This is a genomic window from Streptomyces sp. NPDC093149, from assembly GCF_044754145.1.
GTDB lineage: Bacteria > Actinomycetota > Actinomycetes > Streptomycetales > Streptomycetaceae > Streptomyces.
In genome coordinates this window covers 1-220,309 of record NZ_JBIVON010000001.1, presented here as the reverse complement: position 1 = coordinate 220,309, position 220,309 = coordinate 1, and the positions used below count along the sequence as shown (strand labels likewise).

The window sequence follows — 220,309 nt, the reverse complement described above, 5'->3', positions numbered from 1 at the left end:
TCACCCTCGCCTCCGGCCCGTTGGCCGCCGCCTCGAAGCTGGGCAAGGGCGGCACGTTCGCGAGGGCCGCCGGCACCGTGGCGAAGATCGGCGACGCCCTCGACCCCCTCGGCGGCGCCTTCAAGGCCGCCAAGGCACTCTCGGACCTGCCCAAGGTCTCCCAGGTCCTGGCCAATGTCAGCGACCACCTCCAGATACCGAAGACGAAGTTCCCCGATGGCGCCCTCGACTTGAGCGATCGCTACCGGGTCGACAAGGACGGCAACTTCATCCCGCTCGACCGGGACGGCAAACCCCACCTGGACCCGGCCAAGCACGAACCCTCAGCAGCCGAACGGGGCGTCGGCGGACGGCAGGGCGACCGCGAGCTGGTCGGTGCCGGGGGACGCACGCCCGGAGCCGCCGCCCACGCCGGCGACAACCTGCCGCCGCACGGCGGCCACGATGCGGGCGGCGGCGGCAAGGGAAACACGACGCACGGGCCAGGAGGAGAACTGGGCCCAGCTCGAAGTGGCGACGGTGGCCATACCGGAGGAGGGCACGGAGAGACCCCGAACGGCCCAGACCACACGGGCGGCCCCGGCGGTTCGGGCCCCACCGACGGCCCGACCGTGCCAAGGCAAGGTGAGCCTGATCTCCCTCATAATTCGGGCTCTGACGGACACGCAGGTCACGAAGCGCAGGGAACTGCGCCGACAGCAGCCGAGGCAATTTCTCCGGAAACCCGTCTGCCGGACCCGGACGGCACTCTCCCGGCCGACCATGGGGAGAAACTGCTGGGCTTGTTCGACCCGCATAGCTCCCGCGTCACAGTTGCAGATGGCGTAATCACCCACATTGACGGCCGACCTGTTGACCAGTATCTGGATGCCATTGCGAAGGAGAGGGCACAGGTCTACCGCGACGCCAAGGATGCCAAGCAGTTCGTCAAGGGTGACGTTGGCGCCTGCGTGGGTGCAGTCATGGACACTCGGACCGGCATTGTGATCGAAGGGATCAACGGGCGCCCGGACAACATTATCCCCAAGGAAAAGCTCCACCCGACGCTTCAAAAGCTTTACGAGGCGCTGGCCCCTAACAAACCTCACCCGGACCAGCCGCTGGGCCATGCAGAGGTGAAAGCCACCAACGAGCTGCTGTGGGCTCGCACCCGTCTGGGATTGCCGGACGGCGTAGATACCTTCAAGGAAATACGGGCATCAGTCGAGTTCCCTTTCCTGAAGAACAAGGAAACGGGACTTCCGGGCAAGGGTGCCCCATTCTGCGCCAACTGTTACAATATGCTGCCTGACATGCCGTCACCTCACGGTCGATTTACGGGCTATCCACCGAGCGACGAGAATTGGATTCCATGATGAACCAGGTGCATCGCATCGACATCGATGACCCTGATGTCGATATGGACATGGGTCATCGCATGCTCTATCGGGACGAGTTGTTCACAGGAGAGGTCGCAGAATATCAGGGTGGGCAAATGGTCTGCCTTGACACCTACGTCGACGGAATTAAGAACGGATTGTCCCAGATGTGGCATCCGGATGGCTCGTTGAGGTTGCAGGGAACTGTCATCAATGGCGTTGCATCAGGGGAGTTCCTGGAATGGCACCCCAATGGCACTCTGAAATCCCGAAAGTTTTTCGATGACGACATCTATTCGCTTCGAGAGGAGACCACTTGGGACGAGGAAGGCAACGTCATCCGCGACTGGCATCGCGAATAGGGGCCGGCGCGGGCACCTTTCCCACTCTTCAAGAAATGTACGACCGGCGGAGCGCCTGCGACATCTGGAACTGGTTCGATTTCTCCGGTCGTCCGCACCCCGAGGTCTACTCGCCGAAACACGCCGCGACTTGAGGGCGCGCTTCGAGACATCACCTCCGTTCTCGGGTGGTCCCCGAGCCGGGCGAACCGACGCACTACGGCCATGCTGTCGCCTTCCGCATCTCTACCCCGGATGCGGCAACGACGGTATGGGTCCCGATCTGACCTGCGGTGGGTATCCATGGACGCACCTCTATCCGAGGCTCTCCGGAATCCACTGAGTCTGATTCCAGCCCTGCAGAATTACGTGTCACGCCTCCCTCTCGACCAGTTCGACCAATCAGACTGGGCAACACTGCACAGTGATCTGATGTCATACGTGTCGGATTTCTTGATTCAAAAGTACGGCGCCCGCTGGACGGTGGTCGATGACTCAACTACAACTCGCGGATATCGCTATGTCATCGAGACGGAAGATCGCGATGGGAAGAATCGCAAAATCGACCCTGCAGATGTCGTGATGGCCGAGTTAAAAAATCTTCCCATCGAGATCACGAGAATGCTCGCCAGCGCAGAACTCACGCTGCTTTTGACATCTCAAGCCAGCGAAGAGGGATGACGCATTCCGGCACTTCAGGAGTAATACATGACCCAGGACGTCATCGCCCTGACCCCGCAGATGCCGGACACCAAGACGCTGCTGGCCGGGCTGCACGCCGGTGGCCCCGATCTGCTCGTGAACCGGGCGGGTGGTGGGTCCGTCGTTCAGTTGTGCACCGCTGCCGGGCAGGCACTGGTGTCGGTCGAGGCGCCCCGGTACCTCCAAGTCCCGGGCGAGGTGGACCGGTTGCTCGGGTCGAGCGTGCACGCGGAGTCGCCGGTGTGGTGGACCGAGGCGCGGGCGACCACCGCCGTGGAGGAGGCAGGGCGGCTGGCCGGGTCCGTCGCCGGGCGCCTGACGGCTGAACTCGGGGGCACCGTCTGGCCGCGCGAGGCCGGTCATACCGACCTCGTGGCCGGTCTCTCCGACGCCACCACGACGGCAGCACCCATGGGTGTCGACATACTCACCGACACGGCCGCCGTCGTCATCCAGGGCCGCCCCGTCGTCGCTGCCACGACCTGGCTGACCGACGTGGTGCGCAACACGGTCCGCACCGGGCGTGAACTACAGATTCTCACCCCGCCCGGCGCCCGGCTCACCCTCCCCGCCCGCACACTGCTGGACGGACTGCCCTCCCGCTGGGTCGTTCGGGACCCCGAGTGCGGCTACTACGACGGGCTCTCCGGAGCCGTGCTGCACTGGCGCGACGGGCACCTCGCACCTGTCCCTGCCGGCGATGGTTCGCCCCGGATCGCGGACGCCTTCCGGCCCCGTCCCGGCACCGAGGGGGAACGGCAGCTGCTGCTCTCCGTCCGTACGGTCCACCCTGCCGACGAGCGGCTCGTCCTGGGCGGCGCCCTGGAGCAGGCATGGCGCACGCTCACCGGGGCCCCGCCCGCCGGGTGGGCCACCGCCGAACCCGTCAACGTTCCCTGGTCGGCACGGCAGTTGACCGACCTGGCCCGCACCCGCGCGCAACAGGCCCTGCCCACCTGGATCGTCGCAGTCGGCGCCCCCGACCGCCCGGCGATCGCCACCGTGCGCATCGCCCGCACCCGCGCCGGAGTCGAAGAGCACATCACCCTGGCCATCGGGTACAGGGGCGATGAGGGCCCGGCAGGCGCCCTGCCCGAGCTGGCCGCGTCCCTGGCGACCGGGCACGACCTCGCCACGATGGTCACCCAACTACGCACCGCCCGCGCCGATCTGACCACCCCGGCCCACTACGAGCCGCCGCCCGTACCCCTCAGCCTCACCCTGGGGCCCGACGCCGTCGCCGACCGCGGCCTTGACCAGGGCCACAGGGTGTTCGACGGCATCACGGCCACCCGGCTGGGCCCGGCCGCCGGCCGGCCCGCCCTGCACTGTGCGCTCGGCGACGGAACAGACCTTGCCGCCTGGCAGCGCCTCCAGCGGATCAATGACCACCTGAACGAACGCCCGGCAGGAGAAAAGAACCGGGGCTCGGCAGCCCGCGTGGAGGAAGTGAAGGTCGAACGCGACCGATAGTCCGGGTGTGCTCCGACAGCCGCTGCTGGGAAACTGCAGGCATGCCGACTGTTGAAGTCTCGCCCGGAGTATCCATCGCGTACGAAACCTTCGGTGACCCCTCCGACACACCTGTCCTGCTCGTGACGGGCTTCAGCGCCCAGATGCTCGCCTGGCACGAGGACTTCTGCCGCGCACTCGCCCATCGTGGCCGCTACGTGATCCGGTACGACAACCGCGACTGCGGGCTGTCCACCAAGTTCGACGGCCATCCCGTCGATACGGGCTGGCTCGTCGCCGCTGTGAGCTCGGGAGACATGCCGTCCGCCCTCGCGATGGTTCCCTACACGCATCAGGACATGGCCGACGACGGCCTCGGCCTGCTCACGGCGCTCGGAATCGAACGAGCTCACGTGGTCGGATCCTCGATGGGCGGAATGCTCGCCCAGATGATGGCCATCAGCCAACCGACGCGGGTACTGACCCTGACGTCGATGATGTCCTCGACCGGCGAACCCGAATACGGCCGGCCCAGTCCCGAAGCCCAGGCGGCGATCTCCAGTCCGAAGCCGGCGGACCGCGAGGGATACATCGCAGCGGCGGAGAGGGATCTGGTGTGGGCCTCCAAGCGCTATGGCGACCCCGCGGCCCTTCGTGAGCTGGCTGCCGACAGTTACGACCGCGCGTACTGCCCTGCCGGAGCCGGACGTCAACTCGGAGCGCTGATCCTCAGTGGTTCACGCGCACAAGCGCTCCGGGAGCTTCAGGTCCCGACCCTGGTGATCCATGGCCTGGACGACACACTGGTCGACCCCAGCGGCGGGGAACGCACCGCAGAGCTCGTGCCCGGAGCGAAGCTCTTGTTGATCCCCGACATGGGTCACGACCGCCCCCGCGAACTCTGGCCCGAGATCAACGACGCCATCGAGGCGCACACCGGCCGCGAATGAACCATTTCGGTGGCAGCCCCGCCACGGTCACGACACTCCGCCGTAGAGCGCCCGGAAGTGCAGCAGCGTCTGATGGTCCGAGTCGGATTCCGTAAGCGTGTAGTCGTCCTCAAGAACACCGTTCTCAGCCCACTGCTTCGCCCACAACGCAATGCCGTACTCGTACTCGCCGTCCTCCGCCAGCTGCCCGTTCCTGTGCCATTCCCGGGCCCGTCCGTGCAGCTCCCCCCGCGCGAACGTCGAGTCCACCATGGGCTGCCCCGACGGATACCACTCCTTCGTCGGCCCCCACCGCAGACCCTCCCGGTAGGTCGCCTCGGACCTGAGGGCGCCATCTCTTTCCGTGAACGCGACCCCGGTGAAGGGCGCGTCCTCCAGGTAGTGGAGGCCGTCGTCCTTGTAGTCGACCCGGTCTGCCGGGACTCGGTCCATGAAGACTTCCTAGCTGTCTTGGTGTCTGGTTCGACGGGCGGATCCTGTCGGCTGACGGTCCGCAAGTTCCGCCTTCCGACGGTGACTTGTGATATCCGGCCCGGTCCGATTCTGTCAGGACGAGGTGTCCGGGCCGTCGCCGTCGAGCTCGGCGAAGTGATCGAACTCGCCGGCCACGACGCCCTTGGTGAAGGCGTCCCATTTCGTCGTGGTCGTCGTCACGACGTTCTCGGGGTCGCCGGTCTCCCGGAGATAGACGAGTTCGTCCGGGCCGAAGGCGATCTCGATCCAGGGGCCGGGGCCCTCCTCGCCCTCGGGGGCGGCACGGATCCAGGTGAGGTCGGCGGGGATGTCAGCCATGGGCACGGTTCTCCTTGACGGCGCGCACGAGAGCGGCCCACGCGGCGGGTGTGGTGTGGAGTATCGCCCCGGTGGGGTCGCCGCTCTCGGTGAGCGCTATTGCTCCGGTCCAGGCCGCGGCTACGTTCACGCAGGCTTCTCCCTGCGCGCAGTAGGACGACTTCTGCCAAGCGTGTGCGGACATCATGGTTCCTTTCACAGGCTCTTGGTGACCTTGTGGATGAGTTCTCGGGATCGCGCTTCGTCCAGCGCCGCGTCGTCGAGTCGTTCGAGCAGCAGACGGTACTGGGCCAACTGGGCCTCCGCGTCGATGAACACGGGCCCGTGCGATTGGTCGAGCTGCGCGGTATCGAGTGTGGGTACCGGTCCGCGTACGTAGTACACGGATTGGCCCGAGCCCGGATAGTACGTGGCCTCGAAAGGGATCACGCGGAGGGTCGCGTGGGGAAGCTCGCTCATCCTGAGCAAGTGCTTGAGCTGTCCTCGGGCGATATTCGGGCCGCCGAACATCATGCGCAGAGCGGCCTCGTGGATGACGGCCCGGTAGGGGACGGGGTCCGTCCGGTAGAGCACTTCCTGCCGCTTGATGCGGTAGGAGACGCGGTGCTCGATCTCCGGTGGGGACAACTCGGGAACAGCCTGCCGGTAGATCTCCCGGGCGTGATCGACGGTCTGGAGCAGGCCAGGAATGTGGATGCTGTGCGCCGCATGCAGGCCGGTGCCATGGTGTTCGATCTCGGCCAGGTCGAGCAGCTTGGGCGGCAGGATCTCCCGGTACTCCTCCCACCAGCCGCGCTTGCGGTCGGTTGTCATGGCGACCAGTGCCTCGATCAGCGCTTGATCGGTGCAGGAGTATGTATGGGCCGCGACCCGTACACGGTCGGCACTGACACCGAATCGCGCCACCTCTATGTTGCTGAGCTGCCCAGAGCTCGTACCCAGGAGGTCGGCCGCCTGGGTGGTGGTCATTCCGGCACGCTCCCGCAGTTTGCGCAGCTCGGCGCCGAGCCGTGTGCGACGTGCGGTAGGGGCGGCCCTGCCTGCCATGTCGAACTCTCCCCTGAATGAAGTTCAGTTGGACTGTCACTCACACGAGTGGTTCAGCTCAAGGATTCCGGTCGATCGATGCAAGCAATCCTTGCATTCGTTTAATGTCTGCCTCAGGCCACTCGCCCGGAAGTACCCCGCTCGACGGAGCGGCCTCGTCACCGGGCACTTCGAAGCGCACCCTCCAACTTTCCTCCGTGATCGGAGACTTCCATGGTCAGTGCCACGGTATCCCCGCCCTGGGCGTACACCCTCCAACTCCCGCAGAATCCCCGCGCTCCCGGCGTGGCCCGCTCCACCCTGCGCACCGTCCTGCGCGTGCACGGCATGCGCGAACTCACCGAGATCGCTGAGCTGTTGGCGAGCGAGCTGATCACCAACGCGTACCTGTACTCCACGGGGGCCTACTCCCTGCGCCTGCGCGACGCCGGGCACAGCCGTATCCGGCTGAGCGTGTGGGACACCAACCCGCACATCCCCGCCCCCTTCCGCTGGGGCGCCGAAGCACCGGAGGAACTCGCCGAACGCGGACGCGGGCTCTACCTCGTCACCCTCTACGCGGAGAGCTGGGGCGCCCACCCCATGGGAACCGGACTGCCGGGGCAGGGCGGGAAACTGCTCTGGGTGGAATGCGCAGCCAAGACGGACGACGCTCCGTCGTACGGCGCCCGGTGAACCCGCGTCCCGTACCCGACACACCGCACCCGCATCCCGCATCCCGCATCCCGCCAGGGGTTACGGGACAGCCCTTGGCTGTCCAGCCAGGACGGGAACTCCGTCAAGTTGGGCCTACTTCCCCGTGACGTAGGCGCTCCAGATCCGGAGCGGGAAGACATTGCCGCGTCCCGAATCGGGTCCGCCCACGCCCTGCATTCCCAGCAGTTGAGGGGTGCCCGGCTTGCTGCGGAACATCGTGACGGCCGTGGTCAGCCCCTTGGTGTGGCCGATGAACCAGGCCGACTTCATCCGGTCGTCCTCGCCGGTCGCGCCCGCCGAGAGGTCGCCGGCAGCCTTGGTCCTGGCGAACGTGCCGAACTTCCCGTCCCGACCCAGCCGCGTCCAGGCCAGCATCCCCAGGGTGTTGTTCACATCGTTGGCCACCGAGGCGTCCATCGCGCGCCGCGGCTCGGGTTTCCCGAAGCCCTCGACCACCTCGCCGTCCCGGGTCATCCTGGTCACCGAGTAGGGATCGGCCCTCATACCGTCGTTGCTGAAGGCGGTGTACGCGTCCGCCATCCTGACCGCGCTCGGTGTGGACGTGCCGAGGGGAAAGGACTTGTCCAGGCGGGCCAGGCTCTCCTTGTGCAGCCCGGCCGATACCGCCAGTTCCTTCACCTTCTTCAGCCCGATGTCCTTGCCGAGCAGAGTGAAGGTGGCGTTGGACGACTTGATCAGCGCATCGCGCAGGGGCGTCGGCGCCGTCACCATCACCTGGCCGGAACCGGCACCCGGCGGGGCGGGGAGCGCCGCGTACGGGCCGTCCTTGATCAGACGCCCCTCGCTGTCGTAGCCGCTGTCCAGGGTGATCCCGTCGCCGTGCTGAAGGGCCGCTGCCAGCACGAAGGGCTTGAAGGCCGAGCCGACGGGGACGCCCGCGGTGTCGGCGTTGTTGGCGAAGTGGGTGACCGCGTCGGCTCCGCCGTACACCGCGACCACGGCCCCGTCGGACCGCACGGACGCGGCACCGACCTCGACGTGCTTGTCCTCTTGGCGCTTCTTGGGATCGAGGTCGCGCTTGCGCACGCTCCGCACGGCCCGCTCCATCTGCCCCACCCTGGCCTTGTCGAAGGTGGTGTGCACCCGGTAGCCGCCCCGGAAGAGGTCCTTGTCGGTGAGGCCCGAGCGCTTCCTGATGTACTTGTTGGCGATGTCGACGAGATAGCCGGTCTGACCGCCGAGGCTGGTCGGCTTGGCGGCCGGCCTCGGCTCGGGGAACTTCTGGTACGCGGCCCGCTCGGCCTTCGTCATCGTGCCGATCTCCACCTGCCGGTCGAGGATCCACTCCCAGCGGTCGACGGCGCGTTCGTGGTTGCCTTTGCCGCCTGCGGGGTCGTACTGCTCCGCCCCCTTGAGCAGGGACGCGAGCAGCGCCGCCTGGCTGGGGTCGAGGTCCTTCGCGGGGATTCCGTAGTACGCGTGCGCCGCTGCCTGGATGCCGTAGGCGCCGCGGCCGAACCAGCTGGTGTTCAGATATCCCTGGAGGATCTCCTCCTTGCTCTGCTTGTTGCTCAGCTTCAGCGAGATGAAGAACTCCTTGAACTTCCGGGTGGCCGACTGCTCCTGGCTGAGATAGGTGTTCTTCACGTACTGCTGGGTGATGGTCGAGCCGCCCTGGGTCTCACCGCCTTCGACCATGCTGACGGCCGCGCGGGCGATCCCCTTCACCGATACCCCCGAGTCGGAGTAGAAGGTCTCGTTCTCGGCGGCGATGACCGCGTGCTCCACCGAATCGGGTATGTCGGCGAGCGTGACGTTCTGCCGATCGACCGCGCCCACGCTCACCATCCGGCTGCCGTCCGCCCAGTAGTAGACGGTGCCCTGCCTGCGCGCCTCGGCGTTCTCGTCCGGGATGTCGACGGATGCGTAGACCACGGCGAACAGCCCGGCCAGCGCCCCGGATCCGAGCAGGATCCCGCTCAGCGCCTGCCGCCACGAAGGGACCCAGCGGAGCCAGTTGCTTCTCCCCCGGCGGGGGTAGTCGACACGGAGCCCGCGAAGGCGGGTCGGACGGATGGGGCGTCGGGCCATGCTCCGGCAGCTCCTCGTTCACCGTCCCGCACCGGTGTGGTGCGGGCTTGTGAGAGGAGATGTTCCGGATCACGATCGGGTTGTCTCAAAGCCCCGTCCGACACGGGTGGCGAACCGAGGACGAAGCACAACGGCCGTCGGCAGCCGGGTGGATCGGGTTCGTCAACCCGCCGCGGGAGCGTGCGTGGGCATGGTCGCCCGGCGCTCGGTGAATCCGCCCCCGCCGAAGGCCTACGCCGCGTCCCCGTCCAGGTACGCGTCCAGCCAGGACGGGAACTCCGTCAGTGACGACAGGACGACGTCCGCGCCCGCCGCCCGGAGCTCTTGCGCGTCGCAGGGCCCCGTGGCGACCGCGACCGACAGCGCCCCTGCCGTGCGGGCTCCGCGTACGTCGCCGGTGTGGTCGCCCACGTACACGTGCGCGCCGTGCTCGCTCAGCGCCCGGCCCTTGGCCTCCGCCCACAGGCCGCCGATCACCGCGTCGGGCTCGATCCCGAGGTGGGCGAGGTGGAGCTCCGCGCTCGGCCGGTGCTTGGCCGTGACGACTATCGCCCGGCCGCCCCGCTCACGGATCGCCGCGACCGACTCCCGGGCACCCGGCAGCGCGGGGCTCGGGGTGATGGCGTATGTGGGATAGATCTCCCGGTAGCGGTCGGCGGTGGCGGCCACCGCGTCGGCCGGGAACCAGTTGCGCAACTCGTCGTCGACGGGCGGCCCGAGCCTGCTCACCACCAGGTCCGCGTCGATCGGCGTCCCCGTCTCGGCCGAAAGCGCCAGGTAGGCGGCCTTGATGCCGGGCCGGGTGTCGATGAGCGTCATGTCGAGGTCGAAGCCGACCGTCAGCGGGTGCGAAGGCATGAAGCCCATTGTCGCGCGTGGCGGGTGCCGGGCGTCGGCGGTACGGGCCTCGGTCGCCGAACCGGCGGTGCTTGGACCGACCGGCACATGGGGGGGCGGCGTCGCGGGGCCGGGCACGCACATCCGCGGCGTTGTCGTCGGTCGACAACTCCCCCATAGCCCGAAAGGCATGGGAGGGACCCCCTCCGCGTTGCCTCCCCCCTCCGCCTTGCAGACGCACGCACCCAGCCCCGCTCCTTCTCCCACCCCCCATGTGCCGGTCGGCCTTAGACTTAGCCAAGCCTAACTTTGCTTCGCCTTTCGATTGGGTCCCATGTCAGCCGCCGCACCACGCCGCCCCAGACGCGCACTCGCGACGGCGGCGGCCGTTGCGGCGCTGCTGGTGGCGGTCCTTCTCAGTCTCGCCGTGGGGGCCCGTTCCATACCCCCCTCCGAGGTGATGGACGCCCTGCTGCACGGCGGGCACTCCGACTCCGCCGAAGTCATCCGGAACATGCGGGTACCGCGCACCCTGATCGGGCTGATGGTCGGCGCGGCACTGGCCCTCGCGGGCACGGTGCTCCAGGGCATCACCCGTAACCCCATCGCCGACCCCGGCATCCTCGGCATCAGCCAAGGCGCCTCGGTGGGCGTGGTGCTGGCCATCGCGTACGCCGGAATCCACACCCTGACGGGGTACGCATGGTTCGCGTTCGCCGGGGCCGCGATCGCCTCGGTCGCCGTGTACGCCGTCGCCTCCAGCGGGCGCGGGGGCGCCACCCCCGTGAAGCTCGCCCTGGGCGGCGCCGCGATCAACGCGCTGCTGGTGTCGGTGACGACGGCGGTGCTGACGACCAAGGCGTCCGCGCTGGACGAGTTCCGCTTCTGGCAGGTCGGCTCCCTCGGCGGGCGCGAGGCCGATGTGGCCCAGCAGATCTGGCCGTTCATGCTGGTCGGAACCGTGCTCGTACTGTCCGTCGCCCGGGGGCTGGACGCGCTGGCGCTCGGCGAGGACGTGGCGAAGGGCCTCGGGCAGAAGGTCGCCACGGTACGGGTCGTCGGCGGCATCGGGGCCACCGTGCTGACCGGTGTCGGTGTCGCGGCGGCCGGTCCGATCGCGTTCATCGGGCTCGCCGTCCCGCACATCGCCCGCGCGATCGTCGGCAGCGACCACCGCTGGGTGCTGCCGATGGCGGCCCTGATCGGACCCGTCATGCTGCTCGTCTCCGATGTCGTCGGCCGTGTCCTCTTCCCGCCGAGCGAGGTGCCGGCGGGCGTGATGACGGCACTGATCGGTGTTCCGTTCCTGGTCGTGCTGGTGCGCAGGAAGGCGGTGCCCGCATGAGCGGCACCACGGTCCGGGTGCGGCCCGCCGGGTACCACGTCGTACGGATCGGGGCGCGGGGCCGGTTCCTGCTGCACCGGCGCGCGGCCGTCGTCGCCGCGGCCCTCCTCGTCGCGCTGGCCGCCCTGTGTGTCGCGTATCTCAGCGTCGGCGAGAGCTTCGTCGCGCCCGGCGAGGTCGTGAAGGTGGTCCTCGGACAGCCGTCCCCCGACGAGCTGGTCGTCGGCACGCTGCGACTGCCGCGGATGGTCGTGGGGCTGCTGGTCGGCGCGGCGTTCGGGATCGCCGGCGCGCTGATCCAGACCGTCGCCCGCAATCCGCTGGCCAGCCCCGACATCATCGGCATCAGCCAGGGGGCGAGCGCGCTCACGGTCGGCGCGATGACCTTCGGCGTCACCTCGTACACCGTGCTGCCGTATCTGTCCGTCATCGGCGGGGTGGCCGCCGCGGCGCTGGTGTACGTCTTCGCCTGGCGCGGCGGGCTGCACGCCACCCGCTTCGTCCTGATCGGTATCGGCTTCGCCATCGCGCTGCGGTCGGTCACCACGCTGTTCATGACGAAGGGCGACTATCTGGTCGCCCAGCAGGCGCAGGTCTGGATGACCGGCTCGCTCAACGGCCGCGGCTGGTCCGAGGCCGCGCCGATCGGCTGGACGCTGCTGATCCTCCTGCCGGCCGTCCTGTGGGCGGCGCGGGCCCAGCGCACCGTCTCCATGGACGACGACACCGCGACGGCGCTCGGGGTGCGTCTGGGACGCGTACGGCTGGGGCTCGTCGCCCTCGGCGTGATCCTGGCGTCCGTGGCGACGGGGACGGCCGGGCCGGTCGACTTCGTGGCGCTGCTCGCCCCGCAGATCGCCCGCCGGATGACCCGCACCGCGCAGATCCCGCTGTTCTGCTCGGCGCTGCTCGGCGCGGTGATCGTGGTCTTCGCGGATCTGCTGGCACGCAGGCTCTTCTCGCCCACCGAGCTTCCGGTGGGCGTTCTGACGGCGGCGGTCGGCGCCCCGTATCTGATCTGGCTGATCGTCCGAGGTCACGGCGGCGGTCGCGGCCGTAGTGGAGGCACCGCATGAGCTCGACCCGTACGTCCGACGCGCCTGACGCGCCCGAGGCCGCGGCGACCGCGGCCGGCCGGCTCACCGCACGGGAGCTGACCCTCGCGTACGAGGACCGCACCGTCGTGCGCGAACTGGACCTCGACGTGCCCGACGGCCGGGTCACCGTGATCGTCGGCCCGAACGCCTGCGGCAAGTCGACCACCCTGCGCGCGCTCGGCCGGCTCCTCAAGCCGCGCGGCGGGGCGGTGCTCCTGGACGGCACCGAGCTGTCGAGGATCCCCACGCGGAGGATCGCCCAGTCGATCGGGCTGCTGCCGCAGACCCCGGTCGCCCCCGAGGCGATCACGGTCTCCGACCTCGTCGCCCGCGGCCGGCAGCCGCATCAGCACTGGTGGCAGCAGTGGTCCCAGGAGGACGAGCGGGCGGTGACGGAGGCGATGGAGCGTACGGACGTCACCGCACTCGGCGAACGGTCGGTGGACGAGCTGTCCGGCGGGCAGCGTCAGCGGGTCTGGATCGCGATGGCGCTCGCCCAGGAGACCGATCTGCTGCTGCTCGACGAGCCGACCACGTACCTCGACATCGCGCATCAGGTGGAAGTCCTCGACCTGGTGCGCCGGCTGACCGCCCCGGCGGCGGACGGCACCCGCGGCCGGACCGTCGTCACCGTGCTCCACGACCTCAACCAGGCCGCCCGGTACGCGGACCACCTGGTCGCCATGAAGGCGGGCCGGATCGTCGCCGAGGGCCACCCGGACGACATCGTGACCGCCGATCTCGTGCGCGAGGTCTTCGGCCTGGACGCGGTGATCGTCCCGTGCCCGGTGACGGGTTCGCCGCTCGTGGTGCCGGGTGCGCCGTGGCAGGCCACGCCGACGGCGTGAACCGTGCCCCGCTCCCGGCCCGGGCGCGGGCGACCGTCCTCGATCGCCGGGCGGGCTCGATTGTGCCGCTGGGCGGCGTGCACCCCGCCTATCCCGCGCGCCTCCGCGCCCGCCACACCAGGAACACCGCCGACGCCACGGCGGCCGTCCGTACCACCACCGGCCAGACCCCGCTCAGCGCCTGCGCCATCCCGTCCTGCGGGATGGGTTCGCCCCAGCGGCCCGTCGTCCGGCCCCACAGCCAGACCAGGGCGCCCGCCACGACCACGCCCGGCAGCCCCATCACGGCCCACTTCGCCTCCGCGCGGGAGAGCTTGCGCGAGCTGTACGCCAGCAGCCAGCCGCCGGCCAGGGGCAGCCAGGAGCCCGTCACCGCGCCCGCGACCAGCAGCACGGCGGCGAGCAGCAGCAAGGGGTGGGAGAAGCCGCGGCCCGTCGCACCGCCCTCGCGCGCGGCACGGCGGCCGAACCCCGGGAACCGTCGGCGGCGCGGGGCCTCGCCGGGACCGTCGTCCTCGGCGGGACCGTCACCGCCGTCCGGCTCGTCGTACTCCGGCGCACCGTCACCCGTGCGCGGACGCGGCACGGCGCCCCCGTCCGCGGGCGGCGGCTTCATCATGTCCGGGATCTCGACACCGCCGACGAACCCCGGTACATCGACCCCGTCACCGAACGGCGTCGGCTCGACGCGCCACCAGTCGGGCTCGTTGCCGGACCGGCCCAGCTCGTCCGAACCGGCCATGTGCGGCGGCGACGGCACCCGCCCGGCCGGTTCCGGGGCCGCGGACGGCGCGGACTCGTCGGCGCGCCCCGGCTCCGCGTCCGAGGACTCCCCATCCGGGGTCTCCGCCCGCACCGGCGACGCGCCCCGGCCGGAACCGTCTTTCCGCAGCATTCCCCGGCGCGGCCGGGGGATGCCGCCGCCCTCCCCCGCGACGGGTCCCGGCCCCTGCGGCAGCTCCACCGTGCCGTCCGCCGACGAGGCCGCCGCGGCGACCAGTTCGTCCGGCGTGCCGAGCCTCCCGATGATGCGTCGGACCGCCGCCGGGGTGTCCCCGGACTGCTTCTCGCGCTGCCGGTCGATCTCGCCCCGGAGCGTCGCGACGAGCCTCATCCGGGCTCCCGAGGACAGCTGTTGCTGCTGCGCCAGGTCCCCGACCCGGCTCAGATAGTCGTAGACGAGCTGGTCGCTCTCGATGCCCACGTGATGGTTCCCCTCTGCGGCCCTGCACCGACGGTAGCGCCCTCAGGCCTGCCCGGAACGACTACCGTGGGACGGATGGGGACGACCACACCACCGCGGACGCTCGCCGAGGCCCTCCGCGCCCGGGACGACGAATCGCTGGCGGGGCTGCTGCGCGCCCGCCCCGATCTCCTCACCCCCGTGCCGGGCGACATCACCCAGCTCGCGACGAGAGCCGGCACGCGTGCCTCCGTCGTACGCGCGCTGGAGCACCTCGACCGGTTCGCGCTGCAGACCGCCGAGGCGCTCGCCGTGGCTCCCGACCCCGCCCCGTACGAGACGCTGCTCGGCCTCCTCACCGGCGACGGCCGGGACGACGGCGAGCACCGGGGCGGCGCGGACACGGCGATCGGGGACGCGCTGCCCGCCGCCCTGGACACACTGCGCGAACAGGCCCTCGTCTGGGGCGAGAACGACCGGCTGCGACTGGTGCGCACCGCACGCGAACTCCTCGCGCCGTCCCCGCAGCACCCCTCCCCCACCGGCCTGGGCCCGACCGTCGCGGAGGCGACCGCCGGAATGTCGCCGGGCCGCCTCCAGGAGATCCTGGCGGCGGCCGGTCTGCCCACCACCCACGATCCGGTCTCCGCGGTGACGTCCCTGTCGGCGCTCTTCACCGACCGGACCAGGATGGGCGAGCTGCTGGACACCGCCCCCGCCGAGGCCCTGTCCGTGCTGGACCGGCTGGTGTGGGGGCCGCCGTACGGGGAAGTGACCCCGAACCCCACCCCGCCGGTGAAATGGCTGCGCGACCACGGGCTGCTGCTGCCCGTGTCGACCCGCACCGTGGTGCTGCCGCGCGAGGCCGCCCTGCATCTGCGGGCCGGACGCGCCCACCGGGTGCCGGAACCGCGCCCGCCGGCCGTGGAGGCGGTCGCCACCCGTGATCCCCAGGCTGTGGACAGCGCCGCGGCCGGCCAGGCCTTCCTGGCGGTGGGCACCGTCGAGGAGCTGCTGAAGGGCTGGAACGGCGGCGGGCCCGCGATACTGCGGGCCGGCGGCCTCAGCGTCCGCGACCTGAAGCGGACCGCCACCGCCCTCGACGTCTCCGAGCCGGTCGCCGCGTTCTGGACCGAACTCGCCTACGCGGCCGGGCTGCTGGCCTCCGACGGCGAGGCCGACGAACGGTACGCGCCGACGCCCGCCTACGACGACTGGGCCGAACTCCCCGCCCAGGACCGCTGGGCGCGCCTCGCCACCGCCTGGCTCGCCGCGACCCGTACACCCGGACTGATCGGCGGCCAGGACGCCAAGGGCCGGGCCCTGTCCGCCCTCGGCCCCGACCTCGACCGCTCCGCCGCGCCCGAGATCCGCCACCGGATCCTGGCCCTCCTCGCCTCCCTGGAGCCGGGCACCGCCCCCGACCCGGAGACCGTGCTCGCCCGGCTCCGCTGGGAACGCCCGCTGCGCGGCGCGTCCGCCTCCGCCGGGGACACCACCGACCTCCGGTCCCGGATCGCCCTGTGGACGCTCAACGAGTCCGAACTCCTCGGCATCACCGGCCGCGGCGCACTCGCCGCGCACACCCGCGCCCTGCTCGACTCCGGCCCCGCCGAGGCCGCCGCGCTGCTCGCGCCCCTCATCCCGGAGCCCCTGGACCACGTCCTGCTCCAGGCCGACCTGACGGCCGTCGCCCCCGGTCCGCTGGAGCGCCCGCTGGCGGACATGCTCTCCGCCCTCGCGGACATCGAGTCGAAGGGCGGCGCGACGGTCTACCGCTTCACCCCCGGCTCCGTGCGCCGGGCCCTGGACGCCGGACAGTCCGCGGCCGACCTGCACGCCTTCCTCGCCGCCCACAGCCGCACGCCGGTGCCGCAGCCGCTCAGCTACCTCATCGACGACGTCGCCCGCCGCCACGGCCATCTGCGGATCGGCGCCGCCTCCTCGTACGTACGCTGCGACGACGAGGCCGTGCTGAACGAGATCCTCGCCGACCGGCGCTCGGCCGCACTGCGCCTGCGCCGCCTGGCACCGACGGCCCTGGCCGCCCAGGTCGACCCGGCGTCCCTGCTCGAAGGGCTGCGCGAGATGGGCTACGCGCCGGCCGCCGAGTCCGCCGAGGGCGACGTCCTGATCACCCGCGCGGGCGCCCGTCGCACGCCGCCCCGCACACCCCCCGTCCCCGTGCCCGAGGGCCCTCCGGTCCCGGACGCGACCCTGCTCGGCGCGGCGGTCCGGGCGATCCGCGCCGGGGACACGGCCGCCACGGTGGTCCGCAAGGACCCGGCCGACGCGCCCGCCGCCACGCCCGGCTCCCTGCCCCGTACGACCTCCGCCGAGACCCTCGCCACCGTCCAGGCCGCCGCGATGACCGGCTCGGCGATCTGGATCGGCTACGTCAACGCGGACGGCGCGGCCAGCCAGCGCGTCATCGCCCCGGTCCGGGTCGAGGGCGGCTTCGTCACGGCGTACGACCACACGGCGGACGAGGTCCGCACGTACCCGCTGCACCGGATCACCGGAGTCGCCGAACTGGCCGACGACGCCGCACACTGAGCCCGGAGCCCGGCGCCCCCGCACGGGTGTCGTGCCCGCACGGGCGGCCGCCCGTGCGCGGCGACCCCGGCCGATGGCAATCCGTCGGGCCGACGGGCCCCGCGCCCGGCGACGCGGCGCACCCGCACCACCGGATGCGGCACACTGGACGTTTGGCCGTTCCCGGCCGTCCCCGCAGCAGAAAGGGCCGACGCGCGTGAGTGGACCCCTCATCGTTCAAAGCGACAAGACACTGCTCCTGGAAGTCGACCACGACCAGGCAGACGCCTGCCGGCGGGCCATTGCGCCCTTCGCCGAGCTGGAGCGGGCGCCCGAGCACATCCACACCTACCGGCTGACCCCGCTCGGGCTGTGGAACGCGCGCGCCGCGGGGCACGACGCCGAGCAGGTCGTCGACGCGCTCGTGCAGTACTCGCGCTACCCCGTTCCGCACGCGCTGCTCGTCGACATCGCCGAGACGATGGCCAGGTACGGCCGCCTCACGCTCTCCAAGGATCCGGTGCACGGTCTGGTGCTGACCTCCACCGACCGGCCCGTGCTGGAGGAGATCCTCCGGTCGAAGAAGGTCCAGCCGCTGGTCGGGGCGCGGATCGACCCGGACACCGTCGCCGTGCACCCCTCGGAACGCGGACAGATCAAGCAGACGCTGCTGAAGCTCGGCTGGCCCGCCGAGGACCTCGCGGGCTACGTGGACGGCGAGGCGCACCCCATCGAGCTCGCGGAGGACGGCTGGGCGCTGCGGCCGTACCAGAAGCAGGCCGTCGAGGGTTTCTGGCACGGCGGCTCGGGCGTCGTCGTACTGCCCTGCGGCGCGGGCAAGACGCTGGTCGGGGCCGGTGCGATGGCGCGGGCCAAGGCGACCACGCTGATCCTGGTGACGAACACCGTCTCGGCCCGGCAGTGGAAGCACGAGCTGGTGAAGCGGACCTCGCTGACCGAGGACGAGATCGGCGAGTACAGCGGTACGCGCAAGGAGATCCGGCCGGTCACCATCGCCACCTACCAGGTGCTGACGACCCGCCGGAAGGGCGTCTACCCGCATCTGGAGCTGTTCGACTCCCGCGACTGGGGTCTGGTGATCTACGACGAGGTGCATCTGCTGCCCGCGCCCGTCTTCAAGTTCACCGCCGATCTGCAGGCCCGGCGGCGCCTCGGCCTCACCGCGACGCTGGTGCGTGAGGACGGCCGCGAGTCGGACGTCTTCTCGCTGATCGGGCCCAAGCGGTTCGACGCCCCGTGGAAGGAGATCGAGGCGCAGGGCTACATCGCGCCCGCCGACTGCGTCGAGGTGCGCGTCAATCTGACGGACTCGGAGCGGCTCGCGTACGCGACGGCGGAGACCGAGGAGAAGTACCGGTTCTGCGCGACGACGGCGACGAAGCGGAACGTGACGGAGTCGCTGGTCCGCAGGCACCGGGGCGAGCAGACCCTGGTCATCGGGCAGTACATCGACCAGCTCGACGAACTGGGTGAGCATCTGGACGCCCCGGTGATCAAGGGCGAGACGACCAACGCCCAGCGCGAGAAGCTCTTCGACGCGTTCCGCGAGGGCGAGATCAGCGTCCTCGTGGTGTCGAAGGTCGCGAACTTCTCCATCGACCTGCCGGAGGCGACCGTCGCCATTCAGGTGTCGGGGACGTTCGGTTCGCGGCAGGAGGAGGCGCAGCGGCTCGGCCGGGTGCTGCGGCCGAAGGCCGACGGGCACGAGGCGCGCTTCTACTCGGTGGTCGCCCGCGACACGATCGATCAGGACTTCGCGGCGCACCGCCAGCGCTTCCTGGCCGAGCAGGGGTACGCGTACCGGATCGTGGACGCGGACGAGTTGCTGGCCGACGGCTGAGGACGGTGGCCGGTCCGGGGCCGGCCGACGGGCGCCGCGTGCGGCACTCAGTGCTCGCGGCGGTGGACGCCCGCCTCCTCCGCGTACTCGCCGAGGACGACGACACCGAACGCGGCGCGGGCGTAGACCTTGACGGCGCGCAGGGCGTCACCGACGCGGTGGGTGTACGGGTGACCGGTGGCCGCCGTCGCGCCGTGCGCGGGACCGGTCCTGCGGGGGTTCAGGGTGACGGTGCTCATGTAATCCATGGTCCTGCGCCCGGCCCGCGACGGCATCGATCCCCGGACGGAATCCGGGAGCGGTGCGCGTAGGTCTCCGGTCGCATGCCGTCCCCTACGGGGTGGACCCGGCAGCGGGCCGGAGCGAGCCCGATATCGGCCGGGCGTCAAATCCGTTCGACCTCGACGGGGGCGGTCGTTACAATCGCCGGTCTGCCCGCCTCCCGCACCGTGGTACCGGCCTTCGCCGGCAGCCGGGGGAGCGCCGCCGACCGGACGGAAACCGGCCGACAGCCGTACGTGCGCCCGCGCGCGTATCCCGTGATCGATCCCCGAGCGGACCGCATCGCCCCGAGCCGTGGCCGGGAGCGAGACGCGGTCCGCCGTCCTGCGTTGAAAAGCCGGAGGCAACACCGTGCCCGCGCACGAACACGAAAGCGACACCACCACCGATCCCCTGGATCGTGAACGCGCCCATCTCACCGCGTCCCGCTCCGCGTTGCGGGCGATGCGCGAGGACGCCCAGGCCCTCGACATCCGTGATGTCACCGCGAACTGGGTGAACGCGGCCGTTCTGCAGGCCCAGATCGACGAGCGCATCAAGTCGCTCGCCGATCTCGCCCATACGCCGCTCTTCTTCGGGCGCCTGGACTATCAGCACGCGGTCGGTGCGGAACAGGCCGAGGGTGCCGAGGGAGAGCAGTTCTACATCGGGCGCCGCCACGTCCATGACGCCGACGGCGACCCGATGGTCATCGACTGGCGCGCGCCCGTCTCGCAGCCGTTCTACCGGGCGTCCAGGAAGGATCCCCAGGACGTCGGCCGGCGCCGCCGCTTCGGCTACACCGGCGGTGAGCTGACCGCGTACGAGGACGAACACCTCACCGACCCCGCCGAGGCCGAGCAGACCAGCAAGCTGCTCCAGGCGGAGATCGAGCGGCCGCGTGTCGGGCCGATGCGTGACATCGTCGCGACGATCCAGCCCGAGCAGGACGAGATCGTCCGCAGCGGCCTCGGCGGGACCGTCTGCGTGCAAGGAGGGCCCGGCACCGGCAAGACGGCCGTCGGCCTGCACCGGGTCGCGTATCTGCTGTACGCGCACCGCGAGCGGCTCGCCCGTACCGGCACGCTGGTCATCGGCCCGAACCGGTCCTTCCTCCACTACATCGAGCAGGTGCTCCCGGCCCTCGGTGAGCTGGAGGTGAAGCAGGCGACCGTCGACGATCTGGTGGCGGCCGGCATCGAGGTGCGCGGCACGGACTCGGCGGCCGCCGCCGTCGTCAAGGGCGACGCCAGGATGGCCCAGGTGCTGCGGCGGGCGATCCGTTCGCATGTGACGACGCCGACGGAGCCGGTGATGGTGGTGCGCGGTTCGCGGCGCTGGCGGGTGCCGACGTACGAGCTGGAGGAGATCGTCACCGAACTGCTGGCCCGTGACATGCGCTACGGGGCCGCCCATGAGGCGCTTCCGCAGCGGATCGCGCACTCCGTCCTGGTGCGGATGGAGGAGGCGGGCGAGGCGCCCGACGACCGGGTGCAGAACGCGGTGGCCCGCAATCCTGCCGTGAAGGCGGCCGTGAAGGCCATCTGGCCTGCCGTCGAGCCGGCCAAGGTGGTGCTGCGGCTGCTCACCGACGCGGAGTTCCTGGCCGCGCACGCGGCGGGGCTGCTCACCGAGGACGAGCAGAAGACGATCCTGTGGACCAGGCCGGCCCGCAGCGTGAAGTCCGCGAAGTGGTCGGCGGCGGACGCGGTGCTGATCGACGAGGCGAGCGACTTGGTGGCGCGTACGCACTCGCTCGGCCATGTCGTGCTCGACGAGGCCCAGGACCTGTCCCCCATGCAGTACCGGGCGGTGGGCCGCCGTTGCACGACGGGTTCGGCGACGGTCCTCGGCGATCTCGCGCAGGGCACGACGCCGTGGTCGACGGAGAGCTGGGCGCAGGCACTGCACCACCTGGGCAAGCCGGACGCGGTGGTGGAGGAGCTGACGGCGGGCTTCCGTGTGCCGCGCGAGGTGATCGCGTACGCGTCCCGGCTGCTGCCGAAGATCTCTCCGGGGCTCGCGGCGGTGGAGTCGGTGCGCGAGTCGCCGGGTTCGCTGGAGGTACGGCAGGTGGCCGGCCCCGCGGATCTGGACGCGGCGGTACTGGCGGCGTGCGAGGAGTCGCTGACGCGCGAGGGGTCGATCGGCCTGATCGCCGCCGATGCGCGTGTTCCTGCGCTGGCGGACGCGCTGACCGCGGCGGGCCACGCGTATCTCTCCCCCGGTGAGGAGACGACCGCCGAGTCCCGGCTGACGCTGGTCCCGGCATCGCTGGCGAAGGGCCTGGAGTACGACTACGTGGTACTGGACGAACCGGCCGCGGTGGTGGACGGCGAACCGGACGAGCGCACGGGGCTGCGCCGGCTGTACGTGGCGCTGACGCGTGCGGTGTCGGGGCTGACGGTGGTGCACGCGGCAGGGCTGCCGGGAGAGCTGGCGCCCGCCGGCCTCACCGGCATCTGAGGAGCGGGGCCCGGGGGCGACGCCCCCGGGCCCCGGACGGGGCGCACGGGGGAACAGCCCCACCGGGCCTTGATCGAGGCGCGGGCACACCCGGGACGGACGCGGCCGGCCGGCTCGGTGCCGACGCCCGCGGGGCGGGGCAGCGCGTAACGGCGAATCCTCGGCCGAGTGGAGCCCACGGGCTCTCCCGCATGTGGCAGGGATCACATCCGGGGGAAAACCTGCGGCCCGGCCCGGGCGTCTAGCCGGTGTGAGATCAGTCAGGAAGGCACCGAGCGCGCTGGACGAGGAGCGCCTCGTCCGGCTGGTGGCCAGGGGTGACCGCGCGGCGTTCGAGGAGCTGTACCGGCGCACCGCGCCGTGGATGGCGTTGCGGCTGCGCCGTCGCTGCGCCGACGAGCAGATCGTCGCCGAGGTCATGCAGGAGACGTATCTGGCGGTGTGGCGCGCGGCGGGCGCGTTCGCGGGGTCCTCGGCGGGCGGTACGGCCGCGGGATGGCTGTGGACGATCGCGGCACGCCGCCTCGTGGACGCCTTCCGGCGCAGGGCCCACCACGCCGAGCCGCCGGCGGCCGCGGCCCTCCCCGACGCGGCACCCGCCGAGGAGGAGGCGCTCGCGACGACCGTCGGCGGTGACGTCGGCGACGCGCTGCGGCGCCTCGCGCCGGAACTCAGACAGGTACTGCAGGCCATGGTGCTCGACGGGCTGTCCGTCCGGGAGACCTCGGTCCTGCTCGGGCTGCCCGAGGGCACGGTCAAGACCCGTGCCCGCCGGGCCCGGATCGCGATGCGGAGGGCGCTGGTATGAGCGTGGAACACGCGTCGATGCGGATCATCGGCGGTTACGCACGCGGCGACACGGACATCGCCGCCGACGAGGTGTGGGCCCTGGAGGCCCATCTGCAGGCGTGCGGGGTGTGCCGTGACCGGCTGTCGGCCGCCGTCACCGCCGAGGCGCCCGCCGTGGCGGCGCTGGTCGGCACCGTGTGGTCCGGCCTCGAACCCCGGCTGGCCGCCACCGCCACGATGCCGCACAGGCGGCGCTGGTCCGCGTGGCTGTCGAGGTGGATGACGCCCACGATGGTGCCGTGGTCGGCCATGGTCGTGAGCGTGACACTGCTCGCGCTCCTGCTCGACCTGGCCGACACCGGCTTCGGCAAGGTGTCGCTGGTGCTGCTGCTCGCCCCGATCCTGCCCGTCCTCGGCGTCGCGGCGTCGTGGTCGCGCGGCCTGGACCCGGCGTACGAGCTGACGGCCTCCGCGCCGAGGGCGGGACTGTATCTGGTGCTGCGGCGCACCGCGTCCGTGCTCGCCGTGGTCGTCCCCGCACTGCTGGTGGCCGGATGGGCGACCGGTGTGACGGCCGCGCAGTGGCTGTTGCCCTGTCTGGCCTTCACCTCGACGACCCTGGCGCTCGGCAGCGTCGTCGGCGTGACCCGCGCCGCTGTCGCGCTGGCGGCCGTGTGGGCCGCCGCGGTCGTGGCGCCGACGCTGGTCACCAGCCGTACGGCCGTCGCCCTGCAGGCGGGCAGCCTGCCCGTGTGGGGGCTGGTCCTCGCGCTCGGTACCGCTGTCGTGATCGCACGCAGGGGCGCGTACTCCGTGTTGGGAGCCCATCGATGACCATCGGAAAGGAACACCGCATCATGTCCGCGGCAAGCGCGGCCGACATCGCACCGACGGCCTACGCCTGGCAGATCCGGGCCACCGGGCTGAAGGTCGGGGTCGGCAGGAAACGGATGGCCGTCGACGGGCTCGACCTGTCGCTGGGCACCGGCGTACACGGCCTCCTCGGCCCCAACGGGGCGGGCAAGACCACCCTCATCCGGACCCTGGCCACCGTACTGCGCCCGACCGAGGGCAGCCTGGAGCTGCTCGGCGAGTCCGCGGGCGGCATGCGCGAGCACCGGGCGCTGCGGCGCCGGATCGGCTACCTGCCGCAGGAGTTCGGCTACTACAAGCGCTTCACGGTGCGCGAGTTCGTCGAGTACATGGCGTGGCTGAAGGAGGTGCCCAAGGCGGACATCCCCGCCGCCGTGCAGCGCGCCGTGGAGAGGGTGGGTCTGGCGGACCGCGCCGACGAGAGGATGAAGGCCCTGTCGGGCGGCATGGTGCGCAGGGTCGGCATCGCCCAGGCCATCGTCAACGACCCGGCGATCCTGCTGCTGGACGAGCCGACGGTCGGCCTGGACCCGGTGCAGCGGCTGCGCTTCCGTGAGCTGCTGCAGGAGTTGGGTACGGACACCTGCGTGCTCGTCTCGACCCATCTGGTGGAGGACGTCGCCGCCGCCTGCACCGACGTGGTGGTCTTCGCCGAGGGACGGCTGGTCTTCCAGGGCCCTCCGGACGAGCTGGCCTCGATGGGCGGCCCCGAGCACGTGGGGGACAGTCCGCTGGAGCGCGGCTACTCGGCGCTGCTGCTCAACCCCGAGCAGGGAAGGGGCACATGGTGAACATCCGCATCCTGCAGATCGAGCTGAAGCGGTCCGTCGCCCCGTGGGCCGGCGCGGTGATCCTGACGAGCGCGCTGGCGTTCCTGTACCTGATTCCCGGACCGTGGTGGAACGGCACCGCACGGTGGACGGCCCAGTGGACGCCCATGGCCCTGTGGACCCGCTCCGTGCTGTTCTACCTGTGGCCGCTCGCCGTGGGGCTCGGGGCGCTGCAGGGTCTGCGCGACCACCGTTCGAAGATGTCCGAGCTGCTGACGAGCACACCGCGGCCCGCCCGGCACCGCGCCGCCGCGCTGGCGGGCACGACGGCGGTCACGCTGGCCTCGGCCTTCGCGCTCCTCGTCCTCGTGGGCGCGGTCCAGGTGGTCGCCGACACCGAGTACACGCACCTCGGGTGGCTGCCGATCTCGCTGGTGGGGGCGCTCTCTCTCGTCGCGGGGGCCGTGCTGGGCATGGGGGCCGCGCGGGCCCTGCCGTCCGTGCTCACCCCGCCCGCGCTGGCCGTCGGCGCCTTCGTGTTCACAGCCCTCATGCATATGTCGTTGGGGCGGACGGAGACGACCACGACGACGGGGCTCCCGAGCACGGAGCCGAACCGGGTCTCCCTGCTGTCACCGGCGGTGCAGGAGGTGCGCGACGCAGCCGTCACGCTCTCCGCCTCCGTGCACGTCGGGCAGACGATCTGGTTGCTCGCCATGGCCGCGACCGGCTTCGCGCTGCTGGTCGCCGCGACCCGGCGCGCCCGGCTGATCGCGCTGACGCCCGTCCTGGCGGGCGCGGTGATCGCCCTGCTCGTCCTTCCCTCCGACCCGCGCCGGATGTATGTCGTCGACGAGGCCGCCGCGGAGCTGGTGTGCGACGGTCCGGTGTGTGTGACGAAGACGCAGCGGGCGCGACTCGCCGACCTCGCGGGTCCGGGCAAGGAGGCGCTGCGCCTGCTGCGTGGCGCCCTGGGCAGCCGGGCGCCGGTCTCGGTCCGGGAGAACACCGCCGTACTGCCGTCGGGCTCCACTCCGCAGTGGTCCCGCACGACCGTGCTCTTCGACTTCGACGACGACATCATCGCCGCCGCGAAGGGCGAGGAGCTGACCCGTGCCCTGATCGCCAAAGGCATGGTGCCGGGGTGCTCCCCCGTCGACTGGAGCAGCTTCGGGAGGGACCAGTTCGCGCAGGCCGTCGCGGTGGGCTGGGTCCTCGGGGACCTCGGGCCGCTTCCCGGCACCTTGTCGGCGGACATGCGCCGCGAGGTCGGCACCGAGTCCCGCCCGGTGTGGAAGGAACTCAAGGCGCTGCCGCGGGCCGAGCAGCTCTCGCGGATCGACGCGATGCGCGCCGCCGCGTTCTCCTGCAAGGGCGACGCGTTCGAGGCGCTGAGCAGCGGTGCGTCCCGGTGAGATGGCTGACGCTGTACGCGCGCTCGCGTCGGATACCCGCGTCGCTCGCCGCGGTGGTGATCAGCGCGGTGGCGGTGTGGGCACTCGCCCGGGACGGCAGCGGGGGGACCGGTGATCCGCGGCTGCCCGTGCTCGTCCTCGCCGCGGGGGCGATGGCGGCCTCGATCGGGCTCGGCGGGCAGGACCTCGCGCTGGACCGGACGGCCGCGATCCGCTGGGTGCCCCGCAGAGCGGCACACGTGCTGCTCTGCGGGGCGGTCGTCGGCGCGGTGCTGCTGACGGTGCAGGCGATGGGCGAGTCCATGGCCACCACCGCGTTCGTCGTCCGGGACAGCGCGGGCCTGATGGGACTGGCCGCCCTGGGCGCGGCGCTCTCGGGCGGCCAGTACGCCTGGACGCTGCCGTTCGCCTGGCTCTCGTTCTCGTTCCTCGCCCCGCCCCCGACGAGTGCGCCGATGCAGGTGGCGAGCTGGATGCTGCTGCCGCCCGGCACGGCGGCGGGCACCTGGACGGCCCTTGTCCTCGCGGTCGCCGGGACCGCGGCCTACGCCGTCGCGGGACCGGGACGGTGACGACCGCGGCGCGATCGCGTGCGGCGCGCGCACGCGTCAGGCACCCACCACGCGGCGGCCGGGGCCCGCCGCAGGCGGCCGGCCCCCGCCCCGCCCCACTACGCGTCGAGCACCGTGCGCCATTCCCGTACCGCCGTCGCGTCCACCGGGCCCGACCAGCCGTGCGGGCGGGCCGCGCCGCCGATGTGCACCGCGTCGAGGCCCGCGGCCAGCAGCTCGGGCAAGTGGTCCAGGCGGAGCCCGCCGCCCACCAGGATCTGGGCCTCGTACCCGGCCTCGCCCTTGCGGGCCGCCTCCGCGAGCAGGGTCGGGATGCCGTCGTCCACGCCCTTCGGCGAGCCCGCGGTGAGGTACGTGTCGAGGCCCGGCATGTCCGCCAGCCGCTTGCGCAGGGCGTCGCGGTCGGCGGCCCGGTCGATCGCGCGATGGAAGGTCCAGGGGCAGCCGTCCAGCTCGGCGACGAGCCGTTCGACGGCGACCAGGTCCGGGTGCCCTTCGGCGTCGAGGAAGCCCAGGACGAACTCCTCGGCGCCCTCCGCACGCAGTTCGCGCGCCTTGCCCACGAGCACATCGATGTCGCCGGCCGCGAAGCCGTCCGCCACCCTGAGCATCACCCGCAGCGGAATGTCCACCGCCGCCCGGATCTCCGCGAAGGTCGCACAGGACGGGGTCAGGCCGTCCGCCGCCATGTCGGTGACCAGCTCAAGGCGGTCCGCACCACCCGCCTGGGCAGCGACCGCGTCCCCCGCGTCGAGAGCGATCACCTCCAGGACTGCACGGTTGCTCATGGGATCCCAATCCTCCAGGAAGCGGCAATAGGTCTAGTCCAATGGCCAGCCTACGGGTCGGCCGGCCAAGGACGCAGCCTCAATCCGACGTGAAGATACGTGAGGTCAGACGCATCCTGGAGCGCCGGGCGCGGACACTCCGGACCCCGGCCGCAGATCCACCCTTGCGCTTTATAGGGGAGGGGGGTATACCTGAACATGCAATGCATACCCCCTAGGGGTATGAAGTCTCCGCCAGGGAGGACATCGTGTCCGCGCACACCGCCACAACCGGCTCCGGCACAGCCACCGGCACCACCGCAGAGATCGAGCTCGCGATCGGCGGCATGACGTGCGCCTCCTGCGCGGCCCGCATCGAGAAGAAGCTCAACCGGATGGACGGCGTCGAGGCCACCGTCAATTACGCCACCGAGAAGGCCAAGGTCAGCTACCGGGGCGAGGACGTCTCCATACAGGACCTGATCGCCACCGTCGAGAAGACCGGCTACACCGCGCACGAGCCCGCTCCCCCGGTACGGACCGAGCACGACGCCCCCGAGGCCGCGGAGGCCGACGAGCTGCGGCCCCTGCGGCAGCGGCTGCTGACCGCCGTCGCGCTCGCCGTGCCGGTGATCGCGATGTCGATGATCCCGGCGCTCCAGTTCGACTACTGGCAGTGGCTCTCGCTGACCCTGACGGCACCCGTCGTCACGTACGCCGCATGGCCGTTCCACAAGGCCGCGTTCACCAACGCCCGGCACGGCGCGGCGACGATGGACACCCTGATCTCGGTCGGCACCTCGGCCGCGTTCCTGTGGTCGCTGTGGGCACTGTTCTTCGGCACCGCCGGGATGACCGGCATGACGCACCCCTTCGAGCTGACCATCGGCCGGAGCGACGGCGCGGGCAACATCTACCTGGAGGCCGCCGCCGGCGTCACCGCCTTCATCCTGGCCGGGCGCTACTTCGAGGCCCGCTCCAAGCGGAAGGCGGGCGCCGCCCTCAAGGCGCTGCTGGAGCTCGGCGCCAAGGAGGTCACCGTACTGCGCGGCGGCCGTGAGGTGACCGTGCCGACCGCCGACCTCCAGGTCGGGGACCGGTTCCTGGTCCGGCCCGGCGAGAAGATCGCCACCGACGGGACCGTCGTGGAGGGCGCGTCGGCCGTGGACGCGTCGATGCTCACCGGTGAGTCCGTTCCGGTGGAGGTCTCCGTCGGCGACTCCGTCACCGGCGCCACGCTCAACGCGGGCGGCCGGCTCGTCGTCGAGGCCACCCGGATCGGCGCCGACACCCAGCTGGCCCGGATGGCGAAGCTCGTCGAGGACGCGCAGAACGGCAAGGCGGCGGCCCAGCGTCTCGCGGACCGGATATCGGCCGTCTTCGTCCCCGTCGTCATCGCCCTCGCGCTCGGCACGCTCGGCTTCTGGCTCGGCAATGGCGCGGGCCTGACCGCCGCGTTCACCGCCGCCGTCGCCGTACTGATCATCGCCTGCCCCTGCGCCCTGGGCCTCGCCACTCCCACCGCCCTCATGGTCGGCACCGGGCGCGGCGCCCAGCTCGGCATCCTGATCAAGGGCCCGGAGGTCCTGGAGACCACCCGCCGCGTCGACACGATCGTCCTCGACAAGACCGGCACCGTCACCACCGGCCGGATGACCCTGCTGGACGTGCACACGGCGGACGGTACGGACGAGCGCGATGTGCTGCGGCTCGCGGGCGCCCTGGAGCACTCCTCGGAGCACCCCATCGCCCAGGCCGTCGCCGCCGGAGCCGCCGAGCGCACCGGAGCCGCCCTGCCCACCCCCGAGGACTTCGCCAACATCGCGGGGCTCGGCGTCCAGGGTGTCGTCGAGGGGCACGCCGTCCTCGTCGGCCGTGAGCAGCTGCTGGCCGAGTGGGAGATCCACCTGCCGGTGGAGCTGGCCCGGCACAAGGCCGCGGCGGAGGCAGCCGGCCGGACGGCCATCGCGGTCGCCTGGGACGGCGAGGCACGGGCGGTCCTCGAAGTCGCCGACGCGGTGAAGGACACCAGCGCGGAGGCCGTTCGGCGGCTGCGGGCCCTGGGGCTGACCCCGATCCTGCTCACCGGTGACAACCGGGCGGTGGCCGAGGCGGTCGCGGCCGAGGTCGGGATCGAGAAGGTGTACGCGGAGGTCATGCCGGAGGACAAGGTCGACGTCGTCAAGGAACTCCAGTCCCAGGGCCGTTCGGTCGCCATGGTCGGTGACGGCGTCAACGACGCTGCGGCCCTCGCCCAGGCCGATCTGGGCCTGGCGATGGGTACGGGGACGGACGCCGCGATCGAGGCCGGCGACCTGACACTGGTACGCGGGGACCTGCGGGCCGCGGCGGACGCCATCCGCCTCTCGCGCAGGACGCTGGGCACCATCCGTACGAACCTGTTCTGGGCCTTCGCCTACAACGTGGCCGCCCTGCCGCTCGCCGCGGCCGGACTGCTCAACCCGATGATCGCGGGCGCCGCGATGGCGTTCTCGTCGGTCTTCGTGGTCGGCAACTCGCTGCGGCTGCGCGGGTTCAGGGCGGCGGCGTAGGACGGCGGCGTCCGGGCCGTCCCTCGGCCCGGACGCACGAACCGCACCCGGGTTCCCGGCACCGCCCGTGCCGCGCCCGCGAGTGCGGTTTCGCGCACGACGCCTTCGACCGGGCAACCCCCGGTCGCCGGATGGTCGTCGAGGACGCGTCACCGGGCACCCGTCCGGTGGTGCGTCCTCGCGAGTACGTACCGCGGCCGGGCCCCGGCGCGGGCACCCGCTCCGGATCGACCCGCGGCGCGGGCGCGCCGGGCGAGCGCACGTGATGCCATCGTCTCGTCCCCCGGCGTGTCCCGGAGCCCGGTCACGGCACTGAGCCCGCCAGGGGTTACGGGCCAGCCCTTAGGGTCGTCCCATGACCGACAGCTCGCACGGAAGCGGAAACAGCGGAAGCGGAAGCAGTGGCCCCGAGGCGGGCAGTATCGACGCCGCTCTGCGTGACCGCTGGCGGGAGGCGCTCGTCGGGGCGCGGGGTGGGACGTCCGGGCCCGATCCGGCGCCGTATGCCGACAATCTGCTGGCGCGCTGGGCCGAGCCGCAGCGGCGCTACCACACCACCGCGCACCTGGTCGCGGTGCTCGACCGCATCGACACGCTCGCCGGTCACGCGGCCGATGCGAACGCCGTGCGCCTCGCCGCCTGGTTCCACGACGCGGTCTACCGTCCCGACCGGTCCGAGAACGAGGAGCGCAGCGCCGCCCTCGCCGAGCGCGCCCTGCCGGAGGCGGGCGTACCGGCCGACGTCACGGCCGAGGTGGCCCGGCTCGTCCGGCTGACCGTCACGCACGATCCGGCGGACGGCGACACCGACGGCGAGGTGCTGTGCGACGCGGATCTGGCGATCCTGGCGGCGCCCCCGAAGGAGTACGCGGCATACGCGGCGCAGGTGCGGGAGGAGTACGGCTTCGTGCCCGACGACGCGTTCCGCGAGGGGCGGGCGACGGTGCTGCGCCAGCTGCTCGGACTACCGCGGCTGTTCCGCACGCCGTACGGGGCGGAGCGGTGGGAGTCGCGGGCGCGGCAGAATCTGCTGACCGAATGGGAACTGCTCGGTCACTGAGCAACGCGGTACGGCGGCGGTCTCGGGAATGCGACGCCGCCGAACGCTGTTGGCAGCTGTCATGCCCGACTCTGCCGCTCACCGCTCACGCATGCCACTTGCCGTGTACATTCTCGGCCTCTCCGTCTTCGCCCTGGGTACCAGCGAGTTCATGCTCTCCGGGCTGCTGCCGCCCATCGCCGACGACATGAACGTGTCCATTCCCCGCGCCGGACTTCTCATATCCGCCTTCGCGATCGGCATGGTGATCGGCGCCCCGCTGCTCGCCGTGGCCACGCTCCGGCTGCCCCGACGCACCACTCTGATCGCCCTGATCTCCGTCTTCGGCCTCGGGCAGGTCGCGGGCGCGCTGGCTCCGACGTACGAGGTGCTCTTCGCCTCGCGTGTCGTGAGCGCCTTCGCCTGCGCCGGATTCTGGGCGGTGGGGGCCGCGGTCGCCATCGCGATGGTGCCGGTGAACGCGCGCGCCCGCGCGATGGCCGTGATGATCGGCGGACTGTCGATCGCCAATGTGCTGGGCGTGCCCCTGGGCGCCTTTCTCGGCGAGAACCTCGGCTGGCGGTCGGCCTTCTGGGCCGTGGGCGCGGCGTCCGCCGTGGCACTGGTCGGGGTGACGACGCTGATTCCGCGGATCCCGCTGCCGGAGCAGAAGCCGCGGCTGAAGCGGGAGATGAGCATCTACCGGGACCGGCAGGTCTGGCTGTCGATCGTGATCACCGCGCTCGCGGCGGGCGGTGTCTTCTGCGCGTTCAGTTATCTGGCCCCGCTGCTCACGGATGTCGCCGGGCTGGACTCGGGCTGGGTGCCGACGGTCCTCGCGCTGTTCGGGATCGGCGCGCTGGTCGGTACGACGATCGGCGGCCGGGTCGCGGACGCGCATCTCTTCGGGGTGCTGATGAGCGGAATCGCGGCCTCGACGGTCTTCCTGGTCGCGCTGGCGCTGTTCGCGTCGAACCAGGTCGCCGCGATCGGGCTCTCGTTCCTGCTGGGGGTGTCGGCGTTCTACACGGCCCCGGCGCTGAACGCCCGGATGTTCAATGTCGCGGGAGCCGCTCCGACACTGGCCGGTGCGACGACGACGGCCGCGTTCAACCTCGGCAACACGGGCGGCCCCTGGCTGGGCGGCACGGTGATCGACGCGGACTTCGGTTTCGCGGCGACGGCATGGGCGGGGGCGGCGATGACGGTCCTGGCGCTGGCGGCCGTGCTGCTCTCGCTGCGGCTGCACGGCGGAGGCAGGTCGCGACGGGTGACCGGGTCGCCGGCCGCGGCGTCGTCCGGTGCGGCTGCGGAGATCTCAGCGGAGGCCGCGGGCTGACGGCTGATCGACCGGGTCCGGTGCCGGAGCGCGGCCGGGCGCCGGGCGCCCCTTGGGCCGCCGGAGCCCGGCCTCCGTGATCCGGCGGACGAGTTCCTTCGAGCCGATCTGCCGGGCCCCGGCCCGCACGGCGTCCGCGTACCGCGATTCCGGTACGTCGTAGTGGTCCCGCTCGAAGGCGCGCGGCGGGCAGCCGATGGATGCCGCGAAGGCGTGCAGCTCCTCGAAGGACACGTCGCTGACCAGGTGCGACCAGAGCCGTCCGTGCCCCGGCCAGTCCGGCGGGTCGATGTAGACCGTCACCGCCGCAGTATCCCGCCCAGCGAACCGACCGGGGCGACGGCGACCGCGGCCTTGGTGCACACCCAGTGCGGGTCCGGGCCCAGTTCCGGTTCGACGTCCAGGGCATGCGGGTCGCCCGCGTCGCAGACCGGGCAGAGCGGCCACCGCCCGTACCGTTCGAGCAAGGCGTCCTGCACGTCCTGAGCCACGAGGCCGACGACGAACGAGGCGCCGTCGGGCCACTGTTCGACCCACCACCGGCGGTGCGTCACCGCGTCCTCGACCAGCGAGACGATCCCGGCCTCGGCGACGTCACCTGCGGCGAGATCGGCCATGACCAGCGCTCGGGCCGTGTGCAACGCCTGTTCCAGGGGATTCATCTCCATGGGCCCATTGTCACCCCGCCCGCGAACCCGCTTCTCGCGCCCGCCCCCGCCGCTTCCGCGCTGTCGGAGGCGCTGTGGCCGGCGCGACCGGAAGCACTGCCGGAAGTGCGGGCGGAAGTGCGGGCGGAAGGGTCGTCGGCGGCACCGCCGGACAGGTCCGTCAGAGACAGGGACCAAAGGGGGCTTGACGGGCAACCGGGTTGAAAATATCTTTCAAATGTGACCCATGACCTGAAGGAAAGTTTCAGCGCTGATTCACCGCCCGCCCCGGCGGCTCTCGCGGCCAAGGTGCGCACGCTCGCGCCGTCCATGACCCGCTCCATGCAGCGCGTCGCCGAGGCCGTCGCCGGTGACCCCGCAGGCTGCGCCGCCCTCACGGTCACCGGTCTCGCCGAGCTCACCGGCACCAGCGAGGCGACCGTGGTCCGTACGGCCCGTCTCCTCGGCTATCCCGGCTATCGCGATCTGCGCCTCGCCCTTGCCGGGCTCGCCGCGCACCAGCAGTCGGGCCGGGCTCCCTCCGTCACCGCCGACATAGCGGTCGACGACCCGATCGCCGACGTGGTCGCCAAGCTGGCCTACGACGAACAGCAGACCCTCGCCGACACGGCCGCGGGGCTCGACACCGTCCAGCTCGGTGCCGCCGTGGCCGCCGCCGCCACCGCCCGGCGCATCGACATCTACGGTGTGGGCGCCTCCTCCCTCGTCGGCCAGGACCTGGCGCAGAAGCTGGCCCGTATCGGACTCATCGCCCACTCCCACACGGACCCGCACCTCGCGGTGACCAACGCCGTACAGCTCCGCTCCGGCGATGTGGCCATCGCGATCACGCACTCCGGCTCCACCGTCGATGTCATCGAGCCGCTACGGGTCGCGTTCGACCGCGGTGCCACGACGATCGCGATCACCGGCCGCCCCGACGGCCCGGTGACGCAGTACGCCGACCACGTGCTGACCACGTCCACCGCCCGGGAGAGCGAGCTGCGGCCCGCCGCCATGTCGAGCCGTACGAGCCAGCTTCTCGTCGTCGACTGCCTGTTCATAGGCGTCGCGCAGCGCACGTACGAAACGGCCGCACCGGCGCTCGCCGCCTCCTACGAGGCGCTGGCCCACCGCCACACCCCGCGCCCCCGCTGACCCCGGAGCGCATCGAACCGACCGCACCGCACTGCATCCGCACCCGCACCCGCACCCGCACCCGCACCCGCTGAACCGTACGAGATCGAGAAAGCAGAGCTGCTCTCCATGACCTCCACCACCGACGCCGACACCAGTTCCCCCGACGGATACGGGGAGCTGCGCGCCCAGCTCGAAACGCTCACCACCGAGGCGTTCCGGCCCGAGCTCGCCGAGATCGACCGTCTCGACACGCTTGAGATCGCCCGGATCATGAACGGCGAGGACCGGTCCGTCCCGACCGCCGTCGGCGCCCGGCTCCCCGAGATAGCCGCCGCGATCGACGGCACCGCGGAGCGCATGGCCCGCGGCGGGCGGCTGATCTACGCGGGCGCCGGCACCGCGGGCCGGCTCGGCGTGCTCGACGCCAGCGAGTGCCCGCCCACCTTCAACACCGACCCCTCGGAGGTCGTCGGCCTGATCGCCGGCGGCCCGTCCGCCATGGTCAAGGCCGTCGAGGGCGCCGAGGACAGCAAGGAGCTGGCCGCCGCCGACCTCGACGCCCTGGATCTCACCGCCGACGACACCGTGGTCGGCATCTCCGCCTCCGGCCGGACGCCGTACGCGATCGGGGCCGTCGAGCACGCCCGTGCCAAGGGCGCGCTCACCATCGGGCTGTCCTGCAACGCGGGCTCCGCACTGGGCGCCGCGGCCGAGCACGGCATCGAGGTCGTCGTCGGCCCGGAGCTGCTCACCGGCTCCACCCGGCTCAAGGCGGGTACGGCCCAGAAGCTCGTCCTCAACATGCTCTCGACGATCACGATGATCCGGCTCGGCAAGACGTACGGGAACCTGATGGTCGACGTCCGCGCCTCCAACGAGAAGCTGCACGCCCGCTCCCGCCGGATCGTCTCGCTCGCCACCGGGGCGTCCGACGAGGAGATCGAGGCCGCTCTCGCCGCGACCGACGGCGAGGTGAAGAACGCCATCCTCACCATCCTCGGCCAGGTCGACGGCCCCACCGCCGCCACCCTGCTGACCGCGGCCGACGGCCATCTCCGCGCCGCCCTCGCCGCCGCCCCCCGCACCACGACCTGACCCACCGGCTCCACCCCAGCACCCCCGCACAGCAAGGCACCACGCACCATGGCAACAGAAGACAAGAACCGCGCCACCGCCGCCGCGATCCTTCCGCTCGTCGGTGGCGCCGCGAACGTCAGCTCCATCGCCCACTGCATGACCCGGCTCCGGCTGGGTCTGCGCGACCGCTCGCTCGTCGACGACGAGGCCCTGAAGGCGATACCCGCCGTCATGGGCGTGGTCGAGGACGACACGTACCAGATCGTCCTCGGGCCGGGCACCGTCGCCCGGGTCACGCCGGAGTTCGAGCAACTGGTGGAGGAGGGCAGGGAGGCCGCACCGGAACCGGCCGCGACCGAAACCGCCGCCCACCCCGAAAACCCCGCATCCACCTCCGCTTCCGCTTCGGCTTCCGCTTCGGCTTCCGCGGACGAACTGGCTGCCCAGGGCGCCGCGATGAGAGCGGCACGGAAGGCGAAGAACGCCACCCCGTTCAAGCTCTTCCTGCGCAGGATCGCGAACATCTTCGTGCCGCTGATCCCGGCGCTCATCGGCTGCGGCATCATCGCCGGTCTCAACGGCCTGCTGGTGAACCTGGGTTGGCTGACCTCGGTCACGCCCGCCCTCGCCGCGATGGCGTCCGGCTTCATGGCGCTGATCGCCGTCTTCGTCGGCTTCAACACGGCGAAGGAGTTCGGCGGTACGCCGATCCTGGGCGGTGCGGTCGCCGCGATCATCGTCTTCCCGGGCGTGGCGAACATCGAGGCGTTCGGCCAGAAGCTCTCCCCCGGCCAGGGCGGTGTGCTGGGCGCACTCGGTGCGGCGGTGCTCGCGGTGTACGTGGAGAAGTGGTGCCGCCGCTGGGTACCGGAGGCGCTGGACGTCCTGGTCACCCCTACGCTCACGGTGCTGGTCTCCGGCCTGGTGACGATCTTCGGCCTGATGTACGTGGCCGGTGAGGTCTCCACCGCCATCGGCACGTTCGCCGACTGGCTGCTCTCCAACGGCGGCGCGGGCGCGGGCTTCGTGCTCGGCGGCCTCTTCCTGCCCCTGGTGATGCTGGGCCTGCACCAGGCGCTCATCCCGATCCACACCACCCTGATCGAGCAGCAGGGCTACACCGTGCTGCTGCCGATCCTCGCGATGGCGGGCGCCGGCCAGGTCGGCGCGGCCGTGGCGGTCTACTTCCGCCTCCCCCGCAACGAGTCGATCCGCCGGACGATCAGGTCCGCGCTCCCGGCCGGTCTGCTGGGCGTCGGCGAACCGCTGATCTACGGTGTCAGCCTCCCGCTGGGCCGCCCGTTCATCACGGCCTGCGTGGGCGGTGCGTTCGGTGGCGGCTTCATCGGGCTGTTCAACCAGCTCGGCGACAAGGTCGGCTCCACGGCCATCGGCCCGTCCGGCTGGGCGCTGTTCCCCCTCCTCGACGGCAACCGCGGCCTCGGCACCACGATCGCGATCTACGCGGGGGGCCTGCTGGTCGGCTACCTCGCCGGGTTCCTCGCGACGTACTTCTTCGGCTTCGGCAAGGACCTGCTGACGGAGTTCAACGTCTCCCGGGAACCGGCGGCCTCCGCGGTCACGGCGACGGACGGCCCGACGTCACCGGCTCCCGGCCCCGACACCCCGGCGAAGGAACCGGCCGGGGTCTGACCCGGATACGCCGATGAGGGGTGGTACCCGCAGCGCGGGTACCACCCCTCATCGGCGTCCACGGCTCCTCAGACCGGGAAGTCCCCCGTGAGCAGCGTCGTACCGAACGGCTCCGGCAACGTGAGGGGCTTCCCGAACGGCACCGGATCGGACTGCTTGTACGTTCCGTCCTCATTCGGTTCCGTGAACAGCGTGGCCATCGCCCCACGGGTGTCGAAGCGGTCGATCAACAGGTACATCGGCACACCCGCACGCGCATAGGCGCGGTACTTCTTCGTCCGGTCCTCCCGGGCGTTTCCCCTCGACGTGATCTCGACGACGAGCAGGGCGTCCGACACGTCCATCGGGTCGCTGGTCTCGGGATCGGCACCGTCGATGAGCTCCGACGGCATCACCACGAGGTCTGGCACATAGAGCTTGTCCAGCGGGGCCACGTGCACGCCCAGGGTCTGATAGATCTCCAGCTCTTCAGGCAGATCTCTGTAAAGCCTGCGCTGCACTTTGGCGGCGATTCCGTTGTGATGCGCATGAGGCGGAGGTACCAAGACGATCTGCCCTTCGTCGATCTCGGCGCGCCACCCCTCGGGAACGTCCAGTTCACGCCATGTCTGCAGCAGGTAGTCCCACGGGCGGCCCTCAGAGGCCTGGTCGTTCTCGACCATCGCGGCAGTCATCGCGGGTCCCTTCTCCTGTGGCCTGTCAAAGGAGCGTAGATCGACGGTTCCGCGGCAGTTCGCCGCTCCCATCAGCGTCCCACGATCGTGTGACGTACGCAGCAACCCTCCGCCGTCCGCCCGCCCCCTGTCCTCAGGCGCGCCGAGGTGGGTGGCCGGGCCCCTTCCCACCCGGATCCTGCTTCTGCCTCCGGACCTCGAAGCCCGTACGAGAGGTCCGGGCGCCACAGCTCGGGCCAGCCGGGCATGCCGGAAGAGCGGAGTCACAGCCTGGGCGGCTCCCTTCCGGCCCGCGACCCCGCCGAACCGATCCGGCCCGCGCCATACTGGCCGGGTGACCGCTGCACGCATTCTCGTCGTCGAGGACGACCACGGCCTGCGCGATGTCCTGGCCCGTGGCCTGCGCGACGAGGACTTCGACGTGGTGACCGCCGTCGACGGCGCGACCGCCCTCAAGACCGTCGACGAGTCGGTGCACGCGGTCGTGCTCGATGTGGGGTTGCCGGATTCCGACGGTCGCGATGTCTGCCAGGCCATGCGTGGTGCGGGGATCACCGTCCCGGTGATCTTCCTGACCGCGCGCGGCGATCTCACCGACCGGCTCTCCGGTTTCGCCTCCGGGGGCGACGACTACCTGGTCAAGCCGTTCCACCTCAGCGAACTCGCGGCCCGCGTCCGCGCGGTCCTGCATCGCGTCGGCCACCACGACAACGCCCTCGCCGACGGCGCGGGCGCGATGCGGCTGAACCCGGTCAAGCACGAGCTGACGGTCCACGGCCGGCCCGTGGCCCTGACTCCGACCGAGTTCCGTCTGCTGGCGTGCCTGATGTCCGGCCCCGGGAGCGTGGTGCGCCGCCGGGCCCTGCTGCGGGCCGGCTGGCCCGAGGGAGCCCAGGTCAGCGACAACACCCTGGACCAGTACCTGACCCGCCTGCGCCGCAAGCTCCGCGAGGCGGACAGCCCGCAGACCATCGACACGGTGCGAGGTGTGGGTTACCGCTTCGGGGCTCCGCCTCCGTCCCAGGAGCGATGAAGGGCACGCCGTCGACGCGGCCCGGTGCGCCGCATACCGGTAGCCGGTGTCAGCGGCCGGTGGATCCGTCGATCTGCTCGCGGAGGATGTCGGCGTGCCCGGCGTGCCGGCCGGTCTCTTCGATCATGTGCACCAGGACCCATCGCATCGATGGCGCCGCCTCCCTGCGCGGCGCGCACGGGGCGGGAAGAGCCAGATCCGGGCAGGCGTCGATGACCTGGTTCGCTCGCTCGACGGTGTCCCGGTAGTCGGCGAGCACACCGTCGACGGTGTGCTCCGCGGACGGCCGGAAGGTCGCACTCCAGTCTCCGGCATCCTCGCCGAGGAAGTAGAACCGTTCGACGGACGCCAGATGCCTGAGCAGCCCAAGAAGGTTGGTGCCCGAGGGCACTCCGTCCGTTCGGACCTGCGGTTCCGGCACGCCTGCGACCTTGTCCGCGACCGCGTTCCGCAGATGGTCGAGGAAGCCCCGCAAGGTGGCCTTCTCGTCGGCGCCGGTCGACGGCGGTCCCATGTCCTTCGCCCGGGTCCGGGATCGTCGCACACTGTTTTCCGGCATCGAGTCACTCCCTTCCGACGTGACGTGCGGGTCGGGCGGTCATCCGGCGGCCAGTTGGACAAGCAGGACGTTGTCGACGACGGTGGCGGTCTCGCCGGCGGGCCCGGTGGCGCGGCGGCGGGGCATGTCGGCGCGCAGGACGGACCAGTGCGCGGGGTCGAGATCGAGTTCGGCGGCGATCTCGGTGGGTGCGGGGTGGTGGATGTCGGGATCCTGGTTCCACGACCAGGGCGCGGTGGAGCCGTGGTCGACGATCAGCAGGAGACCGCCGGGCCGCAGAGCCCGTGCGGCGGTGCGCAGGACTCGGCCGCGCGGCAACGCGAACGGGGTGTGGAAGTACTGGGCGGAGACGAGATCGAACCGGCCGTCCGGGAAGCTTCCGGCCAGATCGTGCTGCTCGGTGGCGACCCGGTCCGCGACGCCGAGATCCTGGGCGCGTTCCCGCACCTGTTCCACGGCGGTGGTGGAGATGTCCACGGCCGTGACGTGCCAGCCCCGCCGGGCGAGCCAGATCGCGTCACCGCCGGCGCCGCAGCCGAGATCGAGGGCGGCGCCGGGGCGCAGCGGTGCGGCGGTCTCGGCGAGCAGCGGGTTGACGCGTGCGTCCCAGGCGCGCCGGGTGCGGTAGTGCCGCTCCCAGAACAGCTCGGCGTCCTCGTCCGTCGCGCCCCGGTCGCTCGTGGCGTCTGCGGTGGGTGTGCGTCGGGTGGAATCCATCTGAGGTGCCCCTTCGTCGGCCGGCGTGCCGGGCGTGATCGATACGCACCTCCGACGCCGGTGATGTACCGACAGCATCGGCACCGCCGTTTCACCCTTGCAAGAAAAATTGCGGATCCGCATCATCGGGGCATGGACAATCCCGCAGAAGACGTTCTGGCCGGAGTCGGGCCGCGTCTGCGTGCCCTGCGCCGGGCACGGAGCGCCACGCTGGCGGCGCTGGCAGACGAAACCGGCCTCACGGCGAGCACCCTGTCCCGCCTGGAGAACGGCAAGCTGCGCCCCACGCTGGAGCAGCTGCTGCCCCTGGCTCGGGCGCACGGCGTCCCGCTCGACGATCTCGTCGCGGCGCCGCCCACCGGCGACCCGCGCATCCACCTGCGGCCGGTGCGGCGGTCCGGGCTGGTGATGGTGCCACTGACCAGGCGGGCCGGCGGTATCCAGGCCTACAAGGTGATCCATCCGCCTGCCGGCCGGGCACCCACGATGAACCTGCAGACCCACGAGGGATACGAGTGGTTCTACGTCCTCGACGGACAGGCCAGGTTCGTGCTCGGCGAGCAGGAGTTCCTGCTCGGCGTCGGCGAGGCTGCGGAGTTCGACACCCGCGTACCGCACTGGATCGGCAGCGCCGACAGCCGGCCCACGGAACTGCTCGCCCTCTTCGGCGCGCAGGGGGAGCGCGCACATCTGGCACCGTTCGGGCACTGATCGTTCCGGCCCTCCGCCGACCGAGTCCGACCCATGGTGGCGACGCCCCCTCCACCGGCGCGGTCTCCCTGCCGTCCGTCGGCTCCCCGTCGCGCCGTGGATCGCACTCCCCCACGGACTTGTCATGAGCAACACGAAATGCTCGGCTCAGGGCAGTTACATTTACTTCAGCGAACCATGGCGCGCGGGAGCCGCCGCGATCATCGAGTGGGCGGCCGGACCCGGCGGCGAGACCCCCGACCGCTCACCACGCGATCGGAACGACACCGGACGACAGCATCCGACGAGAGGACGGGAGGGCGAGGCGTGACGGTGTCGACGGGCACGGCCAAGGGCCCCGACAGGCCGGTGAAGCGCCTTCTCACCCCCCGGACCCTCCGCGGTCGCCTCGCCCTGATGGCCCTCGCCACCTGCGCCCTGTGGATCGGCGTCCTGACCACCGTCTTCAACCTCGCCCTCGACAACCGGCTCCACGGAGAGGCCGACGACGTCCTGCGCACCCGCGCCGAAGCAGTGGCGGCGACGGTCGACGTACGACCCGACGGGCGGCTCGTCGTCCGCGAACCCACCGAGGACCGGGCCCTGGACGTCGGGGTCTGGATCTTCCAGGGCGACACCGTGGTCGAGAAGCCCCCCACCGCGCCCGCCGGCCTGCAGGATCGGGCGGCCCGGCTCGCCGGAGGCCGCGAGACGTTCACGGACGTCACAAGCGGTGGGGCGTGGCGGCTGTACGCGTTCCCCGTGGACACCCCCGCCCGGCAGGGACACCCGCCCACGCAGGCCGGCACCGTCGTCAGCTCGGTCAGCCTCGACCCGTACCGCAGCACGGCGGACACCGCACTGGTCGGCTCCATCGCGCTGGCCGTGCTGCTGCTGGCCACCATCTATCTGCTGACCCGCCTCGTCGTACGACGGGCCCTGCGCCCCGTCGCCGCGATGAGCGAACAGGCCACCCGGTGGAGCGCCGCGGGCGCCCCCGAACGGTTCGGCGCCGAGGGCCGGCCCGCCGAACTCGCCGCGTTCGCCACCAGCCTGGACGCACTGCTGGACCGGCTGGCCGCCGTCCTGCGGCACGAGCAGCAGCAGGCCGCCGAGCTCTCGCACGAACTGCGCACCCCGCTCGCCCGGATCACCGCCGAGACCGAGTGGCTGACCGGACGCCCGCGCTCGGCCCAGGAACGGGAAACCTCCCTGGAGGCCATCGCGGGCGCCGCCACCACCATGCAGCAGATCTGCGACTCGCTGCTTTCGGAGGTCCGCACCCGCAACGCGCAGACTCCCGGCCGCTCCCGCTTCGCGGACATCGCGCACCGCCTGGCGGCACGCAACGCGGCCCTGTTCCCCGACGCCCCACCGGTGACCGTCGCGGCGGCGAACGACGCAACACCCGGCGGCGAACCCGGCCGCAGACCCGGCACGGCGACCGGCACCGCACCCGGCACCGCACCGGACGTGAGCATCGGCGTCTCGCAGGACGTCGCCGAGCGCATCCTGACGCCGCTCCTGGACAACGCCCGCCGCTACGCCGCCCGCACGATCACCCTCACCTGCGCGGTGGGCGCGGGCGAGGTCACGGTCCACGTCGGCGACGACGGCCCCGGCGTCCCGCCGGACTTCGTCGCCTCGCTCTTCGAACCCGGCCGTCGCGCCCGCCCGGAGGACGGACACGACGGCGCGGGTCTCGGTCTGGCCCTGGCCCGCCGACTGGCCAGGGCCGCGGGCGGCGACATCGCACTGGACGCCGCGGCCCCCGGCGCACGTTTCGTCGTCACCCTTCCCGCGGGCTGACTTCCCGTGCGCCGGCCGTCTCGACGGCACCGTCCCTCGCCACATCGCGCCGGGTCCGGGTCAGGAAGACGACCAGGCCGAGGATGACCGCGAGGAACAGGATGCTGGTGCCGACCGTGCCCAGCCCCAGCCCGCCGTCCGCGGTGGGCTGCGACAGATAGTCGCCCAGCGAGGCACCGAGCGGCCTGGTCAGGACGTACGCGATCCAGAACGACCACACCGCGTTGAAGTCCAGCGTGCGGTGCGCGAGCGCGACGGCCGCGATCAGCGCGGCGAACACGACCGCGGAGAGCCAGTACCCCAGGTTCAGCTTCTCCGCCGTGAGGTCGCCCGCGGACGTGCCCAGCGCGAAGGTGAACAGGATCGCCAGCCAGTAGAACGCCTCGCGGCGCGTCGTACGGATGGTGTGGATGGACAGCGTCCGCTCACTCGCGTACCAGGCGAAGAACGTGACGGCGAGCGCCACCGCGAACACCACGGTGGTGGTCTGGAGCGGAACGCCGAGGTTGTCGGTGAGGTTGTCGCTGATCAGCGTGCCGACCACGCTGATCAGGACCACGGACAGCCAGTACAGGCTCGGCACATATGAGCGCGCCCGGAACTGGAAGAACAGGGTGACCACCAGCAGCGCGCCCATCAGGTACGAGGTGTTGGTCAGCCCCATGCCCAGGTTGTCGTTGAGCAGATCGGCCGCGGTCTCCCCGACGGTGGTGCACAGCACCTTGATCACCCAGAAGTAGACGGTCACTTCCGGGACCTTGTTCAGCATCTGTCGCGCACGGGAGCGCGCGCCCGGCGCGCGCCTGCCGCCCGCGCCACGGGCGCCGGCGATGCGGTCGGTGTCGGCCGCCCCGGCGGCGCTGTTCGTTTCGGTCGTCATGGAACGGCACGCTGGCAGGGCTTTCCTGAACATTTCCTGACTGCGTGCCCGGCGCGACCCCGCCCGCAGGGCGGGGTTGCGCCCTTCCCCGTGCTCACCGTCACGTCGGCGCCGGTGTCCCCGACGCCGTCACGGCAGCCGCCCCTCCCTGTTGATCTCCCTGACCCGGGCCCTCAGCACATCCCCGAGCGGGGCGGGGCGCACCGCCCCCGACGGGCAGTCCCACTCGGGGCCGCCGCCCGGCGGGCGCAGCTGCACGTACGACCCGACGCGCCCCATGACACGCCCCACCCGCCCGTCCCGCGTGTCCACCGCGAACGACCCGGGCTCGAGCCCGGACGGCTCGACTCCCTCACCCGTCATGACCGGCCTGCCTCTGCGTCTGAAGCGCCGCACTCAGCCGCAGCGCCGTGTCGAGGTTGCACCGACCGAGGTCGACCAGCGGCGACGCGGGGTCGTTCCCCGCGCACGACACCGGGTCGAGCCGCAGCGAGGGCAGCGTGATCCCGACCCCGGAGAGACCCTCCTTCAACCGCGCCACCGCGTCCTCCGCGGCCCGCACTCTTCCCTCTGTCGCCCTGCGCCGTTCCATCGTCGTCATGATCCATCCCTTTCCACGCTGAGTAATGACAATGCATACCCAGCGTGGCCAACACGTCACTGAGGGCTGTCCCGTAACCCCTGATGGATCAGCGCGCGGCGCCGGATGCGGTGCACCGCAAGACGGAGGGGCATCCGCATACCGGATGTATGCGGACGTTCCGACAACGCGGCGAGGTGCCATAGTCCTCGCGCGCCCGCCAGGGGTTACGGGACAGCCCCTTGGCCTGGAAGAGGCACAGAACCGACAACCGCACGTGCGTCACAGGGAGTTGTCATGCCAGGCCCCAAGAAGCCCGCCCCCTCCTCCTCGGCGCGTCGGACAACTGGGGTCCGGTACGCGCCGGATGCAGTCAGGTGGTGTCGGACGGCTCGCGCCGGGGCCGGAACCAGGCCGTCACGGCTTCAGCTTGTCGGCCTCCCTGACCTCGTGGAGGTGGATGAGGACGTCGTAGGCCTTGGCGAGCACGGTGTCGCGCGGCTCCACGGGGAACAGCGTGCCGACGTTGAGCGTGGGCCGGGCGGTGTTCAGCCAGTCGCGCGCGGCCGCAGGGGCGGTGCGGACGTCGAGGTAGAAGTCCCGGTAGCGGACCTGGTCGAGGGTGGCCTCGTTCCGGTCGGGCTCGGCGGCCGGAACGGTGAATTTCTTCCACTCGCCGCCCAGCGCGGCGTCCTTCGAGAGGAAAGAGCCCTGGTTGAAGGTGAAGCCGATGGGGAGGTAGTTCTTGCCCATCGCGTCGCGCAGGAACGACCCCTGCGTCTTGGAGTACGTCTCGGGATCGCTGGCGACGTAGGCGACATGGTCGTTGTGCGCGGACAGCAGCACCTTCTGGCCGGTGTGCTGCTGCCACCAGGAGACGTTCTGTGCCATCACCTCGTCGCGGAAGCGCTGGGAGGCGGCGTTCGACTCCGGGTCGTCGGGGTTCAGGGTGAGGAACTTGGCGGTCTGGGCGACGGACCGGGCGTTCTGCTCGGCCCAGTCGAACGCTTCACCACCGGAACCCTTCAGGCCGCTGACCAGTTCCAGGGCCTGCTGTGCCTTGACGGCGAGCTGCTGCCGTTCCGCGAGCGGCTTGCCCAGGTAGGCGAAGACGTCGTCGATCGGGCGCAGTCCGGTGTAGAGCTCGTCGAGCCGCGGCAGCGCCTCCGGGTGGTTCTTCTGCACGTAGCCGGTCACCCGGCCGAAGAATTCGTCGCTCAGTGCGGGGGCGCCGATGTCGTCGCCCATGAAGTGGACGGTGCGGGCGGGGTGGTGGCGGTTGTAGTCCCGCATCCACTCGATGAGGCTGACGAACTCCTCACGCTCCCAGGGCGAGTTGGTGAGCGTCTCCTTGGCGATCTGGCGGGCGTCGCCCTTGCCGGTCTGGAGGTAGTCGTCGATCCGGAGCCCGGCGGACCAGCTCAACTCCAGGGCGAAGGTGGTGAAACCCTTCTTCTCGACGAGGTGACGGAAGACCCGCTCCTTCATGGTGAAGAACTCGTGGGAGCCGTGGGTGGCCTCGCCGAGGCCGACCACCTTGGCGTCGCCGATCATCGAGCCAAGGGCTCGCAGGTCGGCCGTGTTCCCCCCGGGCTCGGTCGAGCGCAGCGGGTGGGCCGCCTGCTCCAGTGCGCTGACCGGGTTCTGCCCCCGGCCGGCCGTGTCGGCCGTGGCCGCCTGGACCGTCACAGGGGTGAGGACCGCTCCCGCCGCGACCGCCGCCGTCGCCAACAATGCCCGTCGGCAGATCCGTTTCCGGTGTACAGCCATGCCGCTACCTCTCAACCGATGTATGACCACTTGAGAAGGATCATTGCCTGCGATTCCACTGCCGCGCGCTGGGAGAAGCCACCGGCTCCTCCCGGGAGACAGCTCCCGGATCTTCCGGGGGACAGCCCCCTGAAGGGTCGGAGCGCAGCGCCGGCTCGCCCACTCGATCGGGTGGAGCTTTCCGGTCATAGACGCGGTTTGGGTGAGAAACGGACTGTCCGGGCGCCATCATTCGGCGGTGATCTCATCGAACCGGACGGTCCACCGTCCCAAGTCCCTGCTCCCGGCCGGGCTCGGCGCACTCGCCGTACTCACGCTGCTCCCGGCGATCCCGGCCACGGCCGCGCCCGCTTCCGCGCCTGTCAAGGACCCCTCGGCCCGGCCCGCCGCGTACGCGTCGCCCCGCGCGGTGACCCCGGCCGAGCGCAGGACCGCCGCGTACCTCGACTCATTGCGTAACAAGCCCGCGAGGCTGAAGGCCTTCTTCAAGGAGCTGCCCAAGGGGGGCGATCTCCACAACCACCTGTCGGGTGCGGCGAGGACCGAGTTCCTGATCAAGCTCGCGGGCGAGAAGGGGCTCTGCATCGACGCGACGATGACGGCTGTCGCGCCGCCGTGCGGACCGGGCAAGAGGCCCGCCGCCGACGCGCGGACCGATGCCGACTTCCGTCGGCAGATCGTCCGGGCCTGGTCCATGCAGGACTTCCCGGCCGACCGGTCCGGGCACGACCACTTCTTCGACACCTTCAACAAGTTCGGCATGGCGACCTGGGATCGCGGCAAGCTGCTCGCCGACGTGGCCGACAGCGTGGTGGAGCAGAACCAGTTCTATCTGGAGACCATGGTCACCCCGGCGTCGGACAGCGCCAAGAAGCTTGCCGACACCGTGGGTTACGACCCCGATTTCGCCGCCTTCCATCGCAAGCTCCTGGCCGGCGGGCAGCTCGACCGGGTCGTGGACGAGGCGGTCCAGGAGGCCGATGACGCCAACACCCAGTTCCGGGAGGCCGCGCACTGCGACACCCGCCGACCGGACCCGGGCTGCCGGCTTCCCGTCAGGTGGATCTCCCAGGTGTCCCGGGGCAGTACCCCGGCCCGGGTGTTCACACAGATCGCGGTAGGGATGCGGCTGGCGGAACGGGACCCGAGGTTCGTCGCGGTCAACCTCGTACAGCCCGAGGACTGGGACAGCTCGCTGGCCAACTACAGCCTCCAGATGCGGATGCTGAAGTACCTGCACGGCCAGTACCCGGGTGCCCACCTCACCCTGCACGCCGGCGAGCTGGCCCCCGGTCTGGTCAAGCCCGAGGACCTGACGTTCCACATCCGCGAGGCCGTACTCGTCGCCGGGGCCGAGCGCATCGGACACGGCGTGGACCTGGTCCACGAGAACGACTGGCGGCAGCTGGCCCGGACGATGGCGCGGCGCAAGGTGGCGGTCGAGGTGCCGTTCTCCAGCAACAAGCAGATCCTCGGCATCGCGGGCGCCGACCACCCGTTCAACGCGTACCGCCGCTACGGCGTCCCGGTGGTCCTGTCCACCGACGACCCGGGGGTCTCGCGGATCGACATCAGCCATGAGTACCAGTACGCCGCCAAGACGTACGGTCTGCGCTACACCGAGCTGAAGGACCTGGCCCGCGCCTCGCTGGAGTACGCGTTCCGTCGCGGCCGGAGCCTGTGGGCCGCCGACTCCGCCCCCTCCGCCTACCAGCCGGTTTCCGCCTGCCGTGGCGACCGGCTCGGCGCCGACCGTCCGAGCGTGCGCTGTGCCCGCTACCTCGCCGACAACCCGAAGGCTGCGACGCAGTGGCGTCAGGAGACGGCCTTCGCCGCCTTCGAGCGCCGTCACCGCTGACCGCACCCGCACGCACCGCCGGGCCCGGCGACCCGATCCCCGGGCCCGGCCTGCGGATCGGAGCGCGTCCGCTACTCCGGCGCCGACCAGAGGTGGGCGAGTGTGCCGAGTACGAGTCGGCAGACGTCGTCCGGTTCGGCGCCGGCCAGGGGCTCGCGGTGCACGACCGTCCGCATCAGGCCGATCCCGAGCAGCCAGGCCATCGCGAGATCCGCACGCAGGGCACCGTCCCCGGTGCCGGAGAGCCCGGCCAGCGCGCCCTGGTATTCCTCGCCCAGCTCCCGCAGGGTTCCGGCCGCCTCGTCGCCCCGCCCTATGGAACGCAGATAGACCTCCAGGGAGCGGTCCCCCGTCCCGTCCGCGCTGCGGGTCAGCATCGAGCGCAGGGCGGTCTCGAAGAGTTCCTCGGGCGGCGTCTTTCGCAACTGCTCCAGTCCGCCCTGTGCGATCACCTGTGTGAGCAGTCCCTGCTTGGACCCGAAATACCGGAACAGCAGGGCCTGATTGGCACCGGCCCGTTCCGCGATGCTCCGGACGGTCGTCCCTTCGTAACCCCGTTCCGCGAACAGGTCGCGGGCCGCTTCCAGCAGCCGGCGGCGTGTGGCCGCGGCGTCCCGGCGGCGGTCTCCGGACGGCGGTGCGGGGGCGGACTCCATGAACGATTTCCTCTCGGAGGGCCCGTCAGGATAACGGCCGTAAAGCGTCGTTGACCGTCGGCGGAGCCACTCCTACCGTTGTAAGCAGATGCTTACATATAGGAGACCGCAGTGACGAAAGCAGAGAACGCACCCCTTGCCTATCCCTTCAACACCGCCGAGGGGCTCCGGCTCGCGGACGAGTACGAGCGCGTACGCGACCAGCCGGGCCTGTTACGGGTCCAGATGGAGTACGGCGAACCGGCCTGGCTCGTCACCCGCTACGCCGATGCCCGGCTCGTCCTGGGCGACCAGCGCTTCAGCCGCGCCGAGGGCATCGCGCACGACGAGCCCCGGCAGTCCGAGGGGCGGCGCGACAGCGGCATCCTCAGCATGGATCCGCCCGACCACACCCGGCTGCGTTCCCTGGTCGCCAAGGCCTTCACGGTCCGCCAGATCGAGAAGCTCCGCCCCCAGGTCAAGGAGCTGACCGCGAGCCTCCTCGACGACCTGGAGGCGGCCGGACCGCCCGCGGACCTGGTCGACCTCTACGCGCTGCCGCTGCCGGTCGCGGTGATCTGCCGGATGCTGGGCGTGCCCACCGAGGACCGTCCGCTCTTTCGCGTATGGAGCGACGCGGCGCTGTCGACCACGTCCCTCACGGCGGCGGAGTTCGACGCCAGCCGCGAGGAACTGCGCGCCTACATGGCCGAGTTGATCGCCCAGCACCGCCGGTCCCCGCAGGACGACCTGATGACGGCACTCATCGAGGCCCGTGACGGCGGCGACCGGCTCTCCGAACTCGAACTCGTCGATCTGTGCGTCGGCATCCTGGTGGCGGGCCACGAGACCACCGCGTCCCAGATCCCCAACTTCGTCCTGACCCTGCTGGACCACCCCGGCCAGTTGGCCAGGCTCAGGGCCGAGCCCGAACTCGTCCCGAACGCGGTGGAGGAACTGCTGCGCTTCGTGCCGCTGGGCAGCGGTGCCGGTCAGCCCCGCTACGCCACCGAGGACATCGAGGTCGGCGGCACCCTCGTCCGGGCGGGCAGCCCGGTCCTGGTCGCCACCGGTGCGGCCAACCGTGACGCGCTGCGGTTCACCGCCCCGGGCGTGCTCGACATCACCCGTGAGGGCAATCAGCACCTCGGCTTCGGCCACGGGGTCCATCACTGCCTGGGTGCCCCGCTGGCCCGGCTGGAACTCCAGGAGGCGCTGATCGCGCTCATCACCCGTTTCCCCGGGCTCCGGTTGGCGGGCGATGTGACCTGGAAGTCCGAGATGCTGGTGCGCGGCCCGCGCGTCATGCCGGTCGGGTGGTGACCGCCATGGCCTGGAACGTACGCGTCGATCCACAGCTCTGTCAGGCGTCGGGCATGTGTGCCGGGACCGTCCCCGAGGTGTTCGCGCTGGACGGCGAGCACGCGCGGGCGCGGACGGACGGCATCGAGCCGGACGAGCGGGTCCTGGACGCGGCCGACATCTGCCCGGCCCAGGCGATCACCGTGCACGACGGGAACACCGTCATCGGCCCCCGCCGCGACTGAGCCCCCCACGGAGAAACCGCCCCGTGCCGGGAGGAACGACCCGGCACGGGGCGGCTGCGTGATCAGTCGAACGGCCCGGTCCCGGGGCCGGTCCTTCGGATCGGGCCGGGCGCACGCACCTCGCTCACCGATCCGGCGCGACCCGGTGCGACCCGGCGCGACCCGGCGCGACCCGGTGCGACCCGGGTGAAGGACCCTAACCGACCCGCTCCAGGATCCACTGCGGCCCGCCCTCGTAGCTGATGACCGCGCGCCGACCCTGCGTGGCCAAAAAGCCGAACTCGCCCCGGTCGAGGGCGATGGCGACCGGGCCCTCCTGGTCCGGGCCCTGGATCGACCACTGGTCGGGCTGCTTGCCGCAGTGGTCCACCCACACGGCCGGCGGGTAGATCCGGATCGGCGAGAGCGCCAGGCAGCGGTTCTCCCCGCGCGGCTCACGGATCTGGGCCAGGCCGTTGCCCTGGTTGCGGATCTCCCACACGGTGCCAGGGTTGCAGGGCTCGACGTGGCCGCCCAGCGGACCTTCGCCGCCCGCGAGACACAGGTCGCTGCTCACATCACGGATCAGGTAGGAGCCGTCGTCGGCGGCCTGGGCGGGGGTGGCCAGCGCCGCCACCGCGACGGCGGCCGCGGCGAGGGAGAGAATCGAACGAATACGCACGGGACTCCTCGTACGAGAGAGATACGGAAAGCCGGGCCACGTCGGCGGCGGCCCAAGGCCCCCAAGATCACAAAGATGTGCGGCCGTTCGCGCACCCGGCAGACCCCCGGCCCGGGTTTCCACCCCAACGGCAGCGGCGCGCGCGCATCACGCACGGCGCACGCAAACCTCTCTCACGCCCCCGGCGACCAGAGATTTCCCTCCGGAGCTCAAGCCGCGAAGTCCGAGCGCTCTTTCCGAGGAAGGGGAGGTGGGCCACTTCCCACCCACCCTCCCCACCCGGCGAGTTGACTTCTCGTGACCGGCTTGCCACGGACGGCGGCAAAGCTCTAGCGTTCCGAATAGCGAACGGCCCCTGCCGGTGCTGGAACACCGAGCAAGGGCCTGACCACTTCGATCGTCAGGAGCGATCCCATGGCTGCCGGCCAGCTTAGACCGGCCGGCACATGGGAGGCGGCGTCGCGGGGCCGGGCACGCACATCTGCCGCGTTGTCGTCAGTCGACAACGCTCCGCGTTGCCTCCCTCCTCCGCCTTGCAGCCGCACGCACCCAGCCCCGCTCCTTCTCCCACCCCCCATGTGCCGGCCGGTCTTAGTACCGCCCCATGTGCCCCGCACGTATCCCCGCCCGCGCCCCCGCCCCCGCATCCGATGGCCAATCCGGGCTACGGCAAGCGCTCCACCCCGGCACAACTCCCGCGCACCGAACGCGATTTCGCGCATCTGCCACCCCGCGAGGCATCCATCGCGGCGTACATCGGCCGGCTTCCCGGGGGCGCCGACATCTCCGTGAAGACGCTGGCCAAGGTCCTCCCGTACGGCCAGTGCGCGCTGCGGACCGCCCTCAACCGGCTCCAGGACGCCGGTCATCTGCGGCGCGGCAGCGAGTGCGTCACCCATGACGAGGTCCTGCTCTGGGTGACCCGCACATTCTTCTCCCGCACCGCGCGGGACGACGACTGGTGGGCGGCGTTCAGCCGGGGCGACGCACCGCCCGAGCAACGGCGGCAGCAACACCCCACCCGTTCCCGCGCGTTCGTACTGCTGGCCGCGCTGGGCCGCACCACCCCTGCCCTCACCCTCTCCGCGGCGGACTGTGCGGCACTGGAGCCGCAGGTCACCGTCTGGTTCGAGCGCGGCGCCACGGAAGCGGAACTGCTCCACGCCCTCACCGACGGCCTTCCCGCCCCCGTCCACCATGCCGCGGCTCTCGTCCGCAGGCGACTGACCGACAAGATGCCACCCGAACGGGCCGCTCCGACGCACCACCGGACGGTATTGCGCACCCTGGAGTGCGGCGAGTGCCGCGCGCCCGGCAGTTCGGAGGCCCTGATCGGCGGCCGGTGCGGACCCTGCCGGGGCACCCCCGTCGACACTCCCACCGGCCCGGCCGGAACCATCCCGCCCACTGGCGTACACAGCCGCATGAACGATGTCCGAGCAGCGATGAAGCCGCGCTCCGAGCGGATCGGCCGCCCGCCCCGCCCCCGCCGCCGTGATCGCGACATGTCCGAAACCGGCTCCCACCTGGGAGTGGTTTGATCCACTTCCCCTTCGAGATCGCTACTGTGCGTGTTCGTCTTGACACGTGTCGTAACGACCTCAAAGGGGAACGAACCATGTCCGAACCGACCCACGAGCAGATCGTCTCGGAGCTTCACCGCAGGCCCGCCATCGCCCTGGCCCCCGGCCCCCGCCTGGACGCCGAGAAGCACGGCGCCCTGCCCCTGCCCCCCAACACCGTGTGGGACCTGCCGGGCGGTACCGCCTGGGTCTACTACGGCGAGGGGAACCGGGGCCTCGTACGGCCCGTGATCTTCGCCGACGGATTCAACACCGGTCCGAGCAGCCTGGACTTCTGCTGGGAGATCATGGAGTTCGGCGACTACGCGCTCATCAGCGAGCTGCGTCGTCGTGGACACGACGTGATCCTTCTCGGCTTCCATGAGCGCAGTGCGTCGATTCTGGACAACTCCAGGACCGCGCAGGCCGCGATCCAGCACGCCATCGCGGAGCGGACGGGCGACGCACCGCTGGCCGTCGGCGGATTCAGCATGGGCGGGCTGGTCACCCGGCACGCCCTGGCCAAGATGGAGCAGATGCGCCTGGACCACCAGACCGCTCTCTACTTCTCGTACGACAGCCCGCACCGCGGCGCCTGGATTCCCCTCGCGCTCCAGGCATTCGCGCACTACATCAAGGATCTCGACAGCCGGTTCTCCGACCAGATCAACAGCCCGGCCGCGCGCGAGCTGCTGTGGCGGCACATCGCGAAGTGGGACGGGACACCGGACCGGAGCGACGAACGCGCCGCGTTCCTCGCGGAGATGGCGGCCGTCGGCGAATGGCCGCAACGGCCGCGGCGGATCGGTGTCGCCAACGGCGTGGCCGTCGGCACCGGCACCGATGTGCGGGCCGGCGAACTGGCCCTGGAGGGCAAGGGGCTTTCGGTCGCGGGCACCACGCTCTACACCCAGGCCCCGGGCGACGACGAACCCGTCGCGAAGCTGCGGGTGGTGACGCCGAAGACCAACGAGGTGCGCACGTCCGGGCTCCCGTCGATCGACGGCGCCCCCGGTGGTTCGCTGGAAGGCTTCGGCATCCTCGCGGACGCCTTCAACGCCCTCAACCCCGTCCTCGGGTTCAAGACCGACGTGCGCATCCGCTCGCACTGCTTCGTCCCCGCCGTCAGCGCGGTCGACGTCCGCGACCTGGACACGGACGAGGAGCTGTACACGAACATCTCCGAACTCCCGCAGGAGGAGAGCGGGCTGGACGAGTACGAGCTCGCGTCCCGGAACGAGGGGCACACCCTCGTGACGGAGGAACTCTGCACCTGGCTCCTCGACCGGCTCCCGTAGGACGGGGCGTCGCGGCGCGGTGCCGGAGGGCGGGCTCCCGGGAGCGCCCGGTTCGCCGCCGCCGCACCGCGCCGCGGCGGCGAACCGGGCGTACGTGGCGTCGTTCTTCGACCGGTGGCTGCGCGGACACGACGACCGTTTGACGGGCGGGCCCTCGGCACGTTTTCCGGAAATGGTCTTCGCACGCCGAGGGCCGTCCCGCAGGCGGTGTCTCAGGGCGCGCACGCACCGTACCCGCCCCGGAAACGACATCGGCCCCTGGGACCAGCTGGTCCCAGGGGCCGATACGGCAAAGCTGTGCCGGAACTACCGATCCGTCAGGATCAGAAGTCCATGTCACCGCCCGGCATGCCGCCCGGAGCGGCCGCGGCAGCCTTCTCCGGCTTGTCGGCGATGACGGCCTCGGTGGTGAGGAACAGCGCGGCGATGGACGCGGCGTTCTGCAGGGCGGAGCGCGTGACCTTCGCCGGGTCGAGAATGCCCTCGGCGATCATGTCGACGTACTCGCCGGTCGCGGCGTTCAGACCGTGGCCGACGGCCAGGTTGCGCACCTTCTCGACGACGACGCCGCCCTCAAGACCACCGTTGACGGCGATCTGCTTCAGCGGGGCCTCCAGCGCCAGCTTGATGGCGTTGGCGCCGGTCGCCTCGTCACCCGAGAGCTCCAGCTTCTCGAAGACGGCCGAGGCCTGGAGCAGAGCCACGCCACCACCGGCGACGATGCCCTCCTCGACGGCGGCCTTGGCGTTGCGCACCGCGTCCTCGATGCGGTGCTTGCGCTCCTTGAGCTCGACCTCGGTCGCGGCACCGGCCTTGATGACGGCCACGCCGCCGGCCAGCTTCGCGAGGCGCTCCTGGAGCTTCTCGCGGTCGTAGTCCGAGTCGGAGTTCTCGATCTCGGCGCGGATCTGGTTGACGCGACCCTGGACCTGGTCGCTGTCACCGGCACCGTCGACGATCGTGGTCTCGTCCTTGGTGATGACGACCTTGCGGGCACGGCCGAGCAGGTCGAGACCGGCGTTCTCCAGCTTGAGGCCGACCTCCTCGGAGATGACGGTGCCACCGGTGAGGATGGCGATGTCGCCGAGCATGGCCTTGCGGCGGTCACCGAAGCCCGGGGCCTTGACGGCGACGGACTTGAAGGTGCCACGGATCTTGTTGACGACCAGGGTCGACAGGGCCTCGCCCTCGACGTCCTCGGCGATGATCAGCAGCGGCTTGCCGGACTGCATGACCTTCTCCAGCAGCGGAAGGAGGTCCTTCACGTTGCTGACCTTGGAGTTCACGATCAGGATGTACGGGTCGTCGAGGGACGACTCCATGCGCTCCATGTCGGTGGCGAAGTACGCCGAGATGTAGCCCTTGTCAAAGCGCATACCCTCGGTGAGCTCCAGCTCCAGACCGAAGGTCTGGGACTCCTCGACGGTGATGACGCCTTCCTTGCCGACCTTGTCCATGGCCTCGGCGATGAGCTCGCCGATCTGGGTGTCGGCGGCGGAGATGGAGGCGGTCGAAGCGATCTGCTCCTTGGTCTCCACGTCCTTGGCCTGCTCCAGGAGGGCGGCGGAGACGGCCTCGACGGCCTTCTCGATACCCCGCTTGAGGGCCATCGGGTTGGCACCCGCGGCAACGTTGCGCAGGCCCTCGCGGACGAGAGCCTGGGCGAGAACGGTGGCGGTGGTCGTACCGTCGCCGGCGACGTCGTCCGTCTTCTTGGCGACCTCCTTGACCAGCTCCGCACCGATCTTCTCGTACGGGTCCTCCAGCTCGATCTCCTTGGCGATGGAAACACCATCGTTGGTGATCGTGGGGGCGCCCCACTTCTTCTCGAGGACGACGTTGCGACCCTTGGGGCCAAGGGTGACCTTGACGGCGTCGGCGAGCTGGTTCATGCCGCGCTCGAGACCGCGCCGGGCCTCCTCGTCGAACGCGATGATCTTGGCCATGTGAAGTGGTCCTCCCGGACAGGGGTGGATTGCTCCGGACCGAGTGGCGCCCGCGACGGACGGCCTGCGTGACCGGTGGTTCCTTGCCCCACCGGACGTGCGGGCCTCACCGGCCCGGTCCAAGTTCTGTCACTCTCACCTGGAGAGTGCTAACGCCAATGATTAGCACTCGACCCCCGAGAGTGCAAGCGTCCCCCTCCGGATGTGGACAAGGACGACTCCGCACGGCGGGCCCGGACGCGAAGGCACGGCGGGCCGGAACGCGGACGCGCGGAGGCCTTGGACACGGACGCGCGGAGGGCCTGGACGCGGACGCGCGGAGGGCCCGTACCCCTGGGGTACGGGCCCTCCGCGCGTGAGTGGTGTCCGTTGGCCGACCGCGTCGAGCTCAGCCGACGGCGAGCTTGACCATGTCCGCCTGCGGCCCCTTCTGGCCCTGCGAGATCTCGAACTCAACTCGCTGACCCTCTTCAAGGGTGCGGTACCCGTCCATCTGGATCGCGCTGTAGTGGACGAAAACATCCGCACCACCGTCGACCGCGATGAAGCCGTACCCCTTCTCCGCGTTGAACCACTTGACGGTGCCCTGAGCCATGCCTAACTCCCCTATTACTGGCCCTTGCGCAGGACCGCACTTCGCGGGCCCGGGTCAGAACTCACCCTCCGACAGGAGAGGGTGCGTGCGCCGGAACGCGTCGACCGCGGCTGAATGTATCTGCCCAACTGCCCTCTGCAACAGGTCAATCGGACGAGAATTCTGGGCAGCACCGAACACCCGAATATGCGGAATTCATGGGATTCCCGGGCAAGTCGGGCCGGGCAAACGTGACTTATGACGCAAGGAGATCCGACACTTTGGCTGCATCTTGTCGCGACCAGGCGCATTCTCATATGCGGGCGGCACGGGCGGCTGGGGGGACTTCCCACACTGTACCGCGCTCAACCATGCAGAATTGCCCCCTCCGCTTCTCTCGCAGAGGGGGCAATTCCCATAACGCTGTGCAGTCGGGCGCAGGATCAGCAGCCGCCCGCGACGGCCGGGATGATCGAGATTCCGGCGCCGTCCGGCGTCGCCGTCTCCAGACCGCCCTCGAAGCGCACGTCGTCGTCGTTGACGTACACGTTCACGAAGCGGCGCAGCTTGCCCTGGTCGTCCAGGACGCGGGCGGCGATGCCCGGGTGGTTCCGCTCCAGGGACTCGATGACCTGGGAGAGGGTCGAGCCCTCGGCCGGGACCTCGGCCTGGCCGCCCGTGTAGGTGCGGAGGATGGTAGGGATGCGGACCTTGACGCTCATGGCGGGTGCCTTCCTTCGGTCTCGGGTGGTCAGCTGGTGGCGAGGCCGGCGGCGCGGAACGCGTCCAGGCTCGGCCGGATCGTCGCGGTCGCCTGCGAGGTGGCGGCCACCGCGTCCAGGGTCTTGAGGCCGTCGCCGGTGTTGAGGACGACGGTGGTCAGCGTCGGGTCGAGCAGACCGGCTTCGATCAGCTTCTTCGTCACGCCGACCGTCACCCCGCCGGCCGTCTCCGCGAAGATGCCCTCGGTGCGTGCCAGCAGCTTGATCGCGTCGACGACCTGCTCGTCGTCGACGTCCTCGACCGCGCCGCCGGTGCGCCGCGCGATGTCCAGGACGTACGGGCCGTCGGCCGGGTTGCCGATCGCCAGGGACTTGGCGATGGTGTTCGGCTTCTGGGGCCGCACGACGTCGTGACCGGCCTTGAAGGCGGTGGAGACCGGGGAGCAGCCCTCGGCCTGGGCGCCGAAGATCTTGTACGGCTTGTCCTCGACGAGTCCGAGCCTGATCAGCTCCTGCAGCCCCTTGTCGATCTTCGTGAGCTGCGATCCGGACGCGATCGGGATGACGATCTGGTCGGGCAGCCGCCAGCCGAGCTGCTCGCAGATCTCGTACGCCAGGGTCTTGGAGCCCTCGCCGTAGTACGGGCGCAGGTTGACGTTGACGAAGCCCCAGCCCTCGCCGAGCGGGTCGCCGATGAGCTCCGAGCAGAAGCGGTTGACGTCGTCGTAGTTGCCCTCGATGCCGACCAGCTCGCCGCCGTACACCGCGGCCATGACGACCTTGCCCTGCTCCAGGTCGTGCGGGATGAAGACGCAGGAGCGGAAGCCGGCGCGGGCGGCGGCGGCACCCACCGCACCGGCGAGGTTCCCGGTGGAGGAGCAGGAGAGGGTGGTGAAACCGAAGGCGCGGGCGGCCTCGACGGCGATGGCGACGACGCGGTCCTTGAAGGAGTGCGTCGGGTTGCCGGAGTCGTCCTTGACGTACAGGCCACCGGTGACGCCCAGCTCGCGGGCGAGGTTGTCGGCCTTGACCAGCTTGGTGAAGCCGGGGTTGATGTTGGGCTTGTCCGCGACATCGGCGGGGACCGGCAGCAGCGGCGCGTAGCGCCAGATGTTGTCGGGCCCGGCCTCGATGCGCTTCTTCAGCTCGTCGGGAGAGCCGCTCGGCAGGTCGTACGCCACTTCGAGCGGCCCGAAACAGGACGCGCAGGCGAAAATGGGGCCGAGTTCGAAACGCTCGCCGCACTCGCGGCAGGAAAGCGCCGCGGCGGGGCCGAGGTCGACGGCGTCGGTGGAAGAATTGGTGCTTACTGCAACGGTCTGCGCAGCCATGGAGGCGAGGCCCTTTCTCCTCATCTTCCTCGCGGCGCGTTTCGCCACGAGACGGAATTGGCACCTTCCCCACCTGACCTCGCGGTCGGCAGGAGGGTTGCCGGGACTTCAACGGGCCGTTCCCTCAGTCCCTCTGGATGAGCGCTGTGGCACTGGATCTCCGATCCAGGCATTTATTGGCGGACCGACCCCGACATGCGACGGCCGTCCGCGTTGTTCAAGACTGTAACCGAAGCACCGGACAGTTGAGATAGTCGTCCGAACCGCGAGATGGATCACATACAGGGAGTATCGACCGTGCTGGAAGAGGTCGAAAGCTGGCTGGCCAGGCGCTCCTGGTCGGCCGCCGACCGCCCGCTGGACCGGCTCCTCGCCGCCAAGGCCCGGGACCCGCGTCGCGGGAGCGTGAGCGTCGTGCTGCCCGCGCTGAACGAGGAGGCGACGGTCGGCGAGATAGTCACGGCGATCCGGCGCGAGCTGATGGAGAAGGTCCGGCTGGTCGACGAGCTCGTGGTGATCGATTCCGGTTCCACGGACGCCACGGCGAAGGTGGCCCGGGAGGCCGGTGCGCGGGTGGTGCACCGCGACGACATACTCCCGCGGATACCGGCCGTGCCCGGCAAGGGCGAAGTGCTGTGGCGGTCGCTCCTGGTGACCGGCGGTGACATCGTCTGCTTCGTCGACGCCGATCTGAAGGAATTCTCGGCCGACTTCGTCTCCGGCATCGTCGGCCCGCTGCTGACCGACCCGGACGTGCGGTTCGTCAAGGCGATGTACGACCGCCCGCTCGGTGACACGGCGGGGCAGGGCGGACGGGTCACCGAGCTGGTGGCGCGTCCGCTGCTCAATCTGCACTGGCCGCAGCTGGCCGGCTTCGTCCAGCCGCTGGGCGGCGAGTACGCGGCGCGCCGCTCGCTCCTCGAACAGCTGCCCTTCCCCGTCGGTTACGGGGTGGAACTGGGCCTCCTGGTCGACGCGCTGCACACCGTGGGCCTGGACGCGCTGGCCCAGGTGGACGTGGGGGTCCGCAAGCACCGCCACCAGGACGGGCAGGCGCTCGGCCGGATGGCGGCGGCGATCTACCGGACCGCCCAGCTCCGGCTGTCCCGCGGCCACTTGGTGCGGCCTTCGCTCACCCAGTTCGAGCGCGGCGAGGACGGCTTCGTACCGCGCACCCATCCGGTGGACACCGAGGAGCGCCCGCCGATGCGCGAGATCGAGGAGTACGTTTCGCGCCGCGCGGCCTGACGTCGCCTGACTTCGCACGTTTGGGTGGTTCGTGATCGGGCTAGATTCCGCAACATGGTCTCCGAGCACGAAGCCCAGTCCGCCGCCCGGCCCGCCGCCCGGCTCCCTGCCGAGCCTTCGGACCGGCCGCCCGCCGAGCCCTGTGAGCAGGTTCTCGTCGCGTCCAACCGCGGCCCGGTGTCGTACACCCTGGCCACGGACGGATCGCTCGACGCGAAGCGGGGCGGCGGCGGGCTCGTATCCGGGCTGAGCGCCGTGAAGGACAAGCTGTGGGTGTGCGCCGCACTCAGCGACGGGGACCGGGAGGCGGTCCGGCGCGGGGTCGGTGAGCAGGGCGTCCGCATGCTCGACATCGACGCCGCCGTGCACGCGGACGCGTACAACGGCATCGCGAACTCGGTGCTCTGGTTCGTCCATCACATGCTGTACCAGACCCCGCTGGAACCGGTCTTCGACGCGGAGTTCCGGCGTCAGTGGGCATCGTTCGAGACCTACAACCGGGCCTTCGCCGTGGCGCTCGCCGAGGGGGCGGGCCCGGGCGCGGCCGTGCTGGTGCAGGACTACCACCTGGCGCTGGTGCCCGGCATGCTCCGTGAGCTCCGCCCCGACCTGCGGATCGGCCACTTCTCGCACACCCCGTGGGCGCCCGTCGACTACTTCCGTCTGCTCCCCGACGACATCGCCGAGCAGCTGCTGCACGGCATCCTGGGCGCGGACCGGGCGGCCTTCCTGACCCGGCGCTGGGCGGACGCGTTCATCGGCTGCTGCACGGAGATCCTGGGCGGCACCGGCCGGACCAGGGTCGGGGTGCACGGGCTGGGCGCGGACGCGGAGTTCCTGCGCCGGCGCGCGCACGAGGCCGATGTGGACGAGCGGATGGCCGCGCTGCGGGAGCAGGTCGGCCCCGGGCGGAGGACGATCGTACGAGTGGACCGAACGGAACTGTCCAAGAACATCGTGCGCGGCCTGTTCGCCTACCGCGCGCTCCTCGAAGAGCGGCCCGAATGGCGCGAGCGCGTCGTCCATGTCGCCTTCGCCTACCCCTCGCGGCAGGACCTGGCGGTGTACCGCGAGTACACGGCCGAGGTGCAGCGGGTCGCCGACGAGATCAACGCCGTGTACGGCACCGCGGGGTGGACCCCGGTCGTGCTCCACGTCAAGGACGACTTCGCCCGCTCGCTCGCCGCCTACCGGCTGGCCGACGTGGCGCTCGTCAACCCGATCCGCGACGGCATGAACCTGGTCGCCAAGGAGGTCCCGGTCGTCTCCGACCACGGCTGCGCGCTGGTGCTGTCGCGGGAGGCGGGGGCGTACGAGGAGCTGGGCAGCGACGCGGTCGTGGTGAACCCGTACGACGTGTCCGCGACGGCCGCCGCGCTGCACGAGGCGCTGACGATGGCGGACGACGAACGGGCCGCGCGCACGGAGCGGCTGGCCGCGGCGGCGGTGGCGCTGCCGCCGCAGCAGTGGTTCCTGGACCAGCTGGACGCGCTGCGGCGGGATGCTTGAGAACGAACCCGTCCGGCGTTCGACGAACCCGTCCGGCGTTCGAGGACACGGCGGGGCCGCCGTCGGGTCTCGCGCTGATCCGACGCGGCTCGATGCGAGTGTCCCGGCCCACCCCCGTGCACGGCCGGGACACTTCCTGCGTCGGTCAGGGAACGACGTAGAGCTTCTTGGGCCAGCCCGTACGGTCCAGCCGCGAGAACAGGTCCTTGATGTCCCGCGGATTCAGCTTGATGCAGCCGTTGGAGAAGTAATCGTTGGGGTTACGGTCGGTCCACTTCTCGGACTCGATCGTTCCCTGCTGCCCGTTCGGCTTCATCTCGCTGTGTATGAACAGCTCGGTGCGCTTGGTGCGTCCGTTCTTGCAGACCTTGTCCGACAGCTTGATCACGAAGCCGTTGATGATGCCGTCGAAGTTCTTGCGGTGCCATTGGACTGCGTACGGGTGCCGGGCGTCGGCGTCGGGCAGCCACCCCCTGCCGACCGTGCACTCGTTCGTGACCTGCCCGGAGCCGGCCTTCCACCGCTTGATCACCTTGTCGCGTCCGGGCACCCGCTTCACCAGTTCCAGACGGGAGTCGGTGACCGTCCCCTTGTTGAAACGCAGGTAGTAGGTGTCGGTGACAGCGGCCGATGCGCCGGTCTCCTCCCGCGCCTGCGCCGACGGCGTCAGCGTCGCGCTCAGTCCTGCGGCGAGGACAGTGGCGAGGGCGAACGGTACGACGCGTGTATTCAGGTTCACTGGATCCCTCCGTGTGGGCCATTGGTCGTGGAAGCGTTCATCCACCGCGTCAGCTCGACCTCGGTGGAGAAGGCTTCGTGCGGATGAGGCGTTGCTCAGGCGTCGCGGTGCCGGAACGGCCGGCCACCGGTCGTCGGCCTGTGCGCCTCGCCTGCTTCGACCGCAATCCTGCTGACGCCCGGCAGGCCGGGCCAGCCTTTTCGGTCCTGGCCGAAGCGCCTGCCCAAGACCCCCGGTGATCTCCGCCGAAACGGGTGATTTCCGGAACTCGCCATGTGGAACCGGGACTTGAAGGCTGCTTGCGACCGCCCGGAGAAGAAGAAGACTGGGTGGTCCGAGGACGGGCAAGTGGAAGGTTCTCCATGCTGCGCATTCACTTCACATCGGAAGATCTCGCCAGGACGAGAGTCCTGACCACCTGGGGCCCGCTCGGGGAGACGTTCCTCAGCCTGACGACCCTGCGGCAGAGCAACACCGAGGCGCTGTTCGGGGGATGGCGCCAACGCGTGTCCCGCGCATCGGAAGCACCCGCTCACCCTGCCTCGGGGCTCTTCTGCGGTGGGGCCCTGGACCTGTTCACCGTCACCGGGCCCGCCCAGTCGTTGGAGGAAGGCCTGGAAGCCCTCGGGGCCGCCCGCCCGGACCACGTGCAGAACGAACTGGCAGGGGCTTTCGCCGCCCTCGCCCCCTACGCCGGGCGCACCGCCCCCTGGGCCGGAACGTCGTGGTCGGACCTCGCCCACGACCGTGCCGCCCGTCAGGAACTGGTGCGCTTTCTCCACGGCTATCACCGCGTCGCCGTGGCCCCCCACTGGTCACGCATACGGTCACGGCTTCAGTCGGAACAGACCAGCCACGCCCGCGTCCTCGCGAGTTCCGGTGTCGAGGCCATGCTCGCGGGACTGCCGCCGGGCTTCCGCTGGAGCTCCCCGGTACTGGAGATCGGACGCGGCGCGCTGACCGGGGAGGTCACCCTGGGCGGCCGAGGCCTCACGCTGGTGCCTTCCGCCTTCTGCCGCACACGTCCCATCGCTTACAGCAGCGCGGCGGACGACCAGGCCCCGCTCGTACTGTTCGTCCCTGTCATCCGTAGCGTTTCCGACTCCGCCGACATGCTCACCGGGCCAGGAAGCGGAACCCACCGCGCTCTGGCCGCTCTCCTCGGACGGACCCGCGCCCAAGCACTCGACGCCATCGGCCAAACCCCCTGTACCACCGGACAACTCGCCGAACTCCTGTCGGTCTCCCCGGCCACCTCCAGCGAGCACGCCACCGTGCTACGACAGTCCGGACTCATCTCCACCACCCGCCACGGCAGCACCGTCGTGCACGCGGTGACCCCCCTCGGTTCCGCCATGCTGAACGGCCGTCCGGACCCTGCAGGTCCGGCCTGACCCGAACGGAAGAACCTGGTGCTGTGGCCGAAGAGTTCACCGGCCCGGCAAGCCCTGCAGGCCACGGCCCTAGAGGTGCCGCGCCAGAACCGAGAGGAATTCGACGACGCCCTCCGGGCCGTTCAGCAGCAGGTCGGCGCGCTCGGCCAGGTCGGGGACCTCCGCGCTGCCGCTGCAGACCAGCAGGCCCGGGATGCCGTCGGGGCCCTCGGTGCGGAGCTTCTCCACGGCGGCGTACGCGGCGAGATCGCCCAGGTCGTCGCCCGCGTACAGGACGGACTCGGCGTCCATCTCCCGTACGTACTGGGCGAGCGCCACGCCCTTGTCCATGCCCAGCGGGCGCAGCTCCAGGACCAGGCGGCCCGGTTCGACGATCAGCCCGTGCCGGGCGGCGAGCTCGCCGAGGGGCTCGCGCAGGGCCTCGAACGCGGCCGATGGGTCGGCGGCGCGGCGGGTGTGGACGGCGAGGGCCTGCCCCTTCTCCTCGATCCAGGTGCCGTGCCAGGAGTCGAACCGGTCGAGCACGCCGGGGAGTTCGGCGCGGACCGCGGCCACACCGGGGTGCGGGGCGGGGGCGTGGACGGTGCCGGAGACGGCGTCCCAGCGTTCGGCGCCGTAGTGGCCGAGGACGACGAGGTGGTCCAGTCCTCGCACTCCGGCGAAGCCGCCGTACCGGACCGCGACGCCGGCCGGGCGGCCGGTGATCACGGCGATGGAGGCCACTTTCGGGGCGAGCGCGACGAGCGCGTCGACGGCGCCGGGGTGGGCGCGGGCCTGGTCCGGGTCGGGGACGATGTCGGCGAGGGTCCCGTCGAAATCGAGCGCGACGACGGCACGGTCCGGACGCGCGAGGATCGCGGCCAGGGCTTCTCGGCCGGGTGGGGTGGCGGGGGTCGGGAGCTCGGACGGGATCTCGCTCGGCGCGGGTGCGTGCGGGTTGCTGCCCATGGGGCCGAGCCTATAGGCGTACCACCCGGCACAGCCATGGGCGACGTGGCATACGGACGGCGTCCGCGGCGTGACGGACCGCGTCGCGGACGGCTGCCGCGGACGCGTGCCGCATCGAACCGGCGAGCCGTCCCGGACCGTTGCGGGGCGCCCGCGGCCGGCCGGGAGGGACCGGCGGCTTCAGCGGCGCCCTCGCCGTGCCTGCCGGACCCGGCGCAGGCGGTTCACCGTCACCGGGTCCTCCTCCAGCGCGCGGCGGTCGTCGAGCAGGGCGTTCAGCAGCTGGTAGTAGCGCGTGGGCGAGATGCCGAGCCGCTCGCGGATCGCGCGGTCCTTCGCCCCGGGGCCGGCCCACGACTGCCGCTCGACGGCGAGCACGGCGCGGTCCCGGTCGGAGAGTCCGGCGGGGCCGTTCGTGTCGTCGGTGCCGTTCGTGGGGGTGGTCATATCAGCCAACATATCGCCCGGCCGGAGGGCCGCCACCGGGTCGTCACTCCGCGTGCTCGGCCGCCGCCGATTCCCGCGCGATCCGCCCCAGCACGCTCTCGGGGCTGCCGTTGGGCTCGACCGCCCTGCCGATGTTCTCCTTGATCGACTCGCTGGCACGGGCCCAGGACGTCTTGCCGTACGGGTAGAACTCCGCGTTCGGCAGCGCGGCCAGGAACTTCCGCAGCGGCTTGTACCGGGGGTCGGACTCCATCGCCGCGGAGGCGCTGTCGGTGACCGGCAGCAGGCCGTACTCGTCGGCGAAGTCGATGACGTTCTTGTCGGTGAACAGATAGTCGAAGAACTTGCCCAGCTGCACCCGGTGGCCGCGCTGCTTGAATCCCATGATCCAGTCGGCGACGCCCATCGAGCCCTTGGTGGGGCCGCCGACACCGGGCAGCGGCACCATGCCGACGGAGACGCCCTTCTTCTCGGCCTCCTGCATCAGGGTCGGATGACCGTTCAGCATGCCGACCTCGCCGCGCGTGAACGCGGCGAACGCCTTGGCCCGGTCGAGCCTGCCGGGGGCCACGGGGCCGACGAGGCCCTTGTCGACCAGGTTCGTCTTCAGCCAGTCGAAGGTCCTGACGTTCTCGGCCGAGTCGATCTCGTACGAGCCCGCGTCGTCGATGTAGCCGCCGCCCCCGCTCAGCAGCCACATCATGGTCTCGCCCTGGGCCTCCTCCGGACCGAGCGGCAGCGCGAACGGGTATGTCACACCGCGCTGTTCGAGCACCGTCGCGTCGTCGCGTATGTCGTTCCAGGTCCGCGGGGCGGCCAGGCCCGCCTGGGCGAAGAGCTTCTTGTTGTAGAAGAGCAACCGGGTGCTGGCGACGAACGGCAGCCCGTACTGGGTGCGGTTCACGCTGCCCGCGTCGGCCAGGCGCGGCAGGAAGTTGGCCTGGGCGGTGATGTTCAGCAGTTCGTCGGCCCGGTAGAGCCTGCCCGCCTCGGCGTAGTCGGCGTACGAGGCGATCTGGGCGATGTCGGGGGCCTGTCCCCGCTTCACCATCCCGGCGACCTCGCGGTCGACGTCCTTCCACGAATAGACGCTGACCTCGACCTTGATGCCGGGGTGGGACGCCTCGAAACCCTTCACGAGTGCGGCCCAGTACTTCTTGGAACTGTTGGCCGCGCTGTTGCCGTAGTCGGCCGCGACGAGCCTGAGGGTGACGTCCCCCGAGCCGCCGCTCCCGCCGCCGCATCCCGTCAACGTCGCCGTCAACGCCAGCGCGGCCCCGGCCGCGATCAGTCCCAAGTAGCGCCGCTGCACAGCCCAGTCCGTCCTCGTGGGGGCCTTCGAATGAGCTGTGATCCTCCCCCGAGCGATCGCCGAAGGTCTACGCCAGAGCGGTATCGCTTTGACAACACCACCGAATCCACGAGCCGTTGCCGCGCGGGGGCATTGCCCTTGACCTGCGCCGACTGCTAAGCAGGTTGCGGCGCAAGGCTCTTCGAGGGCCGGGTCTTCCCTCCATCGCCGTACCGCAGCGCCCTCCCCGTCACCGTTCCACGCCGCAAGGAGCCGTCGAGCATGTCGCGTACCGCATCGGAAATTGCCACCCAGCCCGACTGCTGGCGGCGTGCCGCGGAGGCCGGGGCGGTGTTCGACGGGCTGCCGCGTCCGGGCGAGCGGGTCGCCGTCACCGGGTGCGGCACCTCCTGGTTCATGGCCATCGCGTACGCGGCGTTGCGCGAGGCGGCCGGGCAGGGCGAGACGGACGCGTACCCCTCGTCGGAGTTCCCGGCCGGGCGGCCGTACGACCGGGTCGTGGCGATCACCCGCTCCGGCACGACGACCGAGGTGCTGGAACTCCTCGCCGGGCTGCGCGGCAAGGTCACCACCGTCGCGCTGACCGCCGACCCGAGGACGCCGGTGATGGACGCCGCCGACACGGTGGCCGTACTGGACTGGGCGGACGAGGAGTCGGTCGTCCAGACCCGGTTCGCCACCACCGCGCTGGCGTTTCTGCGGGCCGGCCTGGAGGCGTCGGGTCCGCTTCCGGCCGGGGTGAAGACGGTGGCCGCCGCGGCGGTCGACGCGGAACTCGCGGTGACGGAACCGCTGGACGAGGCGGTGGTCTCGGCCGAGCAGTGGACGTTCCTGGGGCGCGGCTGGACGTACGGTCTGGCGCAGGAGGCCGGGCTGAAGATGCGCGAGGCGGCGGGCGCCTGGACGGAGTCGTACCCGGCCATGGAGTACCGCCACGGCCCGATCTCGATCACCGGACCTCACCGGGTTGCGTGGGTGTTCGGTCCGCTGCCCGAGGGGCTCGCCGGCGAGGTGGCACGGGTGGGCGGCACGCTGGTCGCGCACGCCACCGCGGACCCGATGGCCGATCTGATCCGGGCGCAGCGGCTGGCGGTGGCGCTCGCGGAGTCGAAGGGGTACGACCCGGACCGTCCGCGCAACCTCTCGCGCAGCGTGATCCTTTCGTCCTGAGTCCGCTGCTCGGGTCGCTGCGGCGACACCGCGGCGGTGATTTTGTATGTATGCGCAACAAACCGCACTAGTGGACTAGACCTATCGGGGTTCCTCGGGCGAAACTGTTTCCCGTGAAACACGTCATCGCCCTCGATGTGGGCGGCACCGGAATGAAGGCCGCACTGGTCGGGGCCGATGGCGCCCTCCTGTACGAGGCGCGGCGGGCGACCGGCAGAGAGCGCGGCCCCGATGCCGTCGTGGAGTCGATCCTCGCCTTCGCCGCGGACCTGCGGGCGTACGGCGAGGAGCACCTCGGCGAGAGCGCCGTCGCGGCCGGTGTCGCCGTGCCCGGCATCGTCGACGCGGAGAACGGGATCGCGGTCTACGCCTCGAACCTGGGCTGGCGCGACGTACCCATGCGGGACCTGCTCGGCGCGCGGCTCGGCGGTGTCCCCGTCGCGCTCGGCCACGATGTGCGCACCGGCGGGCTCGCCGAGGGCCGGATCGGCGCGGGCAAGGGAGCCGACCGCTTCCTCTTCGTACCGCTGGGCACCGGGATCGCCGGGGCCATCGGCATCGCGGGCACCATCGAGTCCGGCGCACACGGGTACGCGGGCGAGATCGGCCACATCGTGGTCCGGCCGGACGGCCCGGACTGCGGCTGCGGTCAGCGCGGCTGCCTGGAGACCCTGGCGTCCGCCTCCGCGGTGACCCGCGCCTGGGCCGCCGCGTCCGGCGACCCGACGGCGGACGCCGCCGACTGCGCGAAGGCCGTCGAATCGGGCGATCCGGCGGCCGTGGAGGTCTGGCGGAACGCGGTGGACGCGCTCGCCGCCGGGCTGGTCACCGCGCTGACGCTGCTCGACCCGCGCGCCCTCATCATCGGTGGCGGGCTCGCCGAGGCCGGGGAAACCTTGTTCACACCACTCCGTGCGGCCGTCGAGGAACGTGTCACGTTCCAGAAGCTGCCCCACATCGTCCCGGCGGCCCTCGGGGACACCGCCGGATGCCTGGGCGCAGGGCTGCTCGCCTGGGATCTTCTCTCCACGGAGGTATCCGCCTGATGGCCGGACGCGCAGACAGCACAGTTCTCGCAGGTGCCCGGGTGGTGCTTCCCACCGGCACCGTCGAGGACGGCCGGGTGATCGTCGAGGGCACCCGGATCGCCGGCTCGGTACCGGAGGGCGCCCCGACCGTCGACCTGAGCGGCCACTGGGTGGTCCCGGGCTTCGTCGACATGCACAACCACGGCGGCGGCGGCGCGTCCTTCACCTCGGGCACCGTGGACGAGGTCCTCACCGGCATCCGCACCCACCGCGAGCACGGCACCACCACCCTGGTCGCCTCCACCGTCACCGGCGAGATGGACTTCCTCGCCCAGCGGGCCGGCGTCCTCTCCGAGCTGGTCGAGCAGGGCGACCTGGCCGGTATCCACTTCGAGGGACCGTTCATCTCGCCGTGCCGCAAGGGCGCACACAGCGAGGACCTGCTGCGCCACCCGGACCCGGCCGAGGTCCGCAAGCTGATGGACGCGGCGCGCGGCACCGCGAAGATGTTCACGCTCGCCACCGAACTGCCCGGCGGCATCGAGTCGGTGCGGCTGCTCGCCGAGCACGGCGTGATCGCCGCGATCGGGCACACCGACGCGACGTACGAGCAGACCGTCGAGGCGATCGACGCGGGCGCCACCGTCGCCACGCACCTGTTCAACGCGATGCCGCCGCTCGCCCACCGCGAGCCCGGTCCTATCGCCGCCCTCCTGGAGGACGAGCGGATCACCGTCGAGCTGATCAACGACGGTACGCATCTGCACCCCGCCGCCCTGGAGCTGGCGTACCACCACGCGGGCGCCCACCGCGTCGCGCTGATCACCGACGCCATGGACGCGGCCGGATTCGGCGACGGCCGGTACCAGCTCGGCCCGCTCGCGGTCGAGGTCAAGGACGGCGTCGCACGGCTGGTGGAGGGCAACTCGATCGCGGGCTCCACGCTCACCCTGGACACCGCGTTCCACCGTGCCGTGACCATCGACCGGATCCCGGTCGACGACGTCGTACAGTCCATCTCCGCCAACCCGGCACGGCTGCTCGGCGTGTACGACCGGGTCGGCTCGCTGGAGCCGGGCAAGGACGCGGACCTGGTGGTGCTGGACGCGGACTTCACGCTCAAGGGCGTCATGCGCAAGGGCGAATGGATCATCGATCCGCAGATCGGCTGATTCGACCCGTTGTCGACGGCGAACCGAATGCGTAACGAAGAGACGGCGGTTGGTCCGGAGGTCTGGGCCGACCGCCACCTCTTTGACATGATCGCCTTGGAAACAGGCAGAGAAAGCGCATTCCGTCCAAGGATTCGCGCTCCAGAGCAGGGATCGAGGGAGCGGCCGCGGTGATCCTGACGGTCACACTGAATACGGCACTCGACCTGACGTACGGCGTCCCGGAACTCGTCCCGCACGCCAGCCACCGCGTCAGCGACATGTCCGAGCGCCCCGGCGGCAAGGGCCTCAACGTGGCACGGGTGCTGTCCGCCCTCGGCCACGACACGGCGGTCACCGGATTCGCCGGGGGCACCACCGGAGCCGTACTGCGCGAGCTGCTGGCCGCACCGGCGCCACGGGACACGGATCCGGCGGCCGGCACCGGCACCGCGCCGGCCGTCGCGCCGATCACCGACGCCCTCGTCACCGTCGCCGGGAACACCCGCCGCACGATCGCCGTCGTCGACCGGGCCACCGGCGACACCACCCAGCTCAACGAACCCGGCCCGCTCGTCAGCGCCGACGAATGGGCCGCACTCCTCGGCCGCTACGAGGAGCTCCTCACCGGGGCCGACGCCGTCGCCCTCTGCGGCAGCCTGCCGCCCGGCATACACGTCGGCGCCTACGCCGAACTGGTCCGCCTGGCCCGTGCGGCGGACGTCCCGGTCCTCCTGGACACCAGTGGCGAACCCCTGCGCCGCGGTATCGCCGCCCGCCCCGACCTGATCAAGCCCAACGCGAACGAGCTCGCCCAGCTCACCGGCTCCCGCGAACCGCTGCGCGCCACCCGCGACGCCCGCCGCCGCGGTGCGCACGGCGTCGTCGCGTCCCTGGGCCCGGACGGCATGCTGGCGGTCACCCCCGACGGCGTCTGGCAGGCGTCCCCGCCCGCCAGGGTCCGGGGCAATCCGACCGGTGCGGGCGACTCCGCGGTGGCCGGACTGCTGTCCGGCCTCGTCGAGGGGCTGAGCTGGCCGGACCGGCTGCGGCGGGCGGTGGCACTGTCGACGGCGACCGTGCTCTCCCCGACGGCCGGGGACTTCGACCGCGCGGCGTACGAGGAGCTGCTGCCGCGCGTCGGCGTCGAGGAACACGCAACGGCGGCCTGAGGCCGCGCCCGTACCGAACCCGCCCGAGCGCGGGTCCGAAGAAGTAGCAAGAGGTCAGCATGCCGCTCGTCAGCACCGGTGAACTCGTCTCCGCCGCACAGGCCGAGGGACGCGGAATCGCCGCCTTCAATGTCATCACGCTGGAGCACGCGGAGGCCATCGCGGCCGGCGCCGAGCGTGCCGGGGCACCCGCCATCCTGCAGATCTCCGAGAACGCCGTGAAGTTCCACGGCGGTCGGCTCTCCGCCGTCGCCGCCGCGGCCGCCGCCGTCGCCCGCGCCTCCGACGCCCCCCTCGCCCTCCACCTCGACCACGTCGAGTCCGTGGAGCTGCTGCACCAGGCGCACACCGAGGGGTTCGGCTCGGTCATGTTCGACGCCTCCAAGCTGCCGTACGAGGAGAACGTGCGCGCCACGGCCGAGGCGGTGGCCTGGGGGCATGAGCGCGGCATCTGGATCGAGGCCGAACTCGGCAAGGTCGGCGGCAAGGAGGGCGAGGCCCCGCTCGACGCCCACGCCCCCGGCGTCCGCACCGACCCGGCCGAGGCCGCCGCGTACGTCCGCGACACCGGAGTGGACGCGCTGGCCGTCGCGGTCGGCTCCTCGCACGCCATGACCGAGCGCACCGCCGCCCTGGACCACGCCCTGATCGGTCGGCTCCGCGACGCCGTCCCGGTCCCGCTGGTGCTGCACGGCTCCAGCGGCGTCCCGGACGACGAGATCCGACAGGCCGTCGCCTCCTCCGGCATGGTCAAGATCAATGTGGGCACGGCGCTGAACACGGCGTTCACCGGCGCGGTACGGGCCTACCTGGCCGAGAACGCCACGGGCGTGGACCCGAGGAAGTACATCGCCCCGGGGCGCGAGGCGATGGCCGCGACGGTGGCGGGGTTCCTGGCCCTGATGGGCTGAGCACGGCACGCAGCGCGTTGCGCGCGCCGAACAATGGAGTTTTCTCATCCTGGCTCATCGCAGGTCGGTCGGGCTTAAACAGGTGAGTGTCTTCCGGGTGGGCGTCGCGGAGCGTCGCCACGACCGCATCAGAACTCTCCCCGTAGGCCATACATCCAACTCCCCCGAGAAGTCCGTTGTCCTCACCAAGCTGGACGAGGCCGTGACGTGGGCCAACATCGATATCGCCCGCCGTCAGGACAAGCTGCCCGTGCGCGACCTGGAACTCGCCGCAGGTTCGTGTGAGTAGATCACCAAGCGCGCCCAATGCAACCAAGGCCTACACATCCATCAGCCCCTACGACGGGTAGCCGTATGTAAAGAATCAGCCATAGATACATATGCCGAGGGTAGGTGACGCACGCGTCAAGGTCGCCAAGTATGAGGGGAACTATCCCCCTAACCAGGGAATTCCCGGGTCGGGAAGAATCGGTATGAATCGCACAAATCGACTAGGTACGGTTTCAGGCTGACACCCTTGCCGCGCCTTTACTTAAAGGTATGGATCCGTGAAAGTTATACGTGCATTCCCCACGCGGGGGAGTCATTAGATAGAAGGAATCCCATATGAGCATACTCAGGAAAAGCCTGACGATCGCGGCTGCGGCCGGTGCGTTACTGGGCGGCAGCTTTGTCACCCCGGCTGCGGCGGCTGATCCCAATACCTGTCCAAAAGGATATTTCTGCGGATGGTCGGGAACGAACAGGACTGGAACCAGGACCGTCTACTTTCAAGATCCCGGCTGCTATCCCTTCAAATCTGCCCGGTCCGTCTCGAACCAGACGTCCTATCGCATAGTGCTCTGGCACATCAGCACCGGCTGCGGCGAGGGCACCAAGCTAGTCACTCTGAAACCGGGCACCTACTCGGACAACACCGGTTCCACCGTTACGGGGGTTGAAGTCTGGGCTAATTAACCTTGCTGTTTCGGTTGAGATGAGGCGGCTTCGCCTATCACCAACTGTTGGGTGGCCGAGGTAATTTAAAAATTCTTGAACAGGGCGCGGCGTAGTCGCGGCGCGGTGGTTTGGTCCTCGGGGCGTGGGCGGACAGGGATTTGCCGGTCAGCCAGCGGGTCGGGGCAGTGCAGCGAGGTGCTGGAAATCGTGGCCAGGCGCGAGGGGCGGGAACTGCGCCGGGCGAACGAGGCCCTGTGGAGGGCCTCGGCTTTTTCGCCGCGCAGCTCGATCCGACCCGGCCCAGGTGAGGGTGCTCATCGATGAGCACCCTCACCTGGGAGTCGAGCCCGTACTCCGGGAACTGCACATCCCTTCCTCCGGTGGTACCGCGCGGAAAAGAAGCGTGCGAACGGCACCGCCGGGACGCCGAGCTGACCGTGAAAACCCGGCAGGTTCACGAGGACTCCGACACAATCTATGGCTCGCCACGCGTGCATGCCGCCTCAAGCGCGAGGGCGTTTCATGTCGGCTGCAAACGGGTCGAGCGGCTCATGCGCGAAGCCGGTCTCGCTGGTGGTCCCGCAGTACGGCCAGATCCGCAACGACCTCGCCGCCATTGGCGAGCGTCACCCCCAGATCGGTGGCGATCCGGCCCGGATCACGCCCGGTCCCGAGCGGCCGAAGCGGCCTGAGCGCGGTGGAGTGCGCAGCGGTAAGACCAGTGGCATCGGCAAGATCCGCCAGCAGCCGTGACCCGGCGTGCCCGACCACCCCCGGACCATCGGCACTAACCTAGATCTTCGGGTGCCTGTGCAGAGCCCACCGGTAGGTGAGCTGCCACAGATAGGAGCCCAGCGAGACGAAGACCTCCTTGGACACCACCGTCCGGTAGTGGGCCGCCCACCCGCGGAACGATCGGATTGATCGCCCGCAGGATAGCGAGGGTCTCCGCGCCCCTCAGGGCACGGATCTCCTTCCTCTCCCAGGTTCGGACACCAGGAGAGGCCGCAAAGCGTTCGCCCTCAGTGGGCTAACCGTTCGCAGGGGTGACTTCCAGCCAATCCAGGATCACGTCGCACTGATTCCCGTCCTGACAAGAGATGCTGATCTCGTTCTCCCCCTTGATCAGGTCGACCGGCGCCCAGGTGGTCTGCCAGTTCTTCTCCCAGTCCGGGTCCGAGGAGTGGACAAAGTTCTTGAGACCGATCGGCTGCGAGTTCGGCTTCCCGTTGACCGTCAGCGTGGCGTTGGCGTCCTTGGCAGGGATCGCATAACGCACCGTCAGCCGGTACGAACCGCTGGTCTGCATGTTCGCCCTCCACGTCACGGACGACCCGACCGCGTTGAAGCCGGTGACGTACGAGCCGTTAGGGCCTTCCGCACCCTTGATGGCCTTGTCGAGGGTGGCCGAACCGCCGAGCTTCAGCGTCGCCGCGTCCTGCTTGGGCAGCTCGGCCGGGGCCTCGGAGCTCGTGGACGGCTTGGGCTTCGGGGACTCCTGCACCTGGCTGCCGGGACCGGCGGAGGAGGTGGCCTCGTCCTTCTTCTTGTTCTTGTCGTTGCCCGTGATCAGCGCGGCGCCGATACCGATGAGGACGACCAGGACCACCGCGACCGCGCCGATCAGCAGGCCCTTGGTGTTCGGGCCGCCCTTGCCGGGGCCGCCGGTGCGGCCGCGGCCGCCCTGCTGCTGGACCTGCGCGGTGGGGGCGCCGGGGTACGTCTCCGGGGCCGCGTACTGCGCGTTCGGCTGGCCGTACGCCTGCTGGTGCGGCACCTGCTGCCCGTACTGGCGCTCGCCGACGGTACGCACTTGGTTGTACGACGTCCGGGGCACACCGGGCTGCGGAGCCACCGGAGGGTAGCCGTAACCGCCCTGCCTCGGCGGCTGGGCGCCCGCTGCCTGTCCGTCCTCGTACAGGTAGCCGAACGGATCGTCGTCCTCGGGCGTGTTTGCGCCGTTGTTCCCGGCCGTCATCCCTGGGTCACTCCTCACCATGTCGCCAGCCGTCGCCGAAAATCGCCAGCCGTGGCCGACCGGCCGAGCCTACCCCGAACGGCCCGCGCCAAGAATTGCCGTCTTGCGCCACGCAACCCCCGCCGTGCGCGGGAAAGGCGCCGCCCTGAACATCAGCCGGCCCTGCGGTGAACCTTCGCCCGGGACCGCTTCTCCACGTACATCCGCTGGTCCGCGGAGCGCAGCACCTCTTCGGCGGTCATGCCGCAGGCGGCCCAGCCGATGCCGAAGCTCGCCCCGACACGCACCGCCCGCCCGTCGACCCGGATGGGCGGAATGATGGCGTTACGAAGGCGTACGGCCAGGTCCGCGGCGTCCGCGGCACCGAGTCCGTCGGCGAGCACGACGAATTCGTCACCCCCGAGCCGGGCGACGGTGTCGCCGTCGCGGACACAGGTGGTCAGGCGCCGGGCGACCTCGATCAGCACGGCGTCGCCTGTGTGGTGGCCGAAGCGGTCGTTGATCGACTTGAAGCCGTCGAGGTCGCAGAAGAGGACCGCGAGGCCCTTCGCCCCGTCGTCGTTCTCGGTGTCGGGTGCGACGGAATGCACGTGGTGGTCGTACGGCCCGCCGGGCGCCGCGTCCACGTCGTGGCCGTGCGTCCGCGCGTCCGGATCGTCGGCGTCGGCGTACGCGGCGTCCAGCGCCTCGACCGGGGTGGTGGCCACCGAGTGCGGGCGCTCGCAGAGCCGGGCACCGAGCCGGGAGCGCAGTTCGGCGCTGTTGGGCAGACCGGTGAGCGCGTCGTGCGAGGCGCGGTGCGCGAGATGCAGCTCGTGGCGCTTGCGCTCCTCGATGTCCTCGACGTGGGTGAGCAGGAAGCGCGGGCCGTCCGCGGTGTCGGCCACGACGGAGTTGCGCAGCGACACCCAGAGGTAGGTGCCGTCCCGCCGGCCGAGCCGCAACTCGGCCCGGCCGCCCTCGGCGGAGGTGCGCAGCAGGGTGCCGATGTCCTCGGGGTGGACGAGGTCGGCGAAGGAGTAACGGCGCAGCACGGACGCCGGGCGCCCGAGCAGCCGGCACAGGGCGTCGTTGGCGCGCAGCAGCCGGCCGTGCTGGTCGCCGCCCATCTCGGCGATGGCCATGCCACTGGGCGCGTACTCGAAGGCCTGCCGGAAGGACTCCTCGCTGGCCCGCAGCGCCTGCTGCTCCCGCTCCAGACGGACCAGGGCGCGCTGCATGTTTGCTCTCAGCCGGGCGTTGCTGATCGCAATGGCCGCCTGCGACGCGTACATCTGGAGGGCCTCGCGGCCCCAGGCGCCGGGGCGGCGGCCGTTGCGGGGGCGGTCGACGGAGATGACGCCCAGCAGATCGGGGCCGCCGCCGGACGCGTACATCGGGGCGTAGAGGCGGTCCTGGGGGTGCCACTCGTCCTCGAAGCGGGGATCGGGCCCGTCGGTGTGCCACTGCGGTACGTCGTCGTCGAGGAGGACCCAGCCGTCGGTGTGGGGTATGAAGCGGAGCTCGTCCCACTCCTCGCCCATCGAGAGCCGGCGCTCCCAGGAGCTGCGCGAGCCGACGCGGCCGGTGATGAGGGCTTCCGCCGCACTGTTGCCCGCGAAGGCGGCGACGACGAGATCGCCGTCGGCACGGACCAGGTTCACACAGGCCAGCTCGTAGCCGAGACCGGCGACGATTCCGTCGGCCACGGTCTGCAGTGTGTCGGCCAGGCTCCGCGCCGTGTTGAGATCGGCGACGGCCTGGTGCAGCTGCCGCAGCGTCGCAAGACGGACGTACGGCTCCGACTCGGCCTCCATTGCTCGCACTCCCCGAGACCTCGACAGCACTCCAGGTTTCATATCGACGTACTTACTGCAGTGTCACGGCAACTGAATCACAGTGAGCTGTGCAGTCGGTACACAGGGTCAGCAAATATTGCACTCTGTGACTCAAGTCACAACAGATGGTAAAGGGGCGTGCGTGCCGCGCGGCCGCGGTCCGTCCTTTTCTTGAACGCAAATCCGGGCGTTGCAGTACCGGCCGCCGCAGCCGTGACCGGGGTCCTAGGACCGGCCTGGTCCCCTGGTCCGATGCGGCGGGACGGCGGGCGCGGCTAGCGTGCCGGGTGTGTTGCAGACGAAATCCCCCGCCCCGCGTTCCGAGCCCATCCCCCATGCTGAGGGGGTGAGCAACGACGAGTTCCGTGGCGCCCTCGCCCGGCTGGCCGCCGGAGTGGTGCTGATCACCGCCGAGGAGCCGCCCCTGGACGAGAACGGACGCGGCGAGGACGTCGGGATGACGGCGACCGCCTTCATGTCGGTGTCGCTGGACCCGCCGCTGGTCATGGTCAGTCTGCGCAACGGCTCACGGATGGACGATCTGCTGGCGGAGCAGCCGCTGTGGGCGGTCTCCGTGCTCGCCGAGAGCCAGCGGCACATCGCCGGACGGTTCGCGATGAAGGGCCGGATCAGCGACCGGCTGCTGTTCGAGGACATCCCCTTCTCCAGGGGAGAGACCACCCGCGCGCCACTGGTCGGCGGCGCGCTGGCCACGCTGGAGTGCCGGACCGAGCAGCGGGTCCTGGCGGGCGACCACACGCTGGTGATCGGCCGGGTGCTGAGCGCGGCCCTGCCGAGCGGCGACGGGGCGCCGCTGACGTACTTCCGGGGGCGGTACCGGCAGTTGGGGTGAGTCTCCCCCGACCGCCGCGCGGCCGGTCGTGCGTCGTCACCAGTCACGGCCGGAGCGCCCGCGCTTCGTCTCGCCGCGCTGCTTCTTCTCGCGCAGCCGGCGTTCGTTGATACCGCGCGGAATCCTGGTCTTGCGGCGCGGCCTGGGGGGCGGCGCCGTGGCCTCGGCCAGCAGGGAGGCGAGCCGCACGAGCGCCGTCTCCCGGTTGCGCCACTGGGAGCGGTGTTCGGACGCCCGTACCGAGATCACTCCGTCCACCAGCCTGCTCTCCAGACGCTGGAGCGCCCGCTCCTTCCACACCTCGGGAAGCGATTCGGTCGCCGCGAGGTCGAAGCGGAGCTCCACCTGGGAGTCGCTGGTGTTGACGTGCTGCCCGCCGGGCCCGGAGGACCGCGAGAAACGCCACATGAGCTCGGCCTCCGGCAGGGAGACCGAACCGCGGATGACATAGGGCCCGGACATGACACCCATGTTCCCCGGCCCACGGGGCGTTCGCCACCTTCTTTTGCCGTACGGGCCGTGCCGTACGGCACAGGCAGGACATCGGGCCGACCGGGGGGACTTCGGTAAAGAAAGCAAAGGGAGAAGGAACCTCTTGGTCCCCCGTCCGCGTTATGACCTGTGACGGTAGCTTCTTGATGGCATGAAGCCCGCACTCGACGATGAAAGGGACTTCCCATGGCTGTAAGCCTGTCCAAGGGCGGCAACGTCTCGCTCACCAAGGAGGCCCCGGGCCTGACCGCCGTCACGGTCGGCCTCGGCTGGGACGTCCGCACCACCACCGGCACCGACTTCGACCTCGACGCCTCGGCGATCGCGGTGGACGCCGGCGGCAAGGTCGTCTCCGACGGCCACTTCGTCTTCTTCAACAACAAGTCGACGCCGGACCAGACCATCGTCCACACCGGTGACAACGTCACGGGCCAGGGCGAGGGCGACGACGAGCAGATCAACGTCAACCTGGCGGGCCTGCCGGCCGGGGTCGACAAGATCGTCTTCCCGGTCTCGATCTACGACGCCGAGACGCGCAGCCAGAACTTCGGCCAGGTGCGCAACGCCTTCATCCGCATCGTCAACCAGGCCGGGGGCACGGAGATCGCCCGTTACGACCTGAGCGAGGACGCCGCCACCGAGACCGCCATGGTCTTCGGCGAGCTCTACCGCAACGGTGCGGAGTGGAAGTTCCGCGCGGTCGGCCAGGGTTACGCCTCGGGCCTGCGCGGCATCGCCCAGGACTTCGGCGTCAACCTCTGACGTTCCGCAGCCGGTAGATCCGTACACACCGGGAGCCCCCGGCCGCGTCACCCGCGGCCGGGGGCTCCCGTGCGTGTGCGCGATGTTGCACAACTTCCCCTGGATCCCGCCGAATAGCGAACACAAGCGCACTTCATTCGGACAAGAAGTGGTCAAAAAAATGTGAGGCATTTGTTAGTACACCGTCAATCCTGGTCATTCGGTGGCACGCTCTCCGCTCGTAACCCCCCACGGAACGAGCAACGGAGAACACATGACCCCCCACATGAACACCCGTCGCGCCGCAGCCCTGGCCGCCGTGGCCGCGATGGTCGTCGTCGGCGTCCAGACCGGATCGGCGAACGCCGCCCCGGACAACGGCGCCGACGCCCCCTCCGCCTCTCGCAGCACCGTCCCCTTCGCCGCGAACAGCGGTTCGCAGCGCACCGCCGCCATCAAGTCCGCCCAGGCCGACGCCTCTTCGACCGCCGACTCCCTCGGCCTCGGCAGCAAGGAGAAGCTGATCGTCCGTGACGTGATCAAGGACGCCGACGGCACGGTCCACACCCGCTACGAGCGCACCTACGCCGGGCTCCCGGTCATCGGCGGCGACCTGGTCACCCACACCGCTCCCGGCGGCGGGCTCAAGGGCGTCACCAAGGCGACCAAGGCCCGGATATCCGTGCCGTCGACGACGGCGAGGATCAAGACCGCGGCCGCCGCCCGCAAGGTGATCTGGGCGGGCGACGGCAAGCCCGTCCTCGCCTTCGAGACGGTGCGGACCGGGGTGCAGAAGGACGGCACGCCCAGCAGGCTGCACGTCATCACCGACGCGACCACCGGCAAGATGCTCCAGAGCTACGAGGCGATCGAGACCGGCATCGGCAACAGCCAGTACAGCGGCCAGGTCGATCTGACGACCACCAAGACCGGCTCCGGTTTCGAGCTGACCGACGGCGACCGGGGCGGCCACAAGACGTACGACCTCAACCAGGGCGAGAGCGGCACCGGCTCCCTCGTCACGGACGACGACGACACCTGGGGCGACGGCACCGGCAACGACCGCCAGACCGCCGCCGTCGACGCCGCCTACGGTGCGGCGAAGACCTGGGACTTCTACAAGTCGGCGTTCGGCCGCGACGGCATCGCCGGTGACGGCAAGGCCGCGTACTCGCGGGTCCACTACGGCGACGCGTACGTCAACGCCTTCTGGGACGACAGCTGCTTCTGCATGACGTACGGCGACGGCGCCGACAACAAGAGCGCCCTCACCGCTCTCGACGTCGCGGGCCACGAGATGAGCCACGGCCTGACCGCGTCCACCGCCAACCTCGACTACTTCGGCGAGTCCGGCGGACTCAACGAGGCGACCAGCGACATCCTCGGCACCGCGGTGGAGTTCTCCGCCGACAACAGCACGGACGTCGGCGACTACCTCATCGGCGAGAAGATCGACATCAACGGCGACGGCACCCCGCTGCGCTACATGGACAAGCCGAGCAAGGACGGCGGCTCCGCGGACTACTGGGACAGCAGCGTCGGCGACCTCGACGTGCACTACTCCTCCGGCGTCGCCAACCACTTCTTCTACCTGCTGTCCGAGGGCAGCGGCGCGAAGACGATCAACGGCGTCGACTACGACTCCCCGACCGCCGACGGCTCCACGGTCACCGGCATCGGCCGGGACAAGGCCGTCCAGATCTGGTACAAGGCCCTCTCCGAGTACATGACGTCGAGCACCGACTACGCGGCCGCCCGCACGGCGACCGAGAAGGCGGCGACCGACCTGTACGGGGCGGACAGCGCCGAACTCGAAGCCGTCGACGCCGCGTGGAGCGGCGTCAACGTGAAGTAGCGCCACCCGCCCGCGCACGGGAGCCGGTCAGCCCTCCGAGGCGGGCCGGCTCCTGCCGTACAGCCAGGTGTTCCACAGCTTCGTCAGATCCTGACCGGTCGTCTTCTCCACATAGGCGGTGAAGTCGGCGGTGGACGCGTTGCCGTGCCGGTGGGCCTTCGTCCAGCCCTTGATGAGCGCGAAGAACCTCTTGTCGTCGTGCACGGCCTGCCGGATCTTGTGGATCACCATCGCCCCGCGCCCGTACACCGGCGCCTGCGAGATGTCCGCGGCCGTCGGTGGATCGGCGGGCGGAAAGGCCCAGTTGTCGTCGTCCTCGAAGGCGGCGTCGAAGCGGTCCTGGACCGGGTTGTCGTTCTTGTCGGCCTCCCACATCCACTCCGCGTAGGTCGCGAAGCCCTCGTTGAGCCACATGTCCCGCCAGCTCTCGGGCGTGACGGAGTTCCCGAACCACTGGTGCGCCATCTCGTGGACGAGCAGCCCGGTGCTCGGCGGGCCCGGGAAGTACGGCCGGTTCTGGGTCTCCAGCGCGTATCCGGCGTCCCCGGGACGCCCGACGATCGCGCCCGTGGCGGAGAAGGGGTACGGGCCGAAACGTTCCGCCTCCCATTTCACGACCTCGGGAACACGGGCGAGCACCCGCGCGCTGTCCGCCGCCACCTTCGTGTCCGCGGCGGTGAACACCTTGATGCCGTCCGGGGTGGTCGACGACTTCGTGTCGAACCGGCCGATGGCCACCGTCGCGAGATAGCTCGCCATCGGTTCGGCGACGTGCCAGTGGTACGTGGTGGTGCCGTCGGAGGTCGCGCGGGACGCCAGCTCGCCGTTGGAGACGGCCGTCAGCCCCTTGGCGACGGTGACGGTGATGTCGTACGACGCCTTGTCGCTCGGGTAGTTGTTGCCGGGGAACCAGGCCATGGACCCGGTCGGTTCACCGAGCGCGACCGCTCCGTCCGCGGTCCTCAGCCAGCCCTCCTTCGACTTGTCCGGGTCGGTGATGGTCTGCGGGGTGCCGGAGTAGTGGACGACGGTACGGAACGTCCTGCCCTTGCGGAGGTGGCTCCCGATGTCGGCGTCGGGACGCAGCGTCAGCTCGTGGCCTGCCCGGTTGACCGCGGCCGGGCGGCCCTCGACGGTCGCGGACTGCACGGTGAGTCCGACGAGGTCCAGGTTGAAGGCGCTGAGGTCCTGGGTGGCGCGCGCGGTGATGGTCGCTGTGCCGCGCAGCCGGCGGGCGGGCGCGTCGACGTCGAGGGCGAGGTCGTAGTGCGTGACGTCGTAACCGCCGTTGCCGAGCCTCGGGAAGTACGGGTCGTGCAGACCGGCCGCGCCGGGGGTGCCTTCGACTCCTCCGGCACAACCGGTCGAGGTCGTCAGGACCAGCAGGGCGAGGGCGGCGTTGCGTGCCGTACAGCGAACCGGTGTTCGGTGATCCACACACGTGATCCTAGGCACGGGACGATCCTAGGCACGGACGGCGCGGCGGGGCGGCCGGGCGCGGGGCGGGGGTGAGCCAGGTGGGGGAAGCGGGCCGGGCGGGGCCGGAATGACGCGCGCCGGGCGGCGGGCCGCAGGACCTTGTTCGCCTGGCCTGCCCGCCCCGCGGGCCTGCCCGCCCCGCGGGGCGGACGGGCCGCTCGGACTACTTGGCGAGGGCTGCGACGCCGACCGTCGCGAACTTCTCGTCGAGGTCACCGCTGGGGGCTCCGGCCACGCCGACGGCCGCCACCGGGGCACCCTTGACCTGCACCGGGGCGCCGCCCGCGAGGAACAGGGTGCCGGGGATGTCCTTGAGGGTCGGGGCCTGCTGCAGGCGCTTGGCCAGCTCGGAGGTGGGCGCGTTCCAGGAGACGGCGGTGTACGCCTTCTTCACGGCCGACTCGTACGACTGCGGGCCGGCGCCGTCGCCGCGCAGCGTCACGATGGTGTTGCCGTTGCGGTCGACGACGGCGACGGAGACACGCTGGTTCTCCTTCTGCGCGGCGTCGAGGGTGGCCTGCGCGGCCTTGGTGGCGGCGGCCACGGTCAGGTGGGTGGTCTGCTGGAGGTTGCGGTTCGCGGTGTCGGCCTGGACGGCGGCGGCGGGCGCGGCGGCCGGGGTGGAGGCGTTGGCGGACATGGCGCCGAAGGTCCCGGCGCCGAGGGCGACGGCGGCGACGGCACCGGTCAGGACGCGGGTACGCGGCGACAGCTTCTTCATGGTGGGTTCCTTCGGCAGCAGTTCGGTGGATGAGCTTCTTCCGCTCTGTCGTCGATCCTCCGGCCGCGCCGGGCGCCGTACGGTCGACGGACCGGCTCGATGCCACGCGCGGGACGACCGACGGCCCCATCGGCCGATCGGTTGATGCGGGGGTGGCCGTCCGGGGTGACCATGGATGTGTCTGTGCAGGTCAGCAGTGCCGATGACGACGGTGAGGAGCGAGGGCACAAGGTGAAGCACCGAACCCGATCGGCACCCGGCACGGTCACGGAACGGACCGACGGCACCGGCCGGGGACGGACCGACGGCACCGGAACGGGCGGGAGCGGCGACCCCGAAGCACGCCGGCTCACGCTCCTGATGCACGCCGCGTTCTTCCTGCTGCTCGGTGCCTCGCTCGCCCGCTTCCTGCTGCGGCACCCCGGCGAGGGCCGCACCCCCTGGATCATCGCGCTCTCCGTCGCGCTGGCCGTGCTGTACGTGCTCGGACCGGTGCTCGGTTCGCGTCCCACACCGCGCAGCCTGGTGTGGCTGGGGGTGCTGGTCGCCGTGTGGATGGTGCTGGTCGTCCTCGCGCCGAGCTTCGCGTGGTGCGCGGTCCCGCTGTTCTACACCGGGCTGCGGATCCTTCCGCCACGCGCCGCACTCGTGCTCGTCGCCCTGCTCACCCTGTTCGTCGTCGCCGCACAGCTGCGACTGGCCGAGGGTTTCGACCCGAACCTGGTGCTCGCACCGCCCGCGGTGGCGGCCGTCGCCACAGCGGTCTTCGTCCATATGCAGCGTCAGGCCGTGCGGCAGCGCGAACTGATCGACGACCTGCTGCGCACCCGCCGCGAACTGGCCGCCACCGAACGCCGCGAAGGAACCCTCGCGGAACGCCAGCGGCTCTCGATGGAGATCCACGACACCCTCGCGCAGAGCCTGTCCAGCCAGCAGATGCTGCTCCAGGCCGCCGACCGCACCTGGGACGCCGACCCCGCGACCGCCCGCCGCCATGTCCGTACGGCGACGGGCATCGCGGAACGCAGTCTCGCCGAGGCCCGTCGCTTCGTCCACGACCTGGCCCCGGCCGATCTCGCGGAGGGCGGCGGCCTGGAGGCGGCGTTGCACGCACTGGCCGCACGCGAGACGGCGCAGGCGCAGGGGCGGCTCACCGTCCGCTGCCATGTGGAGGGAGAACAGCACACCGCACCGCCCGACCGGGTGCAGTCCGCTCTGCTGCGCATCGCACAGGGCGCCCTGGCCAATGTGAAGGAGCACGCGCACGCGACGGAGGCCGCGCTGACGCTGACCCGTCTCGACGACCGGATCGTCCTGGACATCGCCGACAACGGGCAGGGCTTCACACCCGCCGGGCGCTCCGGACCCGCCGACGGCGTACGCGGCCACGGGCTGCCCGCGATGCGCGCCAGGCTGCACCAGCTCGGCGGCACGCTGACGATCGAGTCGGCACCGGGCGAGGGCACGGTCCTGTCCGCCGCCGTCCCTCTCACGCCCGCCGCCCCGGAGGACCCCGTCACGCCCGCCCCCGCCCCGAAGGACCCCGTATGAACGCCGAGCCGCCCGTACGCATCCTGCTCTGCGACGACCACGCCGTCGTACGCGCCGGGCTGCTCGCGCTGCTCGGCAGCGAACCGGACATCGAGGTCGTCGGCGAGGCCGGCAGCGGTGAGGAGGCCGTCGCCCTGGCCGCCAGGCTCGCCCCGGACGTCGTCCTGATGGACCTCCAGCTCGGCGAGGGCATCGACGGCGTCGAGGCCACCCGCCGCATCGCCGCCACCGATGCCCACGTCCTGGTTCTCACCACGTACGACACGGACGCCGACATCACCCGCGCCATCGAGGCGGGCGCCACCGGTTATCTGCTGAAGGCCGAGCGCCCGGAGGAGCTGTTCGCCGCGATCCGCTCGGCCGCCCAGGGCCGCACCACGCTCTCCCCGCCCGTGGCCAGCCGCGTCATGGCCCGCATGCGCAAGCCCCGGCCCGGCCTCACCGACCGCGAACTCGACATCCTGGCCCAGCTCTCCCAGGGCCTGGGCAACCGGGACATCGCCCGCGCCCTGTTCATCAGCGAGGCCACGGTGAAGACCCACCTGGGCCGCATCTACGACAAACTCGGCGTCGACACCCGCGCGGGCGCCGTCGCCGTGGCGAAGGAGCAGCGGCTGCTCCCCTAGCCCCCGGACCGGCACCGGTGGACCCGGCGAGGACCGCCGCGGTACGGGCCGCACCAGCAGCCACCCGCCCCGGCGTCGGCCCGTGCTCGGGCATGACACCATCGAACCGTGCTCGACATCGGCTACTCCCTCTCCCGGCGCTTCCCCGATCCCCCGCAGACCGACTACCGCCGCGCGGACGTCCACGCCCTGCGGCACGACCTCTTCTCCGGGGACGTCTATCTCGCGGACACCAAGGCGGACCGCGAGGTGTCCACAGCCTGGGGATGGGTGCCGGTGCTCGACTTCGCGTGGGCGCTGTGCGACATCGTCGAGCAGATCGACCAGGACCCGCGCGGCAACCGCTCGCACCGGCCGCAGTTCGCGGAGCTGGACTTCACGGAGTCGTCCGACCGGATGCTCTTCGAACGCCGCTTCGGCTGGGTCGACGTCGAGGCCGACTGGATGCCCGGCGACGAGCCCCCGCTCACCTTCAACCACTCGATGCTGCGCCGCGAGGCCCGCGACTTCCTGCACGATCTGATCGCCGACCTCGCCGACATGCACGAAGGGCTCGCCGACAATCCCGTGATCTGGGACCTCCAGGCCCGCTTCCCCCGTGTCTGATCCGGGTGCCCTGCCAGGCCCGGCGGCCGGTGCTGTCGCCGGAAGAGTTCACCGGCCACAGCACTAGGCGGATCTGGGACCTCCAGGCCCGCTTCCCCCGTGTCTGATCCGGGTGCCCCGCCCGGCCCGGCGGCCGGTGCTGTCGCCGGAAGGGTTCACCGGCCACAGCACTACGCCTCCACCCGCACCCCGATCTGCGCCGCGAACGCCGGAGCCAGCTCCATCAGCTGCGCCGGGCTGATCACCGCACCCGCCAGCCGCTCCACCCCGCGCGCGATGTCCAGCTCCGCGACCGTCCGCAGATCCACCGCCTCCATCCGTACGGAACTGAAGTCCGCCCGCTTCAGCACGCAGTCGCGGAACTCCACCCGCACCAGCTCCGCGTTCCCGAAATCCGGCTCGGACAGCACACAGCCCTCGAACACCACGTCCTTCAGCCGCGCCTTCCGCAGATTCAGGTAGTCGATCTTCCCGCCGCGCACCAGCACCCGCTCCAGCACCGCGCCGTGCAGCTGCACCCCGCCCAGCCGTGCGTCCACCACCTCCACGTCCCGCAGCGACGCCCCCGCGAGATCGGTGCCCACACCCCGTACGCCCGTCAGCACCGAGTCGATGAAGCGGGCCCTGACCAGCTCCGTGCGGTCCAGCGCGCAGCCGTTCAGCGCGCAGTCCATGAACCGGGCGCCCGGCCCCGGCTCGTCCGCCAGATCCGCCCCCTCGAAGCACACCCCGTCGTAGTCCCCGTCGGGCTCCAGGCCCTCCCCGTCGTACGGAACGAGCGGCGGCAGCCGCACCTCCGGCCGCCGGGCCGTCGCGATGGTGTCCGTCTTCCTGCTGCTGCGTGCCATGCCCTCCATCGTCGCCCACCCCACTGACAACGCCCCTCACGGCTGCGGGTGAAACGGAACGACCGCGGCGCCACGACGGGGCTTGACCTCAAGCGGACTTGAGGTCGGAGGGTGGCTCCACAGGTCCCGCAGGACCTGCCCGCCCCACAGCGACCGATACGACGGGGAGTCCACCGTGCATGCCATTCGCCTTCACACCTTCGGCCCGGCCGAGAACCTCGCCTACGAGCGGACCGACGACCCCGTGCCGGGCCCCGGCCAGGTCCGTATCACCGTGGCCGCGGCGGGTGTACACCTTCTCGACACGGCTCTGCGCGAAGGCCGGAGCGGCCCGTTCCCGGCCCCTGCCGAGCTGCCGACCATCCCCGGCCGCGAGGTCGCCGGCCGGGTCGAGTCACTCGGCGAGGGCACCGATCCCGGCTGGCTCGGCCGGCGCGTCGTCGCCCATATCGGCATGGTCCCGGGTGGCTACGCCGAACTCGCCGTCGTCGACGCCGAGAAGCTGCACCCGATCCCGGGCGGCCTCGACGAAGCCGCGGCCGTCGCCATGATCGGCACCGGCCGCACCGCCCTGGGCATCCTGCAGTTCACCGAGCTCGGCCCCGGTTCCACCGTCGTCGTCCCGGCAGCGGCGGGCGGCATCGGCACCCTGATCGTGCAGTACGCCAAGAACGCCGGGGCCACCGTCATCGGCCTCGCCGGAGGCTCCGCCAAGGTCGCCGCCGTCCGGGCGAACGGCGCGGACCTCGCCGTCGACTACACGCTCCCCGACTGGGACCGGCTGGTCCGCGACCGTCTCGACGGGCTCGGCCGCCGCGCCACCGTCGTCTACGACTCCGTCGGGGGGACCACCGGCCGGGCCGCCGTCGGCCTCCTCGGTGCGGGCGGCCGGCACATCGTGTTCGGCTGGGCCGGCGCCGGACTCCACGACGGAGCCCCGCTCACCTTCACCGACGAAGAACTCGCCGAACGCGGCATCACCTCCGAGAGCGTGCTCGGCCCCGTCATGCTGGCGAAGGCGGGCGGTCTGCGCGCCCTCGAAACCCGTTCGCTCGCCGAAGCCGCCGCCGGCCGGCTCCGCCCCGCCGTCCAGCGCTTCCCGCTCGCCGAAGCCGCCGCCGCCCACCGCGCCCTGGAGACCCGCGGCACGATGGGCAAGGTGGTCCTGATCCCGTAGCCCTGCATCCCACGACCGGGCGGCACCCCTTGACGCGGCATCCCACGGCCGGGGGCGCTGCCGGGCCCGGCCGTCGCCCGTGGACCGGAAGGTCCGTCACCCGGCGCCCCGTTTCGGGTGTCCGGTGCGCGTGCCGATGAGGGCCTGCCGTCCTACCGTCCGCCGAGCTCCGCCAACGCCCCGTCCGTCAGCCGGTACACCGTCCACTCGTCCTGAGGCCGCGCGCCCAGCGACTCGTAGAACGCGATGGACGGGGCGTTCCAGTTCAGCACCGACCACTCCAGGCGCTCGTAGCCCCGCGCCACACAGATCCGCGCCAGCTCCGTCAGCAGAGCCTTCCCGTGCCCACCGCCGCGCCGCTCCGGACGCACGTACAGGTCCTCCAGGTAGATGCCGTGCACCCCGCGCCATGTGGAGAAGTTCAGGAACCACAGGGCGAAGCCGACCGCCTCGCCGTCGTCCGACTCCGCGATGTGCGCGTACGCGGCGGGCCGCTCGCCGAACAGCGCCTCGTGCAGCTGCTCCTCGGTGGCCCTCACCTCGTGCAGGGCCTTCTCGTAGTCGGCCAGCTCACGGACCATGGTGTGGATGACGGGGACATCGGCAGGGGTCGCGGTGCGAATCATGAGGGCAGCGTAAGCACCGGCCCGTGACCGGCCGACTCCGCCCCCAGCAGCTGCCGCGCGATCTCGGCCTGCTCCGGATCCAGCCGCCGCCGCCCGTCCGACACGTCCCACAGAGCGTTCTGCAGCAGCCGCCCCAGAGTCCAGGCCCGCGCCCGCTCCCGGCCCAGCCCGAGCGCCTGCGTCAGCACGTCGAACCGCCACCGCACCGCCGCCGCGTCGAACCTGTTGACCAGCGCCGGAAGCAGCTCGAACCCCGGATCGCCGGCCAGTGGTTTCGGGTCGATGGCCACCCACCGGCCCTCCCTCCCGGCCAGTACGTTCCCGTAATGCAGGTCCCAGTGCAGCAACCGGTCCCCCGGCTCCCCGGCGACCTCCCGGACCGCCGCCGCGCAGTCCGCCAGCAGCCTCCGCTCCTCCTCGTCCACCAGCGCCGCCACCGCCCCCGGCACCTCCTGAAGCATCCGCTCCGCCATCTCCCCCAGTCCTCGCAGCGGAGGCAGCCCTCGCAGTTCCGGCGATCCCGGCGGGGCCTGCGATCCCGGCGGGGCCGGTGGTCCCGGCAGTCCGTGATCCGCCGGAGCCGGGGCCGGAGCCGGTACGGACGACAGCCGGGCCAGCAGCTCCGCCAGAATCAGCACCGCCTGCCGCTCGTCCGCCATCCCCGCCAACGAACGGCGGCCGTCCAGCCGCTCCAGCAGCAGCGTCCCCGTCGCCGCGTCGTGATCCAGCAGCTCCACGGCCCCCGCGCCCGCCTCGCCCCACACCCGCAGCGCGACCGGCTCCCCCACGGTCTCCTCGTCCACCGGCTGAAGCTTCAGCGCCGCCGGACGACCGTCGGCCACCCGCACCACCGGAAGCACCAGTGCGCACACCCCGTGGAACGCCTCACCGTCCCGCCGCAGCCCCCACCGCTCCAGGAACTCGGCGGCCCGCCCCGGCAGCGCCGCCAGAAAGGCCCGCCCTGCCGCTCCGTTGTACTTGGACTGGGTGTCGATCAGTCCGTCCGGAATGTCAATCACGCGGACGATCGTAGAACCGTGCGTCAATCGGATATGACTCCGAGCAGCCCCGCCCCGCCCACCCGGCCGCGCACCACCGCCGGCCCGTGGATCCGCAGCGTCGGCTCATGGATCCGCAGCGCACCGGGCACCTACATCTGGCTGACCGCGCTCTTCGTCACGACCGTCATCGTGCACCAGATGTCCCCGGACTTCGAGGAGGACTTCCTGCGTCAGCGCTCGACCAACATCCACGAACTCTCCCACGATCCCGTACGCGTACTGATCGTCAGCGCCCTCTGGATCGACAGCGGCCGGTGGCTCCCCTACGCCGTCCTCTACACCGTCTTCCACGCCCCCGCCGAACGCTGGCTGGGCACCCTGCGCTGGCTCGCCGTCGCCATCGCGGCCCATGTCCTCGCCAGCCTCGTCAGCGAAGGCATCCTGGCCTGGGCCATCCGGCACGGACACGTACCGGAGTCCGCCGCCAACACGCTCGACATCGGAGTCAGTTACGCACTCGCGGGCGTCGTCGCGGTCCTCACGTACCACGTCCCGCAGCCCTGGCGGTACGTGTACCTCTTCGCCGTCGTCGTCTTCTACGGCATCCCGCTCATCGTCGGCCCCACCTTCACCGACGTCGGCCACTTCACCGCCGTGCTCATCGGCCTCGCCTGCTATCCACTGACCCGCTCCCGGCACGGGACGAAAACCCGTCCGGCGCAGTAACGTCCCGCTCACACGCTTCACCACAGGGCTTCACACCGGACAAAGCAGGGGCAACATGAGCACCGTCAGCACCGTCAACGGCGGCATATCGTTCTGGTACGCGGACCAAGGCACCCCCATGGCCCGGGAGCCCCTGCCCGGCGACATCACCGCCGACGTCTGCATCGTCGGCGGCGGATACACCGGGCTGTGGACCGCCTACTACCTCAAGAAGGCCGTCCCCTTCCTCAACATCGTCGTTCTCGAAGGCAAGTTCTGCGGCTACGGAGCCTCCGGGCGCAACGGCGGCTGGCTCTACAACGGCATCGCGGGCCGCGACCGTTACGCGAAACTCCATGGGCACGAAGCCGCCGTCCGCCTCCAGCAGGCGATGAACGACACCGTCGAGGAAGTCGTCCGCATCGCCGCCGAGGAGAACATCGACGCCGACATCCACCGGGGCGGTGTGCTCGAAGTCGCCTACACACCGGCCCAACTGGCCCGGCTCAAGGACTTCCACTCCGTGGAGATCGCCTTCGGCGAGAAGGACCGCGTCCTGCGCGGCGCCCGCGAGACCGCCGAACGCGTCAACGTCACCGGCGCCGTCGGCTCCACCTGGACCCCGCACGGTGCCCGCCTGCACCCGGTCAAACTCGTCAAGGGCCTCGCGGCGACCGTCGAGGCGCTCGGCGTCACCATCCACGAATCGACACCGGTCACCGAGATCGAGCCCAAGCACGCCCGTACCCCGTACGGCACCGTCCGCGCCCCGTACATCCTGCGCTGCACCGAGGGCTTCACCGCGAACCTCAAGGGCCAGAAGCGCACCTGGCTCCCCATGAACTCGTCGATGATCGCCACCGAACCGCTCCCCAGGTCGATGTGGGACACCATCGGCTGGGACGGCCGCGAAACCCTCGGCGACATGGCCCACGCCTACATGTACGCCCAGCGCACCGCCGACGACCGCATCGCGCTCGGCGGTCGCGGCGTGCCGTACCGGTACGGATCGGCCACCGACAACGACGGCCGCACCCAGCCCGCCACCATCGAGGCCCTCCGCGACATCCTCGTCCGCCTCTTCCCCGCCACCGCGGCCGCGCGCATCGACCACGCCTGGTCCGGTGTCCTCGGCGTCCCCCGTGACTGGTGCGCCACCGTCACCCTCGACCGCTCCACCGGTCTCGGCTGGGCCGGCGGCTACGTCGGCTCCGGCGTCGCCACCACCAACCTCGCCGCCCGTACCCTGCGCGACCTGATCCAGCAGGACTCCGGACAGTCCGGCCCCACGGAGCTGACATCTCTGCCCTGGGTCGACCACAAGGTCCGCCGGTGGGAACCGGAACCCTTCCGCTGGCTCGGCGTCCACGGCATGTACGCCGCCTACCGCGCGGCCGACCGCCGCGAACTCACCTCGCCCCGCGCGGGCACGGACCCCATCGCCAAGGCCGCGGACCGGCTGTCCGGACGGCACTGAGCGAACGGCCGGACCTCCGCCACCGGGTGGGTGGCGGAGGCCGTCGGGCCGTGCGGTCAGCGGTGTGAGGGCCGAGCGGGTGCTCGGGTGCCGGAGCCGTGGTCGGCCAGGACCTCCCCGAGCACATGTCCTGCGGCACATCACAAACGAAATACCCGGCTCACCAGCCGGTCGCGTCCGGCGTCCCGCGCGCACCGATCAACCCGAGAGCGTCGACCGCGGCCGGGGACAGCATCGAGTCGTCCAGACCGGACAACGGCATCCAGCTGACGGCGCTCGTGGAGTCGTCGGCCTTGGTGACCACGAGCGGACCGGGCTCGATGTCGACCAGGTAGAAGAGCCCCACCAGGTTCCAGCTGATCCCGAGCCGGTGGGCCGTGTACGTCCGCGCGTCCACCAGCCGCGCTTCGAGGAGTTCGAGGCCCGTCTCCTCGTACAGTTCACGCGCCAGCGTCTCCCGCGGCTGCTCGCCCGGATCGATCCCTCCGCCCGGCAGGTGCCACAGCCCGGGTTCGAAAACCGGTGACGTCTGCGAGAGCCGGGTCAGCAGCAGTCGGTCCCGCACGGTGGCCATGGCGTACGCCGATACGCGGGAACGCACGTTGCTCTCCAATGTGGCCCTCCTGGCTTTGAGTCGGGCGGACTCCACCGCCCCGCGCGGACAATCTATTGACCACGCGCAAAGAGGAACGGGGCGGGGCGCAGGGTCCTGTGCAGGCACCGGCGCCGGGGCGCCCCCGGACTACTGCGGGACGCCGCCGAGCCGGATGGCGCGGGTGCTGTCGGGCGGGACGGGCCCGCCGCAGGCGTCGCAGACGGTGCGTGGGTGAAGTACCGCGCCGCAGTCGTGCTCGAACACCGTCGGGGGTTCCCCCTCGGTCACGTAGCGGTCGCCCCATTCCATGAGGGCGAGCAGGACCGGCTGCAGCGCGAGTCCGGCTTCGGTCGGTGTGTACTCGTAGCGCGGCGGGTGGGCCTGGTAGAGCTCCTTGGCCAGGACTCCGTTCTCCACGAGCTTCTTCAGCCGGGCCGTGAGGATGTCCCGGCTGGCGCCGGTGTTCGCCGCGATCTGGTCGAAGCGGCGCGCCCCGAGGAACACCTCCCGCAGCGCGAGCAGGCTCCAGCGCTCGCCGATGACGGCGAGCGAGTTCGCGATGGAACAGGGACGTGGGCGAGCGGCGGGCATCTGCGTACCTCCTGGGGGCTGCGGCGTGCTGGCGGGTCACGGCGCGTCCGGGCGCCGCTTCGACGGTTGCGCCTGCCGGCCCCGGGCGCCCCGCTGCGGGCGGCCGGCGCGGGAAGCGGCGGCGTGGTCCTGCGCATGCGAGCCCGGCACATACGCAGAACGTCCGGCCCGCATCCGCCCTTCGGGCCAGTTGCCGTTTCCAACTCACTATGGCACAGCGCGTGGGAGAACGAGACGCACATGTCCGCCCGGAAGTCGACGCCCGAAGTGGCGTCCGGCACCGAACACCCGGATGAGGCTTTGATCACGAGGGTTTGATCACGAGGGTTTGATTTTCAAACTGACCTACCTATAGTAAGTCCTGTTTTCCAACTATCCAGCGGGCTCCTTGGGCTCGCCCGAACGAGGAGACCGGAATGAGGGCTTCACCACCCAGCGGCGCGCATGCCACCGATGAGGAGGCATTGGCTCGGATCGACCCCTTGTGGCGATCCTGGGCGGGCGCGCACGGGGGTCATGTCGCGGCGGCGGCGCTCACCGCCCGCGTCGTCCAGGACGCCCCCGCGGAGCACGCATCCGTGTCCGCGGCCACGACACCCCCGCAGGAGACCCTGTGAACATCGGCGGAGCCATCGCGCTCGTCACCGGAGCCAACCGCGGACTGGGCCGCGCCTTCGCCCGGGGCCTGCTGGCGCGCGGCGCGCACACCGTGTATGCGGCAGCACGTGACCCGAGGACCGTGACCGACCCGGGGCTGACACCCGTCGCCCTCGACATCACCGACCCGGCCTCCGTGGCCGCGGCCGCCGAGCGCTGCTCCGACACCACCCTGCTGATCAACAACGCGGGCATCCTGCGCGGCGATTCGCTGCTCACCGCGGACACCCTCGACGGGGCGCGCGCCGAGCTGGAGACCAACCTGTTCGGCACGCTCGCCATGTGCCGCGACTTCGCCCCCGTTCTCGGCAGGAACGGCGGCGGGGCCCTGATCAACATGCTCTCCGTGCTCTCCTGGCACACGCTCCCGCGGATCGGCTCGTACGGCGTCTCCAAGGCGGCTGCCTGGTCGATGACCAACGCGGTACGCGAAGAGCTCCGCCCGCAGGGCACTCTCACGGTCGCCGTGCACGCCGCGTTCATCGACACCGACATGGCGGCCGACACCGACCAGCCCAAGATCAGCCCCGCCGACGTGGTCGAGCAGGTCCTCGACGCCGTCGAGACAGGCCGCGAGGAAGTCCTCGCCGACGCCGTCACCCGCCAGGTCAGGAACATGCTCCCGGGAGGAGAGAACCGTGGCCACTGATCTGCGTGACGCAACGGCCGAGGAGCGCGACGACGCCCGTGGCAGCCGCCCCGGGCCGGTCCTCGTCGCCGCCTGCCTGGGGCTGTTCACGGTGTTCCTCCAGACCACCGAGACCATCGGCACGCTCGGCGCCGTCCAGGCCGACCTGCGTCTCACCCCGGCCGACATGGTCTGGGTGCCGAGCATGTACACCCTGGTCGTGGCGTCCTGCGTACTCGGCGCCGGAGCACTGGCCGACCGGTGGGGGCGCAAACGTGTCTTCCTCGCCGGGACCGCAGCCATGGCCGCGGGCGCGCTGGTGCTGGTCCTCGCCGACGACCTGGCCACCGTCCTCGCCGGCCAGGCGATCGCCGGCCTGGGCGGCGCCCTGATCACCCCCAGCTCGCTCGCGCTGATCACCCACACCGTCCGCGACCCGCGTCGCCGCGCCGGGGCGATCGCCGCATGGGCGGCCACCTCCGGACTGGGCCTGGCCATCGGCCCCCTCGTCGCGGGCCTGGCGCTGCGCTGGTGGACCTGGCACGCGGCATTCTGGCTCAACCTCGTCGTGGCGGGCCTCGCGGCGGCGGTCGCGCTCGGCCGGGTCACCGAGTCCCGCAACCCGGCCCAGCGACTGGACTGGGCGGGACAGTTCACCGCGATCGCGGGTCTCGCGCTCCTGGTCTTCTGGCTGATCGACGGCGGTCACCACGGCTACGGCTCCGCACGAGCCCTGGCCTCCGCCGCGGCAGCGGTTCTCCTGCTGGCCGCCTTCGTCCTCGTCGAACTGCGCCGTACCGCCCCCATGGTCGACCTGCGGCTGATGCGCGATCCCTCCTACAGTGCCTCCCTTCTGCTGGCCGCGACCGTCCTGTTCGGCTTCGTCGGCCTCTCCCTTCTCCAAGTGCTGTGGCTGCAGCGGGTACGGGGACTGACCGCCCTGCAGGTGGGCGTCCAACTCCTCGCGGAATTCGGCGCGTTCATCGCCGCCTCGGTCCTGGCCGGAATACTGGTGCGCCGACTCGGCCCGCGCGCCCTGATCACGGCGGGCCTGCTGCTCGCGGCCGTCGGCGCCGCCCTCTTCGCGCAGGTCGAACCGGACACCGGGTTCGCCGGGTACGTCGCCGCCTTCGTCCTGTTCGGCTTCGGCTGCGGTCTCGCCAACGCCCCGTCCACCGCCCTCGCCGTCGGCCACGTCCCACCCGGCCGCGAGGGCGAGGCGGGCGGCACCGTCAACGCCGCCCGCCAGATCGGCGCCGTCCTCGGCACCAGCATCCTCGGCACACTGATCACCACACGCTTCGAGGACCGCCTCCCCCGCGTCCACGACCCGCGCACCGCGTTCACCGACGCGGTCACGCACGCCACCTGGGTCGCGGTCGCGGTCCTCCTCGTCGGCACGGTGCTGGCACTGGGACTGTCGGCGTGGTCCCGTCACAGGGTCACCGCCCCATAAGGGAAGCGAGCGGGCGCCGCCGGGGGCCGCCGCACGACGGGCACGACCCCCGACTTCGAGCCCCCACGCGGGACCACGGACACCGGCGCGACCCGCGCCCGGCGTCGCCGCCGCGCCCACCGAACGAGGAAAGCCCAGCTCAGAACGCATCTGAGCTGGGCTTCTCGCTGAGCCCCCTGTCGGATTCGAACCGACGACCTACGCATTACAAGGGCCTGCAAGATCATCCCGGGTGGTGCTCGGACCGGTCATGGCCCCGCGTCGGGCCCTGCCCAGTGGCTGATGCCGATGCTCGTGTCGAACTGCCGCATGCGGCCCATCACGAGGTCCGAGGTGGGGTGGGCCAGTTCGTCGACGATGCGGCCGTCGGAGAGGAAGACGATGCGGTCGGAGTGGCTGGCCGCGAGCGGGTCGTGGGTGACCATGACGACCGTCTGGCCCAGCTCGCGCACGCACCGGCGCAGGAGCCCGAGGATGTCCGCGGCCGCTCGTGAGTCCAGGTTCCCGGTCGGCTCATCGGCGAAGACGATCTCCGGGCGGCCCACCAGGGCGCGCGCGCAGGCGACCCGCTGCTGCTGTCCTCCGGACAGCTGGGCCGGACGATGACCGAGCCGGTGGGCGAGGCCGACCGTGTCGATGACCCAGCGCAGCCACTGCTGGTCCGGCCTGCGTCCGGCGACGGTCAGGGGCAGCACGATGTTCTCGAGCACGGTCAGTGCCGGGATCAGGTGGAACGCCTGGAAGACGAAGCCGATCCGCTCCCTGCGCAGCCGGGTCAGGGCGCGATCGCCCAGGCGTGACAGCTCCACGTCGCCGAGCCAGGCCCCGCCCGATGTGCCGGAGTCGAGTCCGGCCAGGCAGTGCATGAGCGTCGACTTGCCCGAACCCGAAGGCCCCATGATCGCGGCGAACTCGCCGCGGCGGAACGTGACGGAGACCCTGTCGAGGGCGACGACCTGGGCGCTCGACTGCCCGTACGCCTTGGTCAGGTTCACCGCGGAGGCCGCCGCCGCGGGGTCCACGGGCGGCGTGCGGTGCGGCGGGACGCCGCCCGGCCAGGGGCGGGGTGAGGTCATATCGTGCTCCTCGGGATCATCGGTGATCGGGGTGGTGCGGGATTGCCCGCCGTGGGACTCGGGGGTTCAGGCCGCTCGCGCCGGCGAGGAGACGCAGTGTTCCGGCGCCGGGTGCCGCGGTGTCGGGGCCGGGGCGGCGCAACGCGACCACGGGCAGAGCGATGACGGATGCGGTGGTACCCGGGGCCGAGGCGGACTCGCCGGTGAACAACAGCCGGAAGGACCGGCCGAGTCCTCGCGTACGCGGCGGGCGCGGCGGGCGTGTCATGAGGCACTGCCCGCGAACTGCTCACGGATGTCACGCAGCGGGCGTGCGGACAGGCCCGAGGCGAGCGCCGCCGCGGCCAGTACGGCGCCGAGCACGCCCAGCGTCCAGGGCAGGTCGAACGTCGGCATGGCATGTACGCCGAGTGCGGCCGCCAGCGGAGCCAGGCAGATCAATGCGGTCAGCGCGGACAGCACCACGCCGACGACGGCGCCGCCCGACGACTCGTACAGGACGCAGCGCAGCAGTTGCCACCGGGTGAGCCCCAGGGCACGCAGGTGCGCCCGCTGAGCACGGCGGTCGCGCTGGGCCAGGGCGCAGGTGTTGGCGACGGCGAGCAGCGCGTAGCCGCTGACCACTGCCACGATCAGATGGGCAGCCAGGTCGTCCTGCGGGCTGCGCGGTGCGAGGTCGGCGAGATACGCGGAGCGCGAGGCGACTTCCTGGCCTGCCGCCTTCGGCCAGGAGGTGATGTCGCCGCGCAACAGGATCTGTTCGGCGTAGGCATCCGGGGTGTGGGCCGTCGCGAGGGAGCCGGGCAGCAGGAACTCGGGGAACGCGAGGTCCCGGCCGTAGACGGCGGCCAGCCGCAGCCGGTGCGAACTGCCGTCCGCAAGCCGCAACCCGACCGTCTGGCCGATCTTCCAGTGGTGCCCTTCGACCTGTGTGTCACCGGCGGCGAAGCTGCTTCCGGTGAGCGCGTCGAGGCGGCCCTGCTTCACGTCGAGGTCGAGGACCCCGGGCAGCGCCCGCGCGTCGGCGCCCCAGGCGCGGACCGGCTCGGGGCTGTCGTCGTAAAGGGTCTTCGGCGCGGTGACCGTGGTGTGGACGAGAGGAGTCGCGGTGCCGCCGGGGAAGGCGGTGGCGGCGGCCCCGGCCGGCAGCCGGTGCTCCGGCTCGGCACTGACCACGCCGTCGGCCCGCAGGCCGCGCTCGGTCTGGTCCCGCACCGCCTCGCCCATGGTCGCTCCGGCGCCGAGCATCGCCGCGGCGAGCCCGACGGCGAGGAGCACGGGCACGGCGACCGCGGTCGTACGCACGGGTGCCGCCCGCAGCCCGGCGGCCGCGATCCGTCCGACACGTCTGTCGAGCAGTCGCAGCAGCCCGCCGAGAGGCCGCACGAGCAGGGGCACGTACCACGGCGCGAGTACCGCGAGCACCGGGATGATCACGAGGGCGAGGCCCGGTGCCAGCGCCGCCTTGAGCATCCCCGGCAGCATGGGCACGACCATCAGGACCAGCAGCGGCAGGCACGTCATGACGAGCAGCGCGATACCGATGCCGAGCCGCACCGGGCTCCGTCGGCTCGGCGCCATCGCCAGAGCGTCGTCCTTGAGCAGGTCGATCGGGCGTACCCGGCCCGCCGCGAGGACAGCGGTCACCGCCGCCACCACCGCGACCACGGAGGTTCCCACGCAGACCGCGGCCGCCTCCAGTACGGTCACGGCGGGGGAAGGAAGCCCGGCAGCCGCGGGGTACAGGTCGTTGTCGGCCATCACCTGCCGGACGAACCGGGCCAGGGGCAGGATGCCGACGCCCGCGCCGACCACTGCGGACAGCAGCGACAGCGCGGCCACGTCCAGCATCGCCATGGCACGCAGTCGGCGGGCCGACACCCCGAGCGCCCGCAACACGGCGAACTGGCCGAGGCGTTGGCCCGTCCACAGCGAGACCGTGGACCCGGTCACCAGGACGGCGGACATCAGCAGCAGGGTGAGCAACAGGGACAGGAGGTTCTGCGCACTGTCGGCGGTGGCCGCCGCGGCCGAGTTCTCGGCATGGCCCGTGCCACTCACGCCGGTCATCAGCACCAGGCACGCGCCGACACCGGCGGCGGTGACCGCACAGGCCACCGCGGCTCCGGCGACGCGCCCCGGATGCACCCGTACCTCGGACGTGAACAGCCTTATGACCCCAGGCATTTGAAGAGGTTGTGCCGGTACGGCCGGCGGTGAGGACATTGCGATTTCCTACCCTTCGGTACGGGTATGTTCGGTTTCCGGGAAGGCCGCACGGGCCGCGGTGCCGGCCGGCCGCCCTCGAAGTCGAGGTACTCCCACGCGCCCATGGCCTGCCGCCGCCGGCCGGGAGGCGGTTCGGAGCCGCTGACGGAGAATCTGGATTCCTCGTCGCTATATCGCTCCAACACCTCGCACCGCACCGGATCCGCAATCGCACAGGACTCGTGTCTCACGCCCATAAGACACCCACCCCCCTTTCTCCATCTCCGGACTCCGCGCCTCGGTGACGCCACTTACGATTCCCCATCCCGAACCTCCGTACCAACACCATTTAGCGGTCTCTAAATTCACCAAGTCAGATATGGTTCCGGCGAGGTGAAGCGAGGGGCGAGCGCGATGGGCGCCACCATGAATCAATTACCGCGGCCCTGACAAGTACCCATCGGTGCACACCCTCCGTGGCATGATGCGGCCATGAAGACGCGCATAGTCGTCGCGGATGATCAGGCGAGTGTCCGCGAGGGATTCCGGCACATCCTGGAAGCCGAGGCGGACCTGGAGGTCGTGGCCGAGGCCGCCGACGGACCCGGCGCACTGGAGACCGTCCGGGAACTGCGACCGGACGTGCTGCTCGCCGACATCCGCATGCCCGGCATGGACGGCCTGGAACTGACCCGCCGGCTGGTCGGCGTCGCCCCCGAAGTGAAGGTCGTCGTGGTGACCACGTTCGACCTCGACGAATACGTGCACACCGCACTGCGCTACGGCGCGTGCGGCTTCCTCCTGAAACGCTCCGGGCCCGCGCTGCTCGCCGAGGCCGTACGCTCCGCGGTCGCCGGCGATGCGCTCATCAGCCCCGAGATCACGATGAGGCTGCTGCGCCGCTATACCGAACCGCGTCGTCGCCCGCACGAACCCGCGGAGCCTCTGACCGCTCGCGAGGAGGAGATCGCCACCCTGGTGGCCGAAGGGCTCACCAACGCCGACATCTGCGCGGAACTCTTCATCTCACTGGGCACCGTCAAGTCCCACCTGAGCAACCTGCAGCGCAAGCTGCGCGTGCGCAACCGGGTGCAGATCGCCTCCTGGGCCTGGGAAGCGGGCCTCAGGCCCGGGCCGTGAGCCGGGCACCGGAGGCGGTCCGACGACCGGCTCGCCGGGCGCTCTCGCCACGCAACAGATGCAGGCCCAGCATCGTCACCGTGTGCAGCACGCCGCGGCCGCTGCGACGGCTCGTGATGAGTCCGGCTGATCGAAGGACGGCCGCATGCTGGCTCACCGCTGCGGCTGTCACCCCGAGCGAGTCGGCCAGCTCGCTGGTGCTGGACTCGTCGAGCACGGCGCGCAGGAGCGCGGCCCTGGTCCGCCCGACGAGCGCCCCGAGCGACTGCTGTCTGTCGCGTGCGGTGATGGCGCCGTCGGACTCGCCGGTCGGCAGAACTTCCCGGCGCGGGTCGAACCGCACCGGGAAGGCCAGCGTCGGGACGCCGTTCCCGGCCCCCTCGGCGCTCACCAGCATCTCTCCCGCGCTCTGCAGGAAGAGCGAGGGAGCGAGTACCAGCCCCCGCCCGTCCAGGACGACCTCGCTCGGCTCGTCCGCAGGGATCTCAAGACTCCAGCCCTGCCAGCGAATTCGTGGATGCAAGCTGCTCAGCAGCGTCTTCACTCCGGCACTGCCCGCGATCTGCCGGCAAGCGTCCGTCTCGGCGTCGATGCGCGCCTGAATCCCGGGCCAGCCGGGCGCCATGGCCACACGGCAGAAAGCCCGTACCAATTCTCTTGTCCCAGCGTGCGACCGAAGAGGCATTGTGTTCTCACCCGATGCCATGTCGTGCTCGCCCGTCCAGATCCTCAGGACATCCCGGAACACTCCTGGCGTCCGAACGAGGTGATCAATACGGGCCTCCAGATCCCCTTGCAAGGAGAGCCGTTTACGTACGCCTTTCTGCCACGCTTGAAAGTGGTTCGCACTTCCCCGCAAGACTTCCAGCGCGAAAATCGCCTCGATTTCCGGACCAAGGCCCGAGCCGATACGAATACACGTCAGATCCTCGGCAGACATGCGAATGCGCATCATCCGGAAGATCCCCCGAATCTCCTGACCAGTGATTTCCCGCGTGGATGTATCACCGGATCAGGGACGGACCGTGCCCCTCAGCCGGCCCCTTCATAGTCGCTCGACGCCCGCTTCCTTGGCATCAGCCGTTCGGCCGGTCTTGTTCGTCACCGCTGCCGGGCCCCGATGCCACCAGGGGCAGCAGCACGCTCACCCGCCAGCCCCTAGAAGGGTGTGGATGCGCGGCGAGTTCACCCCCCATGTCCGCCGCGCGCCTTCGCAGATCAGCCAGGCCGGTCCCACCACCCAGCCGCTCAGGCTCCTCGCGCTCCCCCGAGCCCTCCTCCGAGCCGGCATTCGGCGCGTCGTCGATCACGGTGATGCTGAGCGTGTCCATGCCGCGGTACGCCGCACGGGACACCGCTACGCACACCTCGGACGCGCCGGGGGCATGCCGCCGTACGTTGGTGAGCGCCTCCACCACCACCCGGTATCCCAACTCGCTGACGCGCCATGGGAGGTCGGCCAAGGCGCCGTCGGCCAGATCAAGCCGCACCGCCGCACCGCCCGTGCGGGCGAACCGGTCGGTCAGCGCCTTCAGCCCGTCCAGATCCCGCGGACGCGGGCGGAGCGCATCGCCGCCCGCATCGGCCGTCTCCCCGGCATGCCGCCCGTGCCGGACCGTCGCCGCGTCGTCACCGGTGAACACCTGCACGGTGCGGTCCAGCGAGGACAGAGCCTGCCGGCCCGCCTCCTCGATGTGCGTGAGCAGTTCCCCGACTCGCTTCGGGTCCTGGTCCACAAGGACCCGAGCGGCCTGCGCGAGGACCACCACCCCCGTCACGTCATGGGCGGCGAAGTCGTGCAGGTCCCGGGCGAGTTCGAGTCGCTGGGTCCGTCGTTCAGCAGCCAGCGCCGCGCTGCCGCGCGCGTCCAGAACCCGCAGATAGCAGCCAATGCCGTTGGCCGCCGCGGCCAACAGCAGCCAGATCAGACAGAGCTTGACGGCTTGCTCGAAGGTGGCCGGTGGATCCACCCTCAGCACCATCCGCAGCGGTAGCTCCGTGATGGTCGCGTTCAGGAGCACCGCGAGTACCAGCGCAGTGCGTCCGCGGGGCCTGCGCACCGCCGGGACCACCAGCACCATCAAGCCGACACTCTCCACCAGCCACCAGGTCTCCGCTTCACCGGCAACCGGCCCCTGGAAGACGAAAGTGACCACCTGGGACACCGCGCAGGTGCCCAACACGATGGCCGGGACCCAGTGCGCCGTGCGCGGCGACCACAGCGCGGGAAACGTCGCCGCCGCGACGGCGACCAACGCGGCGACGACGAGGAGCGGTGCCGTCGATGCCATCGCCAGGCAGCCCGCCATGAGCGCGGTCGCCATCACCACGCCATATCCGCCCCAGTACACCGAGTTCATACTGAGCCCACCCATGCGCCAGATCGTACGCATTGAGTCGTGCATGACTTGAAGTCGCGGATGGCGCAGGCGAGTTCCGCGCGTACGTCCAGCTGATCGCCGAGATGCTCGCCGAGGTCAGCCACGACAAGCTGTCCGTCCCCGACGTGAAGGAGAGCCGACGACGTCTCAAGACCGGCCAAGACCTCGTCGGCAGCCTCACCGTGAGCGAATGGCTGGACCGATGGCTCGCGGGCAAACGCATCCGGAAGCCGGGCATCAGCCGACTCGACCGGCACTCGCCCACCGTCTCGGGACAGCTCGTCCAGGACGGCCGGGAGGTCGAGGCATCCGAACCGAAGACCGACAGCCACGTCGGGAAGAGCGCGGCCGAGGCCACCGCCGAGCCGGCCCACTCCGGCGGAAGACCGAGGCGGAGGACGCCGCCCGCAGGGCGGAGAGAGCCCGGAAGAAGGCCTGGCGCGCCAAGAAGGCCGAGGCGGCAGGCAAGAAGAAGGCGAAGCGGAAGAAGCCGGGGAAGCGGGGCCCCGCAGCCCCTCCGCTCACGCATCGCTCACGCAAGCCCTCCCACGACACCCCGACCACACGCCCCGCCACGCCTCGAACACAAGAAAACCCCAGGTCAGAGCGGGTCTGACCTGGGGTTCCAGTGAGCCCCTGCCGGATTCGAACCGACGGCCTACGCATTACAAGTTGTCGGATCCTGTTCCACGGACGTCCACCGACGTCCTCCGGGGTGGCGAATTCCCTGGTCGGGACGTTTCGCAGACCTACGCGGACGCGGGTGGACAACTGCGGATGCGGCGGCAACCGAGACTGAGACCATTTCGTCCCGAAGCAACTCGGGTGAGGGCTCCGCCTTGGCCTGGCGTGTCGCTCACCTGCACTGATGGTCCGCAGACGTTCGCGTTCGTCCGCCGCCGTTCGTCGGCGTCGTCACGCAGTCTGACAACGCACCCGGACGTCCGGGTCAGCCCATCGAACAGTCCCGCTCGTCCATGCGCCACGGCCACGTCAGGGAGTGTGGACCACGTCCAGGTTGGTCGTCTGCGCGCAGACCGCGAAGGCCTGGAGCGTGCCCGGGTTGTTGGTGTCAGTGTTCGTGGCGTAGGCCCACCACGTCTCTGAGCCGATCGGCCTGCTTGCCGCGAGGTTGTAGCGCTGGACGTACGAATTTCCGGCCTTCACCTCGGCTCCGCCGCCCGTGAGGATCTGCCCGGCCGGACACTTGGCGGTGGTCGCCTCTGCACCGGCGTAGCCGTTGCCAGGCGACACGGGAATCGTGACGATCGGGCCATAGACGATGTTCATCGTTCCCGGCCCGGCAGCTGTCGCAAAGCCGGCCGAGCTGACCAGCATCGCCGCAGCCGCTGCCACCACGAGGCCGCACTTCATCGCGCGCTTGACCACCGAGGTCTCCTTGATCTTCGTCGAGGGGGAGCCCCTGTGCTCAGCGGGACTCGCTTCCAGAGATTCCGCACCAAGTTCGATTTGCGTAGGTTTGTTGCGTCGTTTCACTCGTACGTGATCAAGCTGGTGCCCGGCACCGCTGAGACGGCAGAGCCTCGGTGTAAACCGCTGGCCCTTCCTACGGGGCTCTGTCCAGCAGTTGAGGCCAGTCAGCGCGGCGGCACGGACGCGCCGCCGGATGGAGCCTTCGGGCCCCTCCCCGCTCCCGCCATCGTCGACGCATCCACTGAACGAGAAAACCCCAGGTCAGAGCGAGTCTGACCTGGGGTTCCTCCGGAGCCCCCTGTCGGATTCGAACCGACGACCTACGCATTACAAGTGCGTTGCTCTGGCCAGCTGAGCTAAGGAGGCGTGCCGGAGCAGTGTAACCAACACCGCACCCCTCGCGGTCCCGAAATTTCGCGGTCCTGGAACTACTGACAGATTTCAAATGTCCAGGTAGCGTCGCTGAGGATTCACCCAAGTGGACCAGACCACTCCCTTACTCGGATCGTCCGGCACGTTCCTGCCGGTGAAGGAGAAGATTCAGCATGGCCAGTGTCACGTTCGACAAGGCGTCCCGCGTCTACCCCGGCTCCACGAAGCCGGCCGTGGACCAGCTGGAGATCGACATCGCTGACGGTGAGTTCCTCGTCCTCGTCGGTCCTTCCGGCTGTGGCAAGTCGACCTCCCTGCGCATGCTCGCGGGTCTCGAGGACGTCAACGGCGGCGCGATCCGCATCGGTGACCGTGACGTCACGCACCTGCCGCCGAAGGACCGGGACATCGCCATGGTGTTCCAGAACTACGCGCTCTACCCGCACATGACCGTCGCGGACAACATGGGCTTCGCGCTCAAGATCGCCGGTGTCAACAAGACCGACATCCGGGCGAAGGTCGAAGAGGCCGCCAAGATGCTCGACCTCACCGAGTACCTGGACCGCAAGCCGAAGGCGCTCTCCGGTGGTCAGCGTCAGCGTGTCGCGATGGGCCGGGCCATCGTGCGTGAGCCGCAGGTCTTCCTCATGGACGAGCCGCTGTCGAACCTCGACGCCAAGCTCCGTGTCTCCACCCGTACGCAGATCGCCTCGCTCCAGCGCCGTCTGGGCATCACGACCGTGTACGTCACGCACGACCAGGTCGAGGCCCTGACCATGGGTGACCGTGTCGCGGTCCTCAAGGACGGTCTGCTCCAGCAGGTCGACTCGCCGCGCAACATGTACGACAAGCCGGCGAACCTCTTCGTGGCCGGCTTCATCGGCTCCCCGGCCATGAACCTGGTCGAGGTCCCGATCACCGACGGCGGCGTGAAGTTCGGCAACAGCGTCGTCCCGGTCTCCCGCGAAGCGCTCACCGCCGCCTCGGAGAAGGGCGACACGACCGTCACGGTCGGCATCCGCCCCGAGCACTTCGACATCGTCGAGCACGGCGGCGCCGCCGCGAAGTCCCTCTCGAAGGACAGCGCCGACGCCCCGGCCGGTCTGGCCGTCTCGGTCAACGTCGTCGAGGAGCTCGGCGCCGACGGCTTCGTCTACGGCTCCGCGCAGGTCGGCGGCGAGGACAAGGACCTGGTCGTCCGCGTCGGCGGCCGCGCCGTCCCGGAGAAGGGCACCAAGCTGCACGTCGTGCCGCGCCCGGACGAGCTGCACGTCTTCTCGACCTCGACGGGTGCGCGTCTCACCGACTGACGCCCCGCCCCGCGCACCGGCATCACCCGCACCCCAGCGGCCCCGCACGTTCTTCGTGCGGGGCCGCTCGCGCGTCGTACGGGGCCGCTCGCGCGTCGTGCGGGCGCGAGGTCGGTGTGCGGGCAAGAGGTCGTCGTGCGGGCGACAGGTCGGCCGGGCGGAAGCTCGGCGTGCGGGCGGGAAGTCGGTGTGCGGGGCCGTTCGCGCGTCGCGGGGCGCGTCCGGGTTTGAAACCGTACGGTGCCGGATTCCCCGGCACACCGGGCATTTCACTGCGGCCCGTCAATACGCGATTCGAAAACCATCCTCGAAACGTCCCCCTCAAGAGTGACGTAATGTCGCCACATCATCACTGCCCGCTACGCTCGCTGCGTGACCCACACCGCTCGCCGTATCGGCCGATCCCTCGCTTTCGTACTGCCCGTCGTGATGGTCCTCTCCGGGACCCTCGCCGTCACCAGCGTGCCGTGGGCAGCGCACAACACCGAGTCCCAGGTCCTGGCCGCCTCCGCCCAGGACGTCTCGAAGCCTGCCCGGACGCGCACCCCGCAGGACCTCCTCCGTGACCGGCTGCTCCTGGAGCTCCGGGAGAAGGACCCGGGTGTCGCCCTGACGGACCTGCAGCGTTCCGTCGAGGCCCGGCCCTCGCTCGCCCGGCACTGCATGTCGATCGCCAGGGCTCTGGGCCGCGCGGCCGTCGAGCAGTACGGCCCGACGCGGGCCCACAGGTTCTCGCGTCCCGTCTGCGACACGTCCTTCGCCTCGGGCGTCGCACAGTTCAGCTGACCGGCCGGTCCGGGCACCGCATATCGTGCCTGGCATGCATACGTATCCGACGCAGGCCGTGGTCCTGGCAGGTGGCCAGGGGTCGCGGCTGCGCCCGTACACCGATGACCGCCCCAAGCCGATGGTCGAGATCCCGGGCACCGGGACCCCGATCATCGGCCATCAGCTTTCCTGGCTGGCCGCCGAGGGCGTGACCGACGCCGTGGTGTCGTGCGGTCATCTGGCCGAGGTGCTCCAGGAGTGGCTGGACTCGGCCGTGCTGCCGCTGCGCGTGACGACGGTCGTGGAGTCCGAGCCCCTGGGACGCGGCGGCGGGCTGAAGTACGCCGCAGCCCGGCTCCCCGAACCGGAGCAGCCCTGGTACGCCACCAACGGCGACATCTGGACGCGTTTCTCCCTGCGCGAGATGGCCGCGTTCCACGCCGAACGCGACGCGACCGCCACCCTGGCCCTGGCCCGTCCCCGTATCCCGTGGGGCGCCGTGGAGACGGACGCGTTCGGGCACATCACCGACTTCATTGAGTCGCCGCCTTCCCCGTATCTGATCAACGCCGGCGTGTACGTCTTCTCCCCCGCGTTCACCGACCTGCTGCCGGACCTCGGCGACCACGAGCGGACGACGTTCCCGCGGCTGGCCCGTGAGCGGAGGCTGGCCGGGTATCCGCTGCCGCACGGCGCGTACTGGCGGGCCATCGACACCGCGAAGGACCTGACCGAGGCCGCCAAGGAGCTCGACGGGCCGTAGCGGCACGCGACGAGGCACGACACAGGGGCGGTCACCGGTTCGTTCCGGTGACCGCCCCTGTGTCCTGTGCCGACCCGGCGGCTCAGCCGAGCAGACCGCCGATGGGATTCTGCCCGCCACCGGACGTACCGCCGGTGGAGCCGCCACCGCCGTCCGATCCGCCGGTCGCCGAGCTGCCGCCGGCGCCGGTGGAGCCGGAGGAACTCGGGCCGGAACTACCGGACGGAGGCGGCTGCGGGGCCGTGTGCTGCGGGGGCTGCTGCACGGTGCCCCGGGTCTGGCTGGGCTGCCCGGCACCGGCCGCCTGGCCGGACTCGCGCACGGAGTCCGCGGCGGGCGTGGACGCCTTGGCCGAAGGAGTGGTGGAGGCACTGCTGCGGGACGGCGAGGGACGCTTCCCGTCGGGCGTGTGGGAGGCCCTGCGGCCCTGGGACTCCTCCGGGAGCGGGGAGCCGGGGAGCTGGTTGGTCGGGTTGCCGTTCGGGCCGGGCACGGTGACGACCCCGGAGGAACGGACCGCGCCGCCGAGCATGGAGCCCACGAGCAGAGTGAGGCCGACGACCACGGTGGCGACGACGGCACCCCGGCGCAGCACCCGGCGGCGGAGGTCCCAGATCGCCGAGCGCGGGCCGAGCCTGCGCCACGCCTCGCCGGCGAGCCGTCCGTCGACGGAGTAGACGGGGGCGCCCGCGATGATCAGCGGGCTCCAGGCGGCGAGGAAGATGATGTCGGGCGCGTCGTAGACGGCGACGGTGCGCCAGCTGACGGTGACCAGCAGGGCGGCGGAGAGGAGTGCGCCGACGGAGGCGGCGACGCGCTGCCAGAGGCCGAGGACGGTGAGGACGCCGACGACGACCTGGAGGAAGGCGACGGTGAGTCCGGCACCGACGGGGTGCGAGAGCGCGAAGTCGCGCAGCGGCTCGGCGAGCGCCCAGGGGTGCAGCGAGGTGAGCCACTTGACCATGGAGCCGCGCTCGCCGCCGTCGAAGTAGACGGGGTCGCAGAGCTTGCCCATGCCGGCGTAGATGGAGATGAAGCCGAGGAAGACGCGCATGGGCAGCAGCACGACGCCGAGGTTCATACGGCGCCCGGGGTAGTACGCGTGCCGCACGGAGTCGTTGCCGTGCCGCCGGCCCCGGGCCTCGGTGATGTCGTCGTACTCGTCGTCGTACTCGTCGTCGTACGCCGCGCGGTCGTACGGTCCGGTGTCGACGGGGTCGTAGGCGCCGACCGCCTGCCGCATGGGCGGCAGCAGCGGGCCGTTGCCGGGGCGGTCGGGCCGGCGGGGCGCGGTGATGACGGGGTTGGGCTGAGTCTCTTCCAGGCGCTCGATGACCTGGGTGCCGCCCATCCCGCCGTCGTAGTCGTGGCCGGTGCGGGGGGCGTAGGGATCGTAGGGGTCGTACGCGGAGGTCGGCCGGCCCGCGGTGGAGTTCCGTACGGCCTGGAGGAGCCCGGTGGCGCCGGGATCGCCCGGGGCGGACCTGCCGCTCCACACGACGGGCGAGCGCCTGCCGCGCACCGCTCCGGCGCCGCTCATGGCGGGGATCCTGGGCGCGCCCGCGGGGGCCAGACCGCGCAGCCGCGGGCGCTGGCCGGGGGCGAGCTGTACCCGGAAGCTGGCGTGGTTGACGATGACCTGCGCGGGGTCGCAGTCCACCTTGGTCATGCTCAGGGCGGGTAGTTCGTCGAACCGAGGCGTTCTGGTGTCCACACTCATCTAACCGAGTGATGTGTGTTTAGGACACTGCCTTGACGGGCCCGATGTGTCCGAGACCCGTCAACGGGGGGCGCCCCGGTCGGCCGCCCCCCGTCCGGGTGCGTCTCGGAGCCTGTCGGGTGGCCTCCGACAGGCTCTCAGGCCCGGCGCCGCGCGACCTCGTACAGGACGATCCCGGCCGCGACACCGGCGTTCAGCGACTCCGCGCCGCCCGGCATCGAGATGCGGACCCGGTAGTCGCAGGTCTCGCCGACGAGGCGGCCCAGGCCCTTGCCCTCGCTGCCGATGACGATGACGACGGGGCCGTCGAGGGCCTCCAGGTCCTCGACGGTGTGCTCGCCGTCCGCGGCGAGGCCGACGACCGTGAGGCCTGCCTTCTGGTAGCCCTCCAGGGCCCGGGTCAGGTTCGTCACCCGGGAGACCGGCGTGCGGGCCGCCGTGCCCGCCGAGGACTTCCACGCGCCCGCCGTCATTCCGGCCGCGCGCCGCTCGGGCACGACCACGCCGTGCCCGCCGAACGCGGAGACGGAGCGGACGATCGCACCCAGGTTGCGCGGGTCGGTGACGCCGTCGAGGGCGACGATCAGCGGATCCTCGCCGTTGTCGTACGCGGCGGCGGTGAGGTCCTCCGGGTGCGCGTACTCGTACGGCGGGACCTGGAGGACGAGACCCTGGTGGTTCAGGCCGTTCGTCATCCGGTCCAGTTCGACGCGCGGGGCCTCCATCAGGTTGATGTTGCCGCGCGCACCGGCGAGCTGGAGCGCGTCGCGGACCCGCTCGTCGTTGTCGATGTACTGCTGGACGTACAGGGTCGTCGCCGGGACGCCGTCGCGCAGGGCCTCGTAGACCGGGTTGCGGCCGACGACCATCTCGGACGTGCCCTTGACGCCGCCGCGCCGGGGCGCGGGGCGGCGGGCCGCGGCCTGCTTGGCCTGGGCATTGGCGATGCGGTTCTTCTTGTGTCCCTTGCGGGCGGAGGCGGGAGGCGTCGGGCCCTTGCCTTCGAGGCCACGGCGTCGCTGCCCACCGCTGCCGACCTGCGCGCCCTTCTTGTTGGACGTGCGGCGGTTCCTGCGCTGGCTGTTCCCGGCCATGACCTACCTGTTTCGTTTCTTCTCAGACATGCGTACGTAAGTGAAGTGTGCCGCCCGGGAGGCCGGGCGGCACGTGGGGTGGACTACTGGCGCGGGCCGAGTGTCCACCGTGGTCCGGCCGGGCTGTCCTCGATGACGAGACCGGACTGGTTGAGCTGGTCGCGGATGGCGTCGGCGGCGGGCCAGTCCTTGCGCTCGCGGGCCGACTGGCGCTGGTCCAGGACCAGGCGCACGAGCGTGTCGACGACGCCGTGCAGATCGTCGCCGCGGTCGCTCTCGCCGGCCCAGTGCTCGTCGAGCGGGTCGAGGCCGAGGACACCCAGCATCGCGCGGACCTCCGCGAGCCGGGCGACGGCGGCCTCCTTGTCGTCGGCGGCGAGCGCGGAGTTGCCCTGGCGGACCGTGGTGTGGACGATCGCGAGCGCCTGCGGGACGCCCAGGTCGTCGTCCATCGCCTCGGCGAAGGCGGGCGGCACCTCGGTGGCGGGCTCGACCGTCTCGCCCGCCTTCTCGGTGACGCGCTGCACGAAGCCCTCGATCCGGGCGAACGCGGACTCGGCCTCGCGCAGGGCCTCCTCGCTGTACTCGATCATCGACCGGTAGTGCGGGGTGCCGAGGTAGTAACGCAGCACGATCGGGCGCCACGCCTTGACCATCTCGCTGACCAGCACCGAGTTGCCCAGCGACTTCGACATCTTCTCGCCGGACATGGTGACCCAGCCGTTGTGCACCCAGTACTTGGCGAACTCGTCGCCGTACGCCTTGGCCTGGGCGATCTCGTTCTCGTGGTGCGGGAAGATCAGGTCGATGCCGCCGCCGTGGATGTCGAAGGCGGTGCCGAGGTACTTGTGGGCCATGGCGGAGCACTCCAGGTGCCAGCCGGGACGGCCGCGGCCCCACGGGGTCTCCCAGCTGGGCTCGCCCGGCCTGGCCGACTTCCACATCGCGAAGTCGCGCTGGTCGCGCTTGCCGGTCTCGCCCTCGCCGGACGGCTGGCGCAGATCGTCCAGGTCCTGGTTGGAGAGCTCCAGGTAGCCGGGGAAGGAGCGCACGTCGAAGTAGACGTTGCCGTCGGCGGCGTAGGCGTGACCGCGCTCGATCAGGCCACGCATCATCTCGACCATCTCGGTGATGTGGCCGGTCGCTCGCGGTTCGTACGTGACCGGGAGGCAGCCGAGCGCGTCGTAGCCGGCGTTGAACGCCCGCTCGTTCTCGTACCCGATCGCCCACCAGGGGCGGCCCTGTTCGGCCGACTTCGCGATGATCTTGTCGTCGATGTCGGTGACGTTCCGGATGAACGTGACGTCGTAGCCGCGGTACTCGAACCAGCGGCGCATGATGTCGAAGTTCAGCCCGGACCGGATGTGCCCGATGTGCGGGGCGGCCTGGACGGTCGCGCCACAGAGGTAGATCGAGACACAGCCCGCGGTGAGCGGTACGAAGTCACGGATCTGCCGGGCGCTGGTGTCGTACAGGCGAATAGTCACGCCTCAAGGGTAGTGGGCGTGCACCAGTGCCCCGCGACCCCTCGGGCATCGCGGGGAAAAGAATCTTGCGACAGGGTGTCCCTCCGGTGGGTGTCCCTCCGGTGTGCGGGTCGCACACCGGAGGGCCTCGGATCCGGCCGGCGATCTGTCGCGTGGCGGTCCGGACCACCACGCCGACCTGCAACAAGGCCCCGAGCCCGGGAATTCCCGCAGGTCAGGGCCGCGCGATGGATCAGCCTGTGCGGTAGACCAGTGCCGTCGCGATTCCGGCGAGACCCTCGGCCCGCCCGGTGAAGCCGAGCCCGTCGGACGTGGCGGCGGAGAGCGAGACGGGCGCCCCCACGGCCGCCGACAGCACCCGCTGCGCCTCGTCGCGCCGCTTGCCGATCTTCGGCCGTACGCCGACGACCTGGACGGCGACATTGCCGATCTCGAAGCCCTCGGCGCGCACGATCCGCGCCGCCTCGGTCAGCAGGGTGACCCCGGCGGCGCCGGACCACTCCGGCCGCCCGGTGCCGAAGTGCTGCCCGAGGTCGCCGAGCCCGGCGGCCGAGAAGAGCGCGTTGCACGCGGCGTGCGCGACGACATCGGCGTCGGAGTGCCCGGCGAGGCCCGGCCCCTCGCCCTCCCACAGCAGCCCCGCGCACCACAGTTCGCGGCCCTCTTCGAAGGCGTGGATGTCGGTACCGATCCCGACCAGCGGGATCACCGGCCCGGTCCGCCCCTCGGAGGCCGTCGTTTCCTCAGAAGCCATCGTTCGCCCTCCTGCGCGCCAGTACCGCCTCGGCCAGCACCAGGTCCAGCGGCCGGGTCACCTTGAACGCCTCCTCGTGCCCGGGGACGACCACGACGGGCGCCCCGAGCCGCTCCACCATCCCCGCGTCGTCCGTGGCGCCCTCGCCGCCGACGGTGACGGTCTTGTGCGCGCGCACGAGCGTGTCGCGGTCGAAGCCCTGCGGAGTCTGCACGGCGCGCAGCCGGGCCCGCTCGGGCGTGCCGAGCACCGGCTCCGGCTCCCCCGGCGCTCCGGGCTCGACCTCCTTGACGGTGTCGGCGAGCGGCAGCGCGGGGACGACGGCGGGCGCGCCGTCCCGTACCGCCTCGATCACCGCGTCCACCGTGTCGACCGGCACCAGCGGGCGGGCCGCGTCATGGACGAGGACGACGGAGACGTCCTCGGGCAGGGCGTCGAGGCCCAGGCGCACCGATTCCTGGCGGGTGTCTCCGCCCGGCACGACCAGGTAGTCGGTGCGCTCGGGCAGGGCGTGCTCGTCGAGCAGGTTCTTGACCTCGGGGGCGCCGTCCGGCGGCGCGACGACGACGACCAGGGAGACGGAACGGGAGGCCGCCATGGCCCGTACCGCGTGGATGAGCATGGGCGTCCCGCCCAGCGCGCGGAGCGCCTTGGGGGCTCCCGGGCCGAGCCGTACGCCGCGGCCGGCCGCGGGAATCACGGCGGCGGTGCGGTACGGACGCGATAGATCAGACATCGGTTGCACTCCGAAGCTTCGGCATGTTTGTTTCCACAGCCGACATGGGTATGGCCACAATCGAGCCGGGCGCCACGCCATGACTCGACCGGGCCCTTTCCGTGACATCCGGTCGATTCGGACAAGCCGCACCGGCCGCTCGGGATCGGCTACACAAGATCGCGAGCAACGTATCGGGGGGATTGGCGATGAAGCCAACGCGTCGGTGAGTCGGGGACGCAATCCAGACAGGCCGTGGCTGAATCCAGACATGCCGCAGCGCCCGACGACATACCGTGAATACGGTCGTCAGCGGGCACCGCGGCACATTTTTTCGAGACCGGCGTGAGCCGGTTCAGGACGCGAGTACCTCGTCGAGCAGAGCCTCGGCCTTGTCTTCGTTCGTGTTCTCCGCGAGAGCGAGCTCGCTCACCAGAATCTGGCGAGCCTTGGCGAGCATCCGCTTCTCACCTGCGGAGAGTCCACGCTCGCGCTCACGACGCCACAGGTCGCGAACCACCTCGGCGACCTTGATGACATCGCCGGAGGCGAGCTTCTCCAGATTTGCCTTGTAGCGCCGGGACCAGTTCGTCGGCTCTTCGGCATACGGTGCACGCAGCACCTCGAAGACCCGGTCCAGCCCCTCCTGCCCGACCACGTCGCGTACGCCCACGAACTCCGCATTGTCCGCCGGCACCCGAACCGTCAAGTCGCCCTGGGCGACCTTGAGCACCAAGTAGGTCTTGTCCACGCCTTTGATCTGGCGAGTTTCGATAGCCTCGATCAGCGCGGCCCCGTGATGGGGATAGACCACGGTGTCGCCAACCTTGAACGTCATGTGACAGGTACCCCTTCCGTGGCTATCAAGGGTAACACGAGAACAGCTTCTCCTGAATGGCGTTTTCGCAGGTCAGGGCATATCTCGGGGCTTGACAACAGCAACACGTACGTGCTGCGGAAGGTTCACGGGAGACGGTATTCGCAGGTCGGAGCGGCTGTACGGGCGAGGCGAAACACGCATGTCACACACCCCGGAACCCCCCTCCGAAGTGGCCTAACGTCCCGGTTTGCCGGATTCCGGATGATGAACTTTACGTAGTCCGTTCGAGCACCGATCACCCGTACGGACGTAAGTGCGGTTGATCAATGGATATTGATCAGCACCTCGGTACGATCGGTTATGCGCATGGAATACGCCACGCTCCATGAATTGATCACCGGCGATATGTGAACGGCGGATGTCGACGGGTTTCGGCATGCACCGCTACCGGGTGCGGAACCGGCCGAGGGCACTCGCCCCGGTAACCGCCGGAGCCCGAAGGGGCGTGTAGGGGCGGGTCGGGTGCGGGGCGGAAGGGGCGGCTCGGTAGCCTAAGGCCGCTGACACATCCTTAGGGCGGCTTTACGTCGCTCGCCCCACCCGTCCGCAGTCCGAACGTTCAAGGAGTTGCCGCCGCCGTGAGCCGCAGCCTTCGACACGGCGCCTTCGCCGCCACCGCCATCGTGTTCTCGATCGCCTCGCTCGCCGCGTGCGGTGCAGGCAATGACGCAGCGACGCTCAAGGTCAGGCCGGACAGTGCTGCCACCACCTCCGGTGACATCAGCATCCAGAACGCGAACGTCATCACCCAGCCCGAGCGCGGCGCCGAGGGCCCGGCCGTCGTCTCCGCGACGCTGTTCAACAGCGGCACCAAGCAGCAGACCCTGGACGCCGTCACCCTGCCGGGTACGAGCGTCGCGGTGCAGCTGCACGCCGCCAAGGGTTCCGGACCCATCGTGGTCCCGGCCGGCGGCAGGGTGGTGCTCGGCGGCAAGGGCAACGCGTCCGCCGTGATCGAGAACAGCCGCGAGGCCGCGCAGGCGGGCAACGTGCAGCCCGTCGCCTTCAAGTTCAGCTCGACCGGTGAGATCTCGCTCGGCGCGTTCGTCGTCCCGGCGACCAGCTACTTCACGGGCTTCGGTCCCAGCTCGCTGCCGGCGCTGCCGTCGAAGTCGCCCGCGACGCCGACCGGCTCCACGTCCGCGCACCCGGGCGCGCCGGGCGCATCCGACTCCGCGGACGACACGGTCACCCCGACCGACTCCGCGTCCGCCTCGGCGGGCTGACCGCGCCCCGGCGCGCACACGCCTGAACGGCGGAGGGCGCCCTCCCTTTCGGGGGGCGCCCTCCGCCGTCGTGCACCGGCCGGTCTACGGCTCGAACTTGTAGCCCAGACCGCGCACCGTCACCAGGAAGCGCGGCGCTCCGGGGTCGGGCTCGATCTTGGCGCGCAGGCGCTTGACATGGACGTCGAGGGTCTTGGTGTCGCCCACGTAGTCCGCGCCCCAGACCCGGTCGATCAGCTGCATCCGGGTCAGGACCCGGCCCGCGTTGCGCAGCAGCATCTCCAGCAGGTCGAACTCCTTGAGCGGGAGGTCGACCTTGCCGCCGGCGACCGTGACGACGTGACGGTCCACGTCCATCCGGACCGGGCCCGCCTCCAGGGCGGCCGGTGTGACCTCCTCGGGCTCACCGCGGCGGCGCAGCACCGCGCGGATGCGGGCGACGAGCTCCCGCGAGGAGAACGGCTTGGTGACGTAGTCGTCGGCTCCTATTTCCAGGCCGACCACCTTGTCGATCTCGCTGTCCTTGGCCGTGACCATGATCACGGGGACATTGGACCGGCTGCGCAGCTGACGGCAGACCTCCGTGCCGGGCAGGCCCGGCAGCATCAGGTCGAGCAGCACGAGGTCGGCGCCGTTGCGCTCGAACTCGTCAAGCCCGTCCGGGCCCGTGGCCGCGACGGCGACCTCGAAACCCTCCTTGCGGAGCATGTAGGACAGGGCGTCGCTGAAGGATTCCTCATCCTCGACGACGAGCACTCGGGTCACGGAAGGACCTCCGGGGCAGGGAATGGTTCAAGGGTGTCGGGGTGAGCGGGTCCGTAGGGACCCTCGTCGCCGTTGACGATGAGCGGTCCGCCCGAGCGGCGGTCCCGTTCCCGTACGGAGCCCGCTTCGGGCAGCCGCAGGGTGAAGGTGGAGCCCTGGCCCTCCGAGCTCCAGACCGTGACCTCCCCGCCGTGCGAGGCGGCCACGTGCTTGACGATGGCGAGGCCGAGGCCGGTGCCACCGGTGGCCCGTGAGCGGGCCGGGTCGACGCGGTAGAAGCGTTCGAAGACCCGCTCGCGGTCCTTCTCCGAGATGCCGATGCCCTGGTCGGTCACCGCTATCTCGATCTGGTCCCCGCCGGGTACGGCAAGCCGCCTGGCGGCGATGCCCACTCGGGTCCGGGCGGGGCTGTAGTTGACGGCGTTCTCGACGAGGTTGCCGAGTGCCGCGGCGAGCTGGCCGCGGTTGCCCCAGATGCGGAGCTCCGCGGTGCCGCCCGCTGCCATGGTGATCTGCTTCGAGCCGGCCTGCTGGCGGCAGCGGTCGATGGCCTCGGCCACCAGCTCGTCGACCCGGACCGGCTCGGCGTCCTCCAGCGGGTCGTCGTTCTGCACCCGTGAGAGGTCGATGATCTCCTGTACGAGGTTGGTCAGCCGGGTCGCCTCTATCTGCATCCGCCCCGCGAACCGTTCCACCGCCTCCGGGTCGTCGGAGGCGTCCATCACGGCCTCGGAGAGCAGCGAGAGCGCGCCGACCGGGGTCTTGAGCTCATGGCTGACGTTGGCGACGAAGTCGCGTCGTACCGCTTCTATGCGGCGGGCCTCGGTGAGGTCCTCCACCAGCAGCAGCACCAGCCGGGAGCCCAGCGGGGCGACCCGGGCGGAGACCGCGAGGGCCTCGCCCCGGCCCGTACCGCGCCGGGGCAGGTCCAGTTCGACCTGCCGTATCTCACCGTCGCGGCGGGTGTCCCTGGCCATGTTCAGCATCGCCTCGACGGCGAGCCGACCGCCCCTGACCAGTCCCAGCGCATAGGCGGCGGAGCTGGCCTTGACCACGCTGTCGCTCTCGTCGAGGACGACCGCGGAGGAACTGAGAACGGACAGGACCGTGTCCACCCCGGGGGGCAGGGGCGCGTTGCTGTCGGGCCGCAGGGAGGTTCGCGTCGGCTTCTTCTGGTCGCGCTCGCTCCAGCGGAACGCCAGCATGGCGATCACGCCGGTACAAGCACCGCCGATCGCCGCAGCTGCGGCGACTGCCGCGTTCACGTCCATACCGTCAAGGTTATGCGGGTCCCTGAGGACTCTCCCAGCCATCCGAGTGCGTATCCGAACACTCGTCGCCCAGAGTTCACCGAGGGGCAAGGGTTGGTTCATTTGGTCGGCCGGAAGGCGACGCGTACACCGCCCAGGGTGGCAGCGTGGGGCTCACAGCCTGCCCCGGCATTGCACACAGGACTGGAGAGGGACTTCCATGCGTGACGCCTACCACGAGGAACTCGACTCGATCGGCGAGGGACTGGTCGAGATGGCCCGGCTCGTCGGGTCGGCGATCGGCCGGGCGACGACGTCCATGCTCGATGCCGATCTCAAGCTCGCGGAGAGCGTGATCGCCGCGGACCAGAAGGTCGACGACCTCCAGCACGACCTGGAGGCGCGGGCCATCGCCCTGCTCGCACGTCAGCAGCCCGTGGCGACGGATCTGCGGATCGTGGTCACCTCGCTGCGGATGAGCGCCGACCTGGAGCGCTCGGGCGACCTCGCCCAGCACGTCGCCAAGCTGGCCCGGCTGCGGTTCCCGGAATCGGCGGTGCCGCACGACCTGCACGCCACCATCCTGGAGATGGGCCAGCTGGCACAGCGCCTGATGGCCAAGGCCGCCGAGGTGATCATCACCAAGGACGTCGACCTGGCGCTCCAGCTGGAGCAGGACGACGACGAGATGGACCTGCTGCACCGCACGCTGTTCCAGCATCTGATGGACGACCGCTGGAAGCACGGCATCGAGACGGCCGTCGACGTGACGCTGCTCGGCCGCTACTACGAGCGCTTCGCCGACCACGCGGTATCGGTCGCCAAGCGTGTGGTCTACCTGGTGACCGGCGAGCACGCCGACGAGATCCAGCAGCCGGCGCCGGTGGAGGGCGCGTAGCCGGAAGGCCGGATGCCACGGGCCCGGGGGTCCCGGGCCCGTGGGGGCGTGCGCGGTCGCACGGGGGGTCGTACATGTGTCTCTGCGCGCGTGCGCTGTTGATGCGCCCGCCCGAGTGGGCATGCAATGGGGTGGGGCGGCACGACTTGTCCGTACGCCCCGGTCGTACGCGCGTCGCAGTGGCGTACGGCCCTGTCGTATGTCCTGAGGAGGAACCATGGCCGATTCCCCCACGACCGATCCCCAGCAGGAGGCGCCCGCCGACGTGGTGCACCTGACCGTTCTCGGCGCCTGCGGCTGCGGCTCCGGCTGCGGGTGCGGGTGCCAGTCCGGGGCCCCGTGCCAGTGCGGTGGCTGCTGCGGCTGACCGGTCGGCCGGTACGGAGCCGGAAGGGCGCCCCGCGCGGGATCTGCTGTGACGTTCCGCGCGGGGCGTCCTCGTGCGGGCGCGGTGCAGGGGCGCGGCGTATCGCAGGAAGTGCTCGCCGACTGCGGCGGAGCCGGCGAGGACGAGCGTGTCGACGCCCGCCGGCCTCTCAGCCCATCGGCTCGACGGAAGGCTCGGCCCCGATGCTTCCGGTGCCGGCGTCGCGGCCGGTTCCGGAGCTCGCTTCGCGGCCGGCTCCCGAACCGGCCGAAGAGCTGCCGCTCTCCGCCACCCGGCTGCCGCCCCCGTCCTCCCCCGGCAGATTCCGCATCAGCAGCCAGTATCCGAGCGCGGCCCCGGTCCCGAGGACTGCGCACGCCCCCCAGAGCCACTGCGCCCCGAACCGGTCGATCACCGCACCCGACATCAACGGGGCGACCAGCGCGGCGGCCGACCAGGACATCGTGTACATCCCCTGGTAGCGGCCCCGGCCGCGGGCGGGCGAGAGCCGGACCACCAGGCTGCTCTGGATGGGCGAGTTGACGATCTCGGCGACCGTCCAGACGCAGATGGTCAGCGCGTACACGGCGACCGACCCGGCGAAGGCGGTGAGCCCGAATCCGTACCCCGCCAGCAGCGACGACACGATGAGCAGCCGACGCGGATCGCGGTGCTGGATGAAGCGGGTGACGGGGATCTGGAGCGCCACGATCAGCACACCGTTGACGGCGACCGCGGTACCGAAGTCGGAGCTGGAGAACCCGTCCGCCCCCATGGCAACCGGCAGCCCCACATACCCCTGCTGGAAGATCAGGGCGATGACGAAGGAGAGCCCCACGACGCTCATGAACCGCCCGTCGCGCAGCACGGTGGAGAGCCGGACCTCGTCCGAGCCGCCCACCGCGCGCTCGGGCACCGCTGCCTTCTCGGGCCTCGACTCGGGCACCTTCAGGAAGACGACGAGGGCGCAGCCGAGGGTCATCGCGGCCTCGCCGAGGAACCCGGCGAGATAGCTGTACTCGGCGACGAACCCGGCCCCGGCGGAGGAGACGGCGAAGCCGAGGTTGATCGCCCAGTAGTTGAGCGAGAAGGCCCGTACCCGGTCCTCGGGCCGGACGATGTCGGCCATCATCGCCTGCACGGCGGGCCGCGAGGCGTTGCTGGCCATACCGACGACGAAGGCGACGGCCGCGATGGCCACCGGATGGACCATGAACCCGAGGACGGCCACCGACGCGGCTGTGGAGCTCTGCGCGATGAGCATGGTGGGCCGACGCCCCAGCCGGTCGGTCATCACCCCCGCCCCGAGCGAGGAGACGACCCCGCCGAGCCCGTGCAGCGCGGCGACCAGACCGGCGTACGAGGCGGAGTAGCCCCGGTCCAGGGTCAGGTAGAGCGCCATGAACGTGGCGACGAACCCACCGAGGCGGTTGACCAGCGTGCTCGTCCACAGCCACCAGAACTCCCTGGGGAGACCGGACACGGACTCGCGTGCGGCCCGTCTGAGACCGGCGACAGACATACGGGATCCCCCCAGGGAAGTGCGGAACGAACATCATCGGTAACAGGCCCGATGGTCATGCGAACATTACGAATCCCGGATTCCGGTCCGCCAGTCAATTGACGCCGCTCGTCAATCGTCCCGGCTCCGGGCCCGTCACACACCCCTCACCCGCCCCTCCCGTGCGCCGCCTGTCCGCCCTGTGACCGGGCCGCGCAGCGCCCGTACGGCTTCGATTACGCTCGGACCCATGGCCGACGCACCGTACAAGCTGATCCTCCTCCGCCACGGCGAGAGCGAATGGAACGCGAAGAACCTGTTCACCGGTTGGGTGGACGTCAACCTCACCGAGAAGGGCGAGAAGGAGGCAGTCCGCGGCGGTGAGCTGCTCAAGGACGCCGGTCTGCTCCCCGATGTCCTGCACACCTCCCTCCAGAAGCGCGCCATCCGCACCGCGCAGCTCGCGCTGGAAGCCGCGGACCGCCACTGGATTCCCGTCCACCGCTCCTGGCGGCTGAACGAGCGCCACTACGGCGCCCTGCAGGGCAAGGACAAGGCACAGACGCTCGCCGAGTTCGGCGAGGAGCAGTTCATGCTGTGGCGCCGCTCGTACGACACCCCGCCGCCCGCCCTGGAGGACGGCACCGAGTTCTCGCAGAGCGACGACCCGCGCTACGCGACGATCCCGCCGGAGCTGCGCCCGCGCACCGAGTGCCTCAAGGACGTCGTCGTCCGGATGCTGCCGTACTGGTACGACGGCATCGTCCCGGACCTCCTGGCCGGCCGCACGGTCCTGGTCGCCGCCCACGGCAACAGCCTCCGCGCCCTGGTCAAGCACCTCGACGGCATCTCCGACGCCGACATCGCGGGCCTGAACATCCCGACCGGCATCCCGCTCTCCTACGAGCTGGACGCCGACTTCCGCCCGATCAAGCCGGGCGGCACCTACCTCGACCCGGACGCGGCGAAGGCCGCGATCGAGGCCGTGAAGAACCAGGGCAAGAAGTAGTCGCCGAAGTTTGACAGGCCCCCTGCCTGCGGATTCCTCCGCGGGCAGGGGGCCTGTCGCTGTGCTGGGACCGCGCCTGGACCATCAGGGTTGTCGCGGTGCTCCGCACGTGGCAGCCGTCAGGTAAGCACCTCGGCAGCCGCCGCGACAGGCGGTCGGACCCCGGTCAACTCCTCCGCACGGGCCAGGAGATGTGGGGCGAGCTCGGTGTAGAAGCCTCGCGTCACGGCTTGCAGCATCTCGGCGAGTGCCGCCAGCTCACCGATGCGACCGGCGGGGGTATCGAGTACATCTGCGAACTGCGTGCGGATGCGTATGGCCACGAGCGGTACCCGGAGGCTGTACGCGTGGAGAAGATCTGTGGGCTTGTGCCCTCGTACGCCACGCCTACGTGGACATGTCCGAGCAGCACTACCGCCAAGCGGCACAGCTGCTTGGCGCAGCCAAGAGACTCGCAGGCAGGGGTGACAATGACCTCTCGACCCGTCATTGGGTCGCGTCGGTCCAGGCCGAGGCGTACGCCGGTCTTGGCGACCTGGCCGCGTGCGAAAGGGCGATGGACCAGGCCGAGGCCGTCCGGGACCTCACCGCGGACAGCGTCAACGGCGGATGGCTCCGGTTCGACGGCGCGCGTCTGACAGAGGAGCGTGGAGCGCGCTACCTGCAGCTTGGCCGCCTCGACGCGGCGGAGGAAGCTCTGGAGGGTGCTCTGGAACAGACGGCTCTCGCCTCCGGACAGTCGTACCGGCGACGTGGTGCAGTGCTGACCGGTCTGGCAGCCATCGGCGCAAAGCGGAGGGATCCCGAGCAGGTCGTTGCGTACGGCCTGGAAGCCATCGGCCTGGCCCGAGCCTCATCGTCCGGATATATCGCCCGTAGACTCCAAGCCCTGTGCGACGAGTTCGGTCCCTTGAGCCGCGACCACCGCGTGGCGGAGCTGGGGGCGGAGATCGCCACACTGAGCACGCCGTGACGAGAGGGGTTGGCATGTCGCAGACCGAAGGTGCACGACTGTTCAGGGAGTCCTGGATCGCAGGAGTGCGCCGGCACTTCCCCGGGGAGCCCAAGGCCGGCTACGTCACCCCGTGGGACGACACCCCGCAGTGGGAGCGTGCGGCCGCAGGAGCCGTCCACGACCAGGTCCGCCAGTTCATCGAGATCAGTGGCGGGCACGCGTCCAGGCTGTCCCGCGAGCAGAAGAGCCGGTTTGTCGCGACCTGCTGGACAGCTCAGATGTTCAAGCACTTCGACGACCCGAAGCCCGGCTACGTGGCCGACTGGTCCGACCTTCCGTCCTGGCAGCAGGAGACCGACGCCGACATCTTCGAGGCCATCGAGAAGGCATAGACCCCAACTCGGATGACCGAGACCTTCCAGCCCTGCAATCTCTGATGAGACTGCAGGGCTTCCTTGTATCAGCACCACCATCCCCATACGTGGCGAGCCCTGCCCTCCGCATGGCCGTACGCCGCGGCTCCGGCAAGGGCCCGGCTCTGGCCGTGAAATATCGACGAGCCGTCACCGCTGTCGCAGAGTCAGCCTGTCCGGATGGACGGAACCTCGATCACCACCGGACTCACGTGCAGCGCAGCGCAGTTGGTGCCATGTCGAGATGAATGGGAAAGCGTCCCGCGTCCGTACTGGCCGGCGCCGTGAGCAGGAGGCGGTATGTGGCCAGAGGCGTGCCGGGCGGTTATCGCATCTGGGACAACAGGGGAGGCCGTTGGTGGGGCGACCACTATGAGCTCTGCCCCGATGACCTCCTTACCGAACTGAACGGCGGCGCGGACCGGGGCAGGATCGCCACCCTCCTCAAGCGGTACAGGTCACTGAAGCGTTAGCCACGGGTCGTGGCCCACGCGCTGTCGGCCCTGCCGCGTTTCCGGCACCCCGCCGCCCTCACGCCTCCTCATGCCCCGGGAGCCCCGGGCACCTCCGGCGGCCCGAACCGGTCCTTCTCCCCGTCCAGGGCCGACCCGATGCGCGCCGCCAGCGTGTCCCACGGGCGGCAAGCGACCACCGGCAGAGCGTGCAGGCGGGCCTGGTCGCCGAGCCACCGCGAGTACGCCGCGCTGACCCGGGCCCGATGCGTCTGCTCCCCGCACTCGGGCTCCCGCGCCGCGTAGTTGGCGGTGATCCGGTCCGGGTCCTCCTCGTGGAGGAACACCGCCCGCACTCGGCGACCGGCCGTCCGCCCCTCGCGGATCGCTTCCGCGGCCGCCGCCGGGGTGAGGTAGTCGCCCTCGACCAGGGCGGGCACATCGACGGTCAGGCGGTTGCGTACGACGCCGAGCACCGCGGGCTCCAGGGCCCGAGCGGTGGCGATCTGAAGGTTCAGCACGTGCTCGACGGTCAGCAGTTCGGTGTCGGGAATGTCGTCGAAGTGGTGGACGGCGGGATGGTGTTCGGCCGTCGTCATGGCTTCGACGGCCCCGACCACGTCGTCGAACTCGACCACGAATCCTCTCGCCTCATCCGCGAGTTGGGCGGCGACCCGGCTCTTACCGACACCGGACGCTCCACCGATCAGCAATATGTCCCACGATGTACCTGTCACGGGGCGAACGTATCGCGCGGGTTCCTCGTCCGTCGCGGGCCCTGGCGCTAACGTGACCCAAGTACCGGACCGTACAAGGACGGAGTCGACCTGACGGGCCGTACGGAGAGCAAGGAGAGCGGGGAGAGCAACCATGGGCGAGCCCCTGAAGACCTACGTCGGCGGCGCCGAAGTCGACGTGCCCAACAGCATTCCGGACATCCGGGCCACCCTGCCCGAGGAGAGACGCGAGGAGTTCGACCGCGCCATCAACGACGCCGGTGTCAGCGAGATCCAGGCGGTCATGCGGCACTGGATGCTGGAGGCCGTACCCGATCCGGAGGCCGAGAAGATCCTGGACCGGCTGGCTCAGGACGAGGCCGAAAGGCGGACGGTCGCTTGAGCTTCCGTATCTCCTACGCCCCGCCCGCCGACGACTCCCTGGCCAAGATGCCCGACGGCGAGACCTTCCGGAACGAGATGGCCCGCACCCTGGGTCTGGACCCGTACGGGCACGGGTCGTCGGCCGTCAAGAGCGAGCGCGACCGCCGCGAGGCGACGGTCGCCGGGGCGATCGTGCTCTATTACGTCTCCGGGTCCGTCCTGATCGTCACCGTGGTGAGGCTCGTCCCGCTGCCCTGAGCCGGTACTGGCCCGACTCTGGGCCGTGTCTCGAAAGTGGATCTCGGACATCACGGGCCGGGAAGGTCGCGCGGCGGGTTCACCACCAAGCTCCACCTGGCAGTTGAGCAGAGTCAGAAGCCCATGTCGATCGTGGTGACGGCAGGGCAGCGTGGAGACTCGCCGCAGTTCGAACCCGTGCTGGAGAAGGTCCGCGTGCCCCGCACCCGATCGGGCCGGCCACGCGTCCGCCCCGATCGGGTGCGTGCTGACAAGGCGTATGCCTCCCGCAGAAGTCGCGCCTATCTGCGCCGCCGCGGGATCCGCTGCACCATCCCGGACAAGGCCGACCAAGCGCGCAACCGCCACAAGCGCGGCTCCTGCGGCGGCCGGCCACCGCTTTCGGCCCGGCCGACTACCGCGAGCGCCATGCGGTCGAGCGCGGGATCAACCGACTTAAAAGGCACAGGGCAGTGGCCACGAGGTACGACAAACTCTCCGTCCGCTACGAGGCGACTGCGCTGGTCGCAGCCGTGAACGAGTGGCTGTGACCAGCACCGTCGCAACGGCCCTCAGACGACATCGAATTCGTTGCCCTCGGGGTCCTGCATAGCGGCGGCGTAGAGCCCCATGTCCGGCTCATCCTTGATCCGCAGCACGGTGGCACCAGCTTTGACCAGCCGTTCCACCGTAGCTTTGACCCGCTGCGTGCGGACGTCCAGTGGGACGTCCCGGCCCCCACCGACCTTCAGGTCGAAGTGCCACCGGTTCTTGGCGACCTTCGGCTCCGGAACCTGCTGGAACCACATCCTCGGCCCACGTCCCGCGGGATCGATGATCGACTCCGGAATATCCCCGGCACCGGCCGGCAACTCTGCCTCGGGCACCCCCACCGCCGCCCAGTAAGCACGCCACGTGGCGTGCCCGCCCGGCGGAGGCTCAGGCACATACCCCAAGGCCTCGGCCCAGAAAGTCACCATTCTCTGCGGATCGGAACAGTCGATCGTCAGCTGCACTGTCATCTCCATGCTCGGAGCATCCCAGGCAGGACTGACAGACGATCCACTTTCGAAACAGGCCCCAGTGCTGCGACCGGAAAGGTTCACCGACTCGCGACGCGCGGCACGGCACCTCGCCTCGCCGCGTTGTCGCATCACCCGAAGTACGTCCAGTACGAGGGCGATCCTCCGCCCGCGATGCACCGCACCGGACGCCGCGAGCTTCCCGGCAACCCTTCCGGCCACAGCACCAGTGCCGTGACCGGCAATGTTCGCCCCGTGAGGAGTGTCGTCCAGTGCGTGCGATCGCAAGGCGGCCGGAAGTCCTTGTAGCGGAGCTACCAGGACTTCTGGCCAACGCCGCGAGCGTGCGTGCTGGGCGGCGCGACGGGGCAAAACCTGCCGGGAGAGGCACTAGGAACCGGTCGGGACTTCGATGATCCGGCCGTCCTTGTCCACGCTGTGGGTCCGCCAGTACACGTCCCACTTGTCGTCCACGTGCTCGGGGACCTTGCCCTTCGGGTACCGGACGTACCCCTTCGGCGGGTCCTCGCCGTCGGACACGCAGGCCGATCCGGTGCCCCCGATCGTCATGACCGGGTACTCGCCGCCGCTGCAGCTCGCGTCCTGCATCGAGCAGCCCGTGGTCAGCGCCGCAACGCTCGCGGCGGCCAGGGCGAGCCCGGCTGCGGAACGGCTCAGGCGGCGCCCGCCCCTCGCGGACGCCACCCGGCCGAGTCGGCTGATCCCATACATGTTCGCTCCTCGCTGCTGACTGGTACTACCAGCCTGCCCGGAGCGCGAAACACCGGTCGTGAGTACGAGTACTCACGATCGGGACGTCAGGTACTCGTCCCCCCCGCCCCCGGTCCGAAGCCTCAGGCCAGCTTCGCGGCCTGCGCCTCGACCACCGCGGTCGGCAGCTCGAAGTCTCCGCCACCACCCATCGCGGCCAGGTTCATCGAGGAGAACGAGGCGAACGACGGGCCCTGGCGCAGGGCCACGAGCTTCAACTGGACCTTCTCCCCGTCCTGTTCCAGCTGGACCGTCCAGGCGGCCGCGTCCTCGCCGCCCTCGACCTTCTCCTCGGTGATCTTGCTGACCTTCTGCTTCTCGCCGGCCGCAGTGAAGTCGAACCCGCCCGCGCACTCGGTGGCGGCGGTGCGCAGCGCGGCGACCGATTCCTCCGCGCCCTTGCCGTCGTACGAACCGAGGGCGAGCTGCGTCGTCGTGATGTCGAACGCCGCCTTGAACGCCCCCTCGGCGTCCGTGCCCTGCTTGTCCATGCTGCCCTTCTTGGGCTCGCTGACCACCGTCCGCTTGGTGAACGCGCCCGGCTCACCCACCTGCGCACCCATCAGCGCGTCGGCCAGCGGAGCACAGACCTCCTTCGCGACCTTGATGTCGTCGACGGAGACCACATCCTTGGCCGCGGCCTTGGAGATCTTGTGCCCCTTGACGTCGCCCTGGGCCAGCGCGGCCTTCTCCAGCTCGGCGGCGGTCAGCGCCTTGGCGGCCGGCTTCGCGGCGGAGTCCTTGCCCTTGGCGTCCGCACCCTTGTCACCGGACCCGGAGTCCGAGCCGCCGCCGCAGGCGGTGGCGAGCAGGGCCAGGCACACCGTGCTGGCGGCAACGGCGGTACGGCGTATGACGGTGGGTCGCATGGTCCGGGGATCCGTCTCTCTGAGCTGATTCTTCGGGTTTTGCTCACTCTATGAGCGGGAGTTGGTTTGATGATCAATCAAAGGGGGGACGGGATGCGATCGTGACGGCGCCGTGATCATCCCGTGAAGGCGCCCCGGGCCGCCGCGGTCTCCACCGGACCGCAACACAGAGGGGCAATTCCGTACATGCTGCCAGATGACACAACATCGGCCGTGCTCAGCTCAGTTGGCGTGACCGCGGACCGGATAGCCGCACGGGTGCCCCTCAGCGGAGGCACGTTCAATGCCGTCACTCGTGTGACTCTCACCGACGGCGACGACTGGGTGGTGAAGACTCCACCGCCCGCGACGGCCGGAACCCTGATGAGTTACGAGCGCGATCTCCTGGTCAACGAGGTCGAGTTCTACACCCGGGCGGCCGGGTCGACGGTCATCCCCCGCGTCCTGCACAGCGAGCTCGACCCGAACGCCCCGACCGGCCCGTACGTGATCATGTCGGCCTGTCCGGGCCGGCCCTGGAACGAGTTCGCTCCCGACGCCCTGTCCGCCGCGGAAGGACGCCGGCTCCGCCGCGACCTGGGGCGGATCGTCGCCCGGCTGCACTCCGTCACCGGGTCCGGCGGCTTCGGCTATCCGGGACGGGCCGTGGGCCCGCTCGCCCCGACCTGGCGACAGGCGTTCACCGCCATGACCGATGCCGTCCTCGCCGACGCGGACACCTATCGCGCCCGGCTGCCGCGCCCGACGGCCGCTGTCCGCGCGCTGCTCGCCGCCGCGTCGCCCGTGCTCGACGACGTCACCCGGCCCGCCCTGGTCCACTTCGACCTGTGGCAGGGCAACCTTCTCGTCGACGGGGAACCCGGCGCGCGCGCCATCGGCGGAGTCATCGACGGGGAGCGGATGTTCTGGGGCGACCCGGTCGCCGACTTCGTGTCGCTCGCGCTGTTCGGGAACGTGGAGGAGGACGCGGACTTCCTCGCCGGGTACGCGGAGGGCGACGGGCGCGGCATCGCGTTCGACGCGTCCGTGCGGCTGCGACTGGCGCTCTACCGCTGCTACCTCTACCTGATCATGCTGGTGGAGACCGTCCCGCGCCGCGCGTCCCGGGAGGACCGGGAGTGGGCGTGGACCGCGGTCGCACCGCAGCTCGAATCGGCCCTGGCGGACGTGGAGTCGGCGCTGCGCACCGGGGACTGAACGCAGCGCCCGCCGCCCTTCGTCCTCAGCGGTCCGAGGCCCGCTGGGCCTCGTACAGATTGGGCGGCCAGACCGCTGCCGGTGTGCCGTACGCCTCCAGCCGGGTGTGCAGATCTCCGGTGAAGTCCGGGACGTCGATCTGGTCGAACTCCGTCACCTCGCTGACGCCGACCGTCGCGCTGTACGGGGCGAGCCCGTCGATCCGCATCAGGCCGGCCCGCCCGTTGGTGACCCGGATGTTCCAGTGCGTGAACCGGGCGCCGAAGAGCGGTCCCGCGCTCGCGTCGCCGCCGTGGCGCCCGTTGTTGTCGACGGTGATGTCGGTACGGACGTTGGCGAACGGCATGCCGCGGTGGGAGTCGAACGTCCCCATCTCCATCACCCCGCGCGACCAGACGTTGTAGCTGGACAGGCCCTCGACGTTGATGCCGTGCAGCTGGGTTCCGGCGGGAGCCGGTACGGTGCGCCGCTCGATCGTGAAGTCCTCGATGAGGTTGTCGTGCGAACCCTCGCGGCAGTAGTACGGGTGGTGCGAGCCACGCCCTCCGACCCGCGTGCGGCGCAGGGTGCAGGCGGACGCGCCGATCAGCCCGAAACCGTTGTCGACATGGCGGACGGTGACGTCGTCGGCCCAGCAGTCGTACGCGCACTGGAACGCGACCCCGTTGTACCCCTTGTCGAGCAGATGCTGCGACTGCGGGGTCTCGACCACTTCGAGTGTGAGGCCCTCGACTCCGGAGCCGGTGAGCGGGGCGACGAGCGTGGTCAGCCGTGGATCCCACTCGGGGCGGACATCGAGCGGAAGCGGGCGCTCCAGCGTGACCCGGTGTCCGTGCACGGAGGTGACGAGGACCGGCCACTCGTAGGGGACGTACGACGTCAGCTTGGTCTTGTCGTCCCAGTAGTACGCCTCGGGGCCGGGGCCGCCGCCCGCCATGTGCTCCAGGAGCGTGTGGCCGGCGTCGTCGGCGAGACGGAGCAGGACGAGTCCCCCGCGCTTCAGCTTCGACGTGTCGTGGACGGTGATCGCACGGTCGCCCCGGCGGGCGGGGGCGACGGTGGTCAGGGTCCGCCACTCGTCGCGCCGGTTGCCGGTCCAGCCCTCGAAGGGCCAGGCCCCGGCCCTGATCGCTTCGGTGAGGGAGCTCCAACGTTCCTTCGGGCAGAGCCAGATGAGGCCGCCCGCCCAGGACCAACTGGACTTGTCGCCGCCGTAGCGGCTGCCGTACACGCCGATCAGTTCGGTGAGGTTCTTGGTCGCGTACAGCGTGGTCCGTCCGCTTCCCGCACCGCGGACCACCACGTCGCTGTGGCCGATCCGGATGATGTCGTCGATGCGGTACGTGCCGGCGGGGATGAGCACCGTGCCGCCGCCGCGCTCTCCGGCAGCGGCGATGGCACGGTTGATCGCGGGGGCGGCGTCGGCCGAGCTGTCCGGCTTCGCGCCGTAGTCCAGGACATCGGCGACGAAGCCGCGCCCCTTGCGGCGGGGCAGCTCGGAACCGCCGCGGTAGCCGGCGCGGCCGACGAACGGGACCTGGGGGTGGGTGAAGGGGGCGGCGGCGAACTCCCGCCAGAGCGGGGTGGCGCGCGGGCCGGCCGCGGTGGCCCCCCGGCTCATGGCGGTCGTCCGCCCCGTACCGGACGTGGTGTCGCGGGTGGCGGCGGACGCCGTACCGCCACCGATGACGCCGCCGACCGCCGCCGCGACGGCCACGGCGCTGCCGAGCAGCCCCCGTCTGCTGATGTTCCCCATGGTCGCCATGAATCCGCCACCTTTCATGCATGTGAACAACATTCATATCTGCGTCGGCGGTGAGCATGTCACGGCACCCCGGCGCGGCGAAAGAGGCGTGCGCCGGGGAAATCTTCGGCAGGGAACCGGACCGAGGACGCCCACAGGGGGGCGGCGAACGACGCCGACGGAGAACGTCAACAGAGGACGTCGGCCCGGTCCGGTCGTTCCGGTCGGCCGGTACGGTCGGCCGACCGAGCCACTGCGGCGGACCGTTCGGCCGGGCCGGTCGAGCCGCCCACGAAGGTCAGCGGGTCAGCGTTCGGAGCGCTGGGTCAGATGTGTGAACGCGTCCAGGTTCCGAGTGGACTCGCCGCGCGACACCCGCCACGCGTACTCCTTGCGGATCGCGCTCGCGAAGCCCAGCTCCAGCAGGGTGTTGAACGAGCCGTCGGCCGCCTCCAGGACCGTACCGAGCAGCCGGTCCAGCTCCCGCGGGGTGACCACGGAGAGCGGCAGCTTGCCGACCAGGTAGATGTCGCCCAGCTGGTCGATCGCGTAACTCACGCCGAAGAGACGGAGGTTGCGCTCCAGAAGCCAGCGATGGACCGCCGCGTCGTTCTCGTCCGGGTGGCGGACGACGAAGGCGTTGAGGGAGAGCGAGTGCTTGCCGACCCGTAGCGAGCAGGTGGTGGACAGCTTCCGTGTGCCGGGGAGCTTGACGACGTAGCTGCCGGACTCGGGGCTCTCCCATTCGAGCCCGGCGTCCTTCAGGGTCGCCTCGATGATCTGCGCGACCTGCGCGACCTGCGTCGTCACCGCTCGATCGGGTACGTCAGCCATGGTGCGAGCGTACGCGACGGCGATGTTCCTGCACCGCTGCCGTGTACACGTCGGCGGTCGCGGAGGCGGCGGTGTCCCAGCCGAAGCCCTGGGCGTGCGCGGCGGCGGCGGTCCCCATCCGGGCGACCAGTTCCGGCGCTTCGGCGAACCGGGCCAGTGCCCGCGCGTACGCCTGTGGGTCGTGCCCGGGTATCAGAAAGCCGCTGACCCCGTCCCGCACCGCCACCGGAAGGCCGCCCACGGCCGCCGCGACGACGGGGGTGCCCGCCGCCTGGGCCTCGATGGCGACCAGACCGAAGGACTCGCTGTACGAGGGCATGACCAGCACGGAAGCGGCGCGGAACCAGTCGGCGAGCCGGTCCTGCCCGACCGGCGGCTGGAACCGTACGACATCGGCGATGCCCAGCCGTGCCGCCAGCTTCTGCAGCCCCTCCGGCTTGGCGAGCCCGCTGCCGCTCGGTCCGCCGACGACCGGTACGACCATACGGGTGCGCAGCGAGGGGTCATGGTCCAGCAGGGCGGCGACGGCGCGCAGCAGCACGTCCGGGGCCTTCAGCGGCTGGATGCGGCCCGCGAAGAGCGGGATCAGGGCGTCCTGCGGCAGTCCGAGGCGCGCTCGGGCCGCGGCGCGCCCGTCGGCGGGGCGGAAGCGATCGAGGTTGACCCCGGGGTGGACGACGGCGACGGACCCGGGATCGGCGTCGTAGAAGCGGACGAGCTCGTCCGCCTCCTCGGCGGTGTTCGCGATCAGCCGGTCCGCCGCGCTGACGATCTGGGTCTCGCCGATGACGCGGGCGGCGGGCTCGGGGGTGTCGCCCTCCGCGAGCGACGCGTTCTTCACCTTCGCCATGGTGTGCATGGCGTGGACGAGCGGGACGCCCCAGCGCTGGGTGGCGAGCCAGCCGACGTGGCCGGAGAGCCAGTAGTGGGAGTGGACCAGGTCGTAGTAGCCGGGGCGCTGGCCGGCCCACGCCTGCATGACGCCGTGCGTGAAGGCGCAGAGCTGGGCGGGCAGCTCCTCCTTGGCCAGGCCTTCGTACGGCCCCGCGTCGACGTGGCGGACCAGGACGCCGGGCGCCAGGTCGACCGCCGGGGGCAGCCCGCCGGTGGTGGACCGGGTGAAGATCTCGACCTCGATGTTGATCGCGGCGAGGCGCTTGGCCAGCTCCACGATGTAGACGTTCATGCCGCCCGCGTCACCCGTGCCCGGCTGGTGCAACGGAGAGGTGTGCACCGAGAGCATCGCGATGCGACGGGGTCTGCGGTGGCCGCCGGGGAAGGCTGCGGGGAACCTGAGACGCGGCGCGACACGGCTGCTGCCGAGCCGGGAGACGTACTGACTCACGTCGTCCGGTCCTCCTCACTCAGGGCATGACAGCGAAGGGACTGGAGCCCCTTTCGAGGGCTGCAACAGCGGAACCTCTCCTTTCATTTCCGCTTTACCAAATCATTACGGCGCGTGGGCCGTACGCCCGGCCGGCGCCCCGGCCCGGCACCCGCGCCGTCCCGGCACCCCACGGGATCGTTACGCTCGCTTGCATGCGCCCCATCGGCACCCCGACCCGCGGGACCACCAACCCGAACCGGCTCCGCCGCATGGACCGCTGGATCGCCGCCACCCACGGCCCGGCCCTGCGCCGCGCCGCCGCCCCCGTGGCCGTCGACCTCGGGTACGGCGCCGCCCCCTGGACGGCCGTCGAGCTGCTGCAGCGCCTGCGCACCGCCGAGCCGCGCACCACCGTGGTCGGCATCGAGATCGACCCGGAGCGGGTCGCGGCGGCGAAACCGTACGAACGCGAGGGCCTCACCTTCCTGCACGGCGGCTTCGAGATCCCGCTCCCCGAGCGCCCCGACCTCATCAGGGCGGCGAACGTGCTGCGCCAGTACGACGAGGGCGAGGTCGCCGCGGTCTGGGCACGGCTGTGCGCACGCCTCGCGCCGGGCGGGCTACTGGTGGAGGGCACCTGCGACGAGATCGGGCGACGGCACGTATGGGTGGCGCTCGGTCCCGAGGGCCCGCGCACGGTGACCTTCGCGACCCGGCTCGGCTCCCTGGACCGCCCCTCCGACCTCGCGGAACGCCTGCCCAAGGCGCTGATCCACCGCAACGTGCCGGGCGAACCGGTCCACGCGTTCCTCCGGGACTTCGACCGGGCCTGGGCCGCGGCCGCCCCGTACGCCTCGCTGGGCGCCCGGCAGCGCTGGATCACGGCGGTGCGGGCGCTGTCGGGCGACTGGCCGCTGACCGACGGGGTACGTCGGTGGCGCCAGGGCGAGGTCACGGTGAAGTGGGCCGCGCTCCGGCCCGACCGGCAGCCCGACACGCGCTGACAGCCCCGGCGGACCCACGCCCGGGGAGGCGGACGGGAACGCGGGCGGCGCATCGTTCGTCCTGAGATGGGGAGCGGTCCCCGGGACGCGGGGAGCGCTCCGGGGCGCAGACCGACCTCCGTGACCGTCAGGACAGCGCCTGTGCGCCTCTGTTGCTTTTCGGTACGGCATGGCACGATCTCGTCGACGGCGAAAAGTTACTGACGGTAAATCAGATTCATTGGATTCATTCGGAGGGGGATCTCGTGAACCGACGTCACTGTGCCGCAGCCGCGATCACTCTGGTCTGCGCACTGACCGCACTCACCGCACCGGCCCAGGCGTTCGCCGCGCCCGCACCCCCCTCCCCCTCCGTGACACAGCACCAGTCCGGGCCGAAGGCGCCGAAGAAGACCCTCGAAGAGGTGCGCGAGGAGATCGACGACCTCTACCGCAAGGCCGGGGCGGCCACCGATGCGTACAACCTCGCCGAGGAGAAGGCCAAGAAGCAGTCCGGCGAGATCGTCAGGCTGGCTCGGGCCATCGTGCAGGGGCAGGCGAAGATCGCCGAGCTCAAGGCCCAGGCGGGCGCCCAGGCCCGCGAGCAGTACCGCACCGGCGGGCTCCCGCCCGGCGCGCAGTTCATGCTCAGCGACGACCCGCAGCTGTTCCTGGACGGGGTGAACCGCGTCAGGGAGGGCCAGCAGGCCGCCCAGGGCGTCCTCGGCGAACTGACCAGGACCCAGCAGGACCTGGAGACGTACACCCAGGACGCGAGCGCCAACTGGGAGAAGCTCGAAGCCGGCCGCCTCGAACAGGCCGAGGCCAAGAAGAAGATCAACGCGCAGATCGCCGCGGCGAAGAAGCTGGAATCCCGGCTGAAGAAGGAGGAGCGGGCCCGTCTGCTGAAGCTGGAGCAGGAGGCCGAGTACAAGCTCCAGACGGCCTGGCTCAGTTCCGGTGCGCTGAAGGACATCAACCGCGAGGCGAGCGCGAGCGGGAAGAAGGCGGTGGCCTTCGCGACGGCGCAGATCGGCAAGCCGTACGTCTGGGGGGCCGAGGGCCCCAAGTCGTACGACTGCTCGGGTCTGACGTCACAGGCCTGGGCGGCGGCGGGCCGTCCCATCCCGCGCACCTCGCAGGAGCAGTGGCGGCTGCTCCGGCACATCGACATCAAGGACATGCGCCCCGGCGATCTGATCATCTACTTCAGCGACGCCAGCCACGTGGGCATGTACATCGGCGACGGCGCCATCGTCCACGCCCCCCGCCCCGGCCGGAACGTCACGCTGGCGGGTGCGGGTTCGATGCAGATCCTCGGAGTGGTCCGCCCGGACAAGTGACGCACACCTTCGAACACGCGGTCACCGGCCGCGCGGAGAGGGGCGGCCCCACCGCAGTGACCCGCGCCACCCGTCCCCACCGCCCCGCGTGACCTTTGTCATGCCCCCACACACGCCCCCGCCCCCGCTCATCCCGCCGGATCCGTGACGTGACGCGGCTTATGCCGGTGCGCAGGACGGCGGTCGCGTGCGGTACGCCATTCCGTTCCCCGGCCGCGGACCGCTATGGTCCCCGTCTGGCGGATCGTCGATCGTCGCTCCGCCGCGCCCTCGGGGGGAGGGAAGGAAACCTGAACCGATGCCCGTACCCGTACCGCAGCAGCGCGCCGTCCCCCCTGCGGAGACCTCCCATGGCACCGACCTCACCCTTCTGGTGATCGGGGACGATCCGGCGGGCACCTTCACCGTCCCCGAGCTTCCGGCCGCGGCCGGTACCCGGGTCCGTATCCGCACCGCCCGCAACCTGACCGAGGCGGGCCGCCTCCTCACGGACGACGTGGACTGCGTGCTGCTGGACCTGGCCCTGCCGACCGGCGGCGAGGCCCGCTCCACCGGAGCGGAGGAGGCCGACCGGCTCGCCGCCCTCAAGCACGTCCTGCGGATCGCCCCGCGCCATGCCGTCCTCGCCCTCACGGCGGAGGACGACGTCGAGCTGGCCGCCGAGGCGGTACGGGTCGGGGCGCAGGACTACCTCTTCCGCGGCGAACTCGACGGGCGCCTGCTCAGCCGTGCCATCCGCTACGCCGTCGAACGCAAGCGCGCCGACGTGGCACAGCACCAGCTCACCGAGTCCCGGCTGCGCGCCCAGGAGAACGCCCGCCTCGAACGCGGCCTGCTGCCCACCCCGCTGCTCGAAGGCTCCGATCTCCGCTTCGCGGCCCGCTACCGCCCCGGCCGCAGCCGCGCGCTGCTCGGCGGAGACTTCTACGACACGGTGCGCACACCCGACGGCACCGTCCACGCGATGATCGGCGACGTCTGCGGGCACGGCCCGGACGAGGCGGCGCTCGGCGTGGAACTGCGCATAGCGTGGCGGGCGTTGACCCTGGCCGGCCTCTGCGGCGACGAACTGCTCTCCACGCTCCAGCAGGTCCTGGAGCACGAGCGGCAGAGCGAGGAGATCTTCGCGACGCTGTGCACCGTCGACATCGCACCCGACGGCAGGCACGCCGGCCTCTGCCTGGCGGGCCACCCGGCCCCGCTGATCGCGCGGCACGGCCGCACCGCGTGCCTTCTCCCGTACGAGGACGGCGGCCCCGCCCTGGGCCTGCTGCCCCGTGAAGCCCTTCCCCAGGCGCTTCGAAAAGGGGATGCCGCATGGCCGCTCCGACAGGTGGAGCTCGGCGGTTCCTGGAGCCTGATGATGTACACGGACGGGCTGATCGAGGGGCGTGTGGGGCCGGACAGCACCCAGCGGCTCGGTCAGGACGGAATGGTCGCGATGATCGACCAGCAGCTGGCGGAGGGGCTCGTCGGCGAGGATCTCCTGGAGGCCGCGGTCACCCGGGTCCGCGAGCTGAACGGCGGCGAGCTGACCGACGACGTCGCGGTCCTCCTGCTCGACCGCGACCAGGAACTCATCCGGCGCGAGGACACGGACGGCGACCGGGGCGCGAGCATCCCGCACCCGCGCCCCGAATCGGTCTCACCCACGGCCCCCGCGTACGCCGCGAACGCTCAACGCCCGCCGTTGTAGGGCCCGTACGGCCCGTCACTGCTGGAGCCGCCGCGCCGGCCGCCGCCCGAGACCGCCTTCAGCGCGGGCCGTACGTCGACCAGGAAGACGATGGACGCGACCAGTCCCGCGATCTGCAGGAACAGCATCGGCACGAAGAGATTCACGGCGACGGTGATACCGAGGATGATCAGCCAGAAGGACTTCTTCTGCTTGTCCGCGGCGCGGTAGGCGTCCTCACGCGCCGTCGCGGCCATGAACAGGGCGACCACGGCCAGGACGAGCATGACCATGTAGAGCAGCCAGACGAGTGTGCTGAATCCTGTGAGCAACATGGTGTGCACCGCCTAATGAATGGATGAGCGCCTCGCGGCCAAGGTACCGGGACAACGAGCCGGGCACCCAGAAAGGTGCCCGGCTCGTCGCCCCGTACACACCCCGGCGGCGCCGAGGCCCAGAACCTCTCGTTCGGATCGTGCCGGGCCGATCCGGGCGAACGGCCCTACTTCGCGGTCGGCGGAGTGGTCTTCTTCGCGGCGGGCTTGCGCGCGGGCGCCTTCTTGGCGGACGCGGCCGGGGCCTTGCCCTCCGGCTTGACGGCCTTCGGAGCGGGCGACGGCTTGGCCGGCCCCGGCTTGGCGGTCTGCCCCGGCCTGGTGGACTGCCCCGGCCTGGCGCCCGGCTCCGTCTTCGCGGTGCCCGTGGGCCTGGACTCCTTGCGCGGCTCGACGACGACGGCGATCTCGACGATCTCGTCGGCCGTCTCACCACGCCAGTTCCGCACGGTCTGCTCACCGCGCTCGGCGACCTTCTCGTACGTCTCCCGGGCCCGGACCGCGTACTCCGCAGCCACTCCCAGACTCCGCATCGCCAGGTCCTGGGCATTCTCGCCCAGCTTCCGCAGATCGCTGTCGAACGACCCGATCACCTCGGTGACCTTGGCCTGCACGGTGGCCTGCGCCTCCTTGGCCTGCGAGGTCACCTTCTCCTGCACGGCCTTGGGGTCGGCGTTGCGCACGGCCTCGATACGCTCCGGCGCCTCGGCACGCAGCTGCTCGATCAGCGCCGGGACCTTGCGCGCCTGCTCGACGGCGAGGTCGGCCGTGCCGGCGGCGAAGTAGAGGGGGGTCGGGTCGGTGAGGGTCTTGCGCAGGTCATCGGTGATGGCCATGACTGTGGTCCTCCCGGATCATCAGACTCAATGTGAGGGTTTTGAAGGCCTTGAAGCCGGGCCGGCATCGCTGCCGCCGGCCGTGCGGTGGCCGTCGGCGCCGGGGCGACCGTCCGCTCCGGCGCCCGATCCGGACTCGCCGCCGGTCTCCGATCCGGCTTCGGCGCCGGATTCCGGTCCGGGCTCGAACCCGTTCTCCTTGCGGAAGGAGTCGTAGATCTGCAGCAGCACACTCTTCTGCCGCTCGTTTATGGACGGGTCGGCCAGAATCACCGCCCGCGTCTCCAGCTCCTCCCGCTCCCGCTCATCCAGAATCCCGGCCCGCACATACAGGGTCTCGGCGGAGATCCGCAGCGCCTTGGCGACCTGCTGCAGCACCTCGGCGCTCGGCTTGCGCAGCCCGCGCTCGATCTGGCTGAGGTAGGGATTGGACACCCCGGCGGCATCGGCGAGCTGCCGCAGCGACAGCTGCGCGTTGCGCCGCTGCTCGCGCAGATACTCACCGAGATTGCCGACGTTGAGGGATGCCATACATCAATGGTGCGCCACCCTTGCTAACTTTTGCAAGCACCTGCTTGCAAAAGTGCGCCACACCACTCGCACGGACGGGTCCGCCCACGCGCCCCGCCTGTCCGTTCCTGTCCGGCCCCAACGACTCAGCAGCGCGGCCGTCACGGACACAGCCGGACGGATCGAGGCCCTCCTGAACCCCCTGATCAGCTACTGACGATGCAGAAGGGATGCCCGGCCGGATCGGTGAGGACCCGCCACCTGTCCTGGTGAGGCTGCTGATCCGGTTTGCCCGCGCCCAGCTCCAGCAGGCGGGCCTCGGCCTCGTCCAAGTCCTCCTCGACCGTGAAGCAGATGTGCAGCTGCTGCGGAACGGTTTGATCAGGCCAGCTCGGAGCCCGGTAGTCGGCAACCCGCTGAAAGCCGATGAAGAGACCGTCCTCACGGTCGAGACCCGCGAAGTCGGCGTTCGACTTCGGGTGGGGTGCGAGGCCGGTGGCCTGCTGATAGAACGCCGCCAGAGCCGGCGGATCAGGGCAGTCGAGGGTTATCGCGCTCAGCTTCATCTGCAGGGGCATGTCACCTCCGGGTGGATGGGTGGATCTTCGCGACGCACACCGTGGGGCGGCTGCATACGGTTGAACGGGACACCGGCCGCCAACCCGTCCCACTCGCCCGTAGGCACCTGCCGCTTTTGACGCCCGACCCTCAGAGCCTGTCGGGCCGCTTGGCCATGACGACCAGCCCCGGCCCGCACGACGACGACGTCGCACCGCGTGGCGTCCGTGCGATGCTGGACCGGTGACGCTATCGGACCTGGTCCGGCTCCGCCGGGCCCGCGACCTGATGGACCGCTCCTACGCGGAACCGCTCGATGTCCCCGCGCTGGCACGCGCGTCCCACATGTCGCCCGGCCACTTCTCCCGCAGCTTCCGCGCCGCCTTCGGAGAGACGCCGTACAGCTACCTGATGACGCGCAGGATCGAGCGGGCCAAGGCCCTGCTGCGGCGCGGTGACCTGTCGGTGACGGAGGTCTGCTTCGCCGTCGGGTGCACGTCGCTGGGGTCGTTCAGCTCGCGGTTCACCGAGCTGGTGGGCGAGAGCCCGAGCTCGTACCGAGCGCGCGCGCACGAGCAGGGCGCGGGCATCCCGGCCTGCGTCGCCAAGATCCTCACGCGCCCGGTCAGGGACAAGGAACGCGACCGGACGCGGAAGGCGGAACCGGCCGGAATCGCGGAACGGACCGAGGAGGCGGAACCGGCCGGAGAGGCAGAACCGGTCAGGAACAAAGAAGCGGAGCACACGGCCCGTCCGTAGCGTGAGGTCCATGGAAATCAAGCTTTCGCAGTGCTTCGTCGCCGTCGACGACCACGCCTGCGACGCCGCCTTCGGGCACATCCAGGCCTCGGGCGCCGACGTGCTCCGGGCACCGATCGACCAGCCGTACGGGGTCCGCGACTGCGCCTTCCGCGCCCCCGCGGGCGACATGCTGCGCTTCGCCCGGCGCCGCAGCGGGTGAGCCCGGCCGGTACGTAGTGGACGTAGTGGACGTACTGCTCGAAGCCGGTCGGAACGAGCCGAGCGACACCGACAAAGACCGCGAAGGCGGTCCCGCGCAACAGATGGAGACAGGATGAGCACGGCCACGAGCACGGACCCGCAGTCGCCTGCGCAGAACATCGCCGACAGCCACGCACTGATCCGCGTGCACGGCGCGCGCGTGAACAATCTCAAGGACGTCAGCGTCGAGATACCGAAGCGCAGGCTGACGGTGTTCACCGGTGTCTCCGGCTCGGGCAAGAGCTCTCTGGTGTTCAACACGATCGCCGCGGAGTCGCAGCGGCTGATCAACGAGACCTACAGCGCCTTCGTGCAGGGATTCATGCCGACGCCGGCGCGGCCCGAGGTCGACGTGCTCGAAGGGCTGACGACGGCGATCATCGTCGACCAGCAGCGGATGGGCGCCGACCCGCGCTCCACCGTCGGCACCGCCACCGACGCCAACGCGATGCTGCGCATCCTCTTCAGCCGGCTCGGGAAGCCGCACATCGGCCCGCCCAGCGCGTACTCCTTCAACACCGCCTCGGTCCGGGCGAGCGGCGCCATCACCGTCGAGCGCGGCAACAAGAAGGCGGTGAAGGCGACCTTCAACCGCACCGGCGGCATGTGCACGCGCTGCGAGGGCCGCGGCACGGTCTCCGACATCGACCTCACCCAGCTCTACGACGACTCCAAGTCGCTCGCCGAGGGCGCGTTCACCATCCCCGGCTGGAAGTCGGACAGCTTCTGGACCGTGCGGGTCTACGCCGAGTCGGGCTTCCTCGACCCGGACAAGCCGATCCGCGAGTTCAGCGAGAAGGAGATGCGGGACTTCCTCCACCGGGAGCCGACCAAGGTGAAGGTCGAGGGCGTGAACCTCACCTACGAGGGGCTGATCCCCAAGATCCAGAAGTCGATGCTCTCCAAGGACAAGGAGGCACTGCAGCCGCACATCCGCGCGTTCGTGGAGCGGGCGGTCACCTTCACCACCTGCCCCGAGTGCGACGGCACCCGGCTCAGCGAGGGGGCCCGGTCGTCGAAGATCGGGCGGATCAGCATCGCCGACGCCTGCGCGATGGAGATCCGCGACCTGGCCGCATGGGTGCGCGGCATCGAGGAGCCTTCGGTGGCGCCGCTGCTCACCGCGCTGCAGCAGACGCTGGACTCGTTCGTGGAGATCGGCCTCGGCTACCTCGCGCTCGACCGCCCGGCGGGCACGCTGTCGGGCGGCGAGGCGCAGCGCGTCAAGATGGTCCGCCACCTCGGCTCCTCGCTCACCGATACGACGTACGTCTTCGACGAGCCCACCACGGGCCTGCACCCCCATGACATCAGCCGGATGAACAACCTGCTCCTGCGCCTGCGGGACAAGGGCAACACGGTGCTCGTCGTGGAACACAAGCCGCAGACGATCGCGATCGCCGACCATGTCGTCGACCTCGGCCCCGGCGCCGGCTCGGCGGGCGGCACCGTCTGTTTCGAGGGCACGGTCGAAGGGCTGCGAAGTGGCGGCACCGTCACCGGCCGCCACTTCGACGACCGGGCCGCCGTCAAGGAGACGGTGCGGGGGCCCTCCGGGGCGCTGGAGATCCGCGGCGCCACCTCCCACAACCTGCAAAGCGTCGACGTCGACATCCCGCTCGGGGTGCTCTGCGTGGTCACCGGTGTCGCAGGCTCCGGCAAGAGCTCGCTCGTGCACGGATCGATCCCTTCCGGCGAGGGTGTGGTCTCGGTCGACCAGGGAGCCATCAAGGGCTCCCGCCGCAGCAACCCGGCGACGTACACCGGGCTGCTCGACCCGATCCGCAAGGCGTTCGCGAAGGTCAACGGCGTGAAGCCGGCGCTGTTCAGCGCCAACTCCGAGGGCGCCTGCCCGACGTGCAACGGTGTCGGCGTCGTCTACACCGACCTGGCGATGATGGCGGGCGTCGCCATCCCCTGCGAGGAGTGCGAGGGCAAGCGGTTCCAGGCATCGGTCCTCGAATACCACCTCGGCGGCCGTGACATCAGCGAGGTGCTCGCGATGTCGGTGTCCGAGGCCGAGGAGTTCTTCGCCGAGGGCGAGGCGCGCACGCCGGCCGCGCACAGGATCCTGCAGCGGCTCGCCGACGTCGGGCTCGGTTATCTCAGCCTCGGCCAGCCGCTGACCACGCTGTCCGGCGGCGAGCGGCAGCGGCTCAGGCTGGCCACGCACATGGCCGAGAAGGGCGGCGTCTACGTCCTCGACGAGCCGACCACCGGCCTGCACCTCGCCGACGTCGAGCAGCTCCTCGGCCTGCTCGACCGGCTCGTCGACTCCGGCAAGTCGGTCGTCGTCGTCGAGCACCACCCGGCGGTCATGGCGCACGCCGACTGGATCATCGACCTCGGCCCCGGCGCCGGCCACGACGGCGGCCGGATCGTCTTCGAGGGCACCCCCGCCGACCTCGTCGCCGCCCGCTCCACCCTCACCGGCGAGCACCTCGCGGCCTACGTCGGCAGCTGACCCGGGGGGGCTTTCGTTCGGATCGGGGCCGGACCCCGCGAGCCCGGCGTGATCCGAACGAGAGGCCCCAGTCCCTCGCGGACACCGTGGGACGAGCTCTCCCCGCTTCTTCGACTCGTCCCACGGTCTGCGCGCGCGCCGTGTCGGCACGACGTCCCGGGGCACCGTCCATGTACTGACGCGGGCACCCGCGCCCGGCACGACCCGGACGAGCGGCACCGTCAGAGGCGGCGTGCCCCGACAACCACTGAACTGGCTGGTGTTGTGAGTATTTCAGTGGCGTCCAGTGCCGGATGAGTGAGGTAGAACATGCGGAGCTCATCCACTTCGCCGCCGAAACGGGGCGGCCAATGGGGCGAGGGGGTGAAGTCGTCCAGGACGAGAAGGCCACCGGGAGCAAGCAGTTCGACGACTCTCCGGGGGTCGTCGCGTTTGCCCCCGCCGTCGCAGAAGAAGACGTCGAAGGGGCCGTGCTGCTCAAGCAGCCGCCAGTCCCCGGTGAGAACACTGACCCGCTCGTCGTCCGCGAAGACACCGGCCGCCCGACGGGCCAGCTCCTCGTCCCGCTCCACGGTGACCAGGCGGGCACCGGCGCCGAGGCCACTGTGCAGCCAGGCGGTGCCGACGCCCGAGCCCGTGCCGCTCTCCGCAACGATTCCGTGGGGTTTCGCAGCGGCGGCCAGCCTGAGCAGCCTGCCCACTTCAGGGATGCAACTCTTCTTGAATCCCGCCTCGCGGGCGACACGCTCTGCCGCCACCACGCGAGGCGGGACCTCACGTTCTGCCATGATCACGCTCCCCTTCGCCGTGAACACGACGCTATCCGCCGACAGAGGCGTCCGCGCGGAATCGGCGTGTACGGACCGGACGGACCTGCACGGTCGAAGCACCGGCGAGTCCGCCGCGGGCCGGGCGTCACCACGGGCCGCACGCCGGTCGATGCCTGCTCCGAACCGGAGCGAGCGGCGGTACCTCCGCGATATGTTGCCGCCATGGCTGAATTCGTACTGGTGGCAGGCGCATGGCTCGGATCGTGGGCGTGGGACGAGGTGGTGTCCGAGTTGCGCGCGGCCGGGCACGGCACCCATCCGGTGACACTGTCCGGTCTCGCGGAGAAGCGGGATGTGCGGGCAGGACAGCAGACCCACGTCCAGGACATCGTCGACGAGGTGGAGCGCCACGATCTCCACGATGTCGTCCTGGTCGGCCACAGCTACTCGGGCATCCCGGTCGGTCAGGCCGGGATGCGGATCGGTGACCGGCTGGCCCGCGTGGTCTTCGTCGACTCCGAGGTTCCGGTCGACGGCAAGTCGTTCGCCTCCGGCTGGTGGAACGGCCCGGCGGCGCTGGAGGCCACGATCACCGGGAACGGCGGATTCTGGGCGCCGCTCACCGCCGCCGATTACGAGGGCCAGGGCCTCACCGACGAGCAGATCGCCCGCATCGTGGACGGCTCGACTCCGCACCCGGGCACCACACTGACCGAGCCCGCCGTGCTGCCGCGTCCGCTCGGCGAGCTTCCGGCCACGTACATCAAGTGCCTGCTCGACGGCGACGAACCGAAGGACGTCGTGACCGAACTGCTGGCCGCCGAGGAGCACTGGGAGCTGGTGAAGATGGACACCGGCCACTGGCCGATGTTCTCCCGGCCGCGCGAGCTGGCACAGATCCTGCACCGATCGGCCGTGAGGGCCTGAGAGCCTGTCGGGCGACCTCTGACCGGGCGGCCACGCCCTGGCACGCACGCTTCCCGCGTTGCCGAAATGCCCTGGTAGCTCCTTCCCCAAGCTCTCAAGGAGCAGGGGAGACCCCATCCGAGGACCTTCCGGCGCCTTGGAATCGCACGCACCATACCGCGTCCGCTGTCCGATCGAAGGTCACCCGACAGGCTCTGAGCCCGGCGCGCGGGCCCGGGAAATGGATGTGCGGATCCGGCCCTTGGGCGGTCATGCTGCCCCGCATGACCTTCTCATCGATCGGCCCGGACCCGGATCCGGCCTCGCCCTCATCCCCGGCCCCCGGCCCCGGCACCTTCGACCTGGGCGGCACCGTCACCGTCCCACGCCTCGGTTTCGGGGCGATGCAGCTGCCGGGGCGGTGGAGCGGGCCCGCCGGTGACACGGCGAAAGCCGTGGCCGTGGCCCGTCGCGCCGTCGAGCTCGGGGCGCGGCACATCGACACCGCCGCCTTCTACTTCTCCGACACCCACCGCGCCAACGACCTCCTGCGCGAAGCGCTGTACCCGTACCCGGCGGACGTCACCATCGCCACCAAGGTCGGCCCGCTGCGGGACGAGACGGGTGAGATGTACGCCGAGGCCCGCCCCGACCAGCTGCGCGCGGAGGTGGAACGGAATCTGGAGGACCTCGGGGTCGACACTCTCGACCTGGTGAACCTGCGGGTGGGGCGGCTGGGTTCGGGGCTCGCCGAGTCGCTCGGCGAGCGGTTCGCCGTGCTGGCCGCGCTGCGCGAGGAAGGGCTGATCCGGCAGCTCGGCGTCAGCAATGTGACGGCCGGACAGCTCGCGGAGGCCCGCTCGATCGCTCCGGTCGTCGCCGTGCAGAACCGGTTCAGCGTGCTCGACCAGGCGGACGCGGCCCTCGTCGACGAGTGCGCGGACGCCGGTATCGCGTACATGCCGTTCTTCGCGCTCGGCGGCGGGCACACCGAACTCGCCGGCGAGAACCTCCGGAAGGTCGCGGAACGCCACGGTGCGACGGCGCACCAGGTCGCCCTCGCGTGGGGACTGGCCCGCTCGCCCTCGATCGTGCAGATCCCCGGTACCGCTTCGCTCGCCCACCTCGAAGAGAACATGGCCGCCGGCCGGCTGGCCCTCGACGAGGACGACATGGCGCTGCTCGGGCGTCGCGAGTAGCCGGACGGCGAAGGGCCGGGGGCCGTGCCCCCGGCCCGGGGCCGACGGACGAATCCCCGACTCGGGTCGTCGTGCGCCCGCCAGGGATCACGGGTCAACCCTTAGGATCCCGCCCATGGCTACCGACCCCGGCTACACCTGCTCCTGCTGCGGCGAACACCACGCGGAACTGCCGATGGGGTACTCGACCATGGCACCCGACATCTGGGACGCGAGCCTGGAGAGCGACCCCGACAGCATGCTCTCCTCGGACCAGTGCATCGTCAGGCACGAGCACTACTTCATCAAGGGCCTGATCGAGCTGCCCGTCCTCGGCAGCGAGGAGCCCTTCTCCTGGGGTGTGTGGGTCTCGCTCAGCCGGGAGAGCTTCGGCCGCGCCCTCGATGTGTGGGAGACCCCCGGCCGCGAGTCCGAGCAGCCCTACTTCGGCTGGCTGAGCACCGAGTTGGGGCTGTACTCACCGCGCACGACCAACCTCAAGACGAACGCCCACACCCGCCCGATCGGCCTGCGCCCCCGCATCGAGCTGGAGCCCACCGATCATCCCCTCGCCGTGGAACAGCGCACCGGCATCACGCGCGACCGGGTGCGGGAGATCGCGGAAGCAGTGCTGCACGGCAACGACGTCCGTGCCTGAACGGTCCCGCCGGACACACCCGGCGGTGGCGGGAGCGGCGGGGCACCCTCACCGACGCCGTCGCCGCGCCTGCGCGCAACGATCCGCTCGTGTTCCCCGCCGGTGCGACGGTCCACCTCCCGTCCCTGCGGCTGCGGACCGCGGCCCGGCCGCCGCTCCTTCCTACCACTCGTCCCCGAGTCCCGACCGCAGCTGCGCGAAGGCGAGTTCGGCAGCCTCGACCGCGCTCCCGTACGTCCGGTCCGCGCTCTCCCCCGCGTCCATCCGCCGCCAGTTCTCCAGGGCCAGGACGCGCAGCACCGCGATGATCTGACCCGCGGCCAGCCTGTCCCGTACCCGGTCGCCCAGCGCACGCGCGAGCGCCGCCTCCGAGCGGCCCTGGTAGCCGTACAGGCGGGCCACCAGGGACGGGGTCCCGTACAGCAGCCGCTGGAAGGCCAGCACCTGCGGAATGTCGCAGAGGCCGGTCACCGGGTCGCGCCGCTCCAGGCCGTCCAGGAAATGGCGGTGCAGGGCCTCCAGCGGGGACTCGTCCTCCCCACGGGCGGCGACCACCCGGGCCGCCTCGTCCTCGTGGTCGGCGAACCGGTGCAGGACCAGGTCCTCCTTGGCCGGGAAGTACCGGAACAGCGTCGGCTTGGAGATGTCCGCGGCAGCCGCCACTTCCGCCACCGAGACCTTGTCGAAGCCCCGCTCCAGAAACATCGCGATCGCGGCTTCGGAGACCGCCTGGTACGTCAGCTGCTTCTTCCGCTCACGCAGGCTCATCGGCGCATGCGGCGCACGGCCCGTCTGCGCCGCCGATTCCGGTCCGGGCTTCTCTCCGCTCATGAACGAGAAGCGTACGCCTCGACCTCAACCGGACTTGACGTCCGGGAGCGGCTCCGCGCCCTCCCTGCCCCGGGCCCGCGCCCGCGCCTCCACCAGGGGCTCCGTCCCGTCCAGCACCCGTTCGGGCCCGGACCCGAACTCCGGCTCACGCGATGACACGCGGGATGCGGGGCGGGATCACCGCCGTACACGTCCCCGGGGCTCCGCGTCTCAGAAGACGTCCGGGCACCAGGGTCGCCGCGCCGCCCGGAACACACCCTCCGCCCGTGCCACCGCACCCGGCGTGAGTTCCTCGATGCGGCCCAGCGCCGCCAGTCGGACCGGCGACTCGTCGCCCAGGTAGAGCGACCCCAACTCCCTTACGTCCAGGGCGAGATCGGCACCGGCCGTGGTGGGGACGCACGTCGCGCCGGACTCCGAGACGTCCAGGCGGTAGCGGCCGGTGGTCAGACCCGCGCTGTCGTGGACGTCCAGGGTCAGCGCGCCGGGCACCGCGTAGGTGCGGGCCTCCAGGGCGCGTACGACGTCCAGGACGCGTACCCACAGCCAGTCCGCCTGGGTCACGGTGCGGGCCGCGCGCGGATCCGGGAGGAGGAGGGGCAGCAGGTCGTCGGGGGCCCGGCGGCCGGTGCGGACCGTGCTGATCCAGTCGATCGAACAGACGAAGTGCCACAGCGCGCGCTCCGCGGCCGGGGTGACGGCGATCTGCCCGAGCACCGTGGCCCGGTTGAGCGGCTGCTTGGCGTCGCTCCAGTGGTCGTCGGCACGGTAGGCGATCAGGCCGTCGACCTCGCCGTCCGCATTGCTGTAGAGCGCGTAGAAGGGTTCCGTCCAGGTACCGGGCCCGGTCGGGTTCTCACCGGTGTTCACCTCCCACCAGCGGGTGTCGCGGTTGACCGCACCGTGCTGCCGGGCGCGCAGCCGGTCATGGAGGGCCGGTCCCAGCTTGCGCACGTCCGCACCGGTCACCAGGTCGATCCGGCCCCCGTCCGACGCGGAGGGACCCGACCAGCGGGGGTCGAGGCCCGCCCTCGGCACGTCGATCTCCCACTCGGTCGTCCACGTCGCCGGGCCGAAGCCGAACCGCCCGTAGATGGGGTACTCGGCGGCGATCAGGGTGGCGACCACGTCGCCGCGTTCCTTCGCCGCCGCCAGGTCCGCGGCCATCATCCGGCTGAGCAGCCCGCGACGTCGGTGCGTGGGAGACACCGTGACGTTGGAGACCGCGTCGGCCCGCACCGCGGCGCCGCCGACGACGGTGAGCTCCTGCGCGAACGAACGGAACGTGGCCACACACCGCCCGCCGTCGAACGCACCCTGCGTACGGGCCAGGTCGATGTGCGGGAGGCGGCCGGCGACCTCCTCACCCGTCACCACCGGCGGGCGCAGAAAGCCGGTGTTCAGGGCCTGCAGCCAGCCGGGGAACTCGGATTCGGTGATCGCACGGACGTCAAGGCGCATGGACCCCACGCTAGATACCGGGTCACCGGATGTCGCCCGGTTTTTCGGCCGCCGGGAATCCGGTCAGAACGCGGCCCGGATCTCGCCGACCTCGCCACCGCCGCCCAGCAGCGGCGCGTGCCCGATACGGGAGACCACCGGGGCGTCGATGCCGAGCAGACGCAGCGACCGGGCCAGCACCGGGCCGAGTGCCCGCGTCGCACCGTCGTCGATCTTGAAGGCCAGCGCCCGGCCGTCCGCCAGGGCCACCGCCTGCACCGCCTCCGCGCCCATCTTGGAGAGCGCGCCCGGCACCTCCCGCATCAGCCAGGTGTCGGGGCGGCGCGTTCCGGCCACGTACTCGGGGTGGGCCCGCATCGCGTCCCCGACCCGCCGCTCCGCCGTCCCGGGATCCGACGTCACGAACGTACGGAAGGCCCGCGCCAGCCCCACCAGGCTGATCGCCATCAGCGGCGCCCCGCACCCGTCCGTACCGACCGCCGAGACGGGCTCGCCCGCCGCCTCCTCCACCACCTGGTGCACCAGCTGCTGGAGCGGGTGCGCCGGGTCGAGGTAGGACGCCCGGTCCCAGCCGTTCACCGCGCACGCGGCGAGCATGGCCGCGTGCTTGCCGGAGCAGTTCATGGTGATCCGCTCCCGGACGTGGCCCGCGGCGAGATACGTCTCCGCCTCCGCCGGGTCCAGCGGCAGATCGGGCGGGGTCTGCAGATCGCCGGGCGTCAGTCCGTGCTCGGCGAGCATCGCGGTGACGAGTTCGAGGTGGAAGCCCTCGCCCGAGTGGCTCGCGGCGGCCAGCGCCAGCCGCTCCCCGGACAGATCGAGTCCGGCCCGCAGCACGGCCGCGGCCTGCATCGGCTTGTTGGAGGAGCGCGGGAAGACCGGCGCCGTCGGGTCGCCGAGCGCCTTCTCCACACTGCCGTCGGCCGCCAGCACGACCAGGGAACCCCGGTGCCGGCCTTCCACGAAGCCGGACCGCACGACCTCGGCCAGCACGGGCAGCGGCTCGGGGGATATGACGGAGGGGGCAGCGGCGGCGCTGGAGGTCATGGTGGCCTTCCGGGGACGAGCGGAACCCGCCCCCGGAAGGGTCGCTTCAGGCGAGCAGGTCGTCTACTTGTGCTTCACCATCACGGTACCTGCGGGCGATCTCGGCACTGCAATCGTCCGCGGTGCGTTGCAGCTGGTGACGGCGGCGGGAGACCTGCTGTTCGTAGCGGACCAGGCGCCCCATCGCGGTGTGCAGCTCCTCGTCCGTCCGGGCGTCGAGGTCGGAGAGTTCGACCTCGGCCAGCGTCTCGGCCGCCAGCCGGCGGTACTCGTCGCTGCGCGGCGTGGTGAGCGTGACGTGCCGGGCGGAGGAGCGCTGCCGGGACGGGGTGTCGGCGAGGATCTCCGAGAGCCGGTCCACCACCGGTGCCTCGGGGTCCAGCCGCCGGGCCAGCTCGGCCCGCAGGATGTCGATCCGCCCCTGCACCAGTCGCCGCACATAGCTGAGGTCGGCCTCGTCGCGCTGCGAGTCGCGGCGCAATGTGCGCAGCTCCGGCAGTCGCAGGCCTTCCAGCTCCGGCTGCGGTCCCGCGGGCGGGCCGTCCACGAAGCCGTCCACAAGGCCGTGCCCGGTTCGCTGGACCGGTGGGCGCATGGTGCTGGTACTGGTACTGGTGCCGGTACGCGCGACCGGCACGGCGCCGGGGGACTGCCCGGTTCCATGGGTACTCATGCTTGTGTCCATCCCCTCGACCGGTGCGTCGGCACACCGCCTTCCCAGCATGGTGCCACTCCAGTGGGGCCTGTGTGGATGCTCTGTACCCGTTCAGCCCAAGATAGGTTGGTCTGTATGCGTGCAGTGGTACAGAGGGTGGACGGTGCGAGCGTCACGGTGACCGACGGCGCGGGCGCGTCGGGCGGACCCGAGGTGGTCGGCGAAATCATCGGCGAAGGGCTGTGTGTGCTGGTGGGAGTCACCCACGGGGACACCGCGGAGAAGGCGGCCCAGCTCGCCCGCAAGCTCTGGTCGATTCGCATCCTGGAGGGCGAGAAGTCCTGCTCCGATGTGAATGCACCACTTCTGGTGATTTCGCAGTTCACTCTCTACGGGGACGCCCGGAAGGGGCGCAGGCCCACCTGGAACGCCGCCGCGCCCGGCGAGGTCGCCGAACCGCTGGTCGACGAGGTGGTGGCGCAGCTGCGGGCGCTGGGAGCGCGGGTGGAGACGGGCCGGTTCGGGGCGGACATGCGGGTCTCGCTCACGAACCACGGCCCGTTCACCGTCGTCGTCGAGGTCTGATCCGGGTCCCGGTCCGGACGCAGGAAGGTCGGGCATCGGACGTGGACGACGCAGACGGTCGCGCGTAGGGAATCTGCGCACAGGAGCCCGAGGGCCGGGGTCCTTCGTCCTGATCGGCCCCGCTCCCCGACCCGGTCCGGCCCCGCTCCCCGATCCGGTCCGGACGAGAGGTCCTACGGCTCCACGACCGTCTCCTGGGCGGCGGCCGTGTCCCCCGCGAGCAGTTCCGCGTCCACCGCGACGTTCCGCTTGACCAGGGCCAGGGCGATCGGTCCCAGTTCGTGGTGGCGGGCAGAGGTGGTGATGAAGCCCAGCTGCCTGCCCTCGGCGCCGTCCGCGGCGAGCCGTACCGGTGTGCCGTGTCCGGGCAGGACGACCTCGCTGCCGTCGAGGTGCAGAAAGACCAGCCGCCGCGGCGGCTTGCCCAGGTTCTGCACCCGGGCCACGGTCTCCTGGCCCCGGTAGCAGCCCTTCTGGAGGTGGACGGCGGTGCCGATCCAGCCCAGCTCGTGCGGGATGGTGCGGTGATCGGTCTCGAAGCCGACACGCGGGCGGTGCGCCTCGACGCGCAGCGCCTCGTACGCGAGGACGCCGGCCAGGGGGCCGTGCGCGGCCGCGTACTTCTCCAGGTCGGCGCGGGGCAGGAACAGATCCCGGCCGTACGCCGTCTCCCGTACCGTCACGCCGTCCGGGACCTCCGCGATGGAACCGGCCGGCAGATACACCACGGCGAAGTCCTCGGTGCGGTCGGCGACTTCGACCCGGTAGAAGAACTTCATGGACTCCAGGTAGGCGACGAGGTCGCCCTGTGTGCCCGGTTCGGCGTGCATCCACACGGTCTCACCGTCGTCGACGAGATAGAGGGCGTGCTCGATGTGCCCGTTCGCGGTGAGGATCAGGGCCTCGGTGGCCTGCCCCGGGGCGAGTTCGCTGACGTGCTGGGTGAGCAGGAGATGCAGCCAGGCCAGCCGGTCGCTGCCGGTGACGGTGACGACGGCACGGTGCGAGAGGTCGACGAGGCCGGAGCCGTCGGCGAGGGCGCGCTGCTCGCGGAACAGATCGCCGTAGTGCGCGGCGACGCCTTCGTCGCGGCCTTCGGCGGGTACGGCACCGGGCAGGGACAGCAGGGGGCTCTTCATGCGACCAGCGTACGACGCGATTTACGGCTCGGGACGGGCCGCTTCGGCCGTCCGGGCCGCGCCTGCGGACGCCGCCTTCGCCGTGCAGTCGGCGCAGCGGCCGAAGATCGCGAAGTGCTTCATGTCCGTCTCGAAACCGAAGTCGGCCTGGAGCTTCGCGGTGAACTCGGCGACGACCTCGACATCGGCCTCGATGACGTTCGTGCAGTCGCGGCAGACCAGATGGATGTGGTGGTGGCGGTCGGCCAGGTGGTACGTCGGCGCCCCGTGCCCCAGATGGGCGTGGCTGACCAGCTCCAGCTCCTCCAGGAGTTCGAGCGTCCGGTAGACGGTGGAGATGTTCACGCCGGACGCGGTCCTGCGTACCTCGGCGAGGATGTCGTCGGGCGTCGCGTGTTCCAGCGTGTCGACGGCTTCCAGGACAAGCTGCCGCTGCGGCGTCAGCCGGTAGCCGCGCTGTCGGAGGTCGGTCTTCCAGTCGGTGCTCACCACACGCTCAGTGTAGGTCGGGGTGAGCACCTGCCCGCAGCTGTGTGCGAAAGGAATCCATGCCCCGCGCGCCGCGATCCCCGCGAACGAGGGACGGCGGACGAACGGCAGGCACGCGGCGGCCGGGGCGGGCCGCCGGGGCGCGGACTACTTGAAGAAGGCGATGCCGTCGTCCGGGAGGTCGCCGAGGCTCTTCGCCATCGCCTCGACCTCTTCCGGAGTGACGACCTTCTTCAGGTGCGCCGACATGTACGGGCGCAGCTCCACCTCGGGGGTGGCCTTCTCGCCGACCCACATCAGGTCGCTCTTCACATAGCCGTAGAGACGCTTGCCACCGCTGTACGGGCCGGAGGCCGCGGTCCGGGCCACCGCGTCGGTGACCAGGTCGATCTGCGGCTTCTGGTCGGCCAGCTCGCCGTACCAGATCTCGATGACGCCCTGGTCGCGGACCATGACGACCTCGACCTTGCGGTCCTTGTCGATGCGCCAGTAGCCGGACTCGGACTCCAGCGGCTTGACCTTCTTGCCCTCGGAGTCGAGCACCCAGGTGTGCGAGACGTACTCCAGGAAGTCCCGGCCGTCGTGGCTGAAGGAGACTTCCTGGCCGAAGTTGCACTGCTCGGCGCCGGGGAAGTCGGAGACACCCGCGCCCGCCCAGTTGCCGAGGAGGAAGGCCAGCGGGACGAGGTCCGGGTGGAGGTCGGACGGGATCTCGATCATGAACGGCTCAGACGATCTGTGAGGTGGGGGCGGCTTCGAACGTGACACATCAGGGTGCCGGTGTCACGTTGTCCTGACGGGGGTACCCGTGCGGACAGAGGCGAGGGCGGGGAGGTTCAGCGCTGACCCTGGTACAGCTTCTTCACGGTCACGCCCGCGAAGGCGAGCACGCCGACGCAGACCAGGACCAGCAGGGCGGAGAAGAATGCCTCAAGCACGGGAGCTCCTTGGAACGAGCGGTATGGCAGCAATACGGGGCCGGCCCCCAGCCTAATGGGTTGGGGCCCGGCCCGCCGGTTCGGGGTTTACGGCCCGGTGCACGAGAGAAAGTGGATCAGGCCGTTACGTTGGGCAGGTCAGCCCAGCAGCTGGTTCTGCAGGATCAGCGTCTGATGGAACGGAACGCGATCCGTGCCCTCCTTGCCTTCCCGGGACTGGACAACGAGGGCGAACGTGTCGCCGGCGACCAGGTATCCCAGGCGGACCTGCGCCGCGCCGTAAGGCTTCGCCTCCTCGTACGCGTACGACGCGGTGCGCTCCACCTTGCCCGCGCCGCTCCAGCCCTCGTCGAGGACCATCCCGGATGTCTCGGACGTCCCGACGAGAGGCACCCCGGAGGGGGTGTCCCGGACGATCGCGTCCCTGAAGTACTGCGCGAAGGCCGTCGAATTGAACTGCACGAGATAGATCCGGGACGACGTGCCGTCGGGCATCGTCCAGCCGCGGGCGGCGACGTGCCGCGGAGCAGAGTCCTTCAGTATGTGCGTGATGTCGGAGCGCTTGCCCTTCACATACTCGGAGAGGTACTGCTCCGTGCTCACCCAGCCGCCGCCGAGCTTCTTGTCCACGGCCGCTCCGGCCGGGGCGGGCAGCAGCAGACGCCGCAGGTCGGCGTGGTGGATCTCGGCGACATTGCCGTCGCTGAAGGGGCGGGGCGAACCGGCCGGCAGCGCGGGCAGGCTCAGCTCGGGATAGTCCCAGCGGCCGTCACTCCCGGTGGACAGCCCCGGCACGTCGGTGCGCTCCATCGAGGTGATCCCGAAGGCCGTACCGGCACCGAGACCGCCGAGGACCAGGGCCGCAACAGTCCACCGGGCGACGGCCCGCAGGACGCGCCTGGGCTGTTCGGGCGGCGGCGGGAACAGAGGCGGCTCGGGCGCCTGCGGTACGGGGGCGGATCCGACGGGCGGCGCCTCGGGGGCGGTCCCGGCGGGTGTTTCCGTCGTCTGTTCGGTCATACGTACTCCCCCGGAGAGGCGATGTGGTCGAGCTGGTCCTTCAGCAATTCGGCGACGGCCTCCCGGTCGAAGGGCACAGTGCCGGACGCCGAGACGCCGATGCTCAGCTCGCCGTCGTACGCCATGCACTCCATGGACACCATGAAGTCCTCGTCGGCTTCGCTGTCCTTGCGCAGGAGGAAGCACTTGGCATGCCTCGTGTGTCCCTGGATCTTCGGCCCCCGGCGGAAGATGCCGATGGCCTCGAAGAGGTCCGACCTGACGTCGTAGAGGTTCTGGACCGCCTTCTTGTCCTTCATCCGCATGATCTGCGTTTCCACCAGCAGGTCGTTGCCGTCCGATACATAGGAACGGACGGCGGTGCCCTCGATACGGAGCTTGTCGACCCGCTTCTCGTAGTCCCGGCGCTCCTTGCCCGCGAGACCGCGGGCGCTCTCCTTCACCGCGGCTGCCGCCTTCCTGCCGCTCTGCTCGCCGTCGTTGCCCATCTCGCCGATGTCGGGGCCGAGCCGGTAGCCGATCGGGACCGGCAGCAGCAACTTGCTGAGCTCGGTGGAGGCCCTGCCCCGGGCCACGTCACCGGCCGGGTCCTTGCCCGGCCCGTGCTCGGGCTCCTGCCAGAGGACGGTCCTGACGCTGTGATCGGCGCTGTCCACCGTGCTGCTGGTGTACGCGGCCGCACCTGCGACCGCGGCGATCACCAGCACGACGGGGAGCGCTGTGCGGATCAGCCGGCGTGAGCGGCCGGGGGTGGCCGGGGGAAGCGGGGCCGCGGGCCCGGGAGCGTCGGCGCTCTCGTCGGGCGTCGTCACCTGCGTGGTCACGTCGTTCACAGGCGCTCCAGCTGTTGCTCGGCCAGCGTCCGGATGTCCTTCTTGCTGATCGGTACGGTGTCGTAGACGTTGATGTCGGCCATGATGTCGCCGCGGTACACGATGGCCCTGGCCCGGTAGGACGGCAGATAGCCCGGCTTCCGCTCGACCTCGTAGAGGTAGTAGCGGCCGTTGCCGCTTCCCTTGAGCGGATCGCCGTCGTTGCCCGCACCGAACTCGGTGCCGGGCATGTACGAACGCTGGCCCTCGGCCAGGACCTGGGCTTCCTGCACGACGCCCGAGCGGAACTGCACGAGATGGATCTCGGCGGTGCGGTACTGCCCGCGCCTCCAGGCGGCACCCGCGATCCGGCGCATGTCGGACTCCAGGAAGTACTCGTACTGGTCGCCCTTGTCCCTGAAGGTGCGGGCGTACTCGTCCACGCCCAGCCAGCCGTCGCGGAGGCCCGACGGCGCCTCGTCCTCGCTCCAGCCCGCGGGCCTGTCGGCGAGCAGCTTGCGCAGGTCGCCGTCCGTCCTGACCTGATGGTCCTGGGACGCGGGCAGCGGGTCGGGGGCCTTGTCCGCGGGCAGCACCTTCGCCGGGTACGCCAGATCGGGCTGCGACAGGGCGGGCAGCGGGGTCGGGGCGCGACCGGCCTGCACGTCGTAGCCCACGGCGGTGCCGCCGGCGATACCGAGCACCGCGGCAGCGGCGATCAGCAGGATCGTTCGCCCACGCGGGCCCTTCGCAACGGGCGCTGCGGCCGGTGCGGCCTCGGGCTCAACCACGGGCGCCGGCTCGGGCGCGGCCCGGGGCTGAGCCCGAGGCTCGGATCCGGGCTCCGGCGCCGACACCGGGTCCGGCTCAAGCGCCGGCTCCGGTGCCTCTCCCGCCTGCGATGGCTCTACGGCACCCGGCCCGGCCTGCCCGTCAGGGATGGCGTCTTTCGATTCCAAAAGGGGTCCCCCCACGAGACCTGAGGCGCGAATTCCGTTATCCGCGCACCCACCTGACTGCCACCGAGGGGATGAGGTTGCCCGCCCGACGATTACAGTTCGGCATATGCCGAAGAAGCTCGTGATCAAGGTGACTGCCGGTGCCGACGCAGCCGAGCGCTGCTCCCAGGCGTTCACGGTGGCCGCCGTCGCCGTCGCCAGTGGTGTGGAGGTCTCCCTCTGGCTGACCGGGGAGTCCTCGTGGTTCGCGCTGCCGGGGCGGGCCGCCGAGTTCGAACTGCCGCACGCCGCCCCGCTGCCGGACCTGATCGAGTCGATCCAGGCGGGCGGCCGGATCACGCTGTGCACGCAGTGCGCGGCGCGTCGTGACATCACCGAGCAGGACGTCCTGGAGGGCGTACGCATCGCGGGGGCCCAGGTCTTCGTCAGCGAGATCATGGCCGACGGCGTCCAGGCCCTCGTCTACTGACGGCGGCGCCCACGGCCTTCGGCGCCGTTCCGGCCGTTCCGGCCGTTCAGTGCCGCTTCTTGCCGTCGAGCTCGTCCCACCACTCGTCCGACTGCGGGTCGCCGGACGGATCGTCCCACCAGCGGTCCTCCGGGCCCCGCCGGTTGGCGATCATGGCCGCGACGGGCGGGATGACCATGGCGACGACACACATCGCTATCGCGGCGGGCATCGACCACAGCCGGACGAAGGCCCAAGCCGATACGAAGAGGACGATGCAACCGCCCATCATCAGGAAATAGCCGCGACGGCGTCGGGCGTACATATCTCAAGCGTAGGCCCGTTCCCCACCCGCGCGAACGGCACGCGCGAACGGCACGAAGGGCCGTACCCCGCTTCAGAAGGCGTCCAACCCCCGGGGTACGGCCCTTCGGCCGGCAAGGCGTCGCGATGCACCGGCCGGGCCGGTGCACCGCGTCCGGTGTCTAGTGCTGTGGCCGGAAAGGTTCACCGGCTCGCGACGCCCGGTACGGCACCTCGCCGCGTTGTCGCATCACCCGAGTGCGGCCGGCACGAGGGCGATCCTCCGCCTTGCGACGCACCGCACCGGACGCCGCGAGCCTCCCGGCAAACCTTTCCGGCCGCAGCACTAGACGGCGATCGCGACCTCGGAGAGACCACCGGTCTGCGCCACGACCGTGCGGTCGGCGCTGCCGCCCGGGACGAGGGCGCGCAGCGTCCACGTGCCCTCGGCCGCGTAGAAGCGGAACTGTCCGGTCGCCGAGGTCGGGACCTCCGCGGTGAACTCTCCGGTCGAGTCCAGCAGGCGCACGTAACCGGTGACGGGCTCGCCGTCGCGGGTCACGCTGCCCTGGATGGTGGTCTCACCGGGCTTGATGCCCGAAGCGTCGGGGCCGCCGGCCTTTGCTCCACACATGGTGTTCTGTCCTTCTGGGTCGGGGGTCGTGCTGGTCCGGGTCGTGCGGAGTTACTTGTTGGCGCCGAGCTCGATCGGCACACCCACGAGGGAGCCGTACTCGGTCCACGAACCGTCGTAGTTCTTGACGTTCTCCTGGCCGAGCAGCTCGTGCAGCACGAACCAGGTGAGCGCGGAGCGCTCGCCGATGCGGCAGTACGCGATGGTGTCCTTCGACAGGTCGACCTGCTCGGCCTCGTAGAGCGCCTTGAGCTCGTCGTCCGACTTGAAGGTGCCGTCGTCGTTGGCGTTCTTCGACCACGGGATGTTGCGGGCGCCCGGCACGTGACCGGGGCGCTGGGACTGCTCCTGCGGGAGGTGCGCCGGGGCGAGCAGCTTGCCGCTGAACTCGTCGGGCGAACGCACGTCGACCAGGTTCAGGCTGCCGATGGCCTTCACGACCTCGTCGCGGTAGGCGCGGATCGACTCGTCCTGCGGCTGGGCCTTGTACGCGGTGGCCGGGCGGGACGGGATCTGGTCGCCGTCGACCAGGTCGCGGGAGTCGAGCTCCCACTTCTTGCGGCCGCCGTCGAGCAGGCGGACGTCCTGGTGACCGTAGAGCTTGAAGTACCAGAACGCGTAGGACGCGAACCAGTTGTTGTTGCCGCCGTACAGGACGACCGTGGTGTCGTTGCCGATGCCCTTCTCGGACAGCAGCTTCTCGAAGCCGGCCTGGTCGATGAAGTCGCGGCGGACCGGGTCCTGGAGGTCCTTGGTCCAGTCGATCCGGATCGCGTTCCTGATGTGGTTCTTCTCGTACGCCGAGGTGTCCTCGTCGACCTCGACGAGAGCGACCTTCGGGTCGTCGATGTGGGCCTCGACCCAGTCGGCGTCTACCAGGACGTCACTGCGGCTCATTCTGTTCTCCTCCGGGGCGGTCTGCGGCGAGATGGTGCGAGACGGTGCGTGATGCGGATGTGCGGCGGCGCAGGGTGCGGCGCACGTGCACAGGCGATGAGGATGGGGATGGGGCCCCGACACAGGTCGAAGGGCCGGGGAACGCGGGGCGCCGAAGGCTCCCGCTCAGACAGTGCGACAGAGCATGGCGGCGACGCGACACAGGTCCACTGCCCGCCGCTTCGTGAGATCCGCCCGGCCCCGCTGTGGGAGACCGCCGATTGAGCACTGCATGGCACCGATCGTAGGGAGGTACGGGCGGGCATGTCACCGCCGTACCGTATCGCGAGACGCGATCGTCCGTAATGCGAGACACGAACGGCGCGGCGTCCGCGGCACCGCGCCCGCCTCCTCGGCGCGCGTCGGTCATCTGCGGATCGGACGGGACCGTCTCACTATGTGGTGCACCGGGGCGTCGAAGCTCCGCCCCGCCCCGCCCGTCCCTGCCCGGTGGGGCTCATCGGCGGGGACTACGGACCGGACTCATCCGGCGATCCTCACGTCCGTACCCGTCACCGAGATCTCCAGACCGTCGGCGGTCGGCTGGATCCTCTGCAGCTTCAGGCCGCTGGGCAGACCGCCGACCTCCCGCTCGAAGTCGGTCTTCTGGCGCACCAGACCTTCCAGTCCGGGAATCCCCTCGCCCGGCACCTTGTCCGCATGCACCTTGATGGTGTGGCCGTCGATCAGGGTGACGGTGGAGAGCACACTGCGCGACAGCGGGCGGCCGAGGATGTCGACCGTGCCCGTCACCTTCACCTTGCCGTTGCCGCCGTACTCGACGACGACGCCGTCGCTGGCCGCCTTGGTCAGGTCCTCGTACGAGATGACGGCGGTGCCGGTGGCGCGGGCGGCGGTGGCGCTGGAGTAGCCGTCGGCGAGCTTCACCTCGTACAGCGCGGCGTTCATCCTGCTGATCCGGATCCTGCGGCCGTTGGCGTCGGTCTCGATGCCGGAGATCTCGACATCGACCTCGTCGAGCTGCGATCCGGCGACCTGCGTCAGAAACGGAAATCCCTTGATGGAGACGTCGGTCGAGCCGATCGTGGCGCCGGTGACCGCGACCCGTCCCTCGGCCTCCGACTCGGCGAAGTACACCGCCGCCCGGTCGACGGCGACGAAGATCCCGCCCAGGACCACCACTATGACCAGCAGTATCCGCAGTGCACGCACGCCCGCTCTTCCCCCCTGCATCCGGCCGGACCCCCGGCGCCCGTGCGTCCGCTACGGATGCACAGCACGCCCGGGGTGATCGACGAGCAGGCACCCCCCTTCGGTTCCCGAGGGGGGGTGGTACCGGTCGGCGCCAGGACAGCTCTAGGAGATCGCGCGGCCGATCAGATAGACGGCGGGGGCCGCGGCGGTGAGCGGCAGCGCCACACCGGCCGTCATGTGGACGAACCGGGACGGGTAGTCGTAGCTCGCCACCCGCAGCCCGATCAGTGCGCAGCCCCCCGCCGCGAGGCCGAGCAGCGCGCCCTTCGCGCCGAGATCGGTGAACGTCCCCACCACGGCACCGACGCCCGCGGCGGCGAGCAGCGCCACCACGACCGAGGCCGGTCCGGGCAGCGGCAGGGCGCGGACGAGCACGGCGACCGCGACGGCCATCGCGCCCACCGTCACCGCGTCCGGGACCGCCGCGAGATGTCCGGCGGCCAGGACCGAGAGGGCGGCCGACGCGACAGTCGCCATCAGCCCCTGCATCCGTTCGTCGGCGCTCGCGTGGCTGCGCAGTTGGAGGACCACGGTGAGCAGCACCCAGACGCCGAGGGTGCCGAGGATGGCGGCCGGTCCGTTCTCCCGGCCCGCGGCGAGCAGCGCGATGTCGGCGACGAGACCACCGGCGAACGCGAGCGCGATGCCCTGCCGGGCCGGCCACATGCCGTTGAGCCGGAACCAGCCGGCCGCGGTCACGGCCTGGAGCAGCACCAGCGGCACGACCAGGGCGTACGACCCGATCGCGGCACCGACGGCGAGCAGCAGCCCGAGTCCCGCGGTGATCGCGGCGGGCTGCATGCCCGGCGCGATGATCGGTGAGCGGCCCTCGGCGCGTGCGCGCTGGGCGTCGGTGATGCGGCTGTTGCCCAGAGTGGTGGGCACGCTGTAACCGGCGGTGTCGAGCGCGGAGGCGGCGGCCGGGCGCGCTTCCGCAGGGGCTGCCGCCCGGACCGGCTCGGCGGCGCCGCCGGCGAGCGGGACCTCCGGAGGCAGCGGGTAGGAGCCGGAGGCGCCGTGCGGCTGCGCGTGCTGCGGATACGGCGCACCGTCGGCCCCGCCGCCGGTCGGCACGGGCTGCACGGGCTGCTGCACGGGCTGAGCGGGCTGGATGGTCGGCTGGTACTGGGTGTCCCAGGTCTGCCCCTCCCAGGTCTGCGTGACCCCGGCGTCGTGCGTGCCGTGGGCCGCGGGCGCGACGGGTTCTCCCGACTGTCCCTCGGGCCACACGGGCCCGGGGTTCGTCCCGGGGGCTCCGGGCGTCCGGTGCGGGTCGTGGGCACCGTGCGCCTGCTGCGGGGCGCCGTACGGGGCCTGCTGCCCGTACGGCTGCGCGCCGTACGTCTCGCCCTCGTACGGCTGCCCTCCGTGGGCCGGGCCACCGTACGAAGACTGGTCGCCGTAGGACTGGCCGCCGTAGGACTGGTCGCCGTACGCCTGCGCGCCGTGGGTCGGGTCGCCGTAGGACTGGCCGCCGTACGAAGGCGAGACGTGGGCCGCGTCGCCGTACGCCTGCTGCCCGTACGACTGCTGTCCATATGTCTGCTGCCCGTACGGCTGCTGTCCGTACGGCTGCGCGGGCTGCGGGTCCTGGCCGTCCGGTCGGCCGTACCCGGGTCCGTACCCGTGGCCCGGATCCTGCCCGTACGGATGCTGGTGATCGTTTCCGTACGGATACTGATGATCGTTACTGCTCATGTGCTGCGGTTCACCCTCCTGCGAACGGCGGGAGCACCTCGACCGTGCCGCCCTCGGCAAGGCGTACGGTCTCATGACCTCGGGTCCCGACGGGGGCACCGTCGATGAGGAACGAGCACCTCTGCAGCACTCGGGTGAGCTCACCGGGGTGCCGCTCGCGCACCGCGTCGAGCGCCTCGGCGAGGGTCACGGCTGTGTACGGCTCCTCCGCTGTCCCGGCGGCGGCCTTGGCGGCGGCCCAGTAGCGGATCGTTCCCGCGGGCATGGCGGCACTCCTCTCGTCTCGCATCAGCTGTCCATCATGAATCACGGTGCCGCCGCCCAGTCGCCGATGCGGGTCAGCAGGCTCTCGTCCGCCGCGTTCTCGGCATGGCCCATGCCGCGTTCCAGCCACAGCTCGGCGCCGTCGCCCGCCGCCTCGGCCAGCATCCGCGGGTGATCCAGCGGGAAGTACGGGTCCTGGTCGCCGTGCACGATCAGCAGCGGGGCCGGGGCGATCAGCCCTGCCGCCTCCACGGGCGCGAGCGGCACCGGATCCCAGTCGTCGCGGTCGATCCGGGTGCGGAACCCGTAGCGGCCGACCAGCCGGCCGACGGGCCGGGTGACCATCCAGTGCAGCCGGCGCATCGGGGCCGTGCCCCGGTAGTACCAGCGGGCAGGGGCGCTCACGGCCACCACCGCGTCCGCGTGCGCCTCCGCGCGTGCTCCGACGCGCCCCTCGCGCTCCACGACCTCGCGGGCCTCCGCGCCCTCCGTCACCCGTCCGGCGTAAAGCGCCCCGTGCCTCAGCACCACGGAGCCGCCCATCGAGAATCCGACGGTCACGACCCGCCGGTGTCCGAGCGCCCGCGCCCACCGCACCGCCGCCGCCAGATCCAGCACCTCGCGGTCGCCCACCGTCGACCGGCCGCCGGAGCCGCCGTGGCCGCGGAAGGAGAACGTGACCACGGCCGCACGCCGGGCGAACACCCCGGCGGCCCGTCGGACGGCGGGCCGGTCCACCGAACCGGTGAACCCGTGCGCGACCACGACCGCAGTACCGTCGAAGGATGTCCCCGCAGCGGCCCCGGCACCCGCCGTACACGGCTCGTACACCGCCTCGATACGGATCCCGTCATCGGTCCGCAATGCAGTGCGCAGAGGACCGGGCGTGATCAAGGGAACAGAGGAACTCCGAATTCGCCCCTCGGACACAGAACTCATGTGGGCTATTCTGCTGGGAAGAGGATCCGGGCAAAGCAGCCCCCGGGTCCTTTTGTGCTTTGCAGGCGTTGTTACGGAGAAGTTTCCACAAGCTCAGCGGTCCCGGGGCGCGGGGCCGCAGCCGTAAGAACCGTATGACAACCGTCGTACGGCAACCCGTGCGAAAGCCCGCACGAAACGTACGAAGAAGTGCCGCATACTCCCCCGGGCCCGAGCCCGGGAGTGCCCCTCTCGCAGGGAACGAGGAGGACCGACGTAATGGGCGAGCGAACCGTGCACGATCACCGACCGACGACCCAGGCAGGTGGGCGGCGATGAGTTCACTGCTGCTCCTGACAAATGCCCTCCAACCGTCGACGGAGGTGCTTCCCGCCCTCGGTCTCCTGCTGCACAGCGTGCGGGTGGCACCGGCCGAGGGCCCCGCTCTCGTCGACACCCCCGGTGCCGACGTCATCCTGATCGACGGCCGCCGCGATCTGCCGCAGGTGCGGTCGCTGTGCCAGCTGCTGCGGTCCACCGGACCGGGCTGCCCGCTGATCCTCGTCGTGACGGAGGGCGGTCTCGCGGCCGTCACCGCCGACTGGGGCATCGACGACGTACTGCTGGACACGGCGGGACCGGCCGAGGTCGAGGCCCGGCTGCGGCTGGCCACCGGCCGGCAGCAGATCGGCTCCGACGACTCGCCGATGGAGATCCGCAACGGCGATCTGTCGGTCGACGAGGCGACGTACAGCGCGAAGCTGAAGGGCCGGGTCCTCGACCTGACCTTCAAGGAATTCGAACTGCTCAAATATCTGGCGCAGCACCCGGGCCGGGTCTTCACCCGCGCCCAGTTGCTCCAGGAGGTCTGGGGCTACGACTACTTCGGCGGCACGCGGACGGTCGACGTCCATGTGCGGCGGCTGCGCGCCAAGCTCGGCCCCGAGCACGAGTCGCTGATCGGCACGGTCCGCAACGTCGGCTACCGCTTCGTCGCACCGGAGAAGGTGGAGCGCGCCGCCGAGGAGGCCAAGGCCCAGGCCGCGGCGGAGGCGGCCGCCGCACCCGTGACCCGCCCGGAGCGCCTGGGGACGGCCGGGGCCGCGGAAGAGGTCCCGGTCCGGCCCGCGCACAGGTAGCGGGTGACAGGTGGACCGGCGCCGGGAGCCCGCTCGCCATCGTGCACCGGGCCGTGACAGGCCCCGCGAACCCGGCCCGGTCCACCTGTCACCCGCTTGGTCCATCCGCGTAGACTGCCGCGCGTGGCCAAGGTGACGCGGGACGATGTGGCGAGACTGGCGGGTACGTCGACCGCGGTCGTCAGCTATGTCATCAACAACGGACCCAGGCCGGTCGCCCCGGCCACGCGCGAGCGGGTACTCGCCGCGATCAAGGAGCTGGGCTACCGGCCCGACCGGGTTGCCCAGGCGATGGCCTCGCGGCGGACCGACCTCATAGGGATGATCGTGCCGGACGCCCGGCAACCGTTCTTCGCGGAGATGGCGCACGCGGTCGAGCAGGCCGCCGCCGAACGCGGAAAGATGGTGCTCGTCGGCAACTCCGACTACCGCGACGAGCGCGAGGTCCACTATCTGCGGGCCTTCCTCGGCATGCGGGTCTCCGGGCTGATCCTGGTCAGCCAGGGCCCCAGCGAGCGGGCGGCGGCCGAGATCGAGGCATGGGACGCGCGGGTCGTGCTGCTGCACGAGCGGCCCGAGGCGATCGACGACGTCGCGGTCGTCACGGACGACATCGGCGGTGCCCAGCTCGCCACCCGTCATCTGCTGGAGCACGGCAACGCGTACGTGGCGTGCCTCGGCGGCGTGGAGTCGACCCCGGCGGTCGGCGACCCGGTCGCCGACCACGTCGAGGGCTGGCGCCGCGCGATGCACGAGTCGGGGCGCTCGACGGAGGGCCGGCTCTTCCAGGCCCCGTACAACCGTTACGACGCCTATCAGGTGGCGCTGAAGCTGCTCGCCGGGCCGGACAGGCCGCCGGCGATCTTCTGCTCGACGGACGACCAGGCCATCGGGGTGCTGCGGGCCGCGCGCGAGCTGCGGATCGATGTGCCCGGGGATCTCGCGGTGGCGGGCTTCGACGACGTGAAGGAAGCCGGGCTGACCGATCCGCCGCTGACGACGGTCTTCTCGGACCGCCCGGCGATGGCACGGGCGGCCGTGGACCTGGTGCTCGACGACTCGCTGCGGGTGCAGGGGTCGCGCCGGGAGCGGCTGAAGCAGTTCCCGTCGGCGCTGGTGGTGCGGCGGTCGTGCGGCTGCGGGGAGCCGGCGACCGGGCGCTGACGATGCCGGTGGTGCGGGGGCCCGGACGGGTCCGTGTCCGCCCGACGCACTGATCCGGACGGGAGTTCCCGTCCGTCATGGACGAGGAGGACGGGAGCTTCCGTCCTCCTCGTCCATGACGGACTCGGCGGGCACGGCGGGCCCGGCAGTGGCCATGGTTCCCCCCGGCGATGGCCCCGTCCGGGTTCACCGGCCGTCGCCGGTTCCCCCATGGAACCTCGTCAGTGCGAACACAATGATGAGGTCGAGCGTCATCATGGGGATGGCCCACGCCGGGTAGTACGGAACGAACATGAACTGGGTGATCAGGCTGATCCCCGCCACTGCCGCACCGGCCCCGCGGCCCCAGCTCTTGTTCGCCAGGACTCCCAGGCCGGCGACGACGAGCGCCACCCCGACCACGAGGTGAATCACGCCCCAAGCGGTCAGGCCGAACCCGTAGGCGTAATGGGACGAGGACGAGAACAGGGTGTCCTGTGCGATGCCGGACGCTCCCATGAGAATGCTGAGCGGCCCGCTGAGCATCAGCGCGGCCCCGGCGAACATGGACGCGCCGCTGACCGTTTCACTGCCGGTCCCCCTGTGCCCCGGCCGTGCCTTGTCCGACATCGCTGTCATGGCCGTCGCCTTCCTGTACAGCGCGGTCACCGACGCACAGAGCCCGTGCGAAGCCGGCCACGCTCCCCTGACAGGATCACCGCAATCCTTCGGCGCCGCGACTGCAGCCCGCCGTGGGGAGACAGCGGACGCCCACCGCACTGCTCGGCACCCGCCCCTCGGGCCGGAACCCCGGGAGTCCGGACCGCTCGCTCCGGCCCACCGGCCCACCGGCCCTCAGGAGACCGGCACGGGCAGCGGCCGTAACTTATATCGGGCATACGCGGTTCTGCCGGGCTTCTCAGGGCGGGCTCAGGCTTCTCTCATCTTCGCCGGACACGCTTTTGGTCATGACAGAGAGCCAGCGCCCGAGCGGCGAGTACCCGATGTACCCCTCGTACGGCAACGGTGACGCGTCCTACCCGCCGCCGCCGTCCTACCAGCCCGCGCAGCCGATCGCGACGGGCCCCGGCACCACGGTGTGGCCCGGCGGGGGCGACGCCGACGGGCACGGCGGCGACGGCGGATACGGGGCCGCCCTCCCGCAGCCCGCGCCCGAGCCGGCCGGGCCCCGGCGGCGGGCGAAGCGGCCGGTCGCGCTCCTGGCGGCCGTGGCGATCGCGGCGGCGGTCGTCGGCGGCGGCACCGCCACCGTCATCAGCCAGCTCACCGGCAACGACGCGAACAACACGGGCAGCGGTGTCGTCCCCGGCACCACCGTCTCGCAGAGCAGCAAGGGCACCGTCGCCGGTGTCGCCAAAGCCGTCTCGCCGATGATCGTCGAGATCAAAGCGACCTCGACCGCGGGCGAGTCCACCGGCTCCGGCGTCGTCATCACGTCCGACGGCGAGGTCGTCACCAACAACCACGTCATCTCCGGCGCCTCGTCGATCAAGGTGACGCTCAGCACGGGCAAGACGTACAGCGCGAAGGTCGTGGGGACCGATTCCGCCAAGGACCTCGCGCTCATCAAGCTCCGGGGCGCGAGCGGGCTGAAAACGGCCACACTGGGCGACTCCTCGGCCGTCGCGGTCGGCGACCAGGTCGTGGCGATCGGCTCGCCGGAGGGCCTCACCGGCACGGTGACCAGCGGCATCGTCTCCGCCCTGAACCGCGATGTCACGGTCGCCAAGGAGGACGGCAACGGCCAGAGCCAGAGCCAGGGCCAGGGCGGGCCGGGCGGTGGCGGACAGTGGCCGTTCGAGTTCGGCGGTCAGCAGTTCAACGGCGACACCGGCAACTCCACCACCACGTACAAGGCCATCCAGACCGACGCCTCGCTCAACCCCGGCAACTCCGGTGGCGCGCTCATCAATATGGACGGCGAGATCATCGGCATCAACTCCGCGATGTACTCGGCGAGTTCGTCCGACGGATCCAGCAGCGCCGGCGCGGGCAGCGTGGGTCTCGGGTTCGCCATCCCGGTGAACACGCTCAAGGCCGACCTCGGCACCCTGCGGGCCGGCAACAGCTCCTGAGGAGACAGTCATGCACCACCCCACGCACACCCCCGGCGGCCCGGCCGACCTGGCCCTGCCCCTCGCTCTCGTCACGGAACTGGCCGTCCGCCGGGCCTCCGAGCCGCCCCGGGTCCCGGAGATCCGCACCACCGCGGGCCGCAAGCGCCGGGCCGCGCGACGACGTGCCGCGGCCGTGCGAGGCTGAGAGCAGCCCGACAGGCACGGAACGAGAAGAGGACAACGAGCGATGAGCCCCGCCGAAGACGATCCACAACGCATCCTGATCGTCGACGACGAGCCCGCCGTACGTGAGGCGCTGCAGCGCAGTCTCGCGTTCGAGGGCTACGGCACCGAGGTCGCCGTCGACGGTCTCGACGCCCTCGCCAGGGCCGAGTCGTACGCCCCCGACCTCATCGTCCTCGACGTCCAGATGCCGCGGATGGACGGCCTGACGGCGGCCCGACGGCTCCGCTCCACCGGCACCACCACACCCATCCTGATGCTCACCGCCCGCGACACCGTCGGCGACCGGGTCACCGGTCTCGACGCGGGCGCCGACGACTACCTGGTCAAGCCCTTCGAGCTGGACGAGCTCTTCGCCCGCATACGGGCCCTGCTGCGCCGCAGCTCGTACGCGGCCGCGGCGGGCGGCGACGTCCCCGACGACAATGTGCTGGCCTTCGCCGATCTGCGGATGAACCTCGCCACCCGCGAGGTCACCCGGGGCACCCGCCGGGTCGAGCTGACCCGTACCGAGTTCACCCTGCTGGAGATGTTCCTGGCGCACCCGCGACAGGTACTGACCCGCGAGCAGATCCTCAAGGCGGTGTGGGGCTTCGACTTCGAACCGAGCTCCAACTCCCTGGACGTGTACGTGATGTACCTGCGCCGCAAGACGGAGGCGGGCGGCGAACCGCGGCTCGTGCACACGGTGCGGGGGGTCGGTTACGCGCTCCGCTCCGGCGGCGGTGACGGATGACCGGGGCCCTGCACCGGCTGCGCGCCCTGCCCCTGCGGACCCGGCTCGCGCTGCTGGTGGCGACGGCGGTGGCGGTCGCGGTGGCGGCGGTCGCGGCGGCCTGCTGGTTCGTGACGCGGGCGCAGCTGGAGAACCAGCTGGACTCCTCGCTGCGCAATGTCTCGGTCAGCGACAACTACGTGCAGCAGCTGTTCACCGCCTGCACCCACCCCGACCGGGCGGTCCCCCCGCCGGTCGGGGGGACGTACACCGTGCAGCTCGTCACCGTGTCCGGGAGCACCTGCACCTCTGCCGGTGCCTCGCCGATCGGTGTGACGGCCGCCGACATCGCCGTGGCCGCCGGTATGCGGGACGACACCCTGCACACGGCCGGCACGAAGAGCGGCAAGAAGATGCGCGTGTACACGTACACGTACGAGACCCGCACCCAGGTGCCCGGCCTGGTCCCGGGAAGCTTCGCGGTCTCCGTCGCCCGCCCGATGAGCGAGGTCGACGACCCGCTGTCGACCCTCGCCTGGGTTCTCCTGATCGTCTCCGGCGTCGGTGTCGTCGGCGCCGGTGCGGCCGGTCTCTGGGTCGCCCGTACCGGTCTGCGCCCCGTCGACGAGCTCACCGAGGCGGTCGAGCACGTCGCGCGGACCGAGGACCTCACCGTCCGCATCCCGGTCGAGGGCGAGGACGAGATCGCCCGGCTGTCCAGCTCCTTCAACTCGATGACCGCTTCCCTCGCCAGCTCCCGCGACCGCCAGGCCCAGCTGATCGCGGACGCCGGCCACGAGCTGCGGACACCGCTCACGTCCCTCCGTACCAACATCGAGCTCCTCGCCCGCAGCGACGACACCGGCCGGGCCATCCCGGCGGACGACCGCAGGGCCCTGATGACGTCGGTGAAGGCCCAGATGACCGAGCTGGCCTCGCTCATCGGCGACCTTCAGGAGCTGGCCCGCCCCGACGCGGCGCACCCCGGCCCGCTCCAGGTCGTCGCGCTGCACGACATCGCGGACACCGCCCTGGAACGCGCCCGTCTGCGCGGTCCCGAGCTCACGATCCGGGCGGACCTGACGCCCTGGTACGTACGGGCCGAACCGGCCGCGCTGGAGCGGGCGGTGGTCAACGTCCTGGACAACGCGGTCAAGTTCAGCCCGCCCCACGGCACGATCGAAGTCGCCCTGCGCGAGGGAGAACTGACGGTCCGGGACCATGGCCCCGGCATTCCCGCCGACGAACTCGCGCACGTCTTCGAACGCTTCTGGCGCTCCCCGTCCGCCCGCCAGCTCCCCGGTTCGGGCCTCGGCCTGTCGATCGTCGCCCGCACGGTCCAGCAGGCGGGCGGCACGGTCACGCTGCGCCCGGCGGAGGGCGACGGCACGGAAGCGGTGATCCGCCTGCCGGGGGCTCCGCAGCCGCCGCCGGGGCTGTGAGGCGGGGAAATACGGATGTCCGCCCAGGCGTCGCGCCCCAGTCGGCCGGAGACGCACGGTGACCACGCCCGAGCCCCGGGGCACGCAGCGGGCGCCGCTCAGAGCCGACGCCGGAACTCGGCGGCGAACTGAGGCGCCCCGCCGACCACACGGCGCGGCACCGCGCCGCGCCGTCACGGCGTCCGCACACACCCCGTCCCCACACGCCCCGCCCTCACGCACCCCGTCCCCACACGCCCCGCCCTCACGCACCCCGTCCCCACACGCCCCGCCCTCGTGCGTCCCGTCCGCCGCAGTGACCGGACCGCCCGGCCGTCCGGTCACCGATCCAGCGGGTTGTGCCTGATCAAGGATTCGACCAGCCCCGACCGGGTGGCGGGAAAGTCCAGCGGGACGATGCCGAGCCCGGTCCAGCCGGTCGCGCCGGAGCCGTCGAGGAACGACTGCACCTGTGGATTGAGCCGGTCCGCGTTCCAGCGCGGCGGCATCAGGGCGGCGGTGCTGACGTAGTTCACGTACAGCTTTCCCGGCTGCTGCGCGGCCTTGCGGAACTGGGCCTCGATCTTGGGGTACTTGGCGAACGGCTCCGCCATGTAGTCGTCCTGGATGTCGAAGAGCGCAAAGTCGCCGTAACGGACCCCGGGCAGACCGCCGTTGTCGGCGAGCAGGACGACCTTGCCGCGTGCCCCGCCCAGCGCGGGCAGCGCCGCGTCGATGTGGAACAGCGGCCGCCATCCCTTGCTGTCGAGGTAGAGGTCGAAGATCCGACGGAACTCGGCGTCGCTCTCCTGCGAGTACTCCTGCTTGACCCGCATCAGCACGGTCTCGGTGGGCCGCTCGGCCAGGAAGTCCCAGCAGGCGCCGAGCACATCGCCGAACATCAGGTTCTGGTACGAGGCGCCGTGATGGATCGCGAAGGAGTCACCGGTGACCCGGCACCGTACGTCGAGGAAGCGCAGCCCACTGCCCAACTGCTCCGCGATCGTCGTGTTCTGACACTCCGTCCAGGGGCCGCCGTATCGGGCGCCGGAGTCGTGCGACCCGGGGATCGTGAGGCGTTGCAGCGCGGTGGCGTCGGGGATGCCGCTCATCCAGTCCTGGGTGGTGAGGGCCCGACGGGGCCCGGCGACGGCCGGTCCCGCGCCGACGAGGACCGTGGTGGTGGCGGCGAGGGCGCCGGCCAGGAAGTTCCTGCGTGTACCGGTGTACGGGCTCATGCGGGGATGCCTCCGTCTGCCGTGGGGGGTCAGCGGTCAGATTATGACCGGCACACGTCATTCCTGGAACAGCGCCGCGTCACGGCGTCCGCCCGAAGTGCGCCTTCATGGCGTCACCCCGGCAAGCCCCGGCGCGCGGGCCCGGGATCCTCTTCGCCGGGCGATTCGCGCATGCCTCGAAGCGGTGACAGGACGTACGGGAGGATGCTCGACGTCATGCCGACGGCCCCGATCCACAACGTGGTCCGGGCTCCGAACACCGAGCCCGAGACTCCCCCCAGGAACCCGCCGAGCGGAATGCCGCCCCAGGACACGAACCGGGCCGTCGCGCTCGTGCGGCCCAGAAGGCGATCCGGTGTGAGGGTCTGCTGGAAGCTGGACTGGGCCACAAAGCGGATCACCCCGCCCAGGGAGAGGGAAGCGAGTCCGAGCGCGGCCACGTACACGCCCCACCCCGGATGCGCCATCGGCATCAGAACGGTCGGCGGACAGGTGAGAAGTGGTGCGAGCCAGATGACCGGACCCTGCCCGACCCGCTTCGAGACCCGGGTCGCCGACAGCGCGCCCAGCAGGGCTCCACAGCCCATTCCCGACAGAATGAGGCCGATACCGAAGGAACCGAGGTCCATCTCCCTCTTCAGAAAGACCAGCAACATGGTCTGGTACATGACCAGGAAGAGGTTGAACATCGCATCCCCCAGAATGATCGCGCGCAGGGCGGGATGCTTGAGAACGAATGCCAATCCCTCTTTGATGTCCCGAAGCAGCCGAGGGTGCTCGCTCCGCTCCGGTTTCTGCTCGCGTTTGCGGATACCGGTCGCGAGCAGACCCGACATCGCCATCCCGGCCGAACTCACCAGAAGCGTCGCAGGGGCTCCGAGCCAGCCGATCAGCGGCCCCGCCATCCCTGGTCCACCGATACTGGTCACCGAGCGTATCGCCGAGAGTTTCGAGTTCCCTTCGACAAGATTGCCGCGCCCCACCAGGTGCGGCAGATAGCTGACGTACGCGACGTCGAAGAAGACCGTCAGCACGCCGTGAGCCAACGCGACGGCGTAGAGCCACCAGATCGTCAGAACGTCCGACCACCACGCCACCGGTATCGTCGCGAGGGTCACCGCCCTCGCGAGATCCGTGCTGATCATCACCGATCGCTTGCGCATGCGGTCCACCCATGCGCCCGCCGGCAGCCCGACCAGGAGCGAGCCTGCCGTGGTCGTCGCGGTCAGCACTCCGACCTGGAACTCGTCGGCGTCCAAGGCCACGATGGCGACCAGGGGCAGTGCCAGAAAGATGATGCGGTCGCCCAGTTGACCGAGCGCAGTGGCAGCGGACAGGCGCCCGAAGTCCGCATCGCGCAGGAGTCCGAGCCGGGGGGACATCGACATGCGGGTCACCTGCCGCCGGCTTGAGAGGTCACTGCGCCGGCTTCGACGGGCTGCGGCCGGTCGACTCCGAACTCGTAGGCCACTTCCCGGCGCACGTCCGGAATGACCATGTCGGCGGTTTCCACCGGACGTCCCCCGGTGTCGTAGATGGTCCGCTCGATCTGGAGCACCAGGTCCCCGACGCCGATCCCCAACAGGTTCGCCTGTACTCGGGTGGCACGCGCCGGGCGCGGGAGTTCGACCACGGTCTCGATGTCCACGCCGATGAGCCGCATGCGCGCGACCACCCCCTTTCCCGCGAGGGGGCCCGTCTCGGGCAGCACGATCGGCGTTCCGCCCGTGATGGCCATCGGCTCCCAGGATTCGGAGAGCTGGACGGGCTGCCCGTCGGCGAGGAATTCGTAGTGCGTGTTGACGCAGAGGTCCCCGGGACCGATGGCCAGCCTCTCGGCGATCGCCTCGGGGGCGGGGACCCGCGCCCGGCTGTGCGCATCCCAGGCGCCGGCCCTGCCCCGCTCCTCCATGCCGGCGAGGAAGCGGGGGCCGCCCCGGCGTTCGCGGTGCCGCGAGCGGACCATCCGAAGGCGCTCGCGCGGCGTGCGGACGTAGGTGCCCGAGCCCGCGCGTCCTTCGAGGAGGCCCATGACGATCAAACCGTCGACGGCCCTCTGCGTGACGTTGCGCCCGACCCCGTACTCCTCGGCGAGCCGCGCCCGGGACGGCAGGCGCTCCCCGATTCCCCACTCTCCCGCGAGAATCCGTGCACGCAGCGAGTCGGCGACTGCGAGGTACTGCGCCTCTCGGGGCATGTGCGACCCTCCGGTTGCTCTGCTGCGCGGCAGCTGGTGATTCCAGGCCGAGTCGGCAAGCTACTGCACCGGGCGGAAGCTACTGGAGCAGAAACACGTTCGGTGCGCGAGGGCGCTCGACGGGCGGCAGCACGGGCGGGGCCCTTTCTGGTGGACCGCGACGAGGAGCGCCATGTGACTCCGTCCGGCCAGGCCACCGGAGAACGCAGTGGGGCGGTGGGCCCGCCGGCCCACCGCCCCACTCACCCGCGTACGGGAGTTACTGGATGACCGTGATCCGGTCCGTCGCCGGCGGGGCCAGCGGCGCGGCGGCCGTCGAGTGGGCCGCCAGGTAGGCGTTGAAGACATCCAGGTCGGAGGGGCCGACCAGCTTGTTGGTGCCCTGGCCGAGTGCCGCGAAGCCGTCGCCGCCGCCCGCCAGGAACTCGTTCATGGCGACGCGGTAGGTCTTCGCGGGGTCGATCGCCTCACCGTTCAGCTTGATGGTGTCGGTGACCACGCGGGCCGCGCCCGTCTTCGTCATGTCCAGGGTGTAGGTGAGGCCCCTGGACACCTGAAGGATCTTCGGGCTGGCCTCGTTGGAGCCGCTGACCTGCTGCTGGAGTGCGGTGACCAGCTGGGCGCCGGTCAGGTCGACGACGTTCATCATGTTGGTGAACGGCTGCACGGTGAAGGACTCGCCGTACGTCACCACCCCGTCGCCCTCACTGCCGGTCGCCTTGTAGACCAGGTCCGCGCGGATACCGCCCGGGTTCATGAAGGCGACGACCGCCCCGCCCTTGTCCGCCGGGGCCAGGCCCTCCAGCTGGGCGTCCGCGATCAGGTTGCCGAGCGGCTTCTCGGGGGCCGTGGAGCCGCGGCCGTTGATGTCGGCGGTGATGTAGCCCTGCGGCTTGTTCGCGATGGGCGCCGCGAGGGCGTTCCAGCGGGCGATCAGGGCCGTCATGTCGTTGGCCTTGGGCTGGTCCCGGCTGACGATGTGGTTGACCGACTTCGGGTTCGAGGCACTGGCCGACTTCACCGACGTACGCACGATGTCGTGGGTGCGGCGGTCGTAGGTGAGGGTCGTGTCGGTGTAGAGCTTGCCGAACGACGATGCCGAGGTGACCATGCGCGGGTTGCCCGCCGGGTCCGGGATCGTGCAGACGTATGCCTGGTGGGTGTGGCCGGTGACCAGCGCGTCGACCTTGGGCGTGATGCCCTTGGCGATGTCGACGATCGGCCCGGAGATGCCGTCACCGGCGCCGGAGCTGTCGCAGTCGTAGTTGTACGAGGTGGAGGCCGGCTGACCGCCCTCGTGGATCAGCGCGACGATGGACTTGACGCCCTGACGGTCCAGCTCCTTGGCGTACTTGTTGATCGTCTCGATCTCGTCGTGGAACTTCAGGCCCTTGACGCCGTTGGCCGTGACGATGTTCGGCGTGCCCTCCAGGGTCACCCCGATGAAGCCGATCTTGACGCCGTTCTTCTTCCACACCGTGTACGGCTTGAGGATCGGCTTGCCGGTCTTCTCGTTCGTCACGTTGGCGGCGAGGTACGGGAAGTCCGCACCCTTGAACTTCTTGCCCTGCTCGTAGCAGCCCTCGACCGGGTGGCAGCCGCCGTTCTGGAGGCGGGCCAGTTCGGTGGCGCCCTCGTCGAACTCGTGGTTGCCGACGGTCGTCACATCGAGGTCGATCTTGTTGAGCGCCTCGATGGTCGGCTCGTCGTGGAAGAGACCGGACAGCAGCGGGCTCGCGCCCACCATGTCACCGCCGGCCGCGGTGATCGAGTACGGGTGTCCCTTGCGCGCGGTACGGAGCGAGGACGCGAGGTACTCGACGCCACCGGCCGGGATCGCCTTGGTCGTACCGTCGGCCTGCGTCTCGTTGACGGTGCCCGCCGAGCCGGCCGGCGGCTCCAGGTTCCCGTGCAGGTCGTTGAAGGACAGCAGCTGTACGTCGACGGTGTTGGCCGGCTTGTGCTGCCCGTTGCCCTGGGATTTTTCCTGGGCCCCGGCCGGCATCGCGGCGACGAGCGCGCCGACGGTGGCGAGCCCGGCCGCGGCGGCGAGCACCCGCCGGGTCGCGCGGTTCTTCTGCGGTGTCGCTGACATCGGTCCCCTTGTGAGTTCAGCGTGAGATGTGAGGGTGATGGCGAGTCTGGAGACTTCGTGCCGCAGCCTAGGGTCAACGCGCGTAGCGCGACAGGTGTACGGGGTTACGAACTGGTTGCCATGCGGTCGGAACCGGGGCCAACTTCCGCTTATCGCCCGCATGGCGCACATATAAGGGCAGAAGCACCCCTCCGCGCCTGCCGTGTCCCACCTCATCCCCCTGCGCGGCGCCGCATCCGGCCCTGGCGACCGATCCCCCGCGGCAGCGAGCCGGCCGACGACCGGGCTCGGCGCGTCGGCACCGCTCCCGCCCGGCACCCGGGCGCGGTGGTCCGCCCGCCTCGTGCCCGCCTCGTCGGCGCCGTTCGCCGAAGCCCCCGGGAGCTCCCGCGCGGCGCCCGACCCCCGCCGTCCAGGGCCCGTCCGGCAGCCCGCGCCCCCGCAAGCCGCCCGACGCCCGCCCCGTCCCCGTACGCTCGTACACATGACGACTGACGTACCTCTCCCCGCCCCCGGACGTGAGATCCAGACGCTCGACGCGCTCTCCCCCGAACAGGCCGACGCCGTGTCCGGTCTGCTCGCCGAGGCGGCCCGGTCCGACGGCAGGCAGGCCGTGTCCGAGCAGGGCCGGCTGCAGCTGCGGGGCGGACGGCGTGAGGGCGTGCGGCATCTGCTGCTGACCAGCGGGACGGTCCTGGTCGGGTATGCGCAGCTGGAGGACACCGACCCCGTCGAGGCGCCCGCCGCCGAACTGGTCGTGCATCCGGCGTACCGCGGACAGGGACACGGGCGGGCGCTGGGCGCGGCGCTGCTCGCCGTGACCGGGAAGCGGCTGCGGGTGTGGGCGCACGGCGGGAAGTCCGCGGCCCGGCATCTCGCACAGGTCCTCGGTCTCTCCCTCTTCCGCGAACTGCGCCAGCTGCGCCGCCCGTTGAGCCCGCTGGACATCGCCGAGCCGGTGCTGCCGCCCGGTGTCACCATCCGCACCTTCGTGCCCGGCGAGGACGACGCCGCCTGGCTCGCGGTGAACCGGGCCGCGTTCGCCCACCACCCCGAACAGGGCTCACTGACCCAGCGCGACCTGGACGACCGCAAGGCGGAGCCCTGGTTCGACCCGAAGGGGTTCTTCCTGGCCGAGCGCGACGGCGAGCTGATCGGCTTCCACTGGACGAAGGTGCACGCCGAGGAGCACCTCGGCGAGGTGTACGTCGTCGGCATCCGGCCCGACGCGCAGGGTGGCGGGCTCGGCAAGGCGCTCACCGCGATCGGGCTGCACCATCTGGCCGCCGAGGGGCTGCCGACCGCGATGCTCTACGTCGACGCGGACAACAAGGCGGCCCTGGCCGTCTACGAACGGATGGGCTTTACGACGCACGAGGTGGACCTGATGTACCGCACGGAGTCCTGAGCCGCGGCAAAAAAGAAGGGGCGGCGCCGCTTGACGCCGCCCCTTCCTTGCATCACCATTTCACTACTTCATTAGTGAAAGGAGTGAACATGGCAGAGTCCGCAGCGGTCGAGTACCGCATCGACCGGCGCAGCGGTATCGCCACGTACCTCCAGATCGTCCAGCAGACCAAGCAGGCCCTGCGCCTCGGTCTGCTGGAGCCCGGCGACCGGCTGCCCACCGCGCGCGAGGTCGTCGAGGCCACCGCCATCAACCCGAACACCGTGCTCAAGGCGTACCGGGAACTGGAGCGCGAGGGCCTCGTCGAGGGCCGGCGAGGGCTCGGCACCTTCGTCACACGGACCCTCGGCGGCGTGGCGGCCGCCGACGACGCGCCGCTGCGCGCCGAGCTCGCCGACTGGGCCCGCCGGGCCCGCACGGCCGGACTGGAGAAGGACGACGTGAGCGCGCTCTTCACCGCCGTACTGGACAAGACCTACGAGGGGGATCAGGCCGGATGACAGGCGCTGCGATCGAGGCCGTCGGCCTCGGCATGAAGTACCGGGGCAGGGGCGGGGGCTGGGTGCTTCGCGACTGCTCGTTCCGGCTGCCCACCGGGCGCGTGTGCGCCCTCGTCGGCCCCAACGGCGCGGGCAAGTCCACCCTGCTCGCCCTGGTGGCCGGTTTTCTGCGCCCCACCGAGGGGACGGTACGGGTGCTGGACGGGGCGCCGGGCGAGGCGCGGGCCCGGACGGCCTTCGTGGCCCAGGACAAGCCGCTCTACCCGCAGTTGACGGTGGCCGAGACCCTCTGGGCGGGAGCCGGACTGAACCCCGGGACATGGGACCAGGACACCGCCGAACGCATCGCCGGGGAGCTTCCGCGCGGCGCCCGGGTCCGTCATCTCTCCGGCGGCCAGCGCACCCGGCTCGCCCTGGCCCTCGCGCTCGGCAAGCGGCCCGAACTGCTCCTGCTGGACGAGCCGATGGCCGACCTCGACCCGCTCGCCCGCCACCAGCTGATGGGCGCCCTGATGGCCGAGGCCGCCGAACACTCCACCACCATCGTGATGTCCTCGCACATCCTCACCGAGCTGGAGGGCGCCTGCGACTACCTCCTGCTCGTCGACAACGGCCGGGTCCGCCTCGGCGGCGAGACGGACGATCTGCTCGCCGCGCACACGCTGCTCACCGGCCCGGTACGGGACACCGCACCGCACACCGTCGTCGAGTCCCGCACCGCGGGGCGTGTGCAGACCACCCTCGTACGGATGGAGGGCCCGGTGGACACCGGCGTCTGGGAGACCGCGGAACCCTCGCTGGAGGAACTGCTGCTCGCACATCTGCGGTCGCCGGAGGCTCCCGCCCTGCTCACCCCGAGCGCCGTGACCGGCAAGGAGGTGGCGGCCGTATGAGCGCCATCGGTCTGTTCGGCCCGGCCCGGGTCGTCGTACGCCAGCACCGCCTCACCCTGTGGATCGTCGCCGGCCTCGCACTCACGGGGATCGCCGCCGTGGTCGCCACCGCCCTGTGGGCGGCCTCCGCCTCCGACACCTTCGCGGGCACCGACTGCTCGGTGGAGAACACCGTCCGGGGATGCGGCGACACCGTCCGCCACTTCCTCGACTCCCAGCTCCGCCTCAGCCGCGCCGTCGCCTACGCGGACCTGGTGATGTTCCTCCTGCCCGCGTTCATCGGCATGTTCGTCGCAGGCCCGCTGATCGGACGGGAGCTGGAGAGCGGCACGTACAGGCTGTCCTGGTCCCAGTCGCTCTCGCCCGCGCGCTGGCTCGCCGCGAAGCTCGCCGTGCCCGCCGTGCTGACCCTGGCCGGGGTCTCCGTGCTGTCCGCCGTCTCCGCCTGGGCCTGGTCGCGGGCGAAGACGACCCACTACCCGAGGGACTGGTACGAACGGGAGGTCTACGGCGCGATGGGCACCGTGCCCGTCGGCTACGCCCTCCTCATGCTGGCGCTCGGTGCGCTCGCCGGGCTGCTGCTGCGGCGCACCGTCCCCGCGATGGTCGTGACGGTGATCGGATACGGAGCACTCGTCATGGCCCTGAACTCCGTGCGCGACGGTCTGTGGCCGACACTGACGGCGACATCCCGCCTGGAGGACGGCCACCGGTTCCCGGAGGGGGTCGCCGACGCCGGGCAGGGCTGGCTCACCAGCGGCGGGGAACGGCTGTCCGCCGACGTCTGCCGGACCGCCGCCGACCTCGACAGCTGCCTGGCCGACAAGAACATCACCCTGCGCTACCTCGACTACCACCCCGCCTCGCACTTCTGGCCGCTCCAGCTCGTCGAGACCGGCATCCTGCTCGCCCTCGCCGTCGTCGCGGTCGCGCTCTCCTTCCGGGTGCTGCGCCGCCGTCACGCCTGAGTCGAACGCCGTTCCGGGCCCCGCACACGGGCCCGGAACGGCCCCTGTGACGCATCCGCGCACCCGCACACCGCTTCCTGCACGTCATGTCGCCGTTACCGGCCATTCAGAAGGGCTTGCGACCCTCTCAGGATGCAGCCAGCTGTGCCGACCCCCCACCATGGGAGAAATCCCGGCGGAGACCGCGCGAACCACACGAACCGTGCGTTTAACGCGATCTCCACACCCTCCGGCGCGCCCTCGAAGCCCCTGACGCGGAAGAATGGGGGCATGAGCCAGCAGCCCAGCTCCGAGGTCCCGGTCAAGCCCACCGTGCAGCCGTCGGTGGGCACGCTCGCCGCGCACCGGCCGCATGCCGTCGCTTCGTCGGCGTCCAACGGAGCGCTGTCCACCCGGGCCGACCTCGATCCCGACATCGACGCCGACGTCGACGCGTACGAACCCGATGTCGACGGCGACGAGCTGCCCCACGGCCGTTTCCTGGACCGGGAGCGCAGTTGGCTGGCGTTCAACGAACGCGTACTCGAACTGGCCGAGGACCCGGCGACCCCCCTGCTCGAACGGGCTAATTTCCTCGCCATCTTCGCCTCGAACCTGGACGAGTTCTTCATGGTCCGGGTGGCCGGGCTGAAGCGCCGCATCGCCACCGGTGTGGCCACCCGCTCCGCCTCCGGCCTCCAGCCCCGCGAGGTCCTCGACCTGATCTGGACCCGCTCGCGCGAACTCATGGCCCGGCACGCCGCCTGCTACCAGCAGGACGTCGCCCCCGCCCTGTCCGACGAGGGCATACAGCTGATCCGCTGGCCCGAGCTGACCGAGAAGGAACAGGCCCGCCTGTTCACCTTCTTCCGGCAGCGCGTCTTCCCCGTGCTGACCCCGCTGGCCGTCGACCCGGCGCATCCCTTCCCGTACATCTCGGGCCTCTCGCTCAACCTGGCCGTCGTCGTACGCAACCCGGTCAGCGGCCACCGCCACTTCGCCCGGGTCAAGGTGCCGCCGCTGCTGACCCGCTTCCTGGAGGCGTCGCCGCAGCGGTACGTGCCCATAGAGGACGTCATCGCCGCCCACCTCGAAGAGCTCTTCCCGGGCATGGAGGTCCTCGCCCACCACATGTTCCGGGTCACCAGGAACGAGGACCTGGAGGTCGAGGAGGACGACGCCGAGAACCTCCTGAAGGCCCTGGAGAAGGAACTCATGCGGCGCCGCTTCGGCCCGCCGGTCCGCCTGGAGGTCGAGGAGTCCATCGACCCGTACGTGCTGGACCTGCTCGTCCGCGAGCTGAAGGTGTCCGACGCCGAGGTCTACCCGCTGCCCGGTCCGCTCGACCTCACCGGGCTCTTCGGCATCGCCTCCCTGGACCGGCCCGAGCTGAAGTTCCCCAAATTCATCGCGGGCACCCACCGCGATCTCGCCGAGGTCGAATCCGCCTCCGCGCCCGACATCTTCGCCGCCCTGCGCGAACGCGACGTGCTCCTGCACCATCCGTACGACTCGTTCTCCACCTCCGTACAGGCGTTCCTGGAACAGGCCGCGAGCGACCCCGACGTGCTGGCCATCAAGCAGACCCTGTACCGGACTTCGGGCGACTCACCGATAGTGGACGCCCTCATCGACGCCGCCGAGTCCGGCAAGCAGGTCCTCGTGCTCGTCGAGATCAAGGCCCGCTTCGACGAGCAGGCCAACATCAAGTGGGCGCGCAAGCTGGAGGAGTCCGGCTGCCACGTCGTCTACGGGCTCGTCGGTCTCAAGACCCACTGCAAGCTCTCGCTCGTCGTCCGCCAGGAGGGCGACACACTGCGCCGCTACTCGCACGTGGGCACCGGCAACTACCACCCCAAGACCGCCAGGCTGTACGAGGACCTCGGGCTGCTGACCGCCGACCCGCAGGTCGGCGCGGACCTCTCGGACCTCTTCAACCGGCTCTCCGGCTACTCCCGCCGCGAGACCTACCGCCGTCTCCTGGTCGCCCCGAGGTCCCTGCGCGACGGGCTGATAGGCCGGATCAACAAGGAGATCACGCACCAGCGGGCCGGGCGGAGCGCCTACGTCCGCATCAAGGTCAACTCGATGGTCGACGAGGCGATCATCGACGCCTGTTACCGGGCCGCGATGGCGGGCGTGCCGGTGGACATCTGGGTGCGCGGCATCTGCGCGATCCGCCCCGGCGTCCCCGGGCTCTCCGAGAACATCCGGGTCCGCTCGATACTGGGCCGCTTCCTCGAACACTCCCGGGTCTTCTCCTTCGGCAACGGCGGCGAACCCGAAGTGTGGCTCGGCAGCGCCGACATGATGCACCGCAACCTCGACCGCCGGATCGAAGCACTGGTCCGGGTCACCGACCCCGCCCATCGCGCCGCCCTCAGCCGTCTCCTGGAGACCGGCATGGCCGACACCACCTCGTCCTGGCACCTCGGTTCCGACGGCAACTGGACCCGGCACGCCACGGACGCGGACGGCCAGCCGCTGCGGCACGTACAGGAAATGCTCATTGACGCCCGGAGGCGCCGGCGTGCGACGCCATGACCACCAGACGACGCAGGCGGACCTTACGGCAGGGGCGGTGCTCGCGCCCTACCTGCAGGAACAGGCCGCCGAATTCCTGCGCAGCCTGCGCCTGCACCGCGAGAACAGCGCCCCCACGGACGCCGGCAGCCACGCCGCCGAGGAAGCCGCCGGTGCGCTGCGCCGCTCGTCCCGGCGGATCGGCGGCACACTGCACACCTTCCGGGCAGCACTGGACACGGCCTGGGCCGAACAGCTCCGCACCGAACTGGCCTGGCTCTCGGGCACCCTGGCCCGGGAACACGCCTACGCGACCCGGCTGAACCGGCTCCTCGAAGCGCTGCACACCCTGCCCGGCACCTCGCTGCCCGCGGCCCGGACGGGAACCGGCTCCGGATCCGGCGCCGACAGCAAGGAGCGCGCGGCCCTCGGTGTCGGCGCGGCCCGCGCCGGTGCGCTGCTGGAACGACAGCTGACCCTCGCCCGGACCCGCGCCCACTCCGCGGCCCTCCAGGCGCTCGGCTCCTCCCGCTTCCACGCGGTGGCCGACGCCGTCGCGCTGCTCGCCTCCGAGGTCCCGCTCGCCACGACGGCCACCGCGCCGGCCGAGGAGATGCTGCACGGACCCGCCGGCCGGGCCGAACAACAGCTGCTCGGCGCGGTGGCCGCCCTCCCCTCGGACAAGGCGGTCGAGCCGTACAACGAGGCACAGGACGCGCCCTGGCACCGGACCCGGCTGCTGCTGCGGCTGCACCGGTACGCCCGCGAGGTGATGCGGGGTGCCCCCGATCCGGCCCTGGCCGCGTCGGGGCAGGCGCTCGACCTGCACCGGGACGCCGCGGAGGCGGCGGCCGCGGCGGCGTCGGCGGCCCGCACCCCCCGGATCGCGCCCGCCACCGCGTACGCCCTGGGGGTGCTCCACGCCGATCAGCGGCACGAGGTGGAAGCGGCGCGCAGTGTGTTCCGGGAGAGCTGGCCGTACACGGCGGCAGCGGTGGTCGCACCGTGACTTCACCAGCGGATGACCGCGGCGGCAGGCGCACCGCGACCGGACCCGTGCTCGCCGCGGGGTGTGTGCTGTGGCGCCGGTCGGAACACTCCGGCGATCTGGAGGTCTGCCTGGTCCACCGGCCCCGTTACGACGACTGGTCGCACCCCAAGGGCAAGCTGAAGCGCGGCGAGTCCGCGCTGGACGGCGCGGTGCGCGAGGTCCTGGAGGAGACGGGCCACCACTGCGCGCCGGGCGCCCCGTTGCCCACCGTCCGGTACACCGTGAACGGGCGTCCCAAAGAGGTCGCCTACTGGGCGGCCGAGGCGACCGGCGGCGCCTTCGTACCGAACGCCGAGGTCGACCGGGTGAGCTGGCTCTCCCCGGCGACGGCCCGCGCGCGGCTCACCCGGTCCCACGACCGGGACGTGCTGGACGCCCTGCTCGCCGGCCTGCCGAGCGCCTGACGGGGCGATCGTCTGACGCGGCCGATCACCTGACGGGGCCGATCACCTGACGGGGCCGATCACCTGACGCGGCGGGAGCCGGGCCCGTCGAGGGGCGAGCCGGGGCATCGAGGGGCGAGCCGGGCCGTCGAGGCCACCGGGCGCGAGGCCGAATCCCTCGGCGGGAAAGCCGGGCCCGTCGAGGCCACGGGGCGATCACGGGGCTCCCGTTCACCGGCAGAGGGCCCGCGTCCCGCACCGGCGCGGGAGAACCGCACCGTCCGACACGGTTCACCTCCCGTTCACTCTCCCCCGTAGGCGGCTTCACCTGTTCTGCCTAACTTCGGCTGTGCACGGTGCGCGGCGCAACGCCGGAGCACCCACCACCTCGCACGCCGTCGTAGAACGAAAAGACCTCGGCGGCTCCTGGAAGGAACACCCGAAAGTGAAGCTTCAGCGCAAGAACCGGCTTCGTGCCACCGCGCTCGGTGCCCTCGCCGTCTCCGGCGCCCTGGTCCTCACGGCGTGCGGTTCGGACAACAACAGCGAGGGATCCACCAGCGGCGGCAAGACGAGCGCCGCGTCGAACGTCAAGTGCGACGGCGCCAAGGGCCAGCTGCTCGCCTCCGGCTCCAGCGCGCAGAAGAACGCCATGGACCTGTGGGCGAAGAACTACATGGCCGGCTGCTCGGGCGTCGAGATCAACTACAAGTCGTCCTCCTCCGGTGAGGGCATCGTCGCCTTCAACCAGGGCACGGTCGGCTTCGCCGGTTCCGACTCGGCGCTGAAGCCCGAAGAGGTCGCCGACTCGAAGAAGATCTGCAAGACCGGCCAGGGCATCAACCTGCCGATGGTCGGCGGCCCGATCGCCATCGGCTACCACCTGGAAGGCGTCGACAACCTCACGCTGGACGCCCCCACCCTCGCCAAGATCTTCGACACCAAGATCAAGAAGTGGAACGACCCGGCGATCGCCAAGCTCAACAAGGGCGCGAAGCTGCCGGACAAGGCGATCCAGCCCTTCCACCGTTCCGAGGACTCCGGCACCACGCAGAACCTCGGCAAGTACCTGGGTGCCGCCGCCCCGAGCGACTGGAAGTACGAGGCCGAGAAGAAGTGGCCGGCCCCCGGTGGCCAGTCCGCGGTCAACTCCTCCGGTGTCGCCGCCCAGGTGAAGCAGGTCGACGGCTCGATCGGCTACTTCGAGCTCAGCTACGCCACCTCGCAGTCGATCCCCACCGTCGACATCGCCACCGGTGCCGCCGCCCCGGTCAAGGCCTCCTCGGAGAGCGCCTCCAAGGCCATCGCCGCCGCCAAGATCAAGGGCACCGGCAAGGACCTGGCGCTCGACCTCGACTACACCACCAAGGCCGACGGCGCCTACCCGATCGTCCTGGTGACCTACGAGGTCGTCTGTGACAAGGGCAACAAGGCCGAGACCCTGCCCACGGTGAAGTCCTTCCTGAACTACACCGCCGGTGACGAGGGCCAGAAGCTCCTCGGCGACGCGGGCTACGCGCCGATCCCGGCCGAGATCAACGCCAAGGTCCGCGAGACCATCGGCTCCCTCTCGTAACCGAGGCGCCCGACCGAGGCACAGAGCCTCACGCACGCCGGCAACACCAGTAGCAACGTCAGCAACACAGCGCAGGCCGGTCCGGTGCACCCCTCCGGACCGGCCCGCCACCACCCATCCGGTGCACCGCCGCCAGGGGAGCCACACCGCTCCCCCACACAGACCGGAAAGACCATGGCTTCCACCACACCGATAGACACGCCGCCGGCGCCGCCCGCGGCGCGCAAGCGCGTCAGGCCGAATACCGGGCGCGCGGGCGACAAGGTCTTCCTGGGCCTCTCCAGGGGCTCGGGCATCCTGCTGCTCGTGATCATGGCGTCGATCGCCGTGTTCCTCACCTATCGCGCCGCGCTCGCCATCTCCAAGGACGAGGGCAACTTCTTCACCACCCTGGACTGGAACCCGGCCGGCGACCCGCCGGTCTTCGGCATCGCGGTCCTCCTCTTCGGCACGATCGTCAGCTCGATCGTCGCGATGGCCATCGCCGTCCCGGTCGCTGTCGGCATCGCCCTGTTCATCTCGCACTACGCGCCGCGCAAGCTGGCCGCGCCCCTCGCGTACGTCGTCGATCTGCTCGCCGCAGTGCCGAGCATCGTGTACGGCATCTGGGGCGCCCTCTTCCTGGTCCCGTACCTGGAGGGCCTGAACCTCTGGCTCGACCAGTTCTTCGGCTGGACGTACCTCTTCGAGAAGACCGAGGTCGGCGTCGCCCGCTCGCTCTTCACCGTCGGCATCCTGCTCGCGATCATGATCCTGCCGATCGTGACCAGCGTCAGCCGCGAAGTCTTCCTCCAGGTCCCGAAGATGAACGAGGAAGCCGCCCTCGCCCTCGGCGCCACCCGCTGGGAGGTCATCCGCCTCTCGGTGCTGCCCTTCGGCCGCTCCGGCGTGATCTCCGCCTCGATGCTGGGTCTGGGCCGCGCGCTCGGCGAGACGATGGCCGTCGCCACGGTCCTGTCGCCGAGCTTCATCATCTCCGGGCATCTGCTCAATCCGGGTGGCGGAACGTTCGCCCAGAACATCGCCGCGAAGTTCGACGAGGCCGACCAGTTCGGGCGGGACGCCCTGATCGCCTCCGGCCTCGTCCTCTTCGTCCTCACTCTGCTGGTCAACGGCGCGGCCCGGCTGATCATCGCCCGCCGCAAGGAATACTCGGGGGCCAACGCATGAGCCAGGCAGCCAACACCGGCATACAGGAACGCCCCACCCCGATGGCGCCCACCCCCAGGACCAGCCTCAGCAGCCGTGCTCTCCCCCGCTGGGCCCCGCTCGCCTTCGCGGCCGTCGCGCTCGCGCTCGGCGTGGGCATCGGCGCGGCGGCGGGCTGGCGCAGCCACACCCAGTGGGGACTGTTCTCCGCCCTGCTCTTCGTCGTCATCTCGTACGTCACGACGACGGTCGTCGAGAACCAGCGCCAGGCCAAGGACCGGCTGGCCACCAGCATCGTCTGGGTGTGCTTCCTGCTGGCCGTCGTGCCGCTCGCCTCGCTCCTGTGGACGACGGTCAGCCGCGGCGCGGAGCGCCTGGACGGGTACTTCCTGACCCACTCGATGGCCGGCGTGCTCGGCTCCGAGCCGACCGGCGGTGTCTACCACGCACTGATCGGAACACTGGAGCAGGTCGGCATCGCCACCCTGATCGCCGCCCCCATCGGCATGCTGACCGCCGTCTACCTGGTGGAGTACGGCAAGGGCGCGCTGGCGAAGTCCGTGACGTTCTTCGTCGACGTCATGACGGGCATCCCCTCCATCGTCGCCGGTCTCTTCATCCTCTCGATCATGCTGATGACGAAGACCGACCCGTCCGGTCTGATGGGTGCGCTGGCACTCACGATCCTGATGATCCCGGTCGTGGTCCGCTCCACCGAGGAGATGCTCAAGCTCGTCCCGAACGAGCTCCGTGAGGCATCGCTCGCCCTCGGCGTCCCGAAGTGGCGCACCATCCTGAAGGTGGTCATACCGACCGCGATCGGCGGCATCACCACCGGTGTGATGCTCGCGATCGCCCGGATCGCCGGTGAGACCGCACCGATCATGCTGCTGGTCTTCGGCAGCCAGATGATCAATGCCAATCCTTTCCAAGGCGCACAGTCCTCGCTCCCCTTCTACATCTGGGAGCAGTACAAGGTCGGCACCGACCAGTCGTACGACCGTGCCTGGGCCGCCGCTCTGGTCCTGATCGCCTTCGTCATGATCCTCAATCTGGTGGCCCGCGGCATCGCCCGCTGGAAGGCCCCGAAGACCGGCCGCTGACCGCGGCACGAAAGAAGCAGTGATTCAGATGGCCAAGCGCATCGACGTCAGCGGTCTGTCCGCCTACTACGGCTCCCATCTCGCCATCGAGGACATCTCGATGACCGTGGAGCCCCGCTCCGTGACCGCCTTCATCGGCCCGTCCGGCTGCGGCAAGTCCACCTTCCTGCGCACCCTGAACCGCATGCACGAGGTCACCCCCGGTGGCCGCGTCGAGGGCAAGGTGCTGCTGGACGACGAGAACCTGTACGGGGCGAACGTCGACCCGGTCACCGTGCGCCGCACGGTCGGCATGGTCTTCCAGCGTCCGAACCCGTTCCCGACCATGTCGATCTTCGACAACGTCGCCGCGGGCCTCAAGCTGAACGGCTCGTACAAGAAGAACCAGCTGTCGGACATCGTCGAGAAGTCCCTGCGCGGCGCCAACCTCTGGAACGAGGTCAAGGACCGGCTGAACAAGCCCGGCTCCGGTCTCTCCGGCGGTCAGCAGCAGCGTCTGTGCATCGCCCGCGCGATCGCGGTCGAGCCGGACGTGCTGCTGATGGACGAGCCGTGCTCCGCCCTGGACCCGATCTCCACCCTCGCCATCGAGGACCTGATCGGCGAGCTGAAGGAGCGCTTCACGATCGTCATCGTGACGCACAACATGCAGCAGGCGGCCCGTGTCTCGGACCGCACGGCGTTCTTCAACCTCGCGGCGGTCGGCAAGCCTGGCAAGCTCATCGAGATCGACGAGACGGAACGCATCTTCTCCAACCCCTCCGTCCAGGCGACCGAGGACTACATCTCGGGCCGATTCGGATAACCGGCCTCGTCCCCAGAACTGCCTTGAGGTGCTGCATGGCGGTGCCACCGCAAGGCGAAGGGGCCGCCCCCGCTCCCTGTGCAGGGAGCGGGGGCGGCCCCCTTTCCGTATCACCGGACCAGGCCCGTCCAAAACCGCCGGGCAGCGCGGCCACCGGATGCCCCGGTCGCCCCGCGGCCCCGTCAGCCGAAGAGCAGCAGCACGACGCCGTAACTGGCGGCGGCGACCAGCGCGGCGGCCGGCATCGTGATGAACCACCCCAGGATGATGTTCTTGGCAACCCCCCAGCGCACCGCGTTCACCCGCTTCGTGGCGCCCACACCCATGATCGCCGAGGTGATCACATGCGTCGTGGAGATCGGCGCGTGGAACAGGAACGCCGAGCCGAACATGATCGACGCGCCCGTCGTCTCCGCGGCGAACCCCTGCGGCGGGTCCAGCTCGATGATCTTCCGGCCGAGTGTCCGCATGATGCGCCAGCCACCCGCGTAGGTGCCCAGCGAGAGCATCAGCGCGCAGACGAGCTTCACCCAGACCGGAATCGGGTCGCTCGGGCTCTCGACATCGGCGATGACCAGGGCCATCACGACGATGCCCATCGTCTTCTGCGCGTCCTGCAGACCATGGCCGAGCGCCATGCCCGCGGCCGAGACCGTCTGTGCGATCCGGAAGCCGCGCTTGGCCTTGTGCGGGTTGGTCTTCCGGAACATCCACATGATCGCGACCATCACCAGATAGCCGACGATCAGGCCGATGACCGGCGAGACGAACATCGGGATGATGACCTTGTCGAGCACCCCGTCCCAGTGCACCATCGTCCCGCCGGCGAGCGCCGCACCGACCATGCCGCCGAACAACGCGTGCGAGGACGAGGAGGGCAGCCCGAAATACCAGGTGATGAGGTTCCAGATGATCGCGCCGACGAGCGCGGCGAAGAGGATACCCATCCCCTTGTCGCCCTCGGGGGTCGCGATCAGCCCCTCACTGACGGTCTTGGCGACACCGCTGCCGAGGAATGCGCCGGCGAGATTCATCACCGCGGCCATCGCGAGCGCCGCGCGTGGTGTGAGCGCGCGGGTGGAGACGGAGGTGGCGATGGCATTCGCCGAGTCGTGGAAGCCGTTCGTATACGTGAAGCCGAGCGCGACACCGATGGTCACGATCAGCGCAAAGGTGTCCACGTGGTTCAGGACTCCTTGACCGCGATGGTCTCCACCGTGTTGGCGACGTGCTCGAACGCGTCGGCCGCCTCTTCCAGTACGTCCACGATCTGCTTCAGCTTCAGCACCTCTATGGCGTCGTACTTGCCATTGAAGAGATGGGCGAGCAGTTTGCGGTGGATCTGGTCGGCCTGGTTCTCCAGACGGTTGACCTCGATCCAGTACTCGGTGAGATTGTCCATGGTGCGCAGACCCGGCATCGCCTCGGCGGTCAGCTCGGCCGCCCGTGCCAGCACCTCGATCTGCTGAGCGACACCCTTGGGGAGTTCCTCGACCTGGTACAGCACGACCAGGTCGACGGCCTCTTCCATGAAGTCCATGATGTCGTCGAGCGACGAAGCGAGGTTGTAAATGTCCTCACGGTCGAACGGCGTAATGAAAGAGGAGTTCAGCTGGTGGAAGATCGCGTGGGTGGCATCGTCCCCCGCGTGCTCCGCTGCCCGCATGCGCTCCGCGATCTCGACTCGGGAGGCAGAGTCCGCCCCGAGCAGTTCCATCAGGAGTTTCGAGCCCGTGACGATGTTGTCCGCGGATGCGGAGAACATGTCATAGAAGCTCGTCTCCCTGGGGGTCAGACGAAAGCGCACGTGGGGTCCTCGGGGTGCTTTGGATTCGGTCAGGCTGATGCTAGGCGCATCATCCGGCCACGGCTAACCGGCATTCTTCAGTGTCGCGCATCGGGCCCGGTGATCAGCACGGGCCCCCGGTCACGGTTCGGCAGAATTCGTTAGAATATACCCACCAGGGGTATATGAACGGCAGAGTAGAGGGAAAACGGGAGGCAGCAATGACCACCACCGAGGCCGCCGGGACCACCGACGCCGCGGCGACGGAACCGATCGCCGATCCGGTCGTCACCGACCACGACCGGGGTATACACGGCTATCACCACCAGAAGGCCGAGCACCTCAAGCGGCTGCGCCGGATCGAGGGCCAGATCCGCGGCCTGCAGCGCATGGTCGACGAGGACGTCTACTGCATCGACATACTCACCCAGGTCTCGGCGTCCACGAAGGCGCTCCAGTCCTTCGCGCTCCAGCTGCTGGAGGAGCATCTTCGGCACTGCGTCGCCGACGCGGCGGTCAAGGGAGGCGAGGAGATCGACGCCAAGGTCGAGGAGGCCACGAAGGCCATCGCACGCCTGCTCCGCACCTGATGCGGAGCCCCGCGCTCACCCCCGGTGGTCGGCCTGCCGGGGGACGGTGTTCCGCTCGTTGATCACCCGGACGTTCAGCACCTCGTCGATACGGTCCGCGCTGAGCCGTTCCCCGATCGCGGCCGACGCGGCGATCATCAGTTCCCCGCAGAGATCGATCTCGGCGAGGGCCACATGGTCGGATACGGTCCGCGTGCCGAGCGTCACCACGTCACTCACCTCTCACTGCCTCGCCGACTTCCCAGTGCTGTGGCCGGAAAGGTTTGCCGGGAAGCTCGCGGCGTCCGGTGCGGTGCATCGCAAGGCGGAGGATCGCCCTCGTACGGGACGTACTCCGGTGATGCGACAACGCGGCGAGGTGCCGTGCCGGGCGTCGCGAGCCGGTGAACCTTTCCGGTCGCAGCACTAGCGTAGGGAGCGGACCACACACCGCGCATGGCACGGACGGACCATTTCGCGCCCGTCGGCATGCCTACGCCCCCGACCCCGACCGTCCGTCGCCCGACTGTCGCTGTTCGATCTTCCCGGTGTAGATGTCGCGATCGTCCGGCAGCCGTACGGAGACCGGCACCCCGAATCCGGACAGCAGCGTCGTCGACACCACCTCCACCGCCGGTCCCTCGTTGGCGAAACTGAACCGGTGGCGCACCTTGCGCAGCCGTCCCTGTTCGTCCAGATACGCATCGAACGGCACCGTGTGCGTGCGGAACCCCCTCGCCGCCGCGGTCAGTGTCCCGCGCGATCGGGGCGAGGCCTCACGCGCCGCCCGGCCGATGTCCGAGGTCCCCCGGTAGTGCCGCACGGGCACCCCGGCGATCACGGTCCTCCCCACGTACTCCACCTCCCGCGCCCCACGCAGCAGTTCGGCGGCGGCCATCGGATCGGTCACGCCGCCGGTGACGAGATTGCCGTCCGCCAGAGTCGTCGTGTCGACCCTGACCCACTTGTCGGCGGGCACTCCGGCGCCGCGGTTCATCATGTAGAGCGCGCCGGGGGCCAGCAGTTCGACAATGGGACGGTGCTCGTCCTCACCGGCCGCGTCCTTGGGCAGCACAACCGTGAGCCGGCCCGTCCGGTTGCGGAAGTCGTACGTTCCCCGGCCCCTGATCGTCACCCGTGTCCCGCCCGCCGCGGTCTCCATGGACGTACGCACCTCGGCGCTTCCCGCGGCGGACGGGGCCCCGGCCCGGGGAGCGGCCCGTCCGGTCATCGCCCCCGCTCCCGTCCCGGTCACCGCCCCCGTTCCCGTCCCGGCCGACGTTCCCGCGAGCACCGCGGCCGCACCGCGAACCACGTCGAGGGAGTCGGCACCGCCCCGTTCGTCGGCCATGGCACGGTCACCGCCGCCACCGCCGCCACCGCATCCGGCGGTCGCCGCCATCACGCCCATCAAGGCAAGGGCGCAGACAGCGCGCGCCCCGCCTCCGGACCTGTGCTGCTGCACCACCATCGCCTGCCAACCCCCAACGACGTACCGCTTGCCCGAGCCCCCCATCCGTTCCCCATAACGACGACCCGTGTCCACCGTCACGCCGCTCGCCGACGACACACCGCCGGGTGGCCGTGCCCAGTACCGTGGACGGGTGTATGACCAACGCACCGACGAGGTCCCGAAGGCTCCCCCCACCCCCGCGTCCGACGGGCACGAGCCCATGACCGTGGAACGCGGCTCGTTCTGCACCGCCCGCTGCAGCTGCGGCTGGTCCGGGCCGGCCCGCCGCTCCCGGGACCGGGCCCGCACGGACGCCGCGGAACACCGAGCGGCACCCTGACCCCCTCCCCGACTCCCTCTCCCTGCCCTCTTTCCTTCTCCTCTCTTTTCGTTCCGCCCTCCCCCGTCCTCTCTCCCTGCCCTCTCTCTGTCCTCTCTCTGTCCTCTCTCTGTCCTCTCCTTGTTCCTCTCCTTGGCCCCTCGCCCTTCTTCCCCGGCCTCTCCCCCCACCGACCGGCCGTGAGCGCCATGACCCGGAGGTCCGATGAACCTGCCGTCCTCGACCGGACGCCGCACCCTGCTCGCCGCGGGCGCCGCCGCAGTACTCACCGGCTTCACCGCCACCGCGTGTGACAACCCGTCCGGCACCGGCGGCGACCCCACAGGCGGTCCACGCACCACGGGCGGCACCACACCCGGCTCACCGGCCTCATCGGTCCCGTCGAAGCCGTCCCCCTCCGGCCCGGCGAACTGGACCGCCCTGGCCAAAAGCCTCGACGGCGCTCTCATACGCCCCCAGGACGGTGCCTACCCGACGGCGCGTCAGCTCTACAACACCCGCTTCGACGGCCTGAAGCCGGCCGCCGTCGCCTATGTCAGGCACGACGCGGACATCCGCGAGTGCCTGGCCTTCGCCCGCCGCACCGCCACCCCCGTGTCCATCCGCAGCGGCGGCCATTCCTACGCCGGCTGGTCGAGCGGAAACGGCCGCCTCGTCCTTGACGTCTCGTCACTGTCCCGCGTCGAGCGGAACGGCACGATCGGCGCGGGCGCCAAACTCGTCGACGTCTACCAGGGCCTCGCCCGGCACGGCCTGACGATCCCCGGCGGCTCCTGCCCCACCGTCGGCATCTCCGGCCTCACCCTCGGCGGCGGCCACGGCGTGGCATCCCGTGCGTACGGCCTGACCTGCGACAGCCTCACCTCGGCGACCGTCGTCACGGCCGACGGCAGAACCCTCACCGTGGACGCCGAGCACCACCCGGACCTCTTCTGGGCGCTGCGCGGCGCGGGCAACGGCAACTTCGGTGTGGTCACCGAGCTGAGGTTCCGTACCCGCCCGGTCCCGCAGACCGTCACCGCGTACATGTCCTGGCCCTGGTCGCGCGCCCGCTCCGTCATCACCGCCTGGCAGGAGTGGGGACCGTCCCAGCCCGACGAGATCTGGTCCTCCGCCCATCTCGCCGCGGGGCCGGGCGGCGGCAATCCGAACGTCTCGGTGGCCGCGTTCAGCCTCGGTACGTACGGCGACCTGCAGAACGCCGTCGACCGCCTCGCCGACCGGATCGGCGCCCCGGCCTCGTCCGTCTCGCTGCGCCGCCGCAGTTACCAGGAGGCCATGCTGGTGTACGCGGGGTGCTCGGGCATCACCGACGCCCAGTGCCATCTGCCCGGCACGACGCCCGGCCGCACCACGCAGGGCACGCTCCAGCGCGAGACGTACGCCGCCGCGTCCGACTTCTACGACCGCCCCCTCTCCGCGGCGGGCGTGAGCGCCCTGCTCGACCGGGCCGAGGCGTTCACCCGGATTCCCGTGACCCAGGGCGGGGGCAACGGCTCCATCGCGCTCACCGCGCTCGGCGGGGCGATCAACCGAGTCTCCCCGCAGGCGACGGCCTTCGTCCACCGCGGCTCCCGCGTACTCACCCAGTACATCGGTGCCTGGCGCCCCGGCACCGCGGGCGGCGCCCAGCGGGACTGGCTGAAAAACACCCACGCGGCCATGCGCCGGTACGCGTCCGGAGCGGCGTACCAGAACTACAGCGACCCGACGCTGACCGACTGGCGCCGGGCCTACTACGGTTCGGCGGCCGACCGGCTCACCGAGCTGAAGAAGCAGTACGACCCCGAGCGCCTCTTCGCCTTCCCGCAAGCTCTCTGACCTGCTGTCACGGATGGCGCGCCCCGCCGACGGATCTGTCGCCCCGCCGGAACGCTACGCGGCCAGGTCCTTCTCGCCGTCGCCGCCGCCCGAACCCGGCCGCGGCTCGGGGATCCCGAACGCCCCGGCCCGCCCGTCGGCCGCGGCCGACACCTGCGAACGCCGCGACCTGACGAGTCGTCCGAGCCGCTCCGAACGGGAGACCGCCGCCGCCAACGGGGTCAGCAGCATCATCGCCAGCGGGGCGAGCAGCAGGGCGACCGCCGTACCGAGTGCGAAGCCGCCGATGACGTCGGTCGGGTAGTGGACGCCCATGTAGACCCGGCAGAAGCCTTCGAGCAGGGCGAGACCGATCGCGGCGATGCCGAACTTCCGGTTGACCACGAAGAGCCCGACGGCCAGAGCCATCGCCATTGTGGCGTGGTCGCTCACGAAGGAGAAGTCGTTCTTCCCGTCCACCAGCACATCCAGTCCCTGGTGGTCCCGGAACGGGCGCTGCCGCCCCACGAAGCCACGGATCGGAATGTTGATGAGCAGCGCGATCCCGGCGGCGAGCGGCGCCCAGACGATCCCGGCGACCGCCGTCACCGAATCATCGGCCGTGCCGCGCCGGCGCACACTCCACCAGCACCACAGGACCACCAGGACCATGCCGAGCATGATCCCGTACTCGCCGACGAACTCCATGACCCGGTCGAACCAGGCGGGAGCGGACTTCGCGAGCCCGTTGATGTCGTAGAGCAGGCTGACGTCGGGGTTCGACCCATCCACTGCGAGTCCAGCCATCTGCTGCGGCCCCTTGCCCTTGTCTGCTGCCGCGGGGCACACTCCTGTGCACCGCTTTGACGAACCCCCGTGTCGGTTCGATCACTGCGTGGATCACTGCCTGTGGATCGGCACGGCGTGGCCGCTCCGCTCGTGAGCGCCTCCCCGGTCGGCGCCGCATGGTCAGTGCACCGCCGTCCCGGTCCGTCCGGTCCCCCCAAGGAACGACGTGCCCCGCGCGTGCGTTCCACTCTCCACCGAATGATCACCATGACGTTATCGAAGAGTGACTCATCGTCGCAGCTCAGGGCCCAGGCTTCACGGAGAGTTCCGGCCACCGCCGTCCTCGCGTCATGCCCCCGGACGGTCGGCCGGGAGGTCGGTCGGAAGCGCCGCGGCCCCGTCCTTGGTCACGCGCGTCGCGCCGAAGTAGTCGGGCGTGTCGATCTTGTCGAACCGGATCACGGCCCCGGTGTACGGCGCGTTGATCATGTATCCGCCGCCGACGTACAGCCCCACGTGATGAATGGCCCGCGAGTTGGTCAGATCGTCCGAGAAGAACACCAGGTCGCCGGGGAGCAGCTCGTCACGCGAAGGATGCGGACCGGCGTTGTACTGGTCGTTCGCCACCCGGGGCAGCTCGATGTCCACGGTGCGGTAGGCGGCCTGGGTCAGCCCCGAACAGTCGAACCGCCCGCCCTGCTCCGGCGTGCCGTTGCCGCCCCACAGGTACTTCGTACCGAGCTTCTTCTGCGCGAAGTAGATGGCCCCGGCCGCCTGCTGTGAAGGCTGCACCCGTCCCACGGGCCGGGCGAAACTCTTCTCCAGGGACCGGATGATGGTGACGTAGTTCTGCGTCTCGGAGATGTTCGGGACACCGCCCGAGCGGATCACCCGGTACGCGCCGGCGTTGTACGCGGCCAGCATGTTGTCCGTCTGATCGCCCGGCACCTTCTTCACGTACCCGGCCAGTTCGCAGTCGTACGAGGCGGCGGACGGAATCGCGTCGGCCGGATCCCAGACGTCCCGCTTCCCGTCCCCGTTGCCGTCGATCCCGTGAGTGGCCCAGGTGCTCGGGATGAACTGGGCCATGCCCTGAGCGGCGGCGGGACTCTCGGCCCGGGGGTTCCACCCGCTCTCCTGGTACAACTGGGCCGCCAGGAGAGCCGGGTTGATGGCGGGGCAGAGGTTGCCCCACTTCTGAACCAGTGGCTGGTACTTCGCCGGTACGGCCCCCTTCGCCAGCCCGACGGCTCCGCTGCTGCCGGAGCTGACCAGTCCGGCTGCAGCGGAGTACGTACCGACAACGAGCAGCGCCACGAAGCACATGGCCATGCCGACACCGATGCCACCGACCACCCAGAATTTCCGCACCCCTCAACCATCCCCCATCGAGGCGGGGTTCATGGGCGTTTTCGCGGGTGTGTACGAATCAACCGGGTCATCGGGGTCACCGACAGGCCGCTCCGGCGCACTGAGCGGCCATCAAGCGGCTCCGGCCGACCAGTAGTCGGAGCGCACGTTGGGGCCAGGGAGGGGATAGACCCCTTCGTACGCCGGTCCGTTGGGCTTGGAGGCGGAGTCGGCGACCTTCGACTCCTTCACACAGGGGCTGTCGGCCTCGAAGAACACCTGTCCCCTGCCGCGGAAGCTCACGCTGATACCGAAACCGGCCTTCGTCTGCGCATAGATCGCCGGGAACTCCTCGTCCTTGTTCTTGGCCTTGATCCGGTAGTCGCTCTCGCGCCAGAACTTCTCGACCTGGTCCAGGAAGCTCTGCCGGCGCTCGGCCGACACGATCGTCATCACGGTGCGCCTGCGCGTCACATCGCAACTGCCGGTCGTCGTCGGTCCGTGCGCCCACTGCACCTCGGGGTCGATCGCCTTCAGTACGTCGTCGAGCATGCCGTCGGACCGTTCGGCGGCCTCCTGCATGTTCATGTTGCTCCCCTTGGTGCTCTCGGTGCTCTTCGTGGTCCCGGCGCTCGCGCTGCCGCTCGATTGCCCGCTGTCGTTGCCGCAGCCTGACAGTGCGAAGCCGAAAGCCAGGGCCACCGCGACGGTCTGGAACCTTCGCTTCATCGCTGTTCCTCCATCTTGAGCCTGTCGGAGTGTCCCGACACGATCAGAGCGATGCTGTCCGCCGACATAGCGTCTCGTACCGGATCGAAGTAGTTGGAGTGCGCGTCGAAACTCACCCCGCTGCTGCTGATGAAGGGCTGGCCGGGGGCCACCGGGAATCGCTGGGCACCGAAGGCCTTGCTCGCCGGGTCCTTGCCGAACCAGAGGTCGTCGTCGCCCGGATCGGCCAGGTCTCCGGCGATGTACGCGCCGGCCGGGCCGCCCAGGATCATCCCCACCGCACCCACGACGACCTGTGTCTTGGACGGGAGCTTGGTCACCGGGTCGTTGGCCGCGGCTCCGACGAAGACGTGCCCGCTGCCGACGCCGAGGTCCACGGCGCGGTCCACGCCCACCCCCGGACTACCGACGAGGATGATGTCGTCGACCCCCGGTATGCCGCCTTCGCGCTGCGTCGCGGCGCCCACGGTCCGGGAACCGTAGGAGTGCCCGATGGCCGTGATGTGCGGGTCCTTGTTCTGGTTGGTGGCCACGATGCCGCCCATGAAGTCGTTGTAGGCCGCACCGCCCTTCTCCGCCCGTCCGGTGCCCGCGACCGCCAGGCTGTGCAGCCCGTCCGGCGTCTGCGGGGCGTCGTACCCGAGCCAGACGATCGCCGCGGTGGACGGGTCGTACCCCTGGGCACCGATCGCCGTGTCACGGGCCCGCTTGAGACCGCCCTTCGCGAACTCCTCGTCGAGGGCGGTGTTCAGCCCCGGCACGTAGGCCGACACGTTCTTCGAGGTATCGGGGTTGCCGTAGGAGACGATGGCCCTCCCGTTGCCCTCGTCACTGATGCCGATGAGGTACATCGGCGGCTTGCTCCCCTCCTGAAGCTGCCGGTCGATCTCCAGCACCCCCGCCAGCTGCTTCTTCGACTTGGAGTCGGTCTTCCCCTCCAGTTTCGAGATCAGGTCCGGAAGGTTCTTCCGGTTGGCCGCGTCCCTGTCCGCCACCGGGATGCCGTCCAGATAGCCGATCTTGTCCGGTGAGAGTTCGAGGTACTGGTCGCGCTGTTGCTGCGTCAGCCCGTCCCACCACGACTTGCGCTGGGCCGCGGTGGCGTCGGTCGGGATACGGGCGTTGAGGTAGTCGCGCTCGGCGTCCCGCACCGCCGCCTCGACGCGCCCCCCGGAGCCGGGCAGCCCGGCGACCGCGCCGCCGCCCCCACCGGATGCCTTGGTCATGTCCCAGGCGGCGGGGATGTACTGGCCCTTGTCCCACTTGTCGCTCGCGCCCCGGGCGGACTGGGCGTACTGGTCGACGATGCCCTTGATGGTGTCGCCGGGGTGAATGACCGTGTCGACGGCGCCGCTGACGTCGCCCCACAGGCCGTCCTTGCCGATGACACCGGTGACGAAGTTGCCGTCGGAGGGGCGGGACGTGTTCGGCTTCGGGCTTTGTCTACCCGCGTCGACCTGCGAAGAAGAATCGCCGTTGGCCGAGCCGGTCGAGCCTGCGGAGCCTGCCGAGCCGCCTGCACCGCCCGAGCCCTCCGTGCCACCGGCACCCGATCCGGACCCACCGGACGCGGAGGACCCACCGGACGCGGCGTTGCCGCCCGACGCGGAGTTCCCACCCGAAGCGGCGTTACCACCCGACCCGGAGTTCCCTCCTGACGCGGAGTTACCACCCGACGCGGAGTTCCCTCCCGTCGTCGTCGACCCGCCGGACCCCGTGCCCCCGGTCACGGTCGAGCCTTCGGAGCCCGCACCACCGGCGGCATCGGATCCGCCGCCGGTCGAGCCGTCGCCGCCCTTGCCCTCGCCGGCCGCCACCTCGACCTGGGGTGCCGGGCAGGCGCTCCCGGTCAGTTGGCAGATGGCATTCCGGAGTTCGCCGGTCAGCTGGCCACCGATCCCGGTCGCCACCAGCCCGCCGATGAGGGCCACGACCACGAGGATCATGCCCAGGTACTCCATCGCGGTCTGACCGGCGTCCCGACGCCACTTGATCATCCGCGCGACGCTGAACGAGCGGTGCTCGGCCCGCTGTTCGGGGCTGAGCCCGAACCATTCACGAGAGCCGGGCCGCAGCAGCAGAACGACGACGACAACCGGCATCACCAGTTGCGCCACGCCCTGCCCGCCGGTGCCCCCGCCCAGCGTCGCCAGGGCGCCGAGGATGAGCCAGGCATGTACGGCGAGGAGCCCACGCCATATCCAGACGCCACCGGTACGCATGTACAGCGACAGCACGAACCCGGTGACCCCGGGCAGCGCCGCGTACAGCAACATGCCCAACAGCCGTCCGTCCACAGCGTCGACAGACGATGCCACGACCAACGCGTCGATCACACCAACAACGGTGACGACGAAGAGCAGTCGGACGAGAATCAGCACCGCCTGCAGAGGGCGCGACAACGACTGCCTGCCTGGGCGGACCTCGGCGGCGCTCATGTCGGCACCACCTGGAACCGCTAATTCTCGTATGCCAGACACGGCGAATCTCCCAGCTTTGTGAGTGGGCGCAGCGACAGTTCCCCCGGTCTCTGTATGCGACCACACCAACACTGGGCGCGGCATGGGCCCCAGGGCCCAATGCAGGACTCAAAGTCCCAGGTGATCGGCCTATCCCTTTCCGTCACCGACCGGCTTGATATGGGTCATTGGTGGCGGAGACGTGACATCAAGGCGCCCCGGCCGACCAGAAGTCCGAGCGGACGTTGGGGCGGGGAAGGGGGTAGACGCCTTCGTATGCGGGGCCGTTGGGTGGGGTGGTTGGATCTTTCACCTCGGACTCATTCACGCAGGGGCTGTCCACCTCGAAGAAGGCTTGGCCTGCACCACCGATAATCAGAGTGACACCGAACCCATCTTTTGTCTGGGCATAGATGGCCGGGGAGTCTGCGTCGTTATTGACACCCTTGATCCTGTACTCACGATGCCGCCAGATGCGCTCCACCAATCCCAAAAAATTCCCCCGCCGTTTCTCGGACACAACGGTCATTACCGCACGCCTGCGAGTTACACCACAACTACCCGTCGTTGTGGGACCGTGGGCCCATTGCACCGTCGGTTCAATACCTCGCAGCGTCGCATCCATGATGCCGTCTGCGTGATCCGCCGCTTCCTGCATATCCACGTCAGTCCTCATTTCATTGCTCACACATCCAGCAAGCGGCATACATAGCAGCAGCGTCGCAGCGATCGTTTGAAATCGGATCCTCATCGATACTCCTCCGCCTTGACTCTCTCAGGCTTCCCCGCCGCAATCAGAGCGATGCTGTTAGCCGACGAAGAGTCCCGATCTGGATCGAAATATTGACTATGCGCATCGAAGGAAATTCCCCTGCTGCTGAGCAGCCTCTGTCCGTCATCCACGGGAAAACGCCTCGCCCCGAACGCCTCACTCGCCGGATCCTTACCGAACCAGAGATCGTCGTCCCCCTGGTCAGCGATATCTCCTGCGATGTAGGACACCACTGGCCCAGCGGCAATCAGCCCCACCGCGCCGACTGCACTCTGTTGCTTGGACGGAAGCTTGGTCACCATGTCGTTTTCGGCAGCCCCGACAAATACATGCTCCTTCCCTACCCCCAGCTCCTCGGCGTGGTCAACGCCCACCCCTGGACTGCCAACCAGGATGATGTCGTCAACCCCTGGGATCCCACCCCCTTGTTGTGCAGCAGCGCCCACAGTGCGCGAACCATAAGAGTGACCGATAGCAGTCAGGTGCGGGTTCTCGTTCTCATTCGCCGCTTCAAGGCCTCGCATGAAACTGTTGTATGCCAACCCGCCCTTCTCGGCTCTCTCGTCGCCCATTACAGCAAAGGCTCCCAGAGGATCAGTGATGGGCGTTTGCGGAGCGTCATAGCCAAGCCAGACAATCGCCGCACTGGAAGGATCGTGAATTTGAGTACCAATAGCCGTGTCCCGGGCCCGTTTCAGATCGTTCTTCGCGAAGTCTTCGTCCAACGCGGTACTCAGCCCCGGCACATACGCCGATACATTCCGGGACGTATCCGGATTCCCGAACGACACGATCGCCCGTCCGTTCCCCTCATCCCCGATGCCGAGCAGAAACATCGGCGGCTGCCGCCCCTCCCGCAACTGCCGGTCGATCTCACGCAGTCCCGCAAGCTGCGTCTCCGATTTCGTGTCGTCCCGCCCCTCCAGCTTTCCCATCAGCAGCTGCAGGTTGTCCCGGTTCGCCGCGTCCCGCACCAGAGCCGGAATGCCGTCCAAGTTGCCGATCTGGTCCGGGTACACCGCCAGGTATTCCTCGCGCTGTTCGTCCGTCAGGGCGGCCCACCATGCCTTCCGCTCGGCCGGTGACGCGTCGAGGGGGATGCCTTCCTTCAGGTAGCCGCGTGCCGCGCCCCGCACCGCGGCCGCGTCGCCCGCCGCGTCGGTCCACGTGGCATCGGGGACCTTCAGGCCCTCCTCGGCCTTCAGTCGACGCAGAATGGGGGCGTACCGCCAGTCGATCTCGGCCGCCGTCCGCACGGCCTTCGCCACCCGGTCCGCGATGTCCTGCGCCTTTGCCGCGTTCGGGTTGGGCGCCACCAGGCCCGAGGGCGGCAGGAGGCCCGGCGCCGCGTCCGCCGACGCCGTGCCGCCCGGCAACGGCCTGCCGTCGATCAGGGCCTCGCCCGCCGCCGGGTACGTCACCGAACCGTCCGCGTGGACGGTGAGCTTCAGGGACTCGGCGTCGTCCAGGGCGTCGCGCAACGCCCTTTGCTGGGCGCGAAGTTCGTGGGCCATGCTGTTCAGCGTCGTACGGAGCAGTCCGCACTCCGTGTAGACGTACTGCAGGTTGCTGCTCAACTGCCGTAGCCGGCCGACCGCCGCGCTCGCCGCCTGGCCGTGCTGCGAACTACGCAACCCGTTCAGCATCTGCGTCTCGATCCGGTCCCGGCCCGCGTCTGCACGGTTGCTCGCTCTGCCCCACCCGTCGGCCGCGCCCTCCAGTTCGCCACACCTCAGGTCGCGTAACTGTGTCCAGGTGAGAGTCATCGCGGTCCGCCCGCCACCGGCGCGAACGACGCCTTCACGGTTTCGTTCGTCTCCCCCTGGGCCCTGGCGACAGCCCGCAGCTTCTCGGCCAGGGCCCCGCATTCACCTCGCGCGGCCTCGAACCGTCGCTCCCACGACTCCCGCACGGCACCCAGTTCCGCCAGCGCGGTCAGCCCGGCGGTCCCCGCGAGCAGTCCCTCGTGGGCGGTCTCCAGTTCCGCCTTCACCGGGCCGAGGTGCGTGCACATCACTTCCGCACCACCGGCCGCTCGGAGCCAGGGCCCGTCGCTGTGCTTCAGTACGTCCCCGTCGCCGCCGCTCTTCGGCCCCGCCAGATCACTCAACCGCTGACGACCCCTCCGCTGTCCCACCACTGTCACTCCGGTCACCCCGCTCCGTCCTTGATCGTGGAGCGGCACTGTGCCAAATCCCGCGCGGGCGACACGCCGCGCCCACTCGCGCCTCAAGGCGTCGTACCCGCGCAGGGCCCGGCACCTCACGACCTACGGTTCACCCGAACGGGCTATCCCTGTGCGGCCCCCGAGACGTCGGCCGGATCCGTCGGGAAGCGTGGTCACGTCATGCTGGCCACTTCTAGAGTGAGTTGGCATACATACGGGGAACGGGGCACGGAGTGACGCGAGTTGTGGGCGTGCACGGCGTGGGCAAACAGCTCATGGGTAGCGCGATGTTGCACGGTGACTGGTTTCCGGCCCTCTGCGACGGGCTCCGGCATGCGGGTCGGCCAGCCATTCCCGAGGACGATTTCACATCGGCTTTCTACGGGGACCTGTTCCGCCCTGCGGGCCGCACCCTGGCCGTGGGCGACCCCATGTTCACCGCGTCCGACGTCGCGGACGGCTTCGAACTCGACCTGCTCCTCGCCTGGTGGCAACACGCAGCCGACATCGACCCCACTGTGCCCCCGGCCACCGGCTCCACAACCCTCGCCCGTTCCCCCCGCGCCGCGCAGACGGCATTACGGGCCCTGCAACGCTCCCGATTCTTCGCCGATGTCTCGTTGCGGGCGCTGGTCTTCGATCTGAAGCAGGTGCGCCGCTATCTCCTCGACGACGACCTGCGCACCGCCGCCCGTGAGCGGGTCCAGGAGCGGATCGGCCCCGACACTCACGTACTGATCGGCCATTCGCTCGGCTCCGTCATCGCGTACGAGGCCCTGTGCGCGATGCCGGAGCACCCCGTAAAGGCGCTGATCACACTCGGTTCACCGCTCGGTATGCGAATGGTCTTCGACCGGCTGCTGCCCCACCCCGGCGACTGGCCCGGCAGCCCGAGCCGCGACGTCGGACCCGCTTCCGGCCCCGGACCCACCCCGCGCTGGACCAACGTCGTCGACGAAGGCGATGTCGTCGCCGCGGTCAAGGACCTGTCACCGCTCTTCGGGCCCGCCCTCGAAGGAAAGGTCGTGCACAACGGCTCCCGCGCCCACGACGCGACCGCGTATCTGACAGCCTCCGAGACCGGCCGGGCCGTCGCGGAAGGCCTGCGCCGTGACGGGGACAGCCCCCGCCGTGACTGAGACATCCCCCACTCACCGACGGCCGCGCCGCTACCTCATCGCGACGGCGGTCACCGCCTACCCCAAGGCCCCCGCCCAACTGGAGTGGGACCGCCCGGGCCTCGCGGACGCCCGCCGCCGGGTCATCGACCTGTTCACCACGCACCTCGGCTACGAGCACGTGTCCGACCTCGGCCTGAATCCCACCGAGGCCCAGCTCCTCACCGAGCTGCGCAACTTCAGCAAGTCGCCCGACCGTCGCCCCGACGACCTGGTCGCCGTCTACATCGCAAGCCACGGCGAAGTCCTCGAAGACGGCGAGCACGTACTCCTCACTTCCGACACCGACCCCGACGACATCGACGACGCCCTGCCCACTCTCACCCTGGCCCGCAAGATCCTGCGGGGCACCGGGGTCCGTCGGCTCATGCTGATGCTGGACACCTGTTTCTCCGGCCAGGGCGGCAACGAGTTGCTCGCCGCCATGGCTCGGTTGAAGGGCCACTGGGGCGACGACGGGGAGTCCGGGCTGGCGGTCCTCACCTCCACACAGCCCAATGAACTCGCCGAGGCCGGGGCCTTCCCCGAGCTCCTCGGCCAAGCCGTGCACAGCCTGGCCACGGCCGGCTACACCCCCGAGACCCTCGCGCTCGACGCTGTCGTCAACGCGATGAGAAACAATCCGAAGCGCCCCGCACACCAGACGATCGGTCTGGAAATCATCGGCCTCACCGGCGCGATCCCGCCCTTCCTCCCCAATGGGCGCCACAATCCCCGGCTCAGCCACTTCGATCTGGCCCTGCAGCAGACTCGCGAGTGGGAACGCCAGGCCGACCGCCGCGTCGTCGAGTACGAGAGCCGCTTCCTGAAGCGCGCGCAAGGGCACTCGGACCCCCATCGGGCAGGCTGGTGGTTCTCCGGCCGCCATGACGCCCTCGCGGACATCTCCCGGTGGCTGGTGGATCCGCCGCCCGCACAGCCCGCGCTCGCCGTCACCGGCGGCCCGGGTTCCGGCAAGACAGCGGTGCTCGGCATCCTGGCGGCCGTCAGCGATCCCGGACAACGCCGCACGGTCCCCCTGGACGGCATGGGACTCGCCTCGGTCCCCCTCCCGCCCCCGCGCACCCTCGCCGCCGCGATCTATGCCCAGAACCTCACCGACCAACAGGTTCTGCACGGCATCGCGGCCGCCGCCCGCGTTCCGGCCGACACCGTCTCCGAGCTGGTCGACCGACTGGCCGCCAGACCGATTCCATCCGGCCGGCCCGATGACCGTCCGCTGACGGTCCTGGTTGACGCGCTCGACGAGGCCGCCACCCCGGAAAGCCTCTGCCGCAACGTCCTTCGTCCGCTGATCGACCCGGGCACCCCGCACCTGCGCCTGCTCCTGGGCACCCGACCCCATCTGCTCGATCCGCTCACGACGGAGGAGACCGGGCGCATCGATCTGGACTCCGAGAAATACGCCGACCCCGAGGCCATCCACGCCTACACCATCCGCAACCTTCTCGGTGCACATGCCTGTTCCCCCTACGTGACCTGCGGCAACGGCCTGCGTACCGCCGTCGCACGTCAAGTGGCACGGGCGGCCGGCCGGTCCTTCCTCGTCGCCCGCATCACCGCAGGCACCCTCGCCGCCGCGCCGGGAGTTCCCGACCCCGACGATCCCGGCTGGGTCGCCGCACTGCCCCGGATGCCCGGTGAAGCCATCCACAACGACCTCACCCGACGGCTCGGCGACCAGGCCCCCGAGGTCATGGATCTGCTCCGCCCACTCGCCTTCGCCCAGGGCCAGGGCCTGCCGTGGGAGGACATCTGGGCCCCGGCCGCCTCGGCGGTCTCCGGCCACGTCTACACCAACGAACATCTGTGGCGGCTGCGCTCCACCGCCGGTTCCTACATAGTCGAGGCGATCGAGGACGGCCGCTCGGTGTACCGGCTCTACCACGAGGCGATGGCCGAGTACCTGCGTACGGACCAGAACGCGCAGGCCGTACACGCGGCCCTCACCTCGGCGCTGCGCGCGACCGTCCCGTACGGTGCCGACGCCGACCCCGACTGGTCGCGCGCCCATCCCTATCTCCGCCGCCACCTCGCCACGCACGCCGCGCTCGGGGGCGTACTCGACGAACTGGTCCAGGAACCCGACTACCTGGTCCACGCGGAGTGCGACACACTCGCCCCGCACCTGCGCCTGCTGACCACCGACGAGGGCCGGCTCCACGGCGCCGTCTACCGGGCGTCGATCGGTACGCACCGCCCGCTGGCACCCGACGAGCGGCGGGCCGTGCTCGCGCTCGACGCGGCGCGGTACGGGGCACACGAGACGCGCCGCGCACTCACCGACCGGATGGCCGCCGACGCCTGGAAGCCCGTCCACGCGTCCGGCAGCGGCGTCTCCCCGGCCATGCACAACATCCTCACGGGCCACACCGGTGAGGTGCTGGCAGTGGCCTGCACCGAGATCGCCGGACAGTCCGTGGCCGTCACCGGTTCCCACGACAGCACCGTACGGATCTGGGATCTCGGCACCGGTCGGCCCGTCGGCGAACCGATCACCGGGCACGACACCCCGGTGACCTCGGTGGCCTGTGCCCTGCTCGACGGACGGCCCCTCGCCGTCACCAACTCGTACGACTCACCGGCGCGAGTCTGGGACCTGGAGACCGGCCGACCCGTCGGCGGCTCCCTCACCGGTCCGGAGATCGAGGTGGACCGGCTCATCTGCGCCGAGTTCGACGGTCGTCCGGTCGTCGTCACCGCGTCGTACCACGACAGCACGGTACGAATGTGGGACCTGCGCACCCATCGCCCCGTCGGCCCGTCCCTCAGCCACCTGACCGGGTGGTTCCACGCGGTCCTCTGCGTGGCGGACGGCGCCCGGCCGTATGCCGTCACCAGCGACAGGGACAACACCGTGCGGGTGTGGGACCTGAGCACCGGCCGACCCATCGGTGAACCCTGTACATTCCCGAGCGGTCCCGTGAAAGCGGCGGCCTGCGGCGAGATCGACAGCAGGCCCGTGGTCGTCACCCTCACACCCGGCGAGGTGAGGGTGGTGGACCTGACCACCGGCCGACCCGTCGGCGACCCCTTCAGCACCCGCACCAACGCGTGGAATGAACTGGCCTGCACCCGGCTCGACGGACAGCCCGTCGCCGTGGCGACCTCGTACGACAACAAGGTGATGCTCTGGAACCTGCGTACGGGCCGACTCATCGACAGCCCTCTGACCGGCCATACCAGCGGAGTGCGCGCGGTCGCCTGCACCCGGGTCGGTGGACAGCCCGTCGCCGTCACGGGTTCGCGCGACCGCACGGTCCGCATCTGGGGTCTGAACGTCGGCCACCCGATCGGCCGTCCCGCTGCCGGGCACGCCGGCAACGTGACCGCGGTGGCCTGCGGACGCCTCCGCGGCGGGCCCGTCGTCATCACGGCCTCCACCGACCGGACCGCCAGGATGTGGTACCCACCTGCGTCCGAGGCCATCGAGCAGCACGGAGGCGCTTTGGCAGGCTGGTCGCACGCGCCTGCGGTCGCCCGCCTCGACGCACCGGCGGCTGCCATCGCCCTTACCACCGGCGCCCGCCCCGTCGCCCTCACCCTCACCACCGACGACCGGCCCGGAATCGGTCCCGACATGACCATCTGGGACCTGGAGACCCGCCGCATCATCGGCCGCCTGCCGGCGGAGAACACCGCCCGCCGGGTGGCAGCGGCGGCCTCCACCCACCTCGACGGACGCCCTCTCGCGGCCATCGGCTACGACGACGGAACATCTCAGCTGTGGGATCTGGAGACCTACCGCCCCGTGGGACGCCCCCTCCACCGGCGCAAGGTTTCGAGCGGGGCGGCCGCCTGCACCCGACTCGACGGACGTCCCGTCGCCCTCATCGGCTACACCGACAGCAGCGTCCGCCTCTGGGACCTGGACAGCGGAGAACCCGTCGGACGACCACTCGTCGGCCACACCGCCCGGGTGACGGCCGTGGAATGCGTCGAGATCGACGGTCTGCCCGTCGCCGTCACCAGCTCACACGACAAGACGCTGCGGATGTGGGACCTCACCACCCAGTACCCCCTCGGCCGTCCTCTGATCGGCCACACCAACTGGGTGAACGCCATGGTCTGCACCGAACTCGACGGACGACCCGTCGCACTGACCGGTTCGCACGACAACACCGTTCGGGTCTGGGATCTGCTCCGCCCCACGGCAAAGCCCACGGGGCTCACGATGCTCCGACTGGCGAACCATTGCCGCGCACTCGCCGTTTCCGACCACCACCTCGTGGCCGCCTTCGGCAATGACGTGGCGTTCTTCACCCGGCAGCGCGCACCCCGGTATTCGTCGACCACAGCTCACGGCCCGGAGCGTTGAGACCGCAGGAGCTCGCCAGGACTTCCCTCGTTCGTCGACCGACCGGACGCCTTGGCCCGTTCACTCCCCGTTCCCGGGGTGCCCGGCCGCGGGCTCGGTCCCGTACGCGCCGGTCAGGCCGTCGCGCGGTCGGCCGGCGCCGGGTCCGTTGCCAGGCGGGCGTGCAGATGCTCGTCGTGGTACACCCCGTCGCCGTAGCGGTAGGACTGGCGCAGCGTCCCCTCAAGAAGGAAGCCGCAGCGGTGGGCCACCCGGCAGGAGGCCTCGTTGCCGACGGCGTGGGCGATCTCGATCCGGCGGGCATCGGCGGTGCTGAAGGCCCAGTCGGTCACCGCCGTCGTCGCTCTGGTGGCCACGTTCCGTCCGCGGGCGGCCGGGAGCGTCCAGTAGCCGATCATCGCGAGGCCGTCCGCGCGGTCGTCCCAGCGCAGTCCGACGGCGCCCAGGACCGCGCCGTCGGCCGCGCCCAGTACGGCGAAGTCGGCGGCATCCCCGCGGTCCCAGCCGCCCTCGCGCAGCTCCAGCCGCGCCATGGCCTCGGCGCGATCGGCTGCCGGGAAGGGGTTCCAGCGGGCGATCAGCGGGTCCGCGGCGGCGGTGACCAACCCGTCCAGCATCGCCTCCAGGTCGGCGCCCTCCCGGCTCCAGGGGCGCAGCAGCAGGTCTCCCAGGTCGAGCGTGGCGCGGACAAAAGTCCGTCGATCGGCAGTCGGCGGTATGGATGTGGAGGCACTCATACCCCCCTTCCTACGTGCCTCTCCCGCCCCACCACCAGCGAATTTCCACCGGTCACGGACGGGGCGGCTCCGCTCAGCAGACCTCGCCCGGCCCCGACGCCGTCGCCCGGAGCAGGTCCCGCACCAGGTCGTAGTCGATGGCCTCCGCCTTGCGGAAGCGCAGGCAGCCCTTCCCCATGTCCTGTCCGGCCAGCCGTTCCGCGAACGCCTCACGCACGTCACCGCGCATCAGGTAGAAGGAGATGTACTGCTTCTGGGCGGCGAACGCGATCTCGACGGCGCCGTCCCGCTCGTACGCGGGCATTCCGTACGCCATGACCTCGTCGAAACCGGCGAGCTCCGTCCGGCACAGCCCCCGCAGCCTCTCCAGGGCGTCCCTGCGCTCCTCGGGCACCTCGGCCAGATACCCGGCCACGTCCTTCGCCTCGCTCCGCACCATGTGACGAGGCTATGCCCGCCCTGTGTGTCTGTCGCCCGGCCCGGACCCCGGCCCGGGGCCCTTCGTTCGGATCGAGCCGGGGTACGCGACCCGGCCCGATCCGAACGGGAGGCCCTACCCGGCCCCCTTGGCTGCGCATTCCACCCAGAGCAGTTTCCCGCCCTGCCCCGGCAGTCCGGTCCCCATGGGGCGGGCGCCCCAGCTCTCCGCGTAGAGGGTGACGAGGTAGAGCCCGCGTCCGCGTTCGGCGAGCTCTTCCGGTGCTTCGGCGCCCCAGCGGAAGGGGGCGGGGATGTGCGGGTTGGTGTCCCACACGCTCAGCCGGATACGGCTGCGCCCGGCGTCGCGCAGGCGCAGGGAGTAGGCCCCCGAGGAGTACAGGTACGCGTTGGTGACCAGCTCGCTCGCCAACAGCTCCGCGATCTCGGTGAGTTCGCGCATGCCGTGCACGCGCAGGACGGTGCGCAGGGTGGAGCGGGCCACGCCGGGAGCGCGGGGATCCTGCGGGAGTTGGAGGGTGTACGCCCAGGGCGGGGATACCGTGGCACTGACCATGGAAGTCTCCGATCACGGAGGAAAGTTGGAGGGTGCGCTTCGAAGTGCCCGGTGACGAGACCGCTCCGTCGAGCGGGGTACTTCCGGGCGAGTGGCCTGAGCCCGACAGTAGAACGCAACATGGAATACATTCCATGAACTTCATGAATTACATGACAGATACCCTCGTGTGGGTGACCGAGCCGGGGAGCGAGTGATGTCATCCAGCGCCACACCAACAGCCCGCCGCCAACGACTGGGCGCCGAACTCCGCAAGTTGCGTGAGCGCGCCGGGATCACCGCGACCGAGGCCGCGAGGCTCCTCGGCGGCAACCAGGCACGCATCAGCAACATCGAAGCCGGCCGCTACGGTGTCAGCGCCGAACGGGTGCGCACCCTGTCCTGCCACTACGGCTGCTCGGACCATGAGCTGGTCAACGCCCTGGCCGCCATGACAGGTGACCGCTCGCGCGGGTGGTGGGAGGAGTACCGCGGGACCCTGCCCGCGCCGCTTCTCGACCTGGCTGAAATCGAGCACCACGCCCACAGGCTGCGAACAGCGGTCACCGTACATGTCCCCGGCCTCTTCCAGACCGCGGAATACGCGCGCGAGATCTTCCGCCAGGATGTTCCCGCGCTGTCGCCTCCCGACATCGAGCACCGCATCTCGTTCCGTATCAAACGGCAGGCCGTGCTGTTCCGGGAATCACCGGCACCGCACGAGGCCGTGGTCCACGAGGCCGCCCTGCGGATGCAGTTCGGTGGCCCGAAGGTGACCCGCAAGCAACTTCAGCACCTCCTCGACCTGGGCGAACGCGACCACGTCACCCTCCGGGTCATCCCTTTCTCCGCCGGAGTCCTTGCCGGGTCGGGTCAGTCGATCTACTACTTCGTCGGCCCGGTCCCCCAGCTCGACACCGTCAACCTGGACCAGTCCCACGGCCCCGTCTTCCTCGACGCCGAGGTCCAGTTGAAGAAGTACCGCGTTCTGCTCGGCCGCATGGAAGCCACCGCGCTGACCCGGGAAGAGTCCAGAAATTTCATCCACAACATCGCCCGCGACCTGTGAAGGAACCCACGATGCCCGCTCCCGCCTGGCAGAAGTCGTCCTACTGCGCACAGGGGAACTCCTGCGTACACATAGCCGCCCCCTCCCCCGGCACCGTCCAGCTCACCGAGAGCGGCGACCCCACCGGGGCGATACTCCGCACCACACCCGCCGCCTGGGCCGCCCTCGTACGCACCATCAAGGACAACCGCGCCCACGGCTGACGTCCCCGCTCTCCTCGCCTGGATCCGCGCCGCCCCCGAGGACGAGGAGGGCCCCGGCCCCTGGATCGAGATCGCCTTCGGCCCGGACGAACTCGCCCACGTTGCGATCGGCACCGCGGCGGGACCGGGCTGCTCGGCCTCGCACGCTTGATCACACCTCACACGCTTGCAGTACTGCTGTGGGCCACCGCGACGCAGCGCATCGGAAGGACGGCAGCACTCCTTCAGCGGTGACGCGCCGAAGCGAGCGGAAGAGCGGACAGGTCCCACGGGCCGACGGAAACACGGAAGCGCACCCCGGAACGACGCCGCTCGGCTTGCCTGCCGAGTCTTCACGCGCAGCATGGGCCCTCCGGCCCAAGGACGACTCACCGGACAACACCGATACACAGCAGTCAGGCCGGTTCATTCACATGAGCGGCGCTCCCGGCATGCCCGGCCGCGCACGGCGGCACGCCGAACCGATTCTCCGATCACGTGTCCGCCCATCGCGCCCCGGGCATGATCCACAGCATGAACGACGACCCGGGCCGGATACTCCGCTGGAACTTCTTCATCGGCGGACACCTGAGCGCCTCGGTGCCCGTACGCCTCGTCGAGCGCACCGAAGCGGGGCAGCTGGTGTGGATGGAGGCCGGCACACCGATGTGGCGTACGAAGCTTCCCCGCGGAGCGCACTTACGGGACATCGCCCCGCACGACCGCCCGACCGACGGCTACCCCGTGGTCGCCGGCCGGTGGCCGATGGGCAACGCGCTCTTCTACCAGCCCACCGGCGCCTCGCACTCCGTTCTCTGGCTCTTCGGCCGCAGACAGAAGTTCCGTGGCTGGTACGTAAATCTGGAGCACCGGGTCCACCACGGTGACGACATCGACATCACCGACCACGAACTCGACATCAACGTGGCGCCGGACCGGAGCTGGCGGTGGAAGGACGAGCAGTCCTTCGCCGAGAAGACCGGTGACCCGGCCTACTGGTCGGCCGACGAGGCATCGGCCATCCGGAGCGAGGGCGACTCGGTCGTACGGCTCGCCGAGGCCGGAACGTTTCCCTTCGACGGCACCTGGTGCGATTTCCGACCGCCGCCGAACTGGACGACACCACCCCGGCCACCCGTCCCGCGCCACCCCCTGCTCTGACCCGGCCAGGCGGCGGCCGGGCGCCGGCCGGGCCCTGCGCGAAGGTCTCGGCCAGGGTGGCGGGATGGCATTCATTGCCCGAGGTCACCCCCCGTGATACACAGAGTAACCATACGTATTCGGTCATACTCCGATTCGATCCGCAGGTCAGGGCGGTCAGACCGGTCAAACGTACGAGATCCGGGTAAAGAGAGCCGCCAAGCCGTCGTACGAGAGCAGTTTCATCAGCGAAGATAGAGAGCGACCCGTGTCGTGTGGCAGGGGCAATGAACTACCCAACAGGGGCGGTGACTTACATGATCCTGGCAGCTGAAAAGGGCGACATCACCACCATCATCGGCGGAATCGCCCCGAACTGGGGACCGTTCGGGACCTTGGGCAACGAGGCCCGCGTAATGATCGAGGTCGTGATGGCCATTGCCATCCTGCTCTGCCTCGGCATCGCGGTCTGGGGCGCGGCGAAGCAGCGCATCGGTGCCACGGCACTGCGCGACACATTCAGCGCGGAGCAGGGCAAGGGGCTGATCGTTGCCGGTCTGACCGGTGTGTTCATCATCGGATCCCTGGGAACCTTGTTCACCATCGTCTACGGGATGGCCGTCTGACCGGCTGTCATTCCACGCCAGGGGCCACTCCAGCCCGTCCCCACACCATCCGTCCGTCGTGCCCACCGGCAGAGGTTGCGTCTCCCTGATGTCGAGTCACCACACCGCGCCCGCGCGGGAACCCGCACGGCTACCGTCGTACTACCCGGTTCAGGAAACGGTTGAGGGGGAGTACGCGGCATGAGTCCCGGCGACGAGAGAGGCTACGGCAGCGGTTCGAGCCGTACGGACGATGGATACAGCACCATCGGCGGTACGCGCCAGACCCGTACCCGCCTTCCCGACGGCGAGGGCGGCGACGGCTACGGCACCCCCCGCCGTCCCGTCCGCAGCTCCCGTTCCCTCGTCACGGTGGTCGGCGTGGTCGTCCTCCTGATCGCGGCTATCGCCTTCGCCAACATGAGCGGAGGCGGAGGGGACGGCAACAACGGCCGCTCGGGAAGCTCCGGTACCAAGCCGGACTCGTCGTCCACAGCGGCCACGGGGACGAAGCCGGTGACGGGGAAGAACGGTTCGATTCCGTCGGGGTTCGCCCATGACGAGCAGGGGGCGCAGAGCGCGGCGTCCAACTTTGCAGTGGCGCTGGGCTCCGTCGGGATGTTCAAGAAGGACAGCCGTCACGAAATCGTGAACACGATCTACACGTCTGAGGCTGCGGAAAAGCTCAAGGGGCCGCAGGACGCCGCGTACTCTGCCAATTTCCTCGGAAAGCTGGGCCTGGACCCCGATGGCAACGCACCACAGGGCAGCGTGTTCGTCTCGCGGACCATCCCCGTGGGAACGAAATTGGAAGCCTTTGAGGGCGATACAGCCAAGGTCTCGGTCTGGTACACGGGGCTGATCGGCATGTCCGGGCCAGAGTCCACGGATCCCGTAAGAACCTCGTGGAAGACCTGGACCGTTCAACTCAGCTGGACAAGCGATGGCTGGCGGGCTGTCAGTGACGCTCAGAAGGATGGGCCGGCTCCGGTCCCGGGAGATGTCGCCGCTTCCAGCTCGGAAGAGATCAGCAAGGCTGTCGAGCAGTACGGAGGCTTCACTTATGCCAGGTAGCCCTCGCCGCCGAACCCGCTCCACCGTTGCCGTGATGGTGGCAGTGCAGACAGCCCTTGTCGCCTTCTCAGCTCGCGCGTTTGCTGCTCCCAGCCCGTCTCCATCTCCGAACCCGAGTAAGAGCAACAACGCCTGCGACCTGCTGATCGGCCCTGCCAAGCAGTACTGCGAAGACGGCGACGCAGGCGCCCCCTCCAGCGTCCCCAGCAGCCCCGACAACTCCCTCGACCCCCTCTCCTCCCTCGCCCGCGGCTGCGCCGACGCCGCCGCGTGGATCGTCGACAAGCTCAGCGACGCGGTGAAGAGCACCGCCAACGTCGACTTCACGAACACCAAGTTCCTCCAGCAGTACGCGATCGTCTTCGCCGCCTCCACCGTCCTCACCCTCGTCCTGTGGCTGCTCGCCGTGGCCAAGCGCGCCATCCGCGGCGTACCGCTGACCACCGCGATCTCCGAGGCCGTCGGGTTCCTCTGGCTGACGGTCCTCGCCTCGGCATTCACCCCGCTGATCCTCTACACGGTCGTCTCCGCGACCGACGGGGTCACCGAGATCATCGCCACGTCCTCCGGCGGGCAGACGGACGTCTTCTTCGGATCGTTCGCCAAGGCTCTCAAGAAGGGCTCCGACATCGGCGGCGGACCGATCATGCTGATCGTCGTCTCGCTGGTCTCGATCCTCGCCGCCGGCATCCTCTGGCTGGAGCTCGTCATCCGCGCCGCCCTGCTCTACGTCGGCGCCCTCCTCGGCACCGTCGTCTACGCGGGGCTCGTCGACAAGAACATGTGGGGCCACGTCCGCCGCTGGGCAGGCATCATGATCGCGGTGATCATGGTCAAGCCGGTCATCGTCGTGGTGCTCGGGCTGGCCGGCGCGCTCTCCCAGGACGACGGGCCGAACGCGTTCTCCGCCGTCGTGTCCGGCCTCGCCATCATCCTGCTCGCCATCTTCGCCTCCGCGATGATCTACCGGTTCGTCCCCGGCTTCGGAGACGAGATCCAGGGCGCCCGCACCAACCGCAAGCAGGCCACCGACGGCTCCCAGGCCGCCGCCATGATCAGCTCACCGGCCGCCCTCGTCTCCCAGGGCATCAAGACCCACAGCAGCCGCAGCGCCCAGAACAGCGGCGACAGCGGCAGCGGCGGCGGGGCCCGTCCGGCCAACGCGGTCAGCGGCGGTGTCGCCGCGCACAGCTCCCGGGGCTCCGGCGGCGGATCCGTCCCCTCCGCCACGCCTGCGCCCCGCAGCGGATCGGGACCGGCCTCCGGCACCCCCCACGGCAGCCGCTCCCCCCGAGGTGGCGGATCAGGCAGTTCAGGTAACAACAGCACCGGAGGTGGAGGGCGTTGACGACTCCGTCCCACACGATCGCGCCCCGCCGTACGTATCTCATCGGCCGCGCCCGGCCGAACGCGATCGTCGGCAAGAACCGCGAGACCGGCGAGATCGCACTGATCATCGCCGGGGCGTTCCTCGGCATGATGAGCGGGCTGATCGTCCCCTACCTGGGCCCGCGGATCGTGCTGCTCGTGGGCTTCCCCATCCTCGCCCTGGCGATCGTGTACCTCCCGTACAAGCACCGCACCTTCTACAAGTGGTTCGAGATCAACCGCAGCTACAAGCGCTCCCTGCGCCGCGGTACGACCTACCGCTCCGGCGCCATGGAGGCGGGCGTCGGCGCCGACGGGCGCGAGGTCGAGATCGGCCCGCCCCCCGGCATCGGCCGGATCAACTGGCTCGCCGCCCCCTTCGGACCGGACGAGATCGCCGTACTCCTGCACGCCGACCGCCGGACCGTCACCGCCGCGATCGAGATCGAGGGCCCCGGCGTCGGCCTGCGCGACAGCGAGGACCAGGAAGCCCTCGTCGACCGGTTCGGCACGCTGCTGAAGCATGTCGCCAACGGCGACGGCTTCGTCACCCGCATCCAGATGCTGGCCCGTACCCTCCCCGCCGACCCCGACGCCCACGCCAAGGACGTCGCCCAGCGCGGCGACCACACGTCCCCGGGCTGGCTGCGGGAGTCGTACGACCAGCTCCAGTCCATGGTCTCCACCTCCAGCGAGCAGCACCGCGCCTACCTCGTCGCCTGCATGCACTACACCCGCGAGCTGGCCGCCGAGGCCAACGCCATGGCCCGCGCCGCCCGCCCCGAGGCCGGACGCAAGCTCGACCGGGACGCGGGCCTCGCCGTCGTCATGGCGCGCGAACTCACCGACATCTGCGCCCGCCTGGCCGAGGCCGACATCCGGGTGCGCCAGCCGCTCGGCCAGAGCCGGCTCGCCTCCCTCGTGCACTCCATGTACGACCCCGACCACCCCATCGACCACATCCAGGCCATGACCAAGCGCAACGCCTGGCCGGCCGAACTCGACGCGGTCGAGCCGACGTTCCTCCAGGCCAAGACCCGCGAGTCGGCCACCCGCGCGCCCTGGTGCCACTCCACGGCCTGGGTGAAGGAATGGCCGATGACACCCGTCGGCGTCAACTTCCTGGCCCCGCTCCTCGTCCACACACCCGATGTGATCCGTACGGTCGCGGTCTGCATGGACCTCGAACCCACCGAGGTCGCCATCGAGCGGATGCTCACCGAGAAGACCAACGACGAGGCGGAAGCCAGCCGTCAGGCCAAGATGAACCGCACCGTCGACCCGCGCGACATCGCCGCACACGGCCGGCTCGACCAGCGGGGTGAAGACCTCGCGAGCGGCGCGGCCGGAGTGAACCTGGTGGGGTACATCACCGTGTCCTCGCGTTCGCCCGAGTCCCTCGCCCGCGACAAGCGGACGATCCGGGCCTCGGCCGGCAAGTCGTATCTCAAGCTGGAGTGGTGCGACCGTGAGCACCATCGCGCCTTCGTGAACACCCTGCCGTTCGCCACCGGCATCCGTCGCTGACCCCGGAACGACCGAGAGAACCGAGAGAAACGAGAGGGAGGTCGGTCACGCCATGCGAGATCCGCTGTCCGCGCTTTCGGACGCCTTCACCGCCTTCCTCTTCGGGAAGGTGGAGACAACAAGGCTGCCCGTCCGTACGTCCACCGGACAGGCCCAGGCCGTCTACCTGCCCACCGCGGCCCCCGGCCTCGGCGACTCCGGCGTGATCATCGGCCGCGAGGTGTACTCGGGCAAGGGCTACATCTACGACCCCTTCCAGCTGTACGGACAGCAGCTCCCCGCCCCGCACTGGCTGGTGCTCGGCGAGTCCGGCAACGGCAAGTCCGCGCTGGAGAAGACGTACGTGCTCCGCCAGCTCCGCTTCCGCGACCGCCAGGTCGTCGTCCTGGACGCCCAGGGCGAGGACGGCGTCGGCGAATGGAACCTCATCGCCCAGGAGCTCGGCCTCACCCCGATCCGCCTCGACCCGACCGCCGCGCTCAACGGCGGCATCCGGCTCAACCCGCTCGACCCCTCGATCACCACGACCGGCCAGCTCGCACTGCTCCGCACGATCATCGAAGTCGCGATGGGACACGGCCTGGACGAACGGTCCGGCTTCGCGCTGAAGGTCGCCCACGCCTACGTCAACGAGACGATCACCGACCGGCAGCCGGTCCTGACCGACATCGTCGACCAACTCCGCCACCCGGAGCCCGAATCCGCCGAGGCGATGAACGTCGACATAGACGATGTACGGGCCTGGGGCCTGGATGTCGCCCTCGTCCTGGACCGGCTGGTCGACGGTGACCTGCGCGGCATGTTCGACGGGCCGACGAGCGCCGGCATCGACCTCGACGCCCCGCTGATCGTCTTCGACCTCTCGCACATCGACCGGAACTCGATCGCCATGCCGATCCTGATGGCGATCGTCGGCGTCTGGCTGGAGCACACCTGGATCAGGCCCGACCGGAAGAAACGCATCTTCCTGGTCGAGGAGGCCTGGCACATCATCAACTCGCCCTTCGTGGCACAGCTCTTCCAGCGCCTGCTGAAGTTCGGCCGACGGCTGGGTCTGTCGTTCGTGGCCGTCGTCCACCACCTCAGCGACGTCGTCGACGGAGCGGCGGCGCGGGAAGCGGCGGCGATCCTCAAGATGGCGTCCACCCGCACGATCTACGCCCAGAAGGCCGACGAGGCCAGAGCGACGGGACGCGTGCTCGGCCTGCCCCGATGGGCGGTCGAGATCATCCCGACCCTCACCCCCGGCATCGCGGTCTGGGACGTCAACGGCAACGTCCAGGTGGTCAAGCACCTGATCACCGAGGCGGAACGCCCGCTGGTCTTCACCGACCGCGCGATGACCGAGTCCTCGGCGGCCGAACTCGTCCCGGAGGACGTACGCGCCGCCGAGCTGGAGGCGGAGGAGCGCGCGGCCCGGATCGAGCACCAACAACGGCTGAACGAGTCGTCCGAGTCAACGGTGGCCTGACATGGCGGGGCGTGGCGAGGTACGTACCGGGGGCAGTGGAGGCGGCGGTATCCCGGACGGACTGCTGATAGGGCTGCTGGCCTTCCTGCTCGGGCTGACGCTCCTGGCCTGGACGGCCACCGGCCTGGCCGGACTCTTCGCGCACGGCGCCTGGCCGGAGGGGGTCACCCTCGCCGAGACCCCGCTGGCGATGCGTCGACTCGTCACCGCTCCGCACGACCTCCCGGCCGCCTGGCCGAACACCCCGGCGGACGCGCTCTCCGGGTACGGCCTGTTCTGGGGCCTGTTCATAGGCGAACTGATGGTGCTGGTTGTGCTGACGGTGTTCGTGCTGGGCGTGGTGGCCCGCTGGCGAGCGGTGCGCGCGCGCCAACGCGAGGGGCGGTACAGCGGCGGGGGCACGGCCGGGGACGGGGTCGAGGCCGTACGGTCCGAACAGCACGAGCCCCGTACCGAACCCCGTACCGGGGCCCCGCCACACCGCCATCCGGTACCCACCCCCGCACCTGCTCCTGCTCCTGTGCCGCAGCCGCAGCCGCAGCCGCAGCCGCAGCCGCAGCCGACGCTCCAGCACCCGGCGGTCACACCCGCCCCACCGGTGCCCCCTGCCCCAAAGTCACCTCTCGTACCCGCGCCCACCCCCGTGGAGCACGTACCGTCCGACACCGATCCGCTCCCCGCCCACGCCGCCGCGCTCCCCACGCCCCGCACCCCCCTCGTCGTGTACGGGCCGGCCGCCACCCGCCGCCCCACCGTCGTCCAGGCGGTCCTGGAGGCCGACGGACCCGCGCTCGTCGTCACCTCCGACCCCACCGTCTGGGCCGAGACGAAGGACGCCCGCGCCAAGATCGGTCCGGTCCTCGTCTACGACCCGGGCCACCTCTGCGACACCCCGGCCCGCCTCCACTGGTCCCCCACGGCGGGCTGCGAACAGCCCGACACGGCCGCCGCGCGCTCCACGTCGCTCCTCGCCCCGGTCCGGCCGCAGGCCCGTATCGACGCGACGACGGCCGACACCGCGGAGACACTCCTGAAGTGCTGGCTGCACGCCGCCGCCATCGACGGCCGCCCCTTCCGCCAGGTCCACCGCTGGGCCCTCGGCGGCAGCGCCCACGAACCGGTGCGCCTGCTCCGCACCCACCCCAAAGCGGCCTCCGGACTCGCGGGCCTGCTGGAGTCCGCACTCACCGCTCACCCCGAACGCCGTGAAATGGCACAGGAGCTGACGGTACGGGCGTTCGCCGCGCTGTCCTCGGTCCACATCCGCGATGCCTGCACGCCCAACCGGGCGGATTCGCTCGTGCTGGAATCTTTCACGGACGAAGGGGGCACCCTCTATGTGGTGGGTGAACCGATCGAGGATCCCCGCTCGGGTCCCGGGGCAATGCCCCTGCTCACGGCACTCGCCTCGCACGTGGTCGAGCACGGCCGCCGCATGGCCGCACGGTCAACCGACGGTCGGCTCGACCCACCAATGACGCTCGTGCTCGACGACGTCGCCGCGGTGGCACCCCTCCCCCGGCTCCCGGAGCTGCTGTCGACCGGCCAGGCCATGGGCCTGCCGACCCTGGCCCTTCTCCGCTCCCGTGAGCAGGCCCGCGCCCGCTGGACACAGGACCTCATGGGCTCACGGTGAGTGGGCTCACGCTGACCGGCCGCGCGCTGAACGGCCTCGCGCTGACCGAACGACCCCCACGCGCCGCCTACGCCGTCGGCCGCCCCACCGCGTACTCGAGCTCCCGCGCGGAAGGGTCGGCCGGCACGGGCACCGTATGCCCGGTGGCCGCGAACCCGATCCGCCGATAGAGCGCCGCGGCCCGCGCGTTGTCCTCGTGCACATACAGCCGCACCCGCTCGATCCGCGGCTCACGCAACGACCACGCCCAGTCCGTCCCGGCCCGGAACAACGCCTCCGCCAGGCCCCTGCCCCGCGCCTCGGGCCGTACGAACACACCGACCACATGGGCCTGGTGAACGTCGACCGCCTCCCCGAACCGCACCTCCTCGCCCGACCGCTCGATCAGCACGGTGACGCCGCCGTCCCACCGCCCCTCGGGCCCGACGGCGACGAACTGCCGCACATCGCCCTGCCCGCTCCCGGAGGCGCCGAGCGCCCGGTCCCGCCAGAACTCGTCGGGCTGCGCGGCGCTCTGCGCGTACGTCTCCACGAACGCGATCGGCGCAGCCGGGTCCTGCAGGGCGGTCAGCCGCAACTCCTTGACCAGAGGCCACTCATCGGCGCGTACCGCTCGAATCACATGCTCCATCCGTCGATCCTCTCCGCGGGCACCCGACCTGCGCAATCAACATCCACCGGGCAGGGCGTCGTCGTACCCCGGTACTACCCGCCCCACCACATCCCGCCCCAGGTCCGACGCCCGACGCACGCCCCCTCCGTAGCGTCGACCGCATGATCAGGGCATACGAACTCACCAAGAGGTACGGAGACACCACCGTCGTCCACGGGCTCGACTTCACGGTCCGGCCCGGCACCGTCACCGGATTCCTCGGACCGAACGGCGCCGGAAAATCGACGACCATGCGCATGCTGCTCGGCCTGGACGCACCCACCCGAGGCCGCTCGACGATCGGCGGACGGGCGTACGCCGCCCACAGCGCGCCGCTCACCGAGGTCGGCGCGCTCCTGGAGGCCCGTTCCGTCCATCCCGGCCGGACCGCCTTCAACCACCTCATGGCGCTCGCCCACACCCACGGCATCCCGCGCCGCCGCGTGGAGCATGTCCTCGATCTGGCGGGGCTGAACACGGTCGCCCACAAACGGATCAAGGGCTTCTCGCTCGGCATGGGCCAACGCCTCGGTATCGCCGCCGCGCTGCTCGGCGATCCGGCCACCCTCATCCTGGACGAGCCGGTCAACGGCCTCGATCCGGAAGGCGTGCTGTGGATCCGCAACCTGCTGAGGTCCCTGGCCGAGCAGGGCCGTACGGTCCTCGTCTCCTCACACCTGATGAGCGAGATGGCCCTCACCGCCGACCATCTGATCATCATCGGCCGAGGCCGGCTCCTCGCCGACATGACGGTCGCCGATTTCGTGGCCACCGCGGGCGGCGCGTCGGTGAAGGTCGTGACCCCGCGCGCCCGAGACCTGCGCGAGCTCCTCACCGGCCCCGGCATCGAGATCGCCTCCCGCCCGGCCTCGGCCCCCGACGAGCTGGAGGTCCACGGCACGGACGCGGCACACATCGGCCGCACGGCGGCCGCCCATGCCATCCCCCTGCACGAACTCACCCCGCGGACCGCCTCCTTGGAACAGGCCTTCATGGACCTGACCCAGGAGTCGGTCGAGTACCGGATCACCGCCCCCGAACCGACCGGAGCCCCCGCATGACGACCGCGATCGGCCACCCGGCCACCCGCCCGGAACGACACCCGGAAGAGAACCCGTACCGAGTCACAGCCACCCGGGTCCTGCGCTCCGAATGGCACAAGCTCCGGTCCCTGCGCTCCTCCTGGATCACTCTGGTCTCGGCGTCCGTCCTGGTGCTCGGCATCGGTGTGGTCATGGGCGCGACATACACCTCGGGCGGCGGCGATTCCGACGTGGACACGGTCGTCCTGGTGCTCTACGGCTCGGTGCTCGGCACGTTGTGCACGGTGGTCCTGGGCATCCTGGTGACCGCGGGCGAGTACTCGACGGGCCTCATCCGCGCCTCGCTCACCGCGGTCCCGCGCAGACTCCCGGTGCTGTGGGCGAAGGCGGCGGTCTTCACCGTCACCGTCTTCGTGGTCATGTTCACCACCGCCCTGCTGACCTTCGTCATCGCCCAGACGCTCCTCCACGACACCGACCAGGCGGCCTCGCTCGGCGACCCGGGCGTGTTCGGCGCGGTCGTCGGCAACTCCGCCGGCGTCACCCTGCTCAGCCTGATCGCGCTCGGGCTCGGCGCCCTGATCCGCTCCGTACCGGGCGCGATCGGCGCGTTCATCGGGGGCGTGATGATCCTTCCGGAGGTCCTCTCCATGCTGCCGTACGACGCGGTGAGGACCGCCGTCACGTACTTCCCCACCCAGGCCGCGGGCTCCCTCGGCTCCGCCACCCCGCTCCCGGGCGAGGCCCCCGTGGGCGGAGCCCTGCTCGCCCTGTGCCTGTGGGCCGGGACCACCCTGTGCGCGGCCGCGCTGCTGCTGGGCCGACGTGACGCATGACGCCGAGCCGGCCGCCCGTGAGGATGGACACGTGACGGACGACCACAAGGACCGGGGTACGAGCACCACCGCACTGACCGGGCATCTCCAGCACCTGCTGCAGCGTGTCCGCGCGTTCGACCTGCGACGGCCCGTGGTCTGGAACGGACTGCTCACCGCGTTCTGGGTGATCTTCGCCGTACTCGACTTCACCACCGGGGGCTGGCGCACCGTGGCCGGCAACCGGAACGCGCCCGAACCCGTGGTCCTGCTGATGAGCGTGGCGTTCTCCGCGCCGCTGCTGTGGCGCCGCACCCATCCGACGGCCGTGCTGGTGTTCATGACCCCGTTCGCCCTGATCAATGTCTGGACGGGGGCGCTCGTCCAGGCCGCCTACCTGCGGGAGATCGTCGTCTTCAACATCGCGCTACGGCTGCCCACGCGGGCCCTGGCGTGGGCGGGCGCCCTGGTGACCGTTCCGCTCGTGGTCGGCTCGGTGCGCTTCCCGCACAGTTGGGACCTGCTCTTCGTCCCCCACCTCTGGGCGTTCGCACTCGCGGCCCTGCTGGGGATCGTGGTCCGTACGCGCAAGGAGTACACGGAGGCCCTGGTCGACCGCGCCCACCGGCTGGAGCTCGAACGCGACCAGCAGGCCCGGCTCGCCGCCGCCGCCGAACGGACCCGGATCGCCCGGGAGATGCACGACATCATCGGTCACAACCTCTCCGTCATCACGGGCCTCGCGGACGGCGGCGCCTACGCGGCGGCCAGGAGCCCCGACCGGGCGGCCCAGGCCCTGGAGGCCATCGGCACCACGAGCCGGCAGGCTCTCACGGAACTGCGTCGTCTGCTCGGTGTCCTGCGCGACCACCCCGCCGAGGCGGACCGCGCCCCGCAGCCGACCCTCGACGACATGGACGCGCTTCTCACCGGCGTACGAACAGCGGGCCTCCCCGTGCACCTGAGCGTCCAGGGCACGCCTCCGCCGTCCCCGCCCACCGCGGGGCGGCAGTTGACGGTCTACCGAGTGGTGCAGGAGGCCCTCACCAATACGCTGAAGCACGGCGGCACCGGCCCGTCGCTGACCGCGGAGGTCACGCTCACCTACCGGGCGAAGGAGCTGGAAGCCCTGATCACGGACACCGGCACCACCCGGGACGGACCCGAGGGCGGCGGGCAGGGAATCACCGGGATGCGCGAACGGGCATCCCTCTACGACGGCACACTCGAAGCGGGCCCACTGCCGACGCAGGCCACAGCCACGGCTCCGGTCACGGCCGGCTGGCAGGTACGGCTCCGACTACCCCTGGAGGACAGCCCCTCGTGACGACCGTGCTGATCGCGGACGACCAGCCGATGCAACGCTTCGGCTTCCGCATGCTGCTGGAGAGCCAGGACGACATGACGGTCGTCGGCGAGGCCGCCAACGGTCACGAGGCTCTGAGCCTCGTCTCCCGGCACCAACCGGACGTGGCATTGATGGACATCCGCATGCCGCTCCTGGACGGTATCGAAGCGACGCGCCGCATCATCAGGGCCGGTGCCCGCACGCGCGTCCTCATTGTCACGACGTTCGACCTCGACCGGTACGCGTACGACGGCCTCCGTGCCGGCGCCAGCGGCTTCCTCATCAAGGACGCGCTGCCCGAGGAACTCCTCTCCGGCATACGGGCCGTGGCCAGCGGCGACGCGGTGGTCGCACCCAGCCTCACCCGCCGCCTTCTGGACGCGTACGCACACCATCTGCCGGCCGTGCCCGGTGGCCCCACCACGCTGGACACCCGCATCGCGAGCCTCACCGAAAGGGAAAGAGAAATCCTCACGGTCATCGGCCGGGGATGGACCAACACGGAGATCGCCGAGCGACTCCACCTCGCGGAATCGACGGTGAAGACACATGTGTCACGCATTCTCGCCAAGACGGGATCCCGCGACCGAGTTCAGGCAGTCATCCTGGCCTACGACACCCACCTGGTCACCGCAGGATGAACAACTGGTCGCCCCTGACCGAAAAGAAGAGGGGTAAACGCGGAAAAGCCCCGTGCCACAAGGACACGGGGCTTCCCGTAAAAGGAGTTCGGCGGCGTCCTACTCTCCCACAGGGTCCCCCCTGCAGTACCATCGGCGCTGAAAGGCTTAGCTTCCGGGTTCGGAATGTAACCGGGCGTTTCCCTAACGCAATGACCACCGAAACACTATGAAATAAACAACACCGGAACAACACGGCCGTTCGTTATTTCAGAACAAACACAGTGGACGCGAGCAACTGAGGACAAGCCCTCGGCCTATTAGTACCAGTCAGCTCCACCCGTTACCGGGCTTCCACATCTGGCCTATCAAC

Annotated in this window: 218 protein-coding genes, 1 tRNA gene, 2 rRNA genes, 4 pseudogenes and 1 riboswitch (1 of these 226 cut by a window edge); of the genes and pseudogenes, 116 read left to right on the top strand and 109 right to left on the bottom strand. The window is 70.6% G+C overall.

Going from position 1 to position 220,309, the window contains the following annotated elements; all coding sequences use genetic code 11:
• The 5 genes from ACIQCZ_RS01125 to ACIQCZ_RS01105 form a co-directional block, all read left to right on the top strand.
• Positions 1 to 1,355, top strand: partial view of a hypothetical protein gene (locus tag ACIQCZ_RS01125; RefSeq protein ID WP_402278521.1) — the 3' portion only. The gene continues 913 nt to the left of window position 1, outside the view; the window shows 1,355 of its 2,268 coding nt (coding positions 914-2,268); its start codon lies off the left edge, out of view; it ends in the stop codon at positions 1,353 to 1,355.
• On the top strand, positions 1,352 to 1,720 hold the full coding sequence (locus ACIQCZ_RS01120; RefSeq protein WP_376471533.1) for a toxin-antitoxin system YwqK family antitoxin: 369 nt from the start codon (positions 1,352 to 1,354) through the stop codon (positions 1,718 to 1,720). Before ACIQCZ_RS01125 ends, ACIQCZ_RS01120 begins: the two co-directional genes overlap by 4 nt.
• Positions 1,721 to 2,131: 411 nt before the next feature.
• Positions 2,132 to 2,380 (top strand): hypothetical protein, encoded by a 249-nt coding sequence (locus tag ACIQCZ_RS01115; protein ID WP_402278519.1) that lies wholly within the window; start codon positions 2,132 to 2,134, stop codon positions 2,378 to 2,380.
• A 27-nt stretch (positions 2,381 to 2,407) separates the two neighbouring features.
• Entirely contained in the window at positions 2,408 to 3,874 is a 1,467-nt protein-coding gene (locus tag ACIQCZ_RS01110) for a DUF6177 family protein (protein ID WP_402278517.1), read from the top strand.
• A gap of 41 nt (positions 3,875 to 3,915) precedes the next feature.
• Positions 3,916 to 4,803, top strand: a complete 888-nt coding sequence (locus ACIQCZ_RS01105; RefSeq protein WP_402278515.1) for an alpha/beta fold hydrolase — start codon at positions 3,916 to 3,918, stop codon at positions 4,801 to 4,803.
• A 27-nt stretch (positions 4,804 to 4,830) separates the two neighbouring features.
• Here ACIQCZ_RS01105 and ACIQCZ_RS01100 read toward each other — a convergent pair whose 3' ends face one another.
• The 4 genes from ACIQCZ_RS01100 to ACIQCZ_RS01085 form a co-directional block, all read right to left on the bottom strand.
• Positions 4,831 to 5,235 carry a toxin-antitoxin system YwqK family antitoxin gene (locus ACIQCZ_RS01100; protein ID WP_402278513.1) on the bottom strand — a complete coding sequence of 135 codons (405 nt, stop codon included), beginning with the start codon at positions 5,233 to 5,235 and terminating at the stop codon, positions 4,831 to 4,833.
• A 114-nt stretch (positions 5,236 to 5,349) separates the two neighbouring features.
• Positions 5,350 to 5,595 carry a DUF397 domain-containing protein gene (locus tag ACIQCZ_RS01095; protein WP_376216613.1) on the bottom strand — a complete coding sequence of 82 codons (246 nt, stop codon included), beginning with the start codon at positions 5,593 to 5,595 and terminating at the stop codon, positions 5,350 to 5,352.
• The gene (locus ACIQCZ_RS01090; RefSeq protein WP_402278511.1) at positions 5,588 to 5,779 is read right to left on the bottom strand and encodes a DUF397 domain-containing protein; all 192 of its coding nucleotides are present in this window, start codon (positions 5,777 to 5,779) and stop codon (positions 5,588 to 5,590) included. Before ACIQCZ_RS01090 ends, ACIQCZ_RS01095 begins: the two co-directional genes overlap by 8 nt.
• Before the next feature lie 11 nt (positions 5,780 to 5,790).
• On the bottom strand, positions 5,791 to 6,642 hold the full coding sequence (locus ACIQCZ_RS01085) for a Scr1 family TA system antitoxin-like transcriptional regulator (protein WP_402278509.1): 852 nt from the start codon (positions 6,640 to 6,642) through the stop codon (positions 5,791 to 5,793).
• Between the two features lie 213 nt (positions 6,643 to 6,855).
• On the opposite strand from ACIQCZ_RS01085, the gene ACIQCZ_RS01080 reads away from it, so the two are divergent.
• Positions 6,856 to 7,317, top strand: coding sequence for an ATP-binding protein (locus ACIQCZ_RS01080; protein WP_402278507.1), 462 nt, complete (start codon positions 6,856 to 6,858; stop codon positions 7,315 to 7,317).
• Positions 7,318 to 7,431: 114 nt separating this feature from the next.
• Here ACIQCZ_RS01080 and ACIQCZ_RS01075 read toward each other — a convergent pair whose 3' ends face one another.
• Positions 7,432 to 9,390, bottom strand: a complete 1,959-nt coding sequence (locus ACIQCZ_RS01075; RefSeq protein ID WP_402278505.1) for a transglycosylase domain-containing protein — start codon at positions 9,388 to 9,390, stop codon at positions 7,432 to 7,434.
• Between the two features lie 231 nt (positions 9,391 to 9,621).
• On the bottom strand, positions 9,622 to 10,257 hold the full coding sequence (locus ACIQCZ_RS01070) for an HAD family hydrolase (RefSeq protein WP_402280157.1): 636 nt from the start codon (positions 10,255 to 10,257) through the stop codon (positions 9,622 to 9,624).
• 304 nt (positions 10,258 to 10,561) lie between these two features.
• Between ACIQCZ_RS01070 and ACIQCZ_RS01065 the strand changes: the two genes are divergently transcribed.
• Genes ACIQCZ_RS01065 through ACIQCZ_RS01055 form a run of 3 tightly spaced genes read left to right on the top strand, consistent with a single transcriptional unit; the run spans position 10,562 to position 13,517 of the window.
• Complete coding sequence (locus ACIQCZ_RS01065) at positions 10,562 to 11,572, top strand: FecCD family ABC transporter permease (RefSeq protein WP_402278503.1); 1,011 nt, start codon at positions 10,562 to 10,564, stop codon at positions 11,570 to 11,572.
• On the top strand, positions 11,569 to 12,648 hold the full coding sequence (locus tag ACIQCZ_RS01060; RefSeq protein WP_402278501.1) for a FecCD family ABC transporter permease: 1,080 nt from the start codon (positions 11,569 to 11,571) through the stop codon (positions 12,646 to 12,648). The genes ACIQCZ_RS01065 and ACIQCZ_RS01060 overlap by 4 nt, the downstream gene beginning before the upstream one ends.
• The gene (locus ACIQCZ_RS01055; protein ID WP_402278499.1) at positions 12,645 to 13,517 is read left to right on the top strand and encodes an ABC transporter ATP-binding protein; all 873 of its coding nucleotides are present in this window, start codon (positions 12,645 to 12,647) and stop codon (positions 13,515 to 13,517) included. Before ACIQCZ_RS01060 ends, ACIQCZ_RS01055 begins: the two co-directional genes overlap by 4 nt.
• A gap of 88 nt (positions 13,518 to 13,605) precedes the next feature.
• On the opposite strand, the gene ACIQCZ_RS01050 is transcribed toward ACIQCZ_RS01055, so the two are convergent.
• Positions 13,606 to 14,721, bottom strand: a complete 1,116-nt coding sequence (locus ACIQCZ_RS01050) for a hypothetical protein (RefSeq protein WP_402278497.1) — start codon at positions 14,719 to 14,721, stop codon at positions 13,606 to 13,608.
• Between the two features lie 75 nt (positions 14,722 to 14,796).
• Between ACIQCZ_RS01050 and ACIQCZ_RS01045 the strand changes: the two genes are divergently transcribed.
• Both ACIQCZ_RS01045 and ACIQCZ_RS01040 read left to right on the top strand, forming a co-directional pair.
• A complete protein-coding gene (locus ACIQCZ_RS01045) occupies positions 14,797 to 17,256 on the top strand; it encodes a helicase-associated domain-containing protein (RefSeq protein ID WP_402278495.1) in 2,460 nt (819 codons plus the stop codon).
• Between the two features lie 196 nt (positions 17,257 to 17,452).
• A complete protein-coding gene (locus ACIQCZ_RS01040; protein ID WP_376216650.1) occupies positions 17,453 to 19,096 on the top strand; it encodes a DNA repair helicase XPB in 1,644 nt (547 codons plus the stop codon).
• Between the two features lie 47 nt (positions 19,097 to 19,143).
• Here the strand turns inward: ACIQCZ_RS01040 and ACIQCZ_RS01035 are convergent, their stop codons facing one another.
• Positions 19,144 to 19,335, bottom strand: coding sequence for a hypothetical protein (locus tag ACIQCZ_RS01035; RefSeq protein WP_376221836.1), 192 nt, complete (start codon positions 19,333 to 19,335; stop codon positions 19,144 to 19,146).
• Positions 19,336 to 19,729: 394 nt separating this feature from the next.
• Here ACIQCZ_RS01035 and ACIQCZ_RS01030 point away from each other — a divergent pair, with 394 nt between their 5' ends.
• The 6 genes from ACIQCZ_RS01030 (at position 19,730) to ACIQCZ_RS01005 (ending at position 26,242) form a co-directional block, all read left to right on the top strand.
• Positions 19,730 to 21,823, top strand: coding sequence for a HelD family protein (locus ACIQCZ_RS01030; protein WP_402278492.1), 2,094 nt, complete (start codon positions 19,730 to 19,732; stop codon positions 21,821 to 21,823).
• Positions 21,824 to 22,073: 250 nt separating this feature from the next.
• Positions 22,074 to 22,631 (top strand): RNA polymerase sigma factor, encoded by a 558-nt coding sequence (locus ACIQCZ_RS01025; protein WP_402278490.1) that lies wholly within the window; start codon positions 22,074 to 22,076, stop codon positions 22,629 to 22,631.
• Positions 22,628 to 23,446 carry a zf-HC2 domain-containing protein gene (locus ACIQCZ_RS01020; RefSeq protein ID WP_402278488.1) on the top strand — a complete coding sequence of 273 codons (819 nt, stop codon included), beginning with the start codon at positions 22,628 to 22,630 and terminating at the stop codon, positions 23,444 to 23,446. Before ACIQCZ_RS01025 ends, ACIQCZ_RS01020 begins: the two co-directional genes overlap by 4 nt.
• A complete protein-coding gene (locus ACIQCZ_RS01015) occupies positions 23,443 to 24,276 on the top strand; it encodes an ABC transporter ATP-binding protein (protein ID WP_402278486.1) in 834 nt (277 codons plus the stop codon). The genes ACIQCZ_RS01020 and ACIQCZ_RS01015 overlap by 4 nt, the downstream gene beginning before the upstream one ends.
• Positions 24,273 to 25,670 (top strand): hypothetical protein, encoded by a 1,398-nt coding sequence (locus ACIQCZ_RS01010; protein WP_402280155.1) that lies wholly within the window; start codon positions 24,273 to 24,275, stop codon positions 25,668 to 25,670. Before ACIQCZ_RS01015 ends, ACIQCZ_RS01010 begins: the two co-directional genes overlap by 4 nt.
• Complete coding sequence (locus tag ACIQCZ_RS01005) at positions 25,667 to 26,242, top strand: hypothetical protein (RefSeq protein ID WP_402278484.1); 576 nt, start codon at positions 25,667 to 25,669, stop codon at positions 26,240 to 26,242. The genes ACIQCZ_RS01010 and ACIQCZ_RS01005 overlap by 4 nt, the downstream gene beginning before the upstream one ends.
• A 98-nt stretch (positions 26,243 to 26,340) precedes the next feature.
• Here ACIQCZ_RS01005 and ACIQCZ_RS01000 read toward each other — a convergent pair whose 3' ends face one another.
• Positions 26,341 to 27,030 carry a copper homeostasis protein CutC gene (locus tag ACIQCZ_RS01000; protein ID WP_376561789.1) on the bottom strand — a complete coding sequence of 230 codons (690 nt, stop codon included), beginning with the start codon at positions 27,028 to 27,030 and terminating at the stop codon, positions 26,341 to 26,343.
• A gap of 248 nt (positions 27,031 to 27,278) precedes the next feature.
• Between ACIQCZ_RS01000 and ACIQCZ_RS00995 the strand changes: the two genes are divergently transcribed.
• The 3 genes from ACIQCZ_RS00995 (at position 27,279) to ACIQCZ_RS00985 (ending at position 31,939) form a co-directional block, all read left to right on the top strand.
• The gene (locus ACIQCZ_RS00995; RefSeq protein WP_402278482.1) at positions 27,279 to 29,561 is read left to right on the top strand and encodes a heavy metal translocating P-type ATPase; all 2,283 of its coding nucleotides are present in this window, start codon (positions 27,279 to 27,281) and stop codon (positions 29,559 to 29,561) included.
• Positions 29,562 to 29,916: 355 nt separating this feature from the next.
• Positions 29,917 to 30,621 carry a hypothetical protein gene (locus tag ACIQCZ_RS00990; RefSeq protein ID WP_402278480.1) on the top strand — a complete coding sequence of 235 codons (705 nt, stop codon included), beginning with the start codon at positions 29,917 to 29,919 and terminating at the stop codon, positions 30,619 to 30,621.
• A 91-nt stretch (positions 30,622 to 30,712) separates the two neighbouring features.
• Complete coding sequence (locus ACIQCZ_RS00985; RefSeq protein ID WP_402278478.1) at positions 30,713 to 31,939, top strand: Cmx/CmrA family chloramphenicol efflux MFS transporter; 1,227 nt, start codon at positions 30,713 to 30,715, stop codon at positions 31,937 to 31,939.
• On the opposite strand, the gene ACIQCZ_RS00980 is transcribed toward ACIQCZ_RS00985, so the two are convergent.
• Positions 31,919 to 32,242, bottom strand: coding sequence for a DUF4031 domain-containing protein (locus ACIQCZ_RS00980; RefSeq protein WP_402278476.1), 324 nt, complete (start codon positions 32,240 to 32,242; stop codon positions 31,919 to 31,921). The genes ACIQCZ_RS00985 and ACIQCZ_RS00980 overlap by 21 nt on opposite strands.
• Entirely contained in the window at positions 32,239 to 32,607 is a 369-nt protein-coding gene (locus tag ACIQCZ_RS00975; protein WP_376221814.1) for a hypothetical protein, read from the bottom strand. Before ACIQCZ_RS00975 ends, ACIQCZ_RS00980 begins: the two co-directional genes overlap by 4 nt.
• A 219-nt stretch (positions 32,608 to 32,826) precedes the next feature.
• Between ACIQCZ_RS00975 and ACIQCZ_RS00970 the strand changes: the two genes are divergently transcribed.
• From ACIQCZ_RS00970 to ACIQCZ_RS00960, 3 genes are all read left to right on the top strand, one after another.
• Positions 32,827 to 33,744 carry a MurR/RpiR family transcriptional regulator gene (locus tag ACIQCZ_RS00970; protein ID WP_351075215.1) on the top strand — a complete coding sequence of 306 codons (918 nt, stop codon included), beginning with the start codon at positions 32,827 to 32,829 and terminating at the stop codon, positions 33,742 to 33,744.
• A gap of 108 nt (positions 33,745 to 33,852) precedes the next feature.
• Entirely contained in the window at positions 33,853 to 34,821 is a 969-nt protein-coding gene (gene murQ, locus ACIQCZ_RS00965; protein WP_402278473.1) for an N-acetylmuramic acid 6-phosphate etherase, read from the top strand.
• 48 nt (positions 34,822 to 34,869) lie between these two features.
• Entirely contained in the window at positions 34,870 to 36,456 is a 1,587-nt protein-coding gene (locus tag ACIQCZ_RS00960) for a PTS transporter subunit EIIC (RefSeq protein WP_402278471.1), read from the top strand.
• Positions 36,457 to 36,524: 68 nt separating this feature from the next.
• Here ACIQCZ_RS00960 and ACIQCZ_RS00955 read toward each other — a convergent pair whose 3' ends face one another.
• Positions 36,525 to 37,130: a Uma2 family endonuclease gene (locus ACIQCZ_RS00955; RefSeq protein WP_402278469.1), complete on the bottom strand. Its 606-nt coding sequence runs from the start codon at positions 37,128 to 37,130 to the stop codon at positions 36,525 to 36,527.
• A 334-nt stretch (positions 37,131 to 37,464) separates the two neighbouring features.
• Between ACIQCZ_RS00955 and ACIQCZ_RS00950 the strand changes: the two genes are divergently transcribed.
• The gene (locus tag ACIQCZ_RS00950) at positions 37,465 to 38,163 is read left to right on the top strand and encodes a response regulator transcription factor (RefSeq protein WP_402278467.1); all 699 of its coding nucleotides are present in this window, start codon (positions 37,465 to 37,467) and stop codon (positions 38,161 to 38,163) included.
• 49 nt (positions 38,164 to 38,212) lie between these two features.
• Here ACIQCZ_RS00950 and ACIQCZ_RS00945 read toward each other — a convergent pair whose 3' ends face one another.
• Complete coding sequence (locus ACIQCZ_RS00945) at positions 38,213 to 38,722, bottom strand: DinB family protein (RefSeq protein WP_402278465.1); 510 nt, start codon at positions 38,720 to 38,722, stop codon at positions 38,213 to 38,215.
• Between the two features lie 39 nt (positions 38,723 to 38,761).
• Positions 38,762 to 39,439 (bottom strand): class I SAM-dependent methyltransferase, encoded by a 678-nt coding sequence (locus tag ACIQCZ_RS00940; RefSeq protein ID WP_402278463.1) that lies wholly within the window; start codon positions 39,437 to 39,439, stop codon positions 38,762 to 38,764.
• Between the two features lie 132 nt (positions 39,440 to 39,571).
• On the opposite strand from ACIQCZ_RS00940, the gene ACIQCZ_RS00935 reads away from it, so the two are divergent.
• From ACIQCZ_RS00935 to ACIQCZ_RS00925, 3 genes are all read left to right on the top strand, one after another.
• Entirely contained in the window at positions 39,572 to 40,150 is a 579-nt protein-coding gene (locus ACIQCZ_RS00935; RefSeq protein WP_402278461.1) for a helix-turn-helix domain-containing protein, read from the top strand.
• Positions 40,151 to 40,274: 124 nt separating this feature from the next.
• Positions 40,275 to 40,460 carry a hypothetical protein gene (locus ACIQCZ_RS00930; RefSeq protein WP_402278459.1) on the top strand — a complete coding sequence of 62 codons (186 nt, stop codon included), beginning with the start codon at positions 40,275 to 40,277 and terminating at the stop codon, positions 40,458 to 40,460.
• A complete protein-coding gene (locus ACIQCZ_RS00925; RefSeq protein WP_402278457.1) occupies positions 40,457 to 41,938 on the top strand; it encodes an ATP-binding protein in 1,482 nt (493 codons plus the stop codon). Before ACIQCZ_RS00930 ends, ACIQCZ_RS00925 begins: the two co-directional genes overlap by 4 nt.
• On the opposite strand, the gene ACIQCZ_RS00920 is transcribed toward ACIQCZ_RS00925, so the two are convergent.
• From ACIQCZ_RS00920 to ACIQCZ_RS00905, 4 genes are all read right to left on the bottom strand, one after another.
• Positions 41,919 to 42,707 carry a hypothetical protein gene (locus ACIQCZ_RS00920; RefSeq protein WP_402280153.1) on the bottom strand — a complete coding sequence of 263 codons (789 nt, stop codon included), beginning with the start codon at positions 42,705 to 42,707 and terminating at the stop codon, positions 41,919 to 41,921. The genes ACIQCZ_RS00925 and ACIQCZ_RS00920 overlap by 20 nt on opposite strands.
• Before the next feature lie 240 nt (positions 42,708 to 42,947).
• Positions 42,948 to 43,181, bottom strand: a complete 234-nt coding sequence (locus ACIQCZ_RS00915; RefSeq protein WP_402278455.1) for a hypothetical protein — start codon at positions 43,179 to 43,181, stop codon at positions 42,948 to 42,950.
• A complete protein-coding gene (locus tag ACIQCZ_RS00910) occupies positions 43,171 to 43,419 on the bottom strand; it encodes a hypothetical protein (RefSeq protein ID WP_402278453.1) in 249 nt (82 codons plus the stop codon). The genes ACIQCZ_RS00915 and ACIQCZ_RS00910 overlap by 11 nt, the downstream gene beginning before the upstream one ends.
• A 396-nt stretch (positions 43,420 to 43,815) precedes the next feature.
• Positions 43,816 to 45,168 carry an erythromycin esterase family protein gene (locus ACIQCZ_RS00905; protein ID WP_402278451.1) on the bottom strand — a complete coding sequence of 451 codons (1,353 nt, stop codon included), beginning with the start codon at positions 45,166 to 45,168 and terminating at the stop codon, positions 43,816 to 43,818.
• 238 nt (positions 45,169 to 45,406) lie between these two features.
• Here ACIQCZ_RS00905 and ACIQCZ_RS00900 point away from each other — a divergent pair, with 238 nt between their 5' ends.
• Positions 45,407 to 47,026 carry an adenosine deaminase gene (locus ACIQCZ_RS00900; protein ID WP_402278449.1) on the top strand — a complete coding sequence of 540 codons (1,620 nt, stop codon included), beginning with the start codon at positions 45,407 to 45,409 and terminating at the stop codon, positions 47,024 to 47,026.
• 71 nt (positions 47,027 to 47,097) lie between these two features.
• Here the strand turns inward: ACIQCZ_RS00900 and ACIQCZ_RS00895 are convergent, their stop codons facing one another.
• Positions 47,098 to 47,682 (bottom strand): TetR/AcrR family transcriptional regulator, encoded by a 585-nt coding sequence (locus ACIQCZ_RS00895; RefSeq protein WP_402278447.1) that lies wholly within the window; start codon positions 47,680 to 47,682, stop codon positions 47,098 to 47,100.
• A 111-nt stretch (positions 47,683 to 47,793) separates the two neighbouring features.
• Here ACIQCZ_RS00895 and ACIQCZ_RS00890 point away from each other — a divergent pair, with 111 nt between their 5' ends.
• Positions 47,794 to 48,984, top strand: coding sequence for a cytochrome P450 (locus ACIQCZ_RS00890; protein ID WP_402278445.1), 1,191 nt, complete (start codon positions 47,794 to 47,796; stop codon positions 48,982 to 48,984).
• Positions 48,985 to 48,989: 5 nt separating this feature from the next.
• On the top strand, positions 48,990 to 49,208 hold the full coding sequence (locus ACIQCZ_RS00885; RefSeq protein WP_402278443.1) for a ferredoxin: 219 nt from the start codon (positions 48,990 to 48,992) through the stop codon (positions 49,206 to 49,208).
• 196 nt (positions 49,209 to 49,404) lie between these two features.
• On the opposite strand, the gene ACIQCZ_RS00880 is transcribed toward ACIQCZ_RS00885, so the two are convergent.
• Entirely contained in the window at positions 49,405 to 49,869 is a 465-nt protein-coding gene (locus ACIQCZ_RS00880; protein WP_402278441.1) for an RICIN domain-containing protein, read from the bottom strand.
• A 650-nt stretch (positions 49,870 to 50,519) separates the two neighbouring features.
• Between ACIQCZ_RS00880 and ACIQCZ_RS00875 the strand changes: the two genes are divergently transcribed.
• Both ACIQCZ_RS00875 and ACIQCZ_RS00870 read left to right on the top strand, forming a co-directional pair.
• Positions 50,520 to 51,410 (top strand): hypothetical protein, encoded by an 891-nt coding sequence (locus ACIQCZ_RS00875; protein ID WP_402278439.1) that lies wholly within the window; start codon positions 50,520 to 50,522, stop codon positions 51,408 to 51,410.
• Between the two features lie 77 nt (positions 51,411 to 51,487).
• On the top strand, positions 51,488 to 52,729 hold the full coding sequence (locus ACIQCZ_RS00870) for a hypothetical protein (protein WP_402278437.1): 1,242 nt from the start codon (positions 51,488 to 51,490) through the stop codon (positions 52,727 to 52,729).
• Positions 52,730 to 53,052: 323 nt separating this feature from the next.
• On the opposite strand, the gene groL is transcribed toward ACIQCZ_RS00870, so the two are convergent.
• From groL to thrC, 4 genes are all read right to left on the bottom strand, one after another.
• Positions 53,053 to 54,675 (bottom strand): chaperonin GroEL, encoded by a 1,623-nt coding sequence (groL, locus tag ACIQCZ_RS00865; protein ID WP_402278435.1) that lies wholly within the window; start codon positions 54,673 to 54,675, stop codon positions 53,053 to 53,055.
• A gap of 388 nt (positions 54,676 to 55,063) precedes the next feature.
• Positions 55,064 to 55,270 carry a cold-shock protein gene (locus ACIQCZ_RS00860; protein WP_003967346.1) on the bottom strand — a complete coding sequence of 69 codons (207 nt, stop codon included), beginning with the start codon at positions 55,268 to 55,270 and terminating at the stop codon, positions 55,064 to 55,066.
• A gap of 422 nt (positions 55,271 to 55,692) precedes the next feature.
• Entirely contained in the window at positions 55,693 to 55,971 is a 279-nt protein-coding gene (locus ACIQCZ_RS00855) for a MoaD/ThiS family protein (RefSeq protein WP_266730791.1), read from the bottom strand.
• A 29-nt stretch (positions 55,972 to 56,000) separates the two neighbouring features.
• Positions 56,001 to 57,302: a threonine synthase gene (gene thrC, locus ACIQCZ_RS00850; RefSeq protein ID WP_402278432.1), complete on the bottom strand. Its 1,302-nt coding sequence runs from the start codon at positions 57,300 to 57,302 to the stop codon at positions 56,001 to 56,003.
• A gap of 17 nt (positions 57,303 to 57,319) precedes the next feature.
• Positions 57,320 to 57,446: riboswitch (SAM riboswitch) on the bottom strand.
• Positions 57,447 to 57,599: 153 nt separating this feature from the next.
• Between thrC and ACIQCZ_RS00845 the strand changes: the two genes are divergently transcribed.
• Entirely contained in the window at positions 57,600 to 58,550 is a 951-nt protein-coding gene (locus ACIQCZ_RS00845; protein WP_376222686.1) for a glucosyl-3-phosphoglycerate synthase, read from the top strand.
• A 54-nt stretch (positions 58,551 to 58,604) separates the two neighbouring features.
• A complete protein-coding gene (locus ACIQCZ_RS00840; protein WP_402278430.1) occupies positions 58,605 to 60,059 on the top strand; it encodes a trehalose-6-phosphate synthase in 1,455 nt (484 codons plus the stop codon).
• Between the two features lie 145 nt (positions 60,060 to 60,204).
• Here the strand turns inward: ACIQCZ_RS00840 and ACIQCZ_RS00835 are convergent, their stop codons facing one another.
• Positions 60,205 to 60,798: a L,D-transpeptidase gene (locus ACIQCZ_RS00835; protein ID WP_351075244.1), complete on the bottom strand. Its 594-nt coding sequence runs from the start codon at positions 60,796 to 60,798 to the stop codon at positions 60,205 to 60,207.
• Positions 60,799 to 61,160: 362 nt separating this feature from the next.
• Between ACIQCZ_RS00835 and ACIQCZ_RS00830 the strand changes: the two genes are divergently transcribed.
• Positions 61,161 to 62,192, top strand: a complete 1,032-nt coding sequence (locus ACIQCZ_RS00830) for an ArsR family transcriptional regulator (RefSeq protein ID WP_402278427.1) — start codon at positions 61,161 to 61,163, stop codon at positions 62,190 to 62,192.
• Positions 62,193 to 62,261: 69 nt separating this feature from the next.
• Here ACIQCZ_RS00830 and otsB read toward each other — a convergent pair whose 3' ends face one another.
• The 3 genes from otsB to ACIQCZ_RS00815 form a co-directional block, all read right to left on the bottom strand.
• Positions 62,262 to 63,140 (bottom strand): trehalose-phosphatase, encoded by an 879-nt coding sequence (otsB, locus tag ACIQCZ_RS00825; protein ID WP_402278425.1) that lies wholly within the window; start codon positions 63,138 to 63,140, stop codon positions 62,262 to 62,264.
• A gap of 180 nt (positions 63,141 to 63,320) precedes the next feature.
• Positions 63,321 to 63,587: a DUF3263 domain-containing protein gene (locus ACIQCZ_RS00820; protein WP_351075248.1), complete on the bottom strand. Its 267-nt coding sequence runs from the start codon at positions 63,585 to 63,587 to the stop codon at positions 63,321 to 63,323.
• Between the two features lie 43 nt (positions 63,588 to 63,630).
• On the bottom strand, positions 63,631 to 64,884 hold the full coding sequence (locus ACIQCZ_RS00815; RefSeq protein ID WP_402280151.1) for an extracellular solute-binding protein: 1,254 nt from the start codon (positions 64,882 to 64,884) through the stop codon (positions 63,631 to 63,633).
• A gap of 276 nt (positions 64,885 to 65,160) precedes the next feature.
• Here ACIQCZ_RS00815 and ACIQCZ_RS00810 point away from each other — a divergent pair, with 276 nt between their 5' ends.
• The 8 genes and pseudogenes from ACIQCZ_RS00810 to ACIQCZ_RS00775 all read left to right on the top strand — a co-directional run.
• The gene (locus tag ACIQCZ_RS00810) at positions 65,161 to 66,069 is read left to right on the top strand and encodes a sugar isomerase (protein ID WP_351075249.1); all 909 of its coding nucleotides are present in this window, start codon (positions 65,161 to 65,163) and stop codon (positions 66,067 to 66,069) included.
• A gap of 113 nt (positions 66,070 to 66,182) precedes the next feature.
• Complete coding sequence (locus tag ACIQCZ_RS00805; RefSeq protein ID WP_402278422.1) at positions 66,183 to 67,115, top strand: ROK family protein; 933 nt, start codon at positions 66,183 to 66,185, stop codon at positions 67,113 to 67,115.
• Positions 67,115 to 68,269 (top strand): N-acetylglucosamine-6-phosphate deacetylase, encoded by a 1,155-nt coding sequence (gene nagA / locus ACIQCZ_RS00800; RefSeq protein WP_351075252.1) that lies wholly within the window; start codon positions 67,115 to 67,117, stop codon positions 68,267 to 68,269. The genes ACIQCZ_RS00805 and nagA overlap by 1 nt, the downstream gene beginning before the upstream one ends.
• A 170-nt stretch (positions 68,270 to 68,439) precedes the next feature.
• Complete coding sequence (locus tag ACIQCZ_RS00795) at positions 68,440 to 69,420, top strand: 1-phosphofructokinase family hexose kinase (protein ID WP_402278420.1); 981 nt, start codon at positions 68,440 to 68,442, stop codon at positions 69,418 to 69,420.
• A 59-nt stretch (positions 69,421 to 69,479) separates the two neighbouring features.
• A complete protein-coding gene (locus ACIQCZ_RS00790) occupies positions 69,480 to 70,331 on the top strand; it encodes a ketose-bisphosphate aldolase (protein ID WP_402278418.1) in 852 nt (283 codons plus the stop codon).
• 82 nt (positions 70,332 to 70,413) lie between these two features.
• Positions 70,414 to 70,620: a hypothetical protein gene (locus tag ACIQCZ_RS00785; protein ID WP_402278416.1), complete on the top strand. Its 207-nt coding sequence runs from the start codon at positions 70,414 to 70,416 to the stop codon at positions 70,618 to 70,620.
• A gap of 317 nt (positions 70,621 to 70,937) precedes the next feature.
• Positions 70,938 to 71,288: a peptidase inhibitor family I36 protein gene (locus tag ACIQCZ_RS00780; RefSeq protein ID WP_402278414.1), complete on the top strand. Its 351-nt coding sequence runs from the start codon at positions 70,938 to 70,940 to the stop codon at positions 71,286 to 71,288.
• A gap of 302 nt (positions 71,289 to 71,590) precedes the next feature.
• Positions 71,591 to 71,785: pseudogene (locus tag ACIQCZ_RS00775) on the top strand (hypothetical protein); the annotation flags it as partial.
• A 61-nt stretch (positions 71,786 to 71,846) separates the two neighbouring features.
• Here the strand turns inward: ACIQCZ_RS00775 and ACIQCZ_RS00770 are convergent.
• The 4 genes and pseudogenes from ACIQCZ_RS00770 to cdgB form a co-directional block, all read right to left on the bottom strand.
• A pseudogene (locus ACIQCZ_RS00770) lies at positions 71,847 to 72,062 on the bottom strand (IS1380 family transposase); the annotation flags it as partial.
• Entirely contained in the window at positions 72,063 to 72,191 is a 129-nt protein-coding gene (locus ACIQCZ_RS00765) for a group II intron maturase-specific domain-containing protein (RefSeq protein ID WP_402280149.1), read from the bottom strand.
• Between the two features lie 109 nt (positions 72,192 to 72,300).
• Complete coding sequence (locus ACIQCZ_RS00760) at positions 72,301 to 73,248, bottom strand: CBM35 domain-containing protein (RefSeq protein ID WP_402278412.1); 948 nt, start codon at positions 73,246 to 73,248, stop codon at positions 72,301 to 72,303.
• A gap of 152 nt (positions 73,249 to 73,400) precedes the next feature.
• Complete coding sequence (gene cdgB, locus ACIQCZ_RS00755) at positions 73,401 to 75,044, bottom strand: diguanylate cyclase CdgB (RefSeq protein WP_402278410.1); 1,644 nt, start codon at positions 75,042 to 75,044, stop codon at positions 73,401 to 73,403.
• Between the two features lie 367 nt (positions 75,045 to 75,411).
• On the opposite strand from cdgB, the gene ACIQCZ_RS00750 reads away from it, so the two are divergent.
• The gene (locus ACIQCZ_RS00750; RefSeq protein WP_402278408.1) at positions 75,412 to 75,918 is read left to right on the top strand and encodes a flavin reductase family protein; all 507 of its coding nucleotides are present in this window, start codon (positions 75,412 to 75,414) and stop codon (positions 75,916 to 75,918) included.
• A 36-nt stretch (positions 75,919 to 75,954) separates the two neighbouring features.
• Here ACIQCZ_RS00750 and arfB read toward each other — a convergent pair whose 3' ends face one another.
• Positions 75,955 to 76,389, bottom strand: coding sequence for an alternative ribosome rescue aminoacyl-tRNA hydrolase ArfB (gene arfB, locus ACIQCZ_RS00745; protein WP_402278406.1), 435 nt, complete (start codon positions 76,387 to 76,389; stop codon positions 75,955 to 75,957).
• 207 nt (positions 76,390 to 76,596) lie between these two features.
• Here arfB and ACIQCZ_RS00740 point away from each other — a divergent pair, with 207 nt between their 5' ends.
• Together ACIQCZ_RS00740 and ACIQCZ_RS00735 are read left to right on the top strand one after the other, a co-directional pair.
• On the top strand, positions 76,597 to 77,172 hold the full coding sequence (locus tag ACIQCZ_RS00740; protein ID WP_402278404.1) for a TerD family protein: 576 nt from the start codon (positions 76,597 to 76,599) through the stop codon (positions 77,170 to 77,172).
• A gap of 253 nt (positions 77,173 to 77,425) precedes the next feature.
• A complete protein-coding gene (locus tag ACIQCZ_RS00735; protein WP_402278402.1) occupies positions 77,426 to 79,006 on the top strand; it encodes a M4 family metallopeptidase in 1,581 nt (526 codons plus the stop codon).
• Positions 79,007 to 79,033: 27 nt separating this feature from the next.
• Here the strand turns inward: ACIQCZ_RS00735 and ACIQCZ_RS00730 are convergent, their stop codons facing one another.
• Entirely contained in the window at positions 79,034 to 80,443 is a 1,410-nt protein-coding gene (locus ACIQCZ_RS00730) for a M1 family metallopeptidase (protein WP_402278400.1), read from the bottom strand.
• A gap of 205 nt (positions 80,444 to 80,648) precedes the next feature.
• On the bottom strand, positions 80,649 to 81,206 hold the full coding sequence (locus tag ACIQCZ_RS00725; protein ID WP_402278398.1) for a heme-binding protein: 558 nt from the start codon (positions 81,204 to 81,206) through the stop codon (positions 80,649 to 80,651).
• 231 nt (positions 81,207 to 81,437) lie between these two features.
• Between ACIQCZ_RS00725 and ACIQCZ_RS00720 the strand changes: the two genes are divergently transcribed.
• From ACIQCZ_RS00720 to ACIQCZ_RS00710, 3 genes are all read left to right on the top strand, one after another.
• On the top strand, positions 81,438 to 82,757 hold the full coding sequence (locus tag ACIQCZ_RS00720; protein WP_402278396.1) for a sensor histidine kinase: 1,320 nt from the start codon (positions 81,438 to 81,440) through the stop codon (positions 82,755 to 82,757).
• On the top strand, positions 82,754 to 83,383 hold the full coding sequence (locus tag ACIQCZ_RS00715) for a response regulator (RefSeq protein ID WP_402278394.1): 630 nt from the start codon (positions 82,754 to 82,756) through the stop codon (positions 83,381 to 83,383). The genes ACIQCZ_RS00720 and ACIQCZ_RS00715 overlap by 4 nt, the downstream gene beginning before the upstream one ends.
• Before the next feature lie 108 nt (positions 83,384 to 83,491).
• Positions 83,492 to 83,989, top strand: coding sequence for a hypothetical protein (locus tag ACIQCZ_RS00710; protein ID WP_376274452.1), 498 nt, complete (start codon positions 83,492 to 83,494; stop codon positions 83,987 to 83,989).
• Positions 83,990 to 84,159: 170 nt separating this feature from the next.
• Here ACIQCZ_RS00710 and ACIQCZ_RS00705 read toward each other — a convergent pair whose 3' ends face one another.
• Positions 84,160 to 84,837: a pentapeptide repeat-containing protein gene (locus ACIQCZ_RS00705; RefSeq protein ID WP_402278392.1), complete on the bottom strand. Its 678-nt coding sequence runs from the start codon at positions 84,835 to 84,837 to the stop codon at positions 84,160 to 84,162.
• Positions 84,838 to 85,012: 175 nt separating this feature from the next.
• Here ACIQCZ_RS00705 and ACIQCZ_RS00700 point away from each other — a divergent pair, with 175 nt between their 5' ends.
• Positions 85,013 to 86,014 (top strand): zinc-binding dehydrogenase, encoded by a 1,002-nt coding sequence (locus ACIQCZ_RS00700; RefSeq protein ID WP_402278390.1) that lies wholly within the window; start codon positions 85,013 to 85,015, stop codon positions 86,012 to 86,014.
• A 152-nt stretch (positions 86,015 to 86,166) separates the two neighbouring features.
• On the opposite strand, the gene ACIQCZ_RS00695 is transcribed toward ACIQCZ_RS00700, so the two are convergent.
• The gene (locus ACIQCZ_RS00695) at positions 86,167 to 86,640 is read right to left on the bottom strand and encodes a GNAT family N-acetyltransferase (RefSeq protein WP_402278388.1); all 474 of its coding nucleotides are present in this window, start codon (positions 86,638 to 86,640) and stop codon (positions 86,167 to 86,169) included.
• The gene (locus ACIQCZ_RS00690; RefSeq protein WP_402278386.1) at positions 86,637 to 87,659 is read right to left on the bottom strand and encodes an aminoglycoside phosphotransferase family protein; all 1,023 of its coding nucleotides are present in this window, start codon (positions 87,657 to 87,659) and stop codon (positions 86,637 to 86,639) included. Before ACIQCZ_RS00690 ends, ACIQCZ_RS00695 begins: the two co-directional genes overlap by 4 nt.
• Before the next feature lie 33 nt (positions 87,660 to 87,692).
• Here ACIQCZ_RS00690 and ACIQCZ_RS00685 point away from each other — a divergent pair, with 33 nt between their 5' ends.
• Together ACIQCZ_RS00685 and ACIQCZ_RS00680 are read left to right on the top strand one after the other, a co-directional pair.
• The gene (locus tag ACIQCZ_RS00685; protein ID WP_402278384.1) at positions 87,693 to 88,367 is read left to right on the top strand and encodes a rhomboid-like protein; all 675 of its coding nucleotides are present in this window, start codon (positions 87,693 to 87,695) and stop codon (positions 88,365 to 88,367) included.
• Between the two features lie 55 nt (positions 88,368 to 88,422).
• Positions 88,423 to 89,823 carry an NAD(P)/FAD-dependent oxidoreductase gene (locus tag ACIQCZ_RS00680; protein ID WP_402278382.1) on the top strand — a complete coding sequence of 467 codons (1,401 nt, stop codon included), beginning with the start codon at positions 88,423 to 88,425 and terminating at the stop codon, positions 89,821 to 89,823.
• 160 nt (positions 89,824 to 89,983) lie between these two features.
• Here ACIQCZ_RS00680 and ACIQCZ_RS00675 read toward each other — a convergent pair whose 3' ends face one another.
• A complete protein-coding gene (locus tag ACIQCZ_RS00675) occupies positions 89,984 to 90,424 on the bottom strand; it encodes an NUDIX hydrolase (RefSeq protein WP_402278380.1) in 441 nt (146 codons plus the stop codon).
• A 141-nt stretch (positions 90,425 to 90,565) separates the two neighbouring features.
• Complete coding sequence (locus tag ACIQCZ_RS00670; RefSeq protein WP_402278378.1) at positions 90,566 to 91,009, bottom strand: winged helix-turn-helix transcriptional regulator; 444 nt, start codon at positions 91,007 to 91,009, stop codon at positions 90,566 to 90,568.
• Between the two features lie 416 nt (positions 91,010 to 91,425).
• Between ACIQCZ_RS00670 and ACIQCZ_RS00665 the strand changes: the two genes are divergently transcribed.
• From ACIQCZ_RS00665 to ACIQCZ_RS00655, 3 genes are read left to right on the top strand one after another with little or no spacing between them, the layout of a single operon-like run.
• Positions 91,426 to 91,626 (top strand): hypothetical protein, encoded by a 201-nt coding sequence (locus ACIQCZ_RS00665; protein ID WP_402278376.1) that lies wholly within the window; start codon positions 91,426 to 91,428, stop codon positions 91,624 to 91,626.
• Positions 91,623 to 92,315 carry an SDR family oxidoreductase gene (locus tag ACIQCZ_RS00660; RefSeq protein WP_402278374.1) on the top strand — a complete coding sequence of 231 codons (693 nt, stop codon included), beginning with the start codon at positions 91,623 to 91,625 and terminating at the stop codon, positions 92,313 to 92,315. Before ACIQCZ_RS00665 ends, ACIQCZ_RS00660 begins: the two co-directional genes overlap by 4 nt.
• The gene (locus tag ACIQCZ_RS00655) at positions 92,305 to 93,750 is read left to right on the top strand and encodes an MFS transporter (protein ID WP_402278372.1); all 1,446 of its coding nucleotides are present in this window, start codon (positions 92,305 to 92,307) and stop codon (positions 93,748 to 93,750) included. The genes ACIQCZ_RS00660 and ACIQCZ_RS00655 overlap by 11 nt, the downstream gene beginning before the upstream one ends.
• 248 nt (positions 93,751 to 93,998) lie before the next feature.
• Here the strand turns inward: ACIQCZ_RS00655 and ACIQCZ_RS00650 are convergent, their stop codons facing one another.
• Entirely contained in the window at positions 93,999 to 94,826 is an 828-nt protein-coding gene (locus ACIQCZ_RS00650) for an ABC transporter ATP-binding protein (RefSeq protein WP_402278370.1), read from the bottom strand.
• Between the two features lie 264 nt (positions 94,827 to 95,090).
• The gene (locus ACIQCZ_RS00645) at positions 95,091 to 97,013 is read right to left on the bottom strand and encodes an FtsX-like permease family protein (RefSeq protein ID WP_402278368.1); all 1,923 of its coding nucleotides are present in this window, start codon (positions 97,011 to 97,013) and stop codon (positions 95,091 to 95,093) included.
• A 513-nt stretch (positions 97,014 to 97,526) separates the two neighbouring features.
• Between ACIQCZ_RS00645 and ACIQCZ_RS00640 the strand changes: the two genes are divergently transcribed.
• Positions 97,527 to 98,174 carry a response regulator gene (locus ACIQCZ_RS00640; protein WP_402278366.1) on the top strand — a complete coding sequence of 216 codons (648 nt, stop codon included), beginning with the start codon at positions 97,527 to 97,529 and terminating at the stop codon, positions 98,172 to 98,174.
• Here the strand turns inward: ACIQCZ_RS00640 and ACIQCZ_RS00635 are convergent.
• The 4 genes from ACIQCZ_RS00635 to ACIQCZ_RS00620 all read right to left on the bottom strand — a co-directional run bounded on the left by ACIQCZ_RS00635 (position 98,158) and on the right by ACIQCZ_RS00620 (position 102,355).
• Positions 98,158 to 98,799, bottom strand: coding sequence for an ArsR/SmtB family transcription factor (locus ACIQCZ_RS00635; RefSeq protein ID WP_402278364.1), 642 nt, complete (start codon positions 98,797 to 98,799; stop codon positions 98,158 to 98,160). The two genes, ACIQCZ_RS00640 and ACIQCZ_RS00635, sit on opposite strands and share 17 nt — an antisense overlap.
• Positions 98,800 to 99,250: 451 nt before the next feature.
• Positions 99,251 to 100,549, bottom strand: a complete 1,299-nt coding sequence (locus ACIQCZ_RS00630) for a sensor histidine kinase (RefSeq protein WP_402278362.1) — start codon at positions 100,547 to 100,549, stop codon at positions 99,251 to 99,253.
• Positions 100,550 to 101,548: 999 nt separating this feature from the next.
• A complete protein-coding gene (locus ACIQCZ_RS00625) occupies positions 101,549 to 101,944 on the bottom strand; it encodes a hypothetical protein (protein ID WP_402278360.1) in 396 nt (131 codons plus the stop codon).
• 337 nt (positions 101,945 to 102,281) lie between these two features.
• Positions 102,282 to 102,355 (bottom strand) — tRNA-Thr (locus tag ACIQCZ_RS00620).
• A 179-nt stretch (positions 102,356 to 102,534) separates the two neighbouring features.
• Here ACIQCZ_RS00620 and ACIQCZ_RS00615 point away from each other — a divergent pair.
• From ACIQCZ_RS00615 to ACIQCZ_RS00605, 3 genes are all read left to right on the top strand, one after another.
• On the top strand, positions 102,535 to 103,671 hold the full coding sequence (locus ACIQCZ_RS00615; RefSeq protein WP_376219090.1) for an ABC transporter ATP-binding protein: 1,137 nt from the start codon (positions 102,535 to 102,537) through the stop codon (positions 103,669 to 103,671).
• A 372-nt stretch (positions 103,672 to 104,043) separates the two neighbouring features.
• On the top strand, positions 104,044 to 104,457 hold the full coding sequence (locus tag ACIQCZ_RS00610) for a hypothetical protein (protein WP_402278358.1): 414 nt from the start codon (positions 104,044 to 104,046) through the stop codon (positions 104,455 to 104,457).
• A gap of 34 nt (positions 104,458 to 104,491) precedes the next feature.
• The gene (locus ACIQCZ_RS00605) at positions 104,492 to 105,202 is read left to right on the top strand and encodes an NDP-sugar synthase (RefSeq protein WP_402278356.1); all 711 of its coding nucleotides are present in this window, start codon (positions 104,492 to 104,494) and stop codon (positions 105,200 to 105,202) included.
• A gap of 82 nt (positions 105,203 to 105,284) precedes the next feature.
• On the opposite strand, the gene ACIQCZ_RS00600 is transcribed toward ACIQCZ_RS00605, so the two are convergent.
• From ACIQCZ_RS00600 to ACIQCZ_RS00575, 6 genes are all read right to left on the bottom strand, one after another.
• Positions 105,285 to 106,922 (bottom strand): DoxX family membrane protein, encoded by a 1,638-nt coding sequence (locus ACIQCZ_RS00600; protein WP_402278354.1) that lies wholly within the window; start codon positions 106,920 to 106,922, stop codon positions 105,285 to 105,287.
• 137 nt (positions 106,923 to 107,059) lie between these two features.
• Positions 107,060 to 108,016 (bottom strand): 23S rRNA (guanosine(2251)-2'-O)-methyltransferase RlmB, encoded by a 957-nt coding sequence (gene rlmB / locus ACIQCZ_RS00595; protein WP_376222805.1) that lies wholly within the window; start codon positions 108,014 to 108,016, stop codon positions 107,060 to 107,062.
• Positions 108,017 to 108,099: 83 nt separating this feature from the next.
• Positions 108,100 to 109,503, bottom strand: a complete 1,404-nt coding sequence (cysS, locus tag ACIQCZ_RS00590) for a cysteine--tRNA ligase (protein ID WP_376222807.1) — start codon at positions 109,501 to 109,503, stop codon at positions 108,100 to 108,102.
• A 232-nt stretch (positions 109,504 to 109,735) separates the two neighbouring features.
• Positions 109,736 to 110,257, bottom strand: coding sequence for a 2-C-methyl-D-erythritol 2,4-cyclodiphosphate synthase (gene ispF, locus ACIQCZ_RS00585; protein WP_402278351.1), 522 nt, complete (start codon positions 110,255 to 110,257; stop codon positions 109,736 to 109,738).
• Positions 110,247 to 110,993: a 2-C-methyl-D-erythritol 4-phosphate cytidylyltransferase gene (gene ispD, locus ACIQCZ_RS00580; RefSeq protein ID WP_376291945.1), complete on the bottom strand. Its 747-nt coding sequence runs from the start codon at positions 110,991 to 110,993 to the stop codon at positions 110,247 to 110,249. Before ispD ends, ispF begins: the two co-directional genes overlap by 11 nt.
• 334 nt (positions 110,994 to 111,327) lie before the next feature.
• Positions 111,328 to 111,810 carry a CarD family transcriptional regulator gene (locus ACIQCZ_RS00575; protein WP_006380568.1) on the bottom strand — a complete coding sequence of 161 codons (483 nt, stop codon included), beginning with the start codon at positions 111,808 to 111,810 and terminating at the stop codon, positions 111,328 to 111,330.
• Between the two features lie 620 nt (positions 111,811 to 112,430).
• Here ACIQCZ_RS00575 and ACIQCZ_RS00570 point away from each other — a divergent pair.
• Entirely contained in the window at positions 112,431 to 113,078 is a 648-nt protein-coding gene (locus ACIQCZ_RS00570) for a DUF461 domain-containing protein (RefSeq protein WP_402278349.1), read from the top strand.
• Positions 113,079 to 113,162: 84 nt separating this feature from the next.
• Here the strand turns inward: ACIQCZ_RS00570 and ACIQCZ_RS00565 are convergent, their stop codons facing one another.
• Together ACIQCZ_RS00565 and ACIQCZ_RS00560 are read right to left on the bottom strand one after the other, a co-directional pair.
• A complete protein-coding gene (locus tag ACIQCZ_RS00565; protein WP_073789279.1) occupies positions 113,163 to 113,843 on the bottom strand; it encodes a response regulator transcription factor in 681 nt (226 codons plus the stop codon).
• Entirely contained in the window at positions 113,840 to 115,114 is a 1,275-nt protein-coding gene (locus ACIQCZ_RS00560; RefSeq protein ID WP_351075304.1) for an ATP-binding protein, read from the bottom strand. Before ACIQCZ_RS00560 ends, ACIQCZ_RS00565 begins: the two co-directional genes overlap by 4 nt.
• Before the next feature lie 199 nt (positions 115,115 to 115,313).
• Here ACIQCZ_RS00560 and phoU point away from each other — a divergent pair, with 199 nt between their 5' ends.
• Both phoU and ACIQCZ_RS00550 read left to right on the top strand, forming a co-directional pair.
• Positions 115,314 to 115,991, top strand: coding sequence for a phosphate signaling complex protein PhoU (gene phoU / locus ACIQCZ_RS00555; protein WP_376221670.1), 678 nt, complete (start codon positions 115,314 to 115,316; stop codon positions 115,989 to 115,991).
• 217 nt (positions 115,992 to 116,208) lie between these two features.
• Positions 116,209 to 116,358, top strand: a complete 150-nt coding sequence (locus ACIQCZ_RS00550) for a hypothetical protein (RefSeq protein ID WP_351075307.1) — start codon at positions 116,209 to 116,211, stop codon at positions 116,356 to 116,358.
• Positions 116,359 to 116,527: 169 nt separating this feature from the next.
• On the opposite strand, the gene ACIQCZ_RS00545 is transcribed toward ACIQCZ_RS00550, so the two are convergent.
• The gene (locus tag ACIQCZ_RS00545) at positions 116,528 to 117,880 is read right to left on the bottom strand and encodes an MDR family MFS transporter (protein WP_402278346.1); all 1,353 of its coding nucleotides are present in this window, start codon (positions 117,878 to 117,880) and stop codon (positions 116,528 to 116,530) included.
• A 229-nt stretch (positions 117,881 to 118,109) separates the two neighbouring features.
• On the opposite strand from ACIQCZ_RS00545, the gene ACIQCZ_RS00540 reads away from it, so the two are divergent.
• Entirely contained in the window at positions 118,110 to 118,868 is a 759-nt protein-coding gene (locus ACIQCZ_RS00540; protein WP_351075311.1) for a phosphoglyceromutase, read from the top strand.
• A gap of 119 nt (positions 118,869 to 118,987) precedes the next feature.
• On the opposite strand, the gene ACIQCZ_RS00535 is transcribed toward ACIQCZ_RS00540, so the two are convergent.
• Positions 118,988 to 119,191, bottom strand: coding sequence for a hypothetical protein (locus ACIQCZ_RS00535; RefSeq protein ID WP_402280261.1), 204 nt, complete (start codon positions 119,189 to 119,191; stop codon positions 118,988 to 118,990).
• A 32-nt stretch (positions 119,192 to 119,223) separates the two neighbouring features.
• Between ACIQCZ_RS00535 and ACIQCZ_RS00530 the strand changes: the two are divergent.
• From ACIQCZ_RS00530 to ACIQCZ_RS00520, 3 genes and pseudogenes are all read left to right on the top strand, one after another.
• Positions 119,224 to 119,841 (top strand): annotated as a pseudogene (locus tag ACIQCZ_RS00530) (transcriptional regulator); the annotation flags it as partial.
• 14 nt (positions 119,842 to 119,855) lie between these two features.
• The gene (locus tag ACIQCZ_RS00525) at positions 119,856 to 120,215 is read left to right on the top strand and encodes a hypothetical protein (protein WP_376271920.1); all 360 of its coding nucleotides are present in this window, start codon (positions 119,856 to 119,858) and stop codon (positions 120,213 to 120,215) included.
• 305 nt (positions 120,216 to 120,520) lie between these two features.
• A complete protein-coding gene (locus ACIQCZ_RS00520; RefSeq protein WP_402280148.1) occupies positions 120,521 to 120,709 on the top strand; it encodes a hypothetical protein in 189 nt (62 codons plus the stop codon).
• 68 nt (positions 120,710 to 120,777) lie between these two features.
• On the opposite strand, the gene ACIQCZ_RS00515 is transcribed toward ACIQCZ_RS00520, so the two are convergent.
• Positions 120,778 to 121,425, bottom strand: a complete 648-nt coding sequence (locus ACIQCZ_RS00515; protein WP_402278344.1) for a hypothetical protein — start codon at positions 121,423 to 121,425, stop codon at positions 120,778 to 120,780.
• A 133-nt stretch (positions 121,426 to 121,558) separates the two neighbouring features.
• Between ACIQCZ_RS00515 and ACIQCZ_RS00510 the strand changes: the two genes are divergently transcribed.
• Genes ACIQCZ_RS00510 through ACIQCZ_RS00500 form a run of 3 tightly spaced genes read left to right on the top strand, consistent with a single transcriptional unit; the run spans position 121,559 to position 122,562 of the window.
• Entirely contained in the window at positions 121,559 to 121,807 is a 249-nt protein-coding gene (locus ACIQCZ_RS00510; protein WP_093895895.1) for a hypothetical protein, read from the top strand.
• Positions 121,804 to 122,046 (top strand): hypothetical protein, encoded by a 243-nt coding sequence (locus ACIQCZ_RS00505; protein ID WP_402278342.1) that lies wholly within the window; start codon positions 121,804 to 121,806, stop codon positions 122,044 to 122,046. The genes ACIQCZ_RS00510 and ACIQCZ_RS00505 overlap by 4 nt, the downstream gene beginning before the upstream one ends.
• A 36-nt stretch (positions 122,047 to 122,082) precedes the next feature.
• Entirely contained in the window at positions 122,083 to 122,562 is a 480-nt protein-coding gene (locus ACIQCZ_RS00500; RefSeq protein WP_402278340.1) for a transposase, read from the top strand.
• 35 nt (positions 122,563 to 122,597) lie between these two features.
• Here ACIQCZ_RS00500 and ACIQCZ_RS00495 read toward each other — a convergent pair whose 3' ends face one another.
• The 3 genes from ACIQCZ_RS00495 to ACIQCZ_RS00485 all read right to left on the bottom strand — a co-directional run bounded on the left by ACIQCZ_RS00495 (position 122,598) and on the right by ACIQCZ_RS00485 (position 124,687).
• Positions 122,598 to 123,053 (bottom strand): VOC family protein, encoded by a 456-nt coding sequence (locus ACIQCZ_RS00495; RefSeq protein ID WP_327280831.1) that lies wholly within the window; start codon positions 123,051 to 123,053, stop codon positions 122,598 to 122,600.
• Between the two features lie 384 nt (positions 123,054 to 123,437).
• Entirely contained in the window at positions 123,438 to 123,779 is a 342-nt protein-coding gene (locus ACIQCZ_RS00490; RefSeq protein WP_402278338.1) for an SCO0607 family lipoprotein, read from the bottom strand.
• Positions 123,780 to 123,901: 122 nt separating this feature from the next.
• Complete coding sequence (locus ACIQCZ_RS00485; protein WP_402278336.1) at positions 123,902 to 124,687, bottom strand: hypothetical protein; 786 nt, start codon at positions 124,685 to 124,687, stop codon at positions 123,902 to 123,904.
• 186 nt (positions 124,688 to 124,873) lie between these two features.
• Here ACIQCZ_RS00485 and ACIQCZ_RS00480 point away from each other — a divergent pair, with 186 nt between their 5' ends.
• The gene (locus tag ACIQCZ_RS00480) at positions 124,874 to 125,884 is read left to right on the top strand and encodes a phosphotransferase family protein (RefSeq protein ID WP_402278335.1); all 1,011 of its coding nucleotides are present in this window, start codon (positions 124,874 to 124,876) and stop codon (positions 125,882 to 125,884) included.
• A 25-nt stretch (positions 125,885 to 125,909) separates the two neighbouring features.
• Here the strand turns inward: ACIQCZ_RS00480 and ACIQCZ_RS00475 are convergent, their stop codons facing one another.
• From ACIQCZ_RS00475 to mshA, 3 genes are all read right to left on the bottom strand, one after another.
• On the bottom strand, positions 125,910 to 127,505 hold the full coding sequence (locus tag ACIQCZ_RS00475) for a glycosyl hydrolase family 28-related protein (protein ID WP_402280147.1): 1,596 nt from the start codon (positions 127,503 to 127,505) through the stop codon (positions 125,910 to 125,912).
• A 429-nt stretch (positions 127,506 to 127,934) separates the two neighbouring features.
• Complete coding sequence (locus ACIQCZ_RS00470; protein ID WP_402278333.1) at positions 127,935 to 128,462, bottom strand: YbjN domain-containing protein; 528 nt, start codon at positions 128,460 to 128,462, stop codon at positions 127,935 to 127,937.
• Entirely contained in the window at positions 128,455 to 129,807 is a 1,353-nt protein-coding gene (gene mshA / locus ACIQCZ_RS00465) for a D-inositol-3-phosphate glycosyltransferase (protein ID WP_402278331.1), read from the bottom strand. Before mshA ends, ACIQCZ_RS00470 begins: the two co-directional genes overlap by 8 nt.
• Before the next feature lie 194 nt (positions 129,808 to 130,001).
• On the opposite strand from mshA, the gene ACIQCZ_RS00460 reads away from it, so the two are divergent.
• The 3 genes from ACIQCZ_RS00460 to ACIQCZ_RS00450 all read left to right on the top strand — a co-directional run bounded on the left by ACIQCZ_RS00460 (position 130,002) and on the right by ACIQCZ_RS00450 (position 133,811).
• Positions 130,002 to 130,793, top strand: coding sequence for a class I SAM-dependent methyltransferase (locus tag ACIQCZ_RS00460; protein WP_402278329.1), 792 nt, complete (start codon positions 130,002 to 130,004; stop codon positions 130,791 to 130,793).
• Positions 130,794 to 131,038: 245 nt separating this feature from the next.
• A complete protein-coding gene (locus ACIQCZ_RS00455; RefSeq protein ID WP_402278327.1) occupies positions 131,039 to 132,115 on the top strand; it encodes an NlpC/P60 family protein in 1,077 nt (358 codons plus the stop codon).
• A 298-nt stretch (positions 132,116 to 132,413) separates the two neighbouring features.
• The gene (locus ACIQCZ_RS00450) at positions 132,414 to 133,811 is read left to right on the top strand and encodes a PP2C family protein-serine/threonine phosphatase (RefSeq protein ID WP_402278325.1); all 1,398 of its coding nucleotides are present in this window, start codon (positions 132,414 to 132,416) and stop codon (positions 133,809 to 133,811) included.
• Here the strand turns inward: ACIQCZ_RS00450 and ACIQCZ_RS00445 are convergent.
• The 4 genes from ACIQCZ_RS00445 to ACIQCZ_RS00430 form a co-directional block, all read right to left on the bottom strand.
• Positions 133,793 to 134,125, bottom strand: a complete 333-nt coding sequence (locus tag ACIQCZ_RS00445; protein ID WP_351075332.1) for a DUF2516 family protein — start codon at positions 134,123 to 134,125, stop codon at positions 133,793 to 133,795. The two genes, ACIQCZ_RS00450 and ACIQCZ_RS00445, sit on opposite strands and share 19 nt — an antisense overlap.
• Positions 134,126 to 134,292: 167 nt before the next feature.
• On the bottom strand, positions 134,293 to 134,961 hold the full coding sequence (locus ACIQCZ_RS00440; protein WP_402278323.1) for a hypothetical protein: 669 nt from the start codon (positions 134,959 to 134,961) through the stop codon (positions 134,293 to 134,295).
• A gap of 27 nt (positions 134,962 to 134,988) precedes the next feature.
• Positions 134,989 to 135,492 carry a helix-turn-helix domain-containing protein gene (locus ACIQCZ_RS00435; RefSeq protein ID WP_376279295.1) on the bottom strand — a complete coding sequence of 168 codons (504 nt, stop codon included), beginning with the start codon at positions 135,490 to 135,492 and terminating at the stop codon, positions 134,989 to 134,991.
• A gap of 185 nt (positions 135,493 to 135,677) precedes the next feature.
• The gene (locus ACIQCZ_RS00430; protein ID WP_402278321.1) at positions 135,678 to 136,049 is read right to left on the bottom strand and encodes a VOC family protein; all 372 of its coding nucleotides are present in this window, start codon (positions 136,047 to 136,049) and stop codon (positions 135,678 to 135,680) included.
• Between the two features lie 268 nt (positions 136,050 to 136,317).
• Here ACIQCZ_RS00430 and ACIQCZ_RS00425 point away from each other — a divergent pair, with 268 nt between their 5' ends.
• From ACIQCZ_RS00425 to ACIQCZ_RS00415, 3 genes and pseudogenes are all read left to right on the top strand, one after another.
• Positions 136,318 to 136,788, top strand: a complete 471-nt coding sequence (locus ACIQCZ_RS00425; RefSeq protein ID WP_402280145.1) for a helix-turn-helix transcriptional regulator — start codon at positions 136,318 to 136,320, stop codon at positions 136,786 to 136,788.
• A gap of 58 nt (positions 136,789 to 136,846) precedes the next feature.
• A pseudogene (locus ACIQCZ_RS00420) lies at positions 136,847 to 136,990 on the top strand (VOC family protein); the annotation flags it as partial.
• Positions 136,991 to 137,104: 114 nt separating this feature from the next.
• Positions 137,105 to 139,495, top strand: a complete 2,391-nt coding sequence (locus ACIQCZ_RS00415; protein WP_402278319.1) for an ATP-binding cassette domain-containing protein — start codon at positions 137,105 to 137,107, stop codon at positions 139,493 to 139,495.
• 221 nt (positions 139,496 to 139,716) lie between these two features.
• Here the strand turns inward: ACIQCZ_RS00415 and ACIQCZ_RS00410 are convergent, their stop codons facing one another.
• Positions 139,717 to 140,283, bottom strand: a complete 567-nt coding sequence (locus tag ACIQCZ_RS00410; RefSeq protein ID WP_402278317.1) for an O-methyltransferase — start codon at positions 140,281 to 140,283, stop codon at positions 139,717 to 139,719.
• Positions 140,284 to 140,487: 204 nt separating this feature from the next.
• Between ACIQCZ_RS00410 and ACIQCZ_RS00405 the strand changes: the two genes are divergently transcribed.
• From ACIQCZ_RS00405 to ACIQCZ_RS00395, 3 genes are all read left to right on the top strand, one after another.
• Positions 140,488 to 141,192 carry an alpha/beta fold hydrolase gene (locus ACIQCZ_RS00405; protein WP_402278315.1) on the top strand — a complete coding sequence of 235 codons (705 nt, stop codon included), beginning with the start codon at positions 140,488 to 140,490 and terminating at the stop codon, positions 141,190 to 141,192.
• A 263-nt stretch (positions 141,193 to 141,455) separates the two neighbouring features.
• Positions 141,456 to 142,370: an oxidoreductase gene (locus tag ACIQCZ_RS00400; protein WP_402278313.1), complete on the top strand. Its 915-nt coding sequence runs from the start codon at positions 141,456 to 141,458 to the stop codon at positions 142,368 to 142,370.
• Positions 142,371 to 142,485: 115 nt separating this feature from the next.
• Positions 142,486 to 143,007, top strand: a complete 522-nt coding sequence (locus ACIQCZ_RS00395; RefSeq protein ID WP_402278311.1) for a DUF2199 domain-containing protein — start codon at positions 142,486 to 142,488, stop codon at positions 143,005 to 143,007.
• A gap of 162 nt (positions 143,008 to 143,169) precedes the next feature.
• On the opposite strand, the gene ACIQCZ_RS00390 is transcribed toward ACIQCZ_RS00395, so the two are convergent.
• The 5 genes from ACIQCZ_RS00390 to ACIQCZ_RS00370 all read right to left on the bottom strand — a co-directional run bounded on the left by ACIQCZ_RS00390 (position 143,170) and on the right by ACIQCZ_RS00370 (position 147,019).
• Positions 143,170 to 143,838, bottom strand: a complete 669-nt coding sequence (locus ACIQCZ_RS00390) for a TetR/AcrR family transcriptional regulator (RefSeq protein WP_402278309.1) — start codon at positions 143,836 to 143,838, stop codon at positions 143,170 to 143,172.
• Positions 143,839 to 143,862: 24 nt separating this feature from the next.
• Complete coding sequence (locus tag ACIQCZ_RS00385) at positions 143,863 to 143,997, bottom strand: hypothetical protein (RefSeq protein ID WP_402278307.1); 135 nt, start codon at positions 143,995 to 143,997, stop codon at positions 143,863 to 143,865.
• Between the two features lie 51 nt (positions 143,998 to 144,048).
• Positions 144,049 to 145,299 carry a GNAT family N-acetyltransferase gene (locus ACIQCZ_RS00380; protein WP_402278305.1) on the bottom strand — a complete coding sequence of 417 codons (1,251 nt, stop codon included), beginning with the start codon at positions 145,297 to 145,299 and terminating at the stop codon, positions 144,049 to 144,051.
• Between the two features lie 63 nt (positions 145,300 to 145,362).
• Positions 145,363 to 146,346, bottom strand: a complete 984-nt coding sequence (locus ACIQCZ_RS00375; protein ID WP_402278303.1) for an asparaginase — start codon at positions 146,344 to 146,346, stop codon at positions 145,363 to 145,365.
• Between the two features lie 46 nt (positions 146,347 to 146,392).
• Positions 146,393 to 147,019, bottom strand: coding sequence for an ABC transporter substrate-binding protein (locus ACIQCZ_RS00370; protein ID WP_402278301.1), 627 nt, complete (start codon positions 147,017 to 147,019; stop codon positions 146,393 to 146,395).
• A 117-nt stretch (positions 147,020 to 147,136) separates the two neighbouring features.
• Here ACIQCZ_RS00370 and dtd point away from each other — a divergent pair, with 117 nt between their 5' ends.
• On the top strand, positions 147,137 to 147,586 hold the full coding sequence (gene dtd / locus ACIQCZ_RS00365; protein ID WP_402278299.1) for a D-aminoacyl-tRNA deacylase: 450 nt from the start codon (positions 147,137 to 147,139) through the stop codon (positions 147,584 to 147,586).
• A gap of 173 nt (positions 147,587 to 147,759) precedes the next feature.
• Here dtd and ACIQCZ_RS00360 read toward each other — a convergent pair whose 3' ends face one another.
• From ACIQCZ_RS00360 to ACIQCZ_RS00335, 6 genes are all read right to left on the bottom strand, one after another.
• The gene (locus ACIQCZ_RS00360) at positions 147,760 to 148,725 is read right to left on the bottom strand and encodes a YgfZ/GcvT domain-containing protein (RefSeq protein WP_376221133.1); all 966 of its coding nucleotides are present in this window, start codon (positions 148,723 to 148,725) and stop codon (positions 147,760 to 147,762) included.
• 21 nt (positions 148,726 to 148,746) lie between these two features.
• A complete protein-coding gene (locus tag ACIQCZ_RS00355; RefSeq protein WP_351075358.1) occupies positions 148,747 to 149,217 on the bottom strand; it encodes a Fur family transcriptional regulator in 471 nt (156 codons plus the stop codon).
• A 144-nt stretch (positions 149,218 to 149,361) separates the two neighbouring features.
• Positions 149,362 to 149,934, bottom strand: coding sequence for an FABP family protein (locus ACIQCZ_RS00350; RefSeq protein ID WP_351075359.1), 573 nt, complete (start codon positions 149,932 to 149,934; stop codon positions 149,362 to 149,364).
• A 356-nt stretch (positions 149,935 to 150,290) separates the two neighbouring features.
• Positions 150,291 to 151,172, bottom strand: a complete 882-nt coding sequence (locus ACIQCZ_RS00345; RefSeq protein ID WP_402278296.1) for a hypothetical protein — start codon at positions 151,170 to 151,172, stop codon at positions 150,291 to 150,293.
• Complete coding sequence (locus tag ACIQCZ_RS00340; RefSeq protein ID WP_402278294.1) at positions 151,169 to 152,005, bottom strand: hypothetical protein; 837 nt, start codon at positions 152,003 to 152,005, stop codon at positions 151,169 to 151,171. The genes ACIQCZ_RS00345 and ACIQCZ_RS00340 overlap by 4 nt, the downstream gene beginning before the upstream one ends.
• The gene (locus tag ACIQCZ_RS00335; RefSeq protein WP_402278292.1) at positions 152,002 to 152,775 is read right to left on the bottom strand and encodes a hypothetical protein; all 774 of its coding nucleotides are present in this window, start codon (positions 152,773 to 152,775) and stop codon (positions 152,002 to 152,004) included. The genes ACIQCZ_RS00340 and ACIQCZ_RS00335 overlap by 4 nt, the downstream gene beginning before the upstream one ends.
• 274 nt (positions 152,776 to 153,049) lie before the next feature.
• Between ACIQCZ_RS00335 and ACIQCZ_RS00330 the strand changes: the two genes are divergently transcribed.
• Entirely contained in the window at positions 153,050 to 153,412 is a 363-nt protein-coding gene (locus ACIQCZ_RS00330; RefSeq protein ID WP_365689654.1) for a DsrE family protein, read from the top strand.
• Positions 153,413 to 153,458: 46 nt separating this feature from the next.
• On the opposite strand, the gene ACIQCZ_RS00325 is transcribed toward ACIQCZ_RS00330, so the two are convergent.
• The 8 genes from ACIQCZ_RS00325 to ACIQCZ_RS00290 all read right to left on the bottom strand — a co-directional run bounded on the left by ACIQCZ_RS00325 (position 153,459) and on the right by ACIQCZ_RS00290 (position 159,380).
• Positions 153,459 to 153,716 (bottom strand): DUF3099 domain-containing protein, encoded by a 258-nt coding sequence (locus ACIQCZ_RS00325; RefSeq protein ID WP_365246867.1) that lies wholly within the window; start codon positions 153,714 to 153,716, stop codon positions 153,459 to 153,461.
• Positions 153,717 to 154,040: 324 nt separating this feature from the next.
• A complete protein-coding gene (locus ACIQCZ_RS00320) occupies positions 154,041 to 154,328 on the bottom strand; it encodes a DUF1416 domain-containing protein (protein WP_351075365.1) in 288 nt (95 codons plus the stop codon).
• Positions 154,329 to 154,379: 51 nt separating this feature from the next.
• A complete protein-coding gene (locus ACIQCZ_RS00315; RefSeq protein ID WP_402278289.1) occupies positions 154,380 to 155,225 on the bottom strand; it encodes a sulfurtransferase in 846 nt (281 codons plus the stop codon).
• Between the two features lie 165 nt (positions 155,226 to 155,390).
• Positions 155,391 to 155,498 carry a putative leader peptide gene (locus ACIQCZ_RS00310; RefSeq protein ID WP_350983699.1) on the bottom strand — a complete coding sequence of 36 codons (108 nt, stop codon included), beginning with the start codon at positions 155,496 to 155,498 and terminating at the stop codon, positions 155,391 to 155,393.
• A gap of 249 nt (positions 155,499 to 155,747) precedes the next feature.
• Entirely contained in the window at positions 155,748 to 156,437 is a 690-nt protein-coding gene (locus ACIQCZ_RS00305; protein WP_402278287.1) for a DUF2993 domain-containing protein, read from the bottom strand.
• 144 nt (positions 156,438 to 156,581) lie between these two features.
• The gene (locus ACIQCZ_RS00300) at positions 156,582 to 158,177 is read right to left on the bottom strand and encodes a hypothetical protein (protein ID WP_402278285.1); all 1,596 of its coding nucleotides are present in this window, start codon (positions 158,175 to 158,177) and stop codon (positions 156,582 to 156,584) included.
• Between the two features lie 10 nt (positions 158,178 to 158,187).
• Complete coding sequence (locus ACIQCZ_RS00295; protein ID WP_351075372.1) at positions 158,188 to 158,442, bottom strand: MoaD/ThiS family protein; 255 nt, start codon at positions 158,440 to 158,442, stop codon at positions 158,188 to 158,190.
• 41 nt (positions 158,443 to 158,483) lie between these two features.
• Entirely contained in the window at positions 158,484 to 159,380 is an 897-nt protein-coding gene (locus ACIQCZ_RS00290) for an alpha/beta hydrolase family protein (RefSeq protein WP_402278283.1), read from the bottom strand.
• 314 nt (positions 159,381 to 159,694) lie between these two features.
• Here ACIQCZ_RS00290 and ACIQCZ_RS00285 point away from each other — a divergent pair, with 314 nt between their 5' ends.
• Together ACIQCZ_RS00285 and ACIQCZ_RS00280 are read left to right on the top strand one after the other, a co-directional pair.
• Positions 159,695 to 160,498, top strand: a complete 804-nt coding sequence (locus tag ACIQCZ_RS00285) for a response regulator transcription factor (protein WP_402278281.1) — start codon at positions 159,695 to 159,697, stop codon at positions 160,496 to 160,498.
• A gap of 123 nt (positions 160,499 to 160,621) precedes the next feature.
• Entirely contained in the window at positions 160,622 to 161,662 is a 1,041-nt protein-coding gene (locus ACIQCZ_RS00280) for a LacI family DNA-binding transcriptional regulator (RefSeq protein WP_351075377.1), read from the top strand.
• Positions 161,663 to 161,848: 186 nt separating this feature from the next.
• On the opposite strand, the gene ACIQCZ_RS00275 is transcribed toward ACIQCZ_RS00280, so the two are convergent.
• Positions 161,849 to 162,280 carry a hypothetical protein gene (locus tag ACIQCZ_RS00275; RefSeq protein ID WP_402278278.1) on the bottom strand — a complete coding sequence of 144 codons (432 nt, stop codon included), beginning with the start codon at positions 162,278 to 162,280 and terminating at the stop codon, positions 161,849 to 161,851.
• A 329-nt stretch (positions 162,281 to 162,609) separates the two neighbouring features.
• Here ACIQCZ_RS00275 and ACIQCZ_RS00270 point away from each other — a divergent pair, with 329 nt between their 5' ends.
• Genes ACIQCZ_RS00270 through ACIQCZ_RS00255 form a run of 4 tightly spaced genes read left to right on the top strand, consistent with a single transcriptional unit; the run spans position 162,610 to position 166,119 of the window.
• Complete coding sequence (locus ACIQCZ_RS00270) at positions 162,610 to 163,737, top strand: S1C family serine protease (protein WP_402278276.1); 1,128 nt, start codon at positions 162,610 to 162,612, stop codon at positions 163,735 to 163,737.
• Between the two features lie 10 nt (positions 163,738 to 163,747).
• Complete coding sequence (locus tag ACIQCZ_RS00265; RefSeq protein ID WP_402278274.1) at positions 163,748 to 163,924, top strand: hypothetical protein; 177 nt, start codon at positions 163,748 to 163,750, stop codon at positions 163,922 to 163,924.
• A gap of 42 nt (positions 163,925 to 163,966) precedes the next feature.
• Positions 163,967 to 164,698: a response regulator transcription factor gene (locus ACIQCZ_RS00260; protein ID WP_351075382.1), complete on the top strand. Its 732-nt coding sequence runs from the start codon at positions 163,967 to 163,969 to the stop codon at positions 164,696 to 164,698.
• Positions 164,695 to 166,119, top strand: coding sequence for a sensor histidine kinase (locus ACIQCZ_RS00255; RefSeq protein WP_402278272.1), 1,425 nt, complete (start codon positions 164,695 to 164,697; stop codon positions 166,117 to 166,119). Before ACIQCZ_RS00260 ends, ACIQCZ_RS00255 begins: the two co-directional genes overlap by 4 nt.
• 320 nt (positions 166,120 to 166,439) lie before the next feature.
• On the opposite strand, the gene ACIQCZ_RS00250 is transcribed toward ACIQCZ_RS00255, so the two are convergent.
• From ACIQCZ_RS00250 to ACIQCZ_RS00235, 4 genes are all read right to left on the bottom strand, one after another.
• Positions 166,440 to 167,336, bottom strand: coding sequence for a phosphatidylinositol-specific phospholipase C (locus ACIQCZ_RS00250; RefSeq protein ID WP_402278270.1), 897 nt, complete (start codon positions 167,334 to 167,336; stop codon positions 166,440 to 166,442).
• A 113-nt stretch (positions 167,337 to 167,449) separates the two neighbouring features.
• A complete protein-coding gene (locus ACIQCZ_RS00245; RefSeq protein WP_402280144.1) occupies positions 167,450 to 168,724 on the bottom strand; it encodes an MFS transporter in 1,275 nt (424 codons plus the stop codon).
• 5 nt (positions 168,725 to 168,729) lie between these two features.
• Complete coding sequence (locus tag ACIQCZ_RS00240) at positions 168,730 to 169,533, bottom strand: GntR family transcriptional regulator (protein ID WP_402278268.1); 804 nt, start codon at positions 169,531 to 169,533, stop codon at positions 168,730 to 168,732.
• 259 nt (positions 169,534 to 169,792) lie between these two features.
• Positions 169,793 to 171,628, bottom strand: coding sequence for a bifunctional metallophosphatase/5'-nucleotidase (locus ACIQCZ_RS00235; RefSeq protein ID WP_402278266.1), 1,836 nt, complete (start codon positions 171,626 to 171,628; stop codon positions 169,793 to 169,795).
• Between the two features lie 484 nt (positions 171,629 to 172,112).
• On the opposite strand from ACIQCZ_RS00235, the gene mshD reads away from it, so the two are divergent.
• From mshD to pstB, 11 genes are all read left to right on the top strand, one after another.
• Positions 172,113 to 173,036, top strand: coding sequence for a mycothiol synthase (mshD, locus tag ACIQCZ_RS00230; RefSeq protein WP_402278264.1), 924 nt, complete (start codon positions 172,113 to 172,115; stop codon positions 173,034 to 173,036).
• Between the two features lie 89 nt (positions 173,037 to 173,125).
• Positions 173,126 to 173,536: a GntR family transcriptional regulator gene (locus tag ACIQCZ_RS00225; protein WP_351081931.1), complete on the top strand. Its 411-nt coding sequence runs from the start codon at positions 173,126 to 173,128 to the stop codon at positions 173,534 to 173,536.
• Positions 173,533 to 174,429, top strand: coding sequence for an ABC transporter ATP-binding protein (locus ACIQCZ_RS00220; protein WP_402278262.1), 897 nt, complete (start codon positions 173,533 to 173,535; stop codon positions 174,427 to 174,429). The genes ACIQCZ_RS00225 and ACIQCZ_RS00220 overlap by 4 nt, the downstream gene beginning before the upstream one ends.
• Positions 174,426 to 175,397, top strand: a complete 972-nt coding sequence (locus tag ACIQCZ_RS00215) for a hypothetical protein (RefSeq protein WP_402278260.1) — start codon at positions 174,426 to 174,428, stop codon at positions 175,395 to 175,397. Before ACIQCZ_RS00220 ends, ACIQCZ_RS00215 begins: the two co-directional genes overlap by 4 nt.
• 270 nt (positions 175,398 to 175,667) lie before the next feature.
• On the top strand, positions 175,668 to 177,920 hold the full coding sequence (locus tag ACIQCZ_RS00210; RefSeq protein WP_402278258.1) for an RNA degradosome polyphosphate kinase: 2,253 nt from the start codon (positions 175,668 to 175,670) through the stop codon (positions 177,918 to 177,920).
• Positions 177,907 to 178,908, top strand: a complete 1,002-nt coding sequence (locus tag ACIQCZ_RS00205; RefSeq protein WP_402278256.1) for a CHAD domain-containing protein — start codon at positions 177,907 to 177,909, stop codon at positions 178,906 to 178,908. Before ACIQCZ_RS00210 ends, ACIQCZ_RS00205 begins: the two co-directional genes overlap by 14 nt.
• The gene (locus tag ACIQCZ_RS00200) at positions 178,905 to 179,354 is read left to right on the top strand and encodes an NUDIX hydrolase (RefSeq protein ID WP_402278254.1); all 450 of its coding nucleotides are present in this window, start codon (positions 178,905 to 178,907) and stop codon (positions 179,352 to 179,354) included. The genes ACIQCZ_RS00205 and ACIQCZ_RS00200 overlap by 4 nt, the downstream gene beginning before the upstream one ends.
• Before the next feature lie 424 nt (positions 179,355 to 179,778).
• On the top strand, positions 179,779 to 180,909 hold the full coding sequence (pstS, locus tag ACIQCZ_RS00195) for a phosphate ABC transporter substrate-binding protein PstS (protein WP_402278252.1): 1,131 nt from the start codon (positions 179,779 to 179,781) through the stop codon (positions 180,907 to 180,909).
• A gap of 174 nt (positions 180,910 to 181,083) precedes the next feature.
• Positions 181,084 to 182,079, top strand: a complete 996-nt coding sequence (gene pstC, locus ACIQCZ_RS00190) for a phosphate ABC transporter permease subunit PstC (protein WP_402278251.1) — start codon at positions 181,084 to 181,086, stop codon at positions 182,077 to 182,079.
• Complete coding sequence (gene pstA / locus ACIQCZ_RS00185) at positions 182,076 to 183,161, top strand: phosphate ABC transporter permease PstA (protein ID WP_402278249.1); 1,086 nt, start codon at positions 182,076 to 182,078, stop codon at positions 183,159 to 183,161. Before pstC ends, pstA begins: the two co-directional genes overlap by 4 nt.
• Positions 183,162 to 183,189: 28 nt before the next feature.
• Complete coding sequence (pstB, locus tag ACIQCZ_RS00180; RefSeq protein ID WP_351081949.1) at positions 183,190 to 183,966, top strand: phosphate ABC transporter ATP-binding protein PstB; 777 nt, start codon at positions 183,190 to 183,192, stop codon at positions 183,964 to 183,966.
• Between the two features lie 182 nt (positions 183,967 to 184,148).
• Here the strand turns inward: pstB and ACIQCZ_RS00175 are convergent, their stop codons facing one another.
• Together ACIQCZ_RS00175 and ACIQCZ_RS00170 are read right to left on the bottom strand one after the other, a co-directional pair.
• On the bottom strand, positions 184,149 to 185,147 hold the full coding sequence (locus ACIQCZ_RS00175; RefSeq protein WP_376217165.1) for an anion permease: 999 nt from the start codon (positions 185,145 to 185,147) through the stop codon (positions 184,149 to 184,151).
• A gap of 5 nt (positions 185,148 to 185,152) precedes the next feature.
• Positions 185,153 to 185,773 (bottom strand): DUF47 domain-containing protein, encoded by a 621-nt coding sequence (locus ACIQCZ_RS00170; protein WP_093899728.1) that lies wholly within the window; start codon positions 185,771 to 185,773, stop codon positions 185,153 to 185,155.
• A 200-nt stretch (positions 185,774 to 185,973) separates the two neighbouring features.
• Here ACIQCZ_RS00170 and ACIQCZ_RS00165 point away from each other — a divergent pair, with 200 nt between their 5' ends.
• Positions 185,974 to 186,342, top strand: a complete 369-nt coding sequence (locus tag ACIQCZ_RS00165; protein ID WP_402278246.1) for a metal-sensitive transcriptional regulator — start codon at positions 185,974 to 185,976, stop codon at positions 186,340 to 186,342.
• Between the two features lie 15 nt (positions 186,343 to 186,357).
• On the opposite strand, the gene ACIQCZ_RS00160 is transcribed toward ACIQCZ_RS00165, so the two are convergent.
• Together ACIQCZ_RS00160 and ACIQCZ_RS00155 are read right to left on the bottom strand one after the other, a co-directional pair.
• Positions 186,358 to 186,552, bottom strand: coding sequence for a hypothetical protein (locus ACIQCZ_RS00160; RefSeq protein ID WP_376283086.1), 195 nt, complete (start codon positions 186,550 to 186,552; stop codon positions 186,358 to 186,360).
• A 262-nt stretch (positions 186,553 to 186,814) separates the two neighbouring features.
• Entirely contained in the window at positions 186,815 to 187,792 is a 978-nt protein-coding gene (locus tag ACIQCZ_RS00155) for a hypothetical protein (RefSeq protein WP_402278244.1), read from the bottom strand.
• 133 nt (positions 187,793 to 187,925) lie between these two features.
• Here ACIQCZ_RS00155 and ACIQCZ_RS00150 point away from each other — a divergent pair, with 133 nt between their 5' ends.
• Both ACIQCZ_RS00150 and ACIQCZ_RS00145 read left to right on the top strand, forming a co-directional pair.
• Complete coding sequence (locus ACIQCZ_RS00150) at positions 187,926 to 188,114, top strand: hypothetical protein (RefSeq protein ID WP_351081956.1); 189 nt, start codon at positions 187,926 to 187,928, stop codon at positions 188,112 to 188,114.
• Between the two features lie 204 nt (positions 188,115 to 188,318).
• Positions 188,319 to 189,935 carry an FAD-binding oxidoreductase gene (locus ACIQCZ_RS00145; RefSeq protein ID WP_402278242.1) on the top strand — a complete coding sequence of 539 codons (1,617 nt, stop codon included), beginning with the start codon at positions 188,319 to 188,321 and terminating at the stop codon, positions 189,933 to 189,935.
• A gap of 54 nt (positions 189,936 to 189,989) precedes the next feature.
• Here the strand turns inward: ACIQCZ_RS00145 and ACIQCZ_RS00140 are convergent, their stop codons facing one another.
• From ACIQCZ_RS00140 to ACIQCZ_RS00110, 7 genes are all read right to left on the bottom strand, one after another.
• Positions 189,990 to 190,721, bottom strand: coding sequence for a phosphatase PAP2 family protein (locus ACIQCZ_RS00140; protein ID WP_402278240.1), 732 nt, complete (start codon positions 190,719 to 190,721; stop codon positions 189,990 to 189,992).
• A gap of 330 nt (positions 190,722 to 191,051) precedes the next feature.
• Positions 191,052 to 192,074, bottom strand: a complete 1,023-nt coding sequence (locus ACIQCZ_RS00135; RefSeq protein ID WP_376283078.1) for an NlpC/P60 family protein — start codon at positions 192,072 to 192,074, stop codon at positions 191,052 to 191,054.
• Positions 192,075 to 192,185: 111 nt separating this feature from the next.
• Complete coding sequence (locus ACIQCZ_RS00130; RefSeq protein ID WP_402278238.1) at positions 192,186 to 192,782, bottom strand: hypothetical protein; 597 nt, start codon at positions 192,780 to 192,782, stop codon at positions 192,186 to 192,188.
• The gene (locus tag ACIQCZ_RS00125) at positions 192,779 to 195,220 is read right to left on the bottom strand and encodes an alpha/beta hydrolase (RefSeq protein ID WP_402278236.1); all 2,442 of its coding nucleotides are present in this window, start codon (positions 195,218 to 195,220) and stop codon (positions 192,779 to 192,781) included. Before ACIQCZ_RS00125 ends, ACIQCZ_RS00130 begins: the two co-directional genes overlap by 4 nt.
• A gap of 229 nt (positions 195,221 to 195,449) precedes the next feature.
• On the bottom strand, positions 195,450 to 195,992 hold the full coding sequence (locus ACIQCZ_RS00120) for a hypothetical protein (protein ID WP_402278234.1): 543 nt from the start codon (positions 195,990 to 195,992) through the stop codon (positions 195,450 to 195,452).
• Positions 195,989 to 197,779, bottom strand: coding sequence for an alpha/beta hydrolase (locus ACIQCZ_RS00115; protein WP_402278232.1), 1,791 nt, complete (start codon positions 197,777 to 197,779; stop codon positions 195,989 to 195,991). Before ACIQCZ_RS00115 ends, ACIQCZ_RS00120 begins: the two co-directional genes overlap by 4 nt.
• Entirely contained in the window at positions 197,776 to 198,168 is a 393-nt protein-coding gene (locus tag ACIQCZ_RS00110) for a hypothetical protein (RefSeq protein ID WP_402278230.1), read from the bottom strand. Before ACIQCZ_RS00110 ends, ACIQCZ_RS00115 begins: the two co-directional genes overlap by 4 nt.
• Positions 198,169 to 198,599: 431 nt before the next feature.
• On the opposite strand from ACIQCZ_RS00110, the gene ACIQCZ_RS00105 reads away from it, so the two are divergent.
• Positions 198,600 to 199,319: a hypothetical protein gene (locus ACIQCZ_RS00105; protein ID WP_402278228.1), complete on the top strand. Its 720-nt coding sequence runs from the start codon at positions 198,600 to 198,602 to the stop codon at positions 199,317 to 199,319.
• Positions 199,312 to 203,676 (top strand): caspase family protein, encoded by a 4,365-nt coding sequence (locus tag ACIQCZ_RS00100; protein WP_402278226.1) that lies wholly within the window; start codon positions 199,312 to 199,314, stop codon positions 203,674 to 203,676. The genes ACIQCZ_RS00105 and ACIQCZ_RS00100 overlap by 8 nt, the downstream gene beginning before the upstream one ends.
• A 113-nt stretch (positions 203,677 to 203,789) precedes the next feature.
• On the opposite strand, the gene ACIQCZ_RS00095 is transcribed toward ACIQCZ_RS00100, so the two are convergent.
• The 3 genes from ACIQCZ_RS00095 to ACIQCZ_RS00085 all read right to left on the bottom strand — a co-directional run bounded on the left by ACIQCZ_RS00095 (position 203,790) and on the right by ACIQCZ_RS00085 (position 205,407).
• Positions 203,790 to 204,413, bottom strand: a complete 624-nt coding sequence (locus ACIQCZ_RS00095) for a GNAT family N-acetyltransferase (RefSeq protein WP_402278224.1) — start codon at positions 204,411 to 204,413, stop codon at positions 203,790 to 203,792.
• 73 nt (positions 204,414 to 204,486) lie between these two features.
• Entirely contained in the window at positions 204,487 to 204,852 is a 366-nt protein-coding gene (locus tag ACIQCZ_RS00090) for an iron chaperone (RefSeq protein ID WP_402278222.1), read from the bottom strand.
• Between the two features lie 114 nt (positions 204,853 to 204,966).
• On the bottom strand, positions 204,967 to 205,407 hold the full coding sequence (locus tag ACIQCZ_RS00085; RefSeq protein ID WP_402278220.1) for an ATP-binding protein: 441 nt from the start codon (positions 205,405 to 205,407) through the stop codon (positions 204,967 to 204,969).
• Positions 205,408 to 205,603: 196 nt separating this feature from the next.
• Here ACIQCZ_RS00085 and ACIQCZ_RS00080 point away from each other — a divergent pair, with 196 nt between their 5' ends.
• From ACIQCZ_RS00080 to ACIQCZ_RS00040, 9 genes are all read left to right on the top strand, one after another.
• Positions 205,604 to 206,455 carry a helix-turn-helix domain-containing protein gene (locus tag ACIQCZ_RS00080; protein WP_402278218.1) on the top strand — a complete coding sequence of 284 codons (852 nt, stop codon included), beginning with the start codon at positions 205,604 to 205,606 and terminating at the stop codon, positions 206,453 to 206,455.
• Positions 206,456 to 206,466: 11 nt separating this feature from the next.
• Positions 206,467 to 206,658: a DUF397 domain-containing protein gene (locus ACIQCZ_RS00075; RefSeq protein ID WP_402278216.1), complete on the top strand. Its 192-nt coding sequence runs from the start codon at positions 206,467 to 206,469 to the stop codon at positions 206,656 to 206,658.
• A gap of 513 nt (positions 206,659 to 207,171) precedes the next feature.
• Positions 207,172 to 207,798 carry a DUF402 domain-containing protein gene (locus tag ACIQCZ_RS00070; RefSeq protein ID WP_402278214.1) on the top strand — a complete coding sequence of 209 codons (627 nt, stop codon included), beginning with the start codon at positions 207,172 to 207,174 and terminating at the stop codon, positions 207,796 to 207,798.
• 296 nt (positions 207,799 to 208,094) lie between these two features.
• Entirely contained in the window at positions 208,095 to 208,403 is a 309-nt protein-coding gene (locus ACIQCZ_RS00065; protein WP_018101695.1) for a hypothetical protein, read from the top strand.
• A gap of 180 nt (positions 208,404 to 208,583) precedes the next feature.
• Positions 208,584 to 209,456 (top strand): hypothetical protein, encoded by an 873-nt coding sequence (locus tag ACIQCZ_RS00060; RefSeq protein ID WP_402278212.1) that lies wholly within the window; start codon positions 208,584 to 208,586, stop codon positions 209,454 to 209,456.
• A 34-nt stretch (positions 209,457 to 209,490) separates the two neighbouring features.
• On the top strand, positions 209,491 to 210,804 hold the full coding sequence (locus tag ACIQCZ_RS00055) for a hypothetical protein (protein ID WP_402278210.1): 1,314 nt from the start codon (positions 209,491 to 209,493) through the stop codon (positions 210,802 to 210,804).
• Complete coding sequence (locus ACIQCZ_RS00050; RefSeq protein ID WP_402278208.1) at positions 210,801 to 212,351, top strand: SCO6880 family protein; 1,551 nt, start codon at positions 210,801 to 210,803, stop codon at positions 212,349 to 212,351. Before ACIQCZ_RS00055 ends, ACIQCZ_RS00050 begins: the two co-directional genes overlap by 4 nt.
• 52 nt (positions 212,352 to 212,403) lie before the next feature.
• Complete coding sequence (locus tag ACIQCZ_RS00045; protein ID WP_402278206.1) at positions 212,404 to 213,822, top strand: ATP-binding protein; 1,419 nt, start codon at positions 212,404 to 212,406, stop codon at positions 213,820 to 213,822.
• Between the two features lies 1 nt (position 213,823).
• Positions 213,824 to 215,458, top strand: a complete 1,635-nt coding sequence (locus tag ACIQCZ_RS00040; protein ID WP_402278204.1) for a type IV secretory system conjugative DNA transfer family protein — start codon at positions 213,824 to 213,826, stop codon at positions 215,456 to 215,458.
• 67 nt (positions 215,459 to 215,525) lie between these two features.
• On the opposite strand, the gene ACIQCZ_RS00035 is transcribed toward ACIQCZ_RS00040, so the two are convergent.
• Entirely contained in the window at positions 215,526 to 216,089 is a 564-nt protein-coding gene (locus ACIQCZ_RS00035; protein ID WP_402278202.1) for a GNAT family N-acetyltransferase, read from the bottom strand.
• Positions 216,090 to 216,232: 143 nt separating this feature from the next.
• On the opposite strand from ACIQCZ_RS00035, the gene ACIQCZ_RS00030 reads away from it, so the two are divergent.
• The 4 genes from ACIQCZ_RS00030 to ACIQCZ_RS00015 are packed head-to-tail and all read left to right on the top strand — an operon-like array spanning position 216,233 to position 219,957.
• Entirely contained in the window at positions 216,233 to 217,171 is a 939-nt protein-coding gene (locus ACIQCZ_RS00030; protein ID WP_402278200.1) for an ABC transporter ATP-binding protein, read from the top strand.
• Positions 217,168 to 217,989, top strand: coding sequence for an ABC transporter permease (locus ACIQCZ_RS00025; protein WP_402278198.1), 822 nt, complete (start codon positions 217,168 to 217,170; stop codon positions 217,987 to 217,989). Before ACIQCZ_RS00030 ends, ACIQCZ_RS00025 begins: the two co-directional genes overlap by 4 nt.
• Before the next feature lie 31 nt (positions 217,990 to 218,020).
• Positions 218,021 to 219,295: a sensor histidine kinase gene (locus tag ACIQCZ_RS00020; protein WP_402278196.1), complete on the top strand. Its 1,275-nt coding sequence runs from the start codon at positions 218,021 to 218,023 to the stop codon at positions 219,293 to 219,295.
• Positions 219,292 to 219,957, top strand: coding sequence for a response regulator (locus ACIQCZ_RS00015; protein ID WP_402278194.1), 666 nt, complete (start codon positions 219,292 to 219,294; stop codon positions 219,955 to 219,957). The genes ACIQCZ_RS00020 and ACIQCZ_RS00015 overlap by 4 nt, the downstream gene beginning before the upstream one ends.
• Positions 219,958 to 220,043: 86 nt before the next feature.
• Here the strand turns inward: ACIQCZ_RS00015 and rrf are convergent.
• Positions 220,044 to 220,160: ribosomal RNA gene (gene rrf / locus ACIQCZ_RS00010) — 5S ribosomal RNA — on the bottom strand.
• Positions 220,161 to 220,236: 76 nt separating this feature from the next.
• Positions 220,237 to 220,309: ribosomal RNA gene (locus ACIQCZ_RS00005) — 23S ribosomal RNA — on the bottom strand; the annotation flags it as partial.

What these genes read in the sequence shown, in the direction of transcription:
- ACIQCZ_RS01085 (WP_402278509.1), bottom strand. Translation starts at nt 6,642, where the DNA reads ATGGCAGGCAGGGCCGCCCCTACCGCACGTCGCACACGGCTCGGCGCC.
- ACIQCZ_RS00380 (WP_402278305.1), bottom strand. Translation starts at nt 145,299, where the DNA reads ATGCGCCTTGACGTCCGTGCGATCACCGAATCCGAGTTCCCCGGCTGG.
- ACIQCZ_RS01065 (WP_402278503.1), top strand. Translation starts at nt 10,562, where the DNA reads ATGTCAGCCGCCGCACCACGCCGCCCCAGACGCGCACTCGCGACGGCG.
- ACIQCZ_RS00630 (WP_402278362.1), bottom strand. Translation starts at nt 100,549, where the DNA reads ATGGGTGGGCTCAGTATGAACTCGGTGTACTGGGGCGGATATGGCGTG.
- ACIQCZ_RS00095 (WP_402278224.1), bottom strand. Translation starts at nt 204,413, where the DNA reads ATGAGTGCCTCCACATCCATACCGCCGACTGCCGATCGACGGACTTTT.
- ACIQCZ_RS01070 (WP_402280157.1), bottom strand. Translation starts at nt 10,257, where the DNA reads ATGGGCTTCATGCCTTCGCACCCGCTGACGGTCGGCTTCGACCTCGAC.
- ACIQCZ_RS00140 (WP_402278240.1), bottom strand. Translation starts at nt 190,721, where the DNA reads ATGGCTGGACTCGCAGTGGATGGGTCGAACCCCGACGTCAGCCTGCTC.
- ACIQCZ_RS00215 (WP_402278260.1), top strand. Translation starts at nt 174,426, where the DNA reads ATGAGCGCCATCGGTCTGTTCGGCCCGGCCCGGGTCGTCGTACGCCAG.
- ACIQCZ_RS00120 (WP_402278234.1), bottom strand. Translation starts at nt 195,992, where the DNA reads ATGAGGATCCGATTTCAAACGATCGCTGCGACGCTGCTGCTATGTATG.
- ACIQCZ_RS00735 (WP_402278402.1), top strand. Translation starts at nt 77,426, where the DNA reads ATGACCCCCCACATGAACACCCGTCGCGCCGCAGCCCTGGCCGCCGTG.
- ACIQCZ_RS00665 (WP_402278376.1), top strand. Translation starts at nt 91,426, where the DNA reads ATGAGGGCTTCACCACCCAGCGGCGCGCATGCCACCGATGAGGAGGCA.
- ACIQCZ_RS00830 (WP_402278427.1), top strand. Translation starts at nt 61,161, where the DNA reads ATGCTGCGCATTCACTTCACATCGGAAGATCTCGCCAGGACGAGAGTC.
- ACIQCZ_RS00035 (WP_402278202.1), bottom strand. Translation starts at nt 216,089, where the DNA reads ATGGAGCATGTGATTCGAGCGGTACGCGCCGATGAGTGGCCTCTGGTC.
- ACIQCZ_RS00210 (WP_402278258.1), top strand. Translation starts at nt 175,668, where the DNA reads ATGAGCCAGCAGCCCAGCTCCGAGGTCCCGGTCAAGCCCACCGTGCAG.
- ACIQCZ_RS00670 (WP_402278378.1), bottom strand. Translation starts at nt 91,009, where the DNA reads ATGCCCGCCGCTCGCCCACGTCCCTGTTCCATCGCGAACTCGCTCGCC.
- ACIQCZ_RS00320 (WP_351075365.1), bottom strand. Translation starts at nt 154,328, where the DNA reads ATGTGTGGAGCAAAGGCCGGCGGCCCCGACGCTTCGGGCATCAAGCCC.
- ACIQCZ_RS00310 (WP_350983699.1), bottom strand. Translation starts at nt 155,498, where the DNA reads ATGCAGTGCTCAATCGGCGGTCTCCCACAGCGGGGCCGGGCGGATCTC.
- ACIQCZ_RS00525 (WP_376271920.1), top strand. Translation starts at nt 119,856, where the DNA reads ATGTCGCAGACCGAAGGTGCACGACTGTTCAGGGAGTCCTGGATCGCA.
- ACIQCZ_RS00780 (WP_402278414.1), top strand. Translation starts at nt 70,938, where the DNA reads ATGAGCATACTCAGGAAAAGCCTGACGATCGCGGCTGCGGCCGGTGCG.
- ACIQCZ_RS00680 (WP_402278382.1), top strand. Translation starts at nt 88,423, where the DNA reads ATGAGCACCGTCAGCACCGTCAACGGCGGCATATCGTTCTGGTACGCG.
- ACIQCZ_RS00075 (WP_402278216.1), top strand. Translation starts at nt 206,467, where the DNA reads ATGCCCGCTCCCGCCTGGCAGAAGTCGTCCTACTGCGCACAGGGGAAC.
- ACIQCZ_RS00085 (WP_402278220.1), bottom strand. Translation starts at nt 205,407, where the DNA reads ATGGTCAGTGCCACGGTATCCCCGCCCTGGGCGTACACCCTCCAACTC.
- ACIQCZ_RS01120 (WP_376471533.1), top strand. Translation starts at nt 1,352, where the DNA reads ATGATGAACCAGGTGCATCGCATCGACATCGATGACCCTGATGTCGAT.
- ACIQCZ_RS00410 (WP_402278317.1), bottom strand. Translation starts at nt 140,283, where the DNA reads ATGGCAGAACGTGAGGTCCCGCCTCGCGTGGTGGCGGCAGAGCGTGTC.
- ACIQCZ_RS00635 (WP_402278364.1), bottom strand. Translation starts at nt 98,799, where the DNA reads ATGGCGCCCGGCTGGCCCGGGATTCAGGCGCGCATCGACGCCGAGACG.
- ACIQCZ_RS00905 (WP_402278451.1), bottom strand. Translation starts at nt 45,168, where the DNA reads ATGGCTGTACACCGGAAACGGATCTGCCGACGGGCATTGTTGGCGACG.
- ACIQCZ_RS00575 (WP_006380568.1), bottom strand. Translation starts at nt 111,810, where the DNA reads ATGACGTTCAAGGTTGGCGACACCGTGGTCTATCCCCATCACGGGGCC.
- ACIQCZ_RS00955 (WP_402278469.1), bottom strand. Translation starts at nt 37,130, where the DNA reads ATGACTGCCGCGATGGTCGAGAACGACCAGGCCTCTGAGGGCCGCCCG.
- ACIQCZ_RS00415 (WP_402278319.1), top strand. Translation starts at nt 137,105, where the DNA reads ATGAGCACGGCCACGAGCACGGACCCGCAGTCGCCTGCGCAGAACATC.
- ACIQCZ_RS00695 (WP_402278388.1), bottom strand. Translation starts at nt 86,640, where the DNA reads ATGATTCGCACCGCGACCCCTGCCGATGTCCCCGTCATCCACACCATG.
- ACIQCZ_RS00915 (WP_402278455.1), bottom strand. Translation starts at nt 43,181, where the DNA reads ATGACGGGTGAGGGAGTCGAGCCGTCCGGGCTCGAGCCCGGGTCGTTC.
- ACIQCZ_RS01100 (WP_402278513.1), bottom strand. Translation starts at nt 5,235, where the DNA reads ATGGACCGAGTCCCGGCAGACCGGGTCGACTACAAGGACGACGGCCTC.
- ACIQCZ_RS00235 (WP_402278266.1), bottom strand. Translation starts at nt 171,628, where the DNA reads ATGTCAGCGACACCGCAGAAGAACCGCGCGACCCGGCGGGTGCTCGCC.
- ACIQCZ_RS00225 (WP_351081931.1), top strand. Translation starts at nt 173,126, where the DNA reads ATGGCAGAGTCCGCAGCGGTCGAGTACCGCATCGACCGGCGCAGCGGT.
- ACIQCZ_RS00715 (WP_402278394.1), top strand. Translation starts at nt 82,754, where the DNA reads ATGAACGCCGAGCCGCCCGTACGCATCCTGCTCTGCGACGACCACGCC.
- ACIQCZ_RS00875 (WP_402278439.1), top strand. Translation starts at nt 50,520, where the DNA reads ATGGCCAATCCGGGCTACGGCAAGCGCTCCACCCCGGCACAACTCCCG.
- ACIQCZ_RS00080 (WP_402278218.1), top strand. Translation starts at nt 205,604, where the DNA reads ATGTCATCCAGCGCCACACCAACAGCCCGCCGCCAACGACTGGGCGCC.
- ACIQCZ_RS00425 (WP_402280145.1), top strand. Translation starts at nt 136,318, where the DNA reads ATGGACCGCTCCTACGCGGAACCGCTCGATGTCCCCGCGCTGGCACGC.
- arfB (WP_402278406.1), bottom strand. Translation starts at nt 76,389, where the DNA reads ATGGGTGTCATGTCCGGGCCCTATGTCATCCGCGGTTCGGTCTCCCTG.
- ACIQCZ_RS00885 (WP_402278443.1), top strand. Translation starts at nt 48,990, where the DNA reads ATGGCCTGGAACGTACGCGTCGATCCACAGCTCTGTCAGGCGTCGGGC.
- ACIQCZ_RS00030 (WP_402278200.1), top strand. Translation starts at nt 216,233, where the DNA reads ATGATCAGGGCATACGAACTCACCAAGAGGTACGGAGACACCACCGTC.
- ACIQCZ_RS00375 (WP_402278303.1), bottom strand. Translation starts at nt 146,346, where the DNA reads ATGACCTCCAGCGCCGCCGCTGCCCCCTCCGTCATATCCCCCGAGCCG.
- ACIQCZ_RS00245 (WP_402280144.1), bottom strand. Translation starts at nt 168,724, where the DNA reads ATGTCGATGTCCCCCCGGCTCGGACTCCTGCGCGATGCGGACTTCGGG.
- ACIQCZ_RS00860 (WP_003967346.1), bottom strand. Translation starts at nt 55,270, where the DNA reads ATGGCTCAGGGCACCGTCAAGTGGTTCAACGCGGAGAAGGGGTACGGC.
- ACIQCZ_RS00060 (WP_402278212.1), top strand. Translation starts at nt 208,584, where the DNA reads ATGAGTCCCGGCGACGAGAGAGGCTACGGCAGCGGTTCGAGCCGTACG.
- nagA (WP_351075252.1), top strand. Translation starts at nt 67,115, where the DNA reads ATGGCCGGACGCGCAGACAGCACAGTTCTCGCAGGTGCCCGGGTGGTG.
- ACIQCZ_RS00330 (WP_365689654.1), top strand. Translation starts at nt 153,050, where the DNA reads ATGCCGAAGAAGCTCGTGATCAAGGTGACTGCCGGTGCCGACGCAGCC.
- ACIQCZ_RS00065 (WP_018101695.1), top strand. Translation starts at nt 208,095, where the DNA reads ATGATCCTGGCAGCTGAAAAGGGCGACATCACCACCATCATCGGCGGA.
- ACIQCZ_RS00445 (WP_351075332.1), bottom strand. Translation starts at nt 134,125, where the DNA reads ATGTTGCTCACAGGATTCAGCACACTCGTCTGGCTGCTCTACATGGTC.
- ACIQCZ_RS00405 (WP_402278315.1), top strand. Translation starts at nt 140,488, where the DNA reads ATGGCTGAATTCGTACTGGTGGCAGGCGCATGGCTCGGATCGTGGGCG.
- ACIQCZ_RS00250 (WP_402278270.1), bottom strand. Translation starts at nt 167,336, where the DNA reads ATGAGCCCGTACACCGGTACACGCAGGAACTTCCTGGCCGGCGCCCTC.
- ACIQCZ_RS01075 (WP_402278505.1), bottom strand. Translation starts at nt 9,390, where the DNA reads ATGGCCCGACGCCCCATCCGTCCGACCCGCCTTCGCGGGCTCCGTGTC.
- ACIQCZ_RS00315 (WP_402278289.1), bottom strand. Translation starts at nt 155,225, where the DNA reads ATGAGCCGCAGTGACGTCCTGGTAGACGCCGACTGGGTCGAGGCCCAC.
- ACIQCZ_RS01080 (WP_402278507.1), top strand. Translation starts at nt 6,856, where the DNA reads ATGGTCAGTGCCACGGTATCCCCGCCCTGGGCGTACACCCTCCAACTC.
- ACIQCZ_RS00440 (WP_402278323.1), bottom strand. Translation starts at nt 134,961, where the DNA reads ATGGCCATCACCGATGACCTGCGCAAGACCCTCACCGACCCGACCCCC.
- ACIQCZ_RS00300 (WP_402278285.1), bottom strand. Translation starts at nt 158,177, where the DNA reads ATGAGCAGTAACGATCATCAGTATCCGTACGGAAACGATCACCAGCAT.
- ACIQCZ_RS00910 (WP_402278453.1), bottom strand. Translation starts at nt 43,419, where the DNA reads ATGACGACGATGGAACGGCGCAGGGCGACAGAGGGAAGAGTGCGGGCC.
- ACIQCZ_RS00490 (WP_402278338.1), bottom strand. Translation starts at nt 123,779, where the DNA reads ATGTATGGGATCAGCCGACTCGGCCGGGTGGCGTCCGCGAGGGGCGGG.
- ACIQCZ_RS00820 (WP_351075248.1), bottom strand. Translation starts at nt 63,587, where the DNA reads ATGACCACCCCCACGAACGGCACCGACGACACGAACGGCCCCGCCGGA.
- ACIQCZ_RS00870 (WP_402278437.1), top strand. Translation starts at nt 51,488, where the DNA reads ATGTCCGAACCGACCCACGAGCAGATCGTCTCGGAGCTTCACCGCAGG.
- ACIQCZ_RS00290 (WP_402278283.1), bottom strand. Translation starts at nt 159,380, where the DNA reads ATGAGTTCTGTGTCCGAGGGGCGAATTCGGAGTTCCTCTGTTCCCTTG.
- ACIQCZ_RS01090 (WP_402278511.1), bottom strand. Translation starts at nt 5,779, where the DNA reads ATGTCCGCACACGCTTGGCAGAAGTCGTCCTACTGCGCGCAGGGAGAA.
- ACIQCZ_RS00930 (WP_402278459.1), top strand. Translation starts at nt 40,275, where the DNA reads ATGAGCAACACGAAATGCTCGGCTCAGGGCAGTTACATTTACTTCAGC.
- ACIQCZ_RS00920 (WP_402280153.1), bottom strand. Translation starts at nt 42,707, where the DNA reads ATGCTGAACAAGGTCCCGGAAGTGACCGTCTACTTCTGGGTGATCAAG.
- ACIQCZ_RS00115 (WP_402278232.1), bottom strand. Translation starts at nt 197,779, where the DNA reads ATGACTCTCACCTGGACACAGTTACGCGACCTGAGGTGTGGCGAACTG.
- ACIQCZ_RS00605 (WP_402278356.1), top strand. Translation starts at nt 104,492, where the DNA reads ATGCATACGTATCCGACGCAGGCCGTGGTCCTGGCAGGTGGCCAGGGG.
- cdgB (WP_402278410.1), bottom strand. Translation starts at nt 75,044, where the DNA reads ATGGAGGCCGAGTCGGAGCCGTACGTCCGTCTTGCGACGCTGCGGCAG.
- ACIQCZ_RS00325 (WP_365246867.1), bottom strand. Translation starts at nt 153,716, where the DNA reads ATGTACGCCCGACGCCGTCGCGGCTATTTCCTGATGATGGGCGGTTGC.
- ACIQCZ_RS00495 (WP_327280831.1), bottom strand. Translation starts at nt 123,053, where the DNA reads ATGGAGATGACAGTGCAGCTGACGATCGACTGTTCCGATCCGCAGAGA.
- ACIQCZ_RS00040 (WP_402278204.1), top strand. Translation starts at nt 213,824, where the DNA reads ATGGCGGGGCGTGGCGAGGTACGTACCGGGGGCAGTGGAGGCGGCGGT.
- ACIQCZ_RS00270 (WP_402278276.1), top strand. Translation starts at nt 162,610, where the DNA reads ATGACAGAGAGCCAGCGCCCGAGCGGCGAGTACCCGATGTACCCCTCG.
- ACIQCZ_RS01045 (WP_402278495.1), top strand. Translation starts at nt 14,797, where the DNA reads ATGGGGACGACCACACCACCGCGGACGCTCGCCGAGGCCCTCCGCGCC.
- ACIQCZ_RS00475 (WP_402280147.1), bottom strand. Translation starts at nt 127,505, where the DNA reads ATGAGCCGGGGGGCCACCGCGGCCGGCCCGCGCGCCACCCCGCTCTGG.
- ACIQCZ_RS01105 (WP_402278515.1), top strand. Translation starts at nt 3,916, where the DNA reads ATGCCGACTGTTGAAGTCTCGCCCGGAGTATCCATCGCGTACGAAACC.
- murQ (WP_402278473.1), top strand. Translation starts at nt 33,853, where the DNA reads ATGACCTCCACCACCGACGCCGACACCAGTTCCCCCGACGGATACGGG.
- ACIQCZ_RS00485 (WP_402278336.1), bottom strand. Translation starts at nt 124,687, where the DNA reads ATGCGACCCACCGTCATACGCCGTACCGCCGTTGCCGCCAGCACGGTG.
- ACIQCZ_RS00070 (WP_402278214.1), top strand. Translation starts at nt 207,172, where the DNA reads ATGAACGACGACCCGGGCCGGATACTCCGCTGGAACTTCTTCATCGGC.
- ACIQCZ_RS01060 (WP_402278501.1), top strand. Translation starts at nt 11,569, where the DNA reads ATGAGCGGCACCACGGTCCGGGTGCGGCCCGCCGGGTACCACGTCGTA.
- ACIQCZ_RS00265 (WP_402278274.1), top strand. Translation starts at nt 163,748, where the DNA reads ATGCACCACCCCACGCACACCCCCGGCGGCCCGGCCGACCTGGCCCTG.
- ACIQCZ_RS00400 (WP_402278313.1), top strand. Translation starts at nt 141,456, where the DNA reads ATGACCTTCTCATCGATCGGCCCGGACCCGGATCCGGCCTCGCCCTCA.
- phoU (WP_376221670.1), top strand. Translation starts at nt 115,314, where the DNA reads ATGCGTGACGCCTACCACGAGGAACTCGACTCGATCGGCGAGGGACTG.
- ACIQCZ_RS01095 (WP_376216613.1), bottom strand. Translation starts at nt 5,595, where the DNA reads ATGGCTGACATCCCCGCCGACCTCACCTGGATCCGTGCCGCCCCCGAG.
- ACIQCZ_RS00090 (WP_402278222.1), bottom strand. Translation starts at nt 204,852, where the DNA reads ATGGTGCGGAGCGAGGCGAAGGACGTGGCCGGGTATCTGGCCGAGGTG.
- ACIQCZ_RS00740 (WP_402278404.1), top strand. Translation starts at nt 76,597, where the DNA reads ATGGCTGTAAGCCTGTCCAAGGGCGGCAACGTCTCGCTCACCAAGGAG.
- ACIQCZ_RS00240 (WP_402278268.1), bottom strand. Translation starts at nt 169,533, where the DNA reads ATGCCCCGAGAGGCGCAGTACCTCGCAGTCGCCGACTCGCTGCGTGCA.
- pstC (WP_402278251.1), top strand. Translation starts at nt 181,084, where the DNA reads ATGGCTTCCACCACACCGATAGACACGCCGCCGGCGCCGCCCGCGGCG.
- ACIQCZ_RS00045 (WP_402278206.1), top strand. Translation starts at nt 212,404, where the DNA reads ATGCGAGATCCGCTGTCCGCGCTTTCGGACGCCTTCACCGCCTTCCTC.
- ACIQCZ_RS00725 (WP_402278398.1), bottom strand. Translation starts at nt 81,206, where the DNA reads ATGAAGAAGCTGTCGCCGCGTACCCGCGTCCTGACCGGTGCCGTCGCC.
- ACIQCZ_RS00350 (WP_351075359.1), bottom strand. Translation starts at nt 149,934, where the DNA reads ATGATCGAGATCCCGTCCGACCTCCACCCGGACCTCGTCCCGCTGGCC.
- ACIQCZ_RS00545 (WP_402278346.1), bottom strand. Translation starts at nt 117,880, where the DNA reads ATGTCTGTCGCCGGTCTCAGACGGGCCGCACGCGAGTCCGTGTCCGGT.
- ACIQCZ_RS00540 (WP_351075311.1), top strand. Translation starts at nt 118,110, where the DNA reads ATGGCCGACGCACCGTACAAGCTGATCCTCCTCCGCCACGGCGAGAGC.
- ACIQCZ_RS00855 (WP_266730791.1), bottom strand. Translation starts at nt 55,971, where the DNA reads ATGAGCGTCAAGGTCCGCATCCCTACCATCCTCCGCACCTACACGGGC.
- thrC (WP_402278432.1), bottom strand. Translation starts at nt 57,302, where the DNA reads ATGGCTGCGCAGACCGTTGCAGTAAGCACCAATTCTTCCACCGACGCC.
- ACIQCZ_RS00615 (WP_376219090.1), top strand. Translation starts at nt 102,535, where the DNA reads ATGGCCAGTGTCACGTTCGACAAGGCGTCCCGCGTCTACCCCGGCTCC.
- ACIQCZ_RS00130 (WP_402278238.1), bottom strand. Translation starts at nt 192,782, where the DNA reads ATGAAGCGAAGGTTCCAGACCGTCGCGGTGGCCCTGGCTTTCGGCTTC.
- ACIQCZ_RS00055 (WP_402278210.1), top strand. Translation starts at nt 209,491, where the DNA reads ATGGTGGCAGTGCAGACAGCCCTTGTCGCCTTCTCAGCTCGCGCGTTT.
- ACIQCZ_RS00430 (WP_402278321.1), bottom strand. Translation starts at nt 136,049, where the DNA reads ATGCCCCTGCAGATGAAGCTGAGCGCGATAACCCTCGACTGCCCTGAT.
- ACIQCZ_RS00470 (WP_402278333.1), bottom strand. Translation starts at nt 128,462, where the DNA reads ATGGCTGACGTACCCGATCGAGCGGTGACGACGCAGGTCGCGCAGGTC.
- ACIQCZ_RS00395 (WP_402278311.1), top strand. Translation starts at nt 142,486, where the DNA reads ATGGCTACCGACCCCGGCTACACCTGCTCCTGCTGCGGCGAACACCAC.
- ACIQCZ_RS00985 (WP_402278478.1), top strand. Translation starts at nt 30,713, where the DNA reads ATGCCACTTGCCGTGTACATTCTCGGCCTCTCCGTCTTCGCCCTGGGT.
- ACIQCZ_RS00125 (WP_402278236.1), bottom strand. Translation starts at nt 195,220, where the DNA reads ATGAGCGCCGCCGAGGTCCGCCCAGGCAGGCAGTCGTTGTCGCGCCCT.
- ACIQCZ_RS00560 (WP_351075304.1), bottom strand. Translation starts at nt 115,114, where the DNA reads ATGGACGTGAACGCGGCAGTCGCCGCAGCTGCGGCGATCGGCGGTGCT.
- ACIQCZ_RS00345 (WP_402278296.1), bottom strand. Translation starts at nt 151,172, where the DNA reads ATGACCGAACAGACGACGGAAACACCCGCCGGGACCGCCCCCGAGGCG.
- ACIQCZ_RS01110 (WP_402278517.1), top strand. Translation starts at nt 2,408, where the DNA reads ATGACCCAGGACGTCATCGCCCTGACCCCGCAGATGCCGGACACCAAG.
- ACIQCZ_RS00810 (WP_351075249.1), top strand. Translation starts at nt 65,161, where the DNA reads ATGTCGCGTACCGCATCGGAAATTGCCACCCAGCCCGACTGCTGGCGG.
- ACIQCZ_RS00550 (WP_351075307.1), top strand. Translation starts at nt 116,209, where the DNA reads ATGGCCGATTCCCCCACGACCGATCCCCAGCAGGAGGCGCCCGCCGAC.
- ACIQCZ_RS00255 (WP_402278272.1), top strand. Translation starts at nt 164,695, where the DNA reads ATGACCGGGGCCCTGCACCGGCTGCGCGCCCTGCCCCTGCGGACCCGG.
- ACIQCZ_RS00705 (WP_402278392.1), bottom strand. Translation starts at nt 84,837, where the DNA reads ATGGCACGCAGCAGCAGGAAGACGGACACCATCGCGACGGCCCGGCGG.
- ACIQCZ_RS00450 (WP_402278325.1), top strand. Translation starts at nt 132,414, where the DNA reads ATGCCCGTACCCGTACCGCAGCAGCGCGCCGTCCCCCCTGCGGAGACC.
- ACIQCZ_RS00510 (WP_093895895.1), top strand. Translation starts at nt 121,559, where the DNA reads ATGGGCGAGCCCCTGAAGACCTACGTCGGCGGCGCCGAAGTCGACGTG.
- ACIQCZ_RS00600 (WP_402278354.1), bottom strand. Translation starts at nt 106,922, where the DNA reads ATGAGTGTGGACACCAGAACGCCTCGGTTCGACGAACTACCCGCCCTG.
- ACIQCZ_RS01020 (WP_402278488.1), top strand. Translation starts at nt 22,628, where the DNA reads ATGAGCGTGGAACACGCGTCGATGCGGATCATCGGCGGTTACGCACGC.
- groL (WP_402278435.1), bottom strand. Translation starts at nt 54,675, where the DNA reads ATGGCCAAGATCATCGCGTTCGACGAGGAGGCCCGGCGCGGTCTCGAG.
- ACIQCZ_RS00975 (WP_376221814.1), bottom strand. Translation starts at nt 32,607, where the DNA reads ATGGAGATGAATCCCCTGGAACAGGCGTTGCACACGGCCCGAGCGCTG.
- ACIQCZ_RS00945 (WP_402278465.1), bottom strand. Translation starts at nt 38,722, where the DNA reads ATGCCGGAAAACAGTGTGCGACGATCCCGGACCCGGGCGAAGGACATG.
- ACIQCZ_RS00940 (WP_402278463.1), bottom strand. Translation starts at nt 39,439, where the DNA reads ATGGATTCCACCCGACGCACACCCACCGCAGACGCCACGAGCGACCGG.
- ACIQCZ_RS00275 (WP_402278278.1), bottom strand. Translation starts at nt 162,280, where the DNA reads ATGACAGCGATGTCGGACAAGGCACGGCCGGGGCACAGGGGGACCGGC.
- ACIQCZ_RS00895 (WP_402278447.1), bottom strand. Translation starts at nt 47,682, where the DNA reads ATGGAGTCCGCCCCCGCACCGCCGTCCGGAGACCGCCGCCGGGACGCC.
- ACIQCZ_RS01015 (WP_402278486.1), top strand. Translation starts at nt 23,443, where the DNA reads ATGACCATCGGAAAGGAACACCGCATCATGTCCGCGGCAAGCGCGGCC.
- pstB (WP_351081949.1), top strand. Translation starts at nt 183,190, where the DNA reads ATGGCCAAGCGCATCGACGTCAGCGGTCTGTCCGCCTACTACGGCTCC.
- ACIQCZ_RS00460 (WP_402278329.1), top strand. Translation starts at nt 130,002, where the DNA reads ATGCGCCCCATCGGCACCCCGACCCGCGGGACCACCAACCCGAACCGG.
- ACIQCZ_RS00285 (WP_402278281.1), top strand. Translation starts at nt 159,695, where the DNA reads ATGAGTTCACTGCTGCTCCTGACAAATGCCCTCCAACCGTCGACGGAG.
- ACIQCZ_RS00145 (WP_402278242.1), top strand. Translation starts at nt 188,319, where the DNA reads ATGAACCTGCCGTCCTCGACCGGACGCCGCACCCTGCTCGCCGCGGGC.
- ACIQCZ_RS00390 (WP_402278309.1), bottom strand. Translation starts at nt 143,838, where the DNA reads ATGAGCGGAGAGAAGCCCGGACCGGAATCGGCGGCGCAGACGGGCCGT.
- ACIQCZ_RS00165 (WP_402278246.1), top strand. Translation starts at nt 185,974, where the DNA reads ATGACCACCACCGAGGCCGCCGGGACCACCGACGCCGCGGCGACGGAA.
- ACIQCZ_RS00645 (WP_402278368.1), bottom strand. Translation starts at nt 97,013, where the DNA reads ATGCCTGGGGTCATAAGGCTGTTCACGTCCGAGGTACGGGTGCATCCG.
- pstA (WP_402278249.1), top strand. Translation starts at nt 182,076, where the DNA reads ATGAGCCAGGCAGCCAACACCGGCATACAGGAACGCCCCACCCCGATG.
- ACIQCZ_RS00840 (WP_402278430.1), top strand. Translation starts at nt 58,605, where the DNA reads ATGGTCTCCGAGCACGAAGCCCAGTCCGCCGCCCGGCCCGCCGCCCGG.
- dtd (WP_402278299.1), top strand. Translation starts at nt 147,137, where the DNA reads ATGCGTGCAGTGGTACAGAGGGTGGACGGTGCGAGCGTCACGGTGACC.
- ispD (WP_376291945.1), bottom strand. Translation starts at nt 110,993, where the DNA reads ATGTCTGATCTATCGCGTCCGTACCGCACCGCCGCCGTGATTCCCGCG.
- ACIQCZ_RS01115 (WP_402278519.1), top strand. Translation starts at nt 2,132, where the DNA reads ATGTCATACGTGTCGGATTTCTTGATTCAAAAGTACGGCGCCCGCTGG.
- ACIQCZ_RS00370 (WP_402278301.1), bottom strand. Translation starts at nt 147,019, where the DNA reads ATGAGTACCCATGGAACCGGGCAGTCCCCCGGCGCCGTGCCGGTCGCG.
- ispF (WP_402278351.1), bottom strand. Translation starts at nt 110,257, where the DNA reads ATGGCTTCTGAGGAAACGACGGCCTCCGAGGGGCGGACCGGGCCGGTG.
- ACIQCZ_RS00935 (WP_402278461.1), top strand. Translation starts at nt 39,572, where the DNA reads ATGGACAATCCCGCAGAAGACGTTCTGGCCGGAGTCGGGCCGCGTCTG.
- ACIQCZ_RS00295 (WP_351075372.1), bottom strand. Translation starts at nt 158,442, where the DNA reads ATGCCCGCGGGAACGATCCGCTACTGGGCCGCCGCCAAGGCCGCCGCC.
- ACIQCZ_RS00790 (WP_402278418.1), top strand. Translation starts at nt 69,480, where the DNA reads ATGCCGCTCGTCAGCACCGGTGAACTCGTCTCCGCCGCACAGGCCGAG.
- ACIQCZ_RS00640 (WP_402278366.1), top strand. Translation starts at nt 97,527, where the DNA reads ATGAAGACGCGCATAGTCGTCGCGGATGATCAGGCGAGTGTCCGCGAG.
- ACIQCZ_RS00220 (WP_402278262.1), top strand. Translation starts at nt 173,533, where the DNA reads ATGACAGGCGCTGCGATCGAGGCCGTCGGCCTCGGCATGAAGTACCGG.
- ACIQCZ_RS01035 (WP_376221836.1), bottom strand. Translation starts at nt 19,335, where the DNA reads ATGAGCACCGTCACCCTGAACCCCCGCAGGACCGGTCCCGCGCACGGC.
- ACIQCZ_RS00360 (WP_376221133.1), bottom strand. Translation starts at nt 148,725, where the DNA reads ATGAAGAGCCCCCTGCTGTCCCTGCCCGGTGCCGTACCCGCCGAAGGC.
- ACIQCZ_RS00650 (WP_402278370.1), bottom strand. Translation starts at nt 94,826, where the DNA reads ATGACCTCACCCCGCCCCTGGCCGGGCGGCGTCCCGCCGCACCGCACG.
- mshD (WP_402278264.1), top strand. Translation starts at nt 172,113, where the DNA reads ATGACGACTGACGTACCTCTCCCCGCCCCCGGACGTGAGATCCAGACG.
- ACIQCZ_RS00760 (WP_402278412.1), bottom strand. Translation starts at nt 73,248, where the DNA reads ATGACGGCCGGGAACAACGGCGCAAACACGCCCGAGGACGACGATCCG.
- ACIQCZ_RS00990 (WP_402278480.1), top strand. Translation starts at nt 29,917, where the DNA reads ATGACCGACAGCTCGCACGGAAGCGGAAACAGCGGAAGCGGAAGCAGT.
- otsB (WP_402278425.1), bottom strand. Translation starts at nt 63,140, where the DNA reads ATGGGCAGCAACCCGCACGCACCCGCGCCGAGCGAGATCCCGTCCGAG.
- ACIQCZ_RS00685 (WP_402278384.1), top strand. Translation starts at nt 87,693, where the DNA reads ATGACTCCGAGCAGCCCCGCCCCGCCCACCCGGCCGCGCACCACCGCC.
- ACIQCZ_RS00435 (WP_376279295.1), bottom strand. Translation starts at nt 135,492, where the DNA reads ATGGCATCCCTCAACGTCGGCAATCTCGGTGAGTATCTGCGCGAGCAG.
- ACIQCZ_RS01000 (WP_376561789.1), bottom strand. Translation starts at nt 27,030, where the DNA reads ATGAGCAACCGTGCAGTCCTGGAGGTGATCGCTCTCGACGCGGGGGAC.
- ACIQCZ_RS00025 (WP_402278198.1), top strand. Translation starts at nt 217,168, where the DNA reads ATGACGACCGCGATCGGCCACCCGGCCACCCGCCCGGAACGACACCCG.
- ACIQCZ_RS00155 (WP_402278244.1), bottom strand. Translation starts at nt 187,792, where the DNA reads ATGGTGGTGCAGCAGCACAGGTCCGGAGGCGGGGCGCGCGCTGTCTGC.
- rlmB (WP_376222805.1), bottom strand. Translation starts at nt 108,016, where the DNA reads ATGGCCGGGAACAGCCAGCGCAGGAACCGCCGCACGTCCAACAAGAAG.
- ACIQCZ_RS00960 (WP_402278471.1), top strand. Translation starts at nt 34,870, where the DNA reads ATGGCAACAGAAGACAAGAACCGCGCCACCGCCGCCGCGATCCTTCCG.
- ACIQCZ_RS01055 (WP_402278499.1), top strand. Translation starts at nt 12,645, where the DNA reads ATGAGCTCGACCCGTACGTCCGACGCGCCTGACGCGCCCGAGGCCGCG.
- ACIQCZ_RS00480 (WP_402278335.1), top strand. Translation starts at nt 124,874, where the DNA reads ATGCTGCCAGATGACACAACATCGGCCGTGCTCAGCTCAGTTGGCGTG.
- ACIQCZ_RS00260 (WP_351075382.1), top strand. Translation starts at nt 163,967, where the DNA reads ATGAGCCCCGCCGAAGACGATCCACAACGCATCCTGATCGTCGACGAC.